Here is a 219,043-nt window from a genome sequence, read left to right on the forward strand (position 1 = left end):
CTGCAGCGTCTGGCGGGGCACGTCGTAGCGGTTCTTGATCTTGTACGCCGCAACGTCGATGCCGCCGTTGCCGTCGAGCGGCCAGTACGCATCCCCGATGCCGCTGGACCCGGGGGCCGGGGCCGCGGTCTTGTCGGCGGCGGTCGCCATGCCCCCTCCGAGCACTGACACGACAACGGCAGCGGCAGCCACGCTTCGCGAGATCACGCCCTGCAACCTACCGGCCGGGCGATTAATCGGTTGCCCGCCCGGGCACCGGCCGACACGATGGTCGGGCGCACCCCGCGCGCGCCACCAGATGAGAGGAGCCGTGACATGCCAACCACTGTCCTCGGCCTGTCCGCAGACCGTCCCTCTCATTCCCGGAGCACCCTTGTCACAGCACACTCCGGGCTCGGCTGACGAGCTCGACCCCTCTTTCGTCTTCGACTTCCAGACCTACGACGAACGGCTCGCGCCCAACCAGCGCTGGTCCACCCGGCTCGACGTCGAGCCACTCATGCGCGGCCCCCGAGCCGCGGCCCGACTGGGTCGTGACGTCGCAGGGCGCCATCGACACCGAGCTCGGCATCCTGAAGACCGGCAAGGAGGCCGACGTCTTCCTGCTCGAGCGCGCCGATCCGCACGACCCCGACGGCGGTGTGATCATGGCCGCCAAGCGCTACGCGACACCGACCACCGCACCTTCCACCGCGCCGCCAGCTACACCGAGGGCCGCTCGATGAAGCGCTCGCGCGACGAGCGCGCCCCCTCAAGCGCAAGTCCACGTGGGGGCGGCTCGTGGCGGCCGGTGAGTGGGCGGTCTCCGAGTGGGGCGCGTTGGAAGCGCTTCCACGAGCTCGGGCTGCCGGTGCCCTACCCGGTGCAGATCGAGGGCACCGAGATCCTGATGGAGTGGGTCACCCATGACGGCGAGACCGCTCCCCGGCTGGCGCAGACGCGACCCGCACCGGACCTGCTGGAGCACTACTTCGAGCAGCTCCGCGACTCGCTGGCCACGATGGTGCAGCACGGTCTGGTGCACGGCGACCTGTCGCCGTACAACACGCTCGCCGCAGGCGAACGCCTCGTCATCATCGACCTCCCGCAGATCGTGGACCTCGTCGGCAACCCGCAGGGGATGGACTTCCTGCTGCGCGACTGCGCCAACATGTGCACTCGGTTCCGCGCGTGGGCTCGAGGTCGACGAGCACGAGCTCTTCGGGGAGCTGATGGCGCACGCGTTCTAGGGTCTGCGTGTGAAGCGAACCCGCGGCAGCGTCGTCGATGTCACCACGCTGGCCGACTTCGACCAGCGTCTCGCCACCGGCGCGACGTCGGTCGCCGGCTGGCGGGTGACGGGGCTCGACCTGCGCTCGCACGGCCCCGCCCCGGCGTCGGTGTCGGTCGCGCAGTCCCTGTTCCCGGGCTGCGTGTTCAAGTCCGCGGACGAGGAGTCCGTACGGCGACGCGGGGCTGTCGTCCTGCCGCGGGTGCCCGACGTGCCGCTCGACACCTACCGCAGCTCGCTCTACTCGCCGCGCGACCTCTACGACACGGCCGTCTACGCGGACTCGCTCGACGCCCGCGCCTACGCCCCGGTCGCGCGGCGTGCCAGACCGAGGACGACGCCCTCGCGGTGGCCCTGCACGACCACTCGATCGACACCGCCCCTGGACGCGTGGATCGCGGGACGGTCGATCGTCGGCGTGATGGGCGGGCACGCGCTGGCGCGGGGCTCTGCGGGCTACGGCGACGCGGCTCGCCTCGGTCGACTGCTCGCCGGCTCGTTCACCGTCGCCACCGGCGGTGGGCCGGGCGCGATGGAGGCGGCGAACCCGGGGGCCTTCCTCTCGTCCGCGCCGTCGTCGGTGCTCTCCTCGGCGCTCGAGTCACTGGGCGCCGTACCCTCCTTCACGCCCGACGTCGGCACCCGGGCGGACGCAGCCTTCGAGGTGATCGAGGCCCACGGCCCCGGCATCGAGTCGCTCGGCATCCCGACGTGGCACTACGGCCACGAGCCGCCGAACCCCTTCGCCACCGCGATCGCGAAGTACGTCCGCAACGCCACCCGCGAGGCGATCCTGCTGGAGGTGTGCAACGCCGGGATCGTGTTCCTGCCCGGCGCAGGAGGGACGGTTCAGGAGATCTTCCAGGGACGCGTGCGAGAACTACTACGCCGACGAGTCGTCCGTCGCGCCGATGGTGCTCGTCGGGGTCTCGCACTGGACGTCGACCGTGCCGGCCCGGCCACTGCTCTCGTCACTGGCCGCCGGGCGGGCGATGGAGGGGCACGTACACCTCGTCGACACGGTCGACGAGGCCGTGGCGGTGCTGACGTGATCTTCGACCGGGCCCGGGCCGAGGCCGTGGTTGCACACCTGCAGCCCGTCTTCGATGCCGACGGATCGGACTGGTCGTTCCAAGGCATCTCCGAGCCGCCCACGGCCCTGCTCTGGGAAGCGGTGCCCTCCTCCTTCCTCGCGCGGCATCCGGACTCGGACATCGAGGAGTCAGTACGGCCAGCGAGCCGCCGAGATCCCGTGCCTCGACTTCTGGTTCTACCTCGAGGATGGCGTGGTCTCGTTGTCGTGGGAGGGCTATCCGCAGGGGCCGGCTCTGCCCGGGTGCCGACAGGCGACGGCGCCGTCGATGGTCGCGCCCCCGGCATCGCTGCTGGCGGACTACCTGCGCATCGACCTGTCCGATTCCCCGGCCTGAACGCCGGACTCGGAGGTTGAGGAGGGCCGAAGGCTCGTCACGAAACCGCAGAGTCCTCGACTCCGGCCCAGGGCGACGACGCCCTCGCCGCCGTCCCAGCGGGCTCGCAGCACGGGTCCGGCGGGGTCGGCCGACTCGAGGTCGGTCGTCAGGTGCACGTCGAGCCCGTCGGGAGACGAAGCGGCGTTGCTGAGGGTCAGCTCGACCGTGGGTTCACGGGTGTCCACCAAGGCGTCGCCGTCGTAGATCTCGAGCGCTGCCTGCTCCTGCAGCCCGGCGAGCGCGTTGGTAGGCCGCGATCGCGACTGGGTCACCGGTGGCGTCGTAGATCCATCGCGTCCCGAGGGCCGAGTGCTCCATCGTCGTGATCAGGTGGTCCTCGGCGCCGTCGAGCGGTGCCGCCCGATAGGTCAGCACCGCTCGGCGTGCAGCGCCGCCGCCGCGCGTGACGAGGAGCGCCTCGATGCCGACCTCGCCGGCCGGGTCGTCGAAGCGGTAGCTGGCGACTCGGTGCAGCTCCCCGTCACCGGAGACCTCACTGCCGAGCCATGAATCGAGGAGCTCGAGCTTGGACGGGGTGATCGTTGCGCGGTGGATGATCGCCATGGAGGTGAGCCTAGCCAGCGATCTCCTCAGCCGGGGCCGGCGCGGATTGCGTCCCGGGCGCGCCGATGGCCCCACTGCTCACCCTGTGTGTCTGATGCGGGCGGCCTGCGGGGTCCGGGGCGGGATCAATGTCGAGAGTTGGACTCAATGCCCGGTGGTGGCGCGTCGGGAGCCGTGTCCGTGCAGGTGGTACCGGTGGGGTCGCGTCGGTAGGTATGGCCGTGCGGGCTGGTCCACTCGAACACTCCGCTGGTGGGCTGGGTGACGCACCAGCGTCCATGGGTCTTGAGACGGTGATGTCGGCGGCAGAGGGCGCCGAGGTTGGAGGTGATCGTCGGCCCGGGTTGAGGTCGTCCATCGGCCGCGACCGTGTGGTCGAACGGAATCGTGTGGTCGATGTCGGACCGGCTCGCGGGGTGGCTGCACCGGGGGAACACGCAGGTCCCGTCGCGGAGCTCGATCTGTACGCGTTGTCGCTCGGTGGGTTCATAGCCCGGCGTGTGGAGCTCAGGTGTTGAGATCGATGACCGGTTTGAGATTGATGCGGGTGTGGGAATCGCCGCACCACGACTTCACCGGGTCGAGCAGCAGCAGGCGCTGTCCCTCGTCCATCCGTCCGAACTGATCGACCTCGAGTCCGCCTGCAAGGCCGGCCTTGAAGTGCAGGTGCAGCTCGAGCGCCCGCGAGGCGGGCAGGTGGCGCTTCCCGTCGGGCACGTCGGCCTCCGTGGTCAGGCCGATCCCGGAGGAAAGGTCGAGGGCCAACTGGTGCCGGGCGAGGTGCCCCAGCGCCATGGCGCGGTGGGCGCCGAGAGACTCCTCGGAACCGAGGGCCTTGAGCTCGGCTGCCCCTTCACGCAGGACGTGGTCGAGATCGAGGGCGTCGGCGAGGTCGAGCTCGGCGGTGACCGGCGTGGTGCCGGCGTAGCCGACCTGATCGGTGTCGACGGTGACGTGCCGGGTGTCGGGGGCACTCGGGGTGCGGGTCATCGGGGTCGATGGGTTCGGTGGGATGTTGCCGGGCGATGGCCTCAGTCACGAGGCGGTCGAGCTGTGCGGGTCCGACCTTCGCGGCGTACGGCGTGATCTGCCCGTCGATCCGGGCGACCGACTCGATGGTCAGCGCCGGGGTGGAGTGGATGGTGGACTCGGCGACCAGCCGGGCACGCCGAGGCAGGGACGCGGCCAGCGTGGACCGCGGCCCAGAGTCGTGGCAGCCGGTGCCGCAGCTCCAGCGAGTGGCCGATCAGGCGCTTGGCCGCGGTGGTGGAGATGCCGAGGACGGTGCCGAGCTCGGCGATGCAGAACTCCGCCACCTTCGGGCAGCCAATCCCGGCGATGGCTTCCTCGTGCTCGATCCCGGCGAGGGTGTAGGTCGCGGACTGGTGCAGTGACTCGGGCGGGTGCAGGTCGGCCCACAAGGCCGCGGCATGGAGCTTGCGGGCGGCCGCGGTGTCCTCGGCTCGTTGCTGCGAGCGGGCAAGATCCAGCACCTCGCGAGCCGACATGTCGTCGGTGGCGTCGGCCACGAACGCGGCCGGGGGCTGGGAGGTTTGCATGTCTTCGACGCTATAGATGACCACCGACAACGGGCCTCCGAAATCGACCGATTTCGGGGTCTGGGGAAAACAATTTCAAAGAATTTTCGAGGACAAGCACGAGCGACGTGAGGCCAGGGTCTCATTGCCTCGCAATTGGCTTGCGTTTGCCGCGGCAGGTCTCAAGAGTTCGACCATCATGGACTTCCTCCAAGCTGCTGCGGCCGTCTTCGATCTCGGACTCTGCACCGGGCGCTGCACCGGTCGTGGGTGGGCTCTCGAATGACGTGTGGCGTATCGAAACGGCACGCGGGGTCTTCGCTGAAGGTGATGGGCGTCAACGCTGACACTCCTTCGTTCCGCGGCAACCTCGAGGCGGCCTTCGCGATCGAGCGGAACGCGTTCGACCGTGGCGTTTCGTGCCCTGCACCTGTGTCGCTGCCGAGCGGCGAATGTCTTGCGTTGGTGCACGGTCGACTGGTCCGCGCCCACAGTTGGCTGCACGAGGGGATCCCCGCCGAGGTGCCCGGGGACGCGACTCGGGCCAGTGGTCTGCTCGCTCGCATCCACGCATCGTCACCGAGCCAACTCCTTCCCCCGGGTGACGAACCATGGGACGTTGCAGGGTGGGCCGGACTCGCGGAGCATCCCGCCATGCCGACCCAACTCGCTGCTCAACTGCGCAGTGCCGCGCCTGCACTCGCCGAACTCGAGGCGATCACCGCGGCGCCGGGACTGGTCGTTGCGCACGCGCCGTCGCACGGGATCTGGACCCCAAGAACACCCTCGTCGTCCGCGACCAGCTCGTAGCGCTGGACTGGGATGCGGCACGGATCCAGCCGGTTGCTCGAGAAGCGGTCGGGCTCGCACTCGATTGGTCCACCGATCCCACGGAGTTCCTGCAGGTGGTGGCCGCCTACGCTGCCGCAGCGAATGCCGAGATTCCGAGTGCCCCGTGGGTGTTCGGTGGTTGGGTCGCCGCGTTGGGAGGTTGGCTGGCCTACAACGCCACGGAGCGGATCGCCTCAGACGTCGGACGCGAGGAGACCAGACTCACCTGCATTCGCCTACTGGCCCTGCACAACTCGTTCGGCAACTACCCGGGTGTCCCGGAACGCGACAGGTGAGCGCCTTGGTTTCCGACACGCTCGCTGGCGCTCGCTGCTCAACCAGCGGCGGCCAGCGGCAGGCCTCAGCCGACGCGTCGCGCAGCGCGGGTGACCCGGCTGCCGCACACCTCGCGGTAGTGCTCGACCGGGCGGTCGTTGACGGCCTGCCACGAACGCCCCCGGACGCTGCGGTGGGCGGAGGCCGAGACCTGCGCGCGGAGGTGCGGGTCGTCGACCAGCATGGCGACGTACGACGCGAGCTCGGTGCCGTTGCCGGGCTGGTAGAGGAAGCCGGCGCCCTCGTCGACGACGTCGATCGGGCCACCGGCGCGCGGGGCGACGACCGGGACGCCGCTGGCGAGGGCTTCCCGGGCGGCCCGGCAGTAGGTCTCGTGCCGGCCAGTGTGCGCGAACACGTCGAGCGTGGCGTAGGCCCGGCTCAGCTCCTCGCCGTGGAGGACCCCGAGGAAGGCGGCACCGGGCAGCAGCGCGCGCAGCCGGGCCTCCTCCGGTCCGCCACCGACGATCACGAGCCGGACCCCCGCCAGCCTGTCGACGTGCGCCAGCAGCTCGAGCTCCTTCTCAGGGGCGAGGCGACCGACATACCCCACGAGGGTCTCGCCGTTGGGGGCGAGCTCCGCGTGCAGGCGGGCGTCGCGGAAACCCGGGTCGAACATCTCCGGGTCGACGCCGCGCGGCCACCGGGACAGGCCCGGGATCTGCATGCCCTCGAGCTGTTGGACGGAGGCGGTCGAGGGCGCGAGCGTGCGGTCGACGGACAGGTGGATCATCCGCGTCAGCCCGGACATCGCGGCGATGCCACCCGCGATGCCGTAGCGCTCGGCAGAAGCCGACGAGGTCGGTCTGGTAGATCGCGACCGTGGGGATCCCGAGCTCGCGGGCGGCCTTGGCGGCCCGGTAACCGAGCGTCGCGGGCGAGGCGATGTGCACCACGTCCGGCTGGAAGCGGAGCATCACCGCGCGGAGGCGCCGACGGGTCTCGAGCCCGATGCGGAAGTCCTTGTAGAACGGCAGGCTCGCACCGCGCGATGGTGACCGGATATCCGGCGTACGTCGCGGGGCCAGTCGGCGCGAAGACCTCTGCGACATGCCCTTCGGCGGCGAGGTGCTCCAGCACGCGGCGCACGGAATTGGTCACGCCGTTGACCTGCGGCAGGAAGGACTCGGTCACGACCAGCACGCGGAGGCGGTCGGGATCGGTGCGCCGCGACTGCAGCGGGACCGGAGTTGGACCCGGAGAAGGTCGTGTTGGAGACGGCTGACTGTCGATCAGGTCGACGCAACGTGGCCATGACCGCACCATGACGGCGCGGTCACAACAGTGCGGGTGAGCCGTGCAGACGACACGTGAACACCGGTTGACGCCTGTTGGGCGGGCTATTCGGCCGCGGCGAGCTGTCCGCACGCGGCGTCGATGTCGCTCCCGCGGGTGTCGCGCATGGTCGTGACGACGCCGGCGGCGTTGAGGCGGCGGACGAACTCGTCCATGTCCTCCTCGCGGGACCGGGTGAACTGTGACCCGGGGATGTCGTTGAGCGGGATCGGGTTGACGTGCACCCGGGCCCGGCCACGACCGTTGTCGGAGAGCACCTCCGCCAGCCGGTCAGCACGCCACGCCCGGGTCGTTGATGTCGCGCATCATGGCGTACTCGATGGAGACGCGGCGGCCAGTCTTCTCGAAATATTCGTAGGCCGCGGCCACGGTCTCCTCGACGGACCACTTCGTGTTGATCGGGACCAGCTCGTTGCGCAGCTCGTCGTCAGGGGCGTGCAACGACAGCGCCGGGGTGACCGGGATGCCCTCGTCGGCGAGCTGCTTGATCCGCGGCACCGGGCCGACCGTGGAGACGGTCACGTGGCGCGCGGACAGTCCGAGGCCCGCGGGCGCCGGATCGGTCAGGCGGCGTACGGCGTTGACGGTGGCCTTGTAGTTGGCGAGCGGCTCGCCCATGCCCATGAAGACCACGTTGGACAGGCGTCCCGGACCACCGGCGACGTCACCGTTGGCCATCGCGCGCGCCGACGACGACCCGGTGCACGATCTCGGCGGTCGACATGTTGCGCTGCAGGCCGCCCTGCCCGGTGGCACAGAACGGGCAGGCCATGCCGCAGCCGGCCTGGCTGGAGATGCAGATCGTGGCGCGGTCCTTGTAGCGCATCAGCACCGACTCGACGAGCGATCCGTCGAAGAGCTTCCACAGCGTCTTGACCGTCTTGCCCCGGTCGGCTTCTTGCTGCCGGATGGGGTTCATCAGGTCGGGCAGGAGCGCGTTGACCAGCTCGGCGCGCTGGGCACCCGGCAGGTCGGTCATCTCCTCGGGGTCGTGGACCAACCGTCCGAAGTAGTGCGTCGAGAGCTGCTTGGCGCGGAAGCCGGGAAGCCCCATCTCGGTCAGCAGGTCCTTGCGACCGGCTTCATCGAGGTCAGCGAGGTGACGCGGCGGCTTCTTGCGGCCGCGCGGTTCGTCGAAGACGAGGGGCAGGGTCTTGATGGGTTCGTGAGACATCGCTCCGCGATCCTCCCACCCTGCGGTGGCAAACGGCGACTCAGCGACCGTCGAGGTAGACCATGAAATAGACCACCAGCGACGCCACACCGGCGACGACGAGCGCCGTGAGGATCATCCCGATCCACATGAAGATGCCGAACCGGCGGGTCTTGCGCTTCGCCAGCAGCACGATCGGCAGCACCGGGCCGACGAGCACGAGCGGGAACAGCTTCTCGGCGGTCTCCGTCGGCAGCACCAGCCGCAGGATCGCGGCGAAACCGCCCGGGAGCGCGGTGACGAGCAGCATCCCGGAGAAGAAGCCGGTGAGGGCCGCGAACGTCGGGTGGCTGCGGTGCCACCAGTTGCGCGTCTCCTCGACCGGCTGGTCGGTCTCGGTGGTCGTGTCGGGCGCGCTCATGGCTTCATCGTAGGCGGGACGGCACCGTGACCACGTCGGGCATGCCGAGCGGGTCGCCCTCGCTGCCCGTGAGCTCGGCCACGAGCAGCGTCCACGCGGTGGCGTGACCGACCGGGACGACGTCGTCGTCGCCGTGCACGTCGAGGATGCGGCGTACGGCGGGGAGCAGGCGCTCGGCAGGTTCGTGCTCGGCCAGCTCGTCGACGATCCCGACGTCGCTGTCGGTCAGCAGCTGGGCCGTCTCCTGCGCGACGTGCGCCGGCGAGCAGAACCACGAGGCCCGGCTCGGCAGCCGCTCCCGCAGTGCCCAGACGTCGTCGAACCCGGCCGGGTCGAGCTCCCACTCGGCGGCCGGACGCGTCGGGTCGGTGAGGGACCGGCCGTGCCGGACGAGGTGCAGCGTCACAGGAACTCTCCCGCCCCGCGCAGGCGCGTCGTCAGGACCCGTGCGGCCGGGCTCGAGTCCGGGCGTACGTCGACGGGCCCCGCGACTCCGGCAGCGGCGCGGGCTCGTGCCGCGCAGGAGGTCGGGGTCGAGCCCGTCGCGGCGCGCGATCAGCCGGCCCAGCTCGAGCCTGCTCATCGCCTCCCGCGCCGGCCACGTGCAGCACGCCCCGGACGTCGTTGCCGGCCAGCTCGACCAGCGCCGTGGCCGGGTCGCCCACGTGCACCGGAGTGCGCCGCTCGTCGTCGAAGAGCGCTCCCTCGGCGCCGCCGACAAGCCGGTGCACCAGCCGCTCGTGCTGCGACGTGCCGTCGCCCGGGATCAGGGACGTGCGAGCCACCACCGCATCGGGACAGACGGCGAGCGCCACCGTCTCGGCGGCGGCCTTCGCTGCGCCGTACGGGGTGATCGGGTCGGGCCGCGCGGACTCGGCATAGAGCCCGTCGGCGCCGGAGAAGACGACGTCGCTCGAGACCCGGGGACCGGGCGGGCACCGTGGCGTGCGGCCGCGGTCGCGACATGCGCGGCACCGGTGGCCGTGACGTCCCAGTCGGACTGGACGTAGGCCGTGTGGACGATCGCGTCGGGGCGGTGGTGTGCGACCGGGGGACTCGACGGCGTCCCCGTCACGCAGGTCCGCGTCGACGGAACCCGCTGCAACGACCTCGTGCTCGTGGGCGGCGATGACGACGTGGCGGCCGAGGTAGCCGGTGCGACCGCCGGTGACGAGGAGTCGCACGCTCAGAAGACGAGGTAGTGCAGCAGCAGCCAGATCGGGGCGACGGTCGCGAGCAGCGAGTCGAGGCGGTCCATCAGGCCGCCGTGGCCGGGGATGATCTGGCTCATGTCCTTGATGCCGAGGTCGCGCTTCATCACCGACTCGCACAGGTCGCCGAGGGTGGCCATCACGACGGCGATCAGACCGAGGAGGACACCGACCCACCAGTCGCCGCCGAGGAACGCCGTGACCAGCCAGATGCCGACGCCGACGCAGGCGAGCAGCGAGCCGGCGAAGCCCTCCCACGACTTCTTCGGCGAGATCACCGGCGCCATGGGGTGCTTGCCGAAGAGGACACCGGCGATGTAGCCGCCGGTGTCGGAGGCGACTGTGATCGCGATGAACGTGATCACACCGCGCACGCCGATGTCGTCGAAGTCGAAGCCGAACGAGGGGTTGTTGCCGCCCTCGGCCAGCAGGAGGCCGACGAACGAGGCGAGGAACGGCACGTAGATGAGCGTGAAGACCGAGGCCGTGGCGTTCTTGACGTAGCCGTCGACGCCCCGCCTCAGCAGCCAGAGCATCACCACGAGCGAGGTCACCGCCGTGGCCGTCACCGGGGCAGGCGCGCCCCAGACATAGGCCACCACCACCATGACGACCGCGCCGAGCATGAGCGGCTGCTCGGGGATGTCGATGTCCTTGGCCGCGAGCCCGCGGTGCAGCTCCCAGACGGCCACGACCACCGCGACCGCCACGATGAGCATGAAGGCGGTCTTCCAGAAGAACAGCGACAGCAGGATCGCCGACACCAGCACGACGCCCGAGATGATGGCGGCGGGCAGGTCACGACCGGCGCGGCCGTGATCCTTCTTGGGGGCGTCGGCAGCGGCCGACGCGTCAGGGGTTGTCATGGGCGCTCAGACCTCGAGCAGCTCGGCTTCCTTGTTCTTCAGCATGTCGTCGATCGCGTCCGTGTGCTTCTTGGTGATCGAGTCGAGCTTCTTCTCGGCACCGGTGACGTCGTCCTTGCCGACCTCGCCGTCCTTCTCGAGCTTCTCGAGGCCCTGCTTGGCCGTACGGCGGACGTTGCGCACCGCGACGCGGCCGTCCTCGGCCTTGCCCTTGGCGATCTTGATGTAGTCCTTGCGACGCTCCTCGGTCAGCTCCGGGAAGACCGCACGCAGCACCTTGCCGTCGTTGGACGGGTTGACGCCGAGATCGGAGTCGTGGATCGCCTTCTCGATGTTGGGCATGGCACCGATGTCGAAGGGCGCGATCAGGATGGTCCGCGGTCCTGCGAGGTGAACGACGCGAGCGCGGACAACGGGGTGGGCGAGCCGTAGTAGTCGGCGGTGATCTTGGCGAACATGCTCGGGGTTGACCCGACCGGCCCGGATCGCAGCGAACTCCTCGCGCGTCGCCTCGACGGACTTGCCCATCTTGTTGTCGGCATCATTGAGAACTTCGTTGATCACGGGATGCTCCTGTGGTGGTTCGTGGCTCGGCGTGCTGAAAGGTCTGTGAGGTGGCGCGATCAGGCGTCGCGGCTCACCAGCGTGCCAATCTTCTCACCCCGGACGATGCGCAGGATCGCGCCCTCGTCCTCGGCGCCGAAGACGATCAGCGGCATGTTGTTCTCCATGCACAGGGCGAACGCCGTCGCGTCGGCGATCTTGATGCCCTGCTGCAGCGCGTCCCGGAAGGTCAGCGTGTCGTACTTCGTCGCGGTGGGGTCCTTCTTGGGGTCGGCGCTGTAGACGCCGTCGACTCCCTGCTTGGCCATCAGCACGACCTCGCAACGAGTCTCCAGCGCCCGCTGGGCGGCTACCGTGTCGGTCGAGAAGAACGGCATGCCGGCGCCGGCGCCGAAGATGACGACGCGGCCCTTCTCGAGGTGGCGCATGGCGCGGCGCGGGATGTAGGGCTCGGCGACTCGGCCCATCGTGATCGCGGTCTGTACGCGCGTCTCGATGCCCTCCTTCTCCAGGAAGTCCTGCAGCGCGAGGCAGTTCATGACCGTGCCGAGCATGCCCATGTAGTCGGCTCGGGGAGCGGTCCATGCCGCGCTGCTGCATCTCGGCACCGCGGAAGAAGTTGCCGCCGCCGACCACGATGGCGACGCCCACACCTTCGCGCACCACGGCCGCGATCTCGCCTGCGACCTTGTGCACGACGTCGGGGTCCACCCCCGACCTTGCCGCCACCGAAGACCTCACCGGAAAGCTTGATCAGGACTCGGTTGTAGGAGGTCACTCAGGATCCCTTCACAGGTGTGGTCGATGCCCGAGAAACCTACTCGACTCCGCCGACCGGGCACAAAGTTGACGTCGGCAGATGCGGGAGGGGTCGTACGCCGCGGCGTACGACCCCTCCGGATCAGCTGGTGGTGCAGCGCTCAGGCGCCGACCTCGAAGCGCGCGAAGCGCTTGACGGTCGTGCCGGCGGCGTCCGGGACGGCCTTGACCGACTTCTTGGACTCGGAGACCGACTCCTGCTCCAGCAGGACGATCTCCTTGTAGAACCCACCGAGGCGACCCTCGACGATCTTGGCGATCGCCTGCTCGGGCTTGCCCTCCTCGCGGGTCTTCTGCTCGGCGATCGAGCGCTCCATCTCGACGACGTCCGCGGGGACCTCGTCGCGAGTGAGGTACTGCGCCTTCATCGCCGCGATCTGCATCGCGGTCGCACGCGCGGCAGCCGCGTCGCCCTCGAACTCGACCAGCACGCCCACGGCGGGGGCAGGTCGGCCGAACGCTTGTGCATGTAGACGACGGTCTCGCCCTCGAAGTAGGCGACCTGACCGAGCTCGATCTTCTCGCCGATGGTGATGGCGAGCTCTCGGACGACCTCGCCGACGGTCTTGCCGTCGAGCGGGACAGCCTTGAGGGCCTCGACGTCGCCGGCCTTGGCGGCGTTCGCGGCGTCGGCGATGCGCTGGGCCGCGGCGACGAACTCGTCACCCTTGGCCACGAAGTCGGTCTCGCACTTGAGCTCGACCAGCGCGCCACCCGAGGTGGCGATGAGGCCGGCGGAGGCCTCACGCTCGGCGGCGCGGTTGGCGGCCTTGGCGGCACCCTTGACGCGCAGCAGCTCGACAGCCTTGTCGAAGTCGCCGTCCGTCTCGGTCAGCGCCTTCTTGCAGTCCATCATCCCGGCCTGCGTCAGCTCACGGAGCTTCTTGACGTCGGCGGCGGTGAAGTCAGCCATGATCCCTCTTCTCTGAGTTCGTGGGGGTTGATCAGCCGGAGCGGGCCGCGAGTCTCCTCGCGGCCCGCCAGCCGATCAGTCGTTCTTGTGCTCGGCGTTGACGAAGCCGGCGGCCTCGGCAGCCTCGGCGGTCTTGAACCAGACCTCGGCCTTGGTGCGGGCGTACCACGGGCTGGTGGGCGCGTGGAACTTCATCGAGTCCTTGTTGCCCTTGATGTCGAAGCCCTCGGGCGCCGATCCGTCCTCGGTGGCGGGAGCGGAGTCCGCGAACTCGCCCTCGGTCGCGACCGCGGCGAGCGGCTTGACCTCGGTGGCCGCCTCGGCGGCAGGCGCCTCGGTGGCGGGCGCCTCGACAGCGGCCTCGGCCGCAGGGGCCTCGGTCACGACGGCGGCCTCGGCGGCGGGCGCCTCGGTCACGACGGCGGCCTCGGCGGCGGGCGTCTCGGCGGCGGGCGTCGCGGCGGCGTCACCCTCGAGGAGCTCACGCTCCCACTCGGCGAGGGGCTCGGCGGCGGTGGCGTCGGTGGCCTTGGCGCCGGAGCGGGCGATGAGGCCCTCGGCGACGGCGTCGGCAACCACGCGGGTCAGCAGGCCGACGGCGCGGATCGCGTCGTCGTTGCCCGGGATCGGGAAGTCGACCGGGTCGGGGTCGCAGTTGGAGTCCGGGATGCCGATGATCGGGATCCGCAGCTTGCGGGCCTCCTCGACGGCGAGGTGCTCCTTGTTGGTGTCGACGATCCACACGGCGGAGGGGACCTTCGTCATCTCGCGGATGCCACCGAGGGTCTTCTCGAGCTTGGTGTGCTCCCGCTTCATCTGCAGGAGCTCCTTCTTGGTGCGACCCGAGCCCGCGACGGTGTCGAAGTCGACGTCGTCGAGCTCCTTGAGGCGGTTGATCCGCTGGTGCACGGTCTGGAAGTTGGTGAGCATGCCACCGAGCCAGCGCTGGTTGACGTAGGGCATCCCGACGCGCGTCGCCTGCTCGGCGATGGCCTCCCGGGCCTGCTTCTTGGTGCCGACGAACATCACGACACCGCCCTTGGCGACGGTCTCCTTGACGAAGGCGTAGGACCGGTCGATGTAGGCCAGCGACTGCTGCAGGTCGATGATGTAGATGCCGTTGCGCTCGGTCATGATGAAGCGCTTCATCTTGGGGTTCCAACGACGGGTCTGGTGACCGAAGTGGACGCCGCTCTCGAGCAGCTGGCGCATGGTGACGACTGCCATGTGTATCTCCTGTGTGAAGGAGGCGCTCAGCCCGGTGTGCTCGACCTTGAGTCAGGCCGAGCCGGGGAACGGATCTCCGAAGTGGTTTTCAGTTGCTTTGCGCCCGACGGGTGTCGGTCGCCCTGACGCTCACGCAAGCGATCCGATCCGACTCACGAATGAGCCGGAACTGAGGATCGGCGCCCACGGGTGGTCGGTCTCCACGGAGAGAGACCGTCGCGGTCTGCGAGCGTGCGAAGTCAGCCCGATGTGGCTGGGCTGCTCTGCGAATCGTAGGCCACCAGCCCGCCGGCGGGCCAATCGAGCATGAATCGGGCTCCGAACGGTCCACAGGCCCTTCCTCGACGCCTTGTCCACAGGCATGCCGCCGCGCGTGCCGCGTCGGCGCGCGGGCGTCACTCTGGGGTGATGACAATCCTGCGCACCCTGCTCCTCGCGGCCTGCCTGCTCCTCGGTCTCACCGTCTCCCCCGCCGCGGCAGCTGCCGAGGCGGACAGCGATCCGGTCGGCGTCTGGCCGTTGCAACCCACGCACGACGTGGTCCACGACTTCGATCCGCCCGACGACCCGTGGGGCGCCGGCCACCGCGGCGTCGACCTCGCGGGCACCGTGGGCCAGTCGGTCCACAGCGCGTTGGCCGGCACGGTCGCGTTCGTCGGCAAGATCGCCGGCAAGCCGGCGGTGACGATCTCCCACGGCGACACCCGCACGACCTACGAACCGGTCTCCTCCACCCTCGAGGTCGGCTCGTCCGTGGCCGCCGGAGATCGGATCGGTGCCCTCGAGCTGGCGTTCAGCCACTGCTTCCCGGTCGCATGTCTGCACTGGGGCCTGCTGCACGGCGACACCTACCTCGATCCGCTCTCGCTCGTGGGCTCCGGACGCGTGCGACTGCTGCCGCTGTGGCGCGACGAGCCCGTCGATCACGGAGCGTCCGCCCGGCAGGCTCCGGCGTCGCCGTACGCCGCTCTGCCCTACTCCGCGTGGGTCCCCCTGCTCCGGGCCTATCTGCCCTGACCGCCGAGCCCCCGGCTGACCCCGCCCAGCGGTGGCACAGCCACATTTTCCGGGTCGGGAATGTGGCTGGTGCACCTGCCTTCCCGCGTGCCCTCGCAACACGCCGACGCAGGGGTGGCACAGCCACCTTTCCCGCGCTCCAAATGTGGCTCACTCACCGCCGCCGGGCAGCGGTAGCAGGCTCCGCTAGGCGCGCGGGTGGGCCCGGCGGTAGGCCTGTCGCAGGCGGTCGGTGGTGACGTGCGTGTAGAGCTGCGTCGTGGCCGGGGACGCATGGCCGAGGAGCTCCCGGACCGAGCGGAGGTCGGCGCCGCCCTCGAGGAGATGCGTGGCGGCGGTATGGCGCAGCCCGTGCGGCCCCATGTCGGGCGCGCCCGGGACATCCGCGATCCGGCGGTGGACCAGCTCGCGTACGGCGCGTTGGTCGATCCGGCGGCCGCGCGCCCCCGGGAAGAGCGCCGCTCCCGCACCCTCGACGCGCAGGGCGGGACGGCCCGTCGCCAGCCAGCGGTCGACGGCGCGCGCCGCCGGTCGGCCGTAGGGCACTGAACGCTCCTTGCGGCCCTTGCCGAAGACGCGGACGACCCGGCGCTGGGTGTCGAGGTCGTCGATGTCGAGGCCGACCAGCTCCCCCACTCGGATGCCCGTGGCGTAGAGCAGCTCGAGCATCGCCACGTCGCGCAAACCCATCGGGGAGCCGTCGTCGGCTCGATCTGCGGCGGCCCGGATCAGGTCGGCGGCCTCGTCGGCTCGCAGCACCGGCGGGAGGGTCTTGTGCTTCTTGGGCGAGCCGAGGGAGGCGCCGGCGTCGATCGGCGCTCGGCCCGTGCGCGCGAGCCACGCCGTGAACACGCGTGCGGCCGTGGCCCGGCGGGCGATCGTCGTACGTGACTTGCCCATCGTCTGCTGCTTGGCCAGCCAGCTGCGCAGGGTGCGCAGGTCGAGCTCGGTGACATCGGACAGCCCGAGCCGGGTGGCGTGGTCGAGGAGGCCGGTGAGGTCGCCGAGGTAGGCGCGGACGCTGTGGGCCGTCAGGTCGCGCTCGGAGGTGAGGTGCCGCTCGTAGTCGGCGAGCACCCGGGCCATCGACTCCGGGAGCGCATCCTCGCTCGCGTCCGTCTCTGGCTCCGTCGACATGCCGCGATCGTAGGACGGCGGCGGCACCGCACGCCGGAGCCACGACGCAGCGACTCGGGCCGACAGCGGCTCATGCCCGGCCTCCTCCCGCGACGAGCCGCCAACCATCGACACCCCGGTGCACCAGTCCCGCGTCCGTCAGCGCGACGAGCACTCGGTTGGCCTCCTGCACCCCGACCCCGGCGATGCTGCTGATCGACTCGGTGCTCGCACCGCGGGCCACCGGCACCGCATCGAGCACACGGACCTCACACAGGGTGAAGTCGTCGTGCGCGCGCTCCGGACCGCGCTGGACGACCGTCAGCTGCTCACCCGACGCAGCCACGAGCTCGAGCACGTCGAGTCCGCTCGTCACCGGGGTCGCCGCGCCCTCGCGGATCCGTTTGTGCACCCCACGGGACGTCGCACTGGTCACCGGACCGGGAATCCCCATCAGCACCCGACTGAGCTGATCGGCCCAGTTGGCGGTGTTGAGGGCGCCGCTGCGCAGGGCTGCCTCGACCAGCACGGTCCCCCGGCTCAGCGCCGCGATCAGCCGGTTGCGCGACAGGAACCGCACCTTGGTCGGCGACGATCCGAGCGGCGATTCCGAGACGACCGCGAAGTGCCGCGCGATGTGGTCGATCAGCTCCCGGTGGGCAGACGGATAGACCCGGTCGGCGCCGCAGGCCAGCACCGCGACCGTCGCGCCGCCTGCCGCGAGGGCGCCGCGGTGACCGGCCCGGTCGATGCCGTAGGCCGCGCCGGACACCACGGCAGCGCCGCTGCGCACCACTGTCGCTGCCACGTCGGTGGCGACGTCGAAGCCGTAGGAGGTCGCGGATCGTGCCCCCACGATCGCGACCGAGTCGCGCAGGTCGGTGAGCCTCATGGGTCCCTTGACCCACAGCCCGACCGGCACGCCACCCAGCCCCCGGACCCGCTGCCCGTGGGCGAGGTCGTCGAGCTGGACCGGCCACTCGTCGTCGGCGGGGGTGACGAACCTGATGCCCGAGCGCTCGGCCACGGTCAGCACCCGATCCACGTCGACGGCCCGGAGGCGGGCCGCCAGCTCGGGGCGTTTGTCGTCCGCCAGCGCCTCCTCGACCGCCCGGACCGCGCCCACGGTCGCAACGCTGTCGCACACCCTGCCGTCGCCCGGCTCGGCCGCATGGCTCAGCGCCACCCGCGCAAGCCGTTCCTGCTCGGCGGCGCTCACGAGGCCAGCTCCGGCACCAGTTCCATGGCCCGGAGGTCGACGGCCCCGCCGGTCCTCAGCGCGAGCGCCGTCTCGACGTCCTCGACCCCCGGTCGGTCGCGCCCGGCCGGGTCGGCCACGGACAACGCCACCCGATGGACGCGGGTGACGCCGCGGCGGGTGATCCGCCCCTTCGACATCGCGGTGTCGAGCACCCGTTGCCCCTCGGGCGACAGTGGCCAGTGCTCGCTGAGCACCGGCCCGGGCACGGCCGAGTTGAGCCCGAAGCCGAGCCCCGCGTAGCGCGCTCTGTCGCGAGCGCGCGGCCGAAACCATCGATCGCAGGTCGGCCGAGGTCAGTCGACGGGCGAACCTGTCGTTGCCGCGGTGGCCCGACATCGGTTGCAGCTCGCGCCAGATGTCGATGCGGTCGACGATCGGTCCGGTCAGCTTGCGCTGGTAGTTGCGCCGCACCGGCTCGAGGCAGAGGCAGGTGAGGCCGCTGGCGTGGAAGTTGCCGCAGGGGCACGGGTTGGCGGCCAGCACCACCATCGCGCGGGCGGGATAGGTGGCCGACTCCTCACCACGGGCGATCGACACCTCCCCCGCCTCCAGCGGCTGTCGCAGGGCGTCGATCACGTCGGAGCGGAACAAGGGAAATTCGTCGAGGAACAGCACGCCGTGATGGGCGAGGCTCACCTCCCCGGCCGGGCCCGACCGGTGCCGCCGCCGAGGATGCTGGCGCGGCTGGCGTCGTGGTGGGGCTGGAAGTAGGGAGGCCGGGTGACGAGTGAGTCCAGCGCCCCGACCAGCGAGTGGACGGCCGTCACCTCGAGCGACTGCTCCAGCGTCAGGTCGGGCAGGATCGTCGGGATCCGCTCGGCAACCGTGGTCTTGCCGGCACCGCGCGGACCGCTCAGCATGACGTGGTGGCCGCCGGCCGCCGCCACGGTCACGGCGTAGATGACGTCCTGCATGCCCTCCACCTCGGACATGTCGACCTCCTCGCGCAGGTCCTGCCCGCGCCACGAGAGCAGGCTGGCCGAGGTCGTGCCCTCCACGGGCGGCGCGTCCGGCACGTCCTCGTCGCGGAGCTGGGCGACCACCTGTGCCAGCGACCGCACGCCGAAGACGGCCATGTCGGGCACCATCATCGCCTCGCGGGCCTGCGGCTCCGGGACGAAGACCCGGCTGATCCCTCGCGCCCGGGCGGCGAGCACCATCGGCAGCACGCCGATGACCGGCCGCAGGTTGCCCGACAGCGTCAGCTCACCGATGAAGGCCGTGCCCTCGAGCGCGGCCTGATCGATGCGATGGTCGGGCGCGCCCTCCCCGGGCGGCGACTGGTCGGCCGTCTTCACCGCGACGGCGATGGCCGTGTCGAAGTGGGTGCCACTCTTGGGCAGGTCGGCAGGGGTCAGCAGGATCGTCACCCTCCGCGTCGCCGGCCGGGACGGCACGGCGTTGTTGATCGCCATCCGCACCCGGTCTCGAGCCTCCTGCAACGCCCTGTCGGGTCGCCCCACGAGATAGGTGCCGGGCGTGCCGGGCGAGATGTCGACCCGGACGTCGATGAGATGGCCCTCCGTGCCGGCGAGCGCCGGGCACCGGGCGGTGGCCAGCGACGTCACGTCAGCCCCCGGACGTGGTCGATCTCGGGCTCGCCGTGTCGGGGCTGGAGCACCGCGACCGAGGTCGAGCCGGATGCCGTCGGGGCGGGCCGTGTGGACCCGCAGCCACGCGGCGGCCGGGGCGTCCCAGCCGCTCGACCTTGGTCCGGTCGATCGCCTCGTGCGGGGTGCCGTAGTCGTTGGACCTGCGGGTCTTCACCTCGCAGATCACCGGGGTCTTCCCCTCGCGCAGCACCAGATCGAGCTCACCGATCGGGCAGCGCCAGTTGTGGTCGAGCAGCACCATGCCCTGCTGGGTGAGGTAGCGCGCGGCCAGCAGCTCGCCGTACGCCCCGAGCGCCCGGTTGTGGGTGAGCCGCGGCGGGCTCGCAGTGCTGTCCATGGGTGACCTCCTTGATCGGAGGTCCAAGCACACCCGCAACCACTGACAGTCGCGTGACGCAGCGACAGCGCCCTGTGGAGGACGCAAGGAGCGAGGTGCCTGTGCGCGGATTGCGGTCCGCGATTCAGCCCTTCGGCGGCTCGATCTCCTGCTCGCTGAGCTCCTCGACGTTGACGTCCTTGAACGTCAGCACCTTCACGCTCTTCGCGAACCGTGCCGGGCGGTACATGTCCCACACCCACGCATCGGTCATCGACACCTCGAAGAACACGTCACCGTTCTCGGTGCGCGCCCGGACGTCGACCCGGTTGCAGAGGTAGAACCGGCGGTCGGTCTCCACGACGTACTTGAAGATCGAGACGACGTCGCGATACTCCCGGTAGAGGGTGAGCTCCATCTCGGTCTCGTACTTCTCGAGCTCCTCGGCGCTCATGCCTCACTCCTTCTCGTACGACGAAGCGTCGTGCTGCTCATTCTGCACATCCAGCGGCGGCTCCAGCCCCGCGGCCCGCCGGACGTTGACGAACCGCATCCGGTGCACCGGCGACGGCCCGTGCTCATCGAGCGCCAGCGAGTGCACATCGGTGATGTAGCCCTTGTGGGTCTTGAAGTCATAGACGGGGTACGTCGCATCGAGCTCGACCATCATCCGGTCCCTCGTCACCTTGGCGAGGACCGACGCGGCGGCGATGCAGGCGGCCACCCGGTCGCCCTTCCACACGGCGAGGCCCGGCACCTCGAGCCCGTCGACCGGGAACCCGTCGGTCAGGACGTAGGAGGGTCGCTCGTCGAGCAGCGCGACTGCCCGACGCAGCGCCTCGACGTTGGCGACGTGCATGCCGAGCCGGTCGCACTCCTCGGAGTCGATCACGACGACGGACCACGCCACCGCTCGGCGTACGACACGGGCATAGACGCGCTCGCGCGCCTTCTCGGTGAGCAGCTTGGAGTCGGCGAGGCCCGGGACGATGCCTGCCTTGCCCGCGGGCAGGATGCAGGCGCCCGCCACCAAGGGCCCCGCACAGGCGCCGCGGCCCTGCCTCGTCGACGCCGGCGATGGGCTCGATCCCGACCCGTCGCAGCGCGCGCTCGTAGCCGTACAGGCCGGCGTCGCGTCGGACCGTGGCGCCGGAGGGGAGATGGGTGAGGGAGGACATGACGAGCTGCTAGGAGGCGTCCGGGACGTCCTTGAACGTGTCCGGGCGCGAGACCCAGTCCGAATCGCTCACGCGGCCACATGAGCACGAACACACGTCCCACGACGAGGTCGGCGGGCACGAACTCCGGCCCGGAGACGCAGTCGGTCTCGGCCTTGGGCTTGCACAGGCGCTGGCTCGAGTCGGCCGAGTGCCCGCGGTTGTCGCCCATCACGAAGATGCGACCCTCGGGCACCGGGCCCGCCTTCCAGTCGGACGTGCACCGGTTGGGCATCGGCCCCTTGCACTCGAGCCCCTCCTGCTGCACGTAGGAGTCCTCGTCGAGGGGCTGGCCGTTGACCGGGATCCGGCCCCGGTCGTCACAGCACTCGATGACGTCGCCGGCCACGCCGATGACCCGCTTGACCGGTGTCCGCCGGACGGATAGAGCCCGATCTTTGCCATCACCTTCGGGATCGTCCCGGTCGGACCGGCGGAAGCGGCCGCGTCGAGCCAACCGCCGGGGTCCTTGAACACCACGACATCGCCGCGCTCGGGCCCGCCGCCGCCCCAGTAGGACACCTTCTGGACCAGGGATCCGGTCGTCGCGCACCGGGCCGGGCTCCATCGACTCCGAGGGGATGTAGAACGCCCGGAGGAGGAGCGCCTTGATGCCGATCGCGAGGAGCAGGGCGACGCCGAGCAGCAGGATCGTCTCCTGCCACAGCGGGAGGTGCTTCTTGTCCTTGCCGCGCCCGGACGTCGGTGCAGAGTCCTGGACAGACGACGACCGCGGCCCCTCCGGCTGAATGTCAGACGGTGGAAGACCGCGGTCGTGTGAAGTCACTTGCAGAGACTAACCAGAGACTGGTCGATCTCAGGCCTCGAGGTGCTGAGACTCGCTCAGAACTCGCGACGCTCCTTGATCTTGGCAGCCTTGCCGCGCAGGTTGCGCAGGTAGTAGAGCTTGGCGCGACGCACGTCACCGCGGGTCACGATCTCGATCTTCTCGAAGATCGGGGAGTGCAGCGGGAAGGTGCGCTCGACGCCGACGCCGAAGGTGACCTTGCGAACGGTGAAGGTGCGACCGATGCCCGAGCCGTGGATCCGGATGACGACACCCCGGAACTGCTGGACACGCGAGCGGCTGCCCTCGATGACCTTCACGTGGACGTTGACGGTGTCACCGGCGCGGAAGGCCGGGACGTCGGTGCGAAGGTTGTTGCTGACGAGCTCGTTGAGCACGTTGGTCATGATGACTCCTCACGGATGCCACAGGTCGGCCGCGGAATTGAAGGTGCGAATCGGTCGGTCCAACCATGTCGGCCGGCGGCGTCGCACACCCCCTGTGGCAGGTGATCGTCGCGAGCTGCCCCGCGTGTGTTCTGCGAGGCGAGCAGTTTGGCCGGCTGGGCCAAGGGTTGAGTCTGCCAGATCAGGCGGGCACGCCGGAAATCAGCGCTTGCGCTTGGTCAGCACGACGGCCCCGGGCTCGCCCGCCAGCGGTCCCCGCAGCCGGTAGCCGGCCTTCTTGTACATCCGGAGGTTGTCCACACTGCCGGCGCCCGTGAACAGGACGTACGCCGACGTGTCGGCCGGCGCAGCGGCCTCGATCCGCTCCAGCATGTCCCGCCCGAGCCCCGGCCCTGCAGGTCCGGGGCCACCATCAACCGGCCGACGTCCCGGGCCCCGGCGTGCTCGCCGTGGCGCTCGACCCGGCCGCGGGCCGCCGCGACCAGCCGGCCACCTCGGCGGCGGACGATGACCGTCCACTGGCCCAGCCATCGCCGTACGTCCTCCGAGGGACTCGTGCAGTGCGGGGATGGCCACTCCCGGGTTGGCCTGCTGCTCGGCCACCCAGCAGGCGAGCTGGAGGGTGAGGATCTCGCCCGCGTCGGCGGGCACCGCGAGCCGGACCTCGTCGTCGCCGACGGTGGTCGCCGCGATCAGGTCGGGCCGCCGCTCGGCGGTGCGGCGCACCGACTCTTGGTGCCGCCGGGCGGCGATCCGGCCGTGGTCGCCGGAGAGCAGCACGTCGGGAACGTCGCGCTCGCGCCGGGATGCGGGCTTGGTGTAGACGGGATATTCGAGCAGCCCGTCCTCGTGCGACTCCTCGACGAGCGACTCGGCGTTGCCCATGAAGCCGGGGATGAGGCGCACCACGGCCTCGGTGATCGCGAGCGCGGCCACCTCTCCCCCGTTGAGGACGTAGTCGCCCAGCGAGATCTCGCGGACGGTGCCGATCGTCGCGGCGTGCTCGATGACGCGCTGGTCGATGCCCTCGTAGCGACCGCACGCGAAGACGAGGTGCTGGTGCGCCGCCAGCTCCTTGGCCACAGCCCGGGTGAACGGCTGGCCGCTCGGCGTCGTGAAGATGATGGTCGCGCCGGCAGCCACCTCGTCGAGCGCGGCTCCCCGGGGCTCGGCCTTCATCACCATGCCGGCGCCGCCGCCGTAGGGCGTGTCGTCGGTGGTGTGGTGCTTGTCGGTCGTCCAGTCGCGCAGGTCGTGGACGGCGATGTCGAGCAGGCCCTTGGCGCGCGCCTTGCCGGGCAGGCTGAGCTCGAGGGGCGCGAGGTAGTCGGGGAAGATCGAGAGGATGTCGATCTTCACTCGGCGTCCTTGTCGTCCGGGAACGGCGACACCGGGCCGGGACGGTCCGCGATCACGACACGACCCGCCTCCACGTCGACCTCGGGCACCAGCGCGGCGACGAACGGCACCGAGGGTGTTGCGCCCGTCGGGAGTCCTGATCGTGAGCAGGTCCCGGGCAGAGCCGTGCACGACGGCGGTCAGCTCGCCGAGGTGCGTGCCCGCCTCGTCGTACGCCGCAAGGCCGATCAGCTGGTGGTCGTAGAACTCCTCCGGGTCGACCGGGGCGTCCTCGGGGCCGAGGGTGGCGTGCAGGACGATCCCGCGGGCCGCCTCCGCCGCGTCGCGACCGTCAAGCTCCTCGAACGTCAGCAGCAACACCTGCTGGTGCCAGCGCGAGCGGGCGACGGTGAGGGTCCGCAGCGCGCTCGCCGAGCCGGCCGGCGGCTGGGCCCGCAGCACGGAGCCGGGCGTGAACCGGCGCTCCGGCTCGTCGGTGCGGACGTCGATGGTCACCTCACCGCGCAGGCCGTGCGGCTTGCCGATACGACCGACGACGACCTCGATGCTCTCCACGGCGTCAGGGTATCGGCGCGGATGCACAGAAACGGGCGCCACCCCGAGGGGTGACGCCCGTTTGCGATGTGACGTCTGTCAGCGACGGCGGTCCACGTCGACGAAGTCGACGCGCGCGCCACCTCGGCCCGCGAGGGCCGAGACGACGGTGCGGAACGCGGTGGCGGTACGGCCGTTGCGACCGATCACCTTGCCGAGGTCGTCGGGGTGGACCCGGACCTCGAGGATCGCGCCACGACGCAGCTGCTTGTCGCGCACCGACACGTCATCCGGGTTGTCGACGACCCCCGGACGAGGTGCTCGAGAGCTTCGGCGAGCATTCGCTCAGCTCTCGCTCTTGCCGGCGTCCTCGGCGGTCACGGTCTCGGCCGCCTCGGCCGCGTCAGCCCGCGCCCTCGGGGGTCTCGTCCGCGGGAACCGGGGCGGGAGTCTCCTCGGCGGCGGCCGGAGCCACCTCCTCGGTCTTCTTCTCGGTCTTCTTCTTCGCGGTCACCGCGGCGGCCTTCGGCTCGGCCGAGGCCTCCTTGAGCGCCTCGTTGAAGATCTCGAGCTTGTCGCGCTTCGGCTCCTTGACCTTCAGCGTGCCCTCGGTGCCCGGCAGGCCCTTGAACTTCTGCCAGTCACCGGTGATCTTGAGAAGGACCTCGACGGCCTCGGTCGGCTGCGCGCCGACACCCAGCCAGTACTGCGCCCGGTCGGACACGATGTCGATGTACGACGGGTCCTCCTTGGGGTGGTACTTGCCGATCTCCTCGAGCACTCGACCATCGCTTCTTGCGCGAGTCGACGACGACGACGCGGTACTGCGGAACCCGGATCTTGCCCAGGCGCTTCAAACGGATCTTGACGGCCACGTTTGTGGTGTCTCCTCAGAAATTGTGGTGTGTGAATGACCCCCGCCGGGTGGGGTACCGGTTCGGGCCATCCGATGGGGCGCAACGGTGTCCGGGTGAGAGGGCCCTGCCACGCTGCGACTCAGCGCGCGATTCTGCCACGTCCTCGTGACAACTGAACAATCCGACCCCTGATCAGTCCGCGACGCCTATCAGTCGTCTCACCCGCTCGGCTCCGGTGACCTCGACGGGGACGTCCGGACGCACCCAGTCGTCGGGCCGCAGGGCGAGCATCGTCATCTCGGCGAGCTCCCCGCGGCGCTCGTAGCGCTCGGTCCCGTTGACGCGGTAGCCGACCTTGCGGCTGACCGCCAGCGAGGCCGGGTTGTCGACGAAGGCGCCCGACGTGATCTCGGTGAAGCCGAGGTGGTCGAAGAGCAGCACGCACATCGCCTGACGCATCGCCGTACCGAGCCCGCGACCCCGGTGGTCGATGCCGAGCCACGACCCCGTCTCGCCCGTACGGCGAACGACGAAGTTCCTCGTCGTGACTCCCCGGCTCCCGACCAGCTCTCCCCGCCAACGGACACCGAGATTGAGGATCCATGACGCCGGCGAGAAGTCGGCCCGGGTGCGCCAGTGGTACTGCGCGAAGTTGAGCGGCAGCTCCTCGGGCGTCACGTCGGTCCACGGGAAGGAGAACGGCATCCGGTCCGGGCTGTGGATCCCCTTGGCGGCCAGCGCGCCGAGCACCACGATGTCGTCGTCGCTGATGCCGCGCAGCTCAAGGTCGCCCGCGACGACGCGCAGGTCTAGGACGGGGAAGACGGCGCCGATGTCGGAGGCAGTGCTGGCGGGAGTGGTGGTCACGCAACGAGCCTCGTCGAGCGCCCGCGCCGCGGCAACTTCATTCGAGGGCACCCATTCGGGGGTGAATGTGGCGTTCCGGTTGTCCGGCCAGAGAGGACGAGGCAGACTGCCCGACGGAAACCAAGACCACGGATACCTACCCCCCGAGGAGATCCCATGACCCGCACCCGACGCATCACCGCGACCTTGATCGCGACGGCGGCCCTCGTCGCCCCGACCGCCGCGCTCCAGAGCGCCGTCGCGGCCGAAGGCCCCACGACCTCCGTCAGTGACAAGGCCGCCAAGGCCCCCAAGGCGCCGAAGTCGCTGAAGGCACAGACCAAGCAGCTGCTCAAGGACGTCGCCGGCAAGGACAAGCGCCCGGCCCGGCTCGCCGCCAGCAACGCCGTCGCCAGCCCGGCCGACGACACCGAGGCCGAGCTCGTCGCCAACATCACCGACGCCCGCACCGCCCCGGCGACCGCCAAGACCACGATCGAGGCGGCCGACAGCACGATGGACACGCGCGCCGCCCGCAAGGACCTGCGTTCCTTCCGGGTGGTGAACTTCCGGCTCGCGCTCAACATCCTCAAGCAGGCCGAGGGCCTCGCCGAGGCCGCGGCCGCCGACCCGGAGGCCGTCTCGCACCTCGCGCTCGCCGAGGACGCCGCGCTCGCGATCACCGCGGCGAGCACCAAGGCCGACGTCAAGGCCGCCCGCGCACACCTCCGGGAGGCTCGCGCTGAGCTCGAGCCCGCCGAGGAGGAGACCGCGGCGCCGGCTCCGGCTGTCTGACACCAGCACTCTTCGAAGGGCGGTCACCCGGTCGGGTGGCCGCCCTTCGTCGTGTCGTGACTAGCGGGCCGACACCACGGCTCGTCCGCGCAGGACGACATAGGAAGGCTCCTGCAGGACGGACAGGTCGAGGAGCGGGTTGCGCGGATAGACCACGAAGTCGGCCGGCGCCCCCTCGTCGAGGGTGGCGTTCCACCCGAGCCACTCACGGGCCCGCCACGACGCGGCACCCGGGGGCGTAGTCGGCCGGCATGCCGAGCTCGTGCATGCCGATGACCTCACCGGCGAGGTTGCCGTGCCGGCTCACTCCCCCGCCGTCCGACCCGGCGTAGAGGGCCACTCCGAGCTCGTGTGCCGCCATGATCGTGTCGCGTTGGCGGGCATGCAGATCGGTCATGTGGTCGGAGTAGCGCGGGAACTTGTCGCGGCCCGCTTCGGCGTACTGCGGGAACTTGTCGATCTGCATGACGGTCGGAACCGGGGGCGATCCCGCGCGCCGCCATCGTCTGCGCGAGGTCGGTCGAGAGCCCGGTGCCGTGCTCGATGCAGTCGATGCCCGCGTCGATCAACATCGGCAGCACGGCCTCGCCGAAGCAGTGGGCGGTCACCTTGGCGCCGTGCTCGTGCGCGGCCGCGATCGCGGCGGCGAAGTCGTCCGCCGGGAAGGACGGAGCCGGGTCGCCGGTGTCGCGCGAGATCCAGTCGCCGACGAGCTTGACCCAGCCGTCGCCGCGCCGCGCTTCCCGGACGACGGTCTCGACGAGGGACGGCGGCTCGACCTCATGCGCGTAGTTGCGGATGTAGCGCTTGGTGCGGGCGATGTGGCGGCCTGCGCGGATCAGCCGCGGCAGGTCGTCGCGCCCGTGCATCCGGGAGGTGTCCGCCGCCGAGCCGCAGTCGCGGATCAGGAGTGCTCCGGCATCGCGGTCCCGGATGGCCTGCGCCTCGGCCTCGGCGTCGGAGACCGCCCCGTGGTCGTCGAGCCCGATGTGGCAGTGCGCGTCGACGAGGCCGGGCACGATCCACCCCTCCGCGACCGTCTCGGCGCCGGCCTGCGGCTCGAGCGTGACGGTGTCGCCCACGACGTAGAGGTCGCGGACCTCACCATCGGGCAGGACGGGACCGGAGAACCTGAGCGCGTTCATACCCAAACCCAATCACGTCACTCGATTCCGCCGCGACGGCGAAACGGATGTGCCACCATCCCAGCATGTCGTCCGGGCCGTCTCGTGTCGCCGGGCAGGTCGCCGCGATCTGCTCCGTCGCGCTGCTCGCCGGTTGTGGTGGCGGCGCCGAGGCACGGTGGTCCGAGGAGCCGGTGGGAACCCCGGTGCTGCCGGACTTCGCCCCTGTGCCCCCGACCGACCTCCACACCAAGGTCCTCGACGGCGCGTGGACGGTCGAGTTCAGCTCCACGCTCGTCAACGTCGGCGACGGAGACTTCCATGCGACGGCAGACAAGCAGCTGGACGACTCCCCGGGTCCTCACCCGGGACATCGAGTATGACGGTGGCGGCGCCGAGCACGTGCGGACCGACGCCGGGGCGGTCTGGGGCGGCGACGGTCACGAGCACTGGCACATCGAACGCTACGTCGTCTACCACCTCTACGCCCTCGACGAGTCGGGCGAGGTCACCGGACCAGCGCGGACTGACCACAAGGTCGGGTTCTGCATCTATGACTTCGAGCGCGCCCACGTCGACCTCGGCTCGGACGACCCGACCTACGACCGCAAGGGGTGCGGCGAGGAGGGATCGAGCCACCTCGTGATGGGACTCAGCCCGGGATGGGCCGACCACTACAACTGGGACCTCCCGGGGCAGAGCATCGAAATCGACGGCCTCGTTGACGGCGACTACCGGATCTTCGCGGTCGCCGACGAGCAGTCAGTCTTTCGCGAGGAGACGAGGACCAACAACGAGACCCGGGTCGACTTCACCCTCTCGAGCGACGCCCGGGGCAATCGATTCGCACTGCTCGGGGACATCGGCCCGTCGCCCGAGTGAGTGGTCCAGACCACCGCGCCCCAGTTCGTCAATATTGGGCTAGTTGGCCCGCGTAGCACGTGGACCACGGACACCCCTCGCCACAGTGACGCTACCGCCGGCTCGTGGCCGACGTCGTGGTCAGCCCTTGGCCGCGCGGCACGTTCGCGGTCAATCCAGACAGGGGTAACTCCATGAAGCACAAGAAGATCCCGGTCGCTGTCGCGACCACAGCCATGATCGGCATCGCATCGCCCGCGATCGCTGCCGATCTGTCCAATGGCAACGGCCAGTCCTGCGGCGACGGCGTCGGGGTCTGGCACTTCGTCAACAATCAGACTGGCGGCGCGGCCGACGGCCTCCTCACGGCGACCTTCAGTGACGGTGTCTTCTCCATGGTCGCGCCCAGCAAGAACACCGGGTCGACGCAGCACTTCTACGTCGAGTCAACGGGCACGCTGATCTCGGCCAGCACCAGCCTGCCCGGCAGGCTCGTGTTGTCCGACTTCAGTTGCGAGGACAGCAAGAAGAAGTGACCTGATCCAGCCGGCTCGCCGTGCCGGTCCCCGTCCGGCACGGCGAGTCCCCGGCGACACGAAAATGAGGCGCCTCGAGACGCTCCCCGGCCCTACCGTGTCCCCGGTGAGCCTGCGCGAACACGCCTCCCCATTGCGCGTCGCCAACTTCCGCTACTTCTTCGTCGGCGAGGTCGTCAACACCGCCGGCTCGTCGATGTCCGGCATCGCGCTGGCGTTCGCCGTGCTGCGCATCGACGACTCGGCGACCGCGCTCGGCCCGGTCGTCGCGGCCTCGACCGTGCCCATGGTCGCCTTCATGCTCATCGGTGGAGCGCTGGCCGACCGGCTGCCCCGCGCCCTCGTCCTGCGCGGCTGCAACCTCGGTCCAGGGGCATCGTCCAGAGCGATCGTCGCGACGTTGGTGCTGACCGATCTCGCCGAGATCTGGCACCTCGTGGGGCTGTCGTTCATCACTGGAACGGTCTTCGCCGTCAGCTATCCGGCGTTCCACGGGATGGTGCCCATCCTGCTGCCGCCCGAGGAACGCAAGTCGGGTTTCCTGCTGATCGACCAGTCCGACGCCCTGCTGCGCATCGGCGGGCCGGTGCTCTCCGGCATCCCGGTCGCCACGGTCGGCGCCGGCTGGGCCTTGGCGATCGACGCAGCGACGTACGTCGTGGCGGCAGCCTTCCTCGGCCTCGTGCGACTGCCGTTCGGCGAGCGTCCCGAACGCCGCACCAGCGTCATCGGCGACTTCGTCGTCGGCTGGGCGTTCGCGCGCCAGCTGGGCTGGGTGATCCCGGCCTCGTGCTGCGCGCTCGTGTTCAACGCGCTGATCAGCGGCTCGATCTACGTCCTCGGTCCGGTGATCGCCGACGACACCATCGGCAGCCGGGGCTGGGGGCTTGCGGTGTCCGGCCGGGCCGTCGGCCTGTTCGTGGGGACCCCGGTGCTGGTGAAGATCACCATCCGCCGGCCGATGTGGGTGATCATGATCGGCTTCGCCGTGATGTCCACCCCGATGCTGCTCCTCGGGACTCGGGTCAACACCGCCGCTCTCGCTGTGGCCTTCTTCATCGCCGGTGCCGCGGTCAGCGCCCCGGGGCTGGCATGGAACCTCACCGTCCAGGAGAAGGTGCCCGAGCAGATGCTGTCGCGGATCATGGCGATCGACGGGTTCTTCTCCTTCGTCGCGATGCCCATCGGACAGGTGCTGGTCGGTCCGTTCTCGGCCCAGTTCGGGATCCGCGCCGTCGAGCTCGGCAGTGTCGCGCTGTGCGTCCCGGTCATGGTCGTCGCACTGTCAGTGCCGGCGATCAGGGACCTGCGCCTCGTCGGTCCGCAACCGGGGTCCCCGGGACAGGACTCGACCGACGTCGAGGAACCAGAGAGGGCCGGCGACGTCACCTGATCCCGTTCTCGTTCCCAGCCCGGGAGCCCGCCTCAGATGCGGTCGAGCAGCCACGAGGGGCTGAGCACGAGCGCCGGGGCGACGTTGGCCCCCAGCGCCCGGTCGGCCGTGACCACGGTGACGGTGTCGCCGCGCTCGCGGCGGGTCGTGACCTGCCGGCGGATCTCGGAGTCCCCGTCCTTCGGGGCGTGGACGGTGAGCACGTGCGCGTCCCGGCCGGCGCGCACGCCCGCCTTGGCGCCACCCTCGAGCACCAGCACGATGACGTCGTAGGACGTGTCCCCGACCAGCAGTCGTTCGTGCAGCTTGCGAGCCGCGCCGGCACGGTCCTTCCACCAGCCGTCCGGCACCGAACCGACGACGTTGGCGGCGTCGACGACGAGCACGGACGTCATGAGGACCGATCGTTCGAACGAGCAGATCTCATGACGTTGACGAGCACGGTCACTTGAGGAACTTGGAGAAGTCCTTGGGCAGGTCGAGCGCGGCCGCTGCCTTCTCGTAGTCGATGTCCTCGCCGGGGTTGCCGAAGGGGTTGGCTGCCTTCTCCGCGGCGGCGGCCTTGGCTGCCGCTGCCTCCTGCGCCGCCTTGGCGGGGTTGCCGGACGTGCGGCGCCCCTTCTTCTTCGGCGCCTGCTTGGCCTTCTTGCCGGGACCGACGGCTCCGGGCATCCCAGGGCATCCCGGGCATCCCGGGGATCCCGCCGCCACCGCCGCGCATCATCGACTGCATCATCTTCTTCGCCTCGTGGAAGCGGTCGACGAGCTGGTTGACGTCGGAGACCCGGCGGCCGGAGCCCTTGGCGATGCGGGCGCGGCGCGAGCCGTCGATCAGCTTCGGGTTGGCCCGCTCGGCGGGCGTCATCGACTGGATGATCGCCCTGGATCCGGTCGATCTCCTTCTCGTCGAAGTTCTCGAGCTGGTCGCGGAACTGCCCCATCCCGGGGAGCATGCCCATGATCTTCGACATCGAGCCGAGCTTGCGCAGCTGCTGCATCTGCTTGAGGAAGTCGTCGAGCGTGAAGTCGCCGGTCTGCAGGAGCTTCTCGGCCGCCCGGCGCGACTCGGTCTCGTCGAAGGTCTTCTCGGCCTGCTCGATCAGGGTGAGCATGTCGCCCATGTCGAGGATGCGCGACGCCATCCGGTCCGGGTGGAACAGGTCGAAGTCGGTCATCTTCTCGCCGGCAGAGGCGAACATGACCGGCTTGCCGGTGATCGACGCGATCGACAGCGCCGCACCACCGCGGGCGTCACCGTCGAGCTTGGTCAGCACGACACCGTCGTAGCCGACGCCGTCGAGGAAGAGCTGCGCCGTGGTCACGGCGTCCTGACCGATCATCGCGTCGACGACGAAGAGCACCTCGTCGGGCTGGACGGCGTCGCGGATGTCCGCGGCCTGCTTCATCAGCTCCGCGTCGACACCGAGGCGACCGGCCGTGTCGATGATGACGACGTCGTGCAGCTTGCGCTTCGCGTGGTCGATCGACTCGCGGGCAACCCAGACGGGGTCGCCGACGCCGTTGCCGGGGGCGGGAGCGAAGACGGGTACGCCGACGCGCTCACCGTTGACCTCGAGCTGCTGGACCGCGTTGGGCCGCTGGAGGTCGGCCGCCACCGGGATCGGGGTCTTGCCCTGCTCCTTGAGCCACAGCGCGAGCTTGGCGGCGAGCGTCGTCTTGCCCGCACCCCCGGAGGCCGGCCAGCATGATCACGGTCGGCCCGGTCTTGGCGTAGCGCAGTCGACGAGTCTCACCGCCGAGGATGGTGACGAGCTCCTCGTTGACGATCTTGATGATCTGCTGCGCGGGGTTCAGCGCACCGCTGACCTCTTCGCCGCGCGCTCGCTCCTTGACGGCCCCGACGAACTCCTTGACGACGGGCAGCGCCACATCGGCCTCGAGCAGCGCGATGCGGATCTCGCGCGCGGTGGCATCGATGTCGGCCTCGGACAGCTTGCCCTTGCCGCGCAGGTGCTTGAAGGTGTCGGCGAGCCGGTCGGAGAGTGTGGCGAACAAGTGCGTGGGTCCTCTGGTCTGGCGGTCGAGACGCCGCGCAGGCGGCGCCGGGGACGTCGTCCCAGCCTAACCGGGTGGGCTCAGGCGCGGTTCATCCCCGCTCAATTCGCTCAGGCCACGGTTCCGAGCACCGCCGCGCGTACGGCGTGTGCCGCCGCAGCCGCCCGGTGCTCGGACAGGGCGCCCGCATCGCGCTCCCGGACGTAGAACACGTCGACAGCCTGTGGCCCGAGCGTCGAGACGTGCGCCGATCGGACGGACAGGTCCAGCTTCGCCAGCGCGTGGCACACCAGCCACACCACGCCGGGTCGGTCGTCCATCCGCACCTCGAGCACGGTGGCACGCCGGGAGGCATCGGCCCGGACGACCACGACCGGCTCGAGCCCGGTGGCCACGGGGCGACTGAGCCGGGTGGCGGCGTCAACCCTCCCCTCGCTGATCGCGACCGGGCGCTCGCGCAGGACCGCGGCGTCGAGGTCGGCCTCCCCGACCTCCCACACAGAGACACCCACGGAGACGTCCCCCGACTCCTGCGCCCGGGCCCGCGCCGACCGCACGGTCGCGCGCTGCAGGGCCAGCACGGCCGCGGCGTCCGCGAGCAGCCCGACCCGGTCGGGGGCCAGCACCGTCACCCGGGCACCCCCTGCGTCGGACTCGACCCGGACGGACACTCCCCCGCGGCGTACGGCGTCTGGCACCGCGACATCGCCGGTGGCCGCATCAGCGGGTGGGGGGTCACCGGCGACCGCTGCCCGGGCGTGCCGGGAGAGGCGGTCGATCAGCCCCGCGCGCCGGGTGGACCACGCCTTCGGGGACGCGGCCCGGGAGTCCGCCTCCGTCAACGACCGCAGCAGGGCGAGCGCCTCGGCGCCCGACACCTTGGCGAGCAACGCCTCGAGGGTCGCCGGGTCGTCGGGGTCGCGCGACGTGGCGATCTCGGAGAGCAGGAGGTGGTGGCGCACCAGCAGGGCGATCAGGTCGACGGCGTCGTCGTCGAACCCCATCCGTGTCGCGATGTCCCGCGCGATGGGTTCGCCGGCCACCGAGTGCTCGGTGAGCTCGCCCTTGCCGATGTCGTGCAGGAGCGCGGCGACCAGCAGGACATCGGGACGCGCGACGTGGCGGATCAGCGCCGAGGCCTCGATGCAGGTCTCGATGACGTGGCGGTCGACCGTGAAGCGGTGGATCGGCGAGGCGTGCGGCAGCGTGCGGATCCGCTCCCACTCGGGCAGGAAGCCGCTCAGGGCGCCCGTCTCCTCCAGCGTCTCCCACACCGGGAGCAGTCCGGGCCCGGAGGCGAGCAGGCTGACCAGCGCGTCGCGCGCCTCCTCGGGCCACGGGGCGGGCAGCGGCGGACAGTCCCGGACCAGCCGGGCGGCGGTGGCGGGAGCAAGCACGACGTCGCGCTCGGCCGCCTCGGCGGCCGCTCGCAGCAGCATGACCGGGTCCAGGTCGGGGCGCGCCTTCGCGGCCAGCACCACCTCGCCGCGGGCGAGCGCGATGCCGGGCGCGATCGGCTCGAGGGACGGCCGCCGAGCGCCCTTCACCGACACAGGCCGGGCGAGCACGTCGTCGACACGGCGCCACGTGAGGCGGGACAGGTGGCTGAGGCGGCGACCGATCTCGCGCACGTGGCGCTGCGCGGCCTCGGCGTCCTCGAGCCCGAGCGCGACGGCCAGCGGGGCCCACACCTCCGGGGCCACCCGGTCGCTCGGACGGCCGATCTCGTCGTGCAGGAGGTCGCGGAAGTCGAGCAGTGCCTGCCGTGAGGTCTCGAGCTCGGGACTGCTCGCGTCGACCAGCCATGTCGCCTCGAGAGCCTTGAGCACGGTCGCGTCGCGCAGCCCGCCCTCGGCCTCCTTGATGTCGGGCACGGAGACGTGCGCGAGCTCACCGATCACCTCGTGCCGCTTGGCGACGAGGTCGCGCAGGGCCGGCAGCCGCTCGCGGGCCTGACGGCGCCGGGCAGCGAGCATCGTGCTGCGAAGCCGCAGCGTGAGGTTGGGGTCACCGGCGAGGTGCCGGATGTCGAGCAGCCCCAGCGCGACCTTGAGGTCCTCCTGCGCGGCGGTCGTCATCTCCGAGAGCGAGCGCACCGAGTGGTCGAGGCGCGACCCGGAGTCCCAGAGCGGGTACCAGACCTGCTCGGCCACCGCCCCCGGGTCGACGTCGTCGTCGTGCACCAGCACGACGTCGAGGTCGGACTGGGGCGCGAGCTCACCTCGGCCGTAGCCTCCGGCGGCGACCAGCGCGACGCCCGTGTCGGGCCCACCCGCCTTGTCGTACGCCGCCCGGCACAGCTCGTCGGCAGCAGCCGTTCGGATGGTGCGCTCGGAGGCCGTCATCTCGAATCACTCATCTGTCAGATCGCGCCCTCGTCGCGCTCGCCAGTGCGGACCCGCACGACCGACTCGACCGGGACGACCCAGACCTTGCCGTCGCCGATGCGACCCGTCTGGGCGGACGCGACGATGGTCGAGACCACGTCGTCGGCCTCGGCGTCGTCGACGACGATCTCGACCCGGATCTTGGGCACCGGGGGCGATGTCGTACTCCGCGCCGCGGTAGACCTCGGTGTGGCCCTTCTGGCGGCCGTAGCCGCTGACCTCCGAGACGGTCATGCCGGTGACGCCGACGGTCTCGAGGGCGGCCCGGACGTCCTCCCACTTGTGGGGCTTGATGACTGCGGTGACGAGCTTCATGTCAGGACCTTCATTCGTTGTCGTCGCGACGGGTCAGGGTGTCGAGGAAGGAGGTGCCGGAGCGGCCACCGGAGGTGGCGTGCAGGTCGTAGGCGGTCTCCGCGTGGATGACGAGGTCGATGCCGCTGATCTCGTGGTCCTCGTGGATCCGGAAGCCCATCACCTTGTTGACCACGAGACCGATGATGCCCGAAACGACGAACGCGTAGACCAGCACCGCCCCGCCTCCGACCAGCTGCTTGCCGAGCTGGTCGGCGCCGCCCGCCGGCACAACAGGCCGTCGACGCCGGTCGGTGCGACCGACGACGCGAGCAGGCCGATCCCGAAGGTGCCGACCGGGCCGCCGACGAGGTGCACGCCGACGACGTCGAGCGAGTCGTCGTAGCGCCAGCGGTACTTGAGGCCGACTGCCAAGGCGCAGACGACGCCGGCGACCGGGCCCATGACGATGGCGCCGATCGGGGTGAGCGAGCCGCACGAGGGCGTGATCGCCACCGGGCCGGCGACGAGGCCGGACGCGGCACCCAGCGAGGTGGCGTGACCGTCGCGGACGCTTCCTGAGGGCCAGCCAGCCGAGCGAGCCGGCGGCACCGGCGACGAGCGTGGTGGTGAAGACGATCGCGGCGGACTGGTTGGCGGCGAGCGCGGAGCCGGCGTTGAAGCCGAACCAGCCGAACCACAGGAGCCCGGCGCCGAGCATCACCGGGGTGAGGTTGTGCGGGCGCATCGGGTCCTTGCCGAAGCCGAGCCGCGGGCCGAGCACGAGCGCCAGCGCGAGGGCGGAGGCACCCGAGCAGATCTCGACGGCCATGCCGCCGGCGAAGTCGATGGCGCCGAGGCGGTTGGCGATCCAGCCACCCGTGTGGTCGCCCGCGGAGAAGTCGAAGACCCAGTGCGCGACCGGGGCGTAGACCACCAGCGTCCAGATCGTCACGAAGACCATCCGGGCACCGAAGCGGGCGCGGTCGGCGATCGCGCCGGAGACCGAGGCGCCGGTGATGACGCAGAAGAGGCCCCGGAACACCGCGAACAGGATGTGCGGGACGGTGCCGGTGTTGCTCTCCTCGGACATCAACGAGGTGAGGCCGAAGTACTGCGTCGGGTCGCCGAGCAGGCCGCCGCCGAGGTCGTCGCCGAACGCGAGGGAATAGCCCACGAGCACCCACACGATCGTGATGACGGCCAGCGAGCCGAACGTCATCATCATCATGTTCAGCACGCCCTTGGAGCGGACCATGCCGCCGTAGAACAGGGCGAGGCCCGGGGCCATCAGCAGGACGAGGGCCGAGGCGACCGGGAGCCGGGGCGGTGTCGCCGGAGTCGAGGGAAGTCATGGGCAGACACCCTCCGGTCCACTCGTTTCACGCACTGACAGAACTTGTTTCGGGCATGTAAACGAACGCGGTCCTCTGCCCCGCCGAGGTGTCCTCGACGGGGCAGAGGTCACTGCGTTGACTCAGATGGCCGCTTCGTCGGTGTCTCCCCGTGCGAACGCGGACCACGGTCTCGACCGGGCTGACCCAGACCTTGCCGTCGCCGATCCGGCCCGTCTGGGCGGTCTTGACGACGATGCCGACGACGTCCTCGGCATCCGCGTCGTCGACGACGATCTCGATGCGGATCTTGGGCACCGGGGGCGATGTCGTACTCCGCGCCGCGGTAGACCTCGGTGTGGCCCTTCTGGCGGCCGTAGCCGCTGACCTCGGAGACCGTCATCCCGGTGACGCCGAAGGTCTCCAGCGCCTCGCGGACGTCCTCCCACTTGTGGGGCTTGATGACTGCGGTGACGAGCTTCATGCGTTGGCTCCTTCGGTGGTCGAGGCACTGACGGTGCTGGCGGCCGGGACGCTCTTGCCACCACCGCTGCTGCCGCTGTGCAGGTCGTACGCCGACTCGCCGTGCTCGGCGAGGTCGATGCCGTTGACCTCGTCCTCCTCGTCGAGGCGCAGGCCGATCGTGTACTTGATGCCCGGGCCGATGACCGCGGTCAGGACACCGGAGTAGGCCACGGCCACCGGGACGCCGAGGGTCTGGTCGCCGAGCGAGCCGAACCCTCCGCCGTACAGGAGACCGTCGATGCCGCCGGCACCGTCGGACGTGGAGAACAGCCCGATCAGGACGGTGCCGATGATGCCGCCGACGAGGTGCACGCCGACGACATCGAGCGAGTCGTCGTAGCCGAGCTTGTACTTGAGGCTGACGGCCCAGGGCGCAGACCGCACCGGCGACTAGGCCGATCGCCACGGCACCCTCGATGTCGACCGCACCGGCCGCGGGGGTGATGGCGACGAGGCCGGCGACGATGCCGGACGCGGCACCGAGCGAGGTGGCCTTGCCGTGCAGCACGCGCTCGATGAGCAGCCAGCCCGGGATCGCGGCGAAGGTGGCCAGCGTGGTGTTGGCGAAGGTGCGGCCGGTCTCGGAGTAGAACTGGGCCGGGAACGCGGCCGGGTCCTCGTCGAAGGTGGTGCCGAAGACGATGGAGCCGACGTTGAAGCCGTACCAGCCGAGCCACAGCATGCCCGCGCCGAGCATCGTCAGGGTCAGGTTGTGCGGACGCATCTGCTCCTTGGGCCAGCTGATGCGCTTGCCGAGCAGGAGCACGAGCACGAGGGCCGCGACACCGGCGTTGATGTGGACGGCGGTGCCTCCGGCGTAGTCCTGCGCGCCGATGCGGCCACAGATGAGCGACTTCTCGGTGCAGCTGAACACCATGTGCGCCAGCGGGAAGTAGACGATGAGGGCCCACAGGGGCAGGAAGACGACCCATGCCGAGAACTTCAGGCGATCGGCGACCGCGCCGCTGATCAGGGCCGCGGTGATGATCGCGAAGGTCATCTGGAACATCACGTAGACGTAGTTGTCGGTGGTGACGCCGTCGAGCCAGAACAGCTCGAACGGGTTGGCGAAGAGCGTGCCTTCACCGCCGAAGCCCATCGACCAGCCGACACGACATACAGGATGCCGACGATCGCGGCGGCGATGAACGACATCATCATCATGTTGAGCACGGACTTGGATCGCGACATGCCGCCGTAGAACAGTGCCGGGGCAGGCACCGTCATCATCAGCACGAATGCAGTCGCGATCAGCATGAACGCGTAGTAGCCGTCCACAGAACCTCCAAGGAGCGATCGGGGGTGGCCCACGTCCGCCCGACGACGGTGTCGGGCAGAGGACCACCAGTTGCCAGAACCTTGGTGGTGCGAGGTTTCACCGCTCGCCGCATCGTGTTGCGCGCTCGCAACAGATTTTGCGTGGGTGTTACGTCGGTGTGAACGAATGCCCACACCCGTACGGCGACGGCGACCGCCACAGGCCTCGATACACTCCCCGCATGACCGGAAGCAGCGCCGATCGCACGGCGCGCACCGGCGTCGTACTCGTCAATCACGACAGCGCCGAGGACACCGTCGGCTGCATCACGTCCCTCGAGGCCTCCCACGACCTCGACATGGACGTCATCGTGGTGGACAACTCGGACTCCGCGGAGTCCCCTGGCGACCCTGAGCGCCGCGGTGGGCGATCGTGCGGTGGTCCTCTCCAGCGGCGCCAACCCGGGGCTACGCCGGCGGCTCCAACGTCGGCATCCGCCGCTGCACGGAGCGCGGCAACGACTTCGTCTGGCTGCTCAACCCCGACACCCGTATCGAGCCCGAGACCCTGCCGCGGCTCCTCACGCTGCTCGCCGACGTCCCGGACTGTGGCGTGGTCGGTCCCCGTCTCGTGCACCCGGCGGCGCCGGACGCCCCCGAGACCGTGTGGTTCGACGGTGGCATCGTCGACGAGAGCAAGGCCGGCGAGACCCGGCACCTGCACCGGGGCCGTGAGGTCGCCAAGGTCGCCGCCCCGATCGCGCGCGACGTCGACTACGTCACCGGCGCCTCCCTGTTGACCCGGCGCACCGTGCTGGAGACGGTCGGGCTGCTGCCCGAGGACTACTTCCTCTACTTCGAGGAGACCCACTGGTGCCGCGACGTCCACCGCGCCGGCTGGCGGGTGATGGTCGAGCAGCGGGCCCGCATGGTGCACCACCAGCGCTCGAGCGGCGCGCTGCCGTCGCCGTACCACCTCTACTACATGACCCGGAACCGCTACCTGTTCGTCGAGCGGGCGCTCGGCGCCGACGGTGAGGCCGCGCTGGCGCAGCTCGAGGGCAAGTGGCTCAAGAACTGGCGACGCAAGGTGGCGACCCCGGCCCCCGAGTGGCTCGACGAGTTCGATGCGCTCGTGGCGCGCGCGGCCGCCGACGCGCGCGCAGGGCGGGATGGGCGCAATGATGCTGTCTCACACGTACCGTGGCCGGCCGACGTGCAGCGCGACGGCGATCTCGCCGACGCGAGTCGAGAGAGGACCGAGGTGGGCGAGCGATGACGACCAAGGGCCGTGACGACGTCGCGACCGTCATCGAGCGGACGCTCGCGGGCGGACCGCGCGTGCTGCACATCGCCCTCGACGCCTCCACCGTCCCCGTACGCCTCGCCCGGGGGCACGACCGCGAGGTCGAGTGCCTGCGCTGGCCGGCGGAGCCCGACGAGCAGTGGGGTCCCGACGTCGGCCGCCGCGACACGGTCGACGACTGGGCACAGCCCTTCCCGGTGGCCCCGGTCGACGTCGTCGTCGTCGAGGACGTCCCGGACGACAGCCACGACGCCGACCAGTTCTTCCGCACCCTCGGCACCGGCGCCCCGGTGCCCGGCGCGCTCGTCGTCATCTCCGGCGTCCGCGACCTGACCGGGCCGATCGCCTCCGCCGGGTTCGTCCCGGGAGTCCGACGCAGCAGTGGCCCTCGACGAGCGGCGACACATCACGGTCGCCCGCTTCCCGTCCTTCACCACGGCCCGGCCGCAGTCCCCCGACGCCGACGAGGCGAGCGCGGCGGAGGTCCGTCGCCTCGCCCACGAGCTCGAGCGCACCCGCGAGCTGCTCGCCCGCGAGCGCGCCACGATCGCCCGCGAGATGCAGTCGGGCAAGGACGAGCTGCTGGCGATGGACCGCCGTGTCAACGACCTCCGGGAACGGCTGCAGCGGCTACGGCACAAGAACGTCCTGCTGCGCGCCCGCGTGGCCCGGGTGTCGCGCGAGCGTGATCTCTCCGAGGAGCACGTCGCCTCGCTCGAGCAGGACCTCTTCCCCGGCGCGCGACTCCCGCGCCGTCCGGGCCGTGGCCTCCGTCGTCGAGCGGGCCCGCCGACGCAAGGACGGCGCATGAGCTCGGCCTCCTCGGGTCGCCCCGTCGGTCACGACGGGGACGAGCTGTCCACCGTCGATCGGCGGCGGGCGGCGTACAGGCAGCTCATCGACGGCGAGCTCGCCACGGGTGACGGCGAGCGCGTGCTGTTCTTCGTGCACTCGGTGGACCTGCGCCACGCCTCCCCCGACCTGATCGCCGCTGCCGGGCTCGGGCTCGCGCTGGCCGATCGTGGGTACGGCGTGCGGCTGGTCCCCGCGCCACCGGTGGCACCTCGGCGGCGCGGCCGACATCTGGATCGCGACCACGCCCGACGCCGATCCGTCGCAGGCACCCGCCGGTTCCCGGCGGATGGCGTGGGCGCACAGTGACGTCGAGGCGTGGTCCGAGCTCGACCACCTGATGGCCTACGACCGGGTCCCGGTCGCCTCCGAGGTCGGGCGCAGCCTGCTGGCCACGACCTCCGCCGGTCGCCTCGACGTGCTGTGCAACGCCGCGGACACCGAGCTCTTCGCACCGCGCGAGGGCGACGGTGGGCGCGACGGCGTCGCCAGCCCGGGTGTGTACGTCGAACGCGGCCGTGCCATCCAGCCGCTGATCAACGACGTGAAGTTCACGGTGCCACTCACCGTCTACGCCGAGCCGCAGCGCAACATGCGCTCCAGTCTGCTCGGCCGGCTCGAGGAGCCCATCGCGTGGCTGCGCGCGCCGGAGGTGATGACGCGCTCGGAGCTGACGGTGATCGAGCTGCCCTCCACCGCCGTCGGTGACGCGACCCTGCCGGCGCACTTCTTCGAGAGCATCGCCTGCGGGTCGCTGCCGATCGTCAACTCCCGGCTCGGTGCCGTCGAGTGCGGGCTCGAGGTGCCGTCGTACACGACGTCCGACGAGCTGGGCGAGCTGATCACGTCTCTGCGCGCCGACCCCGAGCGGATCCATTCCCTCGTCGAGGGCCTGCGCGAGCGGGGTCGCGCGCGAGCACACGTGGGACCTGCGGGCGCGCACCTTCGAGGAACGTGTCGGCACGGCTCGTCGGGGAGCAGACGACGCCCCCGCCGCAGCGGGCGCTGCACTACTTCCCGGACTACAACCGGGCGAACCCCTACCGGGGGATGCTGTTCGCGGAGCTCGGGGCGGTGGATGCCTACCCGAAGGCCGTGGCCGACGTCATCGAGCACCCGGAGAACCGCGCCATCGCGTCGGTCCCGGGCATCTTGAACATCCACTGGACGACGCCGATCCTGCAGTACGCCACGGGCCCGTTCCGGGCCGCCATCGAGCTCGACCGGTTCAGCGCGGCGCTGCACAAGTTCCGCACCGCGGGCGGGCGGCTGGTGTGGACCCTGCACAACGTGCTGCCGCACGAGGCCCGGCACGTGTGGGCGGAGACCCAGCTGGCCCAGCTGTTGGCCGACCGCGCCGACGCGATCCACGCACTGTCCGAGATCACCGCGCGCCGGGCATCCGAGGTGCTGCGCCTCGACCCACGGCGCGTCGTCGTGATCGAGCACTCGAGCTATGTCGGGCAGTATCCCGACTGGGTCAGCCGCGACGCCGCCCGCGCCCAGCTCGGTCTGGCGCCCGAGGACAAGGTGCTGGTCGCCCTCGGCGGCATCCGGCCCTACAAGGGCCCGGGCCGGCTGCTCGACGTCTTCCACGAGCTGGCCGAGGAGGACCCCAGCCTGCACCTGCTCGTGGCCGGCAAGCCGGCGGCGACCCGGGAGACGGCCGGCCTGCAACGGCGCTGCGAGCAGTCGCCGCGCGTGCTCTCGGAGTTCTCGCACGTGCCCGACGACCAGCTGCAGGTCTGGTTCGGCGCGGCCGACCTCGCGGTGCTCCCCTACTCCCGGATCCTCAACTCCGGGGTCTTCTGGCTGGCGCAGACCTTCGGCCTGCCGATCGTCGGCCCGCGCACGGGTGCGCTCCTCGACCTCGCCGACGAGCCGCACGTACGCCTGTTCAACCCGCGCGACGACCGGTCGCTCAAGGAGACACTGCGCTCGACGATCATCGAGCTCGTCGACGACCCGCAGAGCGCCCGCGCGGCCCACGCCTCGTCGCTCAGCGCGGCCCGCTCGCGGCCGCCGCAGAGGATGGCGTCGGACTTCGCCACCTTCATCGAGCCGATGCTGACCGGACAGGACCGGGCGCCTCGGAGGGCGCCTCGACGGGCCGCGGGGTGAGCACGTGATCGAACCCCCCATGAGCACCGCGGCACGGCACTCCGCCCGCGACCCGGTCGCGTCGGGGCTGCTCGACCTCGACTGGATCGGCGCACAGCTCGGCACCCAGCCGGCGACGGCCGAGGACGCCGCCCGCGCCGTCATCAACACTCCCGACATCTCCCCGCACCCGCTCTTCGAGGCGACGTGGCTGCCGGGCAAGGGCGTCTGGCAGGCCGGTGACCTGCCGCCGTCACTGTGGTACGTCACCGAGGGTCCGCGCCGCAACCGGCTGGCGCCGCACCCGCTGATCAACACCGAGCGGATCCTCGAGGAGAACCCCGCGGCCCGCGACCACACATTCGGCCCGCTGGCCCGGTGGTCCGACCACGCGACGCGCGAGACCCCGATGCCCGTACGCCGCGGCTACCCGCACCTGCAGTGGGGCGAGTTCCGCGACAACGCCTTGCGCGCGGCGCGCGAGTGGCAGGTCCTGTCCTACCTCGACGCCAACCCCGGAGCACACCAGCACTCCCCCGAGGCCGCCGGCCCCGTCGTCACGGTGCTGATGAGCGCCCGGGACGTCGGTCCGCTGCTGGCGCCGACCATCGCCGCACTGCAGGACCAGACCCTCGACCAGTGGGAGCTGCTCGTCCTCGACCGCGGGTCCATCGACGCGACGAGCAGCGTCGCCTCCGACGCGGCGACCCGCGACCCCCGCATCCGCGTCGTGCTCGGGTCGCGCACCCAGCTCGGGCGCACCCTCAACCGCGGCATCCAGCGCGCCCGCGGCGAGTTCCCGGCCTTCCTCGAGCCCGGCCACCTGTGGCACCCGGAGTTCCCGGCCCGCGGTGTCGGGGTGCTCCGGGCCGGCGAGCGCTCCGCCGTCCACGCCTTCACCGGGCCCGACACGCGACTGTCCGGCGAGCTGGTGACGACGTCCCAGTTCGACCTCGGGACGACCCTGCTTCGCCGTACGACCCTCGACGAGGTCGGCACCTTCGACGAGGGCGACTCGGAGGAGACGGTCGCCACGTTCGTCGACCGGCTCCGCACCTCGCTGATCGTCGGCTGGGCCAATCCCCTCGTGCTCGTGCGCGGAGTCACCGCCGACGCACCCGCCACCGTCAACTGGGAGGCCGCCCGGGCCACCGAAAGGGTCGCCGGGCGCACCAGCATCGTGCTGCCGATGGGCTACGGCTCCCGCGGCACGGTCGACTGGCTGCTCGCCGGGGAACCGGACGTCGAGGTGGTCGTCGTGGCCACGCGTGACCGCCGCGGACCGCACCTGCTCACGTCGGCGCTGGCCGGACTGCTGCCGTCGGTCACCAGTGTCTCGGTGCCCGCCGGCACCCGGATCTCCGCGGCGACGAACATCGGCATCGCGCACACCACCGGCGACCGGGTCGTGCTGCTCCGTCCGGAGGCACAGCCGGCGCCGGAGCTGATCCGACGTCTCACCGGGACCGTCGACGACCCCGACGTCGCCGTCGCCCAGCCGCTCGTGCTCGACCGGCGCGGCCTGATCATCTCCGCCGGCGCCGGTTTCCCCGAAGAACGACGGCCGGCTCGGGTTGCTCTTCGCCGGCCACGCCGCGTCCGACGCGCGCCGCCTCGGCGCGGCCGAGATCCCGGCCCCGGCCTCTCCGATGGTGGCCCTGCGGGCCGGCGCACTGCTGACGCTGCACGGCCTCGACACCAGCTTCCCCGACGTCCCGGCGGAGACCGACCTCGGGCTGCGCGCGGCCGCCACCGGGGTCGGGCGCAGCGTGCTGGTGCCCGACGTGAGCGTCACCTCCCGCACGGCCTACGCCGAACCCGCCGAGCTCAAGATGGCGATGGCCGCCCTTCGGTCGCGCCGGCACACCATCCCTGACGACCACACCAGCACCCTGTGGCAGACGTCCGGCTTCGAGGTCACCGGGGTCCGGAGCCAGCGCGTCTCCGCCGATCCCGACGACCCCGAGTCCGACTCCGTCCTCCTCCAGCAGCAGGTCGTGCGCCACGTGCAGGGCATCGACGAGCACCCGCCGCGGCTGCGTTGGACGATCGACACCGCTGCACCGGCCGGTCCGCGCGGCGAACGCTGGGGCGACACCCACTTCGCCCGGTCGCTGGCAGCCGCGCTCGAGCGCAGCGGGCAGAACGTGTCGGTCGACTCCCGTGACGCCCGGCACCGGCCCTCACGCGACCACGACGACGTCGTGCTCGTGCTGCGCGGGCTCGACCTCGTCGAGCCGCACCCGACGGCGCTGAACATGCAGTGGATCATCAGCCACCCCGACCTCGTCTCGATGGCCGAGCTCAAGTCCTTCGACTCGGTCTACGCCGCCAGCCTGAGCTGGCCGGCCCAGTCCGTCGCGACTGGGGACTGCCCGTCCAACCCCTGCTGCAGTGCACCGATCCGCGCTTCTTCCACCCCCGACCGCGGCGTGCCCGACACCGGCCCGGCCGTGCTGTTCGTCGGCAACTCCCGCGGCGTCTTCCGGCAGGCGGTCCGCACCGCGCTGGCCGCCGACGCCGACCTCACGGTGCACGGCGCCGACTGGGACGAGTTCCTCGACCCCGCCACCGTCGCGTCGTCAGGGGTGCCCAACGACGAGGTGGGCGCGCTCTACGCCTCGGCCGGGATCGTCCTCAACGACCACCACGTCGACATGCGCCGCGACAGCTTCCTGTCCAACCGCCTCTTCGACGCCGCCGCCTGCGGTGCCCGGATCGCCACCGACCCGGTCTCCGGCCTGCACGAGACCTTCGGCGATCTCGTCCAGCCCTTCCACGACGAGAGCGACCTGACACGACTGATCACGTCGCCGTACGCCGCCTTCCCGGACAACGAGACGCGCCGGGCCCGGGCACTGCAGATCATCGCGCAGCACACGTTCGACCAGCGCGCCGCGCGGCTCGTCGAGGACGCCGTCACCGCCCTGCGCGGGCGCGAACGCCGTCCCAGCCGCTCCTCGCGCTGAGGTCGCCGGCCGCCGTTTGGTGGCGGCACCTCACGTCGCAGAGGGTGCTTCGGAGTCAATCTGCCGCCACCCTCGCCGGGCCGGCCCGCACGGTGGCGGCACATCACCGACACCGCCGACTCCCAGCAGCAATCTGCCGCCACCCCGACAAGACGCGGCGGCGGCGGCGGGAGAGTCGCTGAGTCCGATCAGCCGAGAAGCGCGTCGACGAAGGCGCCCGCGTCGAACGGTGCGAGGTCGTCGGCGCCTTCACCGAGACCGACGAGCTTGACCGGGACGCCCAGCTCGCGCTGGACCGCGACCACGATGCCGCCCTTGGCCGAGCCGTCGAGCTTGGTCAGGACGATGCCGGTGACGTCGACGATCTCGCTGAAGACGCGGGCCCGGATCATCCCGTTCTGACCGGTGGTGGCGTCGAGGACGAGCAGCACCTCGGTGACCGGGGCCTGCTTCTCGATGACGCGCTTGACCTTGCCGAGCTCGTCCATCAGCCCGGCCTTGTTCTGGAGACGGCCGGCCGTGTCCACGAGCACCGTGTCGACGCCGTGCTCGACACCCTGCTTGACCGCCTCGAAGGCGACGCTGGCGGGGTCGGAGCCCTCCGGCCCGCGCACGACCTCGACGCCGACGCGCTCGCCCCGGGTGGCGAGCTGCTCGACGGCGGCGGCGCGGAACGTGTCGGCTGCGCCGAGGGTCACGGTGAGGTTCTCGGCCACGAGGATGCGGGCGAGCTTGCCGACGGTGGTGGTCTTGCCGGCGCCGTTGACGCCGACGACGAGGACGACGCCGGGCTTGCCGTCGGCGCCGCTCACCTGCAGGCGGCGGTCCATGGTCGGGTCGACGAGCTCCAGCAGCTCCTCGCGGAGTACGGCGCGGGCGTCGATGTCCTGACCACCCTCGACGCGCAGGCGGGACCGCAGTCGCTCCACCAGCTGCGTCGTCGGCGCGACTCCGATGTCCGCGGTCAGCAGGGTGTCCTCGATGGACTCCCAAGTGTCCTCGTCGAGACGGTCGCGGCTGAGCAGCGCGAGCAGTCCGCGACCGAGGGTGCCCTGCGAGCCGGCGAGACGCTGGCGCAGCCGGACCGGGCGAGAGGCCGTGCCTTCCGGCTTCTCGAGCGTCGGCTCTTCGATCGGCGCCTCTGCGGGCGTTCCTGCCTCTGTCGGCGCCTCGGTCCGAGGCGGCGCGATGACGTCGGTGCCCGCGCTCGGCACGGACGGAGCCTTGCCCCGGCGGCCGGCCAGCAGGCCGACCAGCATCAGCACGCCGACGACGGCGATGCCGATGATCAGATAGAGCCAGTCACCGAGGTAGTCCATGGCGCAATCCAATCACGCGCCAACGGACTGCTGTCAGGCGCGGACGTCCTCGTGGTCGCCGAAGGTCGGCAACGCGTCGACGCCCTTGCGCATCGCGTCCCCGAGCTGGGGAACGACGGGCAGGTCCTCGCCACGGTGCGGGTAGGCGACGTACAACACGACGGCCGCGGAGACGGCCGGGACGAGCAGCATCATCAAGACGATCGCCAGCATGTCTTCAACTCCCGAGAGGTGTGCAGATGTCTCCACCGTGGCACATCGGTCCGCCCGGGCGCGATTTCACGCGGTCCTCGCCGGTGTGTCGCCGCCCACACTCTCCCCCACCCCAGCGGTGAGTGAGCCACATTCTCGGGCTGCGGAATGTGGGTGGTTCACCGCTGCTGGGCGTGTCCCGCGCGCCACGCCGACGCACCGGTGTCACACCCACATTTTCGTACGTCGAAATGTGGCTCACTCACCGCCGGGAAGACCGGTTCAGCGGAGCAGCGGCTCCACAGCCGCGCGCACCACGTCGGGCATCGGGACGACCGGTCGGTTGCCTGCACCGTGCTCGTTGTCGACGTACACGTGCACGAAACGGCCCTCGGCGGCGGCCTCGTCGGAGTCGCCCCGGAAGAGCCCGATGCGGTAGATGATCGACGAGCTGCCGACCTTGTCCACGACCATGCCCATCTCGATCGGCTCGGGGAAGCCGACCTCGCGGAAGTAGCGGCACGACGTCTCGGCCACCACCCCGATCTGCGGGAGCGCGCGCACGTCGACGCCGGTCGCCTCGTAGAGGTGCGCGTTGACGGCCGTGTCGAAGAGCTCGTAGTAGGTCGCGTTGTTCAGGTGGCCGTAGGCGTCGTCGTCGCGCCACCGGGTGGTCGCGGTGCGCCGGGCGACGTAGTCGGCACGGGTGGGGCGGGCTGCTCGATCGGTCACGGGCGCCACCCTAACGGCGACCTCAGGCCGACTCGGCCCGCTCCAACCGCTGGGAGATGACCGTGGTCACGCCGTCGCCACGCATGGTGACGCCGTAGAGCGCGTCGCCGACCTCCATCGTCCGCTTCTGGTGCGTGATGACCAGCAGCTGGGAGTTCTCGCGCAGCTCCTCGTAGATCTCCAGCAGCCGGCCGAGGTTGGTGTCGTCGAGGGCGGCCTCGACCTCGTCGAGGATGTAGAACGGTGAGGGGCGTGCCTTGAACAGCGCGACCGGGAAGGCCACCGCGACCAGTGAGCGCTCACCACCGGAGAGCAGTGAGAGTCGCTTGACCTTCTTGCCGGCGGGGCGGGCCTCCACCTCGATGCCGGTGTTGAGCATGTCGTCGGGGTCGGTGAGGACGAGTCGTCCCTCACCACCGGGGAAGAGCCGCGCGAAGGTCGAGTCGAAGGCCTTCTCGACGTCGGCGTAGGCCTCGGTGAAGACCTGCTGCACGCGGTCGTCGACCTCGCGGACAATGTCGAGGAGGTCCTTGCGGGTCCGCCGCAGGTCCTCGAGCTGCTCGCTGAGGAACTTGTGTCGCTCCTCCATGGCGGAGAACTCCTCGAGCGCCAGCGGGTTGACCCGGCCCAGCATGGCGAGGGCGCGCTCGGCGGTCTTGAGCCGCTTCTCCTGCTCCTCCCGGACGAAGGGCACCGGCTCGGGCGCGATCGCATCCTCGGCGACCTCACCGAAGAACGGCACCAGCGTCGTCGGGCCGTAGTCGTTGATCAGGCCGTCGGCCTCCGGGCCGAGCTCCTCGAGCGCGCGCTCCTCGAGCTGGTCGATCCGCATCTTCTGCTGGGTCCGCGCCATCTCGTCGCGATGGACGGAGTTGACCAGCTCGTCGTGCTCGCGACCGAGGTCGCGCAACGTCGATCGCGCGGCCAGCAGCTGCTGCTCGCGCTCCCGGCGTGACTCCTCGACGGCGGCGCGAGCGTCGGCGGCCAGCATCACGCTGCGTTCGAGCCGCTGGAGCACGATCGTCACACCGGCGTTGACCGCCTCGGCGGCGGCCCCCTCACGGATCAGCCGCTCGCGGCGCTCGGTTGCGCGCGCCCGGGAGTCGCGCTCGGCCCTGGGCGGCGCGCACGAGCGAGTCGGCGCGACCGTTGAGCGCACGAGCTCGTTCCTCGGTGGTGCGCAACGTCAGGCGGGCATCCATCTCGCCCTGACGGGTGGCCTTGGCCGCCTCGACGAGGCGCTCGCGCTCGGAGACGTCGGGTTCGTCGTCGGGTGCTTCCTCGGCGGTGGAGAGCCGCAGCTCGAGGTCCGCCAGACCGGCGCTGTCCGTCTCGCGAGCGGCCTCGGCCGTCGCGATCGCACGTTCGAGCCGCTCGGCCTCGCCCCGGGCGGAGCGCGCCCGGGAGCCGTACTGACCCAGCTCCTCGGCCACCGCCGCCAGCGTCGCGTCGGACTCGTGCAGCTTGGCGAGCGCGACGTCGGTGCGCTTGAGGGCGTCGTGCCGCTCGGCCTCGAGCCGGGAGATCTCGAACCCGAGGCGCTCCGTCGACGCGGTCGCCTCCCCGGAGCTGGCCGACGGCCTCGTCGACCGCGGCCCGGATCTCGAGCAGGCTGGGCTGGCTGGACGACCCCCCGGCCGCGAAGTGGGCGCCGATCAGGTCGCCGTCCCTCGTCACGGCGGTCACGTCGGGCAGGTCGGCGATCAGGGCCCGGGCAGTGGGCAGGTCGTCGACGACCGCGATCTTGAACAACAGCCGCGCGACCGCGGGGCGCAGGTCGGCGGGCGCCTCCACGACGTCGAGTGCGTACGCCGCATGGGCCGGCAGCGCAGGCCGGGCGGCGTCGTCCGCGGGGCCACCGCCGAGGAGCAGCCCGGCACGTCCGAGGTCGTCCTTCTTGAGGTGCGCAATTGCGTCGATCGCGGCGTCGGCACCGGTCACGACGACCGCGTCGGCAGCCGTGCCGAGGGCGGCGGCGACGGCCGCCTCGTAGCCGGCCTCCACGCTCAGCAGTGCGGCCACCGAGCCGAGCAGGCCCGACACGGTGTCGGTCGCGGCGAGCAGGGCGCCGGCGCCGTCCTTGCGGTTGAGGCCGAGCTCGAGTGCATCGCGTCGGGCCACGAGGCCGGCACGGTTGCGGTCGGCCTGCTGGGCCTCTTCGCGGGCCTTGGCGAGGCGCTCGTCGATGTCGTCGAGGGCGGCGACGGCCGCTTCGTGCTCGGCGTCGAGGCCCTCCTCGCCGGCATCGAGCCCGGCGACCCGCGTCTCGAGCGACGTGAAGTCCTTCTGTGCCCGCTCGGCGCGGGCAAGCGCCTCCTCGCGCGTGCGGAGGTGAGGCGGCCGATCTCCTCAGCGGCGGCAGCGGCGCGCGACTTGAGCGCGTTGACCTGTCCGTGCAGCCGCGCCAGCCCCTCGCGGCGGTCGGCCGCCGCGCGGGACCAGCCCGGCGATGCGGCGCTCCTCGGCTGCCGCGGCGTCCTCCGCCGTACGGCGATCGGCGACCGCCGCCTCGAGAGCAGCGCGGTGCTCCTCGACCTGTGCCCCGATCTCGGCCTCCTGCTCGCGCACCCGCACGGCCCGGGCCTCGAGCTCGTCGGGATCGCGCCCGGAGTCGACGGTGTCCGCGTCGGCCGCACCGGCGGCGTTGCGAAGGCGTTCGGTGGCCAGCGACTGGGTGCCGCGCAGGCGCTCGCGCAGGCCGGACAGGGCGAACCACGTCTCCCCGGGCCTTGGCCAGCTCGGGCAGGTCGGTGCGCAGCGCAGCCTCCGGGGCGGTCTCCTGCTCGCGGGCCGCGGCGAGGGCTGCCTCGACCTCGGCGCGACGCTCGACCAGGATCGTCTCGTCCGCCATCTCCTGCTCGAGCGCGTGCCGCGCCTTCACCGAGTCGTCGGCGACCGGGCGTGCGCGGGCGTCGCGCACGTCGGCCTGCACCGAGGCGGCCCGGCGGGCGACCTCGGCCTGTCGCCCGAGCGGCTTGAGCTGGCGGCGGATCTCGGTGAGCAGGTCGTTGAGACGGGTGAGGTTGCCCTCGGTGGAGTCGAGCTTGCGGAGCGCCTTCTCCTTGCGCTTGCGGTGCTTGAGCACACCCGCGGCCTCCTCGATGAAGCCGCGGCGGTCCTCGGGGGTCGCGTGCAGGATCGTGTCGAGCTGGCCCCGGCCGACAATGACGTGCATCTCGCGGCCGATGCCGGAGTCGCTGAGCAGCTCCTGCACGTCGAGCAAGCGGCAGCTGCTGCCGTTGATGGCGTATTCAGAACCGCCGTTGCGGAACATCGTGCGCGAGATCGTGACCTCGGCATACTCGATCGGCAGCGCACCGTCGCTGTTGTCGATCGTCAGCTGCACCTCGGCCCGGCCCAGCGGAGGCCGACCGGACGTGCCGGCGAAGATGACGTCCTCCATCTTGCCGCCGCGCAGCGACTTGGCGCCCTGCTCGCCCATCACCCGGGCGAGCGCGTCGACGACGTTGGACTTGCCGGAGCCGTTGGGACCGACGATGCAGGTGATCCCGGGCTCGAGCTGGAGCGTCGTCGCAGACGCGAAGGACTTGAAGCCCTTCAGCGTGAGGCTCTTGAGGTACAACGTGCAGCTCCCGGGAGGCGTGGGTACGGCGATCGCGGCATCCTTGCAGACGCCGGGGGAAGCGACCCCACCCCTAACCGCCGCCCGGCTGGGCGAGACGGATCAACAGCGTCAGACGAACTGGCGACTCAGCGTGGCGTGCCGGTTGACGTCCTTGTACAGCAGGTAGCGGAAACGACCGGGGCCGCCGGCGTAACAGGCCCGGGGACAGAACGCCCGCAGCCACATGAAGTCACCCTCCTGCACCTCGACCCAGTCATCGTTGAGGAGATACATCGCCTTGCCTTCGAGGACGTAGAGCCCGTGCTCCATCACGTGCGTCTCCGGGAAGGGGATCACGCCGCCGGGTTCGAAGTTGACGATGTTGACGTGCATGTCGTGGCGGATGTCGCTCGGGTCCGCGAAGCGCTGGGTGGTCCACGCGCCGTTGGTCTCGGGCATCTCGCCGGCGGGCACGTCGAGCTCGTTGGTCACGAACGCCTCTGGCAGGTCGATGCCCTCGACCACCCGGTAGGCCTTGCGGATCCAGTGGAAGGTCGCGGTGCCTTCGCTGGTGTTGTGCAACGTCCATGAGCAGCCCGGCGGGAGGAACGCGTAGCCGCCGGTCGCGAGTTCGTGCTGCTCCCCTCGAGGGTCAACGTGAGCGCGCCCTCGACGACGAAGACGACACCCTCGGCTCCCGGGTCGAGCTCGGGCTTGTTGCTGCCGCCGCCCGGGGAGACCTCGACGATGTACTGCGAGAACGTCTCCGCGAAGCCGGACAGCGGTCGGGCAATCACCCAGAGGCGGGTGTTGTCCCAGAACGGCAGCAGGCTGGTGACGATGTCGGTCATCGTGCCTCGCGGCAGGACGGCGTACGCCTCGGTGAAGATCGCCCGATTGGTGGTCAGCTCCGTCTGCGCGGGCAACCCACCCTTGGGTGCGTAGTAGCGCGGGGATGCTGGCGTGGTCATGCTCCTCCTCGTGTCAGCAGCTTGCCGAACGGCTCGGCCTGCTCGGTGATGTCGATGCGCCGACCCCGCAGCCAGGTGCTGCGGACGACTCCGGCGAGGGGGCGGTCGGCGTACGGCGTGATGGCGTTCTTGTGATGCAGGCGCGCGACGTCGACCACGAAGGCGTCGTCGGGCGCGAAGACGGCGAAGTCGGCGTCGTAGCCGATCTCGATCTGGCCCTTGCGTCGCAGACCCGCGTGCCGGGCCGGGGCCCGGCACATCCAGCGGGCCACGTCGACGAGCGTGAAGTCGCGGCGGCGGGCCTCGGTCCACACGGCCGACAGGCCGAGCTGGAGCGACGAGATGCCGCCCCGTGCCACCCCGAAGTCACCGGTGTCGAAGCACTTGAGGTCGATGGTGGACGGCGAGTGGTCGGTGACGACCATGTCGATCACGCCGTCGCGCAACCCCTCCCACAACAGCTCGCGGTTGACGGCCTCGCGGATCGGCGGGCAGCACTTGTACTGCGTCGCCCCGTCGGGGATCTCCTCGGCCGAGAACGTCAGGTAGTGCGGGCACGTCTCGGCAGTGATGGGTACGCCGTCGCGGCGGGCGGAGGCAAGCATCGGCAGGACGTCGGAGCTCGACACGTGCAGGATGTGCACCCGGCAGCCAGTCCAGCGCGCGAGCTCGATCACCTGCGCGACTGCGAGGTTCTCGGCACCGCGGGGCCGGCTCTGGAGGAAGCCGTCGTACGTCTCACCGTGCGCGGTCACGGCACGATCGATCGCGTGGGTGTCCTCCGCGTGCACGATCATCAGCCCGTCGAACGACCTGATCTCGCGCATCGCCTCCTCGAGCTGGTCGGGATCGAGATGCGGGAACTCGTCGACCCCCGAATGCAGCAGGAAGCACTTGAAGCCGAGCACGCCCGCGTCGTACAGCGGTCGCAGGTCCCCGACGTTGCCGGGGATGGCCCCACCCCAGAACCCGATGTCGACGAAGGCCCGGCCTTCGGCGGTCTTGCGCTTCAGCTCCAGCGCGGCCACATCGCACGTGGGCGGAATGCTGTTGAGTGGCATGTCGACGATGGTGGTGACGCCCCCGGCGGCCGCCGCCGTGGTGGCGGACGTGAAGCCCTCCCACTCGGTGCGACCCGGGTCGTTCACGTGCACGTGCGCGTCGACCACCTGGCATCAGCACCTCGTCAGCGGCGAGCTCCACGATCTCGGCGCCCGTGAGGTCGGAGTCAAGCGGCTCGATCGCGGCGATCCTGCCGTCCTTGACCCCGACGAGGCGACCTACCTCGCCAGCCGTGCTCACCAGACGCTGGGCGCGGATCACCGTGTCGAGCTCGCTCATACCAGCCCACCCTCGCGAGCGACCCGCTCGGCGTCGATCGCCCCGGAGAGCTCCACCTGACGAATATCGCGTGCCGAGACCGGGTAGTAAAGGGACGCGGCCACGGCCACGCCGATGAACCAGGAGAACGGAGCTGCGTCGGCCATCGGCTTCAACAGGGCGACCGGCAGGGTCACCGCAGCCGCCACCCCGAAGGCCAGCAGAGCCTTGGGGTTCCAGCCCTTGGAGTAGTAGTAGCGGCTGCGCGGGTCATCGAGGTACAGCTCGTCGATGGAGACGTTCTGGCGTCGGACCGGAAGTAGTCGATGAAGATGATGCCGAACAGCGGGCCGAGCAGGGCACCCGGGCCACCGAGGAAGTAGTTGATCGCGGCGGGGCTGCTGTACAGGTGCCACGGCGTGATCAGGACGGCCACGACAGCGCTGATCAGGCCACCGCGACGGAAGTCGATGTGCTCGGGAGCGACGTTGGCGAGGTCGTAGGACGCGGAGACGAAGTTGGCCACGACGTTGATGCCGATGGTGGCGATGACGAAGGTGACGGCTCCGATGGCGGTGACCCACACGTTGTCGATGCGGGCGACGATCTCGACCGGGTCGGTGATGGTCTCACCGAAGACCGCGATGCTGCCCGCGGTCACGGCCACCGTCACCACGGCGAAGGCCGGAAGTTGACCGGCAGGCCCCAGAAGTTGCCGCGGACCACGGTGGCCCTGTCGGGGAGCGAACCGCGAGAAGTCACAGAAGTTCAGGAGCAGCGTGGAGAAGTAGGTGATGGTGAGGGCGATCGCAACCCGGGAAGGCGTGGACAGCGGCGCCGCCGGTCTTCTGGTCAGTCGACAGGGTGAGCGAGAAGTCGGAGCCGGCCTCGAAGACGATCCGGGCGGCGAGCAGGAACATCACGAACCAGATGGCCGGGCCGGCCCAGTCCCGGAACTTGCGGACCGTCTCCATACCGCGGCGGATCACCAGCAGCTGCAGGACCCACAAGATGGCGAAGGCGAGCCAGCCGAGCGGGCTCAGGCCGACGAAGCCGCCGTCCGTCCACTTCACGGCCTCGGGCCAGGCCGCGATGGTGAGCACCACGACGGCCTGCGATGCGAGCCAGGTCTGGATGCCGTACCACGCGATGGCGATGACCGCCCGAATGAGTGCGGCCGGGTTGGCGCCGTACACCCCGAAGGAGATGCGGGCGATGACCGGGAACGGCACGCCGGTCTTCTGGCCGACGGCCCCGGTGAGGTTCATCAGGAAGAACACCGCGGTGATGCCGACGATGAGCGCCGGGAAGACCTGCCAGCCGACCAGACCGGTGAAGAACAGGCCGGCCGCGAACGCGTAGCCGCCGATGCTGTGCACGTCGGACATCCACATCGCGAAGAGCGAGTAGGTGCCCCAGTTGCGTTCGGTCGTGGGCGCCGGTCCTCGTTGTAGAGGCGGGGGCTCGGCTCGACCGAGAGTCCGTGGGCTCTTGGTGTCTCAATGGTGCTCATGGTGGACCTCGCAGGGAGTTGGACTACTAGGAGTGTGAACTACAGGTGATTTGCTTCCGCAATGTGGAAGCCCTCTTCTATTATGAGGAAAAGTAACCCCGGTCACATGTGGTCGTCAAGACTTTTCTGCCATGTGGAATTACATTTCCACTCGTCACGCAGTCAGCGGTCGTTCGATGGCAGCCACGGGAGTGCGTTGGCCGCCCAGACCGCCGACCTCGGCAGTCACGACGTCGCCGTGCCGGAGGAAGGGCTTGGGCTCCGGGCGACCGGCCGCGACGCCGCCGGGCGTGCCGGTGAGCACCAGATCGCCGGGCTCGAGGGTCATCAGGGACGAGACGTAGGCGAGCAGCTCGCCGACGCCGTACGCCATCAGAGAGGTCGTGCCCGACTGCCGCACTTCCCCGTTGACGAGCAGGGTCAGCGAAAGCGCCTGCGGGTCCTCCACCTCGTCGGGAGTCACCAGCCACGGCCCGATGGGCGTGAAGGTGTCCGCGCACTTGCCCTTGGCCCGGGTCGGACCGGCGGCCACGCGCGAGCGCTCTGTGACGTCGTTGGCGGTGAGGTAGCCACCCACCGCGGCGAGCGCCTCGGCAGGGTCGCCGCAGCGCGCCAGCCGGCGGCCCACCACCACCCCGAGCTCGACCTCGTAGTCGGTCGTGGTGCTCTCGGGCGGCAACTGGATGGTGTCGAGCGGACCGCACACCGACGAGCCGGGCTTGAGGAACACCACCGGCTCGTCTGGGATCGCCGCGCCGCTCTCCGCTGCATGGTCCTCGGTAGTTGAGCCCGATCCCGATCACCTTGCCGGGACGGGCCAGTGGCGCGCCGATGCGGACGGACGGCGGGTACACCGGCAGCGTCCGGTCGCGTATCGCATCTCGCACGGCGGCCAGCAGGACCGGATCCCCGAGCAGCTGCCCGTCGACGTCAGCGGTGAGCGAGGAGAGGTCACGCAACTCTCCACCGTCGTCGAGCGCGGCCGGCCGTTCATGGCCGACCGCGCCGACGCGCAGAAGCTTCACGCGTCGCCGCCGGCGGAGACGCCCGTGGGGAAGTACGTCGCGTCGTCGAGTCGATAGCGGCGTACGGCCTCGGCGACGACCTCGGGCTTCACGTGCCCGGTGGCCGCGAGCTCGCCAAGGGCGACCGCGACGACCGACTCGGCGTCCACACCGAAGTGCCGGCGCAAGGCGAAGCGGGTGTCGGAACAGCCGAAGCCGTCGGTCCCCAAGGAGGTCCAGCGCCCCGGAACGTAGGGCTGGATCTGGTCGGGTACGGCGCGCATCCAGTCGGACACCGCGATGAACGGTCCCTCGGCGTCGGCGAGAGCCGCCGTCACGTGCGGCACGCGCGGCGCTTCGTCGGGGGTGCTTGCGGTTCCAAGACTCGCAGGACAGGGCCTCGCGACGCAGCTCGGTCCGAGCCGGCGCGGACCAGACGTCGGCTGAGACGCCCCAGTCGTCGGCCAGCATCTGCTGTGCGCGGAGCGCCCAGAGCATGCCGACGCCGGAGGAGAGCAGCTGCACGCGAGGCGCCTCGGGTCCGAAGTCGGTGCCGGCGGCATAGCGGTAGAGACCCTTCAACAGGTCCTCGACCACGAGACCCTCGGGCTCGGCCGGCTGCGGGTACGGCTCGTTGTAGACGGTCAGGTAGTACCAGACGTTCTCGCTGTCCTCGCCATACATCCGGCGTAGGCCGTCCTTGACGATGTGCGCGACCTCGAAGGCGAACGCCGGGTCATAAGCCACGACGGCAGGGTTGGTCGCGGCGAGCAGGACCGAGTGCCCGTCCTCGTGCTGGAGGCCCTCACCGTTGAGCGTGGTACGCCCGGCGGTGGCGCCCGGGAGGAACCCTCGACCGAGCTGGTCGGAGAAGGCCCATGCGGCGTCACCCGTGCGCTGGAAGCCGAACATCGAGTAGAAGATGTAGATCGGGATCATCGGCTCGCTGTGGGTGGCATACGACGTGCCGACGGCGGTGACGGATGCCATCGAGCCAGCCTCGTTGATGCCCTCGTGCAGGATCTGGCCGGCCGGCGACTCCTTCCACGACATCAGCTGTGCGCGGTCGGCCGACTCGTAGGTCTGCCCGTGCGGGGAGTAGATCTTCGCGCTGGAGAACAGCGGGTCCATGCCGAAGGTGCGGCCCTCGTCGGGCACCACGGGGACGAAGCGGTGACCGATCTCGGGGTCGCGCATCAGTTCCTTGAGCAACCGCACAAAGGCCATCGTCGTCGCAATGGGCTGGATCCCGGAACCCTTTCGCAGGCCCGCGTAGACCTTGTCGCCGGGCAAGACCAGTGGCGCGGCCTTCACCCGGCGGTTCGGCACGAACCCGCCGAGCCGAGTCCTGCGGTCGAGCAGGTAGCGGACCTCCTGCGATTCCGGGCCCGGGTGGTAGTACGGCGGCAGGCCCTCGGCCATGCCCTCCTCGATCGCCTTGTCGGTGATCGGCAGGTGGAGACGGTCGCGGAAGGACTTGAGACCGGTCGCGTCCATCTTCTTCATCTGGTGGTTCGACATCCGCGAGGACATCGTGTCGGGTAGCGTCCAGCCCTTGACTGTGTGGGCCAGATCACCGTCGGCTGACCGACGTGATTGGCGGCGGCCCGGTAGGCGGCGTACACCTTGCGGTAGTCGTGCCCGCCCCGCGGCAGCCGCTCGATCTCCTCGTCGGTGAGGTCCTTGACGATGTCGAGCAGGCGCGGGTCACGACCGAAGAAGTGCTCGCGGATGTAGGCGCCGGTCTCGGTGGCATACGTCTGGAACTGCCCGTCGGGCGTGGTGTTCATCGCGTTCACGAGCACGCCGTCGCGGTCGGCGGCGAGGAGCTTGTCCCACCCGCGGCCCCAGACGACCTTCACGACGTTCCAGCCGGCGCCGCGGAAGAAGGACTCGAGCTCCCGGATGATCTTGCCGTTGCCGCGCACCGGCCCGTCGAGCCGCTGCAGGTTGCAGTTGATGACGAACGTGAGGTTGTCGAGCTCCTCGCGCGGCCGGGCCGATGGCGCCGAGCGACTCGGGCTCGTCCATCTCGCCGTCGCCGAGGTAGGCCCACACGCGCTGCTCGCTGGTGTCCTTGATGCCACGGTTGTGGAGGTACTTGTTGAAGCGCGCCCGGTAGATCGAATTGATCGGCCCCAGTCCCATCGACACCGTCGGGAACTCCCAGAAGTCCGGCATCAACCGCGGGTGCGGGTACGACGACAGCGACCGCTCCGAGCCGCCGCGGGACAGCTCCCGGCGGAACCCGTCCATCCGGTCCTCGCTCAGCCGGCCCTCGAGGAAGGCGCGGGCGTACACACCGGGCGACGCATGCCCCCGGATGAAGACTGGGTCTCCCCCGCCGGGGTGTTCCTTGCCGCGGAAGAAGTGGTTGAACCCGACCTCGTAGAGCGACGCCGCGGACTGGTAGGTCGCAATGTGGCCGCCGACGCCGATCGCGGGCCGGTTGGCTCGCGTCACCATCACGGCGGCGTTCCACCGGATGATGCGTCGGATCCGCCGCTCGAGCTCCTCGTCGCCGGGGAACCACGGCTCGCGCTCGGTCGAGATGGTGTTGACGTAGTCGGTGCTGCGCAGGGCAGGCACGCCGACGCGCAGGCTCCGCGCCTCCCGGAGCAGCTTGAGCATCAAGAACCGCGCACGGTAGGGACCGTGCCGCTCCACGACGTCGCGCAGCGAGTCGACCCACTCGCGGGTCTCCGCGGGGTCAGTGTCCGGCAGCTGGCTGGGCAGGCCGTCGGAGATGACAGGCAGGGGCAGCGTGGAACTCATGGTTCTCCTCAGTGCTGTGAAGCCGGTCAGGCGGTGGCCTCGACCGGGAGGTGTTCGGCAGCGATCTGCTGCCCGAGGCGTTCGAGAAGGGGTGTGCCGTCGCTGATGCAGCGGGCGACGTCCGGGCTCGAGATCGACCGGGCGTACGCCGCTGCGATCCCGGCGTCGTACAGGCGAGCCGCGCCCAGCCGGTTGACACCGCAGACCGCGACAACGGGGATACCGCGAGCGGCGGCCGCAGCGGCGACGCCGGCCGGCGCCTTGCCGTGCAGCGTCTGCTCGTCGAGCGCTCCCTCCCCGGTGATGACGAGGTCGACGCCGTCGAGACGGTCGTGGAAACCGACCGTGTCGAGGACGAGGTCGATGCCGGGGCGGAGCTCGGCTCCGAGCAGAGCCGGGGGCGGCAAAGCCCACCCCTCCGGCAGCACCGGCGCCGGGGGGTTTCGCGCAGGTCGATGCCGGTGTGGGCGGCGACGAGGTCAGCCAGGTGCGTGAGCGCGTCGTCGAGCTCGAGCACCTGTCCGGGGCCGGCACCCTTCTGCGGACCGTAGGTGGCCGCCGCGCCGAGCGGGCCGGTGAGCGGGTTGTCGACGTCGCAGGCGACGACGAACTCGACGTCCTTCGTGGCAGCGCGCAGGGGCGCCGGTCGAGGGAGGCGAGCCCGGTCAGGGCGCTCCCCCGGTGCCGATCGGCCGACCGTCGACGTCGAGCAGGCGAGCGCCGAGGCCATGCAGCAGCCCGGCACCACCGTCGGTGCTGGCACTGCCGCCGATCCCGATCATGACCTTCCGGCAGCCGGCTCCGACCGCGGCGGCGACAACCTGTCCGGTGCCGAGGGTGCCGGCCGTCATCGGTGCCGGCCCCGAGGGCAGGCGCACCAGGGCCGGACACGTCGGCGAGCCTCGACGACGGCGACGTCGTCTCGCCGGGCATAGCCGCTCTCGACCGGTTCACCGGTCGGGCCTGCAGCCGTCACCGGCACGAACCTGAAGCCGGCCGCGACGGCCGCAGCCAACGTGCCGTCTCCCCGTCCGCGACGGGCACGGACTCGACGTCGACGTCGGGTCGACTGCGGCGTACGCCCTCGCTCACCGCCGCCGCAACCTCGGCGGCGGTGAGCGATCCCTTGAACTTGTCGGAGGCGATCAGGACCTTGGGCATGGAAGGTCCGGTCAGTCCAGCGGAGTGATCGCGGTGGGCGCGTGCTCGCCGCGCTCGGCGATGTCCTCGAACTCGACGACGTTGTCGATCTCCAGCCCCATGGACACGTTGGTGACGCGCTCCATGATGACCTCGACCACGACCGGGACCTCGAACTCGACCATCAGCTTCTTGGCCTGCTCGAGCGCCGGCAGGATCTCGTCAGGCTCGAAGACGCGGATCGCCTTGCAACCCAGACCCTCGGTAACCTTGACGTGGTCGACGCCGTAGCCGTTGAGCTCCGGGCTGTTGACGTTCTCGAACGACAGTTGGACGTGGTAGTCCATCTCGAAGCCGCGCTGCGCCCGGCGAATCAGCCCCAGATAGGAGTTGTTCACGACGACGTGGATGTACGGCAGGTGGAACTGCGCACCGACCGCGAGCTCCTCGATCAGGAACTGGAAGTCGTAGTCGCCGGACAGCGCGACCACGGTGGCCTCGGGGTCGGCGGCGGCGACGCCGAGGGCGGCGGGGACGGTCCAGCCGAGCGGTCCGGCCCGGCCTGCGTTGATCCAGTTGCGCGGCTTGTAGACGTGCAGCAGCTGTGCGGCTCGGATCTGGGACAGCCCGATCGTGGAGACGTAGCGGGTGTCGGGACCGAAGGCCTTGTTCATCTCCCGGTAGACGCGCTGCGGCTTGACCGGGATGTTGTCGAAGTCGGTCTTGCGCTGCAGGGTGCGCTTGCGCTCGGCGCACTCGCCGGCCCGGGCGCTGCGGTCGGTGAGCTTGCCCTCGGCCGCCCACTCCTTCGCCACCTCGACGAAGACCTCGAGTGCGGCCTTCGCGTCGGAGACGATGCTGTAGTCGGCGTTGAAGACGCGACCGATCTGGGTCGGGTCGATGTCGACGTGCACGAACGTGCGGCCCCGGGTGTACGTCTCGACGCCGCCCGTGTGGCGGTTGGCCCACCGGTTGCCGATGCCGATCACGAAGTCGCTGGCGAGCATGGTCGCGTTGCCGTAGCGGTGCGAGGTCTGCAGGCCCACCATGCCGGCGGTGAGCGGGTGGTCGTCGGGGATCGTGCCCCAGCCCATCAGGGTCGGGACGACAGGGACGCCGGTGGTCTCGGCGAACTCGACCAGCAGCTCGGCGGCGTCGGCGTTGATGATGCCGCCGCCGGCCACGATCAACGGGCGCTCGGCCGCGTTGAGCATGGACAGTGCCTTCTCGGCTCGGGCCCGGGTCGCCGCAGGGACGGCTGACCGGGAGCGGCTCGTAGGTGTCGATGTCGAAGTCGATCTCGGTCATCTGGACGTCGATCGGCAGGTCGACCGGACCGGGCCCGGGCGTCCCTCACGCATGATCTGGAACGCCTTCTGGAAGGTGCCCGGGACCTGCGCCGGCTCCATCACCGTGACGGCCCACTTGGAGACCGGCTTGGCGATGGAAGCAATGTCGACTGCACGGAAGTCCTCCTTGTGCAGCTTGGCCACCGGTGCCCGGCCGGTGATGCACAGGATCGGGATCGAGTCCGCGGAGGCGGAGTAGAGGCCGGTGATCATGTCGGTGCCGGCCGGACCGGACGTACCGATGCAGACACCGATGTTGCCGGCGGCGGCGCGGGTGTAGCCCTCCGCCATGTGCGAGGCGGCCTCGACGTGGCGAGCGAGCACGTGCTTGAGCCCCGCCGTGGGCGCGCATCGCGCTGTAGAAGGGGTTGATCGCGGCGCCGGGGAGGCCGAACAGCTGGGTGGCCCCTTCCTTCTCCAGGATCAGGACGGCGGCGTCGACCGCGCGCATGCGTGCCATGTCAGTTCTCCTTCTGGTTGGAGGTCCCGCTGAGGCGCTCGACGCCTCGCAGCAGGCCGGAGTGATCCAGGGCGCCGTCACCGTTGGCGAGGGCGCTGCCCATCAGCTGGGCGACGAGCGAGCCCAGCGGCACGACGACGCCGGCCTCGCGGGCGGCGGAGGTGACGATGCCCATGTCCTTGTGGTGCAGGGCGATGCGGAAGCCGGGCTCGAAGGAACGCGACAGCATGTTCTCCTTCTTCTGGTCCAGCACCTTGGAGCCGGCGAGTCCGCCGCCGAGCACCTCGAGGGCGGACTTGGTGTCGACGCCGTAGGCCTCGAGGAAGACCACGGCCTCCGACAGCGCCTCGGATGTTGGCGGCGACGATGAGCTGGTTGGCCGCCTTGACGGTCTGGCCGGAGCCGCTTGGGCCGACGTGCACGACGGTCTTGCCGACCGCGTCGAAGACCGGCTTGGCGGCCTCGAAGTCGTCGGCCGCACCGCCGACCATGATCGAGAGCGCCGCGTTGACCGCACCCGCCTCGCCACCGGAGACGGGGGCGTCGAGGAGCCGGAAGCCCGCGTCCTGCGCCTGCTTGGCCGGGGCGATGGTGACGTCGGGGCGGATGCTGGAGAAGTCGACGACGAGGGCGCCGGCCTTGGCGTTGTCGAAGACACCGTCCTCACCCGTGAGCACGTCGGTGACGTCCGGGGAGTCCGGCACCATCACGCAGACGACGTCGGCGTCGCGGACAGCGTCGGCGATCGATTCGCTCGCCGTACCGCCCGCGTCCACGAGCGGCTGGGCCTTGTCAGGGGTGCGGTTGTAGCCGGCGACGGTGTGGCCGGCCTTGGCCGGTGGACGGCCATGGGACTGCCCATGATGCCGAGTCCGATGAAGGCGATGTTGGTCATTGGAGGTCTCCTGAGTCAGTTGGCGACGGTGTGTCAGTTGGCGACGGCGGTCGAGGTACAGCGCTCGCGCGGCAGCCAGCCGAAGCTGTCGGCCGAGGTGGTGGACGGCTTGTACTCCGGGCCGACCCAGCCGGTATAGCCGCCGGCCTCGAGAGCGGCGAGCTGGCCCATCAACGGCAGGTCGCCGGTGCCCGGCTCGTTGCGGCCGGGGGCGTCGGCGATCTGCACGTGCGCGATGCGGGCAAGGTGGTCGGCGATCACCCGGTCGACGTCGTCGCCGTTGACCGAGAGGTGGTAGAGGTCGGCGAGGAGACCGATGTTGGGCTCCCCCGCGCGATCGATGACGGTGAGTGCGTCGGCCGCGGTGAGCAGCGGGTAGTGCTCGGCGCCGCTGACCGGCTCGACCAGCACGGTGCCGCCGATGCGGGCGGCGGCACGCGCGGCGATCGCGAGGTTCTCGGCACCGACGTCGTCCTGCTCGGTGGCGGAGACACCCTCGACACGATTGCCGTAGAGCGCGTTGAAGGCGGTGCAGCCGAGCGCCTCGCCGATGCCGACGGTGACGTCGACGTTGTCGCGGAACTCCGCGGAGCGGGCCGGCCGGAGACCGGGCCGCGGTCGCCGCCCGGCATGTCACCGGCGAAGAAGTTGAGGCCGACCAGCTGCACGCCGGCGTCCTTGACGGCCGACACAAAGGCGTCGACGTGTTGGTCGGCCGGGACGGCCTCGGCGAAGGGCCACCAGAACTCGACCGCGTCGAAGCCGGCCGCCTTGACAGCCGCCGGCCGCTCGAGCAGCGGGAGCTCGGTGAACAGGATCGAACAGTTCACCTCGTAGCGCAGGGTGTGGTTCATGAGATCCTCGTATTTCGTATAGCGGAAGATTACTTCTGTTCTTCGGAATACACTAAGGCGTGACCTCAGTCACGTCAACCTGTACGTTCCAATCAGGAAGGAGCCGCGCATGCTGCTCTCAGAGCTGTTGTCCGCCCCCGGTTTCGGCTTGCGGGTGATGCACGAGGGCCCCGGATCACTCGAACGTCCGATCGGTCGCATGATCACGACGGACCTGCTGGAGCCGGGGCGCTACCTGACCGGTGGCGAGCTCGTCGTCACCGGGCTCGCGTGGCGCCGCTCCCCGCGGACAGCGAGACGTTCGTTGCCTCGGTTGTCTCGAGCGGGGCCACCACCCTGCTGGCGGGCGTCGCCCTCCCGGGTCTCGTCCCCGACGATCTGCTCGAGGCCTGCCGCCGGCATCGAGTCACCCTGATCGAGGTGCCGATCGAGGTGGCGTTCGCCGACATCACCGAGTACGTCGCTGCCACCCAGTCCGCCGTCAGCGGCGCCCGACTGTCGGCCAGTCTGGTCCGCCAGCGCCAGCTCGTGACCTCCCTCGCCGACGGCCGCAGCCTCGACGAGCTGGCTGCCCGGATCGCGGCCGAGGTGGGGCACGACTGCCGGGTCCTCACCACCACCGGGCGGCACGTGGTGCCCGGTCCCGACGAACTGGACGACGCGACGCTGGACGAGCTGGTTCGTTGCTTCCTGATCGCCGATCGGCTGCCGGCGGTCGCCCGCGCCGGCGCTTCGACGTACACCCTCTTCCCCGTCGGCTCAGCACTCGGCTCCCGGCTCACGGCTCGGCTGGTCGCCGTCGACGGCGACCTCGACACTGGACACGAGACCGGGTCCGAAGCGGTCCGGGAGCTGTGCGCGATCGCGGCCCCCGGACCGGTCGCGGCGTGACGAAGGAGTCCGCGCACTGCGTCCGAACTCGGCCGACGCGCTCTCCCTCGTCGAGGGCGGCGCCCCGCACACCGACGTCGCCGCGCGCCTGCGCCGGAGCCGGCCTCGATTCCGACCGTCCCGTGACGGTCGTCGTGATCGACCTCGATGGCGCCGGTGCCCCGGAGTCCGCCCTGCTACTGCTCGAGGATGTCGCACTCGCCGTCAGTTCCCCCGTCGTCGCGACGGGGCGCGACGGGCGGATGGTCGGGATCCTGCCATCCACGCCCGGGCCTGCCCGGCCTGCTGCGTGCGGCGTTCGGCCGGCTTGCCCCGGGAACAGGTCGCGGCCGACTGGCGGTCGGAGTGAGCGACGAGTCCCGCATCGAGGCGATCACCGGTGCCCTCGACGAGGCACGGTTCGCGCACCGGGTGGCCCGCTCCGGGAGCGGATCCGTGGTCGTGGTCGGCGCCGACGAGGTCGCCTCCCACGTCCTGCTGCTGGCCTGCGTCCCCGACGACGTGCGCCGCACCTATGCCCAGCGAGTGCTGGGCTCCGTGCTCGACCACGATCGGCGCACGCAAGGCGAGCTGATCGGCACCCTCGCCGAGTGGCTGGCGTGCTCCGCCTCCCGGGCGCGGACCGCCGAGTCGCTGCACCTGCACGTCAACACCGTTCGCTACCGCATCGAGAAGGTCCAGGGAGCTGACCGGCCGCGACCTGTCCAGCTTCGAGGACCGGGTCGACGTCTTCTCGGCCCTGCGCTCGCTTGGGTGATCGCACAACCGCGGAGGCGTCCGCACGCACCAACTTCGGAGATTCACAGGGTGACGCCCCGGCCGGCGCGCGGGATGCTGTAACGCAGATCACACGATCTGCCCAGCGCCCTGTCCCGAGGAGACCTTCCGATGAAGTCCATGATGAGAGCTCGCACCCCACGCCGGGCCGTGCATCCCGTGGACGAGGTGCTCCCCGTCGGGGAAGCTCGCGGTGTACGGCACCCAGCACGTGCTCGCGTTCTATGCCGGCGCGGTGATCGTCCCGATCCTGCTGGCGAACTCCATCGGCCTCAGCACCGAGCAGCTCATCCACCTGATCAACGCCGACCTGCTGACCTGCGGCATCGCCTCGATCATCCAGTCGATCGGCTTCTGGAAGGTCGGTGTGCGGCTCCCGCTGCTGCAGGGCGTCACGTTCACGGCGGTCTCACCGATGATCGCGATCGGTCTCGCCGCTGGCGGCGGCACGGACGGGCTCCCGGTGATCTACGGCGCCGTGATCGTGGCGGGCCTCTTCACGTTCGCCATCGCCCCATGGTTCAGCAAGCTGATCCGCTTCTTCCCGCCCGTCGTCACCGGTTCGGTGATCACGATCATCGGACTCGCGCTGCTGCCCGTCGCGGCTGCGGACGCCACCGGTGGAGCTGGCCCGACGTCGGACCCGACCAGCGGCAAGAACCCGGCCTACGCACTTGGCACGCTCTTCCTGATCGTCGCCATCCAGCGCGTGTTCAAGGGCTTCATGGCGACGGTCGCCGTGCTCGTCGGCCCGGTCGTCGGCACCTCCGTCGCGTGGGCTCTCGGTGACGCGCACTTCGACGCCGTCGCCGGCTCCGACTGGGTCGGCGCCACCACGCCGTTCTACTTCGGCTGGCCGCAGTTCTCCTTCGCCGCCATCGTCTCGATGATCGTGGTCATGCTGATCACCGCGGTGGAGACCACCGGTGACGTCTTCGCCACCGGCGAGATCGTCGAGAAGCGGATCGGCCGAGAGGACGTCGCTCGGGCCCTGCGCGCCGACGGCCTCTCGACCACCCTCGGCGGGGTACTCAACTCGTTCCCCTACACCTGCTTCGCAGAGAACGTCGGCTTTGGTCAGGCTCACGCGCGTGAAGAGCAGGTACGTCGTCGCGGCCGCCGGCGTGATCATGGTGATGATCGGCCCGGTTCCCAAGGCCGGCGCGATCGTCGCCGGCATCCCCCACCCCGTGCTCGGCGGCGCCGCGATCGCGATGTTTGCCACGGTGGCCGTCGTCGGGTTCCAGACCCTTGCCAAGGTCGACTTCAACGACCACCGCAACGTCGTGATCGTGGCGACCAGCATCGGCTCTGGCAATGTTCGTGACCGCCCAGCCGCAGGTCGCGCAGGCGGTCCCGAGCTGGGCCGAGATCATCTTCGGCAGCGGCATCACCCCCGGGCAGCCTGACCGCCATCGTCCTCAATGTCGCCTTCCACCACATCGGCAAGGACTTCGGCCCAGCCGTCGCCGGCCAGCCCGGCGACACGGTCCGGCTGGACCAGTCAACACGATGTCGCGCGACGAGTTCGTCACGACGTTCGCGCCACTGTTCCAGGGGTCCGCGCTGGGCGGTCGAGCGGGCCTACGACCAGCGTCCGTTCGGCGACACCCACGCGTTGCGCCGGTCGTTCCGGGAGGCGCTGTTCTCCGGATCGCTTGACGAGCAGCGCCAGCTCATCGAGGCCTACCCGCAGCTCGGATCGCAGCTCGTGTCCGACGGCATGAGCGGCGAGGCGTCGCTGCGCGACCAGTCCACGCGTGGCCTGACGCACTGGCCGAGCCCGAGCAGGACGAGCTGGGCGTGATCACGGCGGCCTACTCCGCGAGGTTCGGCTTCCCGCTGGTCATCTCGGTGCGCGACGCCCGCTCCTTCGAGGGGATCCTCGATGAGGGCCGCAACCGGCTGACCAACTGTGCCAGCCGAGCACGCGGCGGCGCTGCTCGAGGTCGCCAAGATCGCGGGCTACCGGTTCGACGACTTCCTCCGGGAAGCGAACCCGATCCACAGTGCGCGCAGCAGAACCGTCAGCAAGGGGTGAGCACGATGGAGACACCGAACATCACCGTGAACGGCACCACCATGCCGGTGGCTGACGCAACGGCGCACACCACGACCCTCGACTGGCTGCGCGGCCGTGGCCTGACCGGCGCCAAGGAGGGTTGTGCCGAGGGCGAGTGCGGCGCCTGCTCGGTGCTCGTCGCCCGCCCCGGCACGGACACCCCGACCGAATGGGTCGCCGTCAACGTGCTCGGTGCCGGTGGCCGCCCTCGACGGCCGAGGAGCTGGTCACGTCGGAGGGCCTAGGCACCAGCCGCTCGCTGCACCCGGTGCAGCGGGAGATCGCCGTCCGCGGCGGATCGCAGTGCGGGTTCTGCACGCCGGGCTTCGTGTGCAGCATGGCGGCGGAGTACTACCGCCCCGACGCAGCGAGCCCGACCCGGCCTCGCCTGCCTGCGACAACGAGCACGGCCCCAACGGGTTCGACCTGCACGCGCTCAGCGGCAACCTCTGCCGGTGCACGGGATACCGCCCGATCCGCGACGCGGCGTACGCCCTCGGCTCACCCGAGATCGACGACGCGTTCGCCGCCCGGACCGCTGCTCCGCCACCGCCCGCAGTGGCGACCCGGCTGGCCGTGGACGGTGCCGAGTTCCGCCGGCCGGCATCGCTCGCCGAGGCCCTCGACCCGGTGGCAGACAACCCGGGAGCACAGGTGGTCGCCGGGAGCACCGACCACGGGGTCGAGGTCAACATCCGCGGCGCCCGGGCGCCGTACGTCGTGGCTGTGGACCGCATCGCAGAGCTGCGCGAGTTCTCGTTCGGTCCGGACGAGGTCGTCGTCGGAGCCGGTCTCACCCTCAGCGAGGTCGAGCGCCTGCTCGTCGGTCGGGTGCCGCTGCTGGCCCAGCTGTTCCCGCAGTTCGCCTCGCGGTTGATCCGCAACGGAGCGACGATCGGCGGCAACCTCGGTACTGCCTCGCCGATCGGGGACACCCCTCCCGCGCTGCTCGCCCTCGACGCCTCGTTGGTGCTGTCCTCGCGCAACGGCGACCGGGTGGTGTCGCTCGCCGACTACTTCACCGGCTACCGGACGACGTTGAAGGAGCCGGACGAGCTGATCCGCGCCGTGCGGATCCCCATGCCGTTGGCGCCGGTGACCGCCTTCCACAAGGTCGCGAAGCGACGCTTCGACGACATCTCCAGCGTGGCCGTCGGCTATGCCCTCGACGTCGTGGACGGCACCGTCGTCAGCGCCCGCATCGGGCTCGGTGGCGTTGCGGCGACACCACTGCGCGCCAGCGCCACGGAGGCTGCCCTGACCGGACGCCCCCGGACGGAAATGACTGTGCGCGAAGCAGCAGCGGTGATGGCGAGCGAAGGCACTCCGATGGACGACCACCGGGCCAGCTCGACCTACCGCTCGGCGATGCTCGGGCAATCCCTGCTCCGGTTGTACGCCGCCCACCGGCCCGACCGACTGGAGGCCAGCGCATGAGTTTCCTGTCCCAGCGCCCGGACAACCCCGTGGTCGGCGAGCCCCGGCCCACGAGAGCGCGGCGCTGCACGTCAGTGGCGAGGCGCTCTACACCGACGATCTGGTGCTGCGCACCAAGGACGTCCTGCATGCCCGGCCCGTCCAGTCCACACAGACGCACGCGCGGATCCCGGGGATCGACGTCGCGCCGGCGTACTCCGTGCCGGGCGTCGTCCGCGTGCTCACCGCAGCCGACGTCCCCGGAGTCAACGATGCCGGGATCAAGCACGACGAGCCGCTTTTCCCGGCTGAGGCGATGTTCCACGGCCATGCGCTGTGCTGGGTGCTCGGCGAGACGCTGGAGGCGGCCCGACTGGGCGCCGCTGCGGTCGTGGTCGACTACCAGCCGCTGCCCTCCATGGTCGGCGTCCGAGACGCGATCGACGCCGGCAGCTTCCGGGGCGCCACACCGCACCTCGCGCGCGGGGACTCGGAGGCCGCCTTCGCCACGGCCGAGCACGTCTTCACCGGCGAGTTCGAGTTCGCCGGGCAGGAGCACTTCTACCTCGAGACCCACGCGTCCCCGGCTCTGGTCGACGAAGGCGGTCAGGTGTTCGTGCAGTGCAGCACCCAGCACCCGACCGAGACGCAGGAGATCGTCGCGCACGTGCTCGGCGTGCCGAGCCACGAGGTCACCGTCCAGTGCCTGCGCATGGGCGGCGCCTTCGGCGGCAAGGAGATGCAGCCGCACGGCTTCGCGGCGATCGCGGCACTCGGCGCCACCCTCACCGGGCGACCGGTGCGGCTCCGGCTCAACCGGACCCGGGACATGACCATGTCCGGGAAACGGCACGGCTTCCACGCCTCGTGGCGCGTCGGCTTCGACGACGAGGGGCACTTCGTCGCGCTGGACGCGATGCTCACCGCCGACGGCGGCTGGAGCCCGGACATGTCCGAGCCCGTGCTGGCCCGCGCGATCTGCCACATCGACAACTCCTACTGGATCCCGAACCTGCGCGTCGACGGCCGGATCGCCAAGACCAACAAGACGTCACAGACGGCGTTCCGTGGCTTCGGCGGACCCCGGGGGATGCTCGTCATCGAGGACATCCTCGGCCGGTGCGCGCCGCTCCTCGACGTTGATGCAGTCGAGCTTCGGCGCCGCAACTTCTACCAGCCGGGTCAGGACACGCCGTACGGCCGGGGAGGTGCGGCATGCCGACCGGCTCGAGGCCTGCTGGAGCCAGTGCTCGCGAACGGTGACGTCCGCGCAGCGACAGGCGGAGATCGAGCGGTTCAACGCCAGTCACCCTGACGCTCGTCGGGGGCTCGCCCTGACTCCGGTCAAGTTCGGCATCTCGTTCAACCTGACCGCCTTCAACCGAGGGGCGCGCTGGTGCACGTGTACAAAGACGGCTCGGTGCTGATCAACCACGGCGGCACCGAGATGGGCCGGGGCCTGCACACCAAGATGTTGCAGGTCGCCGCGACCTCGCTCGGTGTGCCGCTCGAGCGGGTGCGCCTCGCGCCGACACGCACCGACAAGGTGCCCAACACCTCCGCGACCGCGGCGAGCTCCGGCGCCGACCTGAACGGTGCCGCGATCAAGAACGCGTGCGAGCAGATCCGCGCGCGACTCTCACAGGTGGATGGCGCCGGCCTCACCCGGGAAGAGCTCGTGCCCAAGGCCTACTTCCAGCGCATCCAGCTCTGGGCGGCCGGCTTCTACAAGACCGAGGGACTGCACTGGGACGCGGCCGCGATGCGCGGCACGCCGTTCAAGTACTTCGCTTACGGGGTCGCTGCCGCCGAGGTCGAGGTCGACGGGTTCGACGGCTCCTACACGCTGCGCAGGGTCGACATCGTCCATGACGTCGGCGACAGCCTGTCGCCGCTGATCGACGTCGGCCAGATCGAAGGTGGTTTCGTCCAGGGGCGCCGGCTGGCTGACTCTGGAAGACCTCCGCTGGGACGAATCGGACGGACCGAACCGGGGCCGGCTCGCGACCCAGGCGGCCAGCACCTACAAGCTGCCGAGCTTCTCCGAGATGCCCGCGGTCTTCAACGTGACCCTGTTGGAGAAGGCGCACGAGGACGGCGCGGTCTACGGCTCCAAGGCTGTCGGTGAGCCGCCTGTGATGCTGGCGTTCTCCGTCCGGGAGGCGCTGCGGCAGGCCGCCGCGGCCTTCGGCCCGGCCGGCACCAGTGTCGACCTCGGGCGTCTCCTGCCACGCCCGAGGCGGTCTTCTGGGCGCTCGAGAACGCTCGCGCACGTGTGCCGGTCGGGGTGTGATCGCGATGCAGTGGATGAAGGCACTCCAGCGGCTCCGCGAGCAGCGGCAGGTCGGCGTACTCGTCACCATCACGTCCGTGCGCGGTCATTCGCCGCGCGAGGCCGGCGCCAAGATGGTCGTCGCCGCTGACCGGACCCGGGACACGGTCGGCGGCGGAAATCTCGAGGCGGTGGCCGTCGAGGCGGGCCCGGGCGATGATCGCGGCGGGCGCCGGAGCACCGGAAGCCCCGGACATCGCGCTGTCGGACAAGGCGCCATTCCAGTACGGCGTGCAGTGCTGTGGTGGCGAAGTCGCCCTGCTGCTGGAGCCGCTGCCGGTGGTGCCCTCGGTGGCAATCTTCGGCATCGGGCACGTCGGCGTCGAGCTCGCACGCGTGCTGGCCCGACACGACCTCGAGCTGCACCTGTCGACTCGCGCCCGGACCAGCTGACACCCGAGCGACTCGCCGTCCTCGACGATGCGGTCGCCAACGTGCACGTGCACCGGGTCCCCGTCCTGCCCGAGCTCGTGATCGGCGAGCTGCCCCACGGCACCCACATGCTGGTGATGACCCACGACCACGCTGAAGACGCCGCCCTGTGCGACGCCGCCCTGCGAAGCGACCGGCTGGCAACCATCGGCCTGATCGGCTCGAGCGCCAAGTGGGCGCGGTTCCGCAAGAAGCTCGCCGACGAGGGCAACTCCCCCGAGGCGATCGCGCGGATCACCACCCCGATCGGCCTGCCGGAGCTCACGGGCAAGGTGCCGGCCACCATCGCGGTGAGCGTCGCCGCCCGGCTGCTCGGAGCTCTTCGCCACCGAACAGCCCACCACCCGCGACCAGGGCGCCCGCCGCCGACCACCACGAGGTCTCCTGATGACGCTCTTCCGAGGCACGTTCCTAGACACTCCCGACAACCCCTTCGAGCACGGCGCACTCCGTGTCGACACCGACATCGCCCTGCTGGTGGAGGGCGGCGTGATCATCGAGCGCGGACCGTACGCCGAGCTGCGCCGCCGCCACGCCGGCGAGGACGTCGTCGACCTGACCGGTGGCTTGGTCCTGCCCGGCTTCATCGACACCCACGTGCACTTCCCGCAGGCGCGGGTCATCGGCGGGCTCGGCATGCCGCTGCTCGACTGGCTCGACCGGTGCGCCCTCCCGGAGGAGGCGCGGATGGCCGACCTGCCGTACGCCGTCGGCGTCGCTGCCGACTTCGCGCGCGGACTGGTCTCGGCCGGCACCACGACCGCGCTGGTCTTCGGCGCGCACCACGCTCCGGCGGTAGACGCACTCTTCACCGAGGCCTCGCACGTGGGTCTGCGGGTCACCAGCGGCCTCGTGGTCGGCGACCGTCTCCTGCGCCCCGAGCTGCACACCACTCCAGATCGCGCGTACGCCGAGTCGCTGGCCCTCGCGGCGCGCTGGCACGGCGTCGGCCGCAACCGCTACGCCGTGACGCCGCGCTTCTCGCTGTCGTCCACCGACGAGCTCCTCGCAGCCTGCGGCGCGATGCTCTCGGAGATCCCCGATGCCATGGTGACCTCCCACGTCAATGAGAACGTCCGTGAGATCGCCGAGGTCGGCCGGCTCTTCGGGGGCGCCAGCTACGTCGACACCTACGCCCGGCACGGGCTCGTCGGACGCAGCACCGTCCTTGCGCACAACGTGCACCCGACCGACCACGAGCTTGCGCTGCTGGGCGATCGTGGCGCTGCGGTGGCGCACTGTCCGACGTCCAACGCCGCACTGGGAAGCGGGCTGTTCCCCGATGGCCGGGCACCTGCAGCACGGCGTGCGGGTGGCGCTGGGCTCGGACGTGGGTGCCGGCACGGGGTTCTCGCTGCTGAAGGAGGGCCTCCGGGCGTGCTTCGCGCAGCAGCTGCTGGGCGGGCTCGGCCACCAGCTCACCGCGGCCCACCTGCTCCACCCGGCCACCAGCGCCGGCGCCTCGGCGCTGGGGATGTCGACCGAGGTCGGCGACCTCTCCGTCGGCAAGAGGTTCGACGCCCAGTGGCTGCGCCCGGCCGCAGGCACCGCCCCGGCCGTCAGCCTCGCCCACGCCGGTGACGCCAGTGAGGCGCTGTCGCGGACCTTCGCCCCGGGCACGCCCGCCGACGTTCGTGGGGTGTGGATCGACGGGGAGTCGGTCAGCCCGGCGCAGTCCGGCGCGTCAGGCATCGAGTGGTCACACGGAGACACGTTCGCGGCCTTGTGACAGTTCCTCGCGGGCAGATCGACCAGCCCGAGGGGTAGACGTGACGCACATCACGTCGTAATCTTCGGCATGCCGGTTTTCAGAAACTTCCTTCCACATCGTGGAAATTCCGGCTTCATGGAATGGAGTGCTCATCGTGTCGAAGTCAGTGGGACTTGGGTCACGGCTCGACGCTTGATCACACTGCAGTTCGCGAGCAAACCCTTGCTGCCCCGCAGGGGCGGCTCATCGCCGGAGGCTCGCATGAAAGCACTGAAGCAACCCGCGCTGCAGATCGGAGTCGCAGCAATCGCCGGCATCGTCTTCGGGCTGGTCGTCGGTGACTGGGCAATAAATCTGAAGTTCGTCGGCGACATGTTCATCCGGCTCATCCAGATGGCGATCGTGCCCCCGGTGATGGCCTCCGTCATCGTGGCCACCGGCGCGATGTCCGGCGCGGGGATGGGCAAGATGGCCGGCCGGACCTTCGCCCGGATGCTCGGGCTGTCGGGTGTCGCCGCCGCTGTCGCCCGGGGGCTCAGTTCGATCATTCAGCCCGGCGGGGGCATGGTCTTCGAAGGCGAGGTCGACCCCGCGCTGGAGGCGTCTGCGGCCGCCGCGACGGGATGGCAGGAGACCCTGCTCGGCTTCGTGAGCACCAACATCTTCGAGGCGATGTCCACCGCCTCGATGGTGCCGATCATCGTCTTCTCCCTCCTCTTCGGTGCGGCGCTCAGGGTCCATGTCAGCCGCACTCAGGACACGCTCGTGCTCCGCTTCCTCGAGCAGGTCCAGCAGGTCGTCCTCACCCTGATCCGGATGGTCATGTACATCGCCCCGGTGGGCGTGTTCTGCCTGCTGGCCGCGCTCGCCGGGGACATCGGGTTCTCCGTCGTTACCACGGCGCTGAGCTACCTCGGCACGACGCTGCTGGGCGTGGTCATTCTGTTCCTGCTCTTCGTGGGCATCACCGCCTCGATCACGCGCCTCAACCCGTTGAAGCTGCCTGCCAAGCTCGCCGAGCAGACCGCGATCGCGGTCACCACCACGAGCTCGGCGGTGACCTTCCCGACCGTGCTGAAGAACACCGTCGAGAAGGTCGGCGTCTCGCAGCGGGTGGCCAACTTCACGCTCTCCGTCGGACTCACGATGGGCTCCTACGGCGCCGTGCTCAACTACATGATCGTCGTCATGTTCCTCGCCCAGAGGCAGGCAACGTGGAACTCACGCTCGGTCAGATCGCCATGGGAATGGGGCTCGCGATCCTTCTCAACATGGGCACCATCACCGTTCCGGGCGGGTTCCCGGTCGTGGCGATGTTCCCGGCCACTTCCCTCGGCCTGCCCTTCGAGGCCGTGGGCCTGTTGATCGCCGTCGACTGGTTCACCGGCATCTTCCGCACCTTCCTCAACGTCAACGGAGATACGCTCGTCTCGATGTTGGTCGCTCACGCCGACGATGAGATCGATCGCGACATCTACAACGGAAACCGGACGACGGTCGCAGAGACCTTCGACCTCGCCGAGCACGAAGAGAAGTTCGCCATCGCGGACATGGTCGACTGACCGCGCGGATCCGCACGGCGCCTCGACCAGTCAGCGGCTGCTCACCACCCGGTGCAGCTCGGCTGCGATGACGGACACGCGTTCGCGCGTGACCCGCGCAGGTCGGGCCGGCGACCGCCACGGCGAGCGGGAACGGCGCGGAGGGCACCGGCACGGCGATGCAGCGGGCGCCGTACTCCTCCTCCTCGTCGTCGACCGCATAGCCCAGCCGTCGCGCGTCACGGACGGCGGCAAGCAGCTCGTCAATCGTGCCGAGCGTGTGGGACGTACGCCGCGGAAGCTCGGTGCGCGCCGCGAGTGCCGCCACCTCGTCGTCGGGCAGGAGGGACAGCAGTGCTTTGCCCACGGCCGAGCAGTGCGCCATCGTCCGGCGATGCACCTCGGTCGAGCTGCGCATTGACTGCGAGGACTGGACCTGCGCGACGAACAGGACCGTGTCACCGCACAGCGTCGCCGCGTTCGCGGTCTCCTCGGTGAGCTGGACCAGCTGCTCGAGCCGGTGGAGACCTCCGGGGCGATCGGCAGCATGGCGGCCCCACCGAGCGCAACCAGTCGCGGGCCGAGGCGGTAGCGCCGGTCGGGCCCCTTGTAGAGATAGCCCGCCGTGCACAGCACCCTCAACATCCGGTGGGTCGTGGAGACCGGCAGGCAGCACACGGCAGCGAGCTCGGAGAGGCCGAGCGGCTCGCCCGCGTCGGCGAGGTGCTCGAGCAGGCCGAGCGCACGGCCGACGGACTGGACCGGCCCGCTCGGGGCGGCGGTGGCGACGCTCATGTCAGCCTGCCTTGCGGACCGGGTCGCGCTGGACCCTGCCGACCTGCGCCGCCAGCAGGTCCTCGTCCGGGGTGGCCATGCGTCCCTGCTCGACCACGGGTCGGCCGTTGACCAACAGCAGCTCCAGCGGCGGCGGCGTGCCGAGGACAAGGGCAGCCACCGGGTCATCGATGCCGGCGTGGGCGAGGGTGTCGAGTCGCCAGACGGCCGGGTCCGCGAGCTTGCCGACCTCGAGCGAGCCGATCTCGTCCTCGCGGCCGAGGATCCGGGCACCGTCGAGGGTGGCCATCTCCAGCGCATCGCGGACGCCGAGCGCGCGCGGGCCGCTGCGGGCGCGGGCGAAGAGCACTGCGTGGCGCGCCTCCTCCAGCAGCGATCCCGCCTCGTTGCTGGCGGCGCCGTCGACACCGAGCCCGACCGGCGAACCGGCTTCGCGCAGGTCTGCCGCGCGGGCGATCCCTGCGCCCGGGCGGGCGTTGGAGCTCGGGCAGTGCGCGACACCGGTCGCGGCGGTTCCGAGCCGCTTGACCTCTGCGTCGTCGAAGTGGATGCCGTGGGCGAACCACACGTCGGGGCCTGCCCACCCCAGCTGCTCGGCGTACTCCAAGGGCGTGCAGCCGACCTGCTCCTCGCACCACTCGGCCTCGTCGACGGTTTCGGCGAGATGCGTGTGGAGGCGTACGCCGCGGCGTCGGGCCAACTCGGCGGCGTCTCGCATCAGGCCCTCACTGACCGAGAACGGCGAGCACGGCGCGACCGAGATCCGCAGCATCGAGCCGGGCGACGGGTCGTGCCAGCGCGTGATCGCTTCATCCGTGGCGGCAAGGATCTCGTCGCGATCCCGGACCACGGAATCCGGCGGGAGACCGCCGTCCTTACGGCTGAGGTCCATCGACCCGCGGGCCGGGTGGAACCGCAGCCCCACCTCCCCCGCAGCCGGGATCGACGCGAACAGCGGGTCGCCGCCCTCCCGCGGGAAGACGTAGTGGTGGTCGGCCGCCGTGGTACAACCCGTCAGCGCCAACCGGGACAGCGCGGCCTTGGCGGCCACGTGGACTGACGTCTCGTCGATTCCGGCCCACACCGGGTAGAGCGTGGTGAGCCACTCGAAGAGCGTCGCGTCGGCGGCCAGCCCGCGCGTGACCCACTGGTAGAGGTGCTGGTGGGTGTTGACGAGACCCGGGGTGATCACGCAGCCGCGGCCGTCGATGACCCGGGCTCCGGGGAACGCCGGCGCCCGGCCCGCTCCGACCGCAGTGATCCGGTCGCCCTCCACCACGACATACCCGTCAGCGATCTCGCGCCGCGACCCGTCCATGGTGACGATGGCAGCTCCGTCGATCACGGTGCTGGCAACTGGGCTGGCAACTGGGCTGCCGGAGGGGGTGAGCTGCATTGGCCTGTCTCCCGCTGGTCGTGGGTGGGACTCCAGTGAACTCGCGCCGATCCGACGGGGTAAGTCACCGCAGCCACGAACCGGCAGCCGGTTCCAGGGCGGGCCTTGGAGCATCCTCCAACCCACCCCGCCGGGTCGGCGCTCAGTTGCTGCGGCGGATGTCGTCGTCGAGGCGCTCGCCGAAGTTGTCGCGCTTGTCCTCGGACGCCGCGAAGACCGAGGCGCCGGGCTTGTTGCCGGCGGTGACCTCGTTGAAGAGGTAGTTCAGGACCACCGCGACGATGGCCGTGGCGCTGATGCCGGAGTGCATGATCACGCCGAACGACTCGGGGAACGCGTCCCAGAAAGTCGGGGCGGCGATCGGGATGATGCCGACCGCGACGGCGACCGAGACGATCACCATGTTCAGGTTGTCCTCGTAGTCCACGCGCGACAGGGTGCGGATGCCGCTGGCGGCCACCGAGCCGAAGAGCACGATGCCGGCGCCGCCGAGGACCGGGTAGGGGATGGCCGCGACGACGGCACCTACCACCGGGAGCAGTCCGAGCAGCAGCAGGACAGAAGCCGCCCGTCGCGACGACGTACCTGCTCCGGATGCCGGTCAGCGCGACCAAAGCCGACGTTCTGCGCGAACGCGCTGCAGGGGAAGCTACCGAAGAGCGGCGCCACGGTCGTGGCGGCCATGTCGGCACGCAGCCCCCGGGCGACCCGCTTCGCGTCGACCTCGGTGTCGACGATCTCACCGATCGCCGGGATGTCGGCGGTGGTCTCGGTCATGATCACCAGCATCACCACGGTCATCGACACGATCGCGCCGATCTCGAACGTCGGGGTGCCGAAGTGCAGGATCGCGGGCGCCGCGAACGGACGCGCGTCGCCGACGGCGGAGAAGTCCGCCCTGCCGGCCAGCGCCGCGATCATGGTGCCGACGACGAGACCCAGCAGGATCGAGAGCCGCGACACTGCGCCTGGGAACAGGCGACTGATCACCGGGATGATCAGCAGCGTCAGGCCGGCGAAGCCGATGTTCGCCATCGAGCCGAAGTCCGACGCCGACTCGTCGTTGCCCATCGCCCAGCGGAACGAGACCGGCATCAGGGAGAGCCCGATGACGGTGATCAGGCTGCCGGTCACGACGGCCGGGAACAGTCGCACCAGCTGCGCGAAGAACGACGACAGGACCGGGCCGATCAGGCCTGCGACGATGATCGCGCCGAAGACCGGCCGCAGCCCGTCCTCGCTGGCGATCGCCACCATGGTGGAGACGCTGGCGAAGGAGATGCCCTGCACGATCGGGAGCCTGCTGCCGAACGGACCGAGGCCGAGCGTCTGCAGCAGCGTGGCAAAGCCGGAGACGAACAGCCCTGCAGTGACCAGCAGCGCCATGTCGGAGGCGGACAGCCCGGCGGCACCGCCGACGATCAGGGGCGGCGCGATCACGCCGCCGTACATCGTGAGGATGTGCTGGGTGCCGTAGGCCAGCAGCTGCCCGGGTGGGTGGCGCTGGTCCTCGGGACGTGTGGAGACGGGCACGGTCGTGCGACGACGGATGATCATCGCAAGCCTCAGCAGAAGCCGGGCAGGCCGAGCCGGGCGTTGCCGGCCTCGGTCGCCTCGTCGCGGATCACGGAGGCCTCGATCAGGCCGTAGGGACGATCGGCGGCGATGAACACCTCGCCCGGGTTCTCCAGCCCGAAGGGCGCGAGATCGACGAGGAAGTGGTGCTTGTTGGGCGCGGAGAACTTGATCTCGGCAACCTCCGGGTGCTGCTCGAGCACCGACTCCCCCATCCCGTGCAGGGTCTGCTGCAGGGCGAGGCTGTGGATCTCGGCGAAGCGCTGGAGCAGGAGTGCAAGGACGGATTCGTAGGACTTGTCCCAGTCGACCTCACCGCGGGCGATGAACGCGGCGTCGTAGCGCCAGCGCGCGACCAGCGACGTCGCGAGGATCCGGTCGTGGGTCTCGGGAAGCGTCGTGTACTCGTCCTTGAGGTAGCCGAAGAACTCCGAGCCGGTGGACTTGAGCACGGTGAGGTCCTTGATCCCGGAGATCACGTGCGCGACCCGGTCGTCGCCGCGGCCGTCGACGTTGACCGCGGTGGTGCGGGTGCCGCCGCCGGTGCGCACGAATGCGTGGTCGTGGCCGGAGCCGTCGACCGGAATGCGGTCCCGGGCGTACTCCTCGACCTCGACCTTGGCGCCGTCGGCGGCGGGGGTCGCGTCGATGAAGCGGTCGGCGAGGGCGAGCGCGAAGTCCTCGATCGCGTCGACCCCCTTCTCCTTGGCGAAGGCGAAGGCGGTGTTCTTCTGGGTGTCTGTGGGCAGCACGTCGCCCCGGTCGCCGCTGATGTGCGCGTCCTCGAACCGGCCGCGCAGGGCGGACGAGACGTTCAGGTCGCGGATCTGGTGGCGCGGGGTGTCGCGGTAGATGCGAACGACGCGGCTCTCGGCCTTGCCGTACTGGTTGGGGCCCGGGCGGATGGCCATGGGGATCAACTCCCTCGGTAGGTGGAATAGGCGAACGGGCTGAGCAGAAGTGGAACGTGGTGGTGCAGGGTCGCGTCGGTCAGCGCGAAGGTGAGGCCGACCTCAGGGAAGAAGCAGGCCTGACCGGTCGCGGAGGCGTACGCCGCAACGTCGAAGACCAGCCGGTAGGTGCCCGGTTCGACCCGGTCGGGTCCGAGATCGCGGACGCGTCCGTCCTCGTCGGTCGCGGCCTCGGCGAGGACGACGACCCGGTCGCCGTCGAGATGCTCGAGTCGGAGACGTACGCCGCCGGCCGGGCGCCCGTGGGCGGTGTCGAGGACGTGGGTGGTGACGGCGCTCATGAGTCGAGCACCTTGCGGAGACGGAGCAGCGCGATCTTGCGCAGCTCCTCGGTGACCACGGCCTGTTCGATCGCGTCGTCGTGCCCGAGCCGGGCCCGCAGGGAGGCCGGGATCTCGGCGCCGGACAGGCCGGTGGCACAGATCAGGAAGACCCGACCGAAGCGGTCCTCGTAGGCCCGGTTGCCCTCCGCCAGCGCCTGCTCCGTGTCGGTGTCACGGGAGACGTCGGCCTGCTCGGCCCGGGACCGGGAGGCCTCGGTGCCGGCGCCCTCGGCCCGCTCGCCGATCCGCGGGTGGGCGGCGAGTGCGCGGTCGACGTCGGCGGCATTGAACGCCGTGGGCTGCCCGGTCCGCAGTCGCCTCGAGGTCATCGAGGTCGGCGTACGGCCGGCCGGCCAGAACCGCGTCGGTCCGGGCAGGGACGTCGGCGCACGCGAGCAGCCGTGGGCGCAGGGCGTCCGCCCACAGGGTGTTGAGCTCGTCCAGCGTCACGGTCCACCAACTTTCGTGATACGGAATGTGTTTTCCGTCACGCAAGCGTGGCATGGCCCTTCGAGAACGTCAACAGTTTGTTGAAGACTTTGTTGAAGACTCCGGTTCAGCGCGTCCGGTTCAGGTAGTTGTAGACGGTGAAGCGGCTGACCCCGATCGCCTCGGCGATGGTCTCGGCCGAGCGGCGGTAGGTGAATGCCCCCGCTCCTCCAACATCCGGACTGCGCGCTGCTTGTCGGCGCGCGCCGGTCTGCCAGCGGTGCACCCATCTCCTCCGCGACCTCGTCGATCAGGGCGGTCAGCGTCCCCGTCGCCTCCCCGGCGGACGCGAGCCGCACGCCAGCCAGCGTCTCGCCCTCCCACACAAGAGGCACGTCGTCCGGCCGGAGCCGCGCGGGCTCGACCAGCTCTGCGTCGATTCTGGCCAACAACGCAGTGACCGCCTCGAGCAAGGGGTGCCGCTCAATCATCAGCGGGCTCGACCTGCAGGCTGAACCGGGTGGCGCCATGTTCCAGAGCAGCCCGGAGGACGTCGGCCGGGGGCGGGCACGAGGTCTTCGGCGTCCCCTCGGACAGTGGTGCCGAGGGGGCCGAACTCGCAGTCGAGTCCGGCCTCCTCGGCAGCCCGAAGAGCGGCCGCCGCGTGTGCAGGTGGCTCGCCCTCCCCGTGGAAGGGCTCGGTGGTGAACTCGGCGACCGGGCGCATGGAAGCAGGCTACCCAGAAGGACCCGTGGCCCGATCCGGGCCACGGGTCCTCACAGGCAAGGGATCAGACTTCGACCAGCGTCTTGGGCGTGACAGGGACCCGGCCGCGAGTGACGATCCTGTAGGCAACCGCACCCGGGGCGCACCCGATGAACCAGCCGAACGGAGCCACCGGCGAGAACACCGGAACGAGCGCGAACATCAGCGCAATGACCGCCGAGGGCACGAACGCGATGATCGCCTGCGGGTTCACGCCGTCCTTGTAGTAGTACGCCGACCGCGGCGTCGGGTCGTACATGTCCGGGATACTGAACCGGCCCTTGCGGAACAGGAAGTAGTCGACCGCCATGATCCCGAAGAAGGGCCCGAGCAGCGCACCCAAGCCGCCGAGGAAGTAGGCGATGATCTCCGGGCTGCTGTAGAGGTTCCACGGCATGGAGACCAGAGCCGGGCACGACGTGATGATCCCGCCCGTCTTGAAGCTGATTCGCTTCGGGTTCACGTTGGAGATGTCGTACGCAGCGGACACGAAGTTGGCCACGATATTCACGCCGATGGTGGCCAGCACGAAGACAAAGGTGCCAACCAGGACCACGAAGTCGTTCTCGAACTTCTCCAGCAGGACGGCCGGGTCGAGCACGGCCTCGCCGTACACCTTCACCGACGCGGCGGAGATGATCACCGAGGTCAGCGCGAACGCCGTCCAGTTGAACGGCAGTCCCCACGCGTTCCCCTTGACCACGGACTCACGGGACGGGGAGTAGCGGGCAAAGTCGGAAAAGTTCAGCATCAGGGTGGCGAGCACGCCCACCGTCAGGCCAACGGCCGCGAAGGTCTTGTACCAGCTCTCACCGGTGCTGAGCGGGTCACCACCACCACCCTGCGTCCACGAGATGTCCCAGCCTGCCTGCGCGTACATCCAGATCGCGAGCACGATCATGACCGCCCAGATTCCGGGCCCTGCCCAGCCCCGGAAGTGGCGGACCGCCTCCATGCCCTTGGCCACCACGGCCATCTGAACCGCCCAGAGCAGCAGGAACGCCAGCCAGCCGAGGAGGTCCATGCCTAGGAACGACTGTTCCACGAGCGACTCGGTGCCCGGGATGAATCGCAGCAGGAGCACTTTGAGCGCGATCGAGGCGAGGAAGGTCTGGATGCCGTACCGGGCGATCGCGACCGTGCCCCGGACCAGCGCCGGGAAGTTGGCGCCCCAGATGCCCCGGGCGAGGCGACTGACAACGGGGTAGGGCGTACCCGTGTCGTGCCCCATGAAGCCAGACATGCAGCAGCCGCCGAAGATGATCAGGGCGCCGCCGAGGATCCCGAGAGTTACCCGGATCGGGCTGAGCCCGAGGAGGAAGAGACCGGCCGCGAAGCTGTAGTTGCCGGCGTTGTGCGCGTCGTTCATCCACAGCGAGAAGAGGCTGAACGTGTTCCACTGCCGCTCGTGCGGCTCGGCCGGCTTGAGGTCCTCGTTGTAGAGGCGACCGTTGGGATCCCGGGCGATCAGCGGCCCCGGTCGATGGGGAGATGCTGGGTCATTGTTGACTCCGGGTGTTGGGCGGGATGATGAAGGACCGGTGGGCTCAGGCCCCGGGTGAGGGTGTGAGTGGCCAGCCGGTGACCCGCTTGGTGCGCGGCGCGGCGTAGGTCCGGATCTTGCTGGTGGACAACCGCAGCCCGATCAGGGCCTCGGCGAGCTTGGTGGCGGCGGTGACCCCGTCGACGACGGGCACGCCGGTCGCGGCGCCGACGGCCTCAGGCCGAGCCGGCCATGCCGCCGCAGCCGAGGCAGAGGACCTCGGCCTTGTCCTCATGGACCGCGCGCTGGGCCTCTGCGACGATCGCCTTGACGGCCACGCCGGGGTTGTCCTCGAGCTCGAGGACCGACAGCCCGCTGGAGCGGACGGAGGCGCAACGAGCATCGAGGCCGGCCAGCTTGAGCCGGTCCTCGATCAGCGGCACCGTGCGGTCAAGTGTGGTGACGACGGAGAACTTGTGGCCGATCAGGGAGGCGACGTGGCCCGCTGCTTCGGTGATGTCGACAACCGGGACGTCGAGGAGCTCCCGGAGCCCCTCGCGGCCGTGCTCGCCGAAGCCGGCCTGCACCACGGCGTCGTATTCACCCTCGTAGCGGGCGACGGCATCCATCACGCCAACCGCAGCGAGATAGCTGTCGAAGTTGCCCTCGCAGGACTCTGGCCCGAACGACGGCGTGAGGCCGAGGATCTCGGTTCCGGGAGAGGCCACCGACCGGGCCGACGCGACGATCGCGTCGGTCATCGAGGCGGTCGTGTTGACGTTGACGACGAGAATCTTCATCGTTCGATTCCACACTTTCCGCTAGTTTCCGCATCATGGAATATTCTTTCCACGTGTTGAATAGTGTGCGCTTGCTCACACGCGGCTGTCAAGGGTTCGAGGGACATCTGGCCGAATCCGAGGCACCAAATGCAGAGCGCCCGCCCAACCGGACGGAGGTCCGGGAGGGCGGGCGTTCAGTGGGGTCGTCAGGCCGGCGTCGGTCGCTTCGCCAAGCGGGCGAGATCCGCAACCTCCACCTTGATCAGCTCGTCGATCTCGGCCGGCGTCACGGCACCGCACTCAAGACCGCGGAGCACGAACCCGGCGAGCGCGGCAGCGGTCGCCGGCTCGTCGAGATAGCCAGAGTCGCCGCCGTGCACGTAGGCGCGGAGGCGGGCCGCGGCCGTGGGCAGGCCCTCTCGGTAGAAGGCGTACGTCGCCACGAACCGGCTCGGCAGCTGGGCCGGGTGCAGGTCCCAGCCCCAGTAGATGCCGCGCGACAGCGAGCGTCGTACCAACCGGACGTGCAGGCGCCGGGCCGAGCGGAACCGCGTCGCGGTCGCCCACGGGCAGGATGTTGGTCGAGCCGTCCGAGATGAACACGCCGGTGCCGGCGGCAGCGACCTGCATGACGTCCTTGGCATGGTCGGCGGCGGGGTGCTCCATGCTCTGGTAGGCCGCAGCGACGCCCAGCGAGGCGGAGTAGTCGTAGGTCCCGTAGTGCAGGCCCGTCACCCGTCGCCCGCCTGCGTGGATCATCTTCGCCACGAGGGCAGAGCCATCGGGACCGAGGATGGACTGCGGCGTCTCGATCTGGATCTCGAAGAGCAGGGTCCCTGTGGCGATCCCGTGGGCGCGCTCGATCGTCTCGAGCGCAGTCACCATCGCCTCGACCTGGTCCACCGACGTCACCTTGGGCAGGGTGATGACGAACCCGTCGGTGACGGCGTCGGCGTCGGCGAGCTCGCCGACGAACAGGCCGAGCGTGCGCAGACCGCGTCGACGCGTCGGCGCCTCGAACGACTTGATCCTGATCCCGTGGTACGGCGACGCGTTGCCCGCCTTCACGCTGCTGGCCGGGGCACGGGCCGCGGCGATCACGGCGGCGTCCTCCCGGTCGTCGGGCCGGTTGCCGTAGCCGTCTTCGAAGTCGATGCGCAGGTCCTCGATCGGCTCCCGCTCGAGCTTGGCGCGGACCCGGTCGTAGACCTCGACGGCCGAGCTCGGGCGCAGCTCGAGCGCCTCGGCCAGCTCCATCACGGACCGACCGTGCTGGGACAGGACGTCGCGAGCCCCGGCACCCCACGTGGCGATCGTGTCGGCGTCGTACTTGTCGCCGGGGACGTAGACGGTGTGCACCGGTTGACGGGTCCCACGATCACCCGGATAGTTGTCGACCAGCTCGGCGTCGGCCGCGGCCAGTCGCTGGTCGAGCTCGTCGGCCAGCGCGCTCAGGGCGTCGTGCGCGCTCATGCCGAGACCACTGCGGCGTACGCCGGAAGGGTGAGGAAGTCGATGAAGTCGTCGGCTAGCGCGACCTCCTCGAACAGGGTGCGGGCGTCGGCGAACCGGTGCTCGGTGCCGTTGGCGGCCGCAAGGATGCGGGCCTGCTCCCGGTCGAGCACTTCTCGAACGAGAGTTGACGTGATCACGGTGCCGTCCTCCAACGTTGACTCATTGTGGACCCACTGCCAGATCTGGGAGCGGGAGATCTCGGCCGTGGCCGCGTCCTCCATGAGGTTGTGGATGCCGACGGCACCCAGTCCGCGGAGCCAGGCCTCGAGGTAGAGCAGCGCCACCTCGACGTTGCTGTGCAGACCTTCTCGCGTCACTCGGCACGGGGTGGCCTTGAGGTCGAGCAGATCGGCGGCGGTGACGGTCACGTCGTGGATCCGGTCGACCTGGTTGGGCCGGTCGCCGAGCACGCCGTCGAAGACCTCGCGACAGATCGGGACGAGGTCAGGGTGGGCGACCCACGAGCCGTCGAAGCCGTCGCCGGCCTCGCGCTCCTTGTCCTCGCGGACCTTGGCAAAGGCCTTGGCATTCACGTCCTCATCCTTGCGGCTGGGGATGAAGGCCGCCATGCCGCCGATCGCGTGCGCGCCGCGGCGGTGACACGTCTGAACCAGCAGTTGGGCGTAGGCCCGCATGAACGGCGCGGTCATGGTCACCGCGCTCCGGTCGGGCAGCACGAAGTCGGGACCCGAGTCACGGAAGTACTTGATGATGCTGAAGAGGTAGTCCCAGCGGCCGGCGTTGAGTCCGGAGGCGTGCTCGCGCAGCTCGTAGAGGATCTCGTCCATCTCGAACGCGGCCGGGATGGTCTCGATCAGCACCGTGGCGCGGACGGTTCCGTGCGGAATCCCCAGCTCTGCACGGGCAAACGTGAACACGTCGTTCCACAATCGGGCCTCGAGGTGGCTCTCGGTCTTCGGCAGGTAGAAGTACGGACCGCTCCCCCGCGCAATGAGCTCGGCGGCGTTGTGGAAGAAGTAGAGGCCGAAGTCGACCGGGGCGCCGACCACCGGCTCGCCGTCGACGAGGAGATGCTGGTCGTCGAAGTGCCAGCCGCGCGGACGCACCACGATGGTGGCCAACGGCTGGTCGTCGCGCAGCTCGTAGGTCTTGCCCCAGGGCGACGTGAACGAGATCTGGCGACGGATGGCGTCGTACAGGCTCACCCGGCCGCCGACCACGTTGCTCCAGTGCGGGGTGCTGGCGTCCTCCATGTCGGCCAGCCACACGCGGGCGCCGGAGTTGAGGGCGTTGATCGTCATCTTGCGATCGGTCGGGCCAGTGATCTCGACGCGACGATCCAGGGAGATCGGCCGGCGCTGGTGTGACGCTCCAGTCGCCACTGCGCACGTCCGCGGTCTCCGGCAGGAAGTCGAGCTTGCCCGTGCGCGACACCTCGTCGCGCCGCACCCGGCGCGCGGCCGGGAGCTCGTCGCGCCGAGCGCCGAACCGGCGCTGCAGTGCGGCAACAAAGGCCAGCGCCTCAGGCGTGAGGATGCGTTCGGCGCCGACGACGTGCTCCCCCGCCACCTCGATGCTGCCGGACTCCTGCATGACTGCTCCCTCACTCATCGAGACACCAAATCTTCCTGTGCGAATTCTTCCTGTGCGACTGACTCTTGTTCCACGACTGGCTTCGTCCGGGTTGCCGCGGCCTGCACACCTGCCGCAACGGCGGGTGCGACTGCGGGGTCGAACACGGACGGGACGATGTAGCTCGCATTCAGCTGGTCGGGGGTGGACGCAGTCCGCGATGGCGAGCCGCGGCGAGCATGACCTCGTCGGTGATCTCGCGTGCGGCCGCGTCCAGCATGCCCCGGAACAGGCCGGGGAAGGCCAGCACGTTGTTGATCTGGTTGGGGTAGTCCGAGCGCCCGGTCGCGACGATGGCCGCGTGCTTGCCGGCGGCCACGGGATCGACCTCGGGGTCGGGGTTGGCGAGCGCGAAGACGATCGCGTCGTCGGCCATGGTCGAGATGTCGGCGCCGTCGAGCAGGTTGGGCGCCGATACGCCGACGAAGACGTCGGCTCCGGCCATGGCCTCCTTGAGGCCGCCAGTGAAGTCGTCGGGGTTGGTGTTGTCGGCGACCCAACGACGCGCGGGGTCGAGGTCCTGCAGACCACGGTGTACGGCGCCGTGCCGGTCGCACGCGACGATGTGCCGTGCGCCCCGGGCGTGGAGGAGCTGGATGATCGCGTTGCCGGCCGCACCCACCCCGCTCACCACGATCCGGACCTGGTCGAGGTCCTTGCCGACCACGCGCAACGCGTTGGTCAGGGCGGCGAGCACGACGATCGCCGTACCGTGCTGGTCGTCGTGGAAGACCGGGATGTCGAGCTCGTCGCGGAGCCGGCGCTCGATCTCGAAGCACCGCGGTGCCGCGATGTCCTCGAGGTTGATGCCGCCGTAGGAGACCGCGATCGCCTTGACGATCATGATGATCTCTTCGGTGTCCCGGGTGTCGAGGCAGACCGGCCGGGCGTCGACGTCGGCGAACTGCTTGAACAGCGCCGCCTTGCCCTCCATGACGGGGAGCGCGGCGCCGGGGCCGATGTTGCCGAGGCCGAGCACGGCGGAACCGTCCGTCACCACGGCGACGGTGTTGCGCTTGATCGTGAGCCGTCGCAGGTCCTCGGGGTTCTCGGCGATCGCGAGGCACACGCGCGCCACACCGGGGGTGTAGGCGCGGGACAGATCGTCGCGGTTCTTGAGTGGCACCTTGGGGACGACCTCGAGCTTGCCCCCGAGGTGCATCAGGAAGGTGCGGTCGCTGACCTTGCGCACGCTGACGCCGGACACCCCCGCCAATGCTCGGGTGATGGCGTCGACGTGCGCGGCGTCGATGGCGTCGCAGGTGAGGTCGACGACGAGCTGGTCGGCGTGAGACTCGACGACGTCGAGCGCGGTGACCGCTCCCCCGCCGCGGCAACGGCAGCCACGAGACTGCCGGTGGCACCCGAGGAGGAAGGAGTGTCCACACGGACGGTGACGGCATAGCCAGGACTGGGAGTACCCAAGGTTCTCGACCTCTCAAAGCGGCGTAATTTCGTATTGTGGATACTAGTATCTACGTTGTGGAAGTGCAAGGGTGCTCCACGCCTGCGGTTCGCTCCTGCAGTTCTTCTGGGTGGCGGCGCTACACTTCCACCATTCGGAAACCAACTTGAGGAGATTGACGTGGCGGAGAAAGAGCCGAAGGCACGCTCTGGAGGCGTGCAATCGATCGAGCGCGCCTTCGGGCTGCTCGAGACGATGGCGGACGCCGGCGGAATGATGGGGCTCTCCCAGCTCGCCACCTCATCCGGGCTTCCCCTGCCCACGATCCACCGCCCGGTCCGCACCCCGGTCGACCTCGGCTACCTCCGGCAGGAGCCGTCGCGGCAATACGTCCCGGGCCCGCGCCTGATCCGGCTCGGCGAGAGCTCGTCCAACATGCTGAGCATCTGGGCCAAGCCGCACCTCGCCGCCCTCGTCGACGAGCTCGGCGAGTCGGCCAACCTCGCGATGCTTGACGGCGACCAGATCGTGTACGTCGCCCAGGTGCCGTCGCGCCACTCGATGCGGATGTTCACCGAGGTCGGTCGTCGCGTGTTGCCCCACTGCACGGCCGTCGGCAAGGCGATCCCGGCCGAGCTGCCGGAAGGGCAGGTGCGCGAACTGCTCCAACGCACCGGCATGCCGCGGCACACCGACAACACCCTCACCAACCCCGACGACTTCGCCCAGCAGCTCGTGCTGGCGGCGAAGACCGGCTACGCGATGGACGAGGGCGAGCAGGAGATCGGCGTCCGCTGCGTCGCGGTGAACGTGCCCGACGTACCCACCCGGCTCGCGCTGTCCGTCTCCGGCCCGGCCGAGCGGATGTCGCAGGAACTCGTCGAGCGAGCCGTGCCGCTACTGACCCGGGCCGGCAAGGCGTTGTCGGCCGACCTCAGCTGAGGCCTGCCCGGGCTCACCTGAAGCACACTCAGTCGCGGTGCTGGTCCCGGCGGCGCCGTGCGGCGATGAGGAGCGCGCCGAGGCCACCGAGCACCCCGACGGGCACGGCGTCGGTGATGGTGAGGGTCGTGCCCGAACCGCCCGGCAGCAGGACCGGGTCGGGCACCGCACCGACGGAGTCACCGTCGACGTCCACCGCGAGGACGTCGAGACCGCGCACCAGGTCGACCGAGTAGGCGAGGTTGGTCTTCTTGCCGGTGGCGACGCCGCGCGAGTTGTAGACGGGGACCCAGTAGCTGTCCCAGACCTCGGAGGCGCCGAACCACGCGAACCCGTGACTGCTGGGCGCTGTCGGGTCGGTGACGTCGATGAACTGGGTGCCGCCGCCGTAGTAGCCCACCGACACCAGCCCGGACTGGTGGTAGTCGAACCAGTGCGCGGAGCAGAACGCGCCGACCGGCAGGGGGTACGTCGCCGGGTCGGCCAGCTCCACCTTGGCGAGCGGCACGATGGACCCGTCGGAGCCGTCCGTCCGCTTGACGTGCCAGGTCTGGAACGACCCGGCGGTCGCGCAGTTGGTGTCCTCGTAGTCCTCCTCGGTGACGAGCAGGATGTTGCCGTTGGCCAACGAGGGCGCCGCGTCCGGCCGGAACGTCCCGGCATTGGGCTGGAAGGAGTTGTGGTGGATGAAGTTGTTGAAGCCGTTGGTCATGCCGTCCCGGGCCGAGTCGCCCGCCGCCCCGGTGTTGGCGATCTCCACGGGGGCGACCGGGTTGGAGACGTCGTAGACGTAGGAGCCGCCGGCCCCGGTGTGGGTCCCGCGCCCGGCGCCGTCGAAGTTCCACTTGTGCCCGCCCCAGCCGACCGCGTCGGAGCGGAAGGGCTGGACTCCGGCGACAGCCGCGTCGCTGTCGACCTCCACGGGGTGGTCGAGGTCGGACAGGTCGAAGATCGAGAAGCTGCCCCGGCCCGGAACCGCACTGTCGTCACCGGCGGAGTAGACGTAGCGGCAGTCCGTGTCGACGACGCACGTCACCGTGTGGGTGCTGGTGGTCGACGGGACCCGCGAGCGGATCTTCGGCGTCGTGGGGTCGGTGACGTCGACGACGATGAGCTCATAGTCCCCACGCACGGGGTCGTTGACGTGCTCGATGTCGCCCGGGGAGGCCTCGGTAGAGGTCGACGCCGATCAGGGCGAAGCGCTGGGTGGTGCCCCCGACCTTGCGCTCGCCGCAGTTCATCGCCTCGTTCTCGAACTGCAGGCTTGGCAGGGTCCCGACGCTGCTGGGGGTCGAGGGGGTTGCTGATGTCGTGCACCACGACCGAGTCGAGGCCGGACATGACGAACAGCGGCGCCGTCTTCATGAAGCAGCCGGAGATCCCGGCCGAGCCGGGGTTGCTGTCCACCAGGCTGACGCTGGGGCTCATCGCGACCGGGACGTTGAGCCCCGCGGTGTACTCAGTCCGCTTCTGCTCCGGGCGGTCACGGTCGCCGTGGGCGAGGGCAGGAGCGGTCAGGGCGACGGAGGCCGCGAGACCCATGGCCGCAGCAGCGGCAGGCAGGATGCGCATGGCCCATCAACGACACAGACGTGTCGCTGGTCACGCCCTGTCCGATCAGGCCGGGAGCATCTCCGGCTCGAGCATCTCCGCCTCGAGCGTGGCTGTCGCCTGCTCGGCGATCAGCCGGTCGTTCTCGACTCGGAGTCGCAGCACCAGTGTCTCGAGCTCGGCGACCCGGTTGCGCAGTCGCTGGTTCTCGAGACCCTGTCGGGCGGGGATGCGTTGGTCGCTGTGGAGATAGCCGATCAGCGCCTTCGCCATGAGGAGCGCCCCTTGCATGTTGGTGTGGGCGACCGCGGCTTGCGGCCGTCTACAAGAGTCCCACCGTGATGGGTGTGGGTCAATGTGGGGCGGTCGATATTCGCGAGCGAAGCGAGCGGATCATGCACGCTTCCGGCGTGGTCGCGGTGGTTTCTGACACACCGGGCAGAAGAACGACGAGCGGTTCATGAAGGCGGCCCGCTTCATCGCCGTCCCGCAGCGGTCGCAGGGCTCACCCTCCCGCCCGTAGGCGTGCAGGGACCGGTCGAAGTAGCCCGATTCGCCGTTGACGTTGACGTAGAGCGCGTCGAAGGACGTGCCGCCCCGGCCGAGCGCGTCCTGCATGACGGTGGTCGCGTGGGTCAGCACGTCGTTGGCCTGCGCGAGCGTGAGCCGGTCCCCCGGCCGGTCGAAGTGCAGCCCGGCCCGCCACAGCGCTTCGTCGGCGTAGATGTTGCCGATGCCCGACACGAGGTTCTGGTCGAGGAGCTGGCGCTTGATCCCGACGGTACGGCGACGCATCCGCCTGACCACGTCGTCCCGGGTCGAACTCAGGGTCGAGCGGGTCGCGGCCGATGTGCGCAATCTCGTTCGGCAGCTCGGCGCCGCCCTCGGAGACGAGCAGGCCGCCGAACATGCGCTGGTCCACGAACCGCATCTCAACTCCGTCCGACAGGACGAACCGCACCCTCAGATGCTTCTCGTCGTCGGCTCCGGGCTGCTGGAGCAGCATCTGCCCGCTCATGCCGAGGTGGCCGAGCACGGCGTCACCGGAGGACAGGGCGAGCCAGAAGTACTTCCCGCGTCGGTGTACGGCCTCGATCCGCTCCCCGATCAGGGCGGCGACGAACCCGTCGGCGCCCCGCGGGTCACGCCGCAGCGGGCGCGGGTGCAGCACCTCGACACCGGTGACGGTGGCGCCGGTGACGTGGCGGGCGAGGCCGGCGCGGACGACCTCGACCTCGGGGAGCTCGGGCAAGGATCAGGCTTGCGCGTCGATGGCCCGGGCCTGCGCCTCGGAGAGCTCGAGGTAGGCGGTCTCGGCCGCACCCTGCTCGGCCTGCTTCTTCGAGCGGCCGGTGCCGTGGCCGTAGAGCTGGTCGCCGACGCGGACGCGGGCAACGAAGGTCTTCATGTGGTCGGGGCCGTCGTCCTCGATGACGTATTCCGGCACTCCGAGCGCGAGGGCCGCGGACAGCTCCTGCAGGGAGGTCTTCCAGTCGAGGCCGGCCCCCATGGAGGCGGCGGCGACCATCACGTCGTCGAAGAGCAGGTGCACGACGTCGGCGGAGGCCTCGATGCCGCCGCTCATGTGGATCGCGCCGATCAACGCCTCGACGGTGTCGGAGAGGATCGAGGCCTTCTCGCGGCCCCCGGTCGACTCTTCACCGCGGCCGAGCTTGATGTGCTTGCCGAGGTCGATCCGGCGAGCCACGTCGGCCAACGCACGAGCGTTGACCACAGCGGCGCGGAGCTTGGCCAGCCGCCCCTCGGAGAGGTCGGGGTGGCTGGTGTAGAGCGTCTCGGGTGACCACGACCCCGAGCACCGAGTCACCCGGGAACTCGAGCCGCTCGTTGGTCGGCAGCCCACCGTTCTCGTAGGCGAACGAACGGTGGGTCAGCGCGCTCGAGGAGCTCGGGATCCGGGACTGGATTCCCGAGCGCCTCACGCAGCTCCCGGGTGCTCAGCGGAGTTGCTTGAACTCGCTCAGAGGACCTGGCGACGGGCGGCGCGGGCGCCGTGCTGGCCGCAGGCACCGCAGGCACGGTGCGGCAGGTGCTTCTCGGCGCAGGCCGGGTTGGCGCAGGTCACGAGGCTCGGCGCGACGGCCTTCCACTGCGACCGGCGGTGGCGCGTGTTGCTTCACGACATCTTCCGCTTCGGAACAGCCATGGTTCTCTCCTTGTGTTGCCGACCGAGTCGCCTCGGGCGTAAGTGTCAGTCTGTGGATTCAGTCTGTGGTGGTGCTGGGGTCCTGCAGTGTTTCAAGCCCTTGGAGTCCGGCCCACCGGGGGTCGATCGGCTCCTCGTGCTCGTGCTCGGGATCGTCGGCCAGTCGGGCGCCACACTCGACGCACAAACCGGGACAGTCCTCCTCGCACAGCGGCTGGAACGGAAGTGCAAGCACCACCGCGTCCCGCAGCAGTGGCTCGAGGTCGAGCAGGTCGTCCTCGAGCCGGCTGGTCTCGTCCTCAAGGTCCGTGTCGGACGCGTCGTGCCGGACGTCGTCGTACACGAACAGCTCCCCGGAGCCGGACGGAGATCTCGTCCTCGATCGGCGCCGGGCACCGTGCGCATTCGCCGTCCAGCTCTGCCGTAGCGGAGCCGGAGACCAGCACGCCCTCCATGACCGCCTCCAGCCGCAGGTCGAGTTCGACCGGCGAGCCTTCGGGGACACGCAAGACTTCGATGCCAAGTTCTGTCGGCGCAGGCACGGTGCGAACAATTTCCAGCTGGGACCCCGGGCGGCGGCCGAGCTCGCGTGTGTCGAGCACGAGCGGCGCTCTCGGGTCCGAGCTGGTCATCACTTCACTCCAAACCGGACACTGAACAGAACCACGGAATCGTAGCCGTCCGGCGGGTGAACGGGCAAAACGGAGGTCAGTCGGTGCCGCTCTCGCGCTCGGCCAGCCGCTTGAGCAGCAGCTCGCGCACGAACTCGGGCACCGGGCCGGTCACGTCGCCACCGAAGGTGGCCACTTCCTTGACCGGGCTGCTGGCCGGGAACGACCACTCGGGGCTCGTCGGCACGAAGACCGTCTCGACGACCGGGGCCAGGGCTGGAGTTCATCTGCGCCATCTGCAGCTCGTAGTCGAAGTCGGTCACGGCACGCAGCCCCTTGACGATCGCGTCGATCTCGTTCTGCAGGCAGAAGTCGGTGAGCAGTCCGGTGAACCCGTCCACCCTGACGTTGTCCCAGCCCGCGCACGCCTCGCCCAGCATCTCGATCCGCTCCTCGGCGGAGAAGAGGCGGTTCTTGGACTTGTTCACGCCGACCGCGACGACAACCTCGTCGAAGAGCTTCGCGGACCGCCCGATGATGTCGAGGTGGCCGTTGGTCACCGGGTCGAAGGAGCCGGGGCAGACCGCCCTGTGCAAGCGGCCGGGGGTGCGCTCGGGCATCGGGTCACTCCTGACCGTCGGGGGATCCAGCAGGGGGTCGGGCGGCGTGACCGTACCAAAGCATCGTCTCGCCGTACTTCTTCGACCGCTCACCGTCCGGAGCCGGTCGGCCGGGCCAGCGCGGGGCCACGCACGGACCGCTCGACGACGACCAGAGCCCCCGGGACCAGCCAGTCCCCGTCCACCGGGGCCGCCGGGGGCAGCCCTGACGTCAGCATCGGACAGGGGGTAGGGCGGGTCCAGGGAACACGATGTCGTAGGGCGCCGACGGGCTCCTGCGCAGCGCGGTGACCACCGACGTCGCGACCACGTTGGTGCGCGCGGCACCCAACGTCTCGGCGTTGCGGGCGATCAGGGCAGCGGTCTTGCGGTCCTGCTCCACGAACGTGACGACGCCCGCACCCCGTGACCGGGCCTCGAGCCCCACGGCGCCGGACCCGGCGTAGAGGTCGAGGAACCGCAGGCCGTCGAGCGAGCCGCACCACGCCTCGACGGCGGAGAACAGGGCCTCGCGCACGCGGTCGCTGGTCGGGCGGGTGGCGACACCGCGCGGTGTGACCCGGGCGCCGCCCCCGGCCGCTCCCCCGATGATCCGGGTCATGACTTGTCCACGAACTCTGAGTGCCGGGAGGCCTCGATGTCGGCGACGGCGGCCGCCGGGACGGGGTACGGCGCCGGTCGGCGTCCTCCGCCAGCAGCTCGTCGGCGGCCTCACGTGCCCGGATGATCGTCTTCTCGTCGCGCAGCACCCGCAGCGTGACCGGGCTGGACCGGAAGCCCGACTGGTTGGCGCCGAGCACGTCGCCCTCGCGGCGCTGCTCGAGGTCGACCTTGCTGAGCTCGAAGCCGTCGGTGGTCGACGCGACCGCGTCCAGTCGCTCGCGAGCCGGCGTGTCGGCCTCGGCGCGGGACACCAGCAGGCACAGCCCGGGCAGGCCACCTCGACCGACCCGGCCGCGGAGCTGGTGGAGCTGGCTGACGCCGAACCGGTCGGCGTCGAGGAGCACCATGGTCGTGGCGTTGTGGACGTCGACGCCGACCTCGATCACGGTGGTGGAGACGAGGACATCGATCTGGCCGGCGGCGAAGGCGCGCATCGTGCGGTCCTTCTCGTCGGGCGGCAGCTTGCCGTGCAGGATCGCGGTGCGCAGGCCGTGCAGCGCTCCCCCGGCGAGCTCCTCGTGCAGGTCCTCGACGGCGGCGAGCGGCATCTTCTTGGTGGTCACCTCGCCGTCCTCGTCGACGTCGAGCTGGTCGCTCTCGCCCTCCTCGAGGGTGTCGCCGCTGATGCGGGGGCACACGACGTAGGCCTGATGGCCCTTGCCGACCTCCTCGCGCACCCGCTCCCAGACGCGCCCGATCCAGGGACGGCTGATCGGCGAGCGGCACGACATTGGTCTGGATAGGGGCGCGGCCGGCCGGCAGCTCGGTGAGCACGGAGGTCTCGAGGTCGCCGAAGACGGTCATCGCGACGGTCCGCGGAATCGGGGTCGCGGTCATCACCAGCACGTGCGGCGGTGAGCCGGCCTTGTCGGTGAGGGCCGCTCGCTGCTTGACGCCGAATCGGTGCTGCTCGTCGACCACCACCGGGCCCGGGTCGGCGAAGGAGACGGAGTCCTCGAGGAGCGCGTGCGTGCCGATCACGATGCCAGCCTCCCCACTTGCCATCAGTCCAAGCGCGTGGTCCTTGGCGGCCTTGGGCATGGACCCCGTCAGCAGGGCCACTGATGTGCCGTCGGCCGCACCGCCGAGCATCCCGCCCCGGGCGAGGTCACCGAGCATCGCGGAGATCGAGCGGTGGTGCTGCTGGGCGAGCACCTCTGTCGGCGCGAGCAGCACGGCCCGGCCGCCCGAGTCGACCACGCGCAGCATCGCGCGCAGCGCGACCAGCGTCTTGCCGGAGCCCACCTCTCCCTGCAGGAGGCGGTTCATCGGGTGCGGCTGGGCGAGCTCGGTCTCGAGGACCGCGCCGATCTCGCGCTGGCCGCCCGTGAGCTCGAACGGCAGTCGCTCGTCGAACGCCTCCAGCAGTCTCCCGCCACCCGTCCGTGCCTGCGCTCCGAGGGCACGCTGGGCCGCCCGTCGGCGAGCGAGCACCAGCTGGAGGACGAGCGCCTCCTCGAAACGGAACCGTCGCTGGGCGGCACCGGCCCGGGCGTAGTCATCGGGGCCGTGCACGAGCCGGAGCGCGGTCATCACGTCGAGCACGTCGTATCGCTGGCGCAGCTCGGGCGTCAGCATGTCGGGGCACGTCGGTGACCGGGTCGAGCGCCACCCGGATCACCTTGATCAGGTCCCAGACGTAGAGCTTGTTGGTGAGCGGATAGACGGGCAGCAGCTTGCTGAGGGTCTCGTCCTCAGCGTCGCCGTCGCCGAACATCAGCTGGTGCGGCTGCTCGAGCTGCCAGCTGCCGTTGAAGATCTTGGTCTTGCCGGTGAACAGGCCGCGGCTGCCGGGCGCCATCTGCTCGACGTACGAGTTGGCCTGCCCCGCATAAGGACTGAAGAACGACAGCGAGAAGGAAGGGCCGTTGGTGCGGATGCGGACCTCGGTGCGGAACTGCGTCTTGCGCCCGCGCTGGAAGGGCTTCACGGAGGCGCTGGTCACCTCACCGACGACCGACAGCAGCTGCCCGACCTCGGGGGTGCCCACCTCGGTGAGCTCGGTGGTCTCGACGTAGCGCCGCGGGAAGTGCCGCAGCAGCTGCCCCACCGTGGTGATGCCGAGGCCCTCCTCGACGAGCTTGCGCTTGGGCGAGCGGCCGAAGACGCTCGCCACCGGCGAATCAGGTGTGATCGAGACCATTCACTCCACGCTCACGAGCAGGGGGTAACGGTCCCGGCCTCCGTCATAGACCACCACGTCGACGGCGGGGTGGGTGCTCTCGACGTACGCCGAGACGCCGGCCGCCAGCTCCTCGCCCCCGGCGCCCGAGACGATCGTGATCAGCTCGCCACCGCCGCCGAGCAACCGCTCGACGACGTCGACGGCAACGGTGTGGGCGTCCCGGCCGACGATCGCGAAGTCACCGGCGATGACACCGAGCACGTCACCGGGCTCGCACGGGCCGGCCATCGTCATCGCCTGCTTGGCGGCGACGGTGATGGCGCCGTGGCGGGCGTGGCGCGCGGTGGCGGTCATCTCGCGGACGTCCCGGTCCGAAGGTGCGGCCCGGCTCGTGCACTGCGATGGCCGCGAGCCCCCGGACTCGGGCCTGCGAGGCCACCACCTCGACGCGGATCTCGCCGCTCTCCTCCGCGGTGCGCGCAGCGATCTCGGCGACGCGGACCGAGTCGGCGTCGTTGGGCAGGACCACCACCTCGGCCGCCCCACACTGCATGATCGCTTCGAGGATCTGACCGGTCGACGGTCGTTGGCCGGGGCCACCCGCGACGACGACGGCGCCCGCTTCCTCGAAGAGGGCCGCCAGCCCGGGGCCGGCGGCGACGGCCACGACCTTGCGACCGGTCCGCGTCGTGGGTCGGCGGGCCTGCGCGGCCTCGGCGACCTGCTCGGCGAAGTGCGTCACGCGCACGCGGTAGGGCCGGCCAGCCTCGATGCCGGCCTCGATCGCGGCGCCCACGTCGTCGACGTGGACGTGGACGTTCCAGAGGCGGTCGCTGCCGACGACGACCGGGCTGTCGCCGAGCGCGCCCAGCACCTTCTTGAGCACGGGGATCGCGGTGTCCTCGGCATCGAGGAGATACATCACCTCGTAGGACGGGCCGTCGGGAGTGAGGTCAGCATCGCCGGCGAGCGCGTGGAGCGGCACGGGGATGCGGTGGACGCCCGCGGGCGCCGGCGGTGGGCGACGGCCGGTCGAGACGGTCTCGGCCGCGTCCAGCACGACGCACAACCCTCGTCCGCCGGCGTCCACGACCCCGGCGTCCGCCGGGGCCTTGAGCTGGGTGGGTGTGCGCGCGAGCGCCTCGCGGGCGGCGGCCGCGGCCGCGGTGAAGACGTCGCGGGTGCGTGCTCCCTCGAGCGCGGCCCGCGCCATCGCCGCGTCGGACGCGGCTCGGGACACCGACAGGATCGTGCCCTCGACGGGGACACCGACCGCAGCATAGGAGGCGTCGGTGGCACGCTGCATGGCCTCGGCCACCACGAGGGCGTTCTGCACGGTGCCGTCGTCCTCGGCCAGCCGGGAGACGTATGCCCCGAGCATCTGGCTCAGGATGACGCCGGAGTTGCCGCGGGCGCCCGGGAGGGCGCCCCGGGCCACGATCCGGAAGGCGGCGGTCGTGTCGAGCTCGGGATCCTCGGCGATCGCTTCGGACGATCGCGTCGCCGGCCGCGGAGACGGTGAGGAACATGTTGGTGCCGGTGTCGCCGTCGGGCACGGGATAGACGTTGAGCGCGTCGATCTCCTCACGCGCCCCCGAGAGGGCGTCGGTGGCGATCTCCACGAACCGGGCCAGTGCCAGCGTCGACATGCCGCTCGGCACGGTCTCCATCGCGGGCACCTTTCACGGACGTGGGCGTCGAAGGGCACAGGCTAGCGCCGGTGACCGACAACCAACATACGAACAGACCCCGAGAGCAGGGCTCTCGGGGTCTGTTGCGAAGACTGCGTCAGGTCAGCGGGAGACCTTGCCGGCCTTGATGCAACCGGTGCAGACGTTCAGACGCTTGGGCGCACCGTTGACGGTGGCGCGCACGCGCTGGATGTTCAGGGTCGAAGCGACGCTTCGTAATCTTGCGCGACCGGGGTCGGTTGTTGCCGAAGCCGGGCTTCTTGGCGCAGATGTCACAGACGGCAGCCACCGTGTACTCCTGAAGATTCGTTGGTGATTCGAGAACGTGCGGGCCCGCCCGGAGCCGAGACCGGCCAGCGAGCAACCGAACAAGAGTATCCGACCTGCCGGGTTGGGAGAAATCGAGCCCGGTCTGCTCAGAAGTGCGTCCAGCCGGTGGGGCCTTCGTACTCCCCCGCCGTCCACGGTCACACCGGCACCCTCGCTGACCTCGCCGATGACCTGCCAACCCTCCGGCACGTCCCGGGCACTGGGGAAGGTCGCGAGCAGCGCATGGTCGTCGCCGCCGCCGAGCACGAACTGCAACGGGTCGGCACCGAGCGCGGCGCCCACGGCGACGAGGGGCTCGGCAAGGTCGAACGCATTGCGGCGTACGTCGATGGCGACACCGCTCTCGTCGGCCGTGCTTCGCCTCGGCGAGCAGGCCGTCGGAGATGTCGATCATGGAGGTCGCGCCCGCCTCGGCGGCAAGCCGGCCCCTGGGCGTACGGCGGTTGCGGACGGCGATAGGCCTCCACCAGCACCCGGGGCGAGCGGAAGCCGCGACCGAGCACCGCCAGTCCGCCGGCGGCCCAGCCCTGACGACCGGTGATCGCCAGCACGTCACCCGCGACCGCACCCGAGCGCACGACCGGCGCCCGGGTGCACGCGCCGATGACGGTCACGGCGATCACGATCTCGTCGGCCCGGGTCAGGTCTCCCCCGACCACGCTCGCGCCGACGCTCGCGCACTCCGCCGCGAACCCGCGGGCGAAGTCGAGCGCCCACTGGGCCGGCAGGTCGGGCGGCGCGGCCGGGGCCGATCGTGAGCGAGTGGGCGCTGCCACCCATGGCGTTGATGTCGGAGAGGTTCTGCGCGGCCGCGCGGTGCCCGACGTCCTCGGCGCTGGCCCAGTCGCGGCGGAAGTGCCGCCCCTCGACCATCAGGTCGGTGGAGACGACGACGTGTCCGTTGCGGATGCGCAGCACGGCGGCATCGTCGCCGGGCCCGATCAGCACGTGCTCGCCCTGCTCGAAGAGGGCCGTGAAGGCCTCGATCAGGCCAAATTCTCCGGCGTCGGCCGGGGTCGCGTCCGAGGGGAAAGCCATGTCGTCCATCAGACCAGATCGACGTGGTGAAGCCCGGCGCCGGGCACCTATCGAGAAGTGACCGCGCTCACGGTAGGTTGGCGCTCGCACACGTACATGCACCACTTCGATCGACACCGAGGAGTCCCACGATGGTCGTCCGGGCCTACATCCTGATCCAGACCGACGTCGGCAAGGCCGCCGAGGTGGCCAAGGCCATTGCCCGGGTCAAGGGCGTCACGCTCGCCGAGGACGTCACCGGCCCCTACGACGTGATCGTTCGCGCCGAGGCCCGCAATGTCGACGAGCTCGGCAAGCTGGTCGTCTCCAAGGTGCAGAACCTCGACGGCATCACTCGCACGCTGACGTGCCCCGTCGTCCACATCTGAGCCTGACTCACCGACGCCCCGTGTCCCTGCGGACGCGGGGCGTTGCTGTGCTCTGCCTGCTGCTCGCCGCGGGTTGCTCCTCCGACCTGCCCTCGCTGTCGTCGGCGGATGCCGAGGCCTGCGCCGAGCTGACGGCCGCGCTTCCCGACCGGGTCGCCGGTGAGGACCTCACCGACGACACCGACCGCACCGCCGCCCGGGGTGGGATCGAGCTCACCTGCGGGGTCGGGTTGCCGTCGACGTACGACGACTTCGCCTCCTGCTCCGTCGTCGGGGACGTCGGCTGGTTCCTGCCCCCCGCGGAGCTCAAGGACCCGTCGTCCGACATCACGGTCACGGCGCTGACCCACTCCCCCCGCGTGAGTGTGCTCATCCCGGCCGAGCATCGCGGCAGCGACGAGGTCCAGTCGCCATCGCCGAAGCGATCACGAAGACGCTGGCCGAGACCGACCCCTGCCTGTAGCCAACCGGCACGTGGCCGCTGGTTGAGCAGCGGCAGTCAGCGCAGGCCGGTGTCGCGATCGAGCGCGAGCGTGATCAGCCGGTCGACGAGCTCAGGGATAGCTCACGCCCGACTCGGCCCACATCTGCGGGAACATCGAGGTTGGCGTGAAGCCGGGCATCGTGTTCAGCTCGTTGATGATCAACGACTGGTCCGGCAGCACGAAGAAGTCGACGCGCGCCAGTCCCTCGCAGGACAGTGCGTCGAAGGCGCGCACGGCCGGGCGCCGCAGCTCCTGCTCAACCTCGGGCGGCAGGTCGGCCGGCAGATCGATCTCGGTGTCCCGGTCGGCGAGGTACTTCGCCTCGAAGTCGTAGAACTCGTGGTCGGCCCCGGTGCGCACCTCGGCCGGACGCGACGTCTCCGGATCGCCGTCGGAGGTGGCGAGCACGCCGCACTCCACCTCACGTCCGCCGACGACCGCCACCTCGACGAGCACCTTGGCGTCGTACTGGAGAGCGAGCTCGATGGCCTCGGCGATCTCGCCGCGGTCGTGGATCTTGCTGATGCCGATGCTGGAACCGCCGCGGGCGGGCTTGGCGAAGGACGGGTAGTCGAGCGCCTCGATCCGCTCGATGACGGAGAGCTGGTCGGTCGCCCAGTCCCGGCGAGTGACGGTGATGCCGGGCGTGACCGGCAGACCGGCGGCCTCCAGCACGATCTTCATGTAGGCCTTGTCCATACCGACCGCGGAGGCGAGCACGCCGGAGCCGACGTAGCGGACGCCGGCCATCTCGAGCATGCCCTGCAGCGTGCCGTCCTCGCCCCGGGGACCGTGCAGCAGCGGGAAGACGACATCGACCGAGCCGAGGGTCTGCGGCACTCGGGCGGCCTCGGTGACGACGAGGTCGGTCGAGCCCGCGGCACCCAACAGGGCGACCATCGAGCGGCTGGCGTCGACCTCGGGCAGCGTCCGATCCGCTGATCGCGAGTCGGCTGGCGTCATCGACCTCGAGCACCCAGCGCCCGTCCGTGGCGATGCCGACCGGCACCACGTCGTACTTCTCCCGATCGATCGCGGCCAGCACGCTCCCGGCCGTGACGCAGGAGATGCCGTGTTCACTGGACCGACCGCCGAAGACGACTGCGACGCGAGGCTTCCGGGGCTCGTTCATTGGCCCGACCCTATCGGCCTACGCTGATCGACATGGCTCCAGACCCGTCCCTCTCCCCCGCCACGATCGCCGTCACGGCCGGCCGACCGACCCGTGAACCGGACGCGCCGCTCAACACGCCGATCACGATGGCCTCGACCTACGTCGCCGGCGGTGACCTCGAGTACGGCCGCTACGCCAACGCGACCCGGACCGCGCTGGAGGACGCGCTCGGCGCCCTCGAGGGCGGTCGCTGCCTGACCTTCGCGTCCGGCATGGCGGCGGTGACCACGGTTCTCGACCTCGTCGCCAACGGCGCCAAGGTCGTCGCTCCGCGGCACTCCTACAGCGGAACGATCCCGGCGCTGGCCGACCTCGAGTCGCGCGGCCGGATCCAAAGCCGAGCTCGTCGACATCACCGACACCGATGCCGTGGTCAAGGCCTGCGAGGACGCCGCCCCGGTCTGGCTGGAGTCCCCCACCAACCCCGCGCTCGAGCTGGCCGACATCGAGACGATCACCGCCGCCGCGCACGAGGCCGGGGCGTATGTCGCCGTCGACAACACCTTCGCCACTCCCCTGCTGCAGACGCCGCTCGCGATGGGCGTCGACCTCGTCGTGCACTCCGCGACGAAGTACCTCGCCGGGCACAGCGACGTCCTGCTCGGTGCGATCTGCACGACGGACGACGAGCTGTTCGCCGTGCTCAAGAACCGTCGCGACCTGATGGGCGCGATCCCCGGACCGTTCGAGGCCCGGCTGGTGCTCCGCGGCATGCGCACCCTCCACCTGCGGGTGGAGCGGTCACAGGCCAATGCGCAGGAGCTCGTACGCCGCCCGGCGGACCACCCGGCGCTCGGCGAGGTCCGCTACCCCGGCTTCGGCGGCATCGTGTCGATCGTGCTCGCGCAGGGTGCGATCGCGGCCGACCTGCTCACCCACAAGACGAAGCTGTGGGTGCACGCCACGTCGCTCGGCGGCGTCGAGTCCACCTTCGAACGCCGCCGCCGCTGGAAGGCGGAGGCGCCGACCATCCCCGAAGGACTCGTCCGGCTCTCCGTCGGCGTCGAGGACGTCGAGGACCTCTGGGACGACCTGCGCACCGCGCTCGACGGCTGCGTGGGCTGACCGAGTCGGCGCAAACCAACGGCCGAGTCGGCGCAACTTGCGCCGACTCGCCGTGCAACTTGCGCCGACTCGGCATGCAACTTGCGCCGACTCGGCTACTCGGTCTCGCTCTTCGTGTCGCGCGAGATGAAGCTGTCCATCATCTCGAGGGCCGTCTGCCGGCCGTCGACGACCGCGTCGACGGCCTCGGCGATCGGCGCATCGATGCCGGTGCGTTGGGCGAGGGCGAGCAGCGACTTGCAGGACTTGGCCCCCTCGGCGACCCGGTTGGTCGAGGCGTAGATCTCCTCGGTGGTCATCCCCTTGCCGAGGTTCTCGCCGAAGGTGCGGTTGCGCGAGAGCGGTGAGGAGCAGGTGGCCACGAGGTCGCCGAGGCCGGCGAGCCCCATCAGCGTCAGCGGGTTGGCGCCCTGCGCCATCGCGAGTCGGGCCGTCTCGGCGAGTCCACGCGTGATCAGCGAGGCGGTCGTGTTGTCACCGAAGCCGAGTCCCACCGCCATACCGACGGCAAGGCCGACGACGTTCTTGTACGCGCCGCCGATCTCGCAGCCGAGCACGTCGGTCGAGGTGTAGGGCCGGAAGGCGGCGGTGTGGAAGGCCTTCTGCAGCTGCCGGGCGACGTCCTCGTCGGCGCACGCGACGACCGAGGCGGCAGGCTCGCGGCGGGCGATCTCCTTGGCGAGGTTGGGACCGCTGACGACCGCGATGCGCTCGGGACCGGCGCCGGTCACCTCGGCGATGACCTCGCTCATCCGCTTCAGCGATCCGAGCTCGACGCCCTTCATCAGGGACACCATGGTGGCCTTCTCGGGGATCATCGGCGCCCGTGTCGTGAGGTTCTCCCGCAGGCTCTGCGAAGGAACGGTGAGCACGACGATGTCGGCGTCGGCGGTGGCCTGCTCGGCGTCGGTGGTGGCCGTGACGGTGGGCGGCAGCTCGACGCCGGGGAGGTAGCCGGTGTTCTCCCGCTTGCCGTTGATCGCCTCCGCCACCTCCTCGCGACGGGCCCACAACGTGACGTCGTTGCCGGCATCTCCGAGGACGACGGAGAACGCCGTACCCCACGAACCGGCGCTGAAGACGGCGATCTTGGTCATGGGCGATCCTTCTTCTTGGTGGGGTTGCCGATCTCCCGGACGCCGGCCTTGCGGGGTCGAAGCGCTCGGCGGGTGCCTTCTCGCCGCGCAGCTCGGCGACGATGTCGGTGATGGCGGCCATGATGCGATCGGTGGTCTCGCTGACGACCTGCGGGGTCTGCGGCTGGGCGCGGAGATCGTCGATCGAGACCGGGTCACCGGCCTTCATCGTGACCTTCTTGCGCGGGAACAGGTGAGGCCCGGACGCGTAGGGATACAGGACGTCCCGGACACCCCAGTGGCCGACCGGGATCACGGGCGCGCCCGTCGCCGTGGCGATCCGGGCGGCACCGGACTTGCCCTTCATCGGCCACAGGTCCGGATCGCGCGTCAGCGTGCCCTCGGGGTAGACGATGACGCACTCCCCGTCGTTCACGGCCCGGACTGCCGCGTCGTAGGCGCCGACGGCGTCCGCGGAGAGCCGTTCGACGGGGATCTGCTTGGCCCCCTTGAGCACGCTGCCGACGAACCCGGTGCGGAACAGGGCCGACTTCGCGAGGTAGCGCGGGATCCGGCCGGCGTCGTGGACGAAGTAGGCGGTCAGCAGCGGATCGAGGTGGGACACGTGGTTGGGGACGACGATGCAGCCACCGGCCGCGGGGATCTTGTCCGCGTCGACCCACGTGTGCGACATCGCCGCCAGCATGGACGGCTTGATGGTGACGACAGCGAAGTTGACCGCCCAGCCGCTCTTGCCCTGAACTTTGCGAACCGACACGCACTTTCCTCCTGATCGACGTGAGCAGGTTACTCGTACGGATGCGAGGATCGGGCCACACATGACTCCCCTGCCACCCACCAATTCGTTCGTCGTGATCGTGCCGGTCAAGCCGCCGGCGCGCGCCAAGTCGCGCCTCGACGCATTGCCGGCCGACAGACGTCGAGACCTCGCCGCCGCCTTCGCCGGGGACACGGTGGCCGCAGCCCGCCACACCCCACGGGTGGCCGCCGTCCTCGTCGTCACCGACGACCACCTGTTCGCCGCGCAGCTGCGCGCGGATGGTTGCGAGGTCATCCCCGACGGGGTCTCCGACGACCTCAACGCGACGCTGCAGCAGGCCGCGGCTGAGACCGGTCGGCGCTGGCCCGATGCGGTGCCCGTCGCACTGTGTGCCGACCTGCCGTGCCTGTCCCGCGACGACCTCGCGGCCGCGCTCGACGAGGTCGACGGGCCGTCCTTCGTGCGGGACGCTGCCGGCACCGGCACCACGATGTATGCCGCACCGCTCGCGTCCTTCGATCCGTCGTTCGGCCACAACTCGGCCGCCCTGCACGTGACCCACGGTGCCCGCGAGGTCCTCGCGCCAGCGCCGACGTTGCGCCTCGACGTCGACGACCCCGTCGACCCGGAGCACGCACTGGGGCTCGGCGTCGGCGAGCACACCGCGGGAGTGTGGCGGCGCCAGATGCAGTGATGGCGGGCCACCCGGAGGTGACCCGCCATCAACGCTCGTCGATCAGGCCTTCTTTGCTGCTGCCTTCTTGGCCGGGGCCTTCTTCGCAGCCGGAGCCTTCTTCGCGGCGGCAGGCGCCTTCTTGGCGGGGGCCTTCTTGGCGGCGGCCGTCGTCTTCGCCGGAGCCGCGGTCTTGGCGGGCGTGGCCTTCTTCGTGGCGGGCGCCTTCTTGGCCGGGGCCTTCTTGGCGGCGGCCGTCGTCTTGGCGGGAGCCGCCTTCTTCGCAGTCGTCTTCTTGGCCGGAGTCGCCTTCGTGGCGGCGGCCTTGGCGGGAGGCCGCCTTCTTGGCAGCCGGCGCCTTCTTGGACGGGGTCGCCTTCTTGGCAGCCGCGCCGGCAGCAGCCGTCGCCGCAGCCGCGACTGCACGCACCGACGGAGGCCCGGGCATGTTGGCGGCCGTCAGCTTGGGGAGCTTCTTGGCACCGGAGATGATGTTCTTCAGCTCCTGACCGGCCGTGAACTTGGGCACCGACTTCTTCTTCGACTTCATCCGCTCGCCGGTCTGCGGGTTGCGCACCCAGCGGGCGTTGCGCACGGTCTTCTCGAACGAGCCGAACCCGGTGATGGCGACCTTCTCGCCGCGAGCGACCTCACGCGTGATGGTGTCGAGCACCGAGTCCAGCGTGCGCGGCCTGCTTGCGGTTGCCCTCGTAGCGTGCAGCGAGTGCGTCGATGAGCTGTGTCTTGTTCACTAGCTTCCCTTCCAATGAACCATGGCACCGAGCCTGTGCCCGGCGTTCTGCTTGGCACGCTAGGCATTCGTGGCAGGGGTCACAATCACCACGGGGCGTTTTCGCGTGCTTTTCTTTGGAGGGAGAAGAGAGCTCAGACCTTTTGGGTAGCGGGTTTCCAGCTCGGTCGAGTGTTTTTCGTAGGCCGCGATGTCGGCGTCGTGACCCAGCGTGATGCCGACGTCGTCGAGGCCCTCGAGCAGGCGCCAGCGCGTGTAGTCGTCGATGTCGAAGGAGTCGACGATCGCGTCGGGACCCTCCCCGGCCTTGACGGTCCGGCTCTCCGGGTCGACCGTGACGGTCGCCCCGGGGAACTCGTCGAGGTAGTCCCAGATGCGCTGGACGACCTTCTCGTCGACCTGCGCGGCGACGAGTCCGGCCTTGCCGGAGTTGCCGCGGAAGATGTCGGCGAAGCGCGAGGAGATGACGGCCTTGAAACCGTAGTTCTGCAGCGCCCACACGGCGTGCTCACGCGACGAGCCGGTGCCGAAGTCGGGGCCGGCGACGAGGACGGTGGCGCCGGTGTACTCCGGCTTGTTGAGGACGAAGTCCGGGTCGTTGCGCCAGGGCGGCGAAGAGCCCGTCCTCGAACCCGTCGCGCGTGACGCGCTTGAGGTAGACGGCCGGGATGATCTGGTCGGTGTCGACGTTGCTGCGCTTGAGCGGCATCGCGACACCGGTGTGCGTGCTGAACTTCTCCATGACTCAGACCTCCGCGCTGACGAGGTCAGCAGGTGACGAGAGCGTGCCGCGCACAGCAGTGGCGGCAGCTACGGGGATGGACACGAGGTGGGTGCGACCACCCTTGCCCTGACGACCTTCGAAGTTGCGGTTGGACGTCGAGGCGCTGCGCTCACCGACGGCCAGCTGGTCGGGGTTCATGCCCGGGCACATCGAGCACCCGGCGCCACGCCATTCGGCGCCGGCCTCGATGAAGACCTTGTCCGGGCCCTCTTCCATCGCCTGCAGGCGAACCCGGACCGAGCCCGGGACGACCGGGGAGCCGGGTGCCCTCGGCGACCTTGTGGCCCTCGATGATCTCGGCCGCGAGGCGCAGGTCCTCGATGCGGCCGTTGGTGCAGGAGCCGACGAACACCGTGTCGACGTGCACGTCGCGCATCGGCGTACCGGCCTCGAGGCCCATGTACTTCAGCGCGTTCTCGGCGGCGATCCGGTCGGACTCCTCCTCGAAGTCGGACGGGGTCGGCACGAGCCCGCCGAGCGGCACGCCCCGGCCGGGGTTGGTGCCCCGGGTGACGAACGGCGTCATCGTCGAGGCGTCGAGGACGATCTCCTCGTCGAACTGCGCGTCGGCGTCGGTGACCAGCGTCTTCCAGTGCTCGACGGCGGCGTCCCAGTCGGCGCCCTTCGGTGCCTCGGGCTTGCCCTCGATGTAGTCGAAGGTGGTCTGGTCGGGAGCGATCAGTCCGGCCTTCGCGCCCCACTCGATGCTCATGTTGCAGACCGTCATCCGTCCCTCCATCGAGAGCTCCTCGATGGCCCGGCCGCGGTACTCCACGATGTAGCCCTGCCCGCCACCGGTGCCGGTGTGCGTGATCAGGGTCAGCACCATGTCCTTGGCGGTGACGCCGGCGGGCAGCGAGCCGTTGATGGTGACGGCCATCGTCTTCGGCTTGGCCTGCATCAGCGTCTGGGTCGCGAGCACGTGCTCGACCTCGGAGGTGCCGATGCCGAAGGCGATCGCGCCGAACGCGCCGTGCGTGCTCGTGTGGGAGTCACCGCACACGATCGTCATGCCGGGCTGCGTCAGGCCGAGCTGCGGGCCGACGACGTGCACGATGCCCTGCTCGACATCGCCGAGCGGGTGCAGGCGCACGCCGAACTCGGCACAGTTCTTGCGCAGCGTGTCGACCTGCGTCTTGGAGACCGGGTCGGCGATCGGCTGGTCCCAGTCGATCGTCGGGACGTTGTGGTCCTCGGTCGCCAGCGTCAGGTCGGGACGGCGGACCCGGCGGTCCGCGAGCCGCAGTCCGTCGAACGCCTGCGGCGAGGTCACCTCGTGGATCAGGTGGAGATCGATGTAGAGAAGGTCGGGCTCCCCGGGGGCACTACGAACGACGTGCTCGTCCCACACTTTCTCGGCCGTGGGTCTTGCCCATGTCTTGCTCCTTCTCGCATAAGAGATTGGGGTGGTACGGCGCCGCGGGATCACCGGGGCGGCGGGTGGTCTCCGACACTACCGCTTGCATCCCATGATCTGAGACGGCAGTATTGCCATATGGACAACTCTAGCGGAGTCGGCGTGCTCGACAAGGCCGCCCCGGTGCTCTCGGCCCTCGAGGCCGGACCTGCCACGCTCGCCGGTCTCGTCGCCGGCACGGGCCCGGCCCGACCCACCGCGCACCGGCTCGCCGTCGCGCTCGAGCACCACCGCCTCGTGGCCCGCGACATGCAGGGACGCTTCGTGCTCGGCCCCCGGCTCGCCGAGCTCTCCGCCGCCGCCGGCGAGGACCGCCTGCTTGCCGCCGCCGGCCCCGTGCTCGCCCGCCTGCGCGACATCACCGGTGAGTCCGCCCAGCTGTGGCGCCGCCGGGCGACCACCGCGTGTGCGTCGCCGCAGCCGAGCGACCCTCCGGCCTGCGCGACACCATCCCGATCGGTTCCCAGCTGACGATGCGCGCCGGGTCCGCCGCGCAGGTGCTCCCGGCCCGGGAGGACCCGGAGCGCATGCACCGAGGCCTCCTCAACGCCGCCTTCTCCGCCACTGCGCTGTCCGGCATCCGCCGCCGGGGCTGGGCCCAGTCGATCGGCGAGCGCGAGCAGGGCGTGGCCTCCGTGTCCGCGCCGGTGCGCTCCCCCGGCGGCAAGATCATCGCCGCCGTCTCGGTCTCCGGTCCGCTCGAGCGCCTCTCGCGCCAGCCCGGTCGCATGCACGCACCCGCCGTACTCGCTGCTGCCGACCGGCTGTCCGAGTCGCTGCGTCGCGCGGCCGCCGACTGAGCTGAGTAGGAGTGCGGTTGCCCTCCCGGGGAGCCGCGCGCCCCACTGGCGACATGAGCATCGTCGTCGCAGCACTGGTCCGCATCTGTGCGTACGCCGCAGCGTTGACCGGTTTCTACGCGGTCCTCGCCAACTTCACTCCCAAGGAGGGCGCCGCCAACCTCGGCGCCGGGCTCCCGGCCTTCGCCGCGATCGTCTCGCAAGCATGGGGGCCGTCGAGCTGATCGTCCACGACGCGTTCTCGATCCCCTTCACCGCCGCCCGGGTCCTGCTGCCGGCCGTGGTCGGGGCTGCGATCGGTCAGGCGCTTCGCCGATCCCAGCCCCGGTGAGACGAGTCAGAACAGCGCGTCCTGCTCCAGCTCGAGCAGCGTCTGCTTGCGCTCGATGCCGCCCGCGTAGCCGGTCAGCGTCCCGTTGGCACCGATCACCCGGTGGCACGGGATCACGATCGGGATCGGGTTGCGGCCGTTGGCCAGCCCGACTGCCCTGCTCGCCGCATTGGTCATGCCGAGGCGGTGCGCGACCTGTCCGTAGGACGCCGTGTCGCCGTACGGGATGAGGGTGAGCTGCTCCCACACCCGCTGCTGGAATGCTGACCCGTGTGGGGCGAGCGGGAGGTCGAACTCCTTGAGGTCGCGGGCGAAGTAGGCGGTCAGCTGGCGCACCGCCTCCGCCAGGGACCGGGTGGTCGTCGCTGCGGTCGCCGAGTGGCCGGCCGTCGGCGGGCTGCCTGAACGGGAAGAACTCGATGGCGCTGATCTTGTCGTCGCGCTCGATGATCCGCAGGTCGCCGATGGGTGAGGGCAACACGGTCCACATGTCAGTTGTCTCCTTGGGTTTGCGAGAGAGAGTGCCAGAGATAGGTCTGCGCGTAGGAGCGCCGGGGGCGCCACGCGTCGGTGTCGAGATCGGCCGGGGCACCGAGCCGTTCGAGCGCATCGCGGGTGCCGAGATCGGTGGTGAGGAAGACGTCGGGGTGGCCGAGCGCGCGCATCGCGATGTAGTCGGCAGTCCACGGACCGATCCCGGGCAGGTCGAGGAGACCGGCGCGTACGGCGTCGCGGTCATCGCCGCGGTCGAGGACCACGACCTTCTCGGCCAGCGCGCGGCACAGCCCGGTGAGGGCGCGGCCCCCGGCGCGCGGCATCGGCAGGTCCTCGGGGTCGATCGCGGCGATCGCCTCCATGCTCGGGAACAGGTGGGTCAGACCGGGGACGGTGGTCCGGATCTTGACGCCGTGCTCCCGGGTCAGGCGGGCGGCGACGGTTCGTGCGCCGGCCACGCTCACCTGCTGGCCCAGCACCGCGCGTACGGCGATCTCGTTGCCGTCGACATGACCCGGGACGCGCAGCCCCGGGGTCTGCCTGACGAGCGGGCCGAGCAGCTGGTCCCCCGCGAACGCGTCGGCCACCGCCATCGGATCGCAGTCGGCGTCGAGCAGTCGCCTTGCCCGCTCGACGGCGGCGGACGTGTCGCGCAGGTCGGTGAGCGCCAGCTCCGCGCGGACGAACGCGGTCGTGCCCTCGTCAGGCACGTCGGGCAACGTGAGCCGGATCGTGCCCGGCCCGTGCGGGAGTGCGAGGGTGCGGGCGTAGGTGTCGCCCTCCACGATCTCCACGCCGGGGATCGCGCGCAGGGAGAGGAATCCGAGGAGCTCGGTGCCGGCATAGGGCGTGCGCACGGGCAGTCGCATCACGACGGTGCCGTCGGCGACCTTCGGCCGGCCGCGTCGCCCGCGGAGGTCGGTCGGAGACACGGCGTACACCTCGCGCACGGTCTCGTTGAACTGGCGGACGCTGCTGAAGCCCGCGGCGAACGCCACGTCCGCGAACGTCATGTCCGTGGTCTCGATCAGGATCCGCGCGGTCTGCGCCCTCCGTGCGCGGGCCGGGGCCAACGGGCCGGCCCCGAGCTCGTTCGTCAGCAGGCGTCCGAGGTGCCGCGGCGTGTAGCCGACCCGGGCCGCGAGCCCGTCCACACCCTCGCGGTCGACGAGGCCGTCCGCGATGAGCCGCATCGTCCGGCCGGCAACGTCCGCCGCGACGTCCCAGTCAGGGCTGCCGGGAGTCGCGTCCGGAAGGCAGCGCTTGCAGGCCCGGAACCCGGCCGCCCGGCAGGCCGCGGCCGTCGGTCGGAACGTGACGTTGGCGAAGCCGGGCGTGCGCGCCGGGCAGCTCGGCCGGCAGTAGATCCCGGTGGTCGCGACGCACGTGTAGAACACACCGTCGAAGCGACGGTCCCTGCTCTTGACCGCTCGGTAGCAGGACTCGGGGTCCATGTCGGTGCGCTGCATGCTGACGAGTCTGGCGGAAACCGGACACGGGTTCTAGCGGAAATCGGACACCGCGGTGGCGCCGCTTTGTGACCAGTCAGTAAATGCAAGAAGGCCAGTCCCGGTGGACTGGCCTTCCCTGTGTTGTACCCCCGACCGGATTCGAACCGGCGCTACCCCCGCGCGCACCAGCACCGCGGTACCGGACGTCACAGCGGAGCGTGCTGTTATAGTTAACATATGAATGCGGTCAGTCTGGCGGATGCGGTGGATGTGATGGGCCCTGCTCATCTCGACCAGACCGCCTTTGCTGCGGCCGTGAACGTCACGCAGGCGGCCGTGAGCCAGTGGCTCTCCGGCCGCCGCTCGACCCCGACCGATGTCCGGGAGGTCCTGCGGCAGCTCGGCAACGCCCTGGATTGGGGAGGGTGTCCGGCTTGGGACCGATCCGTTGGGGCGCTACATCACCGCGCCCGTCGAGCGCTGGCGTCCCGTGTTCAGTCCTCGCGGTCGGTTCCGGCTCGGCATCCACCTGAACTGGTCAGGAAGCGCGAGTGCGCGGTGGTTCGACGCCGAAGACGCCGGCGACGTGCTCGAGTCCTACAGCCCGGTGCTGACCAACGGCACCGCGGCCGACGTGCGCACCCGGGTCGACCCTGAGGTCCTAGCCCGGTTCCTGCCGCTGTTCCGGATCAGCAACCAGCGGCGCACCGCGTGGGCGGCACACCTCAAGTCGCTCGGCTATGCCACCGAGGACACGGCCCTGGGCACATCGTGCCGCTGTCTAGCGGCCGGGAGCGCGCCGCAGCGATCCTGCTGTCGGCCTCGGGGAGCCGCATGGCCCTAGGAGGCGGTGGTGCGTTGATCGCCCATGGTCTGGTCGATCGCGACTCGGAAGACTCGGACGCGTTCATTGACTCCCGCGAAGACTTCCGGACTGTCGCGAGCCGGGTCCGGGCCGCCTTCTTGGGCGCCAACTACGAGATCAGCGACAACGACAGCCCGGGGCGACCCGAGCCAGATCCTGACCTGGTACGTGCGCCCTCGCAAGACCACCACCCGCGGCCGTCCGACCATGCCGTTGAAGATCCAACTCCTGCGCGACCCGATCCTCCTCGACCCGGTCCCCGGGCGGTACGGGCCGATGATCGATCCCGTCGAGCTGGGTGCTCAGAAGCTGACAGTCATCTATGAGGACGCCCGTCCCCGCGACTACGACGACCTCGCACGCATCGCGACCCACTACCGCCTCGACCGGATCATCGAGGTCGCCGATGAGCGACAATTCCGGCCACTGGACCGGCCCACGATTGGCGCGACACTGCGGCAGGTTGCGCGCATGCAGGGCCGCCGACATCCCCGAGGGATGCGGACTCCACGCGTTGGTCGCCTACTACGACTCCGTCGCCGACCCCATCGCCACCGGCGACCCGGGCCACGCCAGCAGCCTGCCGACGCCGTACAGCCCCCAGTGGCCCCCCGCACGGACAAGCAGACCAGAACCGGCGGGCGGAGGATCTACCCCGGACATGGCTGCGCTGCAGCGGTATCTGCTCCAACAATCCCAGAACCGGCCCGACTCGCCATCTGGACCCAGTGCGCCCCCGCCCAACTCACCATCGCGATAGCGACAGGGCTGCGCTGACGCAGCGGCGCGACGACGCCACCGTTGCCACCGAGCCCACCCAGCCAGACGTCCCGATCGTGGATCCGCTTTCGGGGATCGGGCTACGCGTCCGTCACTGGGGACGGTAGGCGCCCGAGCGGGGTCGGATGTCGAGCACGATGACCGCGTGCTTGCCGTCATCGATCTCGTACAGCACGCGCCAGTTCCGACCAAACCGAGCACTGTAGATCCCAGCGAGTTCGCCCGTCAGAGCCTTCCCGACCCGTTGCGGATTCTCGAGGAGAGGGCCAGTGATGAACTCAACTGCAGCTGCGGCGACATCGTGAGGCAGTCGATCAGCCAAGGCCCGTCGAGCCGGGGCCGCGGTCCCGAGCTCGTAAGGATCAGTCACGAGGCGGAGCGGTCCTTGACGAGGGCGCGGACGGCTTCGGCTCCGTAGACGACATCACCGGATCGGACCGACTCACGCGCCTCGGCAAGGGCGCGCAGAGTCTCGGGATCGGACTTGATCTCCTCGGTTTCATGGAAGCGAGGTAGGTCTCGACCGCATGGGCGACTTCCTGTTGCACGCTGCGGTGGTCTTCCGCGGCCGCCGCGCGCAGGGCCGCATCAAGGTGGGCGGGGAGTCGTAATGTCATGGCCATACCATAACGGTATCAGATTGCACCATAGTGGTTCACTGCGTCCCGATAGTCGATCCCTCTGTGGCACGGTCCGCGTGCCGATCGGCTTGATGGCAACTGACGCACGGATTGCGGCAGATCAGTGCGTCTCGTCGTCCTACTGGACCAGCAGACAGAACGGGTGACCAGCGGGGTCGGCAAGCACATAGAGCGGTTCGCCCGCATCCGTCGACCGGTCGTACAGCAGACGTGCACCCAGCGCCTCTGCCCGCTGGCGGTGTCGCTCAAGGTCCTCGACGGTCCGCACCTTAAAGTCCATGTGCATCTGCATCGGCACCTGTTCGGATGGCCACGTCGGAGGCGTTGTTTCCTTCTTCTCCCGGATAGTCAGGACTCTGTTGCCTTCACTATCGAGCAGAACCAACCAATCGGCCTCGTCGGGCCCGCCATCCGGGGGCGGTTCTTCTCCTTGTCGGTAACGCAGACCCAGAAGTTCACGGTAGAACTCGCCCAGCGCTCGGCAGTCCTTCGCGTCAATCGCGGTGTGGAGCAGGACGGGGAATTCGGACACGTGCGCCTCCTCGGAGTGGGATCTCACGTTATCGGCGCAGGTCGGATGCTCCGCAAGCCGAACGGCATATGACGACAGACTGGGCCGGCCATCCACCCTCGCGAGAGGGGCGCCGCGACACCGGTGAGCGATCGTCAAGTGCGACGCACCCTTTCCGCGGACTGCAGCAACGGCAGTTGGCTCTCCCCGTTAGAGAATGCCCAGCGTGGACGTTCCTGAGCCGGTGTTGCTGACCGTTGACGACGAGACCTTCCGGGCACGTGCTGACCCCGACCAGCCCGGGGCCCGGCACTTGGACTGGGTGAGCGGTCCCAACGATGGCTACGGCTTCACGACGCGACGCTCCGACTCCAGCTGGGGTACCCGGGGAGGATTTGGAGGATCAGATCCGATCGTTCCTGCACGAGATTGACCCCGAGACGGGTTACCCGGCTGAGTAGGTCATGGCTCCTGCCGCGATGCTCCGGATGAGTTCGCCCGAGGTTGGGCACGCGGAGCGCGCTGGTGGTAGATCCCGCTGTGGCGAGCTCCGCGCGCCGATTGCCGACCGGGACGGGGGTACCACCGGAGTCCTCTTCCTCCTCGAGCGGTCTAGACGTGTGGCCGCAAAACTTGGACTTTCTCCATATCGGAGTCGCACCCTCTGGCTCCCCCTAGTGTCGGATCTCACACATCGATCCGGGGGCTCCATGAAACGCCAGCGTCTGTCCGTCCTAGTCGCCATCGCCACGGTGGTGGCCAGCGGTCTCTGCTTCGCTCCTGTCGCGCCTGTGCTCGCGGAGGACGCTGGCCCAGCCGGTGCCTTGGCCGCTGAGGCCGCCGCCGCCATCGTTGACCAACCGGGTCTCGTCACGGGGGCGTCGTTTGCGGAGCTCGCCGCGCCGGACGCGGTGATGACACAGGACTCGTCGGTCGCCGGCTTCCCGACCGTCCCGGGCGACTTCGCGATCCTCTCCAACGGCCGGGCATCTCGCTTGGAGGAGGTGAATGACTCCGGGCAAGACGGGGACTCCCTCGCCGGCCTGTCGCCGAGCCGCGGGAACTCCGCCCACGACGTCACCGTCCTCAAGATCGACCTCGACGTCCCGCCTTCGGCGAACTGCCCGGTCGGCCTAGACTTCCGGTTCCTCTCCGAGGAGTACCCGGAGTACGTCGGCAGCCCTTACAACGACGCTTCATCGCCGAGCTCGACAAGAGCACTGGACCACCCGGGGGTCGACGATCACAGCCCCGGACAACTTCGCGTTCGACCCCGACGGCAACCCGATCACCATCAACACGGTCGGGGCGCTGTCGATGACACCGGAGGCGGCGGAGGGCACCACCTTCGACGGGTCCACCCCGAGCCTGACGGCGGCCACGCCGATTACCCCGGGTGCGCACTCGCTCTACCTGTCGATCTTCGACCGGGGGCGACTCGGCGCTCGACTCAGCGGTCCCGGTCGACAACCTGCGGCTGGGCAGCGTCGCCCCGGAAAACTGCAAGCCGGGCGCGGTCCCGGCCGGCGGCGACTACGTGGCGCTGGGCGACTCCTACTCCTCGGGCTTCGGAGTCGCGCCGTACGAGGCGTCGTCGCATGTCGAGGGCGGCAACGACTGCCAGCGCTCGGATCGGGCGTACGGGCCGCTGGTCGCGGAGGAGCTCGGCTACCGGCTGTACGACGAACAGGAGGAGCACTTCACCTTCAAGGCGTGCCGGGGCGGCGTGACCCGGAACTTCTACCACCCGCGACGGCGAAGAGGGCAACTGGGGCGAGGTGCCTCAACTGGATCACCTGAATGACAACACCGAGCTGGTCACCTTCTCCATCGGCGGCAACGACGTGGAGTTCGGCAAGTTCTACTTGGAGTGCTTAGCTGGCTTCGAGCTCCTCCCGTGGAACACCTGCTCCGGGGACGGCAAGGTCGATGACTCCCTGACCGACAGCTTCAACCGCCTGAGTGGTTTCGCGGCCACGGATGACCGGCTGGAGAAGATCGTGCCGTTCGGCACGCTGTACGGCGACGTGGTCGAGCGGGCGCCGTACTCGACCCGCGTGGTCGTGGGCTACCCGCAGTTCTTCCCCGAGACTGGCGCGGACACGACGTTCCGGTGCAAGCTCATCAAGCGGGTCGATCAGGCCTACTTCTACGCGCGGAGCCGCGAGCTCATCGACAACGTGATCGCTCCCGCAGCTTCGCAGAACGGCTTCCCCGGTCGCTGACCCGGGGCCGAAGTTCGTCGGGCACGAGTTCTGCAGTGACAATCCATGGTTCTTCGGGCTCACCCATCCCGGAAAGGTGCACCCCACCGCCGAAGGGCACCACGCGATGGCGGAGACGGTGCTGGAGACGCTGGCCGCGGACCCGCGGGAGCGCTTCGTGGTCTCCCCGGAGGAGAGCGAGGAGTACAGCGTGAAGGTGGAGCGCCGGCTTCAGTCGCTGAGCGCGTTCATCCAGTGGCCGGGCAGTGACGTGGTGCTGAGCCCGGTTTCGCCGTCGGGCACGGTCTACTCCCGCGGCAGCACTGCGCCCGGGGTCGTGCAGGCGCACGGTCCGACGTGGGACAAGCTGGTCGTCCCTAACCCGGAGCAGGGGGCTTGGACGGTGCGGATGTACGGCGCGGACGTCGACCCGGGGGGCGAGGAGGTCCTGTTGTCGGTCGATCAACAGCAGGTGGCGAACCAGCGCCCGGTCCCGGCATTCGACCTGACGTACGACGGCACGACGCTAGCGCTCGACGCGACCTCGTCGAGCGACGCCGACGGGCAGATCACCACCTACCGTTGGTTCGTGGACAACGGCGAGACCGAGACCGTGCGTGAGGGCCGCCGGGGCGAGCATCGAGGTGCCCGCGGGCCGGCCAATGGCCGTGTCTCTGCAGGTGACCGACGACAGGGGCGACTCGGAGTTCCTGACGAAGCGGTTCGCCGCGATCGACGTCATGCCCGGGGCGGAGGTGGCGAGCGTCAACCCGACGTCCACTGGGATGACCCCGGTGGCGGTGCTGTCCTTCGAGGGCTTCGACGCCTCCGCCCTGAACGTAGCGACGCTGCGCTTCGGGCATGGCAACGTCGCCCCGATGGCGACCGGCGTGAATCGCCGGGACGTCGACGGGGACGGCACGCTCGACCCGGTGGTCCGTGTACCGACCCACGCGATGGGGATCCGGCCCGGCGACACCACCCTGTGCATGACCGGCTCAACCCGGGGACGGGAAGTCGTTCCTCGGCTGCGACGGCATCCGACAGGTGCCGCCAGAATGATCCGGTGGGTGGTCGTCGCGCTCGTGGGGCTATTCGCCGGCAGCGCGACGGTGCTGAGCCCGGTTTCGCCGTCGGGCACGGTCTACTCCCCACGACAGCACCGAACCCGGCGTCGTGCCGGCGCACGGTCCGACGCGGGACAGGCCGGTCGTCCCCAAGCCGGACCAGGGGGACGCGGACACGGATGGACGGGGCGGACGTGGACCCGGATGGCGAGGAAGCCCTGTCGCCGGGCGGCCACGAGCGGTTGGCCAACCAGCGCCCGGTCCCGGCATTCGACCTGACGTACGACGGCACGACGCTAGCGCTCGACGCGACCTCGTCGAGCGACGCCGACGGGCAGATCACCACCTACCGTTGGTTCGTGGACAACGGCGAGACCGAGACCGTGCGTGAGGGCCGCCGGGCGAGCATCGAGGTGCCCGCGGGCCGGCCAATGGCCGTGTCTCTGCAGGTGACCGACGACAGGGGCGACTCGGAGTTCCTGACGAAGCGGTTCGCCGCGATCGACGTCATGCCCGGGGCGGAGGTGGCGAGCGTCAACCCGACGTCCACTGGGATGACCCCGGTGGCGGTGCTGTCCTTCGAGGGCTTCGACGCCTCCGCCCTGAACGTAGCGACGCTGCGCTTCGGGCATGGCAACGTCGCCCCGATGGCGACCGGCGTGAATCGCCGGGACGTCGACGGGGACGGCACGCTCGACCCGGTGGTCCGTGTACCGACCCACGCGATGGGGATCCGGCCCGGCGACACCACCCTGTGCATGACCGGCTCAACCCGGGGACGGGAAGTCGTTCCTCGGCTGCGACGGCATCCGACAGGTGGGCGCAGAATGATCCGGTCGGTGGTCGTCGCGCTCGTGGGGCTGTTCGCCGGCTGGGCGACGGTGCCCAGCGTATTCGGACTCCTCTTCACGACCAGCGATGGGTTCGGCTTCAACCCCACCCCGCTGGAAGTGTTCGGCTGGGTGCTGCTGGCGCTGCTGTGGCCGGTGCTCACCGTGGGGGTTGGGCTATGGCTCGACCGGGTGTGGACGGGGCTGGCTGCATACGGCGTCGGCGTGGCGCTCGCCGTGGTGGTGGGGGCATCTTCGCGTGAGGCGCAATCGCGCCACGGGTCTCGGCTCCCGCGGTCGGACATCCCGCAAGCCGAACCCTGCTTGGCGTAGCCGTGGACCTCGATGATGGTGTCGTCGATGTCGAGCATCACCCGCTCAGCGGTGCCAGCCGAGGAGACGACCAGCGGGGTCCGGGCTGCCAGCCGGCCCGGGGAACCGGGAGGCCACGGCGTCGAGCTGACGGACGTGACCGAAGGTGAACGACCGCAAGAACGAACCCAGCGTTGAGGGTGCGTAGGCGTTGGTGAAGACCCGGCCCATCCCGCCGTGACGCAACAGCGCCATGTCGTCGATGGAGTCGGCGCCAGCGACCATCCCGGCGACCAGCGAGGTGACCTTCAAGCCGGCGTTGGCGCCCTTGTCGGTCGGCACGCTCAGATGCGTGTGAGCGAGTTCTCGGAGCCCGGCGGACCGGGCGAGAGTCAGGACCGGGACCAACCCGGCGGACGACACGAGATTCGGATCGTCGAACACCGCTGAGGTCGCGGCCGACGTGTGGCAAAGTTGCATCTACGAGATGCCCTTCGTACTTGGTGGAATTGGGACCCTGAAGAAGTCCGATTTTCCCAGTACGTAAGGGCATTCTCACTTCACGACGCGCTCACAACCCCAAGCTCATCGGTGGATCGAGGCTTAGGCAGCGCGAGCAAACGACTTATTGAGGCACTACGACGATCGACCACTCACCCGTCGTCTCAACCTCGACAGATCCCCGCGTCGCACAAGCGGATCGAGCAGCGACATCTCGGGGCCTCCAGCTCCGTCGACAGGCAGCCACAACGGCTGGTCGAAATGTCTTGCTGGATCACGTGCATAACAAGCAGATCTGGGCGCAGCGATGAATAGTGCGTGATATCTGCGCGGTCCACTACTTATGCAGTCGACCGCCCTGCGAGTCTTGGTTCATGGCAGCCCTGACCTTCAAGCTCATCGGCGGAGACCCGCCGCTTCATTTGCCCGAGGATTCGACCTTCTCCATCGAGGACGGCGTGCTGACGATCAAGGCCAGCGACGAGACGACGCACTACGCCCCACATGCATGGGAGTGGGTCCGAGATCGGCGGTCGGCGCCGCGGGCGTAACTTCCCCGTCCGCCACCTCGCCGATCCATCCGCCGACAGCGGCATGACAGCGCGGATCACGCCGTGACCGGACCAGCGCCGACAGAGGCCTGTCCGACCGCGCAGCGCTAGTTCTGCCCGCGCTTCTGCCACACAGGAGTCTGGACACTGACGGTCGGCGGGCCCCGGAGCAGTGGTTCCACCTCAGCGACGTATGACGTATAGGCCGTAGTGGCGAGGAACGCACGGGATGCGTCCGCATCGGTATAGACTTGGAAGGCCCTGATGACGTCCGGATCGTTGTCGTCGAGGCAGTAGAAGTAGGCGATATGGCCGGCGTTGGCCGCCACGGCAGGGGCCATGTGCTTCTCCCACACGGCGCGGACTTCCTCGCGTCGGCCGGGCTGGGTCTGGTGAGTGACAATAACGGCGACTTGACTCATGCAGTGAGCCTCCCACGGCGATCCGACAGTCGGCGAGAACCACCGGCGGCGAGCGCCGTCATCTCGGCATGTCCGAAAGTTCCGCAAGCCGAACCGCTATCGGGGACGCTGTTCTCGGCGGTCGGCTCCCGGGGAGCGTCGCTCGCCAGCGTCCCGCGACGGTGTCGGTTGCCGGACGCCAGCGAGATGCTGTCAGCGTCTTGTCGAGGCGTCAGCGAGTTCTGCCTTCGCAGCGGTGCGTTGGCGCTCGATCGCGCGGTAGACGGTGGAGCGGCCGACGCCGAACAGTTCGGCTACCTCCAAGGTGCTGTACTCGCCGCTGTGCACCAGCGACACAAGATGCGCCTCCTGCTTGCGGCTCAGCTTGGGCTGCTTGCCCTTGAGTCGCCCCTTGGCCTTCGCGACCTTCATGCCTTCGACCGTGCGTAGTCGGATCAGGTCGGACTCGAACTCGGCGACCATGGCCAAGACGTTGAACAGCAGCCGCCCGACGGCGTCGGTCGGGTCGTAGACCGACCCGCCGAGCGAGAGGCTGATCTGCCGGGTCGTGAGCTCGTCGGCGATCGCGCGAGCGTCGGGCAGGGACCGGGCCAAGCGGTCGAGCTTGGTGACAACCGTGGTGTCCCCCGCGCGGCAGGCGGCCGGGGCCTCGCGGAGTCCCGGGCGTTCGCGGTTGGTGCCGGTCAGGCCGTGGTCGACGTAGATGCGCTCGGCCTCGACATCGAGGCCGAGCAGGGCGCCGCGTTGCGCAGTGAGGTCTTGTGCATCGGTGGAGCATCGGGCGTACCCGACAAGTAGTGCGCTCATGACGCACCTCCCAAAGGGGTTGGCTCTGGCCGTGCCACGGGGCGTGGTCGGCTCGGGCGTCGGGCCGAAACCCGACCCCATCAGCGACTGCCCTTTTATCCCGGTCCGCAAGTACCGTGGCTGGCAGCTGCTTCCGCGGATCCGCTTTTCGTAATACGATTCTGCTTATGGTCAGTGAGGAGCAGATCCAGCAATGGGCGGACGAGGCCGAAACTGGCTACGACGTCGAGGAGATGAAGCGCCGCGGGCGCGGTCGGCCCGGACGTGGCGCCGAGCCGATGCAGGTCGTTGCAGTACGCCTCACAGCTGAGGAGCTCGCCGCGGTCGACGCAATCGCCGAGCGAGAACACATCTCGAGATCCGAAGCAATCCGCAGGGCGCTCGCCGGCTCTGCGGCGTGAAGGTCCACGACAGCGCACTCAAACACGGGGTACTCCCAGAGGACGCAGTTCAGGCAGCCGACTGGCCGCTCTGGGTGGAACCGATTGACAACGAGGACTGGCCGCACCGCGTGCTGCGGCTCGGATTCGACAACCAAGCGCATCTGCTCGAGACCGTCGTTCTTGTCTTCGAGAGCGGCGACGAAATGGTCATCCACGCCATGCCAGCCCGCAAGCAGTACTGGGACCTCTTGCCCTGAACCCGATGGCTCGGCTCCCACATCAGGATCCGCTTGCGACAATGCGGCCGCGCGTCCATTGGGTGTCCGAGCCCCGCTCCGGATGGCCCTTCCTTCTAAGGTGTTGCTCGGCATCACCGCAAGCCCCGGCGCCCGGCGCAGCCCTGTGGCTGCGGCAGCACAGAATCATGCCTCGCCAGTCTGATCCCGAAGCGCAACGAGCCACGCCTGTCAGCCGTGCAAGGGACCGGCCCAACGCCAGTCGCTCTCCGGGCCGAGGTATTCCACGCGCTGCACATCCTCGCCATGCTCCGGGTCGTCGATCGCCCGGGAGATGGCTGCGGCGTGGTCAGCGAACTCATCTTCCGCAACGACGTCGCCCATGCCGTCGAGAAACCGGTAGCGAGTCACGCTGGGCACGCTACCCCAGTGCCAGCGCGGTCCGTCCCGAGCCCCGGGGCCGCCGAAGTGCTGCCGCCGGCACGAGCACGGCCAATAGGAGACCGAGGACGAGGAGTCCGCGCAGGGTGGGCCGTAGGCGAGCTGCCGAGTCAATCGCGATCACATCCCGCCCCAAGTCCGAGGCCTCAGGCTGCGCGAGGTCGCCGTCGCCGTCATCAACGCCTCAACGACCAGTGCGGACCTCACCATGTGCCGACGCGGCTGTCTCGGACCGTCTCGAACCCTGCACAACAACACCGGCCTTGACACCACCCCAGCGGGACGTCATCACCCGTCCGGCGTCCAACCGCCGTATCGGTCTCGACTGGAGGGTGGCATCCCGGGTAGTGCCCCTGCACGAGAACGGCATATGACGACAGACTGGGCCGGCCATCCACCCTCGCGAGAGGGGCGCCGCGACACCGGTGAGCGATCGTCAAGTGCGACGCACCCTTTCCGCGGACTGCAGCAACGGCAGTTGGCTCGCCCCGTTAGAGAATGCCCAGCGTGGACGTTCCTGAGCCGGTGTTGCTGACCGTTGACGACGAGACCTTCCGGGCACGTGCTGACCCCGACCAGCCCGGGGCCCGGCACTTGGACTGGGTGAGCGGTCCCAACGATGGAGTTGAGTCCACGGGCGTGGTGTACGACGGGCCCGTCCTGAGCGTGGCGTCCTGACATAGCGACGGCCACCGCGTGATCCTTCAGAAGACCTGCGAAAGCACGACTGAAGGAGAACCAAACGATGACCGTCGACCCCAACTCTATTGACCTGACCACGTTCATGACCGACCACCTGCAGCGCCGAACCGGATCTGCTTCGCACGATGCTGTCCACGTTCGTCCAGGCGTTGATGTCGGCCGAGGCCGACGCGATCTGCGGCGCCCCCTACGGCACCCGCAGCGACGAGCGCACGAACTCCCGCAACGGCTACCGGACCCGCGACTTCGACACCCGGACCGGGACCGGGACGATGGAAGTCGCGATCCCCAAGCTGCGCGAAGGCTCCTACTTCCCCGACTGGCTGCTCCGAGCGCCGTCGGCGAGCAGAGCGGGCGCTGACCACGGTGGTCGCCACGTGCTACCTGCTCGGTGTCTCCACGCGTCGGATGGAGAAGCTCGTCGAGACCCTCGGCATCACCCGGTTGTCGAAGTCTCAGGTCAGCGTGATGGCCAAGGAGCTCGACGCGCACGTCGAGGACTTCCGCACCCGACCACTCGACCGGGGGCCCTACACGTTCCCGGCTGCGGACGCGTTGACGATGAAGGTCCGCGAGGGCGGTCGGGTCGTCAACACCCACGTCCCGGTCGCGACCGGCGTCAACGCTGATGGGCACCGCGAGATCCTCAGACTCGACATCTGCTCGGCCGAGTCCGAAGCCGGCTGGCTGACCCTGTTCCGCGGCCTGAACGCCCGCGGCCTGACCGGCGTCAAGTTGGTCACCTCGGACGCCCACGCCGGGCTCGTCGCCGCGGTCGGCGCGACGATGGGCGGTGCGTCCCGGCAACGCTGCCGCACCCACTACGCGGCCAACCTGATGGCCATCTGTCCCAAGCACGCCCGGGGTGGCGTGAAGGCGATGCTGCACTCGGTCTACGACCAGCCCGACGCCAAGGCCGTGCACGCCCAGTTCGACAAGCTCCTCGACACCGTCGCCGACAAGCTGCCCGAGGTCCACGACCACCTCGACGAAGCCCGCGCCGACATCCTCGCCTTCACCGCGTTCCCCAAGGAGATCTGGCGCCAGATCTGGTCCAACCCCAACGAACGCCTCAACCGCGAGATCCGCAGGAGGACCGACGTCGTGGGGATCTTCCCCGACCGCACCTCCGCGATCCGGCTCATCGGAGCCGTCCCGGCCGAACAACACGACGACTGGATCGAAGGCCGCCGCTACCTCGGACTCGACGTCCTCGCCCGCTCCCGGATCGCCCTGATCAACACCGACGAAACCACCACCGAACAGGAGGACATGACACCCGCCGCACTCACTGCCTAGAGTGCAACCACCGGATCACGCGGTGGCCCCTTCATCCACCACGACCGTGGACTTGACCCAACGATGGCTACGGCTTCACGACGCGACGCTCCGACTCCAGCTGGGGTACCCGGGAGGATTTGGAGGATCAGATCCGATCGTTCCTGCACGAGATTGACCCCGAGACGGGTTACCCGGCTGAGTAGGTCATGGCTCCTGCCGCGATGCTCCGGATGAGTTCGCCCGAGGTTGGGCACGCGGAGCGCGCTGGTGGTAGATCCCGCTGTGGCGAGCTCCGCGCGCCGATCCTGATGTGGGAGCCGAGCCGTCGGGTTCAGGGCAAGAGGTCCCAGTACTGCTTGCGGGCTGGCATGGCGTGGATGACCATTTCGTCGCCGCTCTCGAAGACAAGAACGACGTTCTCGAGCAGATGCGCTTGGTTGTCGAATCCGAGCCGCAGCTCATGGTGCGGCCAGTCCTCGTTGTCAATCGGTTCGACCCAGAGCGGCCAGTCGGCTGCCTGAACTGCGTCCTCTGGGAGTACCCCGTGTTTGAGTGCGCTGTCGTGGACCTTCACGCCGCAGAGCCGGCGAGCGCCCTGCGGATTGCTTCGGATCTCGAGATGTGTTCTCGCTCGGCGATTGCGTCGACCGCGGCGAGCTCCTCAGCTGTGAGGCGTACTGCAACGACCTGCATCGGCTCGGCGCCACGTCCGGGCCGACCGCGCCCGCGGCGCTTCATCTCCTCGACGTCGTAGCCAGTTTCGGCCTCTTCCGCCCATTGCTGGATCTGCTCCTCACTGACCATAAGCAGAATCGTATTACGAAAAGCGGATCGGTGGAAGCAGTGGCGGGCCACGGTACTTGCGTCCCGGGATAAAAGGGCAGTCGCTGGTGGGGTCGGGTTCGGCCCGACGCCCGAGCCGACCACGCCCCGTGGCACGGCCGAGCCAACCCCTTTGGGAGGTGCGTCATGAGCGCACTTCTTGTCGGGTACGCCGGATGCTCCACCGATGCACAAGACCTCACTGCGCAACGCAGGAGCCCTGCTCGGCCTCGATGTCGAGGCCGAGCGCATCTACGTCGACCACGGCCTGACCGGCACCAACCGTGAGCGACCGGGCCTGCGCGAAGCTCTCGCCGCCTGCCGAGCCGGCGACACCCCCGGTGGTCACCAAGCTCGACCGCCTCGCCCGGTCGCTTCCCCGACGCCCGAGCGATCGCGGAAGAACTCACCTCTCGACAGATCAGCCTGAGCCTCGGCGGGTCGGTCTACGACCCCACCGATGCCGTCGGGCGGCTGCTGTTCAACGTCTTGGCCATGGTCGCGGAGTTCGAGTCCGACCTGATCCGGCTCCGCACGGTCGAAGGCATGAAGGTCGCGAAGGCCAAGGGGCGACTGAAGGGCAAGCAGCCCAAACTCAGCCGGAAGCAAGAGGCGCACCCGGTGTCCCCTGGTCCACAGCGGTGAATACAGCACCTTGGAGGTAGCCGAACTGTTCGGCGTCGGCCGCTCCACCGTCTACCGGGCCATCCAGCGCCAACGCCCGGCGGCGAAGGCAGAACTCATCGTCGCCTCGACAAGTCGCTGACGGCGACTCGCCGGCGTCCCGCAACCGACACCCTCGCGGGACGTTGGCGAGCGACGCTCCCCGCGGGGCCGACCACCGATAACAGCGCCCCCGATAGCGGTTGGGCTTACGGCGAGAGTGGGCCATAGCCCGCGAACTTTCGAGACAGAATGCTCGGGCTTGACTCTCAAGCAGGTTGAGACGCGAGGTTTTCACTCATGGAGAACGAACTGCTGGGCATCGGCCGGTTGGCGTCGCTGAGCGGGCTGCCCGTCAGCGCTCTTCGTTTCTACGACGGTGCTGAGGTGTTGCGACCGTGCATGGTCGATCCGTCTACCGGATACCGGTTTTACCAGCCGAGCCGGGTGGTGCAGGCGCGACTGATATCGCATCTGCGCCGCGTCGGGCTTTCTCTGGACGACATCAGGACCGTGCTGACCGAACCGGCAGACGCAGCGCCGATCCCGGCCACGCACCTCAGTCGACTGGAAGCAGGCCCGGCCGATGCCCGCAGGGAGATCTCCATCGTTCATCAACTACTCGAGAACACGGAGATCACCATGACCCGCTGCACCTTGCCTGCCGCTGAATTGATCCGAGCCCTCAGGGAGGTTCGCTACGCGATCAGCAACGACCCGGACGCGCCGACGCTGAACGGCGTCTTCTCCGGACAGCGAACCCGGCAGGTTGCGCGTCGTTGCGACCGACCGGCACCGATTGGCCACCAGCACTCTGGCCACTTCCGAGCAATGCGAGCTTCACCTTCTGCTGCCGACAGCGGCGGTCGACGAACTCCTCGCCAGCGACCGGGATGGCACCCTCGACATTGTTGTTGACGACGACACGATCACCTTGACCGGGGACAGCGTGAACGTCCGGGCACACGTACCTGACGTCGATTTTCCGCCGTACCGAAACTGGCTCGAGATCGGTCGTCGCGAGTTCCCCGTGGACGCGGCCACATTGCAGGGCCGCACTCGATGCCGGTGCAACGGAGGACCTCACCCGTGACCACGACGGTGTCGCCTTCCGTGTCAGCCGACTCAGTGTCACCCGAAGTGGGGTGGAGGTCGGCACCTCCGACGATCCCGACGCGATGGTGATCGGGGTGAACCGCGAGTTCCTGCTCCAAGCGCTCCAAGCCGGTGACCAGCTCACCCTCGGCCCGGACGGACCGATCGCACCGCTCGCCATCCGCAACCCCGACCGGAGCCGGCACGCTCTCCATCCTGATGCCGGTCCGGCTGGATCAGCCCGCCTGAACCCGCCAGATCGGGAGCCGATCGCCCATTGCGAAACGCACTGAGTGATTCGCCCAGCGCGTCCCGCGAGCCGATCGGCTCGCGGAGCGTGCCAGTGCGGGATACCCCACTGGTGCTCATCCGACCGATGGGAAGCCCCCGGAGCCTGTACCTCCCGTAGCCTCGACCCGTGCCCGAACCGACGCTGCAGCTCGTCACCTCTGACAACGTCGAAGCAGCTTGCGCCATACGCCTCCTGCCCCATCAGGATGCACACGTCGAGTCAGTCGCCGTGTCCTTGGCGCTGGCGTACACCCTGCCAACCAAGGCGTGGCCGAGGCTGGTCCACGACAGGTCAGCGCTGGTGGCCGTCGTCATGGCCTTCCACCGGGTCGACTGGCCGGGCGACCCCTCAGGGGTAACCCGAAGCGGGCTCTGGCGACTCAACGTCGACGCTCAGCACCAGCATCAGGGATACGGGCGCTTCGCCGTTCTCGCGGTATGTGCTGACCTTCTTGAGCGAGGCGAGCGTACGTGCTTCGTTACCTACGACGCGGGCGAAGACGGACCCGAGAACTTCTACCTCAAACTCGGGTTCCGTCCAACCGGCGAGTTCAGCGGCCGTCAAGTCGTTGCCGGTTTGAAACTCTGACTTGGAATCGAGCTCCGTAAGAGGATCCGCTTCCGGTGATGAGGCGACGGCTCCGGCCGGACCGATCTCGGCGACAACTGCTGTCGTATGCCGTTTCCGCTTACGGACATCTACGAGCTGGGGTCGTCGTCCATCTCGATCGAGAGAACGCGCACGCTCCGCGCGGCAGGGTCAGTACGCGCCCGTGAAGATAGCCGTGGTCTTGATGAACGCCGGTGCGAGCCCAAGAACAGCTGCCGCAACGAGAAGCCGCTTGTCAGCTGTAAATGCCCAAGCGATGAGGAGCGCGGCCAGACCGCCCGCAACTGCGGCGATGAGCAGTGCGTACCGGTCGCGCGTCAACTCACCGACGGGCGTGGTCGGCGGCCCCCAGCTCGTCAGCGAGATCGCGATGAGGGTGGCCATGGCGAGGACGACCGCGAGTGGTAGTGCCACCAAGGCGCGGGCGGGGGATCCGGTCTGGGCCATGCCGGGAGAACGAGGTGCTAGCCGCGGGAGTCACGGCCGCTCACAGTGCGATCCGGTTCCGGTGAACGTTCGATGCTTGCGGTGATGATCGCTGCCACCCTGAGGGCTCTTCGACCTTTCGCGTGGCGCGTACAGCGTCTACAACTGAGCCAAGGCGGTAGCTCGGCTTCGGATCCGTTCCAGTCGCTTACGGGCCGCGGCCGCCGAGATTCCGACGACACTGGCTGCCTCACGGATCGCCGGGTCCTCCCAGTGGATCAGCGTGACGAGCTCTCGATCGTCCGGTGACAGCGAGGCCAACAGCGCGTCCGCCCGCTCTCCTGCGGCTTCGCTCGGCGCGGTCGTGGCCGTGTGGGTCACGGCGCGGAGGCGATCGGCGAGCGCCGCACGCCGAATGCCGCCTCGGCGGTGGTTGGCCAGCGTGCGCCGGGCCACCCCGAGCATCCACGCGAGTGCCTCTCGGTCGTCGGCAGGCACCACTGGCAGGCGCTGCCGGTCGTGACCAGCACCTGCTGGTAGACGTCGGCTGCTTCGTCGCGAGGAACGGCGCGCCGGACCAAATAGGCGAGCACGGTTGGCCCGACGGTGGCCGCCAGTGTTCGAGCCGCTCGGCGTGGCTCACTTCAGGCCCCACATCTCGTCGCATCCGCGAGCGGCCTGTCGGGTCAGCTTGTCGGCCTCACCGGCGGAGATCTTGGCGGCCTTGGCAGTGTCGAACTCGACGATCCCACCACCGTCGATCGCGTGGTTGAGGTCGGAGGTGGCGAGCGTCATCAGTTCGTCTCCCGCACGTTGCCAGCCTGCCCGGTCGTCCTGCTCGATCGCTGCGATGCCAGCGGTGAGCCATGCGCACTCGGCGAGGAAGGCGTAGGACGCGTCGATGCCGGTCTCCTGCTCCATCAGACCGAACCCGCCGGGCTGGCAGTCAGGGTTGGCGGCAGGTCTGGCTTGCAGGACTCGGGTTGCCCGGGCCCAGCTGCGGCCAGATGGCAGGGCGCTGGTGGGCTGGCGCTGCTCGAGGATGTCGAGGTAGTCGGGCGAGCACACGTCCAAATATTCGGAGCTGTCGACGTCCTCGGTGTTGGCCATCGGGTCGCCGAACCAGCCCGTGCGGGCGCCGACATAGGTCGCTGCCGCAGTCGTCGTGGGCACGCCCACGAGCAGGGCCGCCGGGCCGAGCGACATCCGTCGGCGCGGGCGTCGAACCTTGCGGGGCGACGTCGTCGTGGTGACGGTCGCCGGGCTTCGCGACTCAGCGCGGACGTCGTCGGCGTGCACCTCGACGCGCGCCGAGCGCAGGAGGTCGGACAGGGTGTCGTCGGTCATGGGGGCTCCTCGGATCAGGATGGCTTACATCCGGGAAATGTCCGGCCAATGGCGAGGATGTGACAAGGGGAGAGCCGGGCGCAGGGTAGAGGATCCTCATGCGATCGATCGATGTTGCAGATGCTTAATCTGCGCGGCGATGGCTTCGGTCTCGATGAGCCATGTGAGATCCCAGATTCCCAGTCACGATCATGGCCGGGGCAGGTCGGTGGTCTCCCAGGGACCTCGCCGCCGGACGGCGGTGTTGGCCTCGGCGTGTCCGCGATCACCCGTGGGGTCGTCACCTTCAAGAGATTTGGCACGCTCCGCGAGCCGATCCTCGTTCGGTCGCCGTTGGGGTCCTGTGTGGCTGGGGATCATCTCGACGCTGAAGGCGCGGTCGTGTATCCCGGGACGGGATTCTCAGCGCTGCAGGATGTCTCGTGCAGCGAGAATGCCCGGTCCGAGCCCCCAGACTCGCCACGTTCCGTCTTCCACCTTGATCAGGGTCACGAACGTCATGGCTGTCAGGTACGCCTCGAATACTCGGGACGCCGAGCTGACTTCCGGAACGAACCGCATGAATGCGATCTGGTCGGGAGCGTCGACGGCTCGGAGCACCTTTGACGCCAGAGAGCGATCAGCGAGGTGGTCGACTGCCCATCGATAGTCACCCCACGCGCGTGGGTCGTATGTGAGAACTCTGGCCAGATCGAGGTCGTCCAGGAGTCCTGCCCACCACCCGAAGGCGACCTGAGCGGGGTTGGTCATGTCGCCGGGCTCGCCGAGAGCGGCGATGCCCGCCTCGTCGTGGGACATGACCAGTGCAGGCACCGGGGAGACCGGACCGGGCGGATCGACGAGAGCATCAGCGGCAAGGTTGGCGAACATCGGCACCGTTGCGGTGAGGCTGGCAAGGAACTCATGGACGGTCTGTGGCGGATTCTGAAAGGCAGCGGTCTCGCGCTCAAGAGCGGAGACCACAGTCTCGGCGTGCCCGCCCAGCAAGCCGATGAGGAAGCTCTCCGGGTGGACAATCTCGATCCCGTGCGTCGCCGCACCATCGTCGGGAAAATCCTTCAGATTGAAAGTCACGAGGGTGTCGGCACCACCCCGGACGGCTGCGGCGAGCACGTGTCGGTCCTTGGGATCGCACGGCATCTCGTCAATGAGGTCATCAAACTCCTCAACGAGCGCCTCGGCTCCGAAGGCTTCCCTCATCATGCCGATCCGACGACGCGCATGCTCAGGTAGCACCCCAACTCTCGGAAGAGTCCTGTACACCTCGTCCAGGATCTGTTCCGACCACAACGGCTGAAACAGGCCGGACTCAGCGAGCCAGAGCAGCGTGGTCGCAAGCCGGATCGGAACGAGTGCGCACGCGTCAAGAACGGCAACTGGGCGGCTCACCGAGTGTTGACGACTGGGTCCGGAGGCGCGCCCTCGCCGATCTCCCCGGGCGAGGTCCTGCAGCGCGGCTCTGCGCCGGTTGGTGCTGTTCGCTCGGTAGCGGGCCAGTTCGGAGGCTGTGATCCGACGATGCACTCCGCCGCCCTCAGCTGCGAGCTCTCCGCGATCGATGAGACGCACAACTGTCATTCGACTCACGCCCAGAAGTCTGCGGCCTGCTGAGTGCTGACGAGAGTGTCGGACGGCAGTACCACCGCCTCGGGATTCGACTCCAGCACATCGACGAGTCGAAGGAACGCGTCATGGGCCGAATCGGAGACGTCGGGTGAGTCCTTCAAGTCTTGGAACACGCCTTCCAGCGCAGCGCGCAAGCGTTGCGCCCGGTCGTGCGCGATGGCCCCAGTCATCGCTCAAGCATACCTAACAACGCTCAAAACGCACAGGCGCTTGTTCCTCGACGCAGCGGCGTAGGTGTCGGAAGCCGATCGCTCATCGAGACGACAGCGGTCCGAGCAGGTCCCAGCGGTTGCCGGCGACGTCGACGAAGACGACGACTTGGCCGTGCACGGCTCCCACCGCGGTTCAGTGATGAACGCGACGCCCGCCCGGCGCATCCGCTCATGGGCAGCGTCGAAGTCTTCGACGCGCAAGAACAACCCGACGCGGCCCGCGAACTGATGGCTGACCACTCGATCTTGTCGCTCGCCATCGGCTTGGGCGGGAGTAATCCCGTTGTTGCTCCGGGTGGCCGCACGACGACCCATCGCTTTGGCCGGCCGTCCTTGGTCAACGACGGCGAGTCCTCGACGAGCTCGAAGCCGAGGGCGTCAACGAAGAACCCGATGGCCTTGTCGTAGTCGTCGACGACAAGCGCGACCTGCTCAAGGTGCATAGCGACAAGAATCCAGCCACGCGCGTCCTTCGACCAACTCGATGGCTCGGCGGCGTTTCGGGAGCGGATGGGCTCTCGGAGCACGTCGATTCGGGATGTGGACGAGACGACACCCCGGCCAGCCTCGAGGAATCGCAGGGTATGGGCCTGTGCTCTTCTAGGATCGTGAGGTGACGAGCATCAACGCCTTCCAGACGAATCTCTTCTGCGAAGACCTCGACGCCTGTACCACGTTCTACGAATGCCCGGGACTCAGACCGGTCTTTCGCGCGCCTGCCGAGGGACCGCCGGAGCACGTCGAGGTCGAGGCGGCCGGCGTGCGTATCGGTCTTACATCAGCGGCCGCAGCAAACCGGCACGTCGGACTTGGGGTCACTACCTCAGCCTCCGTCGCAACCGAGATCGTCCTATGGGTCGCTGACGTGGACGGCATGCACGAGGCTGCCTTGGCAGCGGGCGCTACCGAGGTCGTTGCACCGCTCGACTCACCTGACGATCGGCTGCACTTCTCGTGGGTCCGCGACCCCGACGGCCACCGTGTCAAGTTCGTGCAGAAGCGCTGACCTGACCCAGTTCGCTCCGCACTGCACGGGACGCGGGGCCGGACGGTCACCGCAACCGGATCGGCACGCGGAGCGACCCGGTGCGGGATCGGCCAGCGGCGGGCTAATGCGTGGGAGCTGTGGTGTCCCATGGATTGAGGCACGGCACGCCGAGGGGTTCGAAGTGTTTGGTGTTCCGCGTCGCGACGGTCATCTCCGCAGACTCTGCGACCGCGGCTATCAGCGCGTCGTCGTAAGGGGCGTGCTCGGGCACCCGGTAACCCGCGAGGACCCGGGCCGCCGACAGGTCGAACGGCACGACCCGATCTGCGAACGTCGGCAACACGTGATCCTCCAGCCACCGACGCAGAATCGCTCCTTGCGCAGCGTCGGATCGCTCCTTGCCCATTACTCCCCGCTCGATCTCCGCGATGGTGAATGCTGAGACGAACTGATCGCCGACGGGGATCGACGCCGCCCACAACTCGACGGGCCGGTTGCGGCCTCGGACCCGCAGCGCGGACACCACGTTTGTGTCCGGGAGGTACTTCACAGCTGCGCTGAGCGAGCCGTCAGACCCAGACGCTCGGGTTCGAACTCGATGTCGGCACCCTCGTCCGTACCCAAGAGTTCGACGATCGTGAGCGGCTCGCCCTCCAACGCCCGGGTGAGCATGTCGCGCGCCTCTGCCTCCAGCGATCGGTGACGCTGCTTCGCACGTGCCCGAAGCGCGGCCTTCGTTCCCGCGGGTAGGTTACGGATCAGGATCTGTTCCATTTCGACCACCTCCGATATCACTCCTACGATATCACCGCGCGAGTGAAGCGCCACAGACATCTTCGGGGCAACCTCTCACGAACGACCGGGCTGGCCTCACCCCCTTCCGGACAATCACCGGATGTCGATCCCCGACCAGTCGGGCGTGAAGGTTCCCGATCTGCTCCAGCGCGACTTCACCGCGCCGGCGCCGAACCAGCGCTATGTCGGCGATATCACCTATCTCCCGCTCGCCGACGGGACCAACCTGTACTGGCCACGGTCATCGACTGCTACAGCAGTCGCCTTGCCGGCTGGGCGGTCGCGGACCACATGCGCACCAGCCTCGTCGAGGACGCACTCAAGGCAGCTGCTGTGACCCGCGGCACCCCGGCCGGCGCGATCTTCCACAGCGACCATGGGTCCGTCTACACATCCAAGGACTACGCCAAGCTCTGCAAGAAGCTCGGCGTCACCCAGTCCATGGGCGCCATCGGCTCGTCGGCCGATAACGCGCTCGCAGAATCGTTCAACGCCGCACTGAAGCGAGAGGTCCTCCAAGACGAACGGGTCTGGCCCGACGAGCTCGCCTGCCGGCGACAGGTCTTCAGGTGGCTGACCCGCTACAACACCAAGCGACGCCACTCCCGGTGCCGCTACCAGTCGCCGATCGACTACGAGACCGGCTACACCGCTACGCTGCCAACCGCCGCGTAATCACACCCCGTGTCCAAGATCCGGGGGTAGGGCCCAGTCCGGGATCTTGTCCGCGTGCCTCGGCGCGGCCACCAGTCGTACCACCGGCCGGACCTGGGCCGCCAGCGGCTTCCAGTGCCCGTTCCTCGTGCCCTTGTGCTTCCTGTCCATGGGGTGCTCCTGTCCTTGGGGGTGGCGCGGTGCCGCCCGTCACGTACTTCTTCGGCCGGAGAGTGATCGAGCTGTAGGGCTTGCGTCGCGTCCTACGACTTCGGGATCTGCTCTTCCTGTGCCACGAGGCGGGGGCCAGCAGCGGCCAACGGGATACGTGAGGCCGCCGGCGCAGGCCGCGACCGCAGGTCTGCATCACTAACGGTCATTTTCGGTAGACCCCGATTTCATAACCTCGAAGGGGCCACTAGCCCCGGTGATTCATGACGGCAGTGACGACGTCGCCGCGGTCTGAGGTGAGCCGGTGGTCGTCTGCGGGTACGACGCTGAGCCGGCTGGCGCTGCCGGGCTGCGGGTCTCCGGGTCGTGATCTCGTGGCGGACGGGCGGGTCAGGCTGGTGGTGGAATCGCTGCGATGTTCGCGAAGATCGCGACGATCACGGTCGCCCACGGCCGGGACTTGGGAACCCGGAGCCGTCTTCGGCGGGCGCCGTGGGTGAGTCGGGCCGGGACGTGGAGGAAGCGGTAGCGCAACGCTTTGGGTTCACAGCCTGCGAGGATCTCGGCGTCGCCGACAAGGGCGAGCATGCGGGTCCACGCGACGAGGTCGGCGGCGATCATCACCGCGGTCAGCCGGGCCCGGTTGATCTTGAACTCCCTCGACGGGAACCGCCCCGGGCCGGTGTCCTTGGCGTGCCGGATCCGGTCCTCGACTCGAGCGTGAGCACGATGCCGGGCTTCGAGGAACGCCAGCTGCACGCCGGGCTGGACGGGGGTGTTGGTGGCGATCGTCTGGTAGCGCCAGCCGTCACGCTCTTCGAACAACGAGAGTTGGGCGCCGGGGTGGGGGGCGTTCGCGGCGCACGATGATCCGCATCCCCGCGGGCCAACTGGACAGGTCGAGCAGCCCGGTCAGTTCCGCGACGTCGCCGCCCTCACGGACGCCGCCGTCGGCATCGGACGCGGCCGTCCAGACGTCCTTGGGGACGAGCTTGATGGCGTCGTGGATCTTCTCGGTGACCGCGAACCCCACGGAGTACTCAACCCGGCGGCCACGGATCTTGCCTTGTTCGGTCAGCCAGTCCAGGAGCTTGTGGGAGGAACCTGCACCGTCGGCGCGGATCAGCAGGTCTTTGCGATACGCGACCGGGATCTGGGCGATCGCGTCGGTGAGGACCGTGATGTGGTCGGCGGCGGTGTTCGAACCGGCCTTCCCGGTCCGCAGTTGCGCGGCCGGGAACTCTTGGCTGTTGTCGCACCACACGCCGAGCGGGTGGAAGCCGAAGGTCTTCTTGAACGTGGGCGAAGCGTTCTCTTTCTCGGAGTGTGCGACCACGATGGTGGCGTCGATGTCGAGCACGACCGTCGCGCCGAGGTCGGTCCCGGCAACCCGGGACGCGGGCAACCCGCCGGGCAGCTGTGCCCAAACGTGGCGCCGGGCGCGGGCACGCGCGGTGGCGATCTTCTTCAACCGGCCCGGCGTGACCTCGTCCGGGGTCCGCCACACCGTCGGGGGCGACGCGACCGGGCCGAGAACTGGAGCCCGGTGGCGCAGCACGTCGATATCAGCGATCGCCTCACCACCATCGGCAAGCATCACCGCGACATCGACCGGGACCCGACCGCGGTCGTGGACCGGGGAGAACGAGCGCCGCACCATCGCCTTCGACAACTCGGTCGTGAGGCCGGTCCGATCGGCCAGAAGACGGAGCCCGACACTGCCCGCGTGAGCCACCACGCCGACACCATCGGCAGATACGGACAAGCCAGCAGACCACGAAGTACGCTTCACCTACGGAGTGCCTTCCACGTTGGAGATCTTGAGTCGTCGTAAACCCAAGTTTCCCCTGCTGGGTAGGCACTTCCGTGTTTCTACGCGCCGATCAGGCCGCTACCTCGTGAACGATCCGGGCTAGTCCGAAATGACTATGTCGACTCCCGTGTTTGCGTGAGAGCGTGCTAGTCCGTGCCGTGGTAGGCGCACGCGCCAACGTCGGCAATTCAAGCCTTAAACTCGGGGGTCTCTGGCAATGTCGATTTGTGGAAAATTCGGGGCCGCAGCTGGCATGGTTGCGCTGGCCATCACGACGAGTGTTATGGGTAGTGCGGAGGCGCTACCCAGCGACTCGGACACTGTCGTGGGATCGACACAAGTCGAGATTCCTCCTGTGCGAGAGAACCGAGGGCCGCGTGGTAAGCGGGTGGTGCAGTCGTCTAACGCCACCGCCGCCGCTCGGGCAGAAGGCGAGCGAAAGGATCTGCTGGCAGTAAGTAAAGCTCGTAGCCTCGACACCGCCGAGTTGAGGAAGGCTTATGGCCGCGTTACTCACTTGACCGGGGTCGCCAATAGTCTCGAGATGCTGGATCCAGCGACGTTTGTGCGCTACGGCGTTTCCCTTGAAGACGGGGCCCGGATACAAATCACCGGCGAGCCGAGCCCGGAGCTCGTCTCCCAACTGGAAGCACTGCCTGTCAACGTCACTGTCGACTATGGGGCGGCCGCTGGGTCACAAGAACTCGCTGACATGGCCGAAGCCCTCACCGGATCTGTGTTACGTAATCCTGAGTCGGTGGCCGCTGCCGGTGCCGCGTACGACTCCGCCACGCAATCGATGACACTCACCTATTGGCCCGCGCCCCGGGCTAGCGCGGATGCAGTTGCCGGGACCCTCGAAGAGGCACTTCAGTCGGCAACCCGTGATGGCTACCTTCCGGTTCCTGTCACGCTGGAGGAGTCCTCTGGAGCGGTGCCGGTTCTCGAAGCTACTGTCAGGGGTGGAAATTTTGCTGGTAATTTATGCACGACTGACTTCACGGCCAGCCGGAACGGAAACCTCGGAGTGCTGACTGCGGACCATTGCGGCGACACGTTGATGTACAACGGCGACTCGACGGTATTGGCGCCGGCATACGTCCTGCCGTCTCGTACAACCGACATCCAATGGCACCGAGTCAAGGCCGGTCACTTCGCAAGCGCGTCCTTCTACAACGGCTTCGGCAATCAGACTGTTACGCAGGTGGCGAACGCGGGCGTCAACGGCACATATGTCACTACGGGCGCACGTATGGTCGTGGGTGCGATTTCGTCCTTGCAACGGATACGTGCCAGACCCTCACTGGTGTCCAAAGGTGTGGCCTTGACGTGACGTGGAACGACATCTCTTCGGGCGGCGACAGCGGCGGTCCTTGGTTCGATGGCGGGATCGCCCAGGGAATCCATGCTGGAGCCATTGACGACGAGCACAGCTTCTTCACGCGAATCTCACGGGTGGGTTCCCTGGACGCCTATGTCGTTCAGGGAGGCTGAAACCGCATGGCACGCCTAGACGTCTCATGATGATGAACCTCTTAAGGCTCGTGATCGGGACTCTGGTCGTGACCGTCGGCTTGAGTGCCTGTGCGACTAGTCCCGGCACCTCGACGGGACCTGAGAAGGTGGCTCCGTCCGCAGACCCGGCCATCACGCTGTTGACCCGTCCCGCGAGCGACGAGTCGGACGGCAACTTCGAGGCGCTGATTGAGGGAAGGCTCAATGTCGGACCGGGCGGGTGTGTCCGCGTCGGTAAGTTCCTGCTCATCGCCCCGGCTGGCTCGGTTGCCACCAAGCGTCACGTGATCATCGAAGGGGTCGGGCGGTTTGCGCTGGGGAGCAAGATGACCGCGAGCGGTGGGTACATCTACCACAGTGACATCACGGTGCCCGGTACCGACGAATGTCGCCAAGGAGACACCGAGCCTCAGGAAACGGCCGTGGTGAGCGGGGCAGGGTGACTTCGGTGCTGGGGGAACGATGCGGGACCGTTGAAGGTCGAGCCAACATAAGCGCAAACGCGCGTCACGCCTGAGGGCTCCTCGGGGACTGACCGTTAACGGTGAATTGCGGGCTGTGGGCTGCGGTCCCTGAAAACGATCTGGAGGCAGGCACCACCTGCGGCCGAGCCCGTGCGGCGCGACAGACGCACGGCAGGTTGTCATTGGCCTTCTGGTCGTGCGTCAATCAGCTCAAGCTCGAGAGCAGGAGTAGGCCGGCGATCGGTCACGACGATCGCGCAACTTGAGTCGACTGAGACTATGAGGCGCTCAGACCTGCCGGACAGCGTCAACGTCTCGACGCGAGCGCCTTCGACCATCAAATTTCCGGCCTGCCACGGCGGCGCGTGCGCAATCGCTCGTCGTACCAATTCTTGTTCCGCTTGGCGCCAGTCGCACTGGTTGCGACTGAACTCTCGCGCCCACGACTTCCGCGTCCCCTGACTCACAGACAGCAGGCCCAACACAATCAACAGTTCCAGCTGGGTCGGGCCAGGTCCCGAGAGCTTGTAGGGCAAGAGCCTTGTGTGCACCATGACGACCGGAGCCTCGCCGACCTCCCAAGTGCCGACTGCGACCTCCTCAAGATCCCCGATCGCAGGCGGCGGGTTCCAGTACTCCACGCGCATGCGCCCTGTGGCTGTCGCCGCTCCGTAGTAGGGGCGAGGTGATAACGGTGGGGCGGGAGGAGAGCTAGACACTGACTGCGGAGAAGCAAACGCGGTTGCCGTCGTGGTTGACCCACACGCGGACCTTGGTCCCCCGTGGGGCTCTGACGGTGTGCCCAAAGTTCCCCGAGACAGAGTAGTTGAGCCAGTTATTGCTGTCGCCGGTGCTGCCATCGGAATAGACGACCGTAAAGCCCCAAGTTCCATATGCCTCTCCCGGTGGCAGGTCGCTGCTCCCCGAAAACTTGCGGACTTGGACATCCGTATTCGAGACTCGAACCACTTCGAGCGAGAAGCACGGCGGAAGTGGTTCCAGGGAGGCGAGGGTCGTCAGTGGCCGACAAACCTGATCTTGGCGCCGCCACTGAGGGGCCGACCAAAAGAATCGAAGCAAGTGCCGCCGCAATGAGCCCTACAATGAAAGTCCGCATCTGTTCATCCCCCGAGTAATGCGATATCTGATGACCTAGTGAGCAATGTCCTCTGCGCTCGTCGTTGTGTCAAGGTCTGAATGATGCCCATCGTTCCCGGACGCCAGTGGTCTCACTGGGATCGTTTGTGGGTGCGGAAATTTTGAGCGGCTGGCTCGGGTAGCTGCGACGCAGTGACGGCGAGCGGTGCGGCTGCACGCGGTCACCAGCCAAAGCTCAGCGATTCCGCGTCGCGGTCTGGTAGCCCCTAGCCGAGACGTCTAGCACTGCGCCGGTATGGTCCGGATGCGACCGCGATGGCACGGGGCGGAGGAGAATGAAGGCCTGCCTGCCCGCGAAGGTCTCGGCACATCGCACTACGGCGACGCTCCGCTAACGGTCGTTTTCGGTTGGGCGCGCGCCGGAAGCCGATCGGCTCGCGGAGCGCGCCAGTGCAGGATCCTCGAGCGGACAACGATGAGTTCGACAACCCATGGGACGAGAAGGCGCGACCTCCCGCGGCGTGGCCGCGCGTTCGTGTTCGGCGGCGTCGGCTGGCCGATTGTCTGGGTGTAGATGAAGCGGTTCAGGTCACTCGCGGATGGGCTGAGGTTCAACAGGGTCGCAGTAGGCGACCGTCGCGTCGTCGGGGTTGTCAAAGCTTTGAAGTGAGCCGGCGTCCTCCGCTTCTGCTTCGCGGATTCGTCGCAGGACTTCGTGTGGGCCACGCGTGCTTATCACCTGTAGAACGGTCGGCCACTCGGAGAGTTGGTAGGGGTCCACGATCCGACTGGCTCCGTTGCTGAGAAGAGCGGCGCCGCTGAATTGCTCAATAGGCACGCTGCCGGTGACGGCCTCCATCGCCGCGCGTGGATCGTCCTTGGCGATCCAATATATCCGCCCGGCTGATTGCGCCGAGCCCGTAGCGCGTCAATAACCGACTGCTTCGTCTGGTCGTACTCGAGGGTTCCTGCCGGGACCCCGTGCAGGGCGGCCGTGCATTCGCGGCGCACGTTGACCTCGCGGGTGTCGGTGATTACACAGGGCTGTGCGTCGACCATGTCGAGAACGACATACACGTCGGCGAGCACCAAGAAATCCATGCGATCGCCCTCGAATCGGACCATCGCAACGGTTGATTGCGGGCTGCTGGGGTTCGCGATGTCGCAGGTGTGGCGATGCTGTCCGGCCACCTCGTCGATCGAATCGGCCAGAGCCGCGACCAGGTCTCTGTCCTGCCATCGCGAGCCAGCCGCGTGAGAAGGGTCGCACCGAGAGTGTGCGAGTACCACGCCACTCCGTGGCGACAGATCGCCTCGGAGCCGGGGATTCCAGCGCCGTCGAGCAGCACCGCGGCGCCGGGCACATCGCCGACGAAGTCTTCATTCGGCCGACCGTGACCGGGACTGGTGGCACTCACGAACTTCATCCACGCGACCCTAGCCGGGTATGTGGCCACAGCATTCCGGTTGCCGATCCGCTATCGGGGCGCTGTTATCGGTGGTCGGCCCCCGCAGGGGCGTCGCTCGCCAACGTCCCGCGAGGGTGTCGGTTGCGGGACGCCGGCGAGTCGCCGTCAGCGACTTGTCGAGGCGACGATGAGTTCTGCCTTCGCCGCCGGGCGTTGGCGCTGGATGGCCCGGTAGACGGTGGAGCGGCCGACGCCGAAGAGTTCGGCGACCTCGAGGGTGCTGTATTCACCGCTGTGGACCCGGGGGACACCAGGTGCGCCTCTTGCTTCCGGCTGAGTTTGGGCTGCTTGCCCTTCAGTCGGCCTGTGGCCTTGGCGATTTTCATGCCTTCGACGGTGCGGAGCCGGATCAGGTCGGACTCGAACTCCGCGACCATGGCCAAGACGTTGAACAGCAGTCGTCCGACGGCATCGGTGGGGTCGTAGACCGACCCGCCGAGGCTCAGGCTGATCTGTCGAGAGGTGAGTTCTTCCGCGATCGCTCGGGCGTCGGGAAGCGACCGGGCGAGGCGGTCGAGCTTGGTGACCACCGGGGTGTCGCCGGCTCGGCAGGCGGCGAGAGCTTCGCGCAGGCCCGGTCGCTCACGGTTGGTGCCGGTCAGGCCGTGGTCGACGTAGATGCGCTCGGCCTCGACATCGAGGCCGAGCAGGGCGCCGCGTTGCGCAGTGAGGTCTTGTGCATCGGTGGAGCATCGGGCGTACCCGACAAGTAGTGCGCTCATGACGCACCTCCCAAAGGGGTTGGCCTGGCCGTGCCGCGGGACGTGGTCGGCTCGGGCGTCGGGCCGAAACCCGACCCCATCAGCGACTGCCCTTCTTTCCCGGTCCGCAAGTACCGTGGCTGGCAGCTGCTTCCGCGGATCCGCTTTTCGTAATACGATTCTGCTTATGGTCAGTGAGGAGCAGATCCAGCAATGGGCGGACGAGGCCGAAACTGGCTACGACGTCGAGGAGATGAAGCGCCGCAGGCGCGGTCGGCCCGGACGTGGCGCCGAGCCGATGCAGGTCGTTGCAGTACGCCTCACAGCTGAGGAGCTCGCCGCGGTCGACGCAATCGCCGAGCGAGAACACATCTCGAGATCCGAAGCAATCCGCAGGGCGCTCGCCGGCTCTGCGGCGTGAAGGTCCACGACAGCGCACTCAAACACGGGGTACTCCCAGAGGACGCAGTTCAGGCAGCCGACTGGCCGCTCTGGGTCGAACCGATTGACAACGAGGACTGGCCGCACCAGCAGCTGCGGCTCGGATTCGACAACCAAGCGCATCTGCTCGAGAACGTCGTTCTTGTCTTCGAGAGCGGCGACGAAATGGTCATCCACGCCATGCCAGCCCGCAAGCAGTACTGGGACCTCTTGCCCTGAACCCGACGGCTCGGCTCCCACATCAGGATCGACTGGCGGGCCTCGCGGTGGCGGCCGCACGCTCGCGGGGTATCGCTGATCAGGTGCGGACGGCCGTTTGGCGGGCGAGGAACGTCGCGACCTGCTCAGCCACCTCTGCGGGCCGGACGAAGGGCGAGAAGTGGGTGGCGTCGGTCAGGTCGGTGTCCTCACAACGTGCGAAGAGGTCGTGGAGGAATGCCCGTCCGGCAGCAGCGAGCGGGTTCTCCCGGTCGGCCTTCCGGGGAGAGGACCGGGCAGTCAATGACGGCCGCCTGCTCTGGACCGAACTGCCACTCGCCGACGCCGGCGAACTCGGTCTCGTAGAACGTCGCCCAGTCGGCCTTCGCCAACCCGCCGGGCGACGCCGTCTCGACGTTTTCGCGCCAGTCAGGGATCGTCTCGGCGAAGATCACGTCGGTCGCGCCCTCGGGGTCGCCGGCCCGGTAGCGACCGATCGAGGCCTCGGCCACCGCGCCGAACATCTCCAGCACCTCACCGAAACCGTTCGTCGCGAGCCAGCCGGTCGGGGCGAGCGGTTCCGAGGAGGCTGAGCGACCGCACCCGCTCGGGGTGAGCGGCTGCCAGCGCCAGCCCGATCATCGCGCCCTCGGAATGACCCACCACGTGTGCGGCATCGACCCCGAGGAGGTCGAGCAACGCCACCGCGTCCGCCGCTTGGGCGTCGAAGCCCTCCGCCGGCCCGCTGCTCTCGCCGTAGCCGCGCCGGTGGTACTGGATCCGGCGGTACCGGTCCAGCGCCGGCTGCCCGGCCAGCGGCCTCAGCACGTCTGCCCAGAAGCCGCCGTGGATGACCAGCAGCGGCTCCCCTCACCCTGCACGTCGTAGGCCAGTCGGACGCCGTTCACGTCGATCTCGTTCATGACAGTCTCCTCGATGCGTGTTCCCGCGACAGCGGGCCAATAACTCGAGACTGGTTCGAGTCGGCCACGCTCCGGATCGGCATCGCCTGCCAACCTCTCCGGACCGGCGATGGGTATTCCTACCCACGGGCCGGCCGTCTCGGTGATGCTGAAGGAATGGAACCCGTCGCAATGACTCACCTGAACCGAGCTCGGGAACTCCATCTGGCCTCTCGCTGGGAGGAGGCGTGCGCGGAGTACGCTGCCGCTGACGCCGCCGAGCCGCTCGCCGTCGAGGACTCGGCGTCGTACGCCGAGGCGGCCCGTGTCTCCGCTCGCGGCGATGAGGCTGTCGTCCTCCTCCACAGGGTCTTCGATCTGCGGGTCCGGGCGGACGAGCTCGACGAGGCGGCCGAGGTCGCCTTCTGGCTGTGGTGGGTCCCGGTGAACAGCAATCAGGTCGTCGAGGCGGGCGGCTGGCTCCAGCAGGCCACCCGTGTGCTTGGCGCTGCGGCCGCCTCCAGCCCCCGGCTGACGTGTCCCGAAAGCGATGTGGCATGCAGCGATGGGCGACCACACTCGCGCGGGAGAACTTCTCGGCAAGGTTGTCCGGGACGGTCAGGGTGAGGTGGTTCCGTGGGCGCTGTGCATGTGGGGACAGACCCTGATCGAGGAGGGACGGCTCAGCGAGGGGCTGGATCGTCTGGAGGAGGCGATGTCGATCCTTCGGCGGCAGTGCCTGTCGCCCCGGGTCACGCCGTGGGTCTACTGCGCTGGGGTCAGGGGGTCCTGCTTGGCTCGGGACTTCACCCGCGCTCGGGCGTGGAGCCGGTCGATGGCCGGATGGCTCGACTCGTTGAGCAGTCTGGGCGGTGCGTACCTCGGGAACTGTCGTATCTATCGCTCCCGGGTTGATGTGCCTCGACGGTGCACGGGCGGACGCTCTCGAGGAGATCGCCGAGGTCTGTGGCGACCTCGACGGCTACGCCGGCTGGATCTGCGGGCACGCGTTCTACCAGCTCGGAGAGGTCCGGCGGCTCCGTGGCGAGCGGGAGGCCGCCGAAGCCGCGTACCTCCGCGCGGCCGAGCACGGCTGCGCGACGCAGCCCGGGCTGGCGCTCCTCAGGCTTGCCAACGGAGAGGTCGACGCGGCATCGGCCGGTGTCCGCCGGGCTCTCACCGAAGTGGTCTCGAAGGTCGATCGGCTGGATCTGTTGAAGGCGGCGGTCACCATCTACCTCGAGGCAGGCAAGACCGAGGCCGCCCGGGAGGCCGTGGCCGAGTTCGAGGAGATCGCGGGCGAGTACGCGACGCCCGCCGTCGAGGCCGAGACGGCCACCATCAGGGGCGCGCTGGCGCTCGCCGAGGACGACCCCGGACGGGCGTTGCCATTCCTGAGGCGAGCCGTCGGTGCCCGGCAGGAGCAGGAGACTCCGTACGAAGTGGCCACCCTGAACGTCCTGATCGGGCAGGCCTGCCGGGCACTCGACGACGAGGACGGCGCTCGGATCGAGTTCGCTGCGGCCGGGGAGACGTTCACTCGGCTCGGTGCGCTGCCGGATCTCGCTCGACTCGACGCGATCGTCTCTCCCGGTGACGCCACCTCGAGCACCCACGTCCTGACCTTGCGCGAGATCGAAGTCCTCCGCCTCATCGCCAAGGGCCGGCCCAACCGTGCGATCGCCAGCGAGCTGCACCTCAGCGAGCGCACGGTCCACCGCCACGTGGCCAACATCTTCACCAAGCTCGACGTGGACTCACGAACCACGGCTGTCACCTATGCGATCAAGCACCGCCTCATCGAGGTGGGCATGCTCTGACGGTCGGCGACCGCCGCAACTGGCGACAACACATCGGGCCGTCCCGAATGGGGATCCGCGAGCGGCACGGCTGTGCCGTATCCGCCGCCGACGCTCGCAGCCAGCACGGCGAGGGCGTCTTCTCAGCGTTCCGCAACGCAATTCATGCGCCGGTCCTCCCGTCAACACCCTCGCGAAGGAGATCGAGGTGCCCGCAGTGCTGGGCGTACTCGGTGATCATCCGGAGCACCAGCCAACGAAGATCGACGTCCTCGTACCAATCCAGCGGCCGCGCAGTGTCATCGAAGTCGTGAGCAGCGACGATCTCGCGGGAGACCACACACTCCGCGCGCCAAGCCTCCGGGTCGGCAGCGAAGTCGGCGTCCGAGGGTGGGTCGAAGTCGAGGTCGGGGTTGTCTGCGGTGAGGAAGAGAAGCGGCACGTCGCGGCGCTCGAAGTTCTGCTGAAACCACCAGCGTTCCACGCCAGCGAGGTGTCGGACCAAGCCATGAAGTGACAGTGTGGACGGCGGCATGGACCGGGCCCGAGCCTGCTCCGGGGTTAGACCGACGCACTTCATCGCCACGGTCGCCCGGTAGTACTCCGGGTACGCCACGAGCGCCTCACGCTCCGCGGCAACGCGCGGGATGCGTGGGCGGTCGTCGTCCGCCCGGAGCGGGCGCGAAGTCGTCGTCGGTCAGGCCGGACTCCGGCCCGGCCACGCCCTCTGCGATGTGGTCGCTCATAGGCCGCACTCTGCCATCCGGACCGACAGCAGAACCGATTCGCTCGTTCCCGCAAACGGATCGCCGAAGGGGACGTCCGGCCATGTCTGCGGGCTCAGGCCGTCAGCCGAGCGTCGACTCCATATCCTGCGAGCAATCCGACGAGGGCGTCGTGACCCTGTTCGACGTCCCAGACCACGGCCCGGAGGCCTGCCACCAGCGCGCCCTCGACGTTCCTGACGCTGTCGTCGACGAACAGGATCGTCGACGGCGCGGCACCAATCCGGCGAGCGGCCTCGGTGAAGAAGGCAGGGTCGGGTTTGGCGACTCCGAGGTCGTAGGAGTAGCAGCTGATGTCGAAGACATCGTCATACTCGAGCACCGTGCGCATGTGGCCGCCCCGATGGTGCTCCCGGGTTGGTGCCCGTGTGGACGCCGTACCCGTTACGACGCAACGCTTCAACCACCGCGAACGACTCCTCGATCCGCTCGATTCGGTGCCACACGTCGCGGCAGAAGACGTCGACCGGCTCGGTCACGCCGTACTCAACGAGCGTCGCGGCGAGCATTGGCAGATAGGCGCCTTCGCCGGCCAAGGTCGGGAGTTCGTCCCTCCACGCCCGGTGCAGGAACTCCCGCGCCCGGTCGCCGAGGTAGGGCTCCATTGCGGCGTCCAAGCCGCCCGGGACGATCTGCAGAACCCCGTCAGCGTCGAAGAGGACATGCCGGATCGCCGAGGCAGAGACCGAGCGCTTAGACCCCGCGGTTATGGGAGCGAGCACCGCTCCGTCAAGCAGGCGATCGAGTGAGTCCCCCCGAGCTCGGCCTTCCTCATAGTCCGAGATCAGCCTGACCCATGGGTCTTCGCTCGCCACTCGCCGGATCGTACATAAAGCGGGTGTCGAAGGCTCCCGGCCGACTCTCACACACAGCCGAAAAGAACCAGTTGTATTCGGTTGTCGGACCTCTTTAACTGCGTGGCGGCAACGTCCCGCCGGCCGCCGTCGCCCGCGCCCGGGACGCGCACAACAACCGCTCATGGCCAGATGGTCGGGCATTCGCGCCTCACGTCATTTCGGCGGCTTCGGGTCGCGAACGCCGGTGAGAGCGTTCTTCACGCAGGGCGGGCAGGTAGCAGACCGCGCCGGCCGGGCTGATGATCCCGGCAGTCACCATGGCTGTCTGGTTGGAGGTGGAGACGGCTAGGAGGCCGAGGAGTGGCGCGGTGAGCGCGAAGGCTGCGGAGCCGGTCATCGAGTTCATCGACAGGAGGGTGGCTCGGTTGTGCTTTGAGGCTTCGCGGTGAAGGAGGGCGCCGTGCATCGGGCCGGCAGCGCCGTGCATCGCGTAGGTGGCCGGGTAGGCAACGACCAGAACGGTCGGTCCGGCCACGAGGCCCATGGTGATCGCACCGAGGCTGTTGAGGAGTCGGGCGAGAATGGCGGCCCCAGGCCACGCCGATGCGCCGGGAGGTATGTCCGGCGAGTCCGGCGCCGAGCGCGAAGACCGCCCACCCGCTCGCCGCGACGGGGCCCATCCACGTCCCGGCGCGGGCTTCGTCCCCGAGGAGCTCACCCAGCCGGATCGGTTGGAACTGCTCGAAGACGACCATTGCGATCGACCAGAAGACCTCGACCAACACCAAGCCCCGCAGAACCCGGTTGCCGCGCAGCAGGACCAGCCCGTCGAGCACCACATCGGGTGCCTGCCGCACGGACCTCAATGCCCGTCGCGCGCCGCCCGCGGCCGCCGCTCCAAGCGGTTCCCGCATGAGGATCACAACGGCGAGGAGGTGGACCACGTTGAGCACCGCGAACACCGCGATGGGCAGGGTCAGGGCCGACATCGCGGTGAGCGGGTGCCACCAGACCAGACCGCCCGAGACGAGTGCGCCCGAGGCAACCGCCGTACCAAGCACCACGCCTTGCCGCGCGAGCGCCGCATCGACGTCCGCGCCCGGATCGCTGAGATGGACGGTGTCGACGTACCAAGCTTCCAGCGGCCCGGAGTCCAAGGCTCGGAAGGTGCCCATCAAGCAGGCGCCGACGGCGAACATCCAGAAGGTGTCGGCGACCGGGTAGACGCAGGCCGCGGACACGTTGACGATGGCGGCGGCAAGATAGACCGGCCGCCGCCCGAACCCGTCGGAGAAGCTGCTCGTCGGCAGCTCGAGCACCAGCACCACCCCGCCCCCAATCGCGCTCACGGTCAACGCCTGCGGGACGCTCAGGCCCCTGGTCCAGCTGGTAGAGCACCAAGATCGCCCGCGACCGTCAGGCCCACCGGGAACCAGCGGGTGAAGGTCAGCAGAAGGAAGGCGCGACGGGCCTCGGCCGGTCCGAGATGCTCTGGTGTCACCGGTCGAGCCGCAGGTCTCGCGGGTAGGCCACGTGGTGCAGGGCGACCGGTCGCGCCGACGGGTCGCCGACGCCGACCACCCGGTAGCGCTCGATCACCGCCCGGATCTCCGACCGCAAAGCACGCAACTGCTCGGCGGTGAGCTCCAGCACGTCATCATCGAGACTCGATGCGTCCCGCCACTGCGCGGGCCGGTGTCCTCCACATCCAGCCACTGCTGGTACCTCGTCACCAACTGCGCCAGATAGTCACGCATCAACCAGTTCAAAGCCGTCGTCGCGTCCTCGTCGCCGGCGAAGTCACTGGCCTCCCGGGAGTGGCTGGAGGTTGCCGCCCGCCACACGCGACGCTTTCCCTCTCCCTGCTCTGTATCCACGACCAGACCGACGGATGCGAGCTTGCGCAGGTGATAGCTGGTCGCCCCGGTGTTGGTCTCCAGCTCCGGGGCCAAGGCAGTCGCCGTCGCAGGTCCTCCGCGTCGGAGTGCGCTCAACAGTCGAGAGCGAAGCGGATGCGCCAGAACCCGAACAGAGGCTGCGTCGAGACGAAGGGAATCAGACATGCCTGCACAATACCCGTGCATAATTGTTGTGCACAATATCTCTGCATGATCAGCGTCAACCTGCGGACGCACTCGACTGCCGCTCGATCGGTGATCCACCTGCCCCAACCACACTGGCGATGGGCCGAAAACGACGGCGGTCTCAACCGGTCAACGCGCCACCGTTCCACACCGCTAGATCCCTGCCTACGTCAGGTGCGCTGACGATTTTGTCGTCATCACCAGTCGAGGTCGGGCAACAGCGCGGTGCCCGGACAGTGCATCGACCAGCCTCACGCCGCCTTCATCCTCGTCGACAGGAGGGGAGTCAGCCAGCGGGAGCTCAGTCGCGGGTCCCGGGTGTGTAGGCGAACCAGCCGAAGTCACGGCCACTCGCCCGGGCCTCCGACAGCCGGCGCCCGGTCTCTGCGTGTAGCGGGGGAACGGCTTCTTGGCGGGAGGCAGCTTCTCCCGCGTCGAGGTCGTGAAGTTACCGTCCCAGAAGACCGGGGAAGCGCTCCTCCGGAGGGGTGGAGCCGAACAGCTCGTCGAAGTGCTCGATGAGCCACGCGCGCTGCAGGGCCGTGTCTGTGGATCACCCGCTCCCACTGGTCGGGCGTCACGAGGACAGTGAGATCTTCCTGCTGCTGTCGCCGTACGACGTAGCGGTTTGGGGCCTGCTCCTCGACCTGACCCTCGCGGCCGAGGACCTCCAGCAGCATGGCGTGCTGTTCGGCACGGGAGGGCAGCTCACGGTCGCTGTCCCGGGACGGCTCGTGTGCCCTGACGTGCTCACGGATACAGCGCACCAACCGCGCAGCGACGCGAGGCGCGTAGTCCTCGGGCTCGGTGTAGCCGCTCACCTCTCGCCACTCGGCGTCGAGCGGGAGCAGCAGGGAGCCCTCGAGGGGAACGTCCACATCGTCAGGCAGGTCAAGCACGAAGGCGATGTCGAGTTGATTGCCGTACTCTCCGGGGACCACGTCGATCGCCGTCACCTTCACATCGGTGCCGAATCCGCCGCCGCGGTCGATCCAGTCGTCGCCCGGGTATCCGGGAGAGATCTCCGGATCGGGGAGGCGCCGTGAGGATCTCATACAGCTGCCGGGCATAGTCCACGTCGTCCATCGTCCAAGGATGGACCACCCACGCCGCGCGCCGCCTGCAATAAGGGCCAGCGCCCGGCCAGAGCGTCTCCGCCGGAAGGCCCGCAATTCGGCAGTTCCGCGCAGCAGCAGCGGCATGTCCGGAAAGCTGATCCCACCCCGGCCCGGCTCCGAACGGGCAGCCTCCCTCTCCACGTGCTGGGCGGCGCTGTGGGGTGCAGCCACCGCCTAGTGCAAGGTCAGGTTGAAGGTAGCCCAACCACTGCGCGAGAGGCCACGGCGTTTCCGGTCATCGGCGTTACCGAGCGGATCGCGAGTTTCGGTTGAGGTTGATGCGACGACCTCCCCGGCCCCATAGGTTCAGGTCATGTCGATCGAGATCGAGTACTCCGCGTTGAAGTTCTTCGTCATCTTCACCATTCAGGCGGTGGCGTTCCTCATGGCCGCTGTGTACTCGCTGGCATCCGTTCGACGGGGAGCATGGGCTGTCGTTGGCGCGCTGGGCTCGATCGTCGGCGCCGCCACCGCGTGTGTCTTGGCAGTGGGCTGGGCGAAGCTTGAGTTCACCGAGGACAACGCGGTGTTCGACTACATGGCGACACACGAGGTCGCGGGGAACATGGTCGACTGGGGTCTGACTGCTGGGATCGCCTTCGTTTGTGCGGCGTTGGTCATCCTCGGACGTCGTTCTGCGCGTGGCCGCTTGTAGTCGATGAGCAACCCAATCTGCCGCGATCGGTGCATCCGCTCATGCTTGATGACAGGACTTTGCGAACGAGCGACTCAGAGGCCGCCCAGCGGGTCATGATGGGGCATGGACGAAGCCGAGCGAAAGAATGCGCAACGACAACTGTCCCATTGGGAGTGGGTGTTGGCCGCGCAGGAGCGCAGGCATGAGGTGATCGACGTGGTGTGGGGCGCAGCCGACAAAGAGCAAGCAGCTGAGCGGCTCCGCGAGTTGCTTGGCATCGAGGGCGGTGATCCGCTCGTGGTGCTTGAGATGCCGATCTGGCGGCTGACCAAGGAGGCCCACGACGAATTCGCGGCAACCGTCAGCCGAGTCCGCGAACAATTGGAAAGGACATAGCGCGCCTGCCTGTCATCGTTCAAAACGCACTGAGCCGCATTGAGTGCGTCTCGGTGGCGGATCCCCATCCGGCGACTGGAACGTCGTCAGCCCCGCATCCGGCGGACGGGCGCTCCGTCACCGCGAGCGGTTCGGCTTGCGGAACTGTTGGATGTGTCGATGAGCAGGCGTCGTGCGCTGCTCTACCTTGGCTGCGTGACGACCGACGAGACTCTGACCACGGCTCAGGCGTGTGAGGCGGCCTACCGGATGGTGTGGCAGTACATGGAGCGAGAGCCCGACCCGGACTCCGTCTCGCTGCAGGAGATGCTCGTAGCAATGGAGCCCGCGGCGGACCAGTACCGAACGAATGACCCAGCCTGTTGGAGCGATTGGCTGAGGTGCGTCGAAGAAACGCTGCGCGGAGCACCACTGCCGCGATTCCCGAGCGCGTAACCCGAGCACTCATCCATCTGCCGGATTGGGTGCGTTCTGGTGGCGGATCGGCTCGCGGAGCGTGCCAGTGCAGGATCGGCCTGTGGGACGTGTCGCGACTCTCGACGTTTGACCAACTGCGTGGTCATTCGGGTCGCGACGGAACTGCCCTCCGCCCGAGTAGCCGTGATCAATTACCAGAGCGGGCAAGGGGGAGCGACATTGCAGCGGCGCGTGACTGTTGAAGAGTGTGCGGGAAGAAGGAGGGAACGTGAGGACCCAAGCCAGCGCGGAGCTCGACTGGTGGTTCCGGGCTGCCTACTCGTCGGTCTCCCGCACCGTCTTCGTCATCCTGCACGATGGGCCGAGTCGGAGGAAATTGCGCAAGAGGCGTTCGTGCAGCTGTATAGGCACTGGTCGAGGGTCCGGGCAAAGTTCGGCCTTGGTGACGAGGCACTCCAGTCCCTCCGGGAGCGGCTGACTATTCTTCTCCTCACGTGATCGCCAACGAAAGATCCACCTATGCAACCGGTTGTCCTGTTCGACCTTGATGGCCTTTTGGTTGACTCCGAGCCGATCTGGGACGCAGCAAAGCGTGAAGTGTTCGGTCCACTTGGCCTGCACCTCACAAAGGAGATGCAGGCGGAAACACGCGGGCTGCGCCAAAGGGACATGGTGGCCTACTGGTTCGATCGGGCCAAAGTCCGAAGGCCGCCCCCGACGACGTCGAACAGAAGATCGTTGCCGCCGTGTGCCGAAGGCTGCAGGGAGTGGTGTTGAGACCCGGCGCGGCGCACGCCGTCGCGGCATGCGCGCGTCGAGGGCGATGGCTGTCGTGTCATCTTCTCCGGAGTCGGTGATTCGGCAGGCGCTCGCGAGCACCGGCCTTGACCGATCTTTCGATGCCGTGTTTTCAGCCGAGGATGACGAACACGGCAAACCCCACCCGGGCGCCTATCTCCGCGCAGCCGCCGCTCTCGGCGCGTCACCCGACGAATGCATTGTGCTTGAGGACTCACTCAACGGCGTCCTCGCTGGCGTGTCAGCCCAAATGAAGGTCGTTGCAGTTCCGGAGGCCGCTGATCGCTGCGATCCTCGCTTTGCGATTGCCACTCTGGTCTTGGAAAGTCTCAAGGACCTCGATCCCACTGTATTTGGCACGTATCTGTCCGGGAGAAGCCGGGACGCCCCGTGGGCATCGCCCGCTGCGGAACCTCGTCTTTCCGCCGGGACTTCGGTGAACCTAAGCCGCGAGGCGTCGATCCCACGGGACCCGTCGCCCTGAACGGGTGACGACCGGGCCGCGGATCTCTTCAGCGCAGGATCCGCTTGTGAGACACCTGAGCTCCTCCGCCAGTCGTGCCGTCAGCGCCGGTAGGCCATGGGCTTGCTGGCTCGGCGTGAGGTCGAGGGCTGTGGAGTCAGATTCCCCGGGGAGGTGACAGCTGTTGGGTTCAACCGGATCGCGCCGATGACCTCGTCGTAGGTCGCGTCTCCACGCACAATCAGTGCCCACGGCTTCCAGCCCTCCGTCTCGTCGACCCCGTCGATGACGACGGCTGCCTTGGGTTTGTCGGCGAGGTGCTTGACGCGTTGCGTGGCGCCGACGTCGCGGCCGGTCAGGAGGAGGTCGCCATTCTCGGCGTCGAACTTCCAGCCGGTTGGGACTACGTGCGGCATTCCCGTTCGGTCGACGGTCGCGATCCGGGCGAGCCCACGCGGGGCAGCGAGGAACTCGCGCTCGGCCTCGGTGAACGCCCGGCGGGTCATGACGAATGCTGCTCCTTCGGGGAGTTGTGGCGGACGGCGTACCACCGGGCAGCGCCAGTCACCACGTGCATGACCGCGAGGGCCGGGCGCGCGCCCGTGTCGGCCTCGGCCATCAACGGGGTCGCGATCGTGACGATGCCGAGCCCGAGTCCCGTCCACGCCAGCGCAGACCGGGCTCGAGCACGCCCTGACAACGCTGCAGCAGCAGCGTCCCCAACAGCAAGGGGACCGCGATGCTGATCAGGACGAAGACCGCAGTGACGTCCGTGCCACGGGCGGCCCCCGTCGGCGTGATCTGGAAGTCGGTTCCAGCCAGCCCGGCCGCCGCGTAGAGCGCGAGGCTGCCGGTTGCTGCGATGAGGGCGGCGTGCCCTCCGGCCCGCCGGGCAGCGCGGCCCGCGCCGGGCGTTGTGGCCGTGGTGTCGGTGACAGCGTGTGTGGTGAGCATGGCAATTCCCTTCACTAGTTCAATGATTGATGTCTTCATCGAATCAAAGATCCTTGATGTAGTCAAGGGTCGAGGACATCAAGTACCCTGTTGTCATGACGACCAAGAGCTTGCGACTCGACGAGGCCCACCAATTGACGCGTCTGCTCTTCCGGGTCGTCGACCGGGCGCAGGAGGACTTCCGGGAGGTTGTCGCTGAGGAGGGGCTGACCCCACCGCTGGCGCGGATGGTGTTGATGCTCGAGCAGCCGCAGCCGATGCGGGAACTGGCGGATCACCTGCGGTGCGACGCCTCCAACATCACCGGACTTACCGACCGCCTCGCCACGCGCGACTTCGTCGAGCGGGTTCCCAGTGAGGACCGGCGGATCAAGCTGGTCACGCTGACCGACCGGGGACGCCTGTTGCGATCCGGGCTGGTCGCAAGAGTGGCAGAGGGCTCGACCGTGATGCGCCGACTCAGTGACGACCAGCGGGCGACCCTGCGGCCGCTGCTCGAAGCAATGCTCATCGACGGCTGACGGACGGCCGAGACCGCGCGCGGCGCCGCACCACGAAAGCTGGCACGACCGTCCTCCGCCCACGGGGGTGCCCACCAGCTCGCTGAGATGATGCCTGCAAGCGGATCCGCGTGCGAGACGCTCTCCAGAGGCGACGGTTGCCGCGCGAGCGCTGGGTCGGCAAGGATCGTGTCATGGGTGTTCGCCGCGTGGTTCCAGATCTTGCCAGTGCATCGCTGGACGCAGCCAAGGACTTCTACGGCGACGTGCTCGGGTTGCTCCCGGTCATGGATCACGGCTGGATCGTCACGCTCGCCGACCCTGAGCGGGCGAATGCCCGGGTCAACCTCATGTCCCACGACGCCACCGCCGCTGTGATCCCCGCCGCCTCGATTGAAGTGGACGACGTGGACGCCTGCTATTCGGCAGCGATCCACGTAGGCGCGGAGATCGTTCACCCTTTGACCGACGAACCGTGGGGCGTTCGCCGCTTCTTCGTCCGTGACCCGGACGGACACGTGATCAACGTGCTGAGCCACCCGTAGGGCCTGTCAGAGCAGCCGGCATGTCCCACACGCCGATCCCGTTGTGGCACGCTCCACAGGAGCCGATCCTCAACCGGTCAACCAGCGTGCAGCGAAGCGATGACAGTGCACTGCCACATTGCGTCGACATTCACATGTCGCGCGTTCCAGAGCGAGTTCGAGTCGGCCAACCGATAACGACCGATTCTGCTGCGTTGTCCCCCTGCGTCGAGGCTCACTCGGCGGGGGCGGACTCATGTCCCTGTGTCACAGCAATGTCACAAATGTTGTGACCAAACGCCGCACGCGACGATCACCGGCCCGGATCGTTGTAGACCCAGCGTGCGACTCCGCCGTGCCACGAGCAGGTGCCACGGTTGTCGAGGGAGTAGGACACGGTCCCGTCGCGACAGACCGCGTGAGGCCGAAAGCCTTGCTCGTATGGCGCATCCGGGCTGGGGCTCCATTGCACGATTGCCGGGGGAGTGGGGGGGCGGCGCCACGGGGTTGGGCTCACCTATGAACAGGCCGACGATCCAGAGCACGATCCACACGGCTCCCGCAAGGCACGCGACGGTGGCGGCAACCAAGCCCGTAAGGGGCCCCCAGAGTCCGGCCGCAAGGGATTGCTGCGTGGGCTCCTTCGCGGGTCGGGGAACGCGCCCCCGACATCGAGGTGGGGCGGCCGCGTGAAGGGCGGGCGATGGATTCCACAGTGGTGCGCCGGTATTGCAACCGGTTGTTGACCTTCCGGCCCCCGAGTTGCGTGCGATGGCTGCGCACGCGACTCTCTGACCACCCGAGGAGGCTCGCAGCCTCTCGGGTGCCTATCCAGACAGATGGCCCGGGGGCCCTCGCCTGTCCCATGGCTTCACGCTAAGTCTGGAGACCGGACTTGTCTTCAGGTTGACCGAGCCATTGTCACCACGCGCAAACGAGCGCGGTGTGGGTTGCCAGTTGTCCAGTCAACTGCACGACCGAGACCCGCGTGACCGCTTGGACCGTCCGAGTGCAACGGCTCGCGAGCGGGTCGATCCGGTCCGGCCGTTGCAGGTCAACCACGTCGGCAGCGATTGCATCAATCTCGCGCCCGTGCTCCAACAACGTGCCGTTGTTCGCCCGGACCGCGCTCACGAGCAAGTCAAAGTCGGACGCGTCCACACCCCCGCTCGAGCCGGGAGGACCGGCCTCCCCTGTTAGTCCGCCCGGACCAGTCGGACCATGCGCCCCCTGCCGGGCCAGCAAACGAGTCGCGGAACACGAAGAAGCTCGCGGTGGCTCCACCGAAGCCGCAGAGGGTCGCCATCAGGCAGGTCACTAGTACGCGTGTAGCGGTGCTCATGCTCCGAGGATCCCCGCATGTTGCTCAGGCGTCAGCCAATCCGTGAAGCCGATCCCGCCCCGTCGTTCGCATCGGGCTCAGTCGCAGGCGCGACCACTTCCCAGCCCTTGCCGAGCTGCCGCGCCGCCCACGTCGACGCGGTGCGATAGGCCTCGCCGGTGCCGCCTTGAGTGTCGTACTGAGTCACGAGCGGCAGCACGAACGCGCGATCCTTTCGAGCGAACCAGAATCCGCCCATTGCCCGCCGCACGGCGGCAGCGTTGCCCGCCGGAACGTGGATGATCCCGACGTAGCGCTTGCCATGTCCGCCCGGGATCCGAGATATCTCGGCGTTCCGTCGGCCCTCATAGCCGTACTGGTCCAGCACGGTCGCGAGCCAACCGTCATGACCGCGACCGTCAAGCCGGTTCGCTATGCGCGTCGTCGTCGCGTCGCAGTAGGGCGTGCACTCGGGCGCCGCCGCGGCCGGGCTACCTCCGAGCGGCACGAGCAGGGCAAGGACAAGAGCGCAAAGCGCGAGACGTACGCGGTTACTCATGAGTTTCTCCTATGTCAAGCCGCAGTCGGCAAGCAAGCGCCGGTCCGTGCCTGATGGTCGGTTGTGAGGTGGTGGAAGACGGTGCGGGCGAGTCGTCGTTTGAGGCAGCGGAGTGCTTCACGGTTTGACATGCCTTCGGCCTTCTTCTTCTCGTAGTAGGTCTTGCCGAGGCTGCCTTCGAGTCTGATCTGGGTGACCGCGATGCGATGCAGCGCTGCGTTGAGTTGGCGGTTGCCCGACACGGTCATCCGGACCCGGCCGATGGTGTTGAGAGGTGGCGGCAGTCCTCGATCGCCCGGGTCAGGTCATCGCCGAACTCCGACCGTGCCCAGCGCAATGCCTTGCCGTGGCCCTTCGTGGTGGCCGGCACGGTGAGTTGCCCGATCTGCTTGCCGACCGCGTCGACAGCGACGAACGTGTGGGTCCGCTTGTGAACATCAGCTCCAACAACAACCATGGTGGTTGCCTCCTTCACTTTGTGAGAGGGACGGTTGGGCCGGTCGGCGGACACATCTCAGTGGGGGCGATGCCACGCTCCTATCAAGTCACGCCGGCCGGTCCGTCACACCCGATGTCGGCAAAACGCATGAAGGCCAGACCGAAGTCGGCAGCCACGCTACGAGCCAGACATCAGATGCTCAGGACCCAACCACCGCGATAGCGGCGCTGTCACCCTCACACTGACCGCCACGCTAGCGGCGTGAGGGCGACTCGTCGCGGGAAGCGGCGCCGCCTCCCCGCTCAGAGGCCCTCGCGGTAGCCCTCAAGGTGAGTCGCCGGGCTCCCGCCGGGACCGCGCCGAACCGTGCTGCCCACCGTCCTCTCCACTACCTCAGCCGCTCGGCTCTCGTCGTCGGTGCTCTCCCGTACGCGGGGCGTAGACACCGGGCACCATGCGCTTAGCGGATTGAGAAGAGAAGCCCTCGCGCGTGAGGGCGGCGACAACCTCGGCGATGCGACCTTGGTCCACGAGGAAGTACGCGAGTTTCTGAGTCATGCGCCTAACGCTACGAGATCTCGTCAGCTATCCCCCGGAGTTGCCGCGCTTGCGTGCGTCGTCGTGAGCGCCGCCCACACCGGTCACGAAGTTGACCCCGCCCGGCCGCGCCGGGCCGTCGCCTCACCGGCGGCTAAACCTAAGTTCCATTCGGCGATCGTCATTCGACGACGTCAGGTCTTGCGCCGGGCGAGGAGCTGCTCAACCAGAATGTCTCCGTGCCCCGCGTGCCGGGCGAGTTCCTGCACGAGGTGGGCAAGGATGAACCGGAGGGTCACGTCGCCGGAATGCCGGGCGTAGGTTTGGTCCGGGTCGCGCCCGGCGGCGATCTGGCGCGAGCGCGCAGGCGTCGACGTACGCCGCCCGGACCGTCTCCACCGTGTCTTCCTCAACGAGCTGGAAGCTGTCGTCGACCTCGTCGGGCAGTCCCAGCTCCGCCCTCGGCACCCCGGCCACGCGATGGTGGAACCAGACCCGCTCCACGAATGTGGCGTGCTTGACCAGCCCCGGGGGCGTCGTCAGCGAAGGCACCAGCCGGGCCCGCGCCTCGTCCTCCGATAGAGGTTCGAGCAGGCTGGCGATCTCGTCGCGCTGGCGGTCGACCATGCCCTCCAGCAGGGTCCTCTCATCGGCGCGCAGTATGTCCATGCGGGCGAGCCTAGAGGGCTACCCGGGCACGCCCGGTTGGGCTTCGCCGTGAGTCGCCCCAGCTGACATCACCGCGTGACGATCCCGGTGCGGCGACGCATCGGTCAGCCACGGCGGATCGCGAGAGCGATGCAGTTTGGACCGTCCAGGACCAGTGTGGCGCCGTCGGCTCGCAGTCCGGTCATCGAACCGGACCTGGCCCCTCAACTACAGCCACGAGGTGTCAGTTGCGCTGCTCCCGCACCGGCGGGGCTTCACCGACCGGCGGGGGTGCGGGGAACCACATCTCAGGCTCGGGCCACACAAAGCCCTGCGGGATCGTGTAGGTCTCGAAAGTGGTGGTGGTGGTGGTGGTGGTGGCACCAGCGGTGTCGAAGAACGCGAACGCATTGCTGTCCATGAACCGGCCGGCTCGGGAGCAGGGGAACCCACGGCGGCCGAACTCCTCGGCGCGGCTGTCCCACGCGGTCTCGCCGCAGTCGAAGGCGATGTGGTGGACACCCTCGCCGCTGGTGTCGAGGAACTCCCGGATGATCGAGGGGCCGTACAACGGTTGCATGAGCTCGAAGGCGATGTCGCCCACGTCCGCGAAGGCGACCTTGAGCCCCCAGTCAGCGGGCTCGCCGCCGTACTCACGATCGGTCACGGTCGACCCGTCGAACGTGTATACGCGCCACGGACCGATGCCGAGCCGCAGCATGCCCTCCATCGTCCTCTGAAGGTCCTCCGTGGCGAAGCAGACCTCGATGAGGTCGCCCGGAAAGCGTTGCTCATGGACGTTCGCGCTGAGCACCTCGGGCAACGAGTGCGGCTCGGGCATGGGTTTCCTCTCGATCTCGTCTGTGTCCTCAGGGTGTGCAGGTGAGACACAGGTAGTGGAACCGGGAGTAGAGCGAACCACTGGAGCTCGAGAACGACTAGCCACGATCCTCCAACGATCTGCCTCCATCAATGGACATAGCCACACCCAGATTCTGCGCTGCTCGCTGGCGAGTGGCCGCTTTGAGTAGGCTGTGTGAATCTCTAGTCAGCAAGGCTTGATAGTGGCTTTTTCTCTATTGGACTACCCAACTGAGGGACGTTGACTCTCCAGCATGGACATCACTACCGCGATCCGTCACGTGATCCCCGCCCGCGAATGCAGGGTCGTGCTGCTTCGCGCGGGCCAACGGGGTTGACTTGGTCGACCCGGAGGGCGGGCAGGTCGGCGACGTGTTCGCGTTCGCGGCCGACGACCCGCTGGAACATCACAGCGCGTCGCACACTCGGGCCCACGTGCACCGGCTCTTCCCGGCCGTGGGCGAGGAGTTCGTCACGAGCAAACGCCGCCCGATCTTGGCGCTGCGCGCGGATACCTCCCCGGGCCGTCACGACATGCTGGTTGCGGCCTGTGATGACCGCCGATATGAGGCGTTGGGATCGCCCGGCCACCCTTCCTGTGCGAGAAGCCTTCGCTCGGCGCTGACCGGGCTCGGCCTGAAGACGGACGTGGTCCCCCAGCCCATCAATGTCTTCATGGACGTGCCGGTCGACGACGGCGGCGACCTCGTCTGGCTGCCGGCTTCCACGACCGCGGGTGACCTGATCACCTTCGAGGCGCTGATGGACTGCTACCTCGCCGTTGCTGCTTGTCCCCGGGACCTGACCCAGATCAACAACTCGCGACCCACCTCGCTCGCCCTCGACATCCACGTTTCGACGACTCCCCGGGAGACCCTGCGATGACCATCACCCCGACCACTGCACATCCCACACTCGACCCCTTCCGGCTCGGCCAGCTGGAGCTGACCAATCGCCTCGCTGTCGCGCCGATGACGCGAGTGTCGGCGGAGCCGGACGGGACCCCCACCGCGGAGATGGCTCACTACTACCGAGAGTTCGCGGAGGGCGGGTTCGGACTCGTGATCGTCGAGGGCACCTACACCGATGCCACGCACAGCCGGGGCTACCTGTGCCAGCCAAAGGGTCTGGTCAGCGAGGCCCACGTGGCCGGTTGGCGCGCGGTGGTCGACGGTGTTCACCGGGCCGGCGTTCCCCTGATCGCGCAGCTCATGCACGCGGGCGCCCTTTCGCAGGGCAACCCCAGCGGCCACGGCACCATCGCCCCGTCCGCAGTGAAGCCGCTGGGACGAATGTTGGAGGAGTACGGCGGCGCAGGATCCCGGCCCACGCCCCGAGAAGCGAACCGGGCGGATCTCGCCGAGACCGTGGCGGGTTTCGTCGCGGCGGCGGCGAACGCGCGCAGCGCGGGGTTCGACGGGGTCGAGATCCACGGTGCCAACGGATACCTGCTCGACCAGTTCCTGACCGCCTACACGAACCGACGCAGCGACCACTACGGCGGCGACGTCGCTGCCCGCATCCGGTTGACGGCAGAGGTCGTCGGCGCGGTCGTCGCTGATGCGCCGAGCGGCTTCGTGGTGGGGGTGCGCCTTTCGCAGACCAAGGTCAACGACTTCGTCTACCGCTGGCCGGGAGGTGCCGGCGACGCCGAGACCATCTTCGTGGCGCTCGCCGACGCCGGGGCCGGCTACCTGCACGTGGCGAGTGAGGGCCGCGACTTCATCGAGACCGCGCGGTTTGCCGACGGCCGGACGATCACGTCGGTGGCAAGGGAGGTCTCGGGACTCCCGGTCATCGCCAACGGCGGCATGCACGACCTCGGCCGGGCGGTCGACGTACTCAGCGGCGGCCATGCCGATCTGCTGTCGCTGGCTCGGGGCGCCCCGGGCAACCCGGATCTGCCCAGACGTGTAGCCTCCGGGCGCGCACTCGACGAGTTCGACCATGACTTCATCACACCTGCTGCGACGATCGGCAACACGCGCGCGCATCGCGCGGCTACCGTGGCCCGATGACGGCCAGCTGGCTCGGAGACTCCGCGGCGGTCGCCACGCTCACTTTCGACGTCGACGCGGAGACGCCGATACTCGCGGCGGGCCGCAGGTTTGCTGACCACCCGATGGTGATGTCTCACCAGTCCTACGGGCCGGACGTTGGTGTGCCCCGCATCTTGGACCTGCTCGACGACCTCTCGGTCCCGGCCACGTTCTTCGTTCCGGGTTGGGTGGCCGAGCACCGGCCGGGCTTGGCTGCCGGCATCGTCGAGCGCGGGCATGAGGTCGCCCATCACTCCTACAGCCATCGCGCTCCCACGTCACTGACCGCGGAGGAGGAGCGACACGACTTCGAACGGGCACTCAACGTGTTTGCGCAGCAGGGCATCGAGATCGTCGGTCACCGCGCGGCAATGTGGGGAGCCAGTGCGCAGACGCCCGAGCTGATCCGGGAGTTCGGCTTGATCTACGACTCGTCCCTGATGCACGACGACCGTCCGTACCGGCTGGCCACGTCGGCCGGGCCGATCGTCGAGCTGCCCGTGCACTGGTCCCTCGACGACTGGGAGCAGTACGCCTTCCTCCCCGCCCCTCACATCGGATCGGTGATCGAGTCGCCGGTCAAGGTGGCTGAGCTGTGGCGCGCCGAGCTGGACGGCATGCGTCACTACCACTCGCTGTTCAACCTCTGCATCCATCCTTTCCTGTCGGGTCGCCCGGGACGCGCCCCCTCGCCCTGCGCGGCTTCCTTGAATACGCCCTCGAGTGTGGGGACGTCGCCTTCGCCCGGTGCCGCGACGTGGCCAGAGCCGTCGAGAAGGACGCGTCCCTGCCGACCCGCCGGATCTCGGCGCCCCCCGTCGATCTCGACGTCTACCCAGACTGACTCGCCGACGCACTCAAGATCCTCAGGACATGCCGTCGGCCTCGATGGCGAGGAACAGGTTGACCCGCTCGTCGAGGCGGCCCAGATCGCGGCCGGAGATCTCACTGATCCGCTGCAGCCGATTGCGCAGCGTGTTGACGTGGATAAACAGCTCTTCGGCGGTGACGGACCACTGGCCGTCGTTGGCGAGGAAGGCGCGCAGGGTCCGCTCCAGCTCTGCACCCGCCTGCCGATCCTGCTCACGGATCGGGCCGAGCACGTCATCGGCGAAGCGGCGCAGGGTCTCCCGGTCGTGGAGCGCCAACAGCATAGAGTGCGTGCCGACCTCGGCGAACGACGCGACTGTCGGACCGGCACCACGTCGGCGCAGCACGGCACAGGTCTCGCGAGATCTCGCCAGCGGCTCCTTCAACTTCGTTGCGTCCTCGGCCGGGTCGCCCACTCCGACGAGGACCCGGAGGTCCTCCCGGCGCCGCGCCACGTCGTGGCTGAGACTGCTGGCCAGCTGGCGCAGCGCCGGCTGGTCGTCGTCCCAGCCGAAGACGGCCACGATGTCCCGGCTGCCCGGGGCGAGCAGGGCGCGGATCCCGGTGCTGACAAAGAAGTCCTCCACGAGCTCCGGGCCCGGGGCGACGGCCTCCCCGGCGGCCATGAAGGCGATGGTCAGGATGGCGAGACGGCGCTGCGGATCGATCCCAAACGCTCGCAGTCGGTCAGGGATCTCATGGGAACGCGCACTGCCCGAGAGGATCATCTCCAGCAGTTCCCCGGAGAAGCGGGTCTCGATGGCATGCACGGCCTGCTGCTTGGCGAGCTCGAGGCTGAGGAACAATGCGGCCCGGTCGAGCGCCCCGCGTTGGGTTCCGTCGAGCTGATCCAAGGGACGCAGGCAGACCAGACCGGCGTCCGCCTCGCCGATCGCACCCTTGACCGGGAAGAGCGAGCTCGGCCCGATGCCGGGGAGGTCGACCTGCGGCTGCGGCCTCGGAGCGCACAGTGCGTCACCCACGGCGGACAGTTGCTCGCTGGACAGCTCGGCACCAGCCGTCGCCAACTGCCGGCCGCTCCGGTCGGCGACCACCGGGGGCAAGGAGTGATCGCGGCGCAGCACGCGCAACACGCCATCCGCTCCGCCGCCCCGGGTGAGAGACATCGCCAGCGCGTTGCCCCGACGGATCGTGTCGTGCAATCCCTTCTGACGGTGCCCGGACTGGATCCGGGCCGCGGCCTCGGTCACGGCCGTGAACGGAACCTCGATCGGAAGCGACAGCAGGGGGAGCCCAGCCTCGAGGCAGGCCAGCTCAACCGCCGGGGGCACTTCCGGGATCTGTGCCGTCAATCCGAAGACCAGTCCCGCAGCGCGCCCCGACCCAGCGAATGCACGAAGTCCGCGGGTGTCACCCGGCCGATCCAGAGTCCGTTGGTGAGCACCAGCTCGGATGCCCGGATGTACGGCGAGGGGTCGGGCAGCTCCGTGTTGTGCAGCCACAGCACCTCGAGCCCGAGCTCGGCCTCACGGCCCGGGGCGACGAGCTGCAACCCGAGACCGGGTTCGGACAGGAGCGCCCGGACGGTGAACATGTTGTGAAAATACACAGGAGGACACAGATACGAAGGATGAATCCACATACCCGTGGACCTGTCCGGGCGAGTTCTATGAGCCAGATCACTAGAAAGTTCCTCGGGACACCCCGGACATTTGGAGATGCCATGACCAGTTCCTCGACCACCCGGCCCCCGACGCCGGATCCGGCAGTAGCCGGACCAGCAGTTCCATTCGACGCCCACGGGATCGACCCGATCCCGGACGAGGCCCGCGACGCCACTCCGGCCGAGCTGTTCTGGATCTGGGCAGGGGCCAACATCGCGCCCATCAACTGGGTGCTCGGTGCCCTCGGCATCGCCCTTGGCCTCAGGTTGCGAGACACGCTCATCGTGGTCGTGCTCGGCAACATGGTCGGGTGCACCCTGTTCTGGGTTCTTCAACGTGATGGGCCACCGTTCGGCGGTCAACCAGATGGTGATCGGCCGGTCGCCGTTCGGGATCAGGGGGGCGTCGATCCCGGGCGCAGTCCAGTGCCTCCTCACCATGGCGTGGGTCGGCGTCAACACACGGGTGGTGCTCGACCCGGTTCTGGCACTGCTCGGCAAGTTTGGCATCGAGGGAGGGCTCGCGCTGGAGTACCTCGTGGCCGCGATCATCATGGTCGTCCAGCTGCTGCTGGCCCTCTACGGGTTCTACGCCATTCGCTCGTTCGAGAAGTGGACCGTCCCGATCACCGTCGCGGTGATGGCCGTGATGACCGTGGTGGCCGTCGGTCAGGCCGACGTGAACTGGTCGCAAGGCACCGTCAACACCACCGGTGAGCGCGTCACTGCCATCACCCAGCTCGCCACCGCGATCGGCGTGGGCTGGGGGATCTCGTGGATTCCCTACTCCGCCGACTACAGCCGTTTCGTGAGCACCAAGGTATCGGGCAGGTCCGTCTTCTGGGCGTCGACGCTCGGCATGTTCGTGCCGACGGTGTGGCTGGCTGCCCTCGGTGCCCTGCTCGCAAGCTCGGGCGACAACAGCGATCCGTCAGCGCTGGTCGTGAACACGTTCGGCATCCTCGCCGTGCCGGTGCTGCTCCTGATCATGCACGGACCCGTCGCCACCAACATCCTCAACCTGTATTCCTGCTCGCTGGCTGCCCTCTCGATCGGCGTGAAAATGGCGCGGTGGAAGCTGACCCTGCTGGCCGGGCTAGTGGCATCGGCAGTGCTGGTCGTGTTCGTGCGGGCCGACAGCTTCGCTCAGACCTTCGACCACTGGATGGTCTCGATCCCGGTATGGATCAGTCCCCGGGCCGCGATCGTGCTGGTCGACTACTTCGTCGTCCGGCGCGGCCGGCTTGACGTCCCCGAGCTCTTCGAGACGCCTGCCCGATCGATCTACGGTGCCTACAACGTGCGTGGCCTGCTGAGCCTCGGAGTCAGGCTCGTCGCCGCCCGGGTCTTGGCAGTACGGCTTGGTGCCGGCGATGCAGGGGCCACTCGCTACGGCGTTCGGCCGGACGGACTTCTCGTGGCTGAGCGGCGGTGTGGTCGCGGGTGGCCTCTACTACCTGCTCGCTCGTTCGCGCGTTGGATCGCCTGCGGAGTCGACCGTCGAGTCGCCGGTGGCCACGGCCCCTCGGGTCTGAGGAGCCCGGCGGATGCTGGTGGGAATCCCAAAGCAACCGAGTGCCGCACACCGGGCAGGCGCCCTCGTGGCGACGACAAGCCGGGTGCTCGAACGGTGTGAGCGGACGGTGGGCGTCTTCACCACGGTGCTGGGCGACCGGGCGCTCGAGTCGGCGAGACGTTCGGCTGAGCGGTTGGCGGTGGGCGCCTCACTGGGACCGTGGGACGGCGTACCGATCGCTGTCAAGGACGTCTTCGACGTTGCCGGAACGAAGACCACCAACGGATCGGTCCTCGATGCCTCCCCGAACCGTCGCGCGGCGCGACGCCGGACTCGTCCGCCGCCTCCGGGAGAACGGGGTCGTCGTGGTGGGGAAGACCACGATGAGCGAGCTGGCCTTCTCCGGCCTCGGCATCAACCCCCACCACGGCACTCCCGCCAACCCGCGCTCCCGAGAGGTCCCGCTCGTGCCCGGCGGGTCGTCGTCGGGATCCGCCGCGGCGGTGGCGTCGGGACTGGTCCCGTTGGCGATCGGCACCGACACCTCAGGATCCGTCCGGGTGCCGGCAGCCTTCTGCGGTGTCGTCGGCTACAAAGCGAGTGCGGGTCGGTTCCCCACCGACGGGATGCGGGCCTTGGCCCCCGGGCTCGACAGCGTCGGCGTACTTGGCTCAGACGTGGCTCAAGTCCGCAGCCTCGTTCTCGCACTGACGGGACAGGCCGGGCCGCACACGACCAGCTCCGCGCTCCTTGTAGTGCCGGACGACGCCGTCGTCCACGACTGCGATCCCTTTGTGTCAGCGTGGTTCGCAGCCCGGGTGCAACGGCTGGCGGCTCTCGGCTTCCGTATAGAACATCGGGCAGTGCCCGTCCTTGCGGAGGCGCAACGGCTGATGGACGACCACGGAACAGTCGTCGCCGCCGACGCCCGGCTCCGCTACGGCCATCTCCTGACCGGACCAGAAGGTGACTTGCTCGACCCGGCCGTCGCTCGCCGGCTCCGCGCCGGGGCAGGCGTCGTCGGCGGGACCGTTGTCGTCCGGTCGGAGATGGCCCGGCTGCGACGACAGCTCGATGGACAGCTGGACGGGGGGTACTTGATCTGCCCGACCGTGCGGCACTCACCACCGTCGCTGGCCGAGGTGACGCGGTCCGCGGCGGCGTACGACGCCCTCAACGCACGCACCCTGCGCACGACGATGCTCCTGAGCTACCTCGGCATGCCCGGCGTCAACCTGCCGTTGACGGACGGGGGCCGCACGGCGTTGGCCTGCTGGTCTCGAGCACCGACGGACTCGACCTAACCCTCCTCGACATCGCCCACCGGATCGAGGAAGCCACGCGCCTCGGCTGACCCGCCACGAGAAACCGCAGGCCAAGACGCTCTGCCAGCGGCCGGAATGGTCGTACGCGTCGTCGCGTAGGTCCCACAAGCTGTCCACAAGTCTGCGCTCGACGTTCGCCACTGCCGGATTCTAGGGCCGCGATTGCCCGGCTGCTCGTCGGCATGACCGACCGCTCGCGGTGCGGGCCGAGGCATGTCCGGACGTACCGCAGGCCGAACCCCGTTCGAGACGCGGCCCCAAGCTTTGGCCGATGTTGGACGCTCGTCCCGTATGCCCTGTCCGGGTTGCGTCTCCGGGAACGGGGCGTTCTACGGCCCCGTTCCGCCCAACAATCTTCTCACCGCTGCCGAACCCGTCATCCGCTCCGACCTACCTCGTGATCATTGATCACCATTGGCTATCCACGGCCCGCAAGATCCTCTTCAGATAACGGTCACCTGTTCGACGACCGGCTCGACGAGGTCGGCGAGGCGATGGATCGCGCCCGAGCAGCCGCCCATCGGCGCCGCAACACCGTGGGAGTGTTGCCCCGTGTTGCCCGAGCGTTGCCCCAGCCCGAAACGAGTGAAAATGCCGAAGAGGCCCCGGCCAGCGTTTCTGCTGGTCAGGGCCCCTTGTCGGACCTGTACCCCCGACCGGATTCGAACCGGCGCTACCGCCGTGAGAGGGCGGCGTGCTAGGCCGCTACACAACGGGGGCAAGCACTGCTTTGATGCGGAGGGAACTCTAGCCGAGGCTGGAGTTCCGCTCCAAATCCCCCACTGTTGGCGAGGATTTCGCTGGGATACTAGGACTCGAACCTAGAATAACTGGACCAGAACCAGTCGTGTTGCCAATTACACCATATCCCACTGACTTACTAGTTTTCAGCCCTTCTGACGTGTCGGCCGGACCGAGAAGAAACCTTACACGCGGTTGCGAGGCTTCCAAAACGGGCAGTTCAGAACCACTCGTCGCGCATGGCCAGCGTGGTGTCATCGCCCGACGCGAGCAGCTCGAACTGGGCCCGGGTGCGGGGCAGTTCCCACCGGAAGAAGTACGCCGCGGCCTGCCGCTTGCCGTCGTAGAAGTCTCCCGACTTGTCGGCGCAGGCGATGTGCTGCTCCAGCCACAGCCACGCCACCACCAGGTGCCCCACCGCATCCGGGAACACCGTCGAGTTGGCCATCATCCGATCCACGGAGCCCGGGCCCGCGAGCGCACCCACGGTGCTCGTCAGCTGGTCGATCGACTCCCGGAGACGATCTGCGAAGCCCGCGGCGTCACCACCGACCTCGCGGGCGCGCGAGATGGTCACGGCCATCCGGGCGCCCAGCACCGCAAGGCGCGCCCCCCGTCGGACAGGACCTTGCGACCGAGCAGGTCGAGTCCCCCGGATGCCGCGGGTGCCCTCGTGGATCTGGTTGAGGCGGTTGTCGCGGTAGTGCTGCTCGACGTCGAAGTCCCGCGTGTAACCGGCTCCCCCGAGCACTCGGATGGCGAGGCTGTTGGCCTCCAGCCCCCACACCGACGGCCAGTCCTTGACGATCGGCGTGAGCACCTCGAGCAGCTGAGACGCCTCCGCCCGCTCCTCGTCCGAGGGGGCGGTCAACATGTCGTCGTACACGCGAGCGGCGTACAGCACGAGGGCGAGGGCCCCTTCGACGTAGGCCTTCTGGGCCAGCAGCATGCGGCGTACGTCGGCGTGCTCCACCGGGGCCACCTGCGGCTCCTCCGGACCGACCGACACCGGGCGACCCTGCGGGCGCGACCGCGCGTACGCCCGGGGACTTGAGGTAGCCGGTGTAGCCCGGGGCGGCGCCTGCCAGCCCGACGCCGATCCGGGCCTCGTTCATCATCGTGAACATGTAGGACAGCCCGCGGTGGGGCTCGCCGACGAGGTAGCCCACCGCCCCAGCCTCACCGCCCGGGGTGAACGCGCCGGACCCGAAGGTCGGAGCGGTGTTGACCGTGCCGCGCCAGCCCATCTTGTGGTTGATGCCGGCCGGGGTGACGTCGTTGCGCTCACCGAGCGTGCCGTCGTCGTTGACGAGGGTCTTGGGGACCAGCAGCAGGGAGATGCCACGGGTGCCGGGCGGACCTCCCGGGATCTTGGCGAGCACGAGGTGCACGATGTTGTCGGCGAGCTCGTGGTCGCCCGCGGAGATCCACATCTTCTGGCCGAAGACGCGATAGGTCCCGTCGTCCCGGGGAACGGCCCGAGTCGTGATGTCGGCGAGGTTGGACCCGGCTTGTGGTTCCGACAGCGCCATGGTGCCGAGGAAGCGGCCCTCCAGCAGGGCCGGCACGAAATTCTCGACCAGCTCGGCCGAGGCGTGCTCGACCAGCAGGTTGGCGTTGCCCGCGGTGAGCGAGAGGTAGCCCGTGGTGCCCATGTTGGCGGCGGCGAACCGGGCCGCGGAAGCGACACTGACGACGGTCGGCAGCTGCATCCCGCCGTGCTCCTCGTCGAAGCCCAGTCGCAACAGGTCGGCTGCGGCGTACGCATCGACCGCGGTCTTCACCTCCGGGATGAGGTGGACCTGCTGGCCGTCCCACCGAGGCTCGTCGAGGTCGGCCGCCCGGTTGTGCGGGGCGAACAGGTCGGTGGCCGGGCGCTCGCTCAGTCCGAGGACGCCGTCGAACGTCTCGCGCGAGTGGTCGGAGAAGCGCTCGCGGGTCGTGAGGGCCTCGACCTCCAGCCACTCGTGGAGCAGGAACTCCGTGTCGCGGCGGGACATGATCTCCGACATCGGGCCTCCTCAGGCGGGGGTGTGGGTGGTGGCGAGGCCCATCCGCCGCGCCACCCGGGTCGCGAGAGCAAGGTAGACGAGGGACTGGGTGAGGGTGCCGGGCAGGCTCCACCACGTGCCGCCGGTGGGGTTCAGCGCACTGCTCATGTCAGTGAACGCCAGCGCGAGGCCGAAGGCGAGGAAGTTGTTGAGCACGTGCATCGCGATGCCCGCCTCCAGCCCGCCGGTCAGGATCACCGGGGCGCCGGCCACGAGCCCGAACGCGAAGCGGTCGACGAAGATCGGCAGGTCCCGGCCGACGCCGTGGGCGAGTGCGAACAGCAACGACGACAGGAGTACGGCGACGACGCGGCTGCCGAAGGCACCGCCGAACGCCTGCATGAGGTAGCCCCGGAACGCGAACTCCTCCCCCGCTGCCCGGAGCGGCGTGAGGATCAGCACCACCAGCAGGAAGTCGCGCGTGGTGTCGGTGAAGGCGTTGGCCTCACCGCTCAGCTCAGGTGCCTCCCCCGTGCGGCACGAACGTGGAGACGATCACGGTCGCCATCAGTGCCACCACGGAGAGCCCGATGCAGACGAGCAGGAAGCGCCAGCGGATCCGGCGGGCCACCGACATCAGCCACCCGGGCCCCAAGCCGTGGAGGGCCGGGTTGACCCGGGATCGCTATCGGGATCGCTGCGGCGAGCACCGGGTTGACGTAGGCCAGCCCCAGCGGCGTGACGTTGTCGAGGTCGAGGACGGACTCCATCCCGGTCCCGATCGGCTGTCCCGTCGCCAGCAGCCACACGACCATCGGAAAGAACAACCCGATCGGCGCGAGGACGAACGTCGCGAAGAGCAGCAGCGGGACGCCCACGATCGCGCGCCACACGCCGGGTCGCCCCAGTCGATGGAGCCGGTGGTACTCCAGTGGCTCGGGCATGCGTCAGGCGGACAGCGCGTCGTGCAGGCGCGCGAGGGAGCGCTCGCGGCCGAGCAGCTCGAGCGACTCGAACAGCGGCGGGCTGATCTTGCGGCCGGAGACGGCGATCCGGACCGGGCCGAACGCGTTGCGCGGCTTCAGCCCGAGCTCGTCGACGAGCTTGGCGCGCAGGGCGCCGTCGATGGCGTCGGTGCTCCGGGCGTGGATGGCCGACAGTGCGTCGTACGCCGCCTTGACCACCTCGCGCCCGGCATCGTCGAGATCGTCGTGGCGCACGAAGTCGGCGTCGGCGACGAACAGGAAGTCGAGCATCGGCGCGGCCTCGGTGAGCTTGTTGATGCGTTCACCGACGAGCGGCATCGCCAGCTCGAGCAGCTGCGCGTCCGCATCGGAGACAGGATCGCCCAGCACTCCGGCCGTCTTGAGGAAGGGCATTGCCCGGTGGGTGATGTCGTCGAGCGAGAGCAGTCGCATGTGCGAGGCGTTGATCGCGTCGGCCTTCTTGATGTCGAAGCGCGCCGGGTTGGGGTTGACGTCGCCGATGTCGAACGCCTCGACCATCTCCTCCATGGAGAAGATGTCGCGGTCGCCGGAGATCGCCCACCCCAGCAGGGCCGGGTAGTTGAGCAGGCCCTCGGGCAGGAAGCCCCGGTCGCAGTAGGCCAGCGCGTGCGCCTCGGGGTCCCGCTTGGAGAGCTTCTTGTTGCCCTGCCCCATGACGTAGGGCAGGTGCCCGTAGCTCGGGGTCGCCGTCGCAATCCCGACCTCCTTCAGGGCCTCGAAGAGGGCCAACTGCCGCGGGGTGCTCGAGAGCAGGTCCTCGCCGCGCAGCACGTGGGTGATCTCCATCAGGGCGTCGTCGACCGGGTTGACGAGCGTGTAGAGCGGGTCGCCGTTGGCGCGGCACAGCGCGAAGTCGGGGACGTTCTCGGTCTCGAACGTGATGTCGCCGCGGACCGGGTCGGTCCAGGTGATCGACCCGTCGGGCATCCGGAACCGCACGATGGGCTTGCGACCATCTGCCTCGAACGCGGCCCGCTGCTCGGCGGTGAGCTCGCGACAGAAACCGTCGTAGCCCATCACCTTGGAGCCGCTCGCCTTGCGCCGTACGTCGACCTCGTCGTTGGTGCAGAAGCACTCGTAGGTGTAGGACGAGTCGCGCAGCCGCGCGAGGGCGTCGGCGTAGATCTCGCCGCGCTCGCTCTGCTTGTAGGGGCCGTGCGGGCCGCCGACCTCGATGCCCTCGTCCCGGGTGAGCCCGAGCCAGCGCCACAGGTCCGGGATCCCGTCATAGGACTCCCGGGTGCTGCGCTCCTTGTCGGTGTCCTCCATCCGGAAGACGATCGTGCCGCCGTGGTGGCGCGCGAACGCCCAGTTGAACAGCGCCGTGCGGGCGAGGCCGACGTGCGGGGAGCCCGTCGGGGACGGGCAGAAACGGACGCGGACGTTGCTCAACGTGATGCCACCTTGTTCGTGAGGGTGCCGAGGCCGGCGATGGAGACCTCGACCTCATCGCCGATCTCCATGGGTCCGACACCCGCGGGGGTGCCGGTGAGGATGACGTCGCCGGGCAGCAGCGTCATCACGCTGGAGACATAGGCGATCAGGGTCGGGATGTCGAAGATCAGGTCGCTGGTCGACCCGTCCTGCTTGAGGTCGCCGTTGAGGTGCGTCTGGATCTGTACGCCGTCGGCGAAGTGCTGCGGGTCGAGGTCGGTCTCGATCCGGGGACCCAGAGGGCAGAACGAGTCGAACCCCTTGGCCCGGGTGAACTGGCCGTCGCTCTTCTGCAGGTCGCGGGCGGTGACGTCGTTGGCGATCGTGTAGCCGTGGATGACGTCGGTCGCCTGCTCGACCGGCACGTCGCGGCAGATGCGGCCGATGACGACGGCGAGCTCGCCCTCGAAGTGCACGTTGCTCGACTGGGACGGGTAGAAGATCGGGTCACCCGGACCGACGACGCTGGTGTTGGGCTTGATGAACATCAGCGGCTCGGCCGGGACTTCGTTGCCCATCTCGGACGCGTGGGCAGCGTAGTTGCAGGCCGATCCCGATCACCTTGCTCCGCGGCAGGACCGGTGCCAACAACCGCACGTCGGCCAGCTTGAACTGCTGGTCCAGCAGCTTGACGCCGACGTAGAGCGGATCGCCCGCCAGCGCCACGATGACCGCGTCCTCGTCGGGCTGGCCGAACTCGTCGACCTCTCCCGTGACCACGCCGTACATCGGCTCGTCCCCAGCGGTGAATCTCGCAATACGCACGGCCCCGACCCTATCGCCGGGGTGGAGGACTGATCTCAGCGGACGTTCAGTCGGTACCGACCCCGCGATCGGACCTTGCCTGCTCGGCGATCGTCGCCATCGCGGCGAGGCTGCGCTCGACGTCCGTGTCCGTGGTCGACCAGTTGCTCACCGACACCCGGAGCACGGCCTGCCCGCGCCACTGGGAGCCTGTCGTCCGGGCGGTCCCGTCGGCGAGCATCCCGGCAACCACGGCCCGTGTCCGGTCGTCACTGCCGAAGCTCGAGCACACCCGGGTGAAGACGACGTCGTTGAGAACCTCGGCCCCCTCGATCGCATCGATGCCCTTCGCAAACACACGGGCATGGCTGCAGAAGCCGGCGACCGGGTCGGCGACGCCATCGCGGCCCCGGGCTGCGCAGGACCGCCCAGACGGTGAAGGCTCGCCCACGCCGACTGAGCTCGGGGACCTTCTCGAACGGCTCGCCGGCAGCATCGAAGATCAGGTAGTCGCCGTGCATGCCCATGGCCGCTCGCAGCGCCGCCCGGTCCCGCACGATCGCAATGCCGCAGTCGTAGGGCACGTTCAGCGTCTTGTGTGCATCGGTCGACCGGGAGTCGGCCGCCGCTGCCCCGGCCATCAGGTGGTGGTGGGCCGGGGAGGCCGCGGCGAACAGCCCGAAGGCCCCGTCGACGTGCACCCACGCCCCGTGCTCACGCGCCACCTCGATCGCTTCCACGAAGGGGTCAAAGGCGCCGGAGTGAACGTTGCCGGCCTGCAGCACGACCATGACCGGTCGGTCGTCGCCGTGCTCGAGTGCCTGCCGCAGCGCACCCGGCACCAACCGTCCCCGGTGGTCGGCCGCGACCACCTCCGGAGCGCCCAGACCGAGGTAGCGCAGCGCCGGGTCGACGGTGTCGTGACGCTCCGCACCCACGACGACCCGCAGCCCCGGCGAGCCGACCGGGCCGTTGGCCTTCACGTCCCAGCCGACCCGGCGCAGCATCTCGTCGCGACCGGCGGCGAGGCAGGTGAAGTTGGCCATCGTCCCGCCGGTGACAAAGCCGACAGCGCTCTCCTCCGGCAGCCCCAGAAGGTCCAGCAACCACGCCTCGGCGATGTCCTCGACCGCGGAGTGGGCTGGGGTCACGGTGCGAAGTCCGGCGTTCTGGTCCCACGCGCTGACCAACCAGTCGGCGGCCATCGCCGCCGGGTGGGTGCCGCCCATGACGAACCCGAAGAACCGGCCCGACGGAATCGCGGTCAGTCCGGGCTCGCACGCGCTCGCGAGGTGGTCGATGACATCGGCTGCGTCGGTCGGGCCCTCGGGAAGATCGGTTCCGAGCCTCTCCACCAGCTCGGCCACCGTCGCGCGCGGCGGCACCGCGCGTTCATCGAGCGAGGCGAGCCGGGTCAGCGCGTGCGCGTGGGCGCGATCGAGTGCCGGGATGTCCATGCCTCAGTGTGGGAGGCCGGGCGGTTCGCTGCATACCCTGTTCCGGTGAGAACGACCGTGCTCGACCGGACGACGTGGCAGGCCCGTGCGGCCGCACACGCCGCTCGCGTCGACGCCTTCATCGAGCCGCACCTCGCTCGTCGCGGGTCATCCGTGAAGCACCCCGTGCACGACTTCCTCTTCACCTACTACGCGCAGCGTCCTGCCCAGCTGCGCCGCTGGCATCCGGGGTACGGCGCCGCGCTGGCCGATGCCCCGGAGTACGCCGGGCTCAAGGGGTACGTCGACGGCTCGGTCACGGAGGCGTACGTCGCGTCGAAGGCGCAGCCCGTCCGCGGCCTGCTCAACCTGCTGCGCGCGACGGAGGGCCGGCCGGCGCACACCGGCTGCCTCGGGCTGCACGAGTGGGCGATGGTCTACCGCCAGTCCCCCGACGAGCTCCGGCACAACGACTGGCCCCTGCGGCTCGGGTCCGCCGGCACGGACGAGGTCGTCGAGGGACACCGGGTGAAGTGCTCGCACTTCGATGCCTTCCGCTTCTTCACGCCGCCCGCGCGGGGCTGAACGTGCTCCAGCCGGCGAGCGACGACCGGTCGGCGTACGAGCAACCGGGGTGCCTGCACGCGGGGATGGATCTCTACAAGCACGCGTTCCGGCTGACCCCGATGATCTGCAGCGACCCGGTCGCCGACTGCTTCGAGCTGGCGCGCGACATCCGGGTGATGGACATGCGCGCTGCGCCGTACGACCTCGTGGATCTCGGCTTCGAGCCGATCCGGATCGAGACGGTCGAGGGGAAGGCGACCTACGTCCGGGAGCAGCGGGCGTTCGCGGAGCGCGGCGCTCCCCTGCGGCGGCGGTTGATCGAGGAGTGCGAGCGACTGCTCGATAGCCTGACGGAGTGCCTGACTTCGCCCTCGAGCTGAGCTTCGACTCCGCGAGCGAAGCGGCGGTCGTTGGGCAGTGGGAGGCGCTCAGGGCCGCAGGCCTGCCGTCCCGAGGCCGAGCACAGGTCCATGACGAATGACCGCACGTCACGCTCGTTGCTGCGCAGGAGCTCGACCCGGAGCTCGCCGGCCTCGCCACCGCGACGGTGGCGTTGCCGAGCACGTTCATCGTGCGTGGGCTCGTGTTCATCGGAGTGGGTGCGCGCGTCACGGTCGCCCACCTCGTCGAGCCGGACCCCGCGCTGGCGTCCGCCGTCGCCAGCCTGCGCGCGTGTCCGGGACCTGCGACACCCGGTGTGGACCCCGCACGTCACGCTCGCGAGACGCGTGCCGCGGTCCCGACTGGCCGAGATGCTCGAGGTGCTGGACGCGCACCCCGCCCCGACCACGTTGACGTGCACGAGGTTGCGCTGGTGGGACCCGGTCACGGGCGAGATCGACGAGCTGACGCGGAGCGCCGGGCCGACTCAGAACGTGTAGTCGAAAGCCTCGATGGCGTCGGCGAACACGGTGGCGACGCGGGCGCGGGAGGCGTCGGTGTAGAGCTCGCGGTAGTGACCGGCGGGGCGGGCGTTGCCCTTGGCGCGCGGGAGGTCGGGCGAGCCGGGGAGGCCGAGGTGGGCCCAGACCTCGTCGAGCTCGTCGGCGAGGCGCTCGTAGCGCAGCACCCGGTCAACGACGAGCTTGCCGCGGATGCGGTACATCCGGCGGTTGTTGGCGAGCTGCTCGATCCACTCCTCGCTGACGTAGCGCTCGAAGTCGGGCAGCTCAGGGCAGGTCCTTGTACTTCCAGTAGTACAGCGACACGACGGCGTCCCGGGGGTTCCGCTCGATCGCGAACGAGTAGTAGTCGCGCCACGCACCGGGGCCGACGACGTCGCGTGCGAGGCGGGCACTCATGTGGTTGAAGGCCCGGCGCGGGAGCGGCGGCGCCTCGAAGTTCTGCAGGGCCGAGCCCGCCGGCGGCCACGCGCAGCTCCTCGTCCTCGGGGCTGATCCGGGTGATGACGTCGTCCGGCCCGCACACCTTCGACAGTGCGATCTCGACGCTCGTGCCCGCCGTCTTGCGAGTCTTGAGGAAGATGAAGCGGTGGGCATGGGACGCGATCACAAGCGCGACCCTACCGGCGCCGGTGCGTGCCCCGCCCGGATAGCGTGGCGGTCGTGAATGAGACGCCGCTGCACGCCGAAGGTCGCCAGTTCACCGACGAGGACTGGTACGGCGACGACCCGGGCGCCGCACGGTTCGTGGACTGCACCTTCACGCGCGTCGACTTCGGCGAGGCGACCACGTCGGGCGCGACCTTCGAGGGCTGCACCTTCCACAACTGCTCGTTCAGGGTCGAGCGTGCACACGACGACGGCGTTCGTCGGGTGCGATGTCCGGCGCTCGAAGTTCTTCGACGTCACCTTCGACGGCTGCAAGCTCGTGGGGACCGTCTTCTCCGACTGCACGATGCGACCGCTGACCGTGCGCGGCGGCCAGTGGCAGTCGGTCACCATCCGCGGGGCCAACCTGAGCAAGGTCGACTTCTCCGGGGTGGACCTGCGCGAGGCCGACCTGTCGATGAGCGACCTGTCGTTCGCCGTACTCACCAAGGCGCGGCTGGACCGGGCCACGCTGCGCGAGACGAAGCTCGACGGTGCCGACCTGCGCGGAGCGTCCCCGGACGGCGTCGACCTGTCCGTCGCCCTTCTGAAGGGGACGAAGCTGGACCTGACGGGCGCGGTGCTGCTGGCCGAGCTGTACGGCGCCGACGTCACGCCCTGACGGCAGCCTCGACCCGCGAGCGGAGGCCGTCGATCACGACGTCGAGGCCCGTCGAGAAGTCGGGCAGCGAGTCGAGCTCGCGCTCCACGGCCCCGGCGCTGATGGCCCGGATCGCCGTCTGCTCCTCGAAGGCGTGGCCGAAGATGTAGTGCAGCAGCGTCCGGCTCCCGACCGGGGCGAGCGCGTCGTCCAGCCCGGCATCTCGCAGGATGCCTTCGAGCTCGGCCGCCGGCGCCCGGACTCCCATCCCGAACGCCCACACCGTGGCCACGACGTCGGCGCCGTCGGTGCAGGCGAGCATGGCGTCGCGCAGCTCGTCGCAGACCTCGCGCAGCCGGGCCGGCCAGTCGTCGGCGTCGGCCGTGCGGGGACGCTTGCCGCGGCGCAGGATCTCCTCGGCGACGGCCGCGAGCAGGGTCTGCTTGTTGGCGAAGTGGTGGTAGATGGCGCTCGGCTGGACCCCGAGCTCGGCGCCCAACCGACGCATCGTCAGCGCGCCGAGGCCGTAGCTGGACAGGAGCTGGTGTGCGTGCTCGAGCACGTCGTCGCGGTGGTAACGCATCTCACTCCCCGTCCTCCGTTGACCGAAGCGTCCCCACAACCCTAACCTGAACACCGTTCACCTGACCACCGTTCAGGTCAGTCCCCTCGCCGAGAGCAGCCCCCGCCATGAGCACCACTTCCCTCCCCAGCAGGGGCACCGACATCGCGCTGATCGCCGGCTTCGCCGCACTGATCGCCGTCTGCGCGATCTCCCCCGCCATCAGCATCGGCGGCCCCGTCCCGGTCACCCTGCAGACCTTCGGCGTGCTGCTCAGCGGCGCCGTCCTCGGTGCCCGCCGCGGCTTCCCGGCCACCCTGCTCTACGTCGTGGCCGGGGCCGCCGGACTGCCGATCTTCTCCGGCGGCGCGGCCGGCCCGGCGGTGCTGACGGGCCCCTCCGCGGGCTACCCGGTCGGCTTCCCGCTGGCCGCCGCCCTGTGCGGCTTCATCGTCGAGCGGCTCCCGCGCCGCAAGATCCAGACCAGCCTGCCGCTGATCTTCGCCGCCGGCCCGGCCAGCAGCGCCGTCTTCATCCACACCCTCGGCATGGCCGGCCCTGGTGCTGCGGATCCCCACGACACGGGGAAGGCGCCTTCGACATCGACAAGTTCTTCTGGTTCGGCGACGTGCTCAAGAACATCGGCGTCGCGATCGTCGCCACCGCCGTGCACCGCGCGTTCCCCGACCTCCTCGGGCCCAAGCGTTCCGAGCAGCGCGAGGACGCGCTCGCGGCGTGAGCCACATCGAGCTCGACCGCGTCACCGTCCGTTTCCCCGTGGCGGACGGTGACGTCGTCGTGCTCGAGGAGACGTCGCTCTCGCTGACCGAGTCGAGCATCGCCCTGATCGGCGCCAACGGCTCGGGCAAGTCCACCCTCGCCCGGCTCCTCAACGGTCTCGTGACGGCCACGACCGGTCGAGTGACGATCGACGGGCTGGACGTGTCTCGCGAGGGCCGCGCCGTACGCCGCAAGGTCGGCTTCGTCTTCACCGACCCGGCGGCCCAGCTGGTCATGCCGACGGCCGCCGAGGACATCGCTCTGTCCCTGCGCCGCCACCACCGCGACAAGCGCGTGCGCCGAGCCGCCGCTGAGGCCCTGCTGGCGTCCTACGGGCTCGAAGGACTCGGTGATCGCAGCGTCCACACGCTGTCGGGCGGCCAGCGCCAGCTGCTCGCCCTCGCCGGAGTCCTCGCCATCCAGCCCGACGTGGTCGTCGCCGACGAGCCGACGACACTGCTCGACCTCGCGAACGCTCGTCGGATCGGCGACCTCCTGCTCTCGCTCCCCCAACAGCTCGTGCTCGTCACCCATGACCTCGAGCTGGCCGCCCGCTGCGAGCGCGGGATCGTGATGGCGGACGGTCGCGTCGCGCACGACGGGCCGGCGGCGGCCGCGGTGGACCACTACCGGGTGACGGCATGAGCGGCGACCTGCTGGGTCTCCACCAGCCCGGCACGACTTGGCTGCACCGGCTGCCCGCCGGGGCGAAGCTGCTGGGGCTTCTGGGCGCGAGCATCGTCGTCGTCGCCCTGCACGGCCCACGCACGGTGGTCGCCGAGCTCGTCGTGACGCTCGCGGTCGTGGCCTGCTCACGGATGGGGTGGCGGTCACTGCTCAGGTCCCTGCGCGGCCTGCTGCTCGTGATCGCGATGCTGGCGGCCTACCTGTGGTGGCAGCAGGGCTGGGAGCGCGCGGTCGAGTCCGTCGGCGACCTCGTCACGCTCGTGCTGCTCGCGACGGTGCTGACGGTCACCACGCCCGTCGACGAGATGCTCGACACCATCACGCGCGGCCTGCGACCTCTGCGGCGGCTCGGGGTGGACCCCGAGGGCGTCGCGCTCGCCTTCTCCCTGTTGTTGCGCGGCATCCCGACAACCCTCCAGCTCGCCGACGAGACCCGCGACGCCGCGCTTGCACGTGGGCTCGAACGCGATCCCCGCGCCCGGTTGACGCCCCTCGTCATCCGGGTCGTCGCCCACGCCCGTGCCACCGGCGATGCCCTGCACGCGCGGCATCCACGACTGATACCCACCACCCCCGGGAGAGACCATGACGACCTTCCACCGGCTCGCCGACCGCATCCTCGCGGGCAAGCCCGCCACCGAGGACGACGCCCTCGCGGTCCTGCGCGCGCACGACGACGAGCTGCTCGACGTGGTCGCTGCGGCCGGGCGCCTGCGGCGGGCCCACTTCGGCAACACGGTGAAGGTCAACTACCTCGTCAACCTCAAGTCCGGGCTGTGCCAGGAGAACTGCAACTACTGCTCGCAGGCGCTCGGCTCGACGGCGCCGATCCTGAAGTACTCCCCGGCTCAAGACCGACGAAGCCCTCGAGCAGGCCGCGGCCGGGCTCAAGGGCGGCGCGACCCGTGTCTGCATGGTCTCCAGCGGTCGAGGTCCCAGCGACCGCGACATCGACAAGGTCACCGAGATGGTCGGCGCCATCAAGGGCGAGAACCCCGGCGTCGAGGTCTGCGCGTGCCCGGGCCTGCTCAAGGACGGCCGGAGCCGAGCGCCTCAAGGACGCCGGCGTCGACGCCTACAACCACAACATCAACACCGCCGAGTCGCACCACGACACGATCGTGCAGACCCACACCTACGCCGACCGCGTCGACACCGTGACCAAGGCCAAGACCGCCGGCCTCTCCCCCTGCTCCGGCCTGATCGCCGGCCCTGGGCGAGACCGACGAGCAGCTCGTCGAGGCGCTCTTCGCCCTCCGCGAGCTGGAGTCCGACTCGATCCCGGTCAACTTCCTGATGCCCTTCGACGGCACTCCCTACGAGAACACGTGGGAGCTCGACCCCACGCGCTGCCTGAAGATCCCGGCGATGGCGCGCTTCGTGTGCCCCGACCGCGAGGTCCGGATCGCCGGCGGACGCGAGATGCACCTGCGCTCCCTGCAGGGCCCGGCGCTGCACGTGGCCAACTCGATCTTCCTCGGTGACTACCTCACCTCCGAGGGCCGGGCCGCCGAGACCGACCTCGAGCTGATCCGCGACAACGGCTTCGTGGTGCTGGGCTCGGAAGAGCACGACGCCCGGGTCGCCGCAGGTCAGTCGCACGACCCCGCCATCCGTCGGCGCGGGGCGGGGACCGACGTCGCCGCCAACGCCTGATGATCGACCCGCTCGACTGGGACCGCGCACACCTCTGGCATCCCTACACCTCGCTGACTGCGCCGACCCCGACGCGCCCGGTCACGGCCGCGTCGGGAGTCCGGCTCGAGATCGACGGCCGTGAGGCGATCGACGCGATGTCGTCGTGGTGGGCGACGATCCACGGCTACCGCCACCCCGTCCTCGACGATGCCGTACGCCGACAGGTCGCCGACTTCTCACACGTGATGTTCGGCGGGCTGACCCATGAGCCCGCGATCCGGCTCGGCCAGCAGCTGGTGTCGATCACCGGTCTGCCGCACGTCTTCTTCGCGGACAGCGGGTCGGTCAGCGTGGAGGTCGCGATGAAGATGGCGATGCAGGCGCGGCCGGGACGGACTCGGTTCCTGACCGTCCGGGGCGGCTACCACGGCGACACCTTCGGACGCGATGAGCGTGTGCGACCCCGAGGGCGGCCTGCACACCCTGTGGTCGGGCGTCCTGCCGGAGCAGGTGTTCGGTCCACGGCCGCCGGCGATCGGTGAGCCGATCGACGAGTGGGCAGCCGCGATGCGCGCACTGGCCGCGGAGCACGCTTCCGAGATCGCCGGGCTCATCGTCGAGCCGCTGCTCCGGGGCGCGGGTGGCATGCACGCCTACCCGGCCGAGTGCCTCACCGTCTTCCGCGAGATCGCCGATGAGCACGGCTTCGTGCTGGTCTTCGACGAGATCGCGACCGGCTTCGGCCGCACCGGCCACCTCTTCGCCATGGACGCCGCCGACGTGAAGCCCGACATCCTCTGCCTCGGCAAGGCCCTCACCGGCGGCTACCTGTCACTCGCGGCCGTGCTGTGCACCAGCGACCCGGCCGGCCGGATCGAGCCGGGCGGCGTGCTCATGCACGGGCCGACGTTCATGGCCAACCCGCTCGCCTGTGCGGTGGCGTCCGCGAGCATCGACCTGCTGCTCCGGGGCGACTGGCAGGCGACGATCGGTCGCATCAACGAGCGCCTGACCACCGGACTCGCCGCAGCGTCCGCGCTGGCCGGCGTGACCGCCGTACGCACCATCGGCGCCGTGGGCGTCATCCAGCTCGACCACCCGGTCGACGTCGTCGCCGCGACCGAGGCAGCGCTGGCGGCGGGCGTGTGGATCCGACCGTTCCGCGACCTGATCTACACGATGCCGCCCTACATCTGCAGCGACGACGAGATCGACTCGATCTGCGCCGCGATGCTCCGGGCAGTGGAGGCCTCGTGATGAATGACTGGGACCAGTGGCTCACCGATGAGGCCGTACGGCGAGATGCGGCCGGCCTGACCCGCCGGCTGCGGCCCCGCGGGCCCGACGACGATGTGATCGACCTCGCCGGCAACGACTACCTCGGGCTCTCTCGCGACCCGCTGGTCGTGGCCGCGGCTGTCGAGGCCGCCCGCGTCTGGGGAGCCGGGGCCGGCGCATCCCGGCTCGTCACCGGCACGCTCGCGCTGCACGAGACGCTCGAGCAGGAGCTGGCCTCCTTCCTCGGCCAGCCCGCCGCGCTCGCGATGTCGACCGGCTACCACGCCAACCCGGCGGCCGTCACCGCGCTGGCGGACCGGGACACCCTGATCGTGTCCGACGCCCACATCCACGCGTCGCTGATCGACGCCGCCCGCCTGTCGCGCGCGGAGATCGCGGTGACGCCTCATGGCGACGTCGACGCGGTCGCCGCCGCGCTGGCCGGCGCCGACGGCCGACGCGCGATCGTGCTCGCCGAGTCGATCTACTCCGTGCTCGGCGACGCCGCTCCCCTGACGGACCTCGGCGTCCGTCTGCGCCCGGTACGGCGCACTGCTGATCGTCGACGAGGCCCACGGGCTCGGCGTGGCCGGCGCGATCGGCGAAGGGCTCGTCCGCGACCTCGGCCTCGCCGCGGCCCCCACGTCGTCGTCACCGCCACGCTCTCGAAGTCGCTGGGCGCCCGGGGGCGGCGTGGTCCTCGGCTCCCCCGCCCTCGTCCACCACCCGGTCAACCGGGCCCGGCCGTTCATCTTCGACACGGCCCTCAACCCGGCCGCCACCGGCGGTGCCCTCGCGGCCCTGCGGGTGCTGCGCTCGCGGCCCGAGCTGCCGGGAGTGATCCGCTCCCGCGTGTCGTCCCCGGCCGCACAGCTCGGCGTCGACGTCCCGGCGGGCGCCGTACTCTCCGTGCCGATGGCGTCTCCGCAGGTCGCGACCGCGGCGCAGGCCGAGTGCCTCGATCACGGCGTGCGGGTCGGTTGCTTCCGGCCACCGTCGGTGCCGGACGGCATCTCCCGGCTGCGCATCACCACCAACGCGGGCGTGCCGGCCGACGCGTGGGACCGCGCGTGTGAGCTGCTCTCGAAGGTCGTCGAGGCGCACCGGTGATCCTCGTCGTCACCGGCACCGGGACCGGCGTGGGCAAGACGGTCGCCACCGCCGCGCTGGCCGCACGCGCCGCCGGCTCGGTCATCGTGGTCAAGCCGGTGCAGACGGGCGTGCTGCCCGGGGAGGTCGGTGACGTCGACGACGTACGCCGCCTCGCGGGCTGCGAGGTCATCGAGCTCGTGCGCCTGCCCGATCCGCTCGCGCCGGACACCGCCGCCCGGCTGGCCGGAGTCTCGCTGCCGACCGTGGCGGAGCACGCGGCCCGGATCGTGTCGTTGGCGGACGTCTACGACACGGTCATCGTCGAGGGCGCCGGCGGGCTGCTCGTGCGGCTCGACGGCGACGGCGGCACGCTGCTCGACCTTGCGGACTCACTCTCGGCATCGGTGGTCGTGGTCGTCGCCCCCGGGCTCGGCACGCTCAACCACACCGAGCTCACCGTGGCCGCGCTCCGGGCACGGGGCATCGAGCCGTCCGGACTGATCATCGGCGCCCGGCCTACGGACCCTGACCCGGCCTCTCGCTGCAACCGGGACGACCTGCCCCGCGTGACGAGGGTGCCGGTCATCGCCGTACTCCCCGCGGACGTCGGGTCCATCGAGCGCTCGGCCTTCGTGGCGGCTGTTCCCGGGTGGTTCACGTCTGAGGCCTTGGCGTAGTTAAGTGTGAACTTGTCGGATCTCGGCGAGATCGCGACAAACCCTCACTGAACTACCCGACCACTCGGAGGTTCGCCATGACTGCCCCGGACCAGTACGCCAGCGTCCGCTACCTCGTCGACGACGTCGACGCGGCCGTCGAGTTCTACACGACCCACCTCGGGTTCGAGCTGCTCTCCCACCCCGCCCCACCGTTCGCCGACGTGGTGCGCGGACCGCTGCGACTCCTGCTGTCCGGCACCGCCAGCCTCGGGAGCACGCGCGACCCCGGACGACCTGATGTCGGCTGGCCGCAACCGCATCCACCCGGTCGTCGACGACTTCGACGGGCTCGTCGACCGTCTCAGGGGCGCCGGCCTTTCCTTCGCCAGCGACGTGGTCTCCGGACCGGGTGGGCGGCAGGTCCCGGTCACCGACCCCGCCGGCAACCCGGGTGGAGCTGTTCAGAACCGGCGACCTGACGCGACTCACCACCCCGGCGGGCGGAGGTGGTGCCACGGTGCGGCCGCCTCCAGCTCCGCGGACGCCGCCAGCAACAGCTCCTCCTCGGCGGGTCGCGCGGCCAGCATCACTCCGACGGGGAGGCCGTCCGGCGTCCAGTGGAGCGGGAGCGAGATCGCCGGCATCCCGGTGACGTTCCGGGCGCTGGTCCACGGCGTGAAGCGCTTCTGCGCCTCGAAGTCGGCCGCCGGGTCCTCGTCGTCACGCAGCGCGCCGACGAAGGGCGGCAGCGTCGCCAGCGTCGGCGTCAGCACCGGGTCGTACGGCGCCGGGGAGACCAGCGCGTCCGCGGCATACCTCCTGAGCTGGCCGATCGCGAGCCCGAACTCCGGACCGCTGACGGCGCGACCCCGCTCGGCCAGCCACCGCGTGAGCGGCCTGATCTCGTGCTCGCGCCCCTCCGGCACCTCGGCCAACGCCGTGAGCACGGCCCAGCAGAGCTCGAACGTCGCCACCGCTTCGCGCGGCAGCGGAACCTCGATGTCGACGACCTCGTGGCCGAGGCCCGCGAGGAGTGCCGAGGCCTCGTCCCGGGCCGTCCTGACCTGCGGGTCGATCTCACTGTCGGTGATGACTGGTGTGATGAAGCGAGCGACCCGGAGGCGCCCGGGGTCGCGGTCACAGGCAGCGAGGAACGACCCGAGAGGAGGTGGCGCCCGGGGAGGGATCACTCACCCGCCGACCCGCCATCACGTCGAGCAGGGCGGCGGCGTCACGCACCGTGCGTGCCAGTGGACCGGCCGTGGCCGGGCCGACCGGATCGCCGTACCCGGGGGCGGCGCTGATCCGGCCACGGGTCGGCTTGAGCCCGACCAGTCCGCAGCACGACGCCGGGATCCGGATGGAGCCACCGCCGTCCGAGCCCGGTGCGAGGGGCACCAGTCCGGCAGTCACGGCCGCCGCCGCGCCACCGGAGGAACCGCCTGCCGTGCGGCGGGGATCCCGTGGGGTGACGGCGGGCGGGGGCGACATCGGGCTCGGTGTAGCAGGGCGACCCGAACTCGGGAGTGTTCGTCTTCCCGAGGCTGGGCAGACCGGCTGCCTCGAGCGTCAGGACGACGTCGTCCGACTCGTCGGGCACGTGGTCGGCATAGGCCGCCGAGCCGAAGGTCGTGCGCACACCGGCGGTCGGGTGCAGGTCCTTGATCGCGGTCGGCACGCCCCAGAGCGGGCCCGCGTCGTCCGGCCGTCCGGCCGCGGCGAGGGCGCCAGCCTGCCCTCGTGCCAGCTCGGGGGTGGACGTGACGAACGCGCCGACGGTGTCGGCGCGTCCGAGGTAGTGCTCGACAAGGTCGAGCGGGGTGACCTCGCCTCTGCGGACGAGATCACCCTGCTCGAGGGCAGTCAGGTCATGGAGTTCGGCCACGCTCGTGACCGTACTCCCGCGCCAGCCTGCCCTCGTGGGGGTAGGTCAGGCCGCGGCGGTCTCACCCTCGTGCGACACGAGGGCGTTCAGGGCACCGACGAGGCGCTCGATGGCGGCGGTGTCGGCGAAGAGATCACCGCTGACGGCGGGCTCGCTCGCCACGATGCCCTCGACGACCTGCGCACCGGCGATGGTCGCCGAGTGGCGCGCGTGCTCGTGCGACCACTTGCCGCCGTAGGGCGTGGGGGTCGCGCCGACGGCCGCGAACGGCTTGCCGACGATCGCACCGGCGCCGTGCAGGGCGCGACAGCCAGTCGATGGCGTTGTTCAGGACGGCGGGCATGGTGCCGTTGTACTCCGGGGTCACGACCAGCACGCGGTCGGCGGCCGAGACGGCCTCACGGAGCGCGACGGCGCTGGCGGGGGCCGTGTCGCCGTCGATCTCCTCGTTGTAGAACGGGACTCGGTCGAGGCCCTCGACGATGTCGACGGTGACGCCTTCGGGCGCGTTGGCCGAGAGGTGCTCGGCGATGCGGCGGTTCAGGGAGTCGGCGCGGAGGGAGCCGACGAGGACGGCGACACGGGTCTGCGAAGAGGTAGTCATGTGGGGTCAAACGGACCGCGGTCCGGTTCTATTCCGCAAGCCCGGAAAGAATTCTCCGCCTAGGCTGGCGACGTGCCCATCGAGCTGCATCTCGCCGACCAGCAGCCGCTGGAGCGTTCCGACGCGGCCCGCAACCGCGAGGCCCTGCTCGAGGCGGCGCTCCGACTGATCGACCGGTGCAGCGTGGACGGCGTGACCATGGGCGCCGTCGCCCACGAGGCGGGCGTCGGCAAGGGCACCGTGTTCCGTCGCTTCGAGAGCCGCGAGGGCCTGATGGCGGCCGTCCTCAACCGGTCGGAGACCGAGTGGCAGGCGGCCGTCCTCGGTGGTCCTCCCCCGCTCGGCCCGCACGACGACCCGATGGAGCGGCTGCTCGCGTTCGGTCACTCGCGGCTGCGGATCAACCTCACGCACGGCGCCCTGATCACCGCCGCGGGGCACGCCGGCGCGCGGTCGTTCGCCGCGGTCTCCTTCTCGGCGATGCACGTGCGCTACCTCCTCACCGCGATCGGCGTACGCGGAGACATCCCGCTGCTCGCAACGGCGCTGATGGCCCCGCTGGAGGTCGTCATCCTCGAGCAGCAGGTGGGCAAGGAGCACATGGACCTCGCCCGGATCGAAGCCGGTTGGGACGACCTCGTACGTCGAGTGGTGGCCGGCTGAGGGTCAGCGGTGGTGCTTGCGCAGACCGAAGGTCAGCCCGTCGACGAGCGCACCCCATGACGCCTCGATCACGTTGTGGCCCACGCCGACGGTGACCCACGAGGACTCGCCGTCGGAGGTCTCGATCAGCACCCGGGTGATCGCGTCGGTGCCGTGCCCCCGGGTCGAGGATCCGCACCTTGTAGTCGATCAGCTCGAACTTCGCGACCTCCGGGAAGGCCCGGCCGATCGCCGTACGCAAGGCTGCGTCGAGCGCGTTGACGGGCCCGTTGCCCTCGCCGGTGACGACGTAGCGCACGCCCTCGGACCTCAGCTTCACCGTGGCTTCCGAGACCGCCTCGCCGTCCGGCGTGGTCTCGGTGATCACGCGCCGGACTCGACGTCGAAGTAGGACGGACGGACGCCCTCCACCTCCTCCACGAGCAGCAGCTCGAACGAGGCGTCGGCCGCCTCGAAGGTGTAGCCGGTCTGCTCCATGGCCTTGACCCGGTCGGTCACGCGCGTCACGAGCTCGCGATCACCCGACAGGTCGAAGCCGAGCTCCTTGCCCTTGAGCTCGATCGAGGCACGACCGGCCATGTCGGAGACGAGCAGGCGCATGTCGTTGCCGACGCCGATCGGGTCCATGTGCTGGTAGAGGTTGGGGTCGACCTTGATCGCCGAGGCGTGCAGGCCGGCCTTGTGGGCGAAGGCGGACGTGCCGACGTAGGGCTGGCGCGACGCGGGCGGCACGTTGGTCACCTCGGCGACGGCGTGCGCGATCCGGGTGGCCTCGCGCAGCAGCCCGGCCGGCAGCACCGCCCGGTCCAGCTTGAGCTCGAGGTTGGCCACGACGGTGACCGGGTCGGCGTTGCCGGTGCGCTCGCCGTAGCCGTTGATGCAGCCCTGCACGTGGGTCGCGCCGGCAGCGACGGCGGCCAGCGAGTTGGCGACCGCGCAGCCGGAGTCGTTGTGGGCGTGGATGCCGACCCGGGCGCCGGTCGAGGCGATCACGTCGGTGACGACGTCGGAGACCCAGTCGGGCAGCATGCCGCCGTTGGTGTCGCACAGGGCGACGACCTCGGCGCCGGCCGTCATCGCCGTACGCAGCACCTCGAGCGCGTAGTCACGGTTGTCGCGGTAGCCGTCGAAGAAGTGCTCGGCGTCGAGGAAGACGGTCTGGCCCTCGGCCCGCAGGTGCGACACGGTGTCGCGGACCATCTCGAGGTTCTCCTCGAGCGTGGTGCGCAGCGCGAGCTCCACGTGGCGGTCGTGCGACTTGGCCACCAGCGTGACCACGGAGGCGCCGCTGTCACGCAGCGCGGCGACCTGCGGGTCGTCGGCCGCCCTGACACCCGCCCGGCGCGTGGCCCCGAAGGCCGCGAGACGGGCGTGCCGCAGGTCGAGCTCTCGGCTGGCGCGGCGGAAGAACTCCGTGTCCTTGGGGTTGGCGCCCGGCCAGCCGCCCTCGATGAAGCCGACCCCGAGCCCGTCGAGCTGACGGGCGATCGTCAGCTTGTCCGCGACGGAGAGGTTGAGCCCCTCCTGCTGCGCACCGTCGCGCAGCGTCGTGTCGTAGACGTGGAAGGAGCCCTGCAGGTCGAGCGGCTGGGACATCGGATAAGTCTCTCTCATCGGACTTGATCGGGGCACAAAAAAACCTCCCGGGGTCAGGAGGTTGGCGCGGCGGGTGACCCGTCGCGCTAGGCAATGATGATGGTGCTGGTGGTGCGCATGACCCCACTGTGCCACGTCGCGCACGCCCACGGGTCGGTGTCTCGCGATCCGGTTCGCCCACCGGGCGCTGGCATACTCCGGGTCGTGACCACCCCAGACGCCACCGGCCAGATCGACATCGACACCTCCGCCGAGGCGGCCTATGCCTTCCTCAGCGATCCCGCCCGGATGCCCGAGATCGCGGAGGAGACCCGGAAGGTGCTGCGTCGACGCGCGAGCACCGGCCGGGTGGGCACCCGCTTCGTCGGCCTCAACCGCAACGGCCGCCACGTCTGGCCGACCACGGGGCAAGGTGACCGACGCCGATCCCGGTCGTCGTTTCGCCTTCGACGTGGAGGCCGTGCCCGGCGTGCCGGTGGCACGCTGGCAGTACGACATCGAGCCCACCGCGACCGGGTGCCGGGTGGTCGAGAGCACGTGGGACCGGCGCGCCGCCCGGTTCGCCAAGGCGAGCACGCCCATCACGGGGGTCGCGGACCGCGAGACGGCCAACACGCACAACATCGCCACCACGCTGGGTCGGCTCAAGTCCGCCCTCGAGGCGACAGCCTGATCAGACCCGGGAACGGGCTAGAACCAGCTCGACGGACGGACGTCAGCGAACGGCCGGTCGTCGTCCGGCGCCCAACTCGTCCCCTGCGCCGACGCCGCGGCGCCGAGGCCGGTGGCGACCGCCGCGGTCGCGATGGCCGCGAAGAACCACGCCAGCGGCCGGGCACTGATCGGGTGCGCGAGACGTTGCACCGGTCCGCGCAGGCGTCGGCTCCCCGGCCCCCACCACATCGAGGCGCCGAGCGTGACCCCGATGGCCGCGAGGCTCGGCGCCATCGCGACGCCGCCGGCGAAGCAGAGCAACGCCGCGGCCGGGCCGAGCCCGAGGCTCCACAGCACGAGCACCAGCGTGCCCGGGATCGCCTTCACCACGTGCCGGGGCGCTGCGAGCAGCACCTGCACCCCGTCGTACCACTTCGCGCCGCGCACCTGCCGTCGCGCGCCGGCGGAGCTGGCGGCCATCGAGCCGCTGCGAAGGATCCAGATGAGCAGGGTCAGGACCCCGATCGCGGCGTACGGCGCCAACGCCACGCCCGCCCCGACGACGCCGATCCCGGCGAGCACGAGGATGCCGCGGCGCAGCTTCTCGAGGGACCCGACCGGGGTGACTACGGCAGGCGAGGCGTCGAGCTCGTCGATGCGTTCCGGTCGATCCGTCGGGCAGGACGCGGGTCGCCGTACGCTCCCGAACGGTCCAGCTCCTCGGCTCCCTTGGACCTGAGTCTCGAGAAGACTCAGGTCCAAGCGTGGGCGAGACGACCTCGGTCGGTTCGATCGTGCCGGCCATCGCGGCAACGGCCAGCGGCATCGTGAACGGGTCTTCCGGCGCTGCGTCCGGGGCGGTCGCCGCCGCGTGCGGCCCACGCGTGGCGAGCCAGTCGCGCAGCTCGTCGAGCGTCGGCCGGTTGCGCGGATCGGGCTCGAGCGTGTCCTCCACGGCCCGCCGGATCGTCGGGTCGAGGTCGGTGAGGTCGTGCTCCCCGCGGCGTACGCGATCCATGATCGCCATCGACGGACCACGACCGAAGGGCGCGCGCCCGGTGCCGGCGAAGGCGACCGTCGCGCCCCGGGAGTGGACGTCGGAGGCGGTGGAGGCGTCCTCACCGAAGAGGATCTCGGGGGCGAGGTAGCCGGGGGTGCCGAGCAGCCAACCGGTGTGGGTGAGCTTGGGGTCGTCGGCCACCCGGGCGAGACCGAAGTCGATCAGGATCGGGGTGCGGCCCTCCATCAGGATGTTGGACGGCTTGATGTCGCGGTGCAGGACACCGACGCCGTGGACCGCAGCCAGCGCCTCGGCCGGGCAGGTGGCGAACCACACCGGGTCGGCGCCCTCGATCGCGCCCTCCTCGTGGACGTGGTCGTGCAGCGAGAGACCGGGGACGTAGCGCGTGGCGACGAACGGGATGTCGCCCCACGGGTCGGCGTCGAGGATCTCGGCGACCCGGCGCGACTTCACCCGGGCCGGGGACGACACCTCACGCGCCGGGCGCTGGCGCGCCTCGTCGTCACCGACGATGTGCGGTCGCAGCACCTTGAGCGCCACGCGGTCGCCACCCGGTTTGCGGGCGAGGTGGACGACGCCCATGCCGCCCTCGCCGAGGCGCGTGAGCAGCTCGTAGTCGCCGACGAACATGCCCGGCGGTGCCCGGGCTGGAGCCTGCTCGGGACGGGAGGTGGTCACGGACGGAGATTACCGGGGCCGACCCCGAGAAGATGTCATCACCGCAGGTCAGCCGAGGATGTCGGCCCTCAGGTCGTCCTCGGACACCTCGAAGTCGCCGTGCCGCGCGGACTCCTCGACGGGGTACATGCCGGCGATCGCGTCGACGAAGTTGGCCTCGATGGCCGAGCGCTTCACCTTCATCGACGGGGTCATCTCTCCGGACTCGACGCTGAGCTCGTGGTCGGCGATCACGAACCGCTTGATCGTCTCCCAGCGGTTCAGGGTCTTGTTCAGCGACGTGACGTAGCCGTCGATCATCTTCACCGTCGCGGGCGCGTGCAGGATCTCGGTGTAGTCGCTCAGCCCGAGCTCGGCGTGCTCGGCCCAGCCCGTGATGCCCGCGGGGTCGAGGGTCAGGACGGCGACGCAGTAGGGCCGGTCGTTGCCGATGACGACGGCGTCGGAGACATAGGGACAGGCCGCCTTGAGCCGACCTTCCAGATAGGTCGGCGCGACATGCTGCCGCCGGCGGTCTTGAAGAAGTCCTTCTTCCGGTCGGTGATCGTCAGTCGACCCTCGTGGTCGAGGCGGCCGATGTCACCCGTGCTGAGCCAGCCGTTGCGCAGCACGGACGCCGTCTCGGCCGGCAGGTTGTGGTAGCCGAGCATCACGCCGGGCCCGCGCAGCAGCACCTCGCCGTCGTCGGCCATCCGCACCTCGGTGCCCGGGAACACCTGCCCGACCGTGCCCAGCCGATTGCTCTCCGGCCGGTTGACGAAGCTGCCCGCCGCCGACTCGGTCAGGCCGTAGCCCTCGAGGATCGTGATGCCGGCCAGCCCGAAGAAGTCGCCGATGTCGGGGTTGAGCGCGGCGGCACCCGAGATGAAGAAGCGCAACCGCGTCCCGAACCGCTCGCGGATCTTGGCGAGGACGGCCTTGTCGAGGATGTCGTACCGCTTGCCGAGGAGGTAGAGCACCCGCCGCCCCTCGTCGAGGTAGGTGCGCCGGCGGCGGGCGACCGCGAAGGCCTGCTCGAAGACTCGGCGTCTGATGCCGCCCTCCCGGTCCTGCATGGCCACGATCCGCGAGTGCGCCTTCTCGAAGATCCGGGGAGCGGCCCCCATGAAGGTGGGCTGGATGACGGCAAGGTTGTCGATGATCCTGTCCACGTCGCCGTCGACGGCCGTCGGGAAGCCTGCAGGCCATCTGGGTGGAGAGCAGCACCTTGCCGAACGAGGTGGGACAGCGGCAGCCAGAGGTACTGCAGGTCGTCGGGGCCGAGGATGCCCTGCGCCGCGACGGCGGTGCCCTCGTAGGTCCGGGCGGCGTGCGTGTGGCGCACGCCCTTCGGCGTACCCGTCGTGCCGGAGGTGTACATGATGCTGGCGAGCATGTCGGAGCGCAGCTCCCCCATGCGGCGCGAGACCGCGGTCGGGTCCGACTCGAGCACGTCATCACCGGACCGCAGCAGGTCCTCGAGGGTCATGACGCGACCGTCGGGGAAGTCGCCGTCGAAGAGCACGACCTTGCGGACGTCGAGGATCTGGCCGCGGATCGAGCGCAGCTTGGCGACCTGCTCGAGCGAGTCCACGAGCACCACGGTGGCACCGGAGTCGTTGAGGATGTGGGCGACCTCGTCGGGCTTCGTCGACGGGTAGACGGTGGTCGTCGCGCCGCCGGCGCACATGATCGCCCGGGTCGGCCGGGATCCACTCGAAGCGGGTCTCGGAGATGATCGCGACCCGGTCCTGCGCCTTGACCCCCCGGGCCGATGAGGCCGGCCGCGAGCGACTCGACGAGCTCGCGCGTCTCGCCCCGTGGACTCCTGCCACACGCCGTTCACGGCGTAGCTGAACGCCATGGTCGTGGGCGAGGTCAGTGACCTCGCCCAGAACATGTGCGCCATCGTCGTCGGCCGGTTGGCCAGCCGACGTGCCACCTCATCCACGTCGCGCAACGTATCCCGCGGGTGGCGTGCCCGAGCCCCGAATCGGGCAATTGGGCCGGTCTGCTCAGACCACCCGGCGCATCCAGCCGAAGGTGTCGTCCGCACGCCCGAACTGGACGTCGACGAGCGCCGCCCGGATCCGCATCGTCAGGTCGGTCGACGTCGGCGCCGGGAGCTCGCCGCCCTTCCACTTCAGCGAGCCGACCGGGGTCACGACCGCGGCGGTCCCGCACGCGAAGATCTCGGTGATGGCCCCGCTGGTGATGCCGTCGCGCCACTCGTCGATGGAGAGCTTGCGCTCCTCCACCCGGTGGCCCAGCTTGCCGGCGAGCTCGATGATGGAGGCGCGGGTGATGCCCTCGAGGATCGTGCCTGTCTCGGGGGTGACGATCCGGCCGTCATCGAAGACGTAGTACATGTTCATGCCGCCGAGCTCTTCGACGTACTTGCCCTCCCGGCCGTCGAGGAAGACGACCTGGTCGCAACCGTTGGCGGTGGCCTCCTGCTGGGCGACCAGCGAGCTGGCGTAGTTGCCGCCGGTCTTCGCCGCACCCATGCCGCCGCGACCGGCGCGGGTGTATTCCTCGCTCAGCCACAGCGTGACCGGCTTGATGCCGCCCTTGAAGTAGGCGCCGGCGGGCGACGCGATCACCATGAACGTCACGTGCTGGGCCGGGCGCACGCCGAGGAAGGCCTCGCTCGCGAACATGAACGGACGCAGGTAGAGGCTCTTCTCTCCCCCGTCTGTGTTCGTCGGCACCCAGCGCTCGTCGACCTTCACCAGCGCCTCGACGGCCGCGATGAACTCGTCGACCGGCAGCTCGGGGAAGGCCAGTCGCTTCGAGGAGCGCGCCATCCGCTTCGCGTTCTCCTCCGGGCGGAACAGGTGCACGGACCCGTCGGCGTGCCGGTAGGCCTTCATCCCCTCGAACGTCTCCTGCGCGTAGTGCAGGACGGCGGTCGCGGGGTCGAGCGTGAGGGGTCCGTACGGCGTCACGCGGGCGTCGTACCAGCCGCGCTCAGGGCGTCCACTCCACCGTGACCATGTGATCGGTGAAGTTGGTGCCGAAGCCGGGGTTGGCGAGGATCTCGGCGAGCCGCGCGTCGTCGACCGGGTTGGGGTTGGCCGTGGTGCTGATGTCCATGGAGGTCAGGCTATCCGGCTAGAGGCGGGCGGCAATCGCGTCGCCGACATCGGACGTGCGGCGAGCGGTGCCGGGCTGGCGATCGGCCGGGTCGGCGAGCACTGCCGCCTCGACGGCGGTCGACGCTTCGGCGTACCCGAGGTGGTCGAGGAGCAACGAGGTCGAGAGGATCGCGGCGGTCGGGTCGGCCAACTGCTGGCCCGCGATGTCGGGAGCGGAGCCGTGCACGGGCTCGAACATCGAGGGCGCAGTGCGGTCGGGGTTGATGTTGCCGCTGGCAGCAGGGCCGATGCCGCCGGTGATGGCGGCGGCGAGGTCGGTGATGATGTCGCCGAAGAGGTTGTCGGTGACGATCACGTCGAAGCGACGGGTTGACCGTCATGTGGATCATCGCGGCGTCGATGTGCATGTAGTCGGTCGTGACGTCAGGGGTGCTCGGCCGCGACGGCCTCGAAGAGGCGCCACCAGACCGAGCCGGCGTTGACCAGCACGTTGGTCTTGTGGACCGGGGTGAGGTGCTTGCGCGGGCGACGCTCGGCGCGGGCGAAGGCGTCGCGCACGACGCGCTCGACACCGAAGGCGGTGTTGACGGAGACCTCGGTGGCGACCTCGGCGGGCGTGCCGACGCGCAGCGCGCCACCGTTGCCGGTGTAGGGACCCTCGGTGCCCTCACGCACGACCACGAAGTCGACCTCGCCGGGGTCGGCCAGCGGGGACGGCGTCCCGGGGAAGAGCCGGCTGGGGCGCAGGTTGACGTAGTGGTCGAGCTCGAAGCGGAGTTTGAGCAGCAGGCCGCGCTCGAGGATGCCGGGCGGCAGGTTGGGGTCGTTGGGCTTGCCGCCGACCGCGCCGAGCAGGATCGCGTCGTGCTGCCGGATCTCGGCGAGCACGGTCGCGGGGGAGGACGTCGCCGGTCGCGAGGTAGTTCTCCGCGCCGAGGGCGTAGTGGGTCTGCTCGAACTTGACCGGCACGTCGACCGCCTCGAGCACCTTGAGCGCCTCGGGGGTGACCTCTGGCCGATGCCGTCGCCGGGGATGACGGCGAGCTGGACGGTGCCGGAGGGGTGCGCGGTGGCCTCAGAAGTCATGGGTGAAATCTAGTTGTCGTCGGGGCGCTGGCCGCCGTTGTCTCGCAGGTCAAGCGACTCCTGCAGTGCGGCTTTGGTCGCCTCGATGCTGCGCGGGTTGTCGGGGTGGTGGCTGGCGGGGCCCCAGTCGGGGTACAGGTCGTACATGGCAGTTCTCCAGAGCGTTGAGTCGAGTGATGCCGTCAGGAAGAGGCGGAGTGTCCCTCGCGCCGCGGCGGAGATCACTCGACTCGAGCTCATGGATCACATGAGGGAGATGTGCCGAGGCCTGTGCGGATCGCGCGATGAGGAATCGGAGAGCAAGATCCGCCGCGGAGCGTGGGGCGCAGGGTGTGAACCACCACTGCAGTGACAGGGCCCCAAACCGACGGTCGTCGCACGTCGAACACCGCGACGAGTGGGCCCTGTCTTCTCAGGCCTCGCCGCGGCGCTCAATAAGTACGAAAACGCTCCGCATGGTGAGGAGACCGTACGCCGCCGTGCCGGTGTCGCGCAGCGACTTTGCCGCGTTGCTCACGATGCGAGACAGCCGTCTCGCCGTGACAGACTCGACAACCTCATGAGTGCCCCTCCCGAACTTCCCCAGATCGTGTCCCGTGCCTTCGACGTCTCGCGCAAGGCGGGCTACGTCGGTTTCTGCCGCAACGAGACCGGTCGACTGCTCGCCGCGCTGGCCGCGACGCGCGGCGGCACGATGGCCGAGTTCGGCACGGGGTGCGGGGTCGGCACTGCCCGGCTGCGCAGCGGCGTACGCAACGGGGCCCGCATCATCACCGCCGAGCTCAACCCCAAGCTGGCCACGGCCGCGGCCGAGATCTTCGAGGACGACGACCACGTCGAGGTGCTCGAGGCCGACTGGTCGACGCTGCACCAGCGCGGCCCCTACTCGCTGATCTTCCTCGACTCCGGGGACCCCGGCTCGGTGCGCGTCGACGCCGTCGTCGACCTGCTGGAGCCCGGCGGCATCGTGGTGCTCGACGACTTCACGCCCTGCGAGCTGTGGCCGCCGATCGCCTACGGCCGCGTCGACACGCTGCGCGAGGAGTGGCTCACCGACGAGCGGTTCACCGCGGTCGAGGTGATGATCGCGCCCGACGCCTCGGCGATCATCGCCACGCGCCGCTGATCAGTCAGCGCTGATCAGGCGGCGTCCAGCTCCACCGTGAGCTCCACCGTGAACCGGGGCAGCATCAGCTGGGTCAGCGGGCCGATCAGCACCGCGAACAGGACGGTGCCGATGCCGAGCACGCCGCCCATCGCCGGGCCGAGGAGCACCACCAGCACCTCGAGGCCGGTGCGCACGAGCCGCAGCGACAACCCGGTGCGACGGACGAGACCGGTCATCAGACCGTCGCGCGGACCGCGGCCGAACTGCGCGCCGATGTAGAGAGCGCCCGCGAACGCGCAGAGCGCGATGCCGCCGAGCGTCAGTCCGATGCGGGTGAACATCCCCTCGCCGGGCTCGAGCACGGCCATGGTCGCGTCAGCCGACAGCCCCACGACGAAGGCGTTGGCGATGGTGCCGATGCCGGGCTTCTCCCGCAGCGGGATCCAGAAGATGAGCGCCACGAAGCTGAACAGCACGACAGCCCGGCCGAGGGTGATCGGCACGTGCCGGATGAAGCCGGAGTGCAGCACGTCCCGGGGTGCGAGGCCGAGCGCTCCGCGGACCATCATGGCCAGCGAGGCGCCGTACAGGACGAGACCGATGACCAGCTGGGGCAGTCGGCGCGCGAGGCGACCGGCGCGGAGCTGCGCGATCGGGCCGAGGTCGGTGAGGGGTCGTGGGGTGCACACGCCGGCGGTGATGCTCATGGATCGAGTCTGACGGAGATTGGCCTTCTCTTCGATAGCCAATCGTGGAAGAGTGGCCTGCATGAGCCGTAACATCAGCGCGTCGCGAGTGGCCACCCTCGTCGGAAGACTGGCTGGCGAGGACCGACCGCTCTACCTCGAGCTGGCCGAGGGACTGCGACTCCTCATCGGCGAGGGCCGCATCCCGGCCGCCACGCGACTGCCCAGCGAGCGCGAGCTGATGACCGCCCTCGGCGTCAGCCGCACGACGGTCACTCGGGCCTATGCCGAGCTCCGCGATCGTGAGTACGCCGAGTCGCGGCGCGGCTCCGGCACCGTGACCCGACTGCCGCTGCGGGCGCAGTCGGTGACCGACCGGGTCTTCGCCCCGTGGTCGGAGGACCCCGACGTCATCGACCTCAACTGCGCGGCGCCCAGCGCACCGGCCGGTGTCGCGGCTGCCTACGAGGCGGCCGTGGCCGAGCTGCCGCCCTACCTCTCCAGCCACGGCTACTACCCCACCGGGCTGACCCGCTTGCGGGAGGTGCTCGCCGAGACCTATGCCGAGCGCGGACTGCCCACGACGCCCGAGCAGATCATGGTGACCAGCGGCGCGCTGGCCGGTGCCGCCGTCGTCGCGCAGGCCCTGACCGCACCCGGCGACCGGGTCGTCGTCGAGGATCCGGTCTATCCCAATGCCACCCGGGCGCTCGGCCACCGCAGCGCACGACTGGTGCCAGCGCCGGTGGATCCGGACGGGTGGGACCCGGCCGCGACGGCCGCCATCGTGCGGCAGGCAGCACCGCGGCTTGCCTACCTCATCCCCGACTTCCAGAACCCGACCGGACTGGTGATGAGCGACGCCCAGCGGGCCGAATATGCCGCCGCCCTGAAGCGCGCGCGGGTGATCCCGGTCGTCGACGAGGCGCACGAGGCGTTGGCCCCGGACGGGCAGACGATGCCGGCGCCCTTCGCCACCCACTCCCCCGGTGCCATCACCATCGGCAGCGCCAGCAAGCAGTTCTGGGGCGGCCTCCGGCTCGGCTGGCTCCGGGTGCCCGAGCCGATGATGCCGACACTGCTCCGGGCCCGGATGAGCCTCGACCTCGGGGCGCCGCTGCTCGAGCAGCTGGCGCTGGTTCACCTGATCGAGAACCGGCACCGGTGTGGGCCGCCAATCGCGAACGGCTGGGCGTCCAGCGCGACGCGCTCCTCGAGGCCCTCGGCACCGAGCTGCCCGACTGGTCCTACCACCGACCCACGGGCGGCCTGTCGGTCTGGTGCCGGCTCCCGCAACCCCGCGCGAGCGCCCCGGTGACTGAAGCCGAGCGGCTCGGGGTGATCGCCGCGGCCGGGCGCGTGTTCGCCGTCGAGGGCGGGCTGGAGCACTTCGTCCGGATCCCCCGGACCCGGCCGGCCGACGAGCTGGAGCTCGCCGTCACCCGCCTCGCGCAGGCCCGGGGGCAGTCGTCCAGAAATGGAGAAGCGGCCCGAGCAAGCTCGGACCGCCTCACTGTTGCTTGAGCGTCAGACCGGGTCTGCGGCGCGCACCGAGGCGGCGTTGATGGCCGTCTCGATCTCGGCAAGGGTCTCGGCCGGAATCGCGGAGTCGACCGACAGGGCGACCAGCGCCTCGCCGCCCTTGTCCCGGCGCGAGACCTGCATGCCGGCGATGTTGACCCCGGCGTCGCCGAGGATCCCGCCCACCGTGCCGACCATGCCCGGCCGGTCGGCGTACGTGAAGAAGGCCGGGTGCTCGGTGGGCTCGATGTCGATCTCGAACCCGTTGACCTCGACGAGCCGCTCCTTCTGGCTGATGCCGATGAGCGTGCCGCTGACCGAGATCTGCGACCCGTCGGCAAGGGTGCCGCGGATCGTGATCAGGTTGCGGTGGTCGGGGCTCTCGCTGTCGAGCACGAGGCGTACGGCGGTGCCGCGCTCGGCCGCCAGCAGCGGCGCGTTCACGTAGGAGACCCGGTCCTCGACGATGTCGGTGAAGACACCCTTGAGGGCCGCGAGCTCGAGCACCTTGACGTCGTACTCCGTGATCTCGCCACGGACCTCGACGTCGATCTGCTGGGCGACCTCGCCGGCCAGCGCGGTGAAGACGCGACCGAGCTTCTCCGTGAGCGGGATGCCGGGACGCACGTCCTCGGCGATGACGCCGCCCCGGACGTTGACCGCGTCGGGGGACGAGCTCGCCGGACAGCGCGAGCCGGACCGACTTGGCGACGGCGATGCCGGCCTTCTCCCGGGCCTCGTCGGTCGAGGCGCCGAGGTGCGGCGTCGCGACGACGTTCTCCAGCTCGAAGAGCGGGCTGTCGGTGCAGGGCTCCTTGGCGAAGACGTCGAGGCCGGCGGCGGCGATCTGGCCGGTCTTGAGCGCGTCGTAGAGCGCGGCCTCGTCGACGATGCCACCGCGAGCTGCGTTGACCAGCACGAGGGAGGTCTTGGCCTTCGCGAGCTGCTCGGCGCCGATCAGGCCCACGGTCTCCGGGGTCTTCGGCAGGTGCACGCTCATGAAGTCGGCCTCGGCGAGGAGGGTGTCGAGGTCGACTAGACGCACGCCCATCTGCGCAGCGCGGCCGGCCCGGACGTAGGGGTCGTAGGCGATGACCTTCATGCCGAAGGCGCTCAGGCGCTGGGCGACGAGCACGCCGATGCGGCCGAGGCCGACGATGCCGACGGTCTTCTCGTAGAGCTCGATCCCGGTGTACTTCGAGCGCTTCCACTCGGCGTTCTTCAGCGCGGCGTGCGCCGGGCTGACGTGGCGAGCGGCGGCGAGCATCAGCGCGACGGCCAGCTCGGCGGCGGAGACGATGTTGGACGTCGGGGCGTTGACGACCATGACGCCCGCCCGGGTGGAGGCCTTGACGTCGACGTTGTCGAGACCGACGCCCGCGCGGGCGACGACCTTGAGCAACTTGGCGACGGCGAGCGCCTCGGCATCGACCTTGGTGGCCGAGCGGACGAGGATGGCGTCGACGTCGACGATGGCGGCGAGCAGCTCGGCGCGGTCGGCGCCGTTGCAGTTGCGGATCTCGAAGTCAGGACCGAGCGCCTCGACGGTGGCGGGGCTCAGTTCTTCGGCGATGAGTACGACGGGCTTGGTCACAGCGGAGTTCCTCGATGTGGGTGATCGATGAGGGCCTGCACGACGCTGTGCACGGCCGAGCCTACAAGGTCAGTGGGTCAGATCGCGCAACCGTCCGGTCCGCAGGCATCCCCGCCCGCTCCCCCACCGGCGAGCATCTCCACGACGGGGTGCGACTCCGACCGGGGCGCGCTCCAGCACCTGCGCGAACGCCTCGACCGGCTGGGCGCCGGAGATGCCGAACTTGTTGTCCACGACGAAGAACGGCACGCCCGTCGCGCCGAACGCCTGCGCCTTCTCGATGTCGGCCCAGACCTCGTCGGCGTGCTGCGTGCTCCCCAGCACCCGGTCGACGGCGGCCGGGTCGAGCCCGGCCCCGGTGACGATGTCCTTGAGCTCGGCGTGGTCGGCGACGTTGCGGGCGTCGATGAAGTACGCCGACAGCAGCGCCTCCTTCACCCGGCCCTGCAGCTCCGGTCCACCGTCGTGCAGCGCGAGGTGCATCAGCCGGTGCGCGTCCATGGTGCCGACGCGCTTCGACTCGTGGTGGCGCCAGAGCATGCCCTCCTCGGCCGCGACGGCCTCCACGCGGTCGATCATCGTCTTCCCGCCGGCCGGCCCCCGCCGTACTTGCGTCCGAGGGCCTCGGCGACGGTCTCGACGGGAGTCGTCGGCGCGCCCGGGTCGAGCTGGAAGGAGTGCCACACGATCTCGACGTCGTCGGCGTGCTCGAAGGTGCTCAGTGCCTTCTCCGGGCGGCGCTTGCCGATGAAGCACCACGGGCAGACCACGTCGGACCAGATGTCGATTCGCATGTCTGCCGCAACCTCGGTCAGCGAGAGGATGTTCCCGCGACCGCTTCCGCCACGGGAGTGACTCCGGACACGAGGTTCCACTGGGCGCCGATGCCGGCGCCGGTGTCGAGGACCTCGGCGAGGACCGCAGCGACGTCGGCGCGCGGGACCTCGGCGCGAATCACGTCGTCACCCAGCTCGACCGGAGCCGGTGCCCTCGTCGTCGGTCAGCCGGCCGGGACGGATGATCGTCCAGTCGAGACCGCTGTCGCGCAGGGCCGCGTCGGCGTCACGCTTCGCCTCGACGTACGCACGCCAGACCGGGCTGGCACTGTCGGGGACGGGCTCGTCGACATCGATGGCCGAGACCCGGACGAAGCGACTGATCCCCGCCTGCCGCGCTCCCTCGATCGACTTCAGCGCTCCCTCGAGGTCGACGGTGCGCTTGCGCTCGATGTTGCCGTCGGGGCCGCCACCGGCGGCGAACAAGACTGCGTGCGCCCCCGCGAAGGCGGCGTTGAAGTCGCCGGGCGTGCTGTGCTCGATGTCGAGGAGGCGTACGGCGGCGCCCATCGCCTCGAGGCGGTTGCGGTGTGCCTCCGAGCGGACGAGAGCGATGGGAGTGTGGCCACGCTCGACGAGCAGCGGGTGCAGGAGGCGCGCGATCTGGCCGTTGCCGCCGACGACCGCGATGGTGGTGCTCATGCCGTCGCTTCCCGGCGGGCGACGGTCGATCGCCGCGCGACCAGCGTGACCACGAAGCCGATCAGCAGGGCCGCCAGCACGCCGAGGTTGGCGAACGCCCGGGCGCCGTCGCGACCGCCGAGGCCGAGTGGGCCGAGGAGGTAGCCCTGCCAGTTGTTCCACGAGGCGTCGTCGGAGAACGAGTTGATGACCAGTCCCCAGCCGACGGCCGACGCGGCGACCATGGTGCCGATCGAGACCCAGTCGAAGGCGCCGTACCGACCCTGCTCGTCGAAGAGCGCCTCGTCGTCGTAGTCGCGCTTGCGCAGCACGAGGTCGGAGATCATGATCCCGGCCCACGCAGCGAGCGGAACGCCGAGCGTGATCAGGAAGCTCTGGAACGGGTTGATGAAGTTGTCGGCGAAGAACACGACGTAGATCGTGCCGAGCGTGAGCAGCACGCCGTCGATCCCGGCCGCCCGGGGGCGCTTGAGCTTGACGCCGAGCGAGAGCAGGGTGAGGCCCGAGGAGTAGATGCCGAGCACCGCGCCGCTGACCAGCGACAGGATCGCGGCGAGCAGGAACGGGACCAGCGCCCGGGTCGGCAGCAGCGTGGCGAGCGTGCCGATCGGGTCGCCCGCGACGCCGTCGAGGATCTCGGTCGACGAGCCCGCGAGCGCCGGGCCGAAGACGACGAGGATCACCGGCGCGAGGGCGCCGCCGAAGGTGTTCCACGCGACGATGGAGGGGCCGGACGCGGTGCGCTTCTGGTAGCGCGACCAGTCCGCGGCGATGTTGATCCAGCCGAGACCGAAGCCGGTCATCACCATCACCAGCGCGCCGATCACCGACTGCGTCGAGCCTGCCGGGATGTCCTGCACGGCCGACCAGTTGATGTCGTCGATCGTGAGCACCATGTAGAGCACCGTGACGATCCCGGTGATCCGGGTCAGGACCGACTGCATCTTCATGATGATGTGGTAGCCCGCCACGCTCGCCGACACGATCAGCGCGGCCACCACGACGGCCGCCACGACCTTGGTGCTGGTGCCTCCGCCCCAGCCGAGCCGCGTGAAGATCGTGGAGGTCGCCAGCACCGCGAGGATCGCGAGGAACGTCTCCCAGCCGATCGAGACCAGCCACGAGAGGACGCCCGGAACCTTCTGGCCTTGTACGCCGAACGCCGCGCGACTCAGGATCATCGTCGGTGCCGATCCGCGCTTGCCGGCGATCGCGATGACGCCGCAGAGCACGAACGAGACCACGATGCCGAGCACCGCGACGAGCACGCCCCGGGCGAACGAGATCCCGAAGTAGAGGACGAACGAGGCATAGCTCAGGCCGAACACCGACACGTTGGCCGCGAACCACGGCCAGAACAGGTCTCTCGGCCGGGCGGTGCGGTCGGCCTCGTCGATGATCTCGATGCCGGTCTGCTCGACGCCGAGGCGCCGGGTCGTCTCCCGGGGTGCGCTCGCTCATGACCACATCTTGCACCTGCCGGGGCGTCCCGGTCAGGGTCACCCCGGTCCCGACTCAGGGTTGGGCGGGGGTCGGCCGGGGGAGCGCGGGGGGTTGCCACCTGATGTGGCGCAGGGTGTCCGGCCGCGAGAGTTGCAGTCATGATCACCGTTGACTCACTGACCCGGAGGTACGCCGGCTTCACCGCCGTCGACAACGTCTCCTTCACCGCCCAGCCCGGCCGCGTGACCGGCTTCCTCGGTCCGAACGGCGCCGGCAAGTCCACCACCATGCGCGTCATGGTCGGGCTCACCACCCCGTCCTCCGGTTCCGCCACCATCGACGGCGTCCGGTTCGCCGACCTCCCCAACCCCGGGCTCGAGGTCGGCGTCCTCCTCGGACGCCTCCGCGCAGCACGCGGGGCGTACGGGCCGAGAGATCCTCACCGTCGCGGCCGACACCATGGGCCTGCCCCGCACGCGCGTCGACGAGATGCTCGAGCTGGTCAGCCTGACGCCCAACGAGGCCAAGCGCCGCGTCCGGAACTACTCGCTCGGCATGCGCCAGCGCCTCGGCATCGCCACCGCTCTGCTGGGTGACCCGCGGGTGCTGATCCTCGACGAGCCGGCCAACGGCCTCGACCCGGCCGGCATCCGCTGGATGCGCGACCTGCTGCGCAGCTACGCCAACCGGGGGCGGCACCGTGCTGCTCTCCTCGCACCTGTTGCACGAGATCGAGGTCATCGCCGACGACCCGGTGGTGATCGGCAACGGCAAGATCGTCGCCTCCGGCACCAAGGAGGAGCTGCTCGCCGCGGCCGGCACCCTCGCCCGCTCCACGTCGCCGCGCGACCTCGCGCACGCCCTCGAGCAGGCCGGGATCCCCAGCACGCTCGCCGGCGACGGCTCCGTGCGCACCGACGCAGATCCAGCCGCCGTCGGGGCCGTCGCCCCGGCCGCCGGCATCCCCCTCACCGAGCTCCGCTCCGCCGAAGGCGCGGGCCTCGAAGACATGTTCCTGTCGCTCACTGCCGACACCCAGCGCGAAGGAGTTGCGGCATGACCGCCACGACCATCTCCCCCGTCGTCCCCGAGCCAGTCCGGGTCCGCCCGGCCGTCCGCTCGATCCCCACAGCGCGACTGATCAAGGTCGAGCTCCGCAAGATGTTCAACACCCGCTCGGGCTTCTGGATGCTGATCAGCATCGGCGTGCTCTCGGTGATCGCCACCGGCGCCGTGATCATCTTCGCGCCCGACAGTGCGGTCACCTACGAGAACTTCGCGACCGCGATCGGCTTCCCGATGTCGGTGATCCTGCCGATGATCGCGATCCTCGGCGTCACCAGCGAGTGGAGCCAGCGCAGCGGGCTCACGACGTTCACGCTCGTGCCCAGCCGCGGACGGGTGATCGGCGCCAAGGCGATCGCGACCTTCCTCGTCGGGCTCGCCTCGATGGCGGTCGCCTTCGCCGTCGGCGCCCCGGGCAACCTCGGCGGCTCGGCCCTCGCCGGCGTCGACACGGTCTGGGACATCTCGCTCGCCGGGGGCCGCGCAGATCGTGCTCGGCGACCTCGTCGGTATGGCGATCGGCTTCACGCTCGGGGTCGTGCTCCGCAACTCCGCGGCGGCCATCGTCGGCTACTTCGTCGTCTCGCTGGTGCTGCCGGGCATCCTCGCCCTGCTCGCGTCGGTGCGCGACTGGTTCGCCGACCTGCAGCCGTGGATCGACTGGAACTACACCCGTGTCAACCTCTTCGAGGGCGCCACGAACACCGGCAAGGAGTGGGCGATGCTCGGCTCGACCACGGCGATCTGGATCGTCGTGCCGCTGATCGTCGGCCTGCTGTTCCTGCGCCGGTCCGAGGTGAAGTGACCGGTCACAAAGTCACCTGAGAATACGCGCCGACCGGGCACAAAGTTCTGGAACTTTGTGCCCGGTCGGCGTTGTTCGTGCGTGACCTTGTGACCGGTCAGCAGAGCGGCGGAGCCCTCGGTGTAGTCCGAGTCCTCCTGCTTCCACGCGAAGTGGGAGCGCAACGTCTTGCCGGTGGCCTCGATGGAGTGCGCGGCTTCCTGCTCGCGCAGCGCAAGGAACTCCGTGCCGCCGTTGTCCCGGTCGTCGATGAAGCGCTTCGCGAACGCACCCGACTGGATGTCGTCGAGGATCGACTTCATGCTGGCCTTGACCTCGGGCGTGACGACGCGGGGACCGGAGACGTAGTCGCCGTACTCAGCGGTGTCGGAGACCGACCAGCGCTGCTTGGCGATGCCGCCCTCCCACATGAGGTCGACGATGAGCTTGAGCTCGTGGAGCACCTCGAAGTAGGCGATCTCGGGCTGGTAGCCGGCCTCGGTCAGCGTCTCGAAACCCGCCTGCACGAGGTGCGAGACGCCACCGCAGAGCACGGCCTGCTCACCGAACAGGTCGGTCTCGGTCTCCTCGGTGAAGGTGGTCTTGATGACGCCGGCGCGGGTGCCGCCGATCGCCTTGGCGTAGGACTTCGCGAGGTCCCGGGCCGAGCCGGAGGCGTCCTGCTCGACGGCGATGATGTCGGGGATGCCGCGCCCGGCGACGAACTCGCGACGCACGGTGTGGCCCGGGGCCTTCGGGGCCACCGGGATCACGTCGACACCGGCCGGCGGCTGGATGTAGCCGAAGCGGATGTTGAAGCCGTGGCCGAAGACGAGGGTGTCGCCCTCGGTGATGTGCGGCTCGATCGACTCGGCGTAGATGTGGCGCTGGAACTGGTCGGGGGCCAGCACGACGATGACGTCGGCCTCTGGACCGCCTCGGCGACGGACAGCACGCGCAGCCCCTCGTCCTCGGCCTTGGCGCGGCTCGTCGAGCCCTCCTTGAGGCCGACCCGGACGTCGACGCCGGAGTCGCGCAGGTTGAGCGCGTGGGCGTGACCCCCGGCTGCCGTAGCCGATGACGGCGACGTTCTTGCCCCTGGATCAGGCTCAGGTCGGCGTCGTCGTCGTAGAACATCTCAGCCACTGGGGCTCTCCTTCTGGTTGGTGTGTCTGGTTCAGGGGGGATCAGCCGATGGCCGCGGGTGCGGGCACGGCGACCGGTCGCAGGCTGCGCTCGCTGATCGAGCGCGAGCCTCGGCCGATGGCGACCATGCCGGACTGCACGAGCTCGCGGATCCCGAAGGGTTCGAGCACGCGCAGGACGTCGCCGAGCTTGTCGGCGTTGCCGGTCACCCGGATCGTGATGGCGTCGGGGGCGACGTCGACGACCTTGGCGCGGAACAGCTGGACGGCATCGAGTACGGCGCCGCGGGTCTGGGCATCGGCCTTGACCTTCACCAGCATCAGCTCGCGGGTGATCGAGGAAGAACCGTCGAGCTCGACGATCTTGATCACCTCGATCAGCTTGTTGAGCTGCTTGGTGACCTGCTCGAGCGGGGACTCGTCGACGTTGACCACGATCGTCATCCGCGACACCTCGGGGTGCTCAGGTCGGGCCGACGGCCGGGCTCTCGATGTTGAAGCCGCGACGGCTGAAGAGGCCGGCGATGCGGGCCAGGACGCCGGGCTTGTTCTCGACCGGGACGGACAGGGTGTGGGTTGCCATCAGAGGTCATCCTCGTCGAACTGGGGCGCGAGGTCGCGCGCGTACTTGATCTCGTCGTTGCTGGTGCCGGCGGCGACCATCGGCCAGACCATCGCATCGCGGTGGACGCGGAAGTCGACCACGACGGGCTGGTCGTTGATCGACATGGCCTTCTCGATGGTGGCGTCGACGTCCTCGGGCGACTCGCAGGCCGGGCCAACGCAGCCGTAGGCCTCGGCGAGCTTGACGAAGTCGGGGATCCGCTTCGAGTGCAGATCGGTGTTGGAGTAGCGCTCGTTGTAGAAGAGCGTCTGCCACTGGCGCACCATGCCGAGCGACTCGTTGTTGATGATCGCGACCTTGATCGGGATGTCGTTGATCGCGCAGGTGGCCAGCTCCCGGTTGGTCATCTGGAAGCAGCCGTCGCCGTCGATCGCCCAGACGGTCGAGCCGGGCATGCCCACCTTCGCGCCCATGGCCGCGGGGACGGAATAGCCCATCGTGCCCGGGCCACCGGAGTTGAGCCAGGTGTTGGGGCGCTCGTACTTGACGAACTGCGCCGCCCACATCTGGTGCTGGCCGACGCCGGAGGTGTAGATGGCCTCGGGGCCGGCGATGGCGCCGAGCCGCTCGATGACGTATTGCGGGGCCAGCGAGCCGTCGGCGGGCGTGTCGTAGCCGAGCGGGTAGGTCTTCTTGACGCCGGTCAGGAACGAGATCCAGCCCTCGTAGTCGCCGGTGTGGCCGGCCTCAGCCTCGGTCGCGAGCACCGCAAGCAGGTCGTTGATCACCTCGGCGCAGTCACCCACGATCGGCACGTCGGTGAAGCGGTTCTTGCCGATCTCGGCCGGGTCGATGTCGGCGTGGATCACCTTCGCGTTGGGCGCGAAGGAGTCGAGGTTGCCGGTCACCCGGTCGTCGAACCCGGCACCCGGGCTGATGATCAGGTCGCTCTTCTGCAGTCCGGCGACGGCGGAGACCGTGCCGTGCATGCCCGGCATGCCGAGGTGCTGCGGGTGGCTGTCGGGGAAGGCACCGCGCGCCATCAGGGTGGTGACGACCGGGACGCCGGTCGCCTCGGCGAGCTTGAGCAGGCCGGCCGAGGCGCGGGCCCGGACGACGCCGCCGCCGACGTAGAGCACGGGCTTGCGCGACTCGAGGATCAGTCGGACCGCCTCGCGGATCTGCTTGCTGTGCGGCTTGGTCACGGGGCGGTAGCCGGGGAGCTGGAGCTCGGTGGGCCACTGGAACGTGGTCATCGCCTGCAGCGCCGACTTGGCGACGTCGACCGGGACCGGGCCGGGACGACCGGTCGACGCGATGTGGAACGCCTCGGCGATGGTGCGCGGGATCTCGGCGGGGTCGGTGACGAGGAAGTTGTGCTTGGTGATCGGCATCGTGATGCCGCGGATGTCGGCCTCCCGGAAGGCGTCGGTGCCGATCATCGATGCGCCCACCTGCCCGGTGATCGCGACGAGGGGGACCGAGTCCATGTGCGCATCGGCCAGCGGGGTGACCGGGTTGGTGGCGCCCGGCCCGGACGTCGCCATACAGACTCCGACGCGGCCGGTGGCTGCGGCGTAGCCCCGGGCGGCGTGCCCGGCGCCCTGCTCGTGGCGCACCGGGATGTGCCGGATGAGGGTCGAGTCCATGAGCGGGTCGTAGGCCGGGAGGATCGCTCCGCCCGGGATACCGAAGATGTCGGTGGTGCCCGCGCTCTCGAGGGACTTGATCAGGCTCTGCGCGCCGGTCATGGCCGCTCCAGCGATCCCGCCCTGCTCTGTCATCGAAAACCTTTGCTTGTATGGCGAATGAAAAAACCCCTCGGCCCGGCGGGCAACGAGGGGAGGACGCGTGTGCGGCGAGGTCGAGGACCTCAGCTCACGCGTCGCGTGCAGTACAAGGATGTCAGTGCGCATGCGCCTACCGTCGTCGTCGGGGGGCTCCGACGTCAACCTACTCTGCCAGCCGTCCCATCATTTGGTACGGCGATCCCAGCATGTGGCAGTCACTCGCCCCTCCCCGCCGCGGTGCACACGCACATCTTGTTGCCATCGGGATCGGCCAACACCCAGAACTGGTGCTCGGGGTGCTCGCCAACGAGGGTGCCGCCCGCCGCGACGACGGCGTCGATCCTCGCCCTGGACCTCGGTCGCCCGGGAGGAACACGTCGTAGTGCCAGCGCTGCCGGTCGGGCTCGGACCCGGAGTCCCGGAACCACACGTTGATGTTGTGGCCGAACTTGTCGCGCAGCTCATCGGGCGCGTCATCGAGCGGGTCATAGCCGAACGCAGCCCGCCAGAACGGCTGGATCGAGGCCGGGGTGGGGGTGTCGAGAGCCGCCTCGATCTGCGCCGGTGGAGTCGGGGTCGGAGCCGATGTCGAGGCCACGCGCGGCCTCGCTGATCTGCGCGGCCGGAGTCGAGGTCGCGCTGGGTCACGTGACCGACGTCGTGACTCATCAGCTTCACGTCGACGCGCGGATAGGTCAGGGTCACGTCTGGATGGTGGTTGGCCGACTCGGCCACCTCGCCGATCGCGGCGACGAGCGAGAGGCCCTTGGCGAAGCTGCCGGTGGTGAACCGGGCATGGATGCCCCGGGCGAGCATCCGCCAGTCGTCGAGTCCCGCTTCGGTCACGTCGCGATACAGCTTCATGGAATCGGTCATGGCAGCACCTTCTGTCCGAGCTCGGAGGGGTTGTGGCAGATCTCCCAGCGGAAGCCGTCGGGATCGACGAAGTAGCCGGAGTAGCCGCCCCAGTCGCGCTGGACGGCATCGGTCACCTGAGCCGCACCCGCGACCCGCGCCTGCTCCAGGACGCGGTCGACACCGTCTGGGGTGGCGAGGTTGTGCGCGATCGTGATCGGCGGGACTCCCCCGCCGGGCGCCTGCCCGACCTCCTCGGTGAACGCGTCGACGTCCCACAGCGAAAGGATGAGCTTGTCGCCGACCTCGAACATCAGCACGTTGCCGGGGACATCGGTGCACGGCTCCCAGCCGAGGCCGTCGAGGTAGAACTTGCGCGACTCCGCGAGGTCGCGCACTGCCAAGGTGAGGAAGCTGATCCGCTGGTCCATGGTTTTCACTGTGCCACTGGTCACCGACAGTCGGCCAGAGACCGCGCTCGCTGATGCGTGTCACCCGTGGATCTGACACGGTGGGCGCATGGCATCTGCATTCGACTCGCTCAAGAAGGCCGCGCAGGCCGTCGTCGGCGCGCCCCACGTCTTCAACGCCGCGCGCGACGCAGGCGCCAGCGCCTCGGCCGCCGCCGACGTGATGGCGGCCTCGGCCGCCGCGATCCGAGCCGCCTCCGCGGCCACCGACGGAACGCCCGGCCCGGAGAACGCGATTCGCCACTTCATCTGGCAGGCCTACATCTCCGGCCGCCACGGCTCCGCGGTCGCCGAGGCCGTCGCGGCCGCACACGAGGAGGGCCGCAACACCCCGCACGACACCCGGGTCGACCTGCACAACAACGCCGCCGGTCGCGCGTGCGGCGAAGCGCACTCGGCCACGATCGGTCAGGGCTCGCTCATGGACGCGCTCAACGCCCTCGTGCCGGTCGCTCAGGAGAAGTGGGCCAGCGATGAGCTCATCTGGGTCAAGCCGCACTGACCCCGGATCAGCTCGTCACGGCTCCGTGCGCAGCTGACTGGACGACCTTGGCGTACTTCCCGAGGACGCCGCGGGTGTACTTCGGGGGCAGCGGCTGCCAGCCCTCCTTGCGGCGGGCCAGCTCGGCGTCGTCGATCTCGACCTCGAGCGTGCGGTTGGCGACGTCGAGGGTGATCGGGTCGCCGTCGGCGACGAACGCGATCGGGCCGCCGTCGACGGCCTCGGGCGCGATGTGGCCCACGCACAGACCGGTGGTGCCGCCGGAGAAGCGGCCGTCGGTGACGAGCAGGACGTCCTTGCCGAGCCCGGCGCCCTTGATCGCGCCGGTGATGGCCAGCATCTCGCGCATGCCCGGGCCGCCCTTGGGGCCTTCGTAGCGGATCACCACGACATCGCGGGCCTTGATCTCGCCGGCCGCGAGGGCGTCCAGCGCCTTGCGCTCGCCGTCGAAGACCCGCGCGGTGCCGGTGAAGGTCGTGTCGTCGAACCCGGCGCTCTTGACCACGGCGCCCTCGGGTGCGAGCGAGCCGCGCAGGACGGCGATGCCGCCGGTGGCGTGGATCGGCTTGTCGAGGCCGCGCAGGACGTCGCCGTCGAGGCCCTTGGGGTTGAGCGCTTCGAGGTTCTCGCGCATCGTCTTGCCGGTGACGGTGAGGGTGTCGCCGTTCATCAGGCCCGCGTCGAGCAGCGCCTTCATCACGACGGGGATGCCGCCGATCTTGTCGACGTCGTTCATGACGTACTTCCCGAAGGGCTTGAGATCGCCGAGGTGCGGGACCTTGTCGCCGATGCGGTTGAAGTCGTCGAGGTCGAGGTCGACGTCGGCCTCGCGGGCGATGGCGAGCAGGTGGAGTACGGCGTTGGTCGAGCCGCCGAGGGCCATCACGACGGCGATGGCATTCTCGAAGGCCGGCTTGGTCATGATCTGGCGGGCGGTGATGCCCCCGGCGCAGCATCTCGACCACGGCCTCACCCGAGCGGTGGGCGAAGCCGTCGCGGCGGCGGTCCACGGCCGGCGGGGCAGCGGAGCCGGGCAGGGACATGCCCGGGGCCTCGGCGACCGACGCCATCGTGTTGGCGGTGTACATGCCGCCGCAGGCACCTTCGCCGGGGCAGATGGCGCGCTCGATGCGGTCGACCTCGTCGCGGGTGATCTTGCCCGCCGGGCAGGCGCCGACCGCCTCGAAGGCGTCGATGATCGTGACGTCGTTGCCGTCGACCGAGCCGGGCATGGTCGAGCCGGCGTAGAGGAACACGCTGGCGAGGTCGAGGCGAGCGGCCGCCATCAGCATGCCGGGCAGCGACTTGTCGCAGCCGGCGAGCAGGACGCTGCCGTCGAGGCGCTCGGCCATCATCACGGTCTCGACGGAGTCGGCGATCACCTCGCGGGAGACGAGCGAGAAGTGCATGCCCTCGTGGCCCATCGAGATGCCGTCGGAGACCGAGATAGTGCCGAACTCGAGCGGGTATCCCCCGCCCGCGTGCACACCGTTCTTGACGGCCTTCGCGAGGCGGTCGAGCGACAGGTTGCAGGGCGTGATCTCGTTCCAGCTCGACGCGACACCGATCTGCGGCTTGACCCAGTCGTCGTCTCCCATGCCTACGGCACGCAGCATGCCGCGGGCGGCCGCCTTCTCGAGACCGTCGGTGACGTCGCGGGAACGGGGCTTCATGTCGGGCGCATCGCTCATGGGCTCAGGCTAGTCGGCACCACTGGCGGGGCGGTGCCGCGTCTCAGGGCGGTGCCGGGTCTCAGGGAGGTCGACCGTGCGAGCAGCGACACGGAACACATCGGGCCACCGGTTGCGGGACTTCCTCGTGTCGGCGAAGGCCCAGTGCGGAATCGGGACGCGTGGTCGACGAGGCGGCCGCCAGCCCTCCTTCGCCTCCGCCACGAGCTCTGACCACGTCGGATGTTCGCGGAGGTCGGCCGGGGTCGGCGGGCGGCTCGCTCCCCGGGACCGGCTGTAACGCACCTTCGGCAACTCCAAATCGGCCGAGCGAGCAAGGATCGGCGACAGCCATGGCGTCATCTCGGCACCCACCGGTGCCCACCACCCCTCGGCCCACACGAAGGTGTGCGCCGGGTATCGGCGATCGGCCGCGTCCCCGGCCGCGACCTTCCTCATCGGCGGAACCCGGTCCCCATTGGCCCCCACGGCGACCATGCGCAACTCACCCAGCTCGAGGACCTTGTGCAGCATGCGAGCCGTCGGAGTGGTTCGCCCGGTCTCCCACTTGGCGACGGCCGACTGCGAGACGCCCAGCTCGTGCGCAAGCTCGCGCTGTGAGAGCCCGGGCGCGTCGCCGTACGCGACGAATCAGCCCCGAAATATCGTCGTCGCGTGTGGCTGTCGGTGCCGGTCCTGCTTCCTGCTGGTCGGTCTCCATCCCACTCCCCGAGGGTCGATCTGCTGTGTTTCCCATGACAGCAGGCACCACCGACAACGACGCTAGGACCTGAGTCTTCTGAAGACTCAGGTCCTAGGGACGGACACAGAGGGTGTAGGCAGCGACCGGGTCAGCGCGCCTCGGCTGCCGCCTTGAGCTGGGCGAGGCCCTTGTCGAAGTCCTTGCCGATCGCCTTGTCGAAGAACAGCTTGCCCATCAGCCCCATGATCGGGCCGCGGGTGCCGGTCATCGTCCAGTTCACCCGGGTGGTGCCGCTGCCCGCCTCGGAGAGGTCGAACGCGGTGATGTTGCTGGCCTTGAAGGGCTTGAGGAACTCCGGGTCGATCGCGACGCTGGTCGGCGTCGACTCGGTGATCTCCATGGTTCCCTCGCCCGCCTGCTTGTTGCCGACCCACGCGTAGTGGGAGCCGACGCCCGTGGCGGGGCCGGTGAAGTTCCGCTCGAGGTCGGGGTCGAGGCCCTCCCACGGCGACCACTGCTGCCATTCGCGGAAGTCGTTGAGCAGCGAGTGGACGCGGTCGGAGGGGGCGTTGATCGTCGTCGACCGGGACATCTCGAAGGTGGCCATCGCAGCAGTCTCCTACAGCTCCTGCAGCTCCGCGGCCCGGACGACCATCACGTCGGGCAGGTCCTTGTGGATCTCCTGCCAGCTCCGCCCTTCGTCGGGCGAGCACCACACACCGCCGTTGCGTCCCCCGAAGTAGAGACCGGCGGGGTCGAGGTCGTCGGCGCACATCGCGTCGCGCATGACTGCCGCATAGAACCCGTCGGGCAGCGAGCCCTCGCCGAGCGGCTCCCACGTGGCGCCTCCGTCGGTGGTACGGCAGACGCGGGCGTGGCCGTCGACCGGCCAGCGGGCACCGGCGCCGTCGATCGGGAAGGTGTAGGCCGTGTTGGGCTCCCGCGGGTGGGTGACCATCGCGAAGCCGAACTCCGACGGCAGGCCCGGGGCGATGTCCTGCCATGACGAGCCCCCGTCGTCGGAGCGATAGACGCCGCCGTGGTTCTGCAGGAACAGCCGGTCCGGGTCGACCGCGTCGCGGGCGACCTTGTGCACGCACTGGCCGAACTCGGGGTAGTTGCGCTCGCCCGGCATGAACTCCGCCTTGACGCCCCGGTTGGCGGGCGCCCGTGTCGATCCGCCGTCGCTGGTGCGGTAGACGCCGCCCGTCGACAGTGCCGCCGGGACGGACTGGCCGTCGGTGGGGTGCGGGAGGATCGTGTGGAATGCCTGCCCGCCGAAGCCCGCGTCCCACTCGGCTCGGTGCGGGTGATCCCACAGGCCGCGAACCAGCTCGAAGGTCTCGCCACGGTCGGTCGACCTGAAGATCGCGCCCGGTTCGGTGCCCGCCCAGACGACGCCGTCCTCGACGCCGGGCTGGAGCTGCCACACCCGCGCGAGGGTGGCCTCCGAGCCATCGGGCAGCGTCGCGTCCGCCGGGAAGCGGATTGCGCCGTTGGGGGTCTCCTGCCACGTCTTGCCGAGGTCGTCGGAGCGGCGCACCTGTGGCCCGAACCAGCTGGACGAGCAGCCGGCGAACAGCCGCGGGGTCGGGCCGCGGCGGTCGATGAGGACGGAGTAGACCTCCTCCATGGGGAAGTGCGGTCCGGACCGGGACCACGCCGTGCGTTCTGCGTCCGACGTGCCGATCCAGAGCCCCTTGCGCGTGCCCACCATTGCCGTCGTGCCGGTCATCGACTCTCCCCTTCGCTGCCGTATTCCGCGGGTGCGTATTCCTTTTAGGAACAGTAGTCTGATCCGACCATGGGTCAAGAGCTTCCGGTCACCTCCTACGCCCTGCTCGGGCTGCTCACCTTCGGCGACGCCCTGACGGGCTACGAGCTCAAGCAGCGAGCCGACGCGACGCTGCGCTTCTACTGGGTGTCCCCGCGATGAGCCGGGTCTACAGCGAGCTGGCGCGTCTCACCGCGCACGGGCTCGTCACCGCCACCGGCGAGGGCCGTGGGACGACCTACACGATCAGTGACGCCGGTCGGGAGGCGCTCGCGACTCGGATGCGCGACAGTGCGCCCGGGTTTCCGGTCCTCAAGCACCCGGTCGCGCTGCGCCTCCTGCTCGGCCATGTCGTCGACAGTGAGACCACGCTGGCCATGCTCCGCGACCACGTCCTCGCGCTCGCGAAGGAGCGGGACGCACTGCTCGAGGTCCGCGAGAGCCTGCGCGGCAACGACGCTCCCGGAGAGGCGTTCCGGCACCCGAGAGCCTCGTCGCGGACTGGGGCCTCGACTACTTCGAGAACGAGAGCCGTATCGTCGGCGACCTGATCCGGCGCCTCGAGGAGGAGAGCCAGTAGGCACAGGAGGAACGGAGTGACGCGAGCCGTCTGGTTGGTCGTCATCGGCATCATCTCCGTGCAGGCCGGCGCCGCGATCGCCAAGGACCTCTTCGGCACCATCTCCCCCACGTCGATGGTGTTCCTGCGCTCGGTCACCAGCACGCTCGTGCTGCTGGCCGTCGCCCGGCCGTCCGTGCGCGGTCGGAGCCGCACCGACTGGCTCGTCGTGGCCGGCTTCGGGGCCAGCCTCGGCCTGATGAACTGGGCGATCTACCAGTCCTTCTCCCGGATCCCGCTGGGGATCGCGGTGACGATCGAGTTCATCGGGCCGCTCACGCTGGCCGTGCTGGGCTCGCGTCGGGCGCGCGACCCGGGTGTGGGTCGGGCTGGCCGCGACCGGCGTGGTGCTGCTCGGTTTCGAGCCGGCCGACCTCGACGCCGTCGGGGTCTCCTTCGCCCTCCTCGCCGGGGTCGCCCGGGCGTCCTACATCCTGCTCAGCGCCCAGACCGGGCAGCGCTGGCCGGGCTTCGACGGACTGGCGATCGCCAGCGCCTTCGCCACCTTGCTGCTCACGGCTCCGGCGATCGTGTCGGGTGGTACGGCGTTGCTCGACCCTCACGTCCTGCTGATCGGCGCCCCGGTCGGCGTGCTCAGCTCGGTCATCCCCTACACCTGTGAGCTGGTCGCACTGCGGTCCCCGGCGCCGAGCGTGTTCGGGATCCTGATGAGCCTCGAGCCCGCCGCGGCGGCTCTTGCCGCGATCGTGGTGCTCCACGAGCTGCTGTCCCCGATCCAGTGGCTGGCGGTCGCCTGCGTCGTCGTTGCGAGCGTCGGCGCGACCCGCAGTCGTCCGGTGCTCAGCGAGCCGGCCCCGGACTGACGTCCCCTGAGGCACAATCTGCGCATGGAGAAGACGACCCCGGGCCCTGTCGCCACCGAGACACGTGTGCGTTTCGTGGACGTGCTGTCCGACGACGGCACCCGGATCCGCGCCTGGACCAACGACCCCGACGGCACCTTCGAGGGTCCCACCGTCGTGCTCTGCAACGGCCTCGGCACCAACCCGTGGGCGTGGCCGGCACTGCTCGAGCCCGACTGCGGCGTACGCGTCGTCTCCCGGAACCACCGCGGCACCGGCGGCTCCGCGCGGCCGACCGACACCGACCGAGTCGGCATCACCGAGTTCGTCGAGGACGGGCTCTCGGTGATGGACCACTTCGGCGTCGACACCGCCGTGCTCATGGGCTGGTCGATGGGCGTCAACACCATGTTCGAGCTGGCGCTGCGCCACCCCGAGCGCGTCAGCGGCCTGTTCGCGGTGTGCGGCGTGCCGGGCAACACCTTCGCCACCATGCTCGGCCCGCTCCACCTGCCGCACTGGGCGGCCCGGATCGCGACCGTCAGCCTGTCGCGGGTGATGAAGCTGAGCGGACGGGCACTCACCCCGATCGCCAGTCGACTGCCCATCGGACCCCGGACCATGGGCGTCCTCGGGCACACCGGCCTGATGTTCCAGCAGGCCGACCCGGAGCTGTCGGCCCGCGCGTTCAGGGAGCTCCTGCACACGCCGATCGAGTGGTACTTCCACCTCGCGATCAAGACCTCCGAGCACGCGCGTCTCGCTGAGCGGCATCAACGTGCCGGCCTTCTTCGTGGCGGGCACCTATGACGTCCCGGCCGGCGCCCGCGACATGGCGTCCGCGGCCGCCCGGATGAAGGAGGCGACCTACGTCGAGCTCCGGGCCACCCACTTCGCGCAGATGGAGCAACCCGACGTCGTCCACCAGCTGCTCCTCGAGTTCGTCGAGCACGTCGGCTGATGCGCCGACTCGGGGGGATCCTGCTCGCTGCTGCGCTGCTGACGAGCTGCGCCGAGTCCGACGATCCACCCGTCACTGACGACGCGAGTACGGCGACTCCCGACCCGACGTCGTCCGCGCCCTCGCCCCCGCGTCGACGTCCGACGAGAAGCCGCACGTCGCCGGGACCGTGGCCAGTGGACTGTCCGTCCCGTGGGGCATCGCCTTCCTCCCGGACGGATCGGCGATCGTCACCGAACGCGACTCGCGACGCGTGCTCCGCCTGACGCCCCGGGCCGCTGGCGAGGCCGACGTCACGGAGCTCGGCGAGATCGCCGAAGCGGCACCCGAGGTCGAGGCCGGGCTGCTCGGCGTCGCCGTCTCCCCCGACTTCGTCTCGGACAGCACCTCGTTCTTCTACGCGACCACCACCGAGGACAACTCCGTCTTCAAGGTGACGCTCGACGGCGACGAGCTGGGCGAACCGACGCCGATCCTGACCGGCATCCCGAAGGGCGTCATCCACGACGGCGGACGCCCGGCGTTCGGTCCCGACGGGTTCCTCTACGTCTCCACCGGCGAGACCGGCAACGCAGAGCTGGCCCAGGGACCCCGACTCGCTCGCCGGCAAGATCCTGCGGATCACCGCCGACGGCGACCCGGCGCCCGGCAACCCCGTCGAGGGTTCACCCGTGTGGTCGCTGGGTCACCGCAACGTGCAGGGCCTCGCCTTCGACGGGACCGGCCAGCTGTGGGCCAGCGAGTTCGGCGACCAGACCTTCGACGAGCTCAACCGCGTGACCGCCGGCGCCAACTACGGCTGGCCCGAGGTCGAGGGCCGTGGCGGCAAGCCGGACTACGTCGATCCGGCGGCCACCCGGTCGACGGAGGAGGCCTCCCCGTCCGGCCTCGCCTTTGCGGACGACGCCCTCTGGATGGCGGCCCTGCGCGGCGAGACCCTCTGGCGGATCCCGCTGGACGGTGGCACGACCGGCAAGCCGGTCGACCTGTTCACCGGCGACTACGGCCGCATCCGCACCGTCGTCACGACGCCCGACGGCGACCTCTGGGTCGCGACCTCCAACCGCGACGGCCGGGGCACGCCCGCCGACGAGGACGACCGCATCCTGCTGGTCACCCGCGGCTCCGGCGGTTGAGGAGGTCGCAAAGCGACCGTCACGAAACCCCGGGCACCCGACTGATCACAGAACGGCGCGACGCGCGTCGCAGGGTGGTCAGGATCGCCGGGCCGAGCACGATCAGCGCGATCGACGTGGTGATCGCACGCCCGGTGTCCCAGCTGCCGGTCGAGGTCAGGAGCGTGTAGACCCCGAAGCGGTGCAGGTTCTCGAGCAGCGGCGCGCCGGCGACGTACGACAGGGAGCCCTCATGCCCCTGCACGGCGATGCCGAGCGTGAACGGCCAGCTGGACAGGTTCATCAGGATTCCGAACAGGTACGACGCAACGATGCCGTAGACCACGAGCGCGGCGAGCTCCACGCGACCGGTGAGGCGTCGCGGCAGGAATCCCGCCCCCATCCCGATCCACGCCGAGACGAGCATCTGGAACGGCAGCCACGGCCCGACACCACCCGTCATCAGCGCGGAGGCGAACAGAGACGTGCAGCCGAGGACGAACCCGAAGGCCGGCCCGAAGACCCGCCCGGCGAGGATCAGCAGGAAGAAGACCAGCTCGATGCCGGCCACGCCAGCACCCGGGCCGCGCAGCACGGCGTTGATCGCGGAGAGCACGCCGAGCACGGCCAGCACCCGCGCGTCCATCCCACCCTCGCTGAACTCCGCGAGCACGACGACGATCACCAGCGGCAGCAGCGCCGGGAAGATGAACGGCGGGTCCACCCGGGCCGACTCCGGCACGTCGAGCAGCAGCGGCCAGCCGAGCATCATCAGCCCGGCGATCGACGCGACCGTCAGCACCGCCGCGGAGCGCGGGCGGATGGGGAGGGCTGACCTCACCGTCGGTTGAGCCCCGTCAGAAACCACTCATCGAGTCTCCAGCGCCGCGACGACCTCGTCGACGCGCAGCCACGGCGGGCCGAGGATCTTGGTGACCTGCGGGGCGTAGGACGGCGACGCGGCGACGACCTCGCGCGCCAGCCCGGACGAGACGACCTCCCCGTCGGCGAGCACGATCACGTCGTCGGCGACGGTGGCGACGAACTCGACGTCGTGGGTGGCGATCAGCACCGCGTGCTCGTCGTCGGCGAGGTCGGCGACGATCCGGGCGAGACCGGCCTTGGCGGTGTAGTCGAGGCCGCGGGTCGGTTCGTCGAGGAGCACGACGCTGGGTCGCGCGGTCAGCACGATCGCCAGCACCGGGGCCAGCCGCTGGCCCTCCGACAGGTCGCGCGGGTGCTGCGTCGCGTCGATGCCGGGGACGAGCCGGTCGAGGAGCGAACGACAGGTCCCGTCGTCCGCCCGAGCCCCGGCGTCGGCGGCCTCGCACTCCTCGGCGACGGTCTCGAGGTAGAGCAGGTCGGCGGCCGTCTGCGGGACCAGCCCGACGAGTGCGCGACGACCGGCGGCGTCGAGGCGACCCGGGTCCCGGCCGGCGACCGACACGGTGCCCGAACGTCGTGCCTGCGTGCCTCGGAGGGCCCAGATCAGGGTCGACTTGCCCGCGCCGTTGCGCCCCATCAGGGCGGTGACGTGACCGCTGCGCAGGTGGAGGTCGACGCCGTCGAGGACGACGTTGCGACCGTGCGCGACGGTGAGCCCGCGGGCCGACAGCATGGCCGTGCCCGTGGGCGGGTCCTTGATCACGGGCGGCGCCGGGGACAGGGACCGGGCGGAGCGTCGGGCGTCGCGGACGCTCAGCGGCAGCGGCGACCAACCGGCCGCGCGGCCGAGCTCGATGATCGGCGGCACCACCGGCGAGACCGCGAGGACCGCAGCGGGCGAGTCCACGAGCACTCCCCCGTCGCCGGTCAGCAGGCAGATCCGGTCGGCGAACGGCACGACCCGCTCGAGCCGGTGCTCGGCCAGCAGCACCGTCAGGCCGAGGTCGTGGACGAGTCGGGTGAGCGTGGCCAGCACGTCCTCCGCGGCGGTCGGGTCGAGCGCGGAGGTCGGTTCGTCGAGCACCAGCACCCGCGGGTGCGTGGTGAGCACGGCGCCGATGGCGACCCGCTGCTGCTGGCCGCCCGAGAGGGTCCGCAGGTCGCGGTTGCGCAGGTCGGCGATGCCGAGCAGGTCGAGCGTCTCCTCGACCCGGCGGCGCATGGTGTCGCCCGGCAGGCCGAGCTGCTCCATGCCGTAGGCGAGCTCCTCCTCGACCGTGTCCGTGACGAAACCGGCGACCGGGTCCTGCCCGACGTAGCCGACGATGTGTGCCCGCTCGCGCGGCGGCTGGTCGATCACGCTGACCCCGTCGATGAGCACGTCGCCGGACAGCGTTCCGCCGCTGAACCGCGGCACCAAGCCGGTCAGCACGCCGAGGAGCGTCGACTTGCCGACGCCGGTGCGGCCGGACACCAGCACCAGCTCGCCCTCCTCGAGGGTGAGGTCGATGCCTCGAAGGATCGGGGGTGGCGCCGTACGAGAAGTGGATGTTGCGGAGCTCGATCATGCGCCGACCTCCGGGGGTGTCGAGACGGGCAGGCGCGGCGGCGGCGCGGCGATCGCGGGGACCAGCCCGATCAGGACGCCGGCCGGGGCGAGCACGCTGAGGTAGGGCATCTCGGTCAGGGACGGGTAGATGACCAACGTCTCGGTCCGGCCGAGCCACCAGATCGCGGCGCCGACGGCGAGCCCGGAGCCGGCCACCACCAGCTCGGCGAGCTGCCAGCGGTCGGGGCGGTAGCGCGAGCGTTGCACCCGGCGACCCGCACTGACCAGCCCGACGACGGCGACGACCGTGCCGACGACCAGCATCGGCACGGCCAGCCAGCGGGGTGCGGTCCGGTCGAGCAGGGCATAGGTGCCGACGCCCAGTCCGCACAGGCCACTGAGGAGCAGGATGCCGGTGGTCCAGCGCTGGGTGCGTGTCGCCTCCCCGGCGCGACCGTAGCCCCGCGCGTCCATGCCCGCCGCCGGGGACAGCGAACGCTCGAGGGCGTCCTCGAGCACGGGCACCGAGGAAGCGGCGCAGGCGGCCGACCCGTTTGCTCGCATCGCCGCGCAGGGCCCGGGCCGCGCGCACGCGGCGGGCACTGTCGGCCAGCTGCGGGAAGACGGTGACCGCGACGACGAGCGCGGTGCCGATCTCGTAGAGCGCCGGCGGGACCGACTTGAGCAGCCGCTTCGGGTTGGCCAGCGAGTTGGCGGCGCCGATGCAGATCACGATCGCGGCCAGCCGCAACCCGTCGTAGAGCCCGGCGAGAAGCGCCTCCTGCGTGATCGGCCCGAGCAGCCGCACCCCCGCGACCCAGTCGGGCAGCGGGACGGTCGGCAGCTCG

The 219,043-nt window shown here is 69.6% G+C and carries 235 protein-coding genes, 2 tRNA genes and 78 pseudogenes (2 of these 315 cut by a window edge); 115 read left to right on the plus strand and 200 right to left on the minus strand.

Going from position 1 to position 219,043, the window contains the following annotated elements:
* Positions 1–150 carry the beginning of a M1 family metallopeptidase gene (locus LP418_RS01545; protein ID WP_257954982.1) on the minus strand. Its footprint begins 1,206 nt before the window's first position, so only the first 150 of its 1,356 coding nucleotides appear in the window; its start codon is at positions 148–150; its stop codon lies beyond the left edge, outside the window.
* A gap of 383 nt (positions 151–533) precedes the next feature.
* Here LP418_RS01545 and LP418_RS01550 point away from each other — a divergent pair, with 383 nt between their 5' ends.
* The 3 genes and pseudogenes from LP418_RS01550 to LP418_RS01560 all read left to right on the plus strand — a co-directional run bounded on the left by LP418_RS01550 (position 534) and on the right by LP418_RS01560 (position 2,720).
* Entirely contained in the window at positions 534–725 is a 192-nt protein-coding gene (locus LP418_RS01550) for a hypothetical protein (RefSeq protein WP_257957298.1), read from the plus strand.
* Positions 722–1,111 (plus strand): annotated as a pseudogene (locus tag LP418_RS01555) (RIO1 family regulatory kinase/ATPase domain-containing protein); the annotation flags it as partial. The gene LP418_RS01550 and the pseudogene LP418_RS01555, both read left to right, overlap by 4 nt.
* Before the next feature lie 127 nt (positions 1,112–1,238).
* The gene (locus LP418_RS01560) at positions 1,239–2,720 is read left to right on the plus strand and encodes an LOG family protein (RefSeq protein ID WP_257957299.1); all 1,482 of its coding nucleotides are present in this window, start codon (positions 1,239–1,241) and stop codon (positions 2,718–2,720) included.
* Between the two features lie 193 nt (positions 2,721–2,913).
* Here LP418_RS01560 and LP418_RS01565 read toward each other — a convergent pair whose 3' ends face one another.
* From LP418_RS01565 to LP418_RS01580, 4 genes are all read right to left on the minus strand, one after another.
* Positions 2,914–3,306 carry a maltokinase N-terminal cap-like domain-containing protein gene (locus LP418_RS01565; RefSeq protein WP_257954983.1) on the minus strand — a complete coding sequence of 131 codons (393 nt, stop codon included), beginning with the start codon at positions 3,304–3,306 and terminating at the stop codon, positions 2,914–2,916.
* Positions 3,307–3,431: 125 nt separating this feature from the next.
* Positions 3,432–3,743: an HNH endonuclease gene (locus LP418_RS01570; protein WP_257954984.1), complete on the minus strand. Its 312-nt coding sequence runs from the start codon at positions 3,741–3,743 to the stop codon at positions 3,432–3,434.
* 70 nt (positions 3,744–3,813) lie between these two features.
* Complete coding sequence (locus LP418_RS01575) at positions 3,814–4,296, minus strand: hypothetical protein (protein ID WP_257954985.1); 483 nt, start codon at positions 4,294–4,296, stop codon at positions 3,814–3,816.
* 41 nt (positions 4,297–4,337) lie between these two features.
* Positions 4,338–4,865 carry a hypothetical protein gene (locus tag LP418_RS01580; protein WP_257954986.1) on the minus strand — a complete coding sequence of 176 codons (528 nt, stop codon included), beginning with the start codon at positions 4,863–4,865 and terminating at the stop codon, positions 4,338–4,340.
* 633 nt (positions 4,866–5,498) lie between these two features.
* Here LP418_RS01580 and LP418_RS01585 point away from each other — a divergent pair.
* A complete protein-coding gene (locus LP418_RS01585; RefSeq protein WP_257954987.1) occupies positions 5,499–5,654 on the plus strand; it encodes a hypothetical protein in 156 nt (51 codons plus the stop codon).
* Positions 5,655–5,749: 95 nt separating this feature from the next.
* Positions 5,750–5,971, plus strand: a complete 222-nt coding sequence (locus tag LP418_RS01590; protein WP_257954988.1) for a hypothetical protein — start codon at positions 5,750–5,752, stop codon at positions 5,969–5,971.
* Positions 5,972–6,036: 65 nt separating this feature from the next.
* Here the strand turns inward: LP418_RS01590 and LP418_RS01595 are convergent, their stop codons facing one another.
* The 11 genes and pseudogenes from LP418_RS01595 to rpsB all read right to left on the minus strand — a co-directional run bounded on the left by LP418_RS01595 (position 6,037) and on the right by rpsB (position 14,481).
* A complete protein-coding gene (locus LP418_RS01595) occupies positions 6,037–6,762 on the minus strand; it encodes a glycosyltransferase (protein ID WP_257954989.1) in 726 nt (241 codons plus the stop codon).
* Positions 6,763–6,844: 82 nt separating this feature from the next.
* A pseudogene (locus LP418_RS32105) lies at positions 6,845–7,063 on the minus strand (glycosyltransferase); the annotation flags it as partial.
* A gap of 288 nt (positions 7,064–7,351) precedes the next feature.
* Positions 7,352–8,481, minus strand: a pseudogene (rlmN, locus tag LP418_RS01605) (23S rRNA (adenine(2503)-C(2))-methyltransferase RlmN).
* A gap of 40 nt (positions 8,482–8,521) precedes the next feature.
* Complete coding sequence (locus tag LP418_RS01610) at positions 8,522–8,881, minus strand: hypothetical protein (RefSeq protein ID WP_257954990.1); 360 nt, start codon at positions 8,879–8,881, stop codon at positions 8,522–8,524.
* 4 nt (positions 8,882–8,885) lie between these two features.
* Positions 8,886–9,287, minus strand: a complete 402-nt coding sequence (locus LP418_RS01615) for a phosphoglycerate mutase family protein (protein ID WP_257954991.1) — start codon at positions 9,285–9,287, stop codon at positions 8,886–8,888.
* Positions 9,288–9,318: 31 nt separating this feature from the next.
* A complete protein-coding gene (locus LP418_RS01620) occupies positions 9,319–10,065 on the minus strand; it encodes a sugar nucleotide-binding protein (protein ID WP_257954992.1) in 747 nt (248 codons plus the stop codon).
* Between the two features lie 2 nt (positions 10,066–10,067).
* Positions 10,068–10,958, minus strand: a complete 891-nt coding sequence (locus LP418_RS01625) for a phosphatidate cytidylyltransferase (RefSeq protein WP_257954993.1) — start codon at positions 10,956–10,958, stop codon at positions 10,068–10,070.
* Between the two features lie 6 nt (positions 10,959–10,964).
* Positions 10,965–11,522 (minus strand): ribosome recycling factor, encoded by a 558-nt coding sequence (gene frr / locus LP418_RS01630; RefSeq protein WP_257954994.1) that lies wholly within the window; start codon positions 11,520–11,522, stop codon positions 10,965–10,967.
* A 59-nt stretch (positions 11,523–11,581) separates the two neighbouring features.
* Positions 11,582–12,300, minus strand: a pseudogene (pyrH, locus tag LP418_RS01635) (UMP kinase).
* A gap of 142 nt (positions 12,301–12,442) precedes the next feature.
* A pseudogene (tsf, locus tag LP418_RS01640) lies at positions 12,443–13,254 on the minus strand (translation elongation factor Ts).
* Between the two features lie 75 nt (positions 13,255–13,329).
* Positions 13,330–14,481 carry a 30S ribosomal protein S2, sunset domain variant gene (gene rpsB, locus LP418_RS01645; protein ID WP_257954995.1) on the minus strand — a complete coding sequence of 384 codons (1,152 nt, stop codon included), beginning with the start codon at positions 14,479–14,481 and terminating at the stop codon, positions 13,330–13,332.
* Positions 14,482–14,889: 408 nt separating this feature from the next.
* On the opposite strand from rpsB, the gene LP418_RS01650 reads away from it, so the two are divergent.
* Complete coding sequence (locus LP418_RS01650; protein ID WP_257954996.1) at positions 14,890–15,498, plus strand: M23 family metallopeptidase; 609 nt, start codon at positions 14,890–14,892, stop codon at positions 15,496–15,498.
* 186 nt (positions 15,499–15,684) lie between these two features.
* Here the strand turns inward: LP418_RS01650 and LP418_RS01655 are convergent, their stop codons facing one another.
* From LP418_RS01655 to LP418_RS01725, 13 genes and pseudogenes are all read right to left on the minus strand, one after another.
* Positions 15,685–16,635 carry a tyrosine recombinase XerC gene (locus LP418_RS01655; RefSeq protein ID WP_257954997.1) on the minus strand — a complete coding sequence of 317 codons (951 nt, stop codon included), beginning with the start codon at positions 16,633–16,635 and terminating at the stop codon, positions 15,685–15,687.
* A 70-nt stretch (positions 16,636–16,705) separates the two neighbouring features.
* Entirely contained in the window at positions 16,706–18,211 is a 1,506-nt protein-coding gene (dprA, locus tag LP418_RS01660; RefSeq protein WP_442940210.1) for a DNA-processing protein DprA, read from the minus strand.
* A 57-nt stretch (positions 18,212–18,268) separates the two neighbouring features.
* A pseudogene (locus tag LP418_RS01675) lies at positions 18,269–19,443 on the minus strand (YifB family Mg chelatase-like AAA ATPase); the annotation flags it as partial.
* A 1-nt stretch (position 19,444) separates the two neighbouring features.
* Entirely contained in the window at positions 19,445–19,825 is a 381-nt protein-coding gene (locus LP418_RS01680) for a YraN family protein (RefSeq protein ID WP_257954999.1), read from the minus strand.
* Positions 19,826–19,949: 124 nt separating this feature from the next.
* Positions 19,950–20,258 (minus strand): DUF2469 domain-containing protein, encoded by a 309-nt coding sequence (locus LP418_RS01685; RefSeq protein ID WP_257955000.1) that lies wholly within the window; start codon positions 20,256–20,258, stop codon positions 19,950–19,952.
* A gap of 3 nt (positions 20,259–20,261) precedes the next feature.
* A pseudogene (locus LP418_RS01690) lies at positions 20,262–20,982 on the minus strand (ribonuclease HII).
* Positions 20,983–21,112: 130 nt separating this feature from the next.
* A pseudogene (lepB, locus tag LP418_RS01695) lies at positions 21,113–21,589 on the minus strand (signal peptidase I); the annotation flags it as partial.
* Positions 21,590–21,864: 275 nt separating this feature from the next.
* The gene (rplS, locus tag LP418_RS01700; RefSeq protein WP_257955001.1) at positions 21,865–22,215 is read right to left on the minus strand and encodes a 50S ribosomal protein L19; all 351 of its coding nucleotides are present in this window, start codon (positions 22,213–22,215) and stop codon (positions 21,865–21,867) included.
* A 693-nt stretch (positions 22,216–22,908) separates the two neighbouring features.
* A pseudogene (trmD, locus tag LP418_RS01705) lies at positions 22,909–23,574 on the minus strand (tRNA (guanosine(37)-N1)-methyltransferase TrmD); the annotation flags it as partial.
* 183 nt (positions 23,575–23,757) lie between these two features.
* Positions 23,758–24,171: pseudogene (gene rimM, locus LP418_RS01710) on the minus strand (ribosome maturation factor RimM); the annotation flags it as partial.
* A gap of 36 nt (positions 24,172–24,207) precedes the next feature.
* Positions 24,208–24,449: pseudogene (locus LP418_RS01715) on the minus strand (RNA-binding protein).
* Between the two features lie 62 nt (positions 24,450–24,511).
* A pseudogene (gene rpsP / locus LP418_RS01720) lies at positions 24,512–24,983 on the minus strand (30S ribosomal protein S16).
* Between the two features lie 174 nt (positions 24,984–25,157).
* Positions 25,158–25,832 carry a GNAT family N-acetyltransferase gene (locus tag LP418_RS01725; RefSeq protein WP_257955002.1) on the minus strand — a complete coding sequence of 225 codons (675 nt, stop codon included), beginning with the start codon at positions 25,830–25,832 and terminating at the stop codon, positions 25,158–25,160.
* Between the two features lie 156 nt (positions 25,833–25,988).
* On the opposite strand from LP418_RS01725, the gene LP418_RS01730 reads away from it, so the two are divergent.
* Positions 25,989–26,606 carry a hypothetical protein gene (locus tag LP418_RS01730; protein ID WP_257955003.1) on the plus strand — a complete coding sequence of 206 codons (618 nt, stop codon included), beginning with the start codon at positions 25,989–25,991 and terminating at the stop codon, positions 26,604–26,606.
* 60 nt (positions 26,607–26,666) lie between these two features.
* On the opposite strand, the gene LP418_RS30140 is transcribed toward LP418_RS01730, so the two are convergent.
* Positions 26,667–26,888, minus strand: coding sequence for a hypothetical protein (locus LP418_RS30140; RefSeq protein ID WP_336275880.1), 222 nt, complete (start codon positions 26,886–26,888; stop codon positions 26,667–26,669).
* Positions 26,885–27,751 carry an amidohydrolase family protein gene (locus LP418_RS01735; protein ID WP_336275881.1) on the minus strand — a complete coding sequence of 289 codons (867 nt, stop codon included), beginning with the start codon at positions 27,749–27,751 and terminating at the stop codon, positions 26,885–26,887. The genes LP418_RS30140 and LP418_RS01735 overlap by 4 nt, the downstream gene beginning before the upstream one ends.
* 65 nt (positions 27,752–27,816) lie before the next feature.
* Here LP418_RS01735 and LP418_RS01740 point away from each other — a divergent pair, with 65 nt between their 5' ends.
* From LP418_RS01740 to LP418_RS01755, 4 genes are all read left to right on the plus strand, one after another.
* Positions 27,817–28,113, plus strand: coding sequence for a hypothetical protein (locus LP418_RS01740; RefSeq protein WP_257955004.1), 297 nt, complete (start codon positions 27,817–27,819; stop codon positions 28,111–28,113).
* Entirely contained in the window at positions 28,052–28,612 is a 561-nt protein-coding gene (locus tag LP418_RS01745; RefSeq protein WP_257955005.1) for a lysyl oxidase family protein, read from the plus strand. Before LP418_RS01740 ends, LP418_RS01745 begins: the two co-directional genes overlap by 62 nt.
* Positions 28,613–28,716: 104 nt before the next feature.
* A complete protein-coding gene (locus tag LP418_RS01750) occupies positions 28,717–29,127 on the plus strand; it encodes a hypothetical protein (RefSeq protein WP_257955006.1) in 411 nt (136 codons plus the stop codon).
* A gap of 106 nt (positions 29,128–29,233) precedes the next feature.
* Positions 29,234–30,520 carry an MFS transporter gene (locus LP418_RS01755; protein WP_257955007.1) on the plus strand — a complete coding sequence of 429 codons (1,287 nt, stop codon included), beginning with the start codon at positions 29,234–29,236 and terminating at the stop codon, positions 30,518–30,520.
* Positions 30,521–30,552: 32 nt separating this feature from the next.
* On the opposite strand, the gene LP418_RS01760 is transcribed toward LP418_RS01755, so the two are convergent.
* The 9 genes and pseudogenes from LP418_RS01760 to LP418_RS32115 form a co-directional block, all read right to left on the minus strand.
* On the minus strand, positions 30,553–30,915 hold the full coding sequence (locus LP418_RS01760) for a hypothetical protein (protein WP_257955008.1): 363 nt from the start codon (positions 30,913–30,915) through the stop codon (positions 30,553–30,555).
* Between the two features lie 49 nt (positions 30,916–30,964).
* Positions 30,965–32,536, minus strand: a pseudogene (ffh, locus tag LP418_RS01765) (signal recognition particle protein).
* Between the two features lie 110 nt (positions 32,537–32,646).
* A complete protein-coding gene (locus LP418_RS01770; RefSeq protein WP_257955009.1) occupies positions 32,647–34,881 on the minus strand; it encodes a [protein-PII] uridylyltransferase in 2,235 nt (744 codons plus the stop codon).
* Positions 34,882–34,898: 17 nt separating this feature from the next.
* A pseudogene (locus LP418_RS01775) lies at positions 34,899–35,238 on the minus strand (P-II family nitrogen regulator).
* A gap of 10 nt (positions 35,239–35,248) precedes the next feature.
* A complete protein-coding gene (locus tag LP418_RS01780; protein WP_257956865.1) occupies positions 35,249–35,509 on the minus strand; it encodes a hypothetical protein in 261 nt (86 codons plus the stop codon).
* Positions 35,398–35,829, minus strand: coding sequence for a hypothetical protein (locus LP418_RS01785; RefSeq protein WP_336276004.1), 432 nt, complete (start codon positions 35,827–35,829; stop codon positions 35,398–35,400). The genes LP418_RS01780 and LP418_RS01785 overlap by 112 nt, the downstream gene beginning before the upstream one ends.
* A 25-nt stretch (positions 35,830–35,854) precedes the next feature.
* Positions 35,855–36,508 (minus strand): annotated as a pseudogene (locus LP418_RS01790) (ammonium transporter); the annotation flags it as partial.
* A gap of 91 nt (positions 36,509–36,599) precedes the next feature.
* A complete protein-coding gene (locus tag LP418_RS32110) occupies positions 36,600–36,869 on the minus strand; it encodes a P-II family nitrogen regulator (RefSeq protein ID WP_442940085.1) in 270 nt (89 codons plus the stop codon).
* A gap of 94 nt (positions 36,870–36,963) precedes the next feature.
* Positions 36,964–38,333, minus strand: a pseudogene (locus LP418_RS32115) (ammonium transporter); the annotation flags it as partial.
* Between the two features lie 433 nt (positions 38,334–38,766).
* Between LP418_RS32115 and LP418_RS01805 the strand changes: the two are divergent.
* From LP418_RS01805 to LP418_RS01835, 7 genes are read left to right on the plus strand one after another with little or no spacing between them, the layout of a single operon-like run.
* Entirely contained in the window at positions 38,767–39,612 is an 846-nt protein-coding gene (locus LP418_RS01805; protein ID WP_257955010.1) for a glycosyltransferase, read from the plus strand.
* Positions 39,609–40,328, plus strand: coding sequence for a hypothetical protein (locus LP418_RS01810; protein ID WP_257955011.1), 720 nt, complete (start codon positions 39,609–39,611; stop codon positions 40,326–40,328). The genes LP418_RS01805 and LP418_RS01810 overlap by 4 nt, the downstream gene beginning before the upstream one ends.
* The gene (locus tag LP418_RS01815) at positions 40,303–40,800 is read left to right on the plus strand and encodes a hypothetical protein (RefSeq protein ID WP_257955012.1); all 498 of its coding nucleotides are present in this window, start codon (positions 40,303–40,305) and stop codon (positions 40,798–40,800) included. Before LP418_RS01810 ends, LP418_RS01815 begins: the two co-directional genes overlap by 26 nt.
* The gene (locus tag LP418_RS01820) at positions 40,781–41,647 is read left to right on the plus strand and encodes a glycosyltransferase (RefSeq protein WP_257955013.1); all 867 of its coding nucleotides are present in this window, start codon (positions 40,781–40,783) and stop codon (positions 41,645–41,647) included. The genes LP418_RS01815 and LP418_RS01820 overlap by 20 nt, the downstream gene beginning before the upstream one ends.
* Complete coding sequence (locus LP418_RS01825) at positions 41,566–42,612, plus strand: glycosyltransferase family 4 protein (RefSeq protein ID WP_257955014.1); 1,047 nt, start codon at positions 41,566–41,568, stop codon at positions 42,610–42,612. The genes LP418_RS01820 and LP418_RS01825 overlap by 82 nt, the downstream gene beginning before the upstream one ends.
* A 19-nt stretch (positions 42,613–42,631) precedes the next feature.
* A complete protein-coding gene (locus LP418_RS01830; protein WP_257955015.1) occupies positions 42,632–44,467 on the plus strand; it encodes a glycosyltransferase family 2 protein in 1,836 nt (611 codons plus the stop codon).
* Positions 44,376–45,560: a glycosyltransferase family protein gene (locus LP418_RS01835; protein ID WP_257955016.1), complete on the plus strand. Its 1,185-nt coding sequence runs from the start codon at positions 44,376–44,378 to the stop codon at positions 45,558–45,560. The genes LP418_RS01830 and LP418_RS01835 overlap by 92 nt, the downstream gene beginning before the upstream one ends.
* A gap of 188 nt (positions 45,561–45,748) precedes the next feature.
* Here the strand turns inward: LP418_RS01835 and ftsY are convergent, their stop codons facing one another.
* The 11 genes and pseudogenes from ftsY to LP418_RS01885 form a co-directional block, all read right to left on the minus strand.
* Positions 45,749–46,879: a signal recognition particle-docking protein FtsY gene (gene ftsY / locus LP418_RS01840; RefSeq protein ID WP_257955017.1), complete on the minus strand. Its 1,131-nt coding sequence runs from the start codon at positions 46,877–46,879 to the stop codon at positions 45,749–45,751.
* A gap of 33 nt (positions 46,880–46,912) precedes the next feature.
* Positions 46,913–47,092 (minus strand): hypothetical protein, encoded by a 180-nt coding sequence (locus LP418_RS01845; protein ID WP_257955018.1) that lies wholly within the window; start codon positions 47,090–47,092, stop codon positions 46,913–46,915.
* Positions 47,093–47,353: 261 nt separating this feature from the next.
* Positions 47,354–47,803, minus strand: a complete 450-nt coding sequence (locus tag LP418_RS01850) for an acyl-CoA thioesterase (RefSeq protein WP_257955019.1) — start codon at positions 47,801–47,803, stop codon at positions 47,354–47,356.
* A gap of 22 nt (positions 47,804–47,825) precedes the next feature.
* Entirely contained in the window at positions 47,826–48,962 is a 1,137-nt protein-coding gene (locus LP418_RS30155; RefSeq protein ID WP_336275882.1) for an AAA family ATPase, read from the minus strand.
* Positions 48,869–49,924, minus strand: coding sequence for a hypothetical protein (locus tag LP418_RS30160; RefSeq protein ID WP_336276006.1), 1,056 nt, complete (start codon positions 49,922–49,924; stop codon positions 48,869–48,871). The genes LP418_RS30155 and LP418_RS30160 overlap by 94 nt, the downstream gene beginning before the upstream one ends.
* A 916-nt stretch (positions 49,925–50,840) precedes the next feature.
* Positions 50,841–51,386, minus strand: a pseudogene (locus LP418_RS30165) (chromosome segregation SMC family protein); the annotation flags it as partial.
* A gap of 111 nt (positions 51,387–51,497) precedes the next feature.
* A complete protein-coding gene (gene allE / locus LP418_RS01860) occupies positions 51,498–52,325 on the minus strand; it encodes a (S)-ureidoglycine aminohydrolase (protein WP_336276007.1) in 828 nt (275 codons plus the stop codon).
* A 10-nt stretch (positions 52,326–52,335) separates the two neighbouring features.
* Positions 52,336–53,508, minus strand: a complete 1,173-nt coding sequence (gene allB / locus LP418_RS01865) for an allantoinase AllB (RefSeq protein WP_257955020.1) — start codon at positions 53,506–53,508, stop codon at positions 52,336–52,338.
* A gap of 168 nt (positions 53,509–53,676) precedes the next feature.
* Positions 53,677–54,515 (minus strand): annotated as a pseudogene (locus tag LP418_RS01875) (cytosine permease).
* Positions 54,418–55,089 (minus strand): annotated as a pseudogene (locus LP418_RS01880) (cytosine permease); the annotation flags it as partial. The pseudogenes LP418_RS01880 and LP418_RS01875, both read right to left, overlap by 98 nt.
* A gap of 237 nt (positions 55,090–55,326) precedes the next feature.
* Positions 55,327–55,905, minus strand: coding sequence for a fumarylacetoacetate hydrolase family protein (locus LP418_RS01885; RefSeq protein WP_336275883.1), 579 nt, complete (start codon positions 55,903–55,905; stop codon positions 55,327–55,329).
* On the opposite strand from LP418_RS01885, the gene LP418_RS01890 reads away from it, so the two are divergent.
* Positions 55,892–56,254 (plus strand): hypothetical protein, encoded by a 363-nt coding sequence (locus tag LP418_RS01890; protein ID WP_257955022.1) that lies wholly within the window; start codon positions 55,892–55,894, stop codon positions 56,252–56,254. The two genes, LP418_RS01885 and LP418_RS01890, sit on opposite strands and share 14 nt — an antisense overlap.
* On the opposite strand, the pseudogene aceE reads toward LP418_RS01890, so the two are convergent.
* From aceE to LP418_RS01935, 10 genes and pseudogenes are all read right to left on the minus strand, one after another.
* Positions 56,194–58,951, minus strand: a pseudogene (aceE, locus tag LP418_RS01895) (pyruvate dehydrogenase (acetyl-transferring), homodimeric type). The gene LP418_RS01890 and the pseudogene aceE sit on opposite strands and share 61 nt — an antisense overlap.
* Positions 58,952–58,977: 26 nt before the next feature.
* Positions 58,978–59,358, minus strand: coding sequence for a glycerate kinase (locus LP418_RS01900; RefSeq protein WP_257955023.1), 381 nt, complete (start codon positions 59,356–59,358; stop codon positions 58,978–58,980).
* Between the two features lie 89 nt (positions 59,359–59,447).
* Positions 59,448–59,681 (minus strand): annotated as a pseudogene (locus LP418_RS32120) (glycerate kinase); the annotation flags it as partial.
* Complete coding sequence (locus LP418_RS01905; RefSeq protein WP_257955024.1) at positions 59,617–59,802, minus strand: glycerate kinase; 186 nt, start codon at positions 59,800–59,802, stop codon at positions 59,617–59,619. The gene LP418_RS01905 and the pseudogene LP418_RS32120, both read right to left, overlap by 65 nt.
* Positions 59,803–59,923: 121 nt before the next feature.
* A complete protein-coding gene (locus LP418_RS01910) occupies positions 59,924–60,112 on the minus strand; it encodes a glycerate kinase (RefSeq protein WP_257955025.1) in 189 nt (62 codons plus the stop codon).
* Positions 60,113–60,123: 11 nt separating this feature from the next.
* Entirely contained in the window at positions 60,124–61,305 is a 1,182-nt protein-coding gene (gene gcl / locus LP418_RS01915) for a glyoxylate carboligase (protein ID WP_257955026.1), read from the minus strand.
* 90 nt (positions 61,306–61,395) lie between these two features.
* Entirely contained in the window at positions 61,396–61,764 is a 369-nt protein-coding gene (locus tag LP418_RS01920) for a thiamine pyrophosphate-binding protein (RefSeq protein WP_257955027.1), read from the minus strand.
* A gap of 242 nt (positions 61,765–62,006) precedes the next feature.
* Positions 62,007–62,429, minus strand: a pseudogene (locus tag LP418_RS30170) (NAD-binding protein); the annotation flags it as partial.
* Positions 62,371–62,676: pseudogene (locus LP418_RS01930) on the minus strand (NAD(P)-binding domain-containing protein); the annotation flags it as partial. The pseudogenes LP418_RS01930 and LP418_RS30170, both read right to left, overlap by 59 nt.
* 152 nt (positions 62,677–62,828) lie before the next feature.
* The gene (locus LP418_RS01935) at positions 62,829–63,347 is read right to left on the minus strand and encodes a TIM barrel protein (RefSeq protein ID WP_257956870.1); all 519 of its coding nucleotides are present in this window, start codon (positions 63,345–63,347) and stop codon (positions 62,829–62,831) included.
* 572 nt (positions 63,348–63,919) lie between these two features.
* Here LP418_RS01935 and LP418_RS01940 point away from each other — a divergent pair.
* The 15 genes and pseudogenes from LP418_RS01940 to LP418_RS02010 all read left to right on the plus strand — a co-directional run bounded on the left by LP418_RS01940 (position 63,920) and on the right by LP418_RS02010 (position 74,832).
* Positions 63,920–64,540, plus strand: a complete 621-nt coding sequence (locus LP418_RS01940; RefSeq protein ID WP_257955028.1) for a PucR family transcriptional regulator ligand-binding domain-containing protein — start codon at positions 63,920–63,922, stop codon at positions 64,538–64,540.
* A gap of 345 nt (positions 64,541–64,885) precedes the next feature.
* A complete protein-coding gene (locus LP418_RS01945) occupies positions 64,886–65,380 on the plus strand; it encodes a PucR family transcriptional regulator (RefSeq protein ID WP_257955029.1) in 495 nt (164 codons plus the stop codon).
* A gap of 172 nt (positions 65,381–65,552) precedes the next feature.
* Positions 65,553–66,332 (plus strand): annotated as a pseudogene (locus LP418_RS01950) (solute carrier family 23 protein); the annotation flags it as partial.
* Between the two features lie 76 nt (positions 66,333–66,408).
* Entirely contained in the window at positions 66,409–66,726 is a 318-nt protein-coding gene (locus LP418_RS01955; RefSeq protein ID WP_257955030.1) for a solute carrier family 23 protein, read from the plus strand.
* Positions 66,727–66,812: 86 nt separating this feature from the next.
* Positions 66,813–67,124, plus strand: a complete 312-nt coding sequence (locus LP418_RS01960; protein ID WP_257956871.1) for a 2-oxo-4-hydroxy-4-carboxy-5-ureidoimidazoline decarboxylase — start codon at positions 66,813–66,815, stop codon at positions 67,122–67,124.
* Positions 67,121–67,624 carry a 2Fe-2S iron-sulfur cluster-binding protein gene (locus LP418_RS01965; RefSeq protein ID WP_257955031.1) on the plus strand — a complete coding sequence of 168 codons (504 nt, stop codon included), beginning with the start codon at positions 67,121–67,123 and terminating at the stop codon, positions 67,622–67,624. The genes LP418_RS01960 and LP418_RS01965 overlap by 4 nt, the downstream gene beginning before the upstream one ends.
* A gap of 385 nt (positions 67,625–68,009) precedes the next feature.
* Positions 68,010–68,816 (plus strand): FAD binding domain-containing protein, encoded by an 807-nt coding sequence (locus LP418_RS01975; protein WP_257955032.1) that lies wholly within the window; start codon positions 68,010–68,012, stop codon positions 68,814–68,816.
* Between the two features lie 103 nt (positions 68,817–68,919).
* Positions 68,920–70,110 carry a molybdopterin cofactor-binding domain-containing protein gene (locus LP418_RS01980; protein ID WP_257955033.1) on the plus strand — a complete coding sequence of 397 codons (1,191 nt, stop codon included), beginning with the start codon at positions 68,920–68,922 and terminating at the stop codon, positions 70,108–70,110.
* 81 nt (positions 70,111–70,191) lie between these two features.
* Positions 70,192–70,923 carry a molybdopterin cofactor-binding domain-containing protein gene (locus tag LP418_RS01985; protein WP_336275884.1) on the plus strand — a complete coding sequence of 244 codons (732 nt, stop codon included), beginning with the start codon at positions 70,192–70,194 and terminating at the stop codon, positions 70,921–70,923.
* Complete coding sequence (locus tag LP418_RS01990; protein ID WP_257955034.1) at positions 70,871–71,218, plus strand: hypothetical protein; 348 nt, start codon at positions 70,871–70,873, stop codon at positions 71,216–71,218. The genes LP418_RS01985 and LP418_RS01990 overlap by 53 nt, the downstream gene beginning before the upstream one ends.
* Positions 71,103–71,807: pseudogene (locus LP418_RS01995) on the plus strand (XdhC family protein); the annotation flags it as partial. The gene LP418_RS01990 and the pseudogene LP418_RS01995, both read left to right, overlap by 116 nt.
* 139 nt (positions 71,808–71,946) lie before the next feature.
* Positions 71,947–72,804: pseudogene (locus LP418_RS02000) on the plus strand (amidohydrolase family protein); the annotation flags it as partial.
* 37 nt (positions 72,805–72,841) lie between these two features.
* Positions 72,842–73,288, plus strand: a complete 447-nt coding sequence (locus tag LP418_RS32125) for an amidohydrolase family protein (protein ID WP_442940212.1) — start codon at positions 72,842–72,844, stop codon at positions 73,286–73,288.
* Positions 73,289–73,531: 243 nt separating this feature from the next.
* A complete protein-coding gene (locus tag LP418_RS02005; RefSeq protein WP_257955036.1) occupies positions 73,532–74,635 on the plus strand; it encodes a dicarboxylate/amino acid:cation symporter in 1,104 nt (367 codons plus the stop codon).
* The gene (locus tag LP418_RS02010; RefSeq protein WP_257955037.1) at positions 74,542–74,832 is read left to right on the plus strand and encodes a dicarboxylate/amino acid:cation symporter; all 291 of its coding nucleotides are present in this window, start codon (positions 74,542–74,544) and stop codon (positions 74,830–74,832) included. Before LP418_RS02005 ends, LP418_RS02010 begins: the two co-directional genes overlap by 94 nt.
* Positions 74,833–75,028: 196 nt before the next feature.
* Here LP418_RS02010 and LP418_RS32130 read toward each other — a convergent pair.
* From LP418_RS32130 to LP418_RS02090, 18 genes and pseudogenes are all read right to left on the minus strand, one after another.
* A pseudogene (locus LP418_RS32130) lies at positions 75,029–75,487 on the minus strand (IclR family transcriptional regulator domain-containing protein); the annotation flags it as partial.
* Positions 75,430–75,606, minus strand: a pseudogene (locus LP418_RS32135) (helix-turn-helix domain-containing protein); the annotation flags it as partial. The pseudogenes LP418_RS32130 and LP418_RS32135, both read right to left, overlap by 58 nt.
* Position 75,607: 1 nt before the next feature.
* Complete coding sequence (locus LP418_RS02020; RefSeq protein ID WP_257955039.1) at positions 75,608–77,002, minus strand: 8-oxoguanine deaminase; 1,395 nt, start codon at positions 77,000–77,002, stop codon at positions 75,608–75,610.
* Positions 77,003–77,144: 142 nt separating this feature from the next.
* Entirely contained in the window at positions 77,145–77,534 is a 390-nt protein-coding gene (locus LP418_RS02025; RefSeq protein WP_257955040.1) for a solute carrier family 23 protein, read from the minus strand.
* A complete protein-coding gene (locus LP418_RS02030; protein ID WP_257955041.1) occupies positions 77,528–78,535 on the minus strand; it encodes a solute carrier family 23 protein in 1,008 nt (335 codons plus the stop codon). Before LP418_RS02030 ends, LP418_RS02025 begins: the two co-directional genes overlap by 7 nt.
* A 32-nt stretch (positions 78,536–78,567) precedes the next feature.
* Positions 78,568–79,488: a factor-independent urate hydroxylase gene (gene pucL / locus LP418_RS02035; RefSeq protein WP_257955042.1), complete on the minus strand. Its 921-nt coding sequence runs from the start codon at positions 79,486–79,488 to the stop codon at positions 78,568–78,570.
* A 5-nt stretch (positions 79,489–79,493) separates the two neighbouring features.
* Positions 79,494–79,829, minus strand: a complete 336-nt coding sequence (gene uraH, locus LP418_RS02040) for a hydroxyisourate hydrolase (RefSeq protein WP_257955043.1) — start codon at positions 79,827–79,829, stop codon at positions 79,494–79,496.
* Positions 79,826–80,200 carry a 2-oxo-4-hydroxy-4-carboxy-5-ureidoimidazoline decarboxylase gene (locus tag LP418_RS02045; protein ID WP_257955044.1) on the minus strand — a complete coding sequence of 125 codons (375 nt, stop codon included), beginning with the start codon at positions 80,198–80,200 and terminating at the stop codon, positions 79,826–79,828. Before LP418_RS02045 ends, uraH begins: the two co-directional genes overlap by 4 nt.
* Positions 80,201–80,427: 227 nt before the next feature.
* Positions 80,428–80,586, minus strand: coding sequence for a helix-turn-helix domain-containing protein (locus LP418_RS02050; RefSeq protein WP_257955045.1), 159 nt, complete (start codon positions 80,584–80,586; stop codon positions 80,428–80,430).
* Between the two features lie 204 nt (positions 80,587–80,790).
* Positions 80,791–81,027, minus strand: coding sequence for a hypothetical protein (locus LP418_RS02055; protein ID WP_257955046.1), 237 nt, complete (start codon positions 81,025–81,027; stop codon positions 80,791–80,793).
* Between the two features lie 64 nt (positions 81,028–81,091).
* Positions 81,092–82,537 (minus strand): NCS1 family nucleobase:cation symporter-1, encoded by a 1,446-nt coding sequence (locus LP418_RS02060; protein ID WP_336276009.1) that lies wholly within the window; start codon positions 82,535–82,537, stop codon positions 81,092–81,094.
* A 76-nt stretch (positions 82,538–82,613) separates the two neighbouring features.
* Positions 82,614–82,763: a hypothetical protein gene (locus LP418_RS02065; RefSeq protein WP_257955047.1), complete on the minus strand. Its 150-nt coding sequence runs from the start codon at positions 82,761–82,763 to the stop codon at positions 82,614–82,616.
* A gap of 22 nt (positions 82,764–82,785) precedes the next feature.
* Entirely contained in the window at positions 82,786–83,349 is a 564-nt protein-coding gene (locus tag LP418_RS02070) for an aspartate/glutamate racemase family protein (RefSeq protein WP_257955048.1), read from the minus strand.
* 188 nt (positions 83,350–83,537) lie between these two features.
* Positions 83,538–83,975 (minus strand): DUF6986 family protein, encoded by a 438-nt coding sequence (locus LP418_RS32140; RefSeq protein WP_442940213.1) that lies wholly within the window; start codon positions 83,973–83,975, stop codon positions 83,538–83,540.
* Positions 83,938–84,804, minus strand: a pseudogene (locus LP418_RS02075) (DUF6986 family protein); the annotation flags it as partial. The gene LP418_RS32140 and the pseudogene LP418_RS02075, both read right to left, overlap by 38 nt.
* Positions 84,801–86,108, minus strand: coding sequence for a malate synthase A (gene aceB, locus LP418_RS02080; protein WP_257955050.1), 1,308 nt, complete (start codon positions 86,106–86,108; stop codon positions 84,801–84,803). The pseudogene LP418_RS02075 and the gene aceB, both read right to left, overlap by 4 nt.
* 151 nt (positions 86,109–86,259) lie before the next feature.
* Positions 86,260–86,418: pseudogene (locus LP418_RS32145) on the minus strand (hypothetical protein); the annotation flags it as partial.
* Positions 86,419–86,569: 151 nt separating this feature from the next.
* Positions 86,570–87,646 (minus strand): NAD(P)-dependent malic enzyme, encoded by a 1,077-nt coding sequence (locus LP418_RS02090; RefSeq protein ID WP_442940086.1) that lies wholly within the window; start codon positions 87,644–87,646, stop codon positions 86,570–86,572.
* A 414-nt stretch (positions 87,647–88,060) separates the two neighbouring features.
* Between LP418_RS02090 and LP418_RS02095 the strand changes: the two genes are divergently transcribed.
* Positions 88,061–88,786, plus strand: a complete 726-nt coding sequence (locus LP418_RS02095; RefSeq protein ID WP_272496307.1) for an IclR family transcriptional regulator — start codon at positions 88,061–88,063, stop codon at positions 88,784–88,786.
* Between the two features lie 28 nt (positions 88,787–88,814).
* Here the strand turns inward: LP418_RS02095 and LP418_RS02100 are convergent, their stop codons facing one another.
* The 19 genes and pseudogenes from LP418_RS02100 to LP418_RS32150 all read right to left on the minus strand — a co-directional run.
* Positions 88,815–89,918 carry a hypothetical protein gene (locus tag LP418_RS02100; RefSeq protein WP_257955051.1) on the minus strand — a complete coding sequence of 368 codons (1,104 nt, stop codon included), beginning with the start codon at positions 89,916–89,918 and terminating at the stop codon, positions 88,815–88,817.
* Positions 89,819–90,358 (minus strand): hypothetical protein, encoded by a 540-nt coding sequence (locus tag LP418_RS02105; protein ID WP_257955052.1) that lies wholly within the window; start codon positions 90,356–90,358, stop codon positions 89,819–89,821. The genes LP418_RS02100 and LP418_RS02105 overlap by 100 nt, the downstream gene beginning before the upstream one ends.
* A 45-nt stretch (positions 90,359–90,403) precedes the next feature.
* Complete coding sequence (locus LP418_RS02110) at positions 90,404–90,628, minus strand: hypothetical protein (protein ID WP_257955053.1); 225 nt, start codon at positions 90,626–90,628, stop codon at positions 90,404–90,406.
* 102 nt (positions 90,629–90,730) lie between these two features.
* A pseudogene (gene mutM, locus LP418_RS02115) lies at positions 90,731–91,589 on the minus strand (bifunctional DNA-formamidopyrimidine glycosylase/DNA-(apurinic or apyrimidinic site) lyase).
* Between the two features lie 3 nt (positions 91,590–91,592).
* Positions 91,593–92,165, minus strand: a complete 573-nt coding sequence (locus LP418_RS02120; RefSeq protein ID WP_257955054.1) for a ribonuclease III family protein — start codon at positions 92,163–92,165, stop codon at positions 91,593–91,595.
* Between the two features lies 1 nt (position 92,166).
* Positions 92,167–92,280 (minus strand): annotated as a pseudogene (locus LP418_RS30175) (ribonuclease III); the annotation flags it as partial.
* 38 nt (positions 92,281–92,318) lie between these two features.
* Positions 92,319–92,504 (minus strand): annotated as a pseudogene (gene rpmF, locus LP418_RS02125) (50S ribosomal protein L32).
* A 58-nt stretch (positions 92,505–92,562) separates the two neighbouring features.
* A pseudogene (locus LP418_RS02130) lies at positions 92,563–93,136 on the minus strand (YceD family protein).
* Entirely contained in the window at positions 93,136–93,735 is a 600-nt protein-coding gene (gene coaD / locus LP418_RS02135) for a pantetheine-phosphate adenylyltransferase (RefSeq protein WP_336275885.1), read from the minus strand. Before coaD ends, LP418_RS02130 begins: the two are co-directional and overlap by 1 nt.
* 89 nt (positions 93,736–93,824) lie before the next feature.
* Positions 93,825–93,953: a hypothetical protein gene (locus LP418_RS02140; RefSeq protein WP_257957300.1), complete on the minus strand. Its 129-nt coding sequence runs from the start codon at positions 93,951–93,953 to the stop codon at positions 93,825–93,827.
* Positions 93,947–94,336, minus strand: a complete 390-nt coding sequence (locus LP418_RS02145) for an RsmD family RNA methyltransferase (protein WP_257955055.1) — start codon at positions 94,334–94,336, stop codon at positions 93,947–93,949. Before LP418_RS02145 ends, LP418_RS02140 begins: the two co-directional genes overlap by 7 nt.
* 394 nt (positions 94,337–94,730) lie before the next feature.
* Positions 94,731–95,129 (minus strand): annotated as a pseudogene (locus LP418_RS30180) (helicase-related protein); the annotation flags it as partial.
* A 133-nt stretch (positions 95,130–95,262) separates the two neighbouring features.
* Positions 95,263–95,976 (minus strand): annotated as a pseudogene (locus LP418_RS30185) (DEAD/DEAH box helicase); the annotation flags it as partial.
* Positions 95,897–96,541: a hypothetical protein gene (locus LP418_RS02160; RefSeq protein ID WP_257955056.1), complete on the minus strand. Its 645-nt coding sequence runs from the start codon at positions 96,539–96,541 to the stop codon at positions 95,897–95,899. The gene LP418_RS02160 and the pseudogene LP418_RS30185, both read right to left, overlap by 80 nt.
* Positions 96,542–96,877 carry a hypothetical protein gene (locus LP418_RS02165; RefSeq protein ID WP_257955057.1) on the minus strand — a complete coding sequence of 112 codons (336 nt, stop codon included), beginning with the start codon at positions 96,875–96,877 and terminating at the stop codon, positions 96,542–96,544.
* The gene (locus LP418_RS02170; RefSeq protein ID WP_257955058.1) at positions 96,786–98,111 is read right to left on the minus strand and encodes a DAK2 domain-containing protein; all 1,326 of its coding nucleotides are present in this window, start codon (positions 98,109–98,111) and stop codon (positions 96,786–96,788) included. Before LP418_RS02170 ends, LP418_RS02165 begins: the two co-directional genes overlap by 92 nt.
* A 205-nt stretch (positions 98,112–98,316) precedes the next feature.
* Positions 98,317–98,503: pseudogene (gene rpmB / locus LP418_RS02175) on the minus strand (50S ribosomal protein L28).
* A gap of 178 nt (positions 98,504–98,681) precedes the next feature.
* Positions 98,682–99,320 carry an AIR synthase related protein gene (locus LP418_RS02180; protein WP_442940088.1) on the minus strand — a complete coding sequence of 213 codons (639 nt, stop codon included), beginning with the start codon at positions 99,318–99,320 and terminating at the stop codon, positions 98,682–98,684.
* A 34-nt stretch (positions 99,321–99,354) separates the two neighbouring features.
* Positions 99,355–99,591 (minus strand): annotated as a pseudogene (locus LP418_RS32150) (AIR synthase related protein); the annotation flags it as partial.
* Between the two features lie 122 nt (positions 99,592–99,713).
* Here LP418_RS32150 and LP418_RS02185 point away from each other — a divergent pair.
* Both LP418_RS02185 and LP418_RS32155 read left to right on the plus strand, forming a co-directional pair.
* Positions 99,714–99,950 (plus strand): Lrp/AsnC family transcriptional regulator, encoded by a 237-nt coding sequence (locus LP418_RS02185; RefSeq protein ID WP_257955059.1) that lies wholly within the window; start codon positions 99,714–99,716, stop codon positions 99,948–99,950.
* 47 nt (positions 99,951–99,997) lie between these two features.
* A pseudogene (locus LP418_RS32155) lies at positions 99,998–100,345 on the plus strand (DUF3515 family protein); the annotation flags it as partial.
* A 159-nt stretch (positions 100,346–100,504) separates the two neighbouring features.
* Here the strand turns inward: LP418_RS32155 and LP418_RS02190 are convergent.
* The gene (locus LP418_RS02190) at positions 100,505–101,398 is read right to left on the minus strand and encodes a D-alanine--D-alanine ligase family protein (protein WP_336275886.1); all 894 of its coding nucleotides are present in this window, start codon (positions 101,396–101,398) and stop codon (positions 100,505–100,507) included.
* A 13-nt stretch (positions 101,399–101,411) separates the two neighbouring features.
* Positions 101,412–101,567, minus strand: a pseudogene (locus LP418_RS30190) (D-alanine--D-alanine ligase A); the annotation flags it as partial.
* 32 nt (positions 101,568–101,599) lie between these two features.
* On the opposite strand from LP418_RS30190, the pseudogene LP418_RS30195 reads away from it, so the two are divergent.
* Positions 101,600–101,872 (plus strand): annotated as a pseudogene (locus tag LP418_RS30195) (PLP-dependent transferase); the annotation flags it as partial.
* A gap of 106 nt (positions 101,873–101,978) precedes the next feature.
* Positions 101,979–102,674: a trans-sulfuration enzyme family protein gene (locus LP418_RS30200; protein ID WP_336275887.1), complete on the plus strand. Its 696-nt coding sequence runs from the start codon at positions 101,979–101,981 to the stop codon at positions 102,672–102,674.
* A 95-nt stretch (positions 102,675–102,769) separates the two neighbouring features.
* On the opposite strand, the gene LP418_RS02200 is transcribed toward LP418_RS30200, so the two are convergent.
* Positions 102,770–103,771, minus strand: a complete 1,002-nt coding sequence (locus LP418_RS02200) for an NAD(P)H-dependent glycerol-3-phosphate dehydrogenase (protein WP_257955060.1) — start codon at positions 103,769–103,771, stop codon at positions 102,770–102,772.
* 337 nt (positions 103,772–104,108) lie between these two features.
* Positions 104,109–104,591 (minus strand): annotated as a pseudogene (locus LP418_RS02205) (lysophospholipid acyltransferase family protein); the annotation flags it as partial.
* On the opposite strand from LP418_RS02205, the gene cofC reads away from it, so the two are divergent.
* Positions 104,590–105,225 (plus strand): 2-phospho-L-lactate guanylyltransferase, encoded by a 636-nt coding sequence (cofC, locus tag LP418_RS02210; RefSeq protein WP_257955061.1) that lies wholly within the window; start codon positions 104,590–104,592, stop codon positions 105,223–105,225. The pseudogene LP418_RS02205 and the gene cofC overlap by 2 nt on opposite strands.
* Positions 105,226–105,253: 28 nt before the next feature.
* On the opposite strand, the gene LP418_RS02215 is transcribed toward cofC, so the two are convergent.
* The 3 genes and pseudogenes from LP418_RS02215 to leuC all read right to left on the minus strand — a co-directional run bounded on the left by LP418_RS02215 (position 105,254) and on the right by leuC (position 108,141).
* Positions 105,254–105,877, minus strand: a complete 624-nt coding sequence (locus LP418_RS02215) for an HU family DNA-binding protein (protein ID WP_257955062.1) — start codon at positions 105,875–105,877, stop codon at positions 105,254–105,256.
* Positions 105,878–106,089: 212 nt separating this feature from the next.
* Positions 106,090–106,697: pseudogene (leuD, locus tag LP418_RS02220) on the minus strand (3-isopropylmalate dehydratase small subunit).
* Positions 106,698–106,700: 3 nt separating this feature from the next.
* Positions 106,701–108,141: pseudogene (leuC, locus tag LP418_RS02230) on the minus strand (3-isopropylmalate dehydratase large subunit).
* Between the two features lie 93 nt (positions 108,142–108,234).
* Here leuC and LP418_RS02235 point away from each other — a divergent pair.
* The 3 genes and pseudogenes from LP418_RS02235 (at position 108,235) to LP418_RS02245 (ending at position 109,287) form a co-directional block, all read left to right on the plus strand.
* Positions 108,235–108,956, plus strand: a pseudogene (locus tag LP418_RS02235) (IclR family transcriptional regulator).
* A gap of 53 nt (positions 108,957–109,009) precedes the next feature.
* A complete protein-coding gene (locus LP418_RS02240; RefSeq protein ID WP_257955063.1) occupies positions 109,010–109,180 on the plus strand; it encodes a hypothetical protein in 171 nt (56 codons plus the stop codon).
* Positions 109,162–109,287 (plus strand): hypothetical protein, encoded by a 126-nt coding sequence (locus LP418_RS02245; RefSeq protein WP_257955064.1) that lies wholly within the window; start codon positions 109,162–109,164, stop codon positions 109,285–109,287. The genes LP418_RS02240 and LP418_RS02245 overlap by 19 nt, the downstream gene beginning before the upstream one ends.
* Before the next feature lie 6 nt (positions 109,288–109,293).
* Here LP418_RS02245 and LP418_RS02250 read toward each other — a convergent pair whose 3' ends face one another.
* Both LP418_RS02250 and LP418_RS02255 read right to left on the minus strand, forming a co-directional pair.
* Positions 109,294–109,623 carry a methylated-DNA--[protein]-cysteine S-methyltransferase gene (locus LP418_RS02250; protein WP_336275888.1) on the minus strand — a complete coding sequence of 110 codons (330 nt, stop codon included), beginning with the start codon at positions 109,621–109,623 and terminating at the stop codon, positions 109,294–109,296.
* 155 nt (positions 109,624–109,778) lie between these two features.
* Positions 109,779–111,251: an AlkA N-terminal domain-containing protein gene (locus tag LP418_RS02255; RefSeq protein WP_257955065.1), complete on the minus strand. Its 1,473-nt coding sequence runs from the start codon at positions 111,249–111,251 to the stop codon at positions 109,779–109,781.
* A 255-nt stretch (positions 111,252–111,506) separates the two neighbouring features.
* Between LP418_RS02255 and LP418_RS32160 the strand changes: the two are divergent.
* The 3 genes and pseudogenes from LP418_RS32160 to LP418_RS02265 form a co-directional block, all read left to right on the plus strand.
* Positions 111,507–111,641, plus strand: a pseudogene (locus LP418_RS32160) (helix-turn-helix domain-containing protein); the annotation flags it as partial.
* Positions 111,642–111,681: 40 nt separating this feature from the next.
* Positions 111,682–112,077 (plus strand): hypothetical protein, encoded by a 396-nt coding sequence (locus LP418_RS02260; RefSeq protein ID WP_257955066.1) that lies wholly within the window; start codon positions 111,682–111,684, stop codon positions 112,075–112,077.
* A gap of 228 nt (positions 112,078–112,305) precedes the next feature.
* On the plus strand, positions 112,306–112,875 hold the full coding sequence (locus LP418_RS02265; protein ID WP_257955067.1) for a hypothetical protein: 570 nt from the start codon (positions 112,306–112,308) through the stop codon (positions 112,873–112,875).
* Between the two features lie 94 nt (positions 112,876–112,969).
* On the opposite strand, the gene LP418_RS02270 is transcribed toward LP418_RS02265, so the two are convergent.
* Positions 112,970–113,248 (minus strand): type II toxin-antitoxin system RelE family toxin, encoded by a 279-nt coding sequence (locus LP418_RS02270; RefSeq protein ID WP_257955068.1) that lies wholly within the window; start codon positions 113,246–113,248, stop codon positions 112,970–112,972.
* Positions 113,249–113,637: 389 nt separating this feature from the next.
* On the minus strand, positions 113,638–114,051 hold the full coding sequence (locus LP418_RS02275; protein ID WP_257955069.1) for a VOC family protein: 414 nt from the start codon (positions 114,049–114,051) through the stop codon (positions 113,638–113,640).
* 893 nt (positions 114,052–114,944) lie between these two features.
* Between LP418_RS02275 and LP418_RS32165 the strand changes: the two are divergent.
* The 4 genes and pseudogenes from LP418_RS32165 to LP418_RS02290 all read left to right on the plus strand — a co-directional run.
* Positions 114,945–115,214, plus strand: a pseudogene (locus LP418_RS32165) (choice-of-anchor L domain-containing protein); the annotation flags it as partial.
* 212 nt (positions 115,215–115,426) lie between these two features.
* Positions 115,427–115,834 (plus strand): hypothetical protein, encoded by a 408-nt coding sequence (locus tag LP418_RS02280; RefSeq protein ID WP_257955070.1) that lies wholly within the window; start codon positions 115,427–115,429, stop codon positions 115,832–115,834.
* Positions 115,809–116,255: a hypothetical protein gene (locus tag LP418_RS02285; protein WP_257955071.1), complete on the plus strand. Its 447-nt coding sequence runs from the start codon at positions 115,809–115,811 to the stop codon at positions 116,253–116,255. The genes LP418_RS02280 and LP418_RS02285 overlap by 26 nt, the downstream gene beginning before the upstream one ends.
* A 76-nt stretch (positions 116,256–116,331) precedes the next feature.
* Positions 116,332–118,464 (plus strand): hypothetical protein, encoded by a 2,133-nt coding sequence (locus tag LP418_RS02290; RefSeq protein ID WP_257957301.1) that lies wholly within the window; start codon positions 116,332–116,334, stop codon positions 118,462–118,464.
* Here the strand turns inward: LP418_RS02290 and LP418_RS02295 are convergent.
* Positions 118,431–118,923: pseudogene (locus tag LP418_RS02295) on the minus strand (IS1380 family transposase); the annotation flags it as partial. The gene LP418_RS02290 and the pseudogene LP418_RS02295 overlap by 34 nt on opposite strands.
* Before the next feature lie 395 nt (positions 118,924–119,318).
* Between LP418_RS02295 and LP418_RS02300 the strand changes: the two are divergent.
* Positions 119,319–119,495 carry a hypothetical protein gene (locus tag LP418_RS02300; RefSeq protein ID WP_257955072.1) on the plus strand — a complete coding sequence of 59 codons (177 nt, stop codon included), beginning with the start codon at positions 119,319–119,321 and terminating at the stop codon, positions 119,493–119,495.
* Between the two features lie 107 nt (positions 119,496–119,602).
* Here LP418_RS02300 and LP418_RS02305 read toward each other — a convergent pair whose 3' ends face one another.
* Positions 119,603–119,917 (minus strand): putative quinol monooxygenase, encoded by a 315-nt coding sequence (locus tag LP418_RS02305; protein WP_257955073.1) that lies wholly within the window; start codon positions 119,915–119,917, stop codon positions 119,603–119,605.
* Between the two features lie 192 nt (positions 119,918–120,109).
* Positions 120,110–120,724 carry a recombinase family protein gene (locus LP418_RS02310; RefSeq protein ID WP_257955074.1) on the minus strand — a complete coding sequence of 205 codons (615 nt, stop codon included), beginning with the start codon at positions 120,722–120,724 and terminating at the stop codon, positions 120,110–120,112.
* A gap of 167 nt (positions 120,725–120,891) precedes the next feature.
* Here LP418_RS02310 and LP418_RS02315 point away from each other — a divergent pair, with 167 nt between their 5' ends.
* Entirely contained in the window at positions 120,892–121,125 is a 234-nt protein-coding gene (locus tag LP418_RS02315; RefSeq protein ID WP_257955075.1) for a ribbon-helix-helix domain-containing protein, read from the plus strand.
* Positions 121,122–121,364 (plus strand): hypothetical protein, encoded by a 243-nt coding sequence (locus LP418_RS02320; RefSeq protein ID WP_257955076.1) that lies wholly within the window; start codon positions 121,122–121,124, stop codon positions 121,362–121,364. The genes LP418_RS02315 and LP418_RS02320 overlap by 4 nt, the downstream gene beginning before the upstream one ends.
* 210 nt (positions 121,365–121,574) lie before the next feature.
* On the opposite strand, the gene LP418_RS02325 is transcribed toward LP418_RS02320, so the two are convergent.
* Positions 121,575–121,754: a hypothetical protein gene (locus LP418_RS02325; protein ID WP_257955077.1), complete on the minus strand. Its 180-nt coding sequence runs from the start codon at positions 121,752–121,754 to the stop codon at positions 121,575–121,577.
* Positions 121,755–122,291: 537 nt separating this feature from the next.
* On the opposite strand from LP418_RS02325, the gene LP418_RS02330 reads away from it, so the two are divergent.
* Together LP418_RS02330 and LP418_RS02335 are read left to right on the plus strand one after the other, a co-directional pair.
* Complete coding sequence (locus LP418_RS02330) at positions 122,292–122,462, plus strand: hypothetical protein (protein WP_257955078.1); 171 nt, start codon at positions 122,292–122,294, stop codon at positions 122,460–122,462.
* 67 nt (positions 122,463–122,529) lie between these two features.
* A pseudogene (locus LP418_RS02335) lies at positions 122,530–123,785 on the plus strand (IS256 family transposase).
* Between the two features lie 313 nt (positions 123,786–124,098).
* On the opposite strand, the gene LP418_RS02340 reads toward LP418_RS02335, so the two are convergent.
* Positions 124,099–124,341 carry a hypothetical protein gene (locus tag LP418_RS02340; RefSeq protein ID WP_257955079.1) on the minus strand — a complete coding sequence of 81 codons (243 nt, stop codon included), beginning with the start codon at positions 124,339–124,341 and terminating at the stop codon, positions 124,099–124,101.
* Positions 124,338–124,571 carry a ribbon-helix-helix domain-containing protein gene (locus LP418_RS02345; protein ID WP_257955080.1) on the minus strand — a complete coding sequence of 78 codons (234 nt, stop codon included), beginning with the start codon at positions 124,569–124,571 and terminating at the stop codon, positions 124,338–124,340. Before LP418_RS02345 ends, LP418_RS02340 begins: the two co-directional genes overlap by 4 nt.
* 205 nt (positions 124,572–124,776) lie before the next feature.
* Between LP418_RS02345 and LP418_RS02350 the strand changes: the two genes are divergently transcribed.
* The 6 genes from LP418_RS02350 (at position 124,777) to LP418_RS02370 (ending at position 127,227) form a co-directional block, all read left to right on the plus strand.
* Complete coding sequence (locus tag LP418_RS02350) at positions 124,777–125,019, plus strand: recombinase family protein (RefSeq protein ID WP_257955081.1); 243 nt, start codon at positions 124,777–124,779, stop codon at positions 125,017–125,019.
* Positions 125,016–125,234 (plus strand): recombinase family protein, encoded by a 219-nt coding sequence (locus LP418_RS02355; protein WP_257956874.1) that lies wholly within the window; start codon positions 125,016–125,018, stop codon positions 125,232–125,234. Before LP418_RS02350 ends, LP418_RS02355 begins: the two co-directional genes overlap by 4 nt.
* Before the next feature lie 318 nt (positions 125,235–125,552).
* On the plus strand, positions 125,553–126,170 hold the full coding sequence (locus LP418_RS02360) for a MerR family transcriptional regulator (protein WP_257955082.1): 618 nt from the start codon (positions 125,553–125,555) through the stop codon (positions 126,168–126,170).
* Entirely contained in the window at positions 126,052–126,345 is a 294-nt protein-coding gene (locus tag LP418_RS32170) for a hypothetical protein (protein ID WP_442940090.1), read from the plus strand. Before LP418_RS02360 ends, LP418_RS32170 begins: the two co-directional genes overlap by 119 nt.
* Before the next feature lie 52 nt (positions 126,346–126,397).
* Positions 126,398–126,640 carry a hypothetical protein gene (locus tag LP418_RS02365; protein ID WP_257955083.1) on the plus strand — a complete coding sequence of 81 codons (243 nt, stop codon included), beginning with the start codon at positions 126,398–126,400 and terminating at the stop codon, positions 126,638–126,640.
* 125 nt (positions 126,641–126,765) lie between these two features.
* Positions 126,766–127,227, plus strand: a complete 462-nt coding sequence (locus LP418_RS02370) for a GNAT family N-acetyltransferase (protein ID WP_257955084.1) — start codon at positions 126,766–126,768, stop codon at positions 127,225–127,227.
* 171 nt (positions 127,228–127,398) lie between these two features.
* Here the strand turns inward: LP418_RS02370 and LP418_RS02375 are convergent, their stop codons facing one another.
* From LP418_RS02375 to LP418_RS30205, 8 genes and pseudogenes are all read right to left on the minus strand, one after another.
* Positions 127,399–127,632 (minus strand): hypothetical protein, encoded by a 234-nt coding sequence (locus LP418_RS02375; protein ID WP_257955085.1) that lies wholly within the window; start codon positions 127,630–127,632, stop codon positions 127,399–127,401.
* Positions 127,633–127,833: 201 nt separating this feature from the next.
* A complete protein-coding gene (locus LP418_RS32175; RefSeq protein ID WP_442940214.1) occupies positions 127,834–128,139 on the minus strand; it encodes an RNA polymerase sigma factor in 306 nt (101 codons plus the stop codon).
* Positions 128,052–128,267, minus strand: a complete 216-nt coding sequence (locus tag LP418_RS02380) for a hypothetical protein (protein ID WP_257955086.1) — start codon at positions 128,265–128,267, stop codon at positions 128,052–128,054. Before LP418_RS02380 ends, LP418_RS32175 begins: the two co-directional genes overlap by 88 nt.
* A gap of 46 nt (positions 128,268–128,313) precedes the next feature.
* Positions 128,314–129,021, minus strand: a complete 708-nt coding sequence (locus LP418_RS02385; RefSeq protein ID WP_257955087.1) for a hypothetical protein — start codon at positions 129,019–129,021, stop codon at positions 128,314–128,316.
* Between the two features lie 402 nt (positions 129,022–129,423).
* Positions 129,424–130,410: a PIN domain-containing protein gene (locus LP418_RS02390; protein ID WP_257955088.1), complete on the minus strand. Its 987-nt coding sequence runs from the start codon at positions 130,408–130,410 to the stop codon at positions 129,424–129,426.
* A gap of 194 nt (positions 130,411–130,604) precedes the next feature.
* On the minus strand, positions 130,605–130,817 hold the full coding sequence (locus LP418_RS02395) for a hypothetical protein (protein ID WP_257955089.1): 213 nt from the start codon (positions 130,815–130,817) through the stop codon (positions 130,605–130,607).
* A gap of 3 nt (positions 130,818–130,820) precedes the next feature.
* Positions 130,821–131,174, minus strand: coding sequence for a hypothetical protein (locus tag LP418_RS02400; protein WP_336276010.1), 354 nt, complete (start codon positions 131,172–131,174; stop codon positions 130,821–130,823).
* Positions 131,156–131,302 (minus strand): annotated as a pseudogene (locus LP418_RS30205) (VOC family protein); the annotation flags it as partial. The gene LP418_RS02400 and the pseudogene LP418_RS30205, both read right to left, overlap by 19 nt.
* Positions 131,303–131,472: 170 nt before the next feature.
* Here LP418_RS30205 and LP418_RS02405 point away from each other — a divergent pair.
* Positions 131,473–131,865, plus strand: a complete 393-nt coding sequence (locus LP418_RS02405; RefSeq protein ID WP_257955091.1) for a VOC family protein — start codon at positions 131,473–131,475, stop codon at positions 131,863–131,865.
* Positions 131,866–131,968: 103 nt separating this feature from the next.
* On the opposite strand, the gene LP418_RS02410 is transcribed toward LP418_RS02405, so the two are convergent.
* Both LP418_RS02410 and LP418_RS02415 read right to left on the minus strand, forming a co-directional pair.
* Positions 131,969–132,397 (minus strand): type II toxin-antitoxin system VapC family toxin, encoded by a 429-nt coding sequence (locus LP418_RS02410; protein ID WP_257955092.1) that lies wholly within the window; start codon positions 132,395–132,397, stop codon positions 131,969–131,971.
* On the minus strand, positions 132,394–132,621 hold the full coding sequence (locus LP418_RS02415) for a FitA-like ribbon-helix-helix domain-containing protein (RefSeq protein WP_257955093.1): 228 nt from the start codon (positions 132,619–132,621) through the stop codon (positions 132,394–132,396). The genes LP418_RS02410 and LP418_RS02415 overlap by 4 nt, the downstream gene beginning before the upstream one ends.
* A 118-nt stretch (positions 132,622–132,739) precedes the next feature.
* Here LP418_RS02415 and LP418_RS02420 point away from each other — a divergent pair.
* Positions 132,740–133,317 (plus strand): annotated as a pseudogene (locus tag LP418_RS02420) (IS3 family transposase); the annotation flags it as partial.
* On the opposite strand, the gene LP418_RS02425 reads toward LP418_RS02420, so the two are convergent.
* Together LP418_RS02425 and LP418_RS02430 are read right to left on the minus strand one after the other, a co-directional pair.
* Positions 133,318–133,467 (minus strand): hypothetical protein, encoded by a 150-nt coding sequence (locus LP418_RS02425; RefSeq protein WP_257955094.1) that lies wholly within the window; start codon positions 133,465–133,467, stop codon positions 133,318–133,320.
* A gap of 390 nt (positions 133,468–133,857) precedes the next feature.
* Positions 133,858–135,259, minus strand: a pseudogene (locus LP418_RS02430) (IS1380 family transposase).
* Positions 135,260–135,668: 409 nt separating this feature from the next.
* Here LP418_RS02430 and LP418_RS02435 point away from each other — a divergent pair.
* The 3 genes from LP418_RS02435 to LP418_RS02445 all read left to right on the plus strand — a co-directional run bounded on the left by LP418_RS02435 (position 135,669) and on the right by LP418_RS02445 (position 137,238).
* Positions 135,669–136,613, plus strand: coding sequence for a hypothetical protein (locus LP418_RS02435; RefSeq protein ID WP_257955095.1), 945 nt, complete (start codon positions 135,669–135,671; stop codon positions 136,611–136,613).
* Entirely contained in the window at positions 136,610–136,774 is a 165-nt protein-coding gene (locus tag LP418_RS02440) for a S1 family peptidase (RefSeq protein ID WP_257955096.1), read from the plus strand. Before LP418_RS02435 ends, LP418_RS02440 begins: the two co-directional genes overlap by 4 nt.
* Positions 136,775–136,902: 128 nt before the next feature.
* Positions 136,903–137,238 (plus strand): hypothetical protein, encoded by a 336-nt coding sequence (locus LP418_RS02445; RefSeq protein ID WP_257955097.1) that lies wholly within the window; start codon positions 136,903–136,905, stop codon positions 137,236–137,238.
* 200 nt (positions 137,239–137,438) lie between these two features.
* On the opposite strand, the gene LP418_RS02450 is transcribed toward LP418_RS02445, so the two are convergent.
* The 3 genes from LP418_RS02450 to LP418_RS02460 all read right to left on the minus strand — a co-directional run bounded on the left by LP418_RS02450 (position 137,439) and on the right by LP418_RS02460 (position 140,548).
* A complete protein-coding gene (locus LP418_RS02450; protein ID WP_257955098.1) occupies positions 137,439–137,900 on the minus strand; it encodes a hypothetical protein in 462 nt (153 codons plus the stop codon).
* 1,046 nt (positions 137,901–138,946) lie between these two features.
* The gene (locus tag LP418_RS02455) at positions 138,947–139,216 is read right to left on the minus strand and encodes a hypothetical protein (RefSeq protein ID WP_257955099.1); all 270 of its coding nucleotides are present in this window, start codon (positions 139,214–139,216) and stop codon (positions 138,947–138,949) included.
* A 633-nt stretch (positions 139,217–139,849) separates the two neighbouring features.
* Complete coding sequence (locus LP418_RS02460; RefSeq protein ID WP_257955100.1) at positions 139,850–140,548, minus strand: recombinase family protein; 699 nt, start codon at positions 140,546–140,548, stop codon at positions 139,850–139,852.
* 166 nt (positions 140,549–140,714) lie between these two features.
* Between LP418_RS02460 and LP418_RS02465 the strand changes: the two genes are divergently transcribed.
* On the plus strand, positions 140,715–140,948 hold the full coding sequence (locus tag LP418_RS02465) for a ribbon-helix-helix domain-containing protein (RefSeq protein ID WP_257955101.1): 234 nt from the start codon (positions 140,715–140,717) through the stop codon (positions 140,946–140,948).
* The gene (locus LP418_RS02470) at positions 140,945–141,187 is read left to right on the plus strand and encodes a hypothetical protein (RefSeq protein WP_257955102.1); all 243 of its coding nucleotides are present in this window, start codon (positions 140,945–140,947) and stop codon (positions 141,185–141,187) included. Before LP418_RS02465 ends, LP418_RS02470 begins: the two co-directional genes overlap by 4 nt.
* Before the next feature lie 188 nt (positions 141,188–141,375).
* Here LP418_RS02470 and LP418_RS02475 read toward each other — a convergent pair whose 3' ends face one another.
* A complete protein-coding gene (locus LP418_RS02475) occupies positions 141,376–141,699 on the minus strand; it encodes a hypothetical protein (RefSeq protein WP_257955103.1) in 324 nt (107 codons plus the stop codon).
* Between the two features lies 1 nt (position 141,700).
* Positions 141,701–141,994, minus strand: coding sequence for an alpha/beta fold hydrolase (locus LP418_RS02480; protein ID WP_257955104.1), 294 nt, complete (start codon positions 141,992–141,994; stop codon positions 141,701–141,703).
* 266 nt (positions 141,995–142,260) lie between these two features.
* Here LP418_RS02480 and LP418_RS02485 point away from each other — a divergent pair, with 266 nt between their 5' ends.
* Both LP418_RS02485 and LP418_RS29740 read left to right on the plus strand, forming a co-directional pair.
* Complete coding sequence (locus LP418_RS02485) at positions 142,261–142,695, plus strand: hypothetical protein (protein ID WP_257955105.1); 435 nt, start codon at positions 142,261–142,263, stop codon at positions 142,693–142,695.
* Between the two features lie 245 nt (positions 142,696–142,940).
* Positions 142,941–143,888 carry a response regulator transcription factor gene (locus LP418_RS29740; protein WP_272496308.1) on the plus strand — a complete coding sequence of 316 codons (948 nt, stop codon included), beginning with the start codon at positions 142,941–142,943 and terminating at the stop codon, positions 143,886–143,888.
* Between the two features lie 142 nt (positions 143,889–144,030).
* Here LP418_RS29740 and LP418_RS02495 read toward each other — a convergent pair whose 3' ends face one another.
* The 9 genes from LP418_RS02495 to LP418_RS02530 form a co-directional block, all read right to left on the minus strand.
* On the minus strand, positions 144,031–144,483 hold the full coding sequence (locus tag LP418_RS02495; RefSeq protein WP_257955106.1) for a DinB family protein: 453 nt from the start codon (positions 144,481–144,483) through the stop codon (positions 144,031–144,033).
* A 7-nt stretch (positions 144,484–144,490) separates the two neighbouring features.
* A complete protein-coding gene (locus LP418_RS02500) occupies positions 144,491–144,613 on the minus strand; it encodes a hypothetical protein (protein WP_257955107.1) in 123 nt (40 codons plus the stop codon).
* A 94-nt stretch (positions 144,614–144,707) separates the two neighbouring features.
* The gene (locus LP418_RS02505; RefSeq protein WP_257955108.1) at positions 144,708–144,974 is read right to left on the minus strand and encodes an HAD-IA family hydrolase; all 267 of its coding nucleotides are present in this window, start codon (positions 144,972–144,974) and stop codon (positions 144,708–144,710) included.
* On the minus strand, positions 144,961–145,374 hold the full coding sequence (locus tag LP418_RS02510) for a hypothetical protein (protein ID WP_257955109.1): 414 nt from the start codon (positions 145,372–145,374) through the stop codon (positions 144,961–144,963). Before LP418_RS02510 ends, LP418_RS02505 begins: the two co-directional genes overlap by 14 nt.
* A 332-nt stretch (positions 145,375–145,706) precedes the next feature.
* The gene (locus tag LP418_RS02515) at positions 145,707–146,798 is read right to left on the minus strand and encodes an MFS transporter (protein WP_257955110.1); all 1,092 of its coding nucleotides are present in this window, start codon (positions 146,796–146,798) and stop codon (positions 145,707–145,709) included.
* Between the two features lie 20 nt (positions 146,799–146,818).
* A complete protein-coding gene (locus LP418_RS02520; RefSeq protein WP_257955111.1) occupies positions 146,819–146,950 on the minus strand; it encodes a hypothetical protein in 132 nt (43 codons plus the stop codon).
* On the minus strand, positions 146,947–147,102 hold the full coding sequence (locus tag LP418_RS02525) for a hypothetical protein (protein ID WP_257955112.1): 156 nt from the start codon (positions 147,100–147,102) through the stop codon (positions 146,947–146,949). Before LP418_RS02525 ends, LP418_RS02520 begins: the two co-directional genes overlap by 4 nt.
* On the minus strand, positions 147,045–147,533 hold the full coding sequence (locus tag LP418_RS32180) for an ArsR/SmtB family transcription factor (RefSeq protein ID WP_442940215.1): 489 nt from the start codon (positions 147,531–147,533) through the stop codon (positions 147,045–147,047). The genes LP418_RS02525 and LP418_RS32180 overlap by 58 nt, the downstream gene beginning before the upstream one ends.
* Before the next feature lie 341 nt (positions 147,534–147,874).
* Positions 147,875–148,603 carry a hypothetical protein gene (locus LP418_RS02530; RefSeq protein ID WP_257955113.1) on the minus strand — a complete coding sequence of 243 codons (729 nt, stop codon included), beginning with the start codon at positions 148,601–148,603 and terminating at the stop codon, positions 147,875–147,877.
* A 361-nt stretch (positions 148,604–148,964) separates the two neighbouring features.
* Between LP418_RS02530 and LP418_RS02535 the strand changes: the two genes are divergently transcribed.
* The 4 genes from LP418_RS02535 to LP418_RS32190 all read left to right on the plus strand — a co-directional run bounded on the left by LP418_RS02535 (position 148,965) and on the right by LP418_RS32190 (position 151,383).
* Entirely contained in the window at positions 148,965–149,306 is a 342-nt protein-coding gene (locus tag LP418_RS02535) for a hypothetical protein (RefSeq protein ID WP_257955114.1), read from the plus strand.
* Positions 149,307–149,411: 105 nt separating this feature from the next.
* Positions 149,412–149,684 (plus strand): hypothetical protein, encoded by a 273-nt coding sequence (locus LP418_RS02540; RefSeq protein WP_257955115.1) that lies wholly within the window; start codon positions 149,412–149,414, stop codon positions 149,682–149,684.
* 936 nt (positions 149,685–150,620) lie between these two features.
* The gene (locus tag LP418_RS32185) at positions 150,621–150,878 is read left to right on the plus strand and encodes an HAD hydrolase-like protein (protein WP_442940091.1); all 258 of its coding nucleotides are present in this window, start codon (positions 150,621–150,623) and stop codon (positions 150,876–150,878) included.
* A gap of 28 nt (positions 150,879–150,906) precedes the next feature.
* Entirely contained in the window at positions 150,907–151,383 is a 477-nt protein-coding gene (locus tag LP418_RS32190; protein ID WP_442940092.1) for an HAD family hydrolase, read from the plus strand.
* 80 nt (positions 151,384–151,463) lie between these two features.
* Here the strand turns inward: LP418_RS32190 and LP418_RS02545 are convergent, their stop codons facing one another.
* The 3 genes from LP418_RS02545 to LP418_RS02555 are packed head-to-tail and all read right to left on the minus strand — an operon-like array spanning position 151,464 to position 152,316.
* Positions 151,464–151,868 carry a pyridoxamine 5'-phosphate oxidase family protein gene (locus LP418_RS02545; RefSeq protein WP_257955116.1) on the minus strand — a complete coding sequence of 135 codons (405 nt, stop codon included), beginning with the start codon at positions 151,866–151,868 and terminating at the stop codon, positions 151,464–151,466.
* On the minus strand, positions 151,865–152,062 hold the full coding sequence (locus LP418_RS02550; protein WP_257955117.1) for a DUF6069 family protein: 198 nt from the start codon (positions 152,060–152,062) through the stop codon (positions 151,865–151,867). Before LP418_RS02550 ends, LP418_RS02545 begins: the two co-directional genes overlap by 4 nt.
* Positions 151,981–152,316 (minus strand): DUF6069 family protein, encoded by a 336-nt coding sequence (locus LP418_RS02555; RefSeq protein ID WP_257957302.1) that lies wholly within the window; start codon positions 152,314–152,316, stop codon positions 151,981–151,983. The genes LP418_RS02550 and LP418_RS02555 overlap by 82 nt, the downstream gene beginning before the upstream one ends.
* Positions 152,317–152,411: 95 nt before the next feature.
* On the opposite strand from LP418_RS02555, the gene LP418_RS02560 reads away from it, so the two are divergent.
* Together LP418_RS02560 and LP418_RS02565 are read left to right on the plus strand one after the other, a co-directional pair.
* The gene (locus tag LP418_RS02560) at positions 152,412–152,837 is read left to right on the plus strand and encodes a MarR family winged helix-turn-helix transcriptional regulator (protein ID WP_257955118.1); all 426 of its coding nucleotides are present in this window, start codon (positions 152,412–152,414) and stop codon (positions 152,835–152,837) included.
* A gap of 137 nt (positions 152,838–152,974) precedes the next feature.
* Positions 152,975–153,361 (plus strand): VOC family protein, encoded by a 387-nt coding sequence (locus LP418_RS02565; protein WP_257955119.1) that lies wholly within the window; start codon positions 152,975–152,977, stop codon positions 153,359–153,361.
* A gap of 292 nt (positions 153,362–153,653) precedes the next feature.
* On the opposite strand, the gene LP418_RS32195 is transcribed toward LP418_RS02565, so the two are convergent.
* The 8 genes and pseudogenes from LP418_RS32195 to LP418_RS02595 form a co-directional block, all read right to left on the minus strand.
* Positions 153,654–153,857, minus strand: coding sequence for a DUF3761 domain-containing protein (locus LP418_RS32195; protein ID WP_442940094.1), 204 nt, complete (start codon positions 153,855–153,857; stop codon positions 153,654–153,656).
* 404 nt (positions 153,858–154,261) lie between these two features.
* The gene (locus LP418_RS02570) at positions 154,262–154,501 is read right to left on the minus strand and encodes a hypothetical protein (protein WP_257955120.1); all 240 of its coding nucleotides are present in this window, start codon (positions 154,499–154,501) and stop codon (positions 154,262–154,264) included.
* A gap of 212 nt (positions 154,502–154,713) precedes the next feature.
* Positions 154,714–155,049, minus strand: coding sequence for a hypothetical protein (locus tag LP418_RS02575; protein WP_257955121.1), 336 nt, complete (start codon positions 155,047–155,049; stop codon positions 154,714–154,716).
* A gap of 185 nt (positions 155,050–155,234) precedes the next feature.
* A complete protein-coding gene (locus LP418_RS32200; RefSeq protein WP_442940095.1) occupies positions 155,235–155,468 on the minus strand; it encodes a hypothetical protein in 234 nt (77 codons plus the stop codon).
* The gene (locus tag LP418_RS32205; RefSeq protein WP_442940096.1) at positions 155,465–155,695 is read right to left on the minus strand and encodes a hypothetical protein; all 231 of its coding nucleotides are present in this window, start codon (positions 155,693–155,695) and stop codon (positions 155,465–155,467) included. Before LP418_RS32205 ends, LP418_RS32200 begins: the two co-directional genes overlap by 4 nt.
* Before the next feature lie 357 nt (positions 155,696–156,052).
* A complete protein-coding gene (locus tag LP418_RS02585; RefSeq protein WP_257955122.1) occupies positions 156,053–156,217 on the minus strand; it encodes a hypothetical protein in 165 nt (54 codons plus the stop codon).
* Between the two features lie 173 nt (positions 156,218–156,390).
* A pseudogene (locus LP418_RS02590) lies at positions 156,391–156,865 on the minus strand (DinB family protein).
* 223 nt (positions 156,866–157,088) lie between these two features.
* A complete protein-coding gene (locus LP418_RS02595) occupies positions 157,089–157,685 on the minus strand; it encodes a VOC family protein (protein ID WP_257955124.1) in 597 nt (198 codons plus the stop codon).
* Between the two features lie 350 nt (positions 157,686–158,035).
* Between LP418_RS02595 and LP418_RS02600 the strand changes: the two are divergent.
* The 3 genes and pseudogenes from LP418_RS02600 to LP418_RS32210 form a co-directional block, all read left to right on the plus strand.
* Positions 158,036–158,590, plus strand: a pseudogene (locus LP418_RS02600) (DUF1989 domain-containing protein); the annotation flags it as partial.
* Entirely contained in the window at positions 158,587–159,723 is a 1,137-nt protein-coding gene (locus LP418_RS02605) for an NADH:flavin oxidoreductase (RefSeq protein WP_257955125.1), read from the plus strand. The pseudogene LP418_RS02600 and the gene LP418_RS02605, both read left to right, overlap by 4 nt.
* Positions 159,724–159,833: 110 nt before the next feature.
* Positions 159,834–160,355: pseudogene (locus tag LP418_RS32210) on the plus strand (polysaccharide deacetylase family protein); the annotation flags it as partial.
* 255 nt (positions 160,356–160,610) lie between these two features.
* Here the strand turns inward: LP418_RS32210 and LP418_RS02610 are convergent.
* Positions 160,611–161,825, minus strand: coding sequence for a PucR family transcriptional regulator (locus LP418_RS02610; RefSeq protein ID WP_257955126.1), 1,215 nt, complete (start codon positions 161,823–161,825; stop codon positions 160,611–160,613).
* Positions 161,826–161,923: 98 nt separating this feature from the next.
* A complete protein-coding gene (locus LP418_RS02615) occupies positions 161,924–162,169 on the minus strand; it encodes a PucR family transcriptional regulator ligand-binding domain-containing protein (RefSeq protein ID WP_257955127.1) in 246 nt (81 codons plus the stop codon).
* Between the two features lie 129 nt (positions 162,170–162,298).
* Here LP418_RS02615 and LP418_RS32215 point away from each other — a divergent pair.
* The 4 genes and pseudogenes from LP418_RS32215 to LP418_RS02625 form a co-directional block, all read left to right on the plus strand.
* Positions 162,299–162,553, plus strand: a pseudogene (locus LP418_RS32215) (cytosine permease); the annotation flags it as partial.
* Positions 162,554–162,578: 25 nt separating this feature from the next.
* Positions 162,579–163,874, plus strand: a complete 1,296-nt coding sequence (locus LP418_RS02620; RefSeq protein ID WP_336275889.1) for a cytosine permease — start codon at positions 162,579–162,581, stop codon at positions 163,872–163,874.
* Positions 163,786–163,992 (plus strand): annotated as a pseudogene (locus tag LP418_RS32220) (hypothetical protein); the annotation flags it as partial. The gene LP418_RS02620 and the pseudogene LP418_RS32220, both read left to right, overlap by 89 nt.
* A 58-nt stretch (positions 163,993–164,050) precedes the next feature.
* The gene (locus LP418_RS02625) at positions 164,051–165,058 is read left to right on the plus strand and encodes an amidase family protein (protein WP_257955129.1); all 1,008 of its coding nucleotides are present in this window, start codon (positions 164,051–164,053) and stop codon (positions 165,056–165,058) included.
* A 668-nt stretch (positions 165,059–165,726) separates the two neighbouring features.
* Here the strand turns inward: LP418_RS02625 and LP418_RS02630 are convergent.
* From LP418_RS02630 to LP418_RS02680, 11 genes and pseudogenes are all read right to left on the minus strand, one after another.
* Positions 165,727–165,799, minus strand: a tRNA-Glu gene (locus tag LP418_RS02630).
* A gap of 80 nt (positions 165,800–165,879) precedes the next feature.
* Positions 165,880–165,951, minus strand: a tRNA-Gln gene (locus LP418_RS02635).
* An 89-nt stretch (positions 165,952–166,040) separates the two neighbouring features.
* The gene (locus LP418_RS02640; RefSeq protein WP_257956875.1) at positions 166,041–166,397 is read right to left on the minus strand and encodes an acyl-CoA dehydrogenase C-terminal domain-containing protein; all 357 of its coding nucleotides are present in this window, start codon (positions 166,395–166,397) and stop codon (positions 166,041–166,043) included.
* 132 nt (positions 166,398–166,529) lie between these two features.
* Positions 166,530–166,769 (minus strand): annotated as a pseudogene (locus tag LP418_RS02645) (acyl-CoA dehydrogenase); the annotation flags it as partial.
* A gap of 343 nt (positions 166,770–167,112) precedes the next feature.
* Positions 167,113–167,832: pseudogene (locus LP418_RS02650) on the minus strand (acyl-CoA dehydrogenase family protein); the annotation flags it as partial.
* Positions 167,833–167,841: 9 nt separating this feature from the next.
* On the minus strand, positions 167,842–168,273 hold the full coding sequence (locus LP418_RS02655) for a CPBP family intramembrane glutamic endopeptidase (protein WP_257955130.1): 432 nt from the start codon (positions 168,271–168,273) through the stop codon (positions 167,842–167,844).
* 50 nt (positions 168,274–168,323) lie between these two features.
* Positions 168,324–168,755 carry a hypothetical protein gene (locus LP418_RS02660; RefSeq protein ID WP_257955131.1) on the minus strand — a complete coding sequence of 144 codons (432 nt, stop codon included), beginning with the start codon at positions 168,753–168,755 and terminating at the stop codon, positions 168,324–168,326.
* 3 nt (positions 168,756–168,758) lie between these two features.
* Positions 168,759–170,210 (minus strand): glutamate--tRNA ligase, encoded by a 1,452-nt coding sequence (gene gltX, locus LP418_RS02665; RefSeq protein WP_442940097.1) that lies wholly within the window; start codon positions 170,208–170,210, stop codon positions 168,759–168,761.
* A pseudogene (locus LP418_RS02670) lies at positions 170,207–171,017 on the minus strand (fumarylacetoacetate hydrolase family protein). The gene gltX and the pseudogene LP418_RS02670 overlap by 4 nt, the downstream one beginning before the upstream one ends.
* 46 nt (positions 171,018–171,063) lie before the next feature.
* Complete coding sequence (locus LP418_RS02675; RefSeq protein WP_257955132.1) at positions 171,064–171,237, minus strand: hypothetical protein; 174 nt, start codon at positions 171,235–171,237, stop codon at positions 171,064–171,066.
* A 28-nt stretch (positions 171,238–171,265) separates the two neighbouring features.
* Positions 171,266–172,453, minus strand: a complete 1,188-nt coding sequence (locus tag LP418_RS02680) for a pyridoxal phosphate-dependent decarboxylase family protein (protein WP_257955133.1) — start codon at positions 172,451–172,453, stop codon at positions 171,266–171,268.
* Positions 172,454–172,498: 45 nt separating this feature from the next.
* On the opposite strand from LP418_RS02680, the gene LP418_RS02685 reads away from it, so the two are divergent.
* The 3 genes from LP418_RS02685 (at position 172,499) to LP418_RS02695 (ending at position 173,880) form a co-directional block, all read left to right on the plus strand.
* Entirely contained in the window at positions 172,499–173,017 is a 519-nt protein-coding gene (locus tag LP418_RS02685; RefSeq protein WP_257955134.1) for a hypothetical protein, read from the plus strand.
* 2 nt (positions 173,018–173,019) lie between these two features.
* Positions 173,020–173,379 (plus strand): hypothetical protein, encoded by a 360-nt coding sequence (locus LP418_RS02690; protein WP_257955135.1) that lies wholly within the window; start codon positions 173,020–173,022, stop codon positions 173,377–173,379.
* Positions 173,380–173,694: 315 nt separating this feature from the next.
* On the plus strand, positions 173,695–173,880 hold the full coding sequence (locus LP418_RS02695; protein ID WP_257957303.1) for a 2'-5' RNA ligase family protein: 186 nt from the start codon (positions 173,695–173,697) through the stop codon (positions 173,878–173,880).
* On the opposite strand, the gene LP418_RS29745 is transcribed toward LP418_RS02695, so the two are convergent.
* Positions 173,868–174,104, minus strand: a complete 237-nt coding sequence (locus LP418_RS29745; RefSeq protein ID WP_272496309.1) for a hypothetical protein — start codon at positions 174,102–174,104, stop codon at positions 173,868–173,870. The two genes, LP418_RS02695 and LP418_RS29745, sit on opposite strands and share 13 nt — an antisense overlap.
* A gap of 64 nt (positions 174,105–174,168) precedes the next feature.
* Positions 174,169–174,300, minus strand: coding sequence for a hypothetical protein (locus tag LP418_RS02705; RefSeq protein WP_257957304.1), 132 nt, complete (start codon positions 174,298–174,300; stop codon positions 174,169–174,171).
* Between the two features lie 448 nt (positions 174,301–174,748).
* On the opposite strand from LP418_RS02705, the gene LP418_RS02710 reads away from it, so the two are divergent.
* Positions 174,749–175,171 (plus strand): pentapeptide repeat-containing protein, encoded by a 423-nt coding sequence (locus LP418_RS02710; RefSeq protein ID WP_257955136.1) that lies wholly within the window; start codon positions 174,749–174,751, stop codon positions 175,169–175,171.
* Here the strand turns inward: LP418_RS02710 and LP418_RS02715 are convergent.
* Entirely contained in the window at positions 175,161–175,733 is a 573-nt protein-coding gene (locus LP418_RS02715; RefSeq protein WP_257955137.1) for a TetR family transcriptional regulator, read from the minus strand. The two genes, LP418_RS02710 and LP418_RS02715, sit on opposite strands and share 11 nt — an antisense overlap.
* A 107-nt stretch (positions 175,734–175,840) precedes the next feature.
* Between LP418_RS02715 and LP418_RS02720 the strand changes: the two genes are divergently transcribed.
* The 9 genes and pseudogenes from LP418_RS02720 to LP418_RS02755 all read left to right on the plus strand — a co-directional run bounded on the left by LP418_RS02720 (position 175,841) and on the right by LP418_RS02755 (position 182,325).
* Positions 175,841–176,503, plus strand: a complete 663-nt coding sequence (locus tag LP418_RS02720; protein WP_257955138.1) for a biotin transporter BioY — start codon at positions 175,841–175,843, stop codon at positions 176,501–176,503.
* A complete protein-coding gene (locus tag LP418_RS02725; protein WP_257955139.1) occupies positions 176,448–177,137 on the plus strand; it encodes an energy-coupling factor ABC transporter ATP-binding protein in 690 nt (229 codons plus the stop codon). The genes LP418_RS02720 and LP418_RS02725 overlap by 56 nt, the downstream gene beginning before the upstream one ends.
* A pseudogene (locus tag LP418_RS02730) lies at positions 177,134–177,712 on the plus strand (energy-coupling factor transporter transmembrane component T family protein); the annotation flags it as partial. The gene LP418_RS02725 and the pseudogene LP418_RS02730, both read left to right, overlap by 4 nt.
* A gap of 763 nt (positions 177,713–178,475) precedes the next feature.
* A complete protein-coding gene (locus LP418_RS02735) occupies positions 178,476–178,835 on the plus strand; it encodes a hypothetical protein (protein ID WP_257955140.1) in 360 nt (119 codons plus the stop codon).
* Positions 178,835–180,074 (plus strand): annotated as a pseudogene (locus tag LP418_RS02740) (adenosylmethionine--8-amino-7-oxononanoate transaminase). The gene LP418_RS02735 and the pseudogene LP418_RS02740 overlap by 1 nt, the downstream one beginning before the upstream one ends.
* Positions 180,074–180,559: pseudogene (locus tag LP418_RS32225) on the plus strand (aminotransferase class I/II-fold pyridoxal phosphate-dependent enzyme); the annotation flags it as partial. The pseudogenes LP418_RS02740 and LP418_RS32225, both read left to right, overlap by 1 nt.
* Positions 180,560–180,680: 121 nt before the next feature.
* Positions 180,681–181,205, plus strand: a complete 525-nt coding sequence (locus tag LP418_RS32230) for an aminotransferase class I/II-fold pyridoxal phosphate-dependent enzyme (RefSeq protein WP_442940216.1) — start codon at positions 180,681–180,683, stop codon at positions 181,203–181,205.
* Positions 181,202–181,864, plus strand: coding sequence for a dethiobiotin synthase (gene bioD, locus LP418_RS02750; protein ID WP_257955142.1), 663 nt, complete (start codon positions 181,202–181,204; stop codon positions 181,862–181,864). The genes LP418_RS32230 and bioD overlap by 4 nt, the downstream gene beginning before the upstream one ends.
* A gap of 77 nt (positions 181,865–181,941) precedes the next feature.
* Positions 181,942–182,325 carry a VOC family protein gene (locus LP418_RS02755; RefSeq protein ID WP_257955143.1) on the plus strand — a complete coding sequence of 128 codons (384 nt, stop codon included), beginning with the start codon at positions 181,942–181,944 and terminating at the stop codon, positions 182,323–182,325.
* A 6-nt stretch (positions 182,326–182,331) separates the two neighbouring features.
* Here LP418_RS02755 and LP418_RS02760 read toward each other — a convergent pair whose 3' ends face one another.
* From LP418_RS02760 to LP418_RS02770, 4 genes and pseudogenes are all read right to left on the minus strand, one after another.
* On the minus strand, positions 182,332–183,036 hold the full coding sequence (locus tag LP418_RS02760) for an amidase family protein (protein ID WP_257955144.1): 705 nt from the start codon (positions 183,034–183,036) through the stop codon (positions 182,332–182,334).
* On the minus strand, positions 182,984–183,337 hold the full coding sequence (locus LP418_RS29750) for an amidase family protein (RefSeq protein WP_272496337.1): 354 nt from the start codon (positions 183,335–183,337) through the stop codon (positions 182,984–182,986). Before LP418_RS29750 ends, LP418_RS02760 begins: the two co-directional genes overlap by 53 nt.
* Positions 183,338–183,371: 34 nt before the next feature.
* Positions 183,372–183,731: pseudogene (locus LP418_RS29755) on the minus strand (amidase family protein); the annotation flags it as partial.
* Positions 183,732–183,864: 133 nt separating this feature from the next.
* Positions 183,865–184,335, minus strand: coding sequence for an NADPH-dependent FMN reductase (locus tag LP418_RS02770; protein WP_257955146.1), 471 nt, complete (start codon positions 184,333–184,335; stop codon positions 183,865–183,867).
* A 72-nt stretch (positions 184,336–184,407) separates the two neighbouring features.
* On the opposite strand from LP418_RS02770, the gene LP418_RS02775 reads away from it, so the two are divergent.
* A complete protein-coding gene (locus LP418_RS02775; RefSeq protein ID WP_257955147.1) occupies positions 184,408–184,998 on the plus strand; it encodes a TetR/AcrR family transcriptional regulator in 591 nt (196 codons plus the stop codon).
* 3 nt (positions 184,999–185,001) lie between these two features.
* Here the strand turns inward: LP418_RS02775 and cimA are convergent.
* Positions 185,002–186,594: pseudogene (gene cimA, locus LP418_RS02780) on the minus strand (citramalate synthase).
* A gap of 262 nt (positions 186,595–186,856) precedes the next feature.
* On the opposite strand from cimA, the gene LP418_RS02785 reads away from it, so the two are divergent.
* Positions 186,857–187,267 (plus strand): SRPBCC family protein, encoded by a 411-nt coding sequence (locus LP418_RS02785; RefSeq protein WP_257955148.1) that lies wholly within the window; start codon positions 186,857–186,859, stop codon positions 187,265–187,267.
* A gap of 42 nt (positions 187,268–187,309) precedes the next feature.
* On the opposite strand, the gene LP418_RS02790 is transcribed toward LP418_RS02785, so the two are convergent.
* From LP418_RS02790 to LP418_RS02820, 7 genes and pseudogenes are all read right to left on the minus strand, one after another.
* Positions 187,310–188,947 (minus strand): serine/threonine-protein kinase, encoded by a 1,638-nt coding sequence (locus LP418_RS02790; protein ID WP_257955149.1) that lies wholly within the window; start codon positions 188,945–188,947, stop codon positions 187,310–187,312.
* A gap of 48 nt (positions 188,948–188,995) precedes the next feature.
* Positions 188,996–189,430: a hypothetical protein gene (locus tag LP418_RS32235; protein WP_442940217.1), complete on the minus strand. Its 435-nt coding sequence runs from the start codon at positions 189,428–189,430 to the stop codon at positions 188,996–188,998.
* On the minus strand, positions 189,343–190,098 hold the full coding sequence (locus LP418_RS02800) for an AMP-binding protein (RefSeq protein ID WP_257955151.1): 756 nt from the start codon (positions 190,096–190,098) through the stop codon (positions 189,343–189,345). Before LP418_RS02800 ends, LP418_RS32235 begins: the two co-directional genes overlap by 88 nt.
* A gap of 122 nt (positions 190,099–190,220) precedes the next feature.
* Positions 190,221–190,835, minus strand: a pseudogene (locus LP418_RS30210) (AMP-binding protein); the annotation flags it as partial.
* 106 nt (positions 190,836–190,941) lie between these two features.
* Positions 190,942–192,022: pseudogene (locus tag LP418_RS02810) on the minus strand (branched-chain amino acid aminotransferase).
* An 18-nt stretch (positions 192,023–192,040) separates the two neighbouring features.
* Positions 192,041–193,110, minus strand: a pseudogene (locus LP418_RS02815) (3-isopropylmalate dehydrogenase).
* 9 nt (positions 193,111–193,119) lie between these two features.
* A complete protein-coding gene (locus LP418_RS02820; RefSeq protein WP_257955152.1) occupies positions 193,120–193,257 on the minus strand; it encodes a hypothetical protein in 138 nt (45 codons plus the stop codon).
* Positions 193,258–193,669: 412 nt separating this feature from the next.
* Between LP418_RS02820 and LP418_RS02825 the strand changes: the two genes are divergently transcribed.
* On the plus strand, positions 193,670–194,236 hold the full coding sequence (locus LP418_RS02825) for an O-methyltransferase (protein ID WP_257955153.1): 567 nt from the start codon (positions 193,670–193,672) through the stop codon (positions 194,234–194,236).
* Positions 194,237–194,250: 14 nt separating this feature from the next.
* On the opposite strand, the gene yczE is transcribed toward LP418_RS02825, so the two are convergent.
* Positions 194,251–194,925 (minus strand): membrane protein YczE, encoded by a 675-nt coding sequence (gene yczE / locus LP418_RS02830; protein WP_257955154.1) that lies wholly within the window; start codon positions 194,923–194,925, stop codon positions 194,251–194,253.
* 61 nt (positions 194,926–194,986) lie between these two features.
* Here yczE and yczR point away from each other — a divergent pair, with 61 nt between their 5' ends.
* A complete protein-coding gene (gene yczR / locus LP418_RS02835) occupies positions 194,987–196,222 on the plus strand; it encodes an aminotransferase-like domain-containing protein (RefSeq protein ID WP_257955155.1) in 1,236 nt (411 codons plus the stop codon).
* Positions 196,219–196,428 carry a hypothetical protein gene (locus LP418_RS02840; RefSeq protein WP_257955156.1) on the plus strand — a complete coding sequence of 70 codons (210 nt, stop codon included), beginning with the start codon at positions 196,219–196,221 and terminating at the stop codon, positions 196,426–196,428. The genes yczR and LP418_RS02840 overlap by 4 nt, the downstream gene beginning before the upstream one ends.
* A 3-nt stretch (positions 196,429–196,431) precedes the next feature.
* Here the strand turns inward: LP418_RS02840 and LP418_RS02845 are convergent, their stop codons facing one another.
* From LP418_RS02845 to LP418_RS02875, 7 genes and pseudogenes are all read right to left on the minus strand, one after another.
* Complete coding sequence (locus tag LP418_RS02845; RefSeq protein ID WP_257956877.1) at positions 196,432–197,052, minus strand: ACT domain-containing protein; 621 nt, start codon at positions 197,050–197,052, stop codon at positions 196,432–196,434.
* Between the two features lie 103 nt (positions 197,053–197,155).
* Positions 197,156–198,019: pseudogene (locus tag LP418_RS02850) on the minus strand (hydroxyacid dehydrogenase); the annotation flags it as partial.
* A 69-nt stretch (positions 198,020–198,088) separates the two neighbouring features.
* The gene (locus LP418_RS02855; RefSeq protein WP_257955157.1) at positions 198,089–198,598 is read right to left on the minus strand and encodes a DsbA family oxidoreductase; all 510 of its coding nucleotides are present in this window, start codon (positions 198,596–198,598) and stop codon (positions 198,089–198,091) included.
* Entirely contained in the window at positions 198,595–198,813 is a 219-nt protein-coding gene (locus LP418_RS02860) for a DsbA family protein (protein WP_257955158.1), read from the minus strand. Before LP418_RS02860 ends, LP418_RS02855 begins: the two co-directional genes overlap by 4 nt.
* A gap of 17 nt (positions 198,814–198,830) precedes the next feature.
* A complete protein-coding gene (locus tag LP418_RS02865; RefSeq protein WP_257955159.1) occupies positions 198,831–198,977 on the minus strand; it encodes a hypothetical protein in 147 nt (48 codons plus the stop codon).
* A 4-nt stretch (positions 198,978–198,981) separates the two neighbouring features.
* On the minus strand, positions 198,982–199,497 hold the full coding sequence (locus tag LP418_RS02870; protein ID WP_257955160.1) for an NAD(P)H-binding protein: 516 nt from the start codon (positions 199,495–199,497) through the stop codon (positions 198,982–198,984).
* Positions 199,494–200,903 (minus strand): purine-cytosine permease family protein, encoded by a 1,410-nt coding sequence (locus LP418_RS02875; protein ID WP_257956878.1) that lies wholly within the window; start codon positions 200,901–200,903, stop codon positions 199,494–199,496. Before LP418_RS02875 ends, LP418_RS02870 begins: the two co-directional genes overlap by 4 nt.
* 195 nt (positions 200,904–201,098) lie before the next feature.
* On the opposite strand from LP418_RS02875, the pseudogene LP418_RS30215 reads away from it, so the two are divergent.
* From LP418_RS30215 to LP418_RS02885, 4 genes and pseudogenes are all read left to right on the plus strand, one after another.
* A pseudogene (locus LP418_RS30215) lies at positions 201,099–201,251 on the plus strand (ATP-binding cassette domain-containing protein); the annotation flags it as partial.
* Positions 201,252–201,429: 178 nt separating this feature from the next.
* A pseudogene (locus tag LP418_RS30220) lies at positions 201,430–201,558 on the plus strand (ATP-binding cassette domain-containing protein); the annotation flags it as partial.
* An 82-nt stretch (positions 201,559–201,640) separates the two neighbouring features.
* Positions 201,641–202,000 carry a hypothetical protein gene (locus LP418_RS30225; protein ID WP_336276167.1) on the plus strand — a complete coding sequence of 120 codons (360 nt, stop codon included), beginning with the start codon at positions 201,641–201,643 and terminating at the stop codon, positions 201,998–202,000.
* Positions 201,997–202,830 carry a hypothetical protein gene (locus LP418_RS02885; protein WP_257955161.1) on the plus strand — a complete coding sequence of 278 codons (834 nt, stop codon included), beginning with the start codon at positions 201,997–201,999 and terminating at the stop codon, positions 202,828–202,830. The genes LP418_RS30225 and LP418_RS02885 overlap by 4 nt, the downstream gene beginning before the upstream one ends.
* A 171-nt stretch (positions 202,831–203,001) precedes the next feature.
* On the opposite strand, the pseudogene ilvC reads toward LP418_RS02885, so the two are convergent.
* The 5 genes and pseudogenes from ilvC to LP418_RS02910 form a co-directional block, all read right to left on the minus strand.
* Positions 203,002–203,868: pseudogene (gene ilvC, locus LP418_RS02890) on the minus strand (ketol-acid reductoisomerase); the annotation flags it as partial.
* A 108-nt stretch (positions 203,869–203,976) separates the two neighbouring features.
* Positions 203,977–204,517 (minus strand): annotated as a pseudogene (gene ilvN, locus LP418_RS02895) (acetolactate synthase small subunit).
* A complete protein-coding gene (locus tag LP418_RS02900; RefSeq protein WP_257955162.1) occupies positions 204,517–206,283 on the minus strand; it encodes an acetolactate synthase large subunit in 1,767 nt (588 codons plus the stop codon). Before LP418_RS02900 ends, ilvN begins: the two are co-directional and overlap by 1 nt.
* A gap of 189 nt (positions 206,284–206,472) precedes the next feature.
* Complete coding sequence (locus LP418_RS02905; RefSeq protein WP_257955163.1) at positions 206,473–207,165, minus strand: 4a-hydroxytetrahydrobiopterin dehydratase; 693 nt, start codon at positions 207,163–207,165, stop codon at positions 206,473–206,475.
* Positions 207,162–207,575: a VOC family protein gene (locus LP418_RS02910; RefSeq protein ID WP_257955164.1), complete on the minus strand. Its 414-nt coding sequence runs from the start codon at positions 207,573–207,575 to the stop codon at positions 207,162–207,164. The genes LP418_RS02905 and LP418_RS02910 overlap by 4 nt, the downstream gene beginning before the upstream one ends.
* A gap of 88 nt (positions 207,576–207,663) precedes the next feature.
* Here LP418_RS02910 and LP418_RS02915 point away from each other — a divergent pair, with 88 nt between their 5' ends.
* The gene (locus LP418_RS02915; protein WP_257955165.1) at positions 207,664–208,116 is read left to right on the plus strand and encodes a DUF6973 domain-containing protein; all 453 of its coding nucleotides are present in this window, start codon (positions 207,664–207,666) and stop codon (positions 208,114–208,116) included.
* Between the two features lie 7 nt (positions 208,117–208,123).
* On the opposite strand, the pseudogene ilvD reads toward LP418_RS02915, so the two are convergent.
* The 4 genes and pseudogenes from ilvD to LP418_RS02935 form a co-directional block, all read right to left on the minus strand.
* Positions 208,124–209,807, minus strand: a pseudogene (gene ilvD / locus LP418_RS02920) (dihydroxy-acid dehydratase).
* 9 nt (positions 209,808–209,816) lie between these two features.
* Positions 209,817–210,407 (minus strand): annotated as a pseudogene (locus LP418_RS02925) (helix-turn-helix domain-containing protein); the annotation flags it as partial.
* A gap of 230 nt (positions 210,408–210,637) precedes the next feature.
* On the minus strand, positions 210,638–211,096 hold the full coding sequence (locus LP418_RS02930) for an SRPBCC family protein (RefSeq protein ID WP_257955166.1): 459 nt from the start codon (positions 211,094–211,096) through the stop codon (positions 210,638–210,640).
* Between the two features lie 12 nt (positions 211,097–211,108).
* Positions 211,109–212,224, minus strand: a complete 1,116-nt coding sequence (locus tag LP418_RS02935) for a WD40/YVTN/BNR-like repeat-containing protein (RefSeq protein ID WP_257955167.1) — start codon at positions 212,222–212,224, stop codon at positions 211,109–211,111.
* 69 nt (positions 212,225–212,293) lie between these two features.
* Here LP418_RS02935 and LP418_RS02940 point away from each other — a divergent pair, with 69 nt between their 5' ends.
* The 8 genes and pseudogenes from LP418_RS02940 to LP418_RS02975 all read left to right on the plus strand — a co-directional run.
* Positions 212,294–212,425, plus strand: a complete 132-nt coding sequence (locus LP418_RS02940; protein ID WP_257955168.1) for a hypothetical protein — start codon at positions 212,294–212,296, stop codon at positions 212,423–212,425.
* On the plus strand, positions 212,422–212,814 hold the full coding sequence (locus LP418_RS02945; RefSeq protein ID WP_257955169.1) for a hypothetical protein: 393 nt from the start codon (positions 212,422–212,424) through the stop codon (positions 212,812–212,814). The genes LP418_RS02940 and LP418_RS02945 overlap by 4 nt, the downstream gene beginning before the upstream one ends.
* A gap of 87 nt (positions 212,815–212,901) precedes the next feature.
* Positions 212,902–213,117: pseudogene (locus LP418_RS02950) on the plus strand (EamA family transporter); the annotation flags it as partial.
* A 112-nt stretch (positions 213,118–213,229) separates the two neighbouring features.
* Positions 213,230–213,706 carry an EamA family transporter gene (locus LP418_RS02955; protein WP_257955170.1) on the plus strand — a complete coding sequence of 159 codons (477 nt, stop codon included), beginning with the start codon at positions 213,230–213,232 and terminating at the stop codon, positions 213,704–213,706.
* A 24-nt stretch (positions 213,707–213,730) separates the two neighbouring features.
* Entirely contained in the window at positions 213,731–214,495 is a 765-nt protein-coding gene (locus LP418_RS02960) for an alpha/beta fold hydrolase (protein WP_257955171.1), read from the plus strand.
* A complete protein-coding gene (locus LP418_RS02965) occupies positions 214,479–214,646 on the plus strand; it encodes an alpha/beta fold hydrolase (RefSeq protein WP_257955172.1) in 168 nt (55 codons plus the stop codon). Before LP418_RS02960 ends, LP418_RS02965 begins: the two co-directional genes overlap by 17 nt.
* Before the next feature lie 169 nt (positions 214,647–214,815).
* Positions 214,816–215,163: pseudogene (locus tag LP418_RS02970) on the plus strand (PQQ-dependent sugar dehydrogenase); the annotation flags it as partial.
* Between the two features lie 73 nt (positions 215,164–215,236).
* Positions 215,237–215,782, plus strand: a pseudogene (locus tag LP418_RS02975) (PQQ-dependent sugar dehydrogenase); the annotation flags it as partial.
* 19 nt (positions 215,783–215,801) lie between these two features.
* Here the strand turns inward: LP418_RS02975 and LP418_RS02980 are convergent.
* From LP418_RS02980 to LP418_RS02990, 3 genes are all read right to left on the minus strand, one after another.
* Positions 215,802–216,563 (minus strand): ECF transporter S component, encoded by a 762-nt coding sequence (locus LP418_RS02980; RefSeq protein WP_257956880.1) that lies wholly within the window; start codon positions 216,561–216,563, stop codon positions 215,802–215,804.
* A gap of 66 nt (positions 216,564–216,629) precedes the next feature.
* The gene (locus LP418_RS02985) at positions 216,630–218,126 is read right to left on the minus strand and encodes an ABC transporter ATP-binding protein (RefSeq protein WP_257955173.1); all 1,497 of its coding nucleotides are present in this window, start codon (positions 218,124–218,126) and stop codon (positions 216,630–216,632) included.
* Between the two features lie 84 nt (positions 218,127–218,210).
* A complete protein-coding gene (locus LP418_RS02990) occupies positions 218,211–218,669 on the minus strand; it encodes a hypothetical protein (RefSeq protein ID WP_257955174.1) in 459 nt (152 codons plus the stop codon).
* Between LP418_RS02990 and LP418_RS02995 the strand changes: the two genes are divergently transcribed.
* Positions 218,668–219,043: the 5' portion of a hypothetical protein gene (locus LP418_RS02995; protein ID WP_257955175.1), read on the plus strand. It continues 305 nt past the right edge of the window; 376 of the gene's 681 nt are visible here — the first part of the coding sequence; its start codon is at positions 218,668–218,670; its stop codon lies off the right edge, out of view. The genes LP418_RS02990 and LP418_RS02995 overlap by 2 nt on opposite strands.

Source organism: Nocardioides sp. B-3, assembly GCF_024703895.1.
Taxonomy (GTDB): Bacteria; Actinomycetota; Actinomycetes; order Propionibacteriales; family Nocardioidaceae; genus Nocardioides.

Coding starts and splice junctions, on each gene's coding strand:
- LP418_RS01565 (WP_257954983.1), bottom strand. CDS start 3,306: ATGGCGATCATCCACCGCGCAACGATCACCCCGTCCAAGCTCGAGCTC.
- LP418_RS01575 (WP_257954985.1), bottom strand. CDS start 4,296: ATGACCCGCACCCCGAGTGCCCCCGACACCCGGCACGTCACCGTCGAC.
- LP418_RS01580 (WP_257954986.1), bottom strand. CDS start 4,865: ATGCAAACCTCCCAGCCCCCGGCCGCGTTCGTGGCCGACGCCACCGAC.
- LP418_RS01585 (WP_257954987.1), top strand. CDS start 5,499: ATGCCGACCCAACTCGCTGCTCAACTGCGCAGTGCCGCGCCTGCACTC.
- LP418_RS01595 (WP_257954989.1), bottom strand. CDS start 6,762: ATGTCCGGGCTGACGCGGATGATCCACCTGTCCGTCGACCGCACGCTC.
- LP418_RS01610 (WP_257954990.1), bottom strand. CDS start 8,881: ATGAGCGCGCCCGACACGACCACCGAGACCGACCAGCCGGTCGAGGAG.
- LP418_RS01625 (WP_257954993.1), bottom strand. CDS start 10,958: ATGACAACCCCTGACGCGTCGGCCGCTGCCGACGCCCCCAAGAAGGAT.
- rpsB (WP_257954995.1), bottom strand. CDS start 14,481: ATGGCAGTCGTCACCATGCGCCAGCTGCTCGAGAGCGGCGTCCACTTC.
- LP418_RS01650 (WP_257954996.1), top strand. CDS start 14,890: ATGACAATCCTGCGCACCCTGCTCCTCGCGGCCTGCCTGCTCCTCGGT.
- LP418_RS01655 (WP_257954997.1), bottom strand. CDS start 16,635: ATGTCGACGGAGCCAGAGACGGACGCGAGCGAGGATGCGCTCCCGGAG.
- dprA (WP_442940210.1), bottom strand. CDS start 18,211: ATGTCGGGCCACCGCGGCAACGACAGGTTCGCCCGTCGACTGACCTCG.
- LP418_RS01680 (WP_257954999.1), bottom strand. CDS start 19,825: ATGGACAGCACTGCGAGCCCGCCGCGGCTCACCCACAACCGGGCGCTC.
- LP418_RS01685 (WP_257955000.1), bottom strand. CDS start 20,258: ATGAGCGCCGAGGAGCTCGAGAAGTACGAGACCGAGATGGAGCTCACC.
- rplS (WP_257955001.1), bottom strand. CDS start 22,215: ATGACCAACGTGCTCAACGAGCTCGTCAGCAACAACCTTCGCACCGAC.
- LP418_RS01730 (WP_257955003.1), top strand. CDS start 25,989: ATGACCCGCACCCGACGCATCACCGCGACCTTGATCGCGACGGCGGCC.
- LP418_RS01735 (WP_336275881.1), bottom strand. CDS start 27,751: ATGAACGCGCTCAGGTTCTCCGGTCCCGTCCTGCCCGATGGTGAGGTC.
- LP418_RS01740 (WP_257955004.1), top strand. CDS start 27,817: ATGTCGTCCGGGCCGTCTCGTGTCGCCGGGCAGGTCGCCGCGATCTGC.
- LP418_RS01745 (WP_257955005.1), top strand. CDS start 28,052: ATGCGACGGCAGACAAGCAGCTGGACGACTCCCCGGGTCCTCACCCGG.
- LP418_RS01760 (WP_257955008.1), bottom strand. CDS start 30,915: ATGACGTCCGTGCTCGTCGTCGACGCCGCCAACGTCGTCGGTTCGGTG.
- LP418_RS01770 (WP_257955009.1), bottom strand. CDS start 34,881: ATGACGGCCTCCGAGCGCACCATCCGAACGGCTGCTGCCGACGAGCTG.
- LP418_RS01810 (WP_257955011.1), top strand. CDS start 39,609: ATGACGACCAAGGGCCGTGACGACGTCGCGACCGTCATCGAGCGGACG.
- LP418_RS01820 (WP_257955013.1), top strand. CDS start 40,781: ATGGCGTGGGCGCACAGTGACGTCGAGGCGTGGTCCGAGCTCGACCAC.
- LP418_RS01830 (WP_257955015.1), top strand. CDS start 42,632: ATGAGCACCGCGGCACGGCACTCCGCCCGCGACCCGGTCGCGTCGGGG.
- ftsY (WP_257955017.1), bottom strand. CDS start 46,879: ATGGACTACCTCGGTGACTGGCTCTATCTGATCATCGGCATCGCCGTC.
- LP418_RS01845 (WP_257955018.1), bottom strand. CDS start 47,092: ATGCTGGCGATCGTCTTGATGATGCTGCTCGTCCCGGCCGTCTCCGCG.
- LP418_RS01905 (WP_257955024.1), bottom strand. CDS start 59,802: ATGACGGCCGGCACCCTCGGCACCGGACAGGTTGTCGCCGCCGCGGTC.
- LP418_RS01910 (WP_257955025.1), bottom strand. CDS start 60,112: ATGCCCAAGGTCCTGATCGCCTCCGACAAGTTCAAGGGATCGCTCACC.
- gcl (WP_257955026.1), bottom strand. CDS start 61,305: ATGCTCAACGCGGCCGAGCGCCCGTTGATCGTGGCCGGCGGCGGCATC.
- LP418_RS32125 (WP_442940212.1), top strand. CDS start 72,842: ATGGCCGGGCACCTGCAGCACGGCGTGCGGGTGGCGCTGGGCTCGGAC.
- LP418_RS02005 (WP_257955036.1), top strand. CDS start 73,532: ATGAAAGCACTGAAGCAACCCGCGCTGCAGATCGGAGTCGCAGCAATC.
- LP418_RS02010 (WP_257955037.1), top strand. CDS start 74,542: ATGGGCACCATCACCGTTCCGGGCGGGTTCCCGGTCGTGGCGATGTTC.
- LP418_RS02020 (WP_257955039.1), bottom strand. CDS start 77,002: ATGCAGCTCACCCCCTCCGGCAGCCCAGTTGCCAGCCCAGTTGCCAGC.
- pucL (WP_257955042.1), bottom strand. CDS start 79,488: ATGGCCATCCGCCCGGGCCCCAACCAGTACGGCAAGGCCGAGAGCCGC.
- uraH (WP_257955043.1), bottom strand. CDS start 79,829: ATGAGCGCCGTCACCACCCACGTCCTCGACACCGCCCACGGGCGCCCG.
- LP418_RS02045 (WP_257955044.1), bottom strand. CDS start 80,200: ATGACCTCGAGGCGACTGCGGACCGGGCAGCCCACGGCGTTCAATGCC.
- LP418_RS02055 (WP_257955046.1), bottom strand. CDS start 81,027: ATGCGCCCGGTCGCCGAGTTCACCACCGAGCCCTTCCACGGGGAGGGC.
- LP418_RS02070 (WP_257955048.1), bottom strand. CDS start 83,349: ATGAAGATTCTCGTCGTCAACGTCAACACGACCGCCTCGATGACCGAC.
- LP418_RS32140 (WP_442940213.1), bottom strand. CDS start 83,975: ATGCCAAGGACGTCATGCAGGTCGCTGCCGCCGGCACCGGCGTGTTCA.
- aceB (WP_257955050.1), bottom strand. CDS start 86,108: ATGACGATCAACGCCCTCAACTCCGGCGCCCGCGTGTGGCTGGCCGAC.
- LP418_RS02105 (WP_257955052.1), bottom strand. CDS start 90,358: ATGCGCATCCTGCCTGCCGCTGCTGCGGCCATGGGTCTCGCGGCCTCC.
- LP418_RS02110 (WP_257955053.1), bottom strand. CDS start 90,628: ATGCAAGGGGCGCTCCTCATGGCGAAGGCGCTGATCGGCTATCTCCAC.
- coaD (WP_336275885.1), bottom strand. CDS start 93,735: ATGCCCGAGCGCACCCCCGGCCGCTTGCACAGGGCGGTCTGCCCCGGC.
- LP418_RS02140 (WP_257957300.1), bottom strand. CDS start 93,953: ATGCTGACGTCAGGGCTGCCCCCGGCGGCCCCGGTGGACGGGGACTGG.
- LP418_RS02145 (WP_257955055.1), bottom strand. CDS start 94,336: ATGACCCGGATCATCGGGGGAGCGGCCGGGGGCGGCGCCCGGGTCACA.
- LP418_RS02160 (WP_257955056.1), bottom strand. CDS start 96,541: ATGGTCTCGATCACACCTGATTCGCCGGTGGCGAGCGTCTTCGGCCGC.
- LP418_RS02165 (WP_257955057.1), bottom strand. CDS start 96,877: ATGACCGCCACCGCGCGCCACGCCCGCCACGGCGCCATCACCGTCGCC.
- LP418_RS02185 (WP_257955059.1), top strand. CDS start 99,714: ATGGTCGTCCGGGCCTACATCCTGATCCAGACCGACGTCGGCAAGGCC.
- LP418_RS02190 (WP_336275886.1), bottom strand. CDS start 101,398: ATGACGCCAGCCGACTCGCGATCAGCGGATCGGACGCTGCCCGAGGTC.
- LP418_RS02200 (WP_257955060.1), bottom strand. CDS start 103,771: ATGACCAAGATCGCCGTCTTCAGCGCCGGTTCGTGGGGTACGGCGTTC.
- cofC (WP_257955061.1), top strand. CDS start 104,590: ATGACTCCCCTGCCACCCACCAATTCGTTCGTCGTGATCGTGCCGGTC.
- LP418_RS02240 (WP_257955063.1), top strand. CDS start 109,010: ATGAGCATCGTCGTCGCAGCACTGGTCCGCATCTGTGCGTACGCCGCA.
- LP418_RS02245 (WP_257955064.1), top strand. CDS start 109,162: ATGGGGGCCGTCGAGCTGATCGTCCACGACGCGTTCTCGATCCCCTTC.
- LP418_RS02255 (WP_257955065.1), bottom strand. CDS start 111,251: ATGCAGCGCACCGACATGGACCCCGAGTCCTGCTACCGAGCGGTCAAG.
- LP418_RS02265 (WP_257955067.1), top strand. CDS start 112,306: ATGCCGTTGAAGATCCAACTCCTGCGCGACCCGATCCTCCTCGACCCG.
- LP418_RS02300 (WP_257955072.1), top strand. CDS start 119,319: ATGGCAGCCCTGACCTTCAAGCTCATCGGCGGAGACCCGCCGCTTCAT.
- LP418_RS02305 (WP_257955073.1), bottom strand. CDS start 119,917: ATGAGTCAAGTCGCCGTTATTGTCACTCACCAGACCCAGCCCGGCCGA.
- LP418_RS02310 (WP_257955074.1), bottom strand. CDS start 120,724: ATGAGCGCACTACTTGTCGGGTACGCCCGATGCTCCACCGATGCACAA.
- LP418_RS02315 (WP_257955075.1), top strand. CDS start 120,892: ATGGTCAGTGAGGAGCAGATCCAGCAATGGGCGGACGAGGCCGAAACT.
- LP418_RS02345 (WP_257955080.1), bottom strand. CDS start 124,571: ATGGTCAGTGAGGAGCAGATCCAGCAATGGGCGGAAGAGGCCGAAACT.
- LP418_RS02350 (WP_257955081.1), top strand. CDS start 124,777: ATGCACAAGACCTCACTGCGCAACGCAGGAGCCCTGCTCGGCCTCGAT.
- LP418_RS02360 (WP_257955082.1), top strand. CDS start 125,553: ATGGAGAACGAACTGCTGGGCATCGGCCGGTTGGCGTCGCTGAGCGGG.
- LP418_RS02375 (WP_257955085.1), bottom strand. CDS start 127,632: ATGGCCACCCTCATCGCGATCTCGCTGACGAGCTGGGGGCCGCCGACC.
- LP418_RS32175 (WP_442940214.1), bottom strand. CDS start 128,139: ATGCTCGGGGTGGCCCGGCGCACGCTGGCCAACCACCGCCGAGGCGGC.
- LP418_RS02385 (WP_257955087.1), bottom strand. CDS start 129,021: ATGACCGACGACACCCTGTCCGACCTCCTGCGCTCGGCGCGCGTCGAG.
- LP418_RS02395 (WP_257955089.1), bottom strand. CDS start 130,817: ATGACTGGGGCCATCGCGCACGACCGGGCGCAACGCTTGCGCGCTGCG.
- LP418_RS02400 (WP_336276010.1), bottom strand. CDS start 131,174: ATGGGTCGTCGTGCGGCCACCCGGAGCAACAACGGGATTACTCCCGCC.
- LP418_RS02415 (WP_257955093.1), bottom strand. CDS start 132,621: ATGGAACAGATCCTGATCCGTAACCTACCCGCGGGAACGAAGGCCGCG.
- LP418_RS02425 (WP_257955094.1), bottom strand. CDS start 133,467: ATGGACAGGAAGCACAAGGGCACGAGGAACGGGCACTGGAAGCCGCTG.
- LP418_RS02455 (WP_257955099.1), bottom strand. CDS start 139,216: ATGGAGGCCGTCACCGGCAGCGTGCCTATTGAGCAATTCAGCGGCGCC.
- LP418_RS02460 (WP_257955100.1), bottom strand. CDS start 140,548: ATGAGCGCACTACTTGTCGGGTACGCCCGATGCTCCACCGATGCACAA.
- LP418_RS02465 (WP_257955101.1), top strand. CDS start 140,715: ATGGTCAGTGAGGAGCAGATCCAGCAATGGGCGGACGAGGCCGAAACT.
- LP418_RS02485 (WP_257955105.1), top strand. CDS start 142,261: ATGACTCACCTGAACCGAGCTCGGGAACTCCATCTGGCCTCTCGCTGG.
- LP418_RS02500 (WP_257955107.1), bottom strand. CDS start 144,613: ATGAGCGACCACATCGCAGAGGGCGTGGCCGGGCCGGAGTCCGGCCTG.
- LP418_RS32180 (WP_442940215.1), bottom strand. CDS start 147,533: ATGCACGGGTATTGTGCAGGCATGTCTGATTCCCTTCGTCTCGACGCA.
- LP418_RS02530 (WP_257955113.1), bottom strand. CDS start 148,603: ATGCCCGGCAGCTGTATGAGATCCTCACGGCGCCTCCCCGATCCGGAG.
- LP418_RS02535 (WP_257955114.1), top strand. CDS start 148,965: ATGTCGATCGAGATCGAGTACTCCGCGTTGAAGTTCTTCGTCATCTTC.
- LP418_RS02540 (WP_257955115.1), top strand. CDS start 149,412: ATGGACGAAGCCGAGCGAAAGAATGCGCAACGACAACTGTCCCATTGG.
- LP418_RS32185 (WP_442940091.1), top strand. CDS start 150,621: ATGCAACCGGTTGTCCTGTTCGACCTTGATGGCCTTTTGGTTGACTCC.
- LP418_RS32190 (WP_442940092.1), top strand. CDS start 150,907: ATGCGCGCGTCGAGGGCGATGGCTGTCGTGTCATCTTCTCCGGAGTCG.
- LP418_RS02545 (WP_257955116.1), bottom strand. CDS start 151,868: ATGACCCGCCGGGCGTTCACCGAGGCCGAGCGCGAGTTCCTCGCTGCC.
- LP418_RS02555 (WP_257957302.1), bottom strand. CDS start 152,316: ATGCTCACCACACACGCTGTCACCGACACCACGGCCACAACGCCCGGC.
- LP418_RS02560 (WP_257955118.1), top strand. CDS start 152,412: ATGACGACCAAGAGCTTGCGACTCGACGAGGCCCACCAATTGACGCGT.
- LP418_RS32200 (WP_442940095.1), bottom strand. CDS start 155,468: ATGACCGTGTCGGGCAACCGCCAACTCAACGCAGCGCTGCATCGCATC.
- LP418_RS02585 (WP_257955122.1), bottom strand. CDS start 156,217: ATGACTCAGAAACTCGCGTACTTCCTCGTGGACCAAGGTCGCATCGCC.
- LP418_RS02595 (WP_257955124.1), bottom strand. CDS start 157,685: ATGCCCGAGCCGCACTCGTTGCCCGAGGTGCTCAGCGCGAACGTCCAT.
- LP418_RS02605 (WP_257955125.1), top strand. CDS start 158,587: ATGACCATCACCCCGACCACTGCACATCCCACACTCGACCCCTTCCGG.
- LP418_RS02615 (WP_257955127.1), bottom strand. CDS start 162,169: ATGTTCACCGTCCGGGCGCTCCTGTCCGAACCCGGTCTCGGGTTGCAG.
- LP418_RS02620 (WP_336275889.1), top strand. CDS start 162,579: ATGGGCCACCGTTCGGCGGTCAACCAGATGGTGATCGGCCGGTCGCCG.
- LP418_RS02625 (WP_257955129.1), top strand. CDS start 164,051: ATGCCTCCCCGAACCGTCGCGCGGCGCGACGCCGGACTCGTCCGCCGC.
- LP418_RS02660 (WP_257955131.1), bottom strand. CDS start 168,755: ATGCCCGAGCCACTGGAGTACCACCGGCTCCATCGACTGGGGCGACCC.
- LP418_RS02675 (WP_257955132.1), bottom strand. CDS start 171,237: ATGCTCGCCGACGGGACCGCCCGGACGACAGGCTCCCAGTGGCGCGGG.
- LP418_RS02680 (WP_257955133.1), bottom strand. CDS start 172,453: ATGGACATCCCGGCACTCGATCGCGCCCACGCGCACGCGCTGACCCGG.
- LP418_RS29745 (WP_272496309.1), bottom strand. CDS start 174,104: ATGTACCGCATCCGCGGCAAGCTCGTCGTTGACCGGGTGCTGCGCTAC.
- LP418_RS02705 (WP_257957304.1), bottom strand. CDS start 174,300: ATGAGTGCCCGCCTCGCACGCGACGTCGTCGGCCCCGGTGCGTGGCGC.
- LP418_RS02715 (WP_257955137.1), bottom strand. CDS start 175,733: ATGCGTTACCACCGCGACGACGTGCTCGAGCACGCACACCAGCTCCTG.
- LP418_RS02720 (WP_257955138.1), top strand. CDS start 175,841: ATGAGCACCACTTCCCTCCCCAGCAGGGGCACCGACATCGCGCTGATC.
- LP418_RS02735 (WP_257955140.1), top strand. CDS start 178,476: ATGCCCTTCGACGGCACTCCCTACGAGAACACGTGGGAGCTCGACCCC.
- LP418_RS02755 (WP_257955143.1), top strand. CDS start 181,942: ATGACTGCCCCGGACCAGTACGCCAGCGTCCGCTACCTCGTCGACGAC.
- LP418_RS29750 (WP_272496337.1), bottom strand. CDS start 183,337: ATGTCGCCCCCGCCCGCCGTCACCCCACGGGATCCCCGCCGCACGGCA.
- LP418_RS02770 (WP_257955146.1), bottom strand. CDS start 184,335: ATGACTACCTCTTCGCAGACCCGTGTCGCCGTCCTCGTCGGCTCCCTC.
- LP418_RS02785 (WP_257955148.1), top strand. CDS start 186,857: ATGCCTTCCTCAGCGATCCCGCCCGGATGCCCGAGATCGCGGAGGAGA.
- LP418_RS02820 (WP_257955152.1), bottom strand. CDS start 193,257: ATGTACGACCTGTACCCCGACTGGGGCCCCGCCAGCCACCACCCCGAC.
- LP418_RS02825 (WP_257955153.1), top strand. CDS start 193,670: ATGAGTGCCCCTCCCGAACTTCCCCAGATCGTGTCCCGTGCCTTCGAC.
- yczE (WP_257955154.1), bottom strand. CDS start 194,925: ATGAGCATCACCGCCGGCGTGTGCACCCCACGACCCCTCACCGACCTC.
- yczR (WP_257955155.1), top strand. CDS start 194,987: ATGAGCCGTAACATCAGCGCGTCGCGAGTGGCCACCCTCGTCGGAAGA.
- LP418_RS02855 (WP_257955157.1), bottom strand. CDS start 198,598: ATGATCGACCGCGTGGAGGCCGTCGCGGCCGAGGAGGGCATGCTCTGG.
- LP418_RS02860 (WP_257955158.1), bottom strand. CDS start 198,813: ATGCGAATCGACATCTGGTCCGACGTGGTCTGCCCGTGGTGCTTCATC.
- LP418_RS02870 (WP_257955160.1), bottom strand. CDS start 199,497: ATGAGCACCACCATCGCGGTCGTCGGCGGCAACGGCCAGATCGCGCGC.
- LP418_RS02885 (WP_257955161.1), top strand. CDS start 201,997: ATGACCGCCACGACCATCTCCCCCGTCGTCCCCGAGCCAGTCCGGGTC.
- LP418_RS02900 (WP_257955162.1), bottom strand. CDS start 206,283: ATGACAGAGCAGGGCGGGATCGCTGGAGCGGCCATGACCGGCGCGCAG.
- LP418_RS02905 (WP_257955163.1), bottom strand. CDS start 207,165: ATGACCGATTCCATGAAGCTGTATCGCGACGTGACCGAAGCGGGACTC.
- LP418_RS02910 (WP_257955164.1), bottom strand. CDS start 207,575: ATGGACCAGCGGATCAGCTTCCTCACCTTGGCAGTGCGCGACCTCGCG.
- LP418_RS02915 (WP_257955165.1), top strand. CDS start 207,664: ATGGCATCTGCATTCGACTCGCTCAAGAAGGCCGCGCAGGCCGTCGTC.
- LP418_RS02930 (WP_257955166.1), bottom strand. CDS start 211,096: ATGGCCACCTTCGAGATGTCCCGGTCGACGACGATCAACGCCCCCTCC.
- LP418_RS02935 (WP_257955167.1), bottom strand. CDS start 212,224: ATGACCGGCACGACGGCAATGGTGGGCACGCGCAAGGGGCTCTGGATC.
- LP418_RS02940 (WP_257955168.1), top strand. CDS start 212,294: ATGGGTCAAGAGCTTCCGGTCACCTCCTACGCCCTGCTCGGGCTGCTC.
- LP418_RS02945 (WP_257955169.1), top strand. CDS start 212,422: ATGAGCCGGGTCTACAGCGAGCTGGCGCGTCTCACCGCGCACGGGCTC.
- LP418_RS02960 (WP_257955171.1), top strand. CDS start 213,731: ATGGAGAAGACGACCCCGGGCCCTGTCGCCACCGAGACACGTGTGCGT.
- LP418_RS02990 (WP_257955174.1), bottom strand. CDS start 218,669: ATGGACGCGCGGGGCTACGGTCGCGCCGGGGAGGCGACACGCACCCAG.